The sequence below is a fragment of the Agromyces sp. NPDC058126 genome, assembly GCF_042884595.1.
In the GTDB taxonomy this organism is placed as follows: Bacteria; Actinomycetota; Actinomycetes; order Actinomycetales; family Microbacteriaceae; genus Agromyces.
In genome coordinates this window covers 337,634-565,352 of record NZ_JBHVTS010000003.1, presented here as the reverse complement: position 1 = coordinate 565,352, position 227,719 = coordinate 337,634, and the positions used below count along the sequence as shown (strand labels likewise).

215 protein-coding genes, 6 tRNA genes and 1 pseudogene (2 of these 222 cut by a window edge) are annotated in these 227,719 nt (G+C 70.4%); 153 read left to right on the top strand and 69 right to left on the bottom strand.

The window, feature by feature from the left end:
• The 7 genes from tig to ACFVTR_RS11685 all read left to right on the top strand — a co-directional run.
• Positions 1-220, top strand: the 3' end of a protein-coding gene (tig, locus tag ACFVTR_RS11715; RefSeq protein ID WP_376945569.1) for a trigger factor. It extends 1,241 nt beyond the left edge of the window; only the last 220 of its 1,461 coding nucleotides appear in the window; its start codon lies beyond the left edge, outside the window; the stop codon is at positions 218-220.
• A 94-nt stretch (positions 221-314) separates the two neighbouring features.
• Positions 315-806, top strand: a complete 492-nt coding sequence (locus ACFVTR_RS11710) for a tetratricopeptide repeat protein (protein WP_387037451.1) — start codon at positions 315-317, stop codon at positions 804-806.
• A gap of 73 nt (positions 807-879) precedes the next feature.
• Positions 880-1,464 (top strand): ATP-dependent Clp protease proteolytic subunit, encoded by a 585-nt coding sequence (locus ACFVTR_RS11705; protein WP_387037449.1) that lies wholly within the window; start codon positions 880-882, stop codon positions 1,462-1,464.
• Between the two features lie 26 nt (positions 1,465-1,490).
• On the top strand, positions 1,491-2,159 hold the full coding sequence (locus tag ACFVTR_RS11700) for an ATP-dependent Clp protease proteolytic subunit (RefSeq protein ID WP_376945563.1): 669 nt from the start codon (positions 1,491-1,493) through the stop codon (positions 2,157-2,159).
• A gap of 9 nt (positions 2,160-2,168) precedes the next feature.
• Positions 2,169-2,927, top strand: coding sequence for an AAA family ATPase (locus tag ACFVTR_RS11695; RefSeq protein WP_387037447.1), 759 nt, complete (start codon positions 2,169-2,171; stop codon positions 2,925-2,927).
• A gap of 114 nt (positions 2,928-3,041) precedes the next feature.
• Complete coding sequence (clpX, locus tag ACFVTR_RS11690; protein ID WP_387037445.1) at positions 3,042-4,319, top strand: ATP-dependent Clp protease ATP-binding subunit ClpX; 1,278 nt, start codon at positions 3,042-3,044, stop codon at positions 4,317-4,319.
• Positions 4,320-4,334: 15 nt separating this feature from the next.
• A complete protein-coding gene (locus ACFVTR_RS11685) occupies positions 4,335-5,528 on the top strand; it encodes a benzoate/H(+) symporter BenE family transporter (protein ID WP_387037759.1) in 1,194 nt (397 codons plus the stop codon).
• Here ACFVTR_RS11685 and ACFVTR_RS11680 read toward each other — a convergent pair.
• Both ACFVTR_RS11680 and sepH read right to left on the bottom strand, forming a co-directional pair.
• Positions 5,525-5,842, bottom strand: coding sequence for a hypothetical protein (locus ACFVTR_RS11680; RefSeq protein WP_387037443.1), 318 nt, complete (start codon positions 5,840-5,842; stop codon positions 5,525-5,527). The genes ACFVTR_RS11685 and ACFVTR_RS11680 overlap by 4 nt on opposite strands.
• A 164-nt stretch (positions 5,843-6,006) precedes the next feature.
• Positions 6,007-7,098 (bottom strand): septation protein SepH, encoded by a 1,092-nt coding sequence (gene sepH / locus ACFVTR_RS11675; protein WP_387037441.1) that lies wholly within the window; start codon positions 7,096-7,098, stop codon positions 6,007-6,009.
• Positions 7,099-7,293: 195 nt separating this feature from the next.
• Between sepH and ACFVTR_RS11670 the strand changes: the two genes are divergently transcribed.
• Positions 7,294-7,587, top strand: coding sequence for a DUF4193 domain-containing protein (locus ACFVTR_RS11670; RefSeq protein WP_026378289.1), 294 nt, complete (start codon positions 7,294-7,296; stop codon positions 7,585-7,587).
• Here the strand turns inward: ACFVTR_RS11670 and ACFVTR_RS11665 are convergent.
• Positions 7,584-8,048, bottom strand: coding sequence for a DUF3093 domain-containing protein (locus tag ACFVTR_RS11665; protein WP_387037440.1), 465 nt, complete (start codon positions 8,046-8,048; stop codon positions 7,584-7,586). The genes ACFVTR_RS11670 and ACFVTR_RS11665 overlap by 4 nt on opposite strands.
• Before the next feature lie 114 nt (positions 8,049-8,162).
• Here ACFVTR_RS11665 and dut point away from each other — a divergent pair, with 114 nt between their 5' ends.
• From dut to dxs, 5 genes are all read left to right on the top strand, one after another.
• Positions 8,163-8,621 (top strand): dUTP diphosphatase, encoded by a 459-nt coding sequence (gene dut / locus ACFVTR_RS11660; protein ID WP_387037438.1) that lies wholly within the window; start codon positions 8,163-8,165, stop codon positions 8,619-8,621.
• Positions 8,618-9,238, top strand: a complete 621-nt coding sequence (locus ACFVTR_RS11655; RefSeq protein WP_387037437.1) for a DUF3710 domain-containing protein — start codon at positions 8,618-8,620, stop codon at positions 9,236-9,238. Before dut ends, ACFVTR_RS11655 begins: the two co-directional genes overlap by 4 nt.
• A 2-nt stretch (positions 9,239-9,240) precedes the next feature.
• On the top strand, positions 9,241-10,023 hold the full coding sequence (locus tag ACFVTR_RS11650) for a DUF3159 domain-containing protein (protein WP_387037435.1): 783 nt from the start codon (positions 9,241-9,243) through the stop codon (positions 10,021-10,023).
• 153 nt (positions 10,024-10,176) lie between these two features.
• On the top strand, positions 10,177-13,023 hold the full coding sequence (locus ACFVTR_RS11645) for an aconitate hydratase (RefSeq protein WP_387037757.1): 2,847 nt from the start codon (positions 10,177-10,179) through the stop codon (positions 13,021-13,023).
• 133 nt (positions 13,024-13,156) lie between these two features.
• A complete protein-coding gene (dxs, locus tag ACFVTR_RS11640; protein WP_387037433.1) occupies positions 13,157-15,106 on the top strand; it encodes a 1-deoxy-D-xylulose-5-phosphate synthase in 1,950 nt (649 codons plus the stop codon).
• A gap of 163 nt (positions 15,107-15,269) precedes the next feature.
• Here the strand turns inward: dxs and ACFVTR_RS11635 are convergent, their stop codons facing one another.
• The 4 genes from ACFVTR_RS11635 to ACFVTR_RS11620 form a co-directional block, all read right to left on the bottom strand.
• Positions 15,270-17,411 (bottom strand): 3-hydroxyacyl-CoA dehydrogenase NAD-binding domain-containing protein, encoded by a 2,142-nt coding sequence (locus ACFVTR_RS11635; RefSeq protein ID WP_387037431.1) that lies wholly within the window; start codon positions 17,409-17,411, stop codon positions 15,270-15,272.
• Positions 17,408-18,616: a thiolase family protein gene (locus tag ACFVTR_RS11630; protein WP_376945541.1), complete on the bottom strand. Its 1,209-nt coding sequence runs from the start codon at positions 18,614-18,616 to the stop codon at positions 17,408-17,410. Before ACFVTR_RS11630 ends, ACFVTR_RS11635 begins: the two co-directional genes overlap by 4 nt.
• 77 nt (positions 18,617-18,693) lie before the next feature.
• Complete coding sequence (locus tag ACFVTR_RS11625) at positions 18,694-19,890, bottom strand: HRDC domain-containing protein (protein WP_387037429.1); 1,197 nt, start codon at positions 19,888-19,890, stop codon at positions 18,694-18,696.
• The gene (locus ACFVTR_RS11620; protein WP_387037427.1) at positions 19,883-20,473 is read right to left on the bottom strand and encodes a DUF3000 domain-containing protein; all 591 of its coding nucleotides are present in this window, start codon (positions 20,471-20,473) and stop codon (positions 19,883-19,885) included. Before ACFVTR_RS11620 ends, ACFVTR_RS11625 begins: the two co-directional genes overlap by 8 nt.
• 87 nt (positions 20,474-20,560) lie before the next feature.
• Here ACFVTR_RS11620 and ACFVTR_RS11615 point away from each other — a divergent pair, with 87 nt between their 5' ends.
• Positions 20,561-21,784, top strand: a complete 1,224-nt coding sequence (locus tag ACFVTR_RS11615) for an alpha/beta hydrolase family protein (protein ID WP_387037425.1) — start codon at positions 20,561-20,563, stop codon at positions 21,782-21,784.
• Between the two features lie 30 nt (positions 21,785-21,814).
• On the opposite strand, the gene ACFVTR_RS11610 is transcribed toward ACFVTR_RS11615, so the two are convergent.
• The gene (locus ACFVTR_RS11610) at positions 21,815-22,255 is read right to left on the bottom strand and encodes a SufE family protein (protein WP_387037424.1); all 441 of its coding nucleotides are present in this window, start codon (positions 22,253-22,255) and stop codon (positions 21,815-21,817) included.
• Between the two features lie 89 nt (positions 22,256-22,344).
• A complete protein-coding gene (locus tag ACFVTR_RS11605; RefSeq protein WP_387037422.1) occupies positions 22,345-23,244 on the bottom strand; it encodes a sulfurtransferase in 900 nt (299 codons plus the stop codon).
• A 141-nt stretch (positions 23,245-23,385) separates the two neighbouring features.
• Here ACFVTR_RS11605 and zapE point away from each other — a divergent pair, with 141 nt between their 5' ends.
• From zapE to ACFVTR_RS11590, 3 genes are all read left to right on the top strand, one after another.
• Entirely contained in the window at positions 23,386-24,441 is a 1,056-nt protein-coding gene (zapE, locus tag ACFVTR_RS11600; protein ID WP_387037421.1) for a cell division protein ZapE, read from the top strand.
• A 172-nt stretch (positions 24,442-24,613) separates the two neighbouring features.
• Positions 24,614-25,876: an ammonium transporter gene (locus ACFVTR_RS11595; RefSeq protein ID WP_387037419.1), complete on the top strand. Its 1,263-nt coding sequence runs from the start codon at positions 24,614-24,616 to the stop codon at positions 25,874-25,876.
• A 44-nt stretch (positions 25,877-25,920) separates the two neighbouring features.
• A complete protein-coding gene (locus ACFVTR_RS11590) occupies positions 25,921-26,502 on the top strand; it encodes a type II toxin-antitoxin system PemK/MazF family toxin (protein WP_387037417.1) in 582 nt (193 codons plus the stop codon).
• Positions 26,503-26,584: 82 nt separating this feature from the next.
• Here the strand turns inward: ACFVTR_RS11590 and ACFVTR_RS11585 are convergent.
• Positions 26,585-26,657 (bottom strand) — tRNA-Val (locus ACFVTR_RS11585).
• 240 nt (positions 26,658-26,897) lie between these two features.
• On the opposite strand from ACFVTR_RS11585, the gene ACFVTR_RS11580 reads away from it, so the two are divergent.
• From ACFVTR_RS11580 to ACFVTR_RS11560, 5 genes are all read left to right on the top strand, one after another.
• Positions 26,898-26,969, top strand: a tRNA-Gly gene (locus ACFVTR_RS11580).
• A gap of 57 nt (positions 26,970-27,026) precedes the next feature.
• Positions 27,027-27,100: transfer RNA gene (locus ACFVTR_RS11575), tRNA-Cys, on the top strand.
• A gap of 25 nt (positions 27,101-27,125) precedes the next feature.
• A tRNA-Val gene (locus ACFVTR_RS11570) sits at positions 27,126-27,200 on the top strand.
• A gap of 385 nt (positions 27,201-27,585) precedes the next feature.
• Positions 27,586-29,520, top strand: coding sequence for a threonine--tRNA ligase (gene thrS, locus ACFVTR_RS11565; RefSeq protein WP_387037755.1), 1,935 nt, complete (start codon positions 27,586-27,588; stop codon positions 29,518-29,520).
• The gene (locus ACFVTR_RS11560) at positions 29,517-30,101 is read left to right on the top strand and encodes an HIT family protein (protein WP_387037415.1); all 585 of its coding nucleotides are present in this window, start codon (positions 29,517-29,519) and stop codon (positions 30,099-30,101) included. The genes thrS and ACFVTR_RS11560 overlap by 4 nt, the downstream gene beginning before the upstream one ends.
• Positions 30,102-30,167: 66 nt before the next feature.
• Here the strand turns inward: ACFVTR_RS11560 and pdxY are convergent, their stop codons facing one another.
• Both pdxY and ACFVTR_RS11550 read right to left on the bottom strand, forming a co-directional pair.
• Positions 30,168-31,019, bottom strand: a complete 852-nt coding sequence (pdxY, locus tag ACFVTR_RS11555; protein ID WP_387037414.1) for a pyridoxal kinase PdxY — start codon at positions 31,017-31,019, stop codon at positions 30,168-30,170.
• Entirely contained in the window at positions 31,016-32,386 is a 1,371-nt protein-coding gene (locus ACFVTR_RS11550) for an aminotransferase class I/II-fold pyridoxal phosphate-dependent enzyme (protein ID WP_387037412.1), read from the bottom strand. Before ACFVTR_RS11550 ends, pdxY begins: the two co-directional genes overlap by 4 nt.
• An 80-nt stretch (positions 32,387-32,466) precedes the next feature.
• Between ACFVTR_RS11550 and pdxS the strand changes: the two genes are divergently transcribed.
• The 12 genes from pdxS to ACFVTR_RS11490 all read left to right on the top strand — a co-directional run bounded on the left by pdxS (position 32,467) and on the right by ACFVTR_RS11490 (position 44,180).
• On the top strand, positions 32,467-33,357 hold the full coding sequence (gene pdxS, locus ACFVTR_RS11545) for a pyridoxal 5'-phosphate synthase lyase subunit PdxS (protein WP_212277305.1): 891 nt from the start codon (positions 32,467-32,469) through the stop codon (positions 33,355-33,357).
• On the top strand, positions 33,354-33,995 hold the full coding sequence (pdxT, locus tag ACFVTR_RS11540) for a pyridoxal 5'-phosphate synthase glutaminase subunit PdxT (protein ID WP_387037410.1): 642 nt from the start codon (positions 33,354-33,356) through the stop codon (positions 33,993-33,995). Before pdxS ends, pdxT begins: the two co-directional genes overlap by 4 nt.
• A gap of 95 nt (positions 33,996-34,090) precedes the next feature.
• Positions 34,091-34,804 (top strand): hemerythrin domain-containing protein, encoded by a 714-nt coding sequence (locus ACFVTR_RS11535; protein ID WP_387037408.1) that lies wholly within the window; start codon positions 34,091-34,093, stop codon positions 34,802-34,804.
• Positions 34,805-34,870: 66 nt separating this feature from the next.
• The gene (locus ACFVTR_RS11530) at positions 34,871-35,410 is read left to right on the top strand and encodes a DUF1697 domain-containing protein (RefSeq protein WP_387037406.1); all 540 of its coding nucleotides are present in this window, start codon (positions 34,871-34,873) and stop codon (positions 35,408-35,410) included.
• Between the two features lie 106 nt (positions 35,411-35,516).
• Positions 35,517-36,272, top strand: a complete 756-nt coding sequence (locus tag ACFVTR_RS11525; RefSeq protein WP_376945508.1) for a YebC/PmpR family DNA-binding transcriptional regulator — start codon at positions 35,517-35,519, stop codon at positions 36,270-36,272.
• A gap of 10 nt (positions 36,273-36,282) precedes the next feature.
• Positions 36,283-36,915: a crossover junction endodeoxyribonuclease RuvC gene (gene ruvC / locus ACFVTR_RS11520; RefSeq protein ID WP_387037404.1), complete on the top strand. Its 633-nt coding sequence runs from the start codon at positions 36,283-36,285 to the stop codon at positions 36,913-36,915.
• A complete protein-coding gene (gene ruvA / locus ACFVTR_RS11515; protein ID WP_387037402.1) occupies positions 36,912-37,532 on the top strand; it encodes a Holliday junction branch migration protein RuvA in 621 nt (206 codons plus the stop codon). The genes ruvC and ruvA overlap by 4 nt, the downstream gene beginning before the upstream one ends.
• Positions 37,529-38,569: a Holliday junction branch migration DNA helicase RuvB gene (ruvB, locus tag ACFVTR_RS11510; protein WP_387037400.1), complete on the top strand. Its 1,041-nt coding sequence runs from the start codon at positions 37,529-37,531 to the stop codon at positions 38,567-38,569. Before ruvA ends, ruvB begins: the two co-directional genes overlap by 4 nt.
• 71 nt (positions 38,570-38,640) lie before the next feature.
• A complete protein-coding gene (gene yajC / locus ACFVTR_RS11505; protein WP_387037398.1) occupies positions 38,641-39,033 on the top strand; it encodes a preprotein translocase subunit YajC in 393 nt (130 codons plus the stop codon).
• A 63-nt stretch (positions 39,034-39,096) separates the two neighbouring features.
• Positions 39,097-40,836, top strand: coding sequence for a protein translocase subunit SecD (gene secD, locus ACFVTR_RS11500; protein ID WP_387037396.1), 1,740 nt, complete (start codon positions 39,097-39,099; stop codon positions 40,834-40,836).
• A complete protein-coding gene (gene secF, locus ACFVTR_RS11495; protein WP_387037394.1) occupies positions 40,836-41,852 on the top strand; it encodes a protein translocase subunit SecF in 1,017 nt (338 codons plus the stop codon). Before secD ends, secF begins: the two co-directional genes overlap by 1 nt.
• A gap of 75 nt (positions 41,853-41,927) precedes the next feature.
• Entirely contained in the window at positions 41,928-44,180 is a 2,253-nt protein-coding gene (locus ACFVTR_RS11490) for a RelA/SpoT family protein (RefSeq protein WP_387037392.1), read from the top strand.
• Here the strand turns inward: ACFVTR_RS11490 and ACFVTR_RS11485 are convergent.
• From ACFVTR_RS11485 to ACFVTR_RS11475, 3 genes are all read right to left on the bottom strand, one after another.
• On the bottom strand, positions 44,159-44,767 hold the full coding sequence (locus ACFVTR_RS11485; protein WP_387037390.1) for a hypothetical protein: 609 nt from the start codon (positions 44,765-44,767) through the stop codon (positions 44,159-44,161). The genes ACFVTR_RS11490 and ACFVTR_RS11485 overlap by 22 nt on opposite strands.
• 97 nt (positions 44,768-44,864) lie before the next feature.
• On the bottom strand, positions 44,865-46,097 hold the full coding sequence (locus tag ACFVTR_RS11480) for a DUF349 domain-containing protein (RefSeq protein WP_387037388.1): 1,233 nt from the start codon (positions 46,095-46,097) through the stop codon (positions 44,865-44,867).
• 162 nt (positions 46,098-46,259) lie between these two features.
• Positions 46,260-47,039, bottom strand: coding sequence for a peptidylprolyl isomerase (locus tag ACFVTR_RS11475; RefSeq protein ID WP_387037387.1), 780 nt, complete (start codon positions 47,037-47,039; stop codon positions 46,260-46,262).
• Positions 47,040-47,162: 123 nt separating this feature from the next.
• Here ACFVTR_RS11475 and ACFVTR_RS11470 point away from each other — a divergent pair, with 123 nt between their 5' ends.
• The 11 genes from ACFVTR_RS11470 (at position 47,163) to aroQ (ending at position 58,847) form a co-directional block, all read left to right on the top strand.
• Positions 47,163-48,599 carry a replication-associated recombination protein A gene (locus ACFVTR_RS11470; protein ID WP_387037385.1) on the top strand — a complete coding sequence of 479 codons (1,437 nt, stop codon included), beginning with the start codon at positions 47,163-47,165 and terminating at the stop codon, positions 48,597-48,599.
• Between the two features lie 187 nt (positions 48,600-48,786).
• A complete protein-coding gene (gene rpsD, locus ACFVTR_RS11465) occupies positions 48,787-49,410 on the top strand; it encodes a 30S ribosomal protein S4 (protein ID WP_022887983.1) in 624 nt (207 codons plus the stop codon).
• 142 nt (positions 49,411-49,552) lie between these two features.
• Positions 49,553-49,753 (top strand): hypothetical protein, encoded by a 201-nt coding sequence (locus ACFVTR_RS11460; RefSeq protein WP_376945484.1) that lies wholly within the window; start codon positions 49,553-49,555, stop codon positions 49,751-49,753.
• A gap of 52 nt (positions 49,754-49,805) precedes the next feature.
• Positions 49,806-52,463, top strand: coding sequence for an alanine--tRNA ligase (gene alaS, locus ACFVTR_RS11455; RefSeq protein WP_387037383.1), 2,658 nt, complete (start codon positions 49,806-49,808; stop codon positions 52,461-52,463).
• A 7-nt stretch (positions 52,464-52,470) separates the two neighbouring features.
• Positions 52,471-52,953: a Holliday junction resolvase RuvX gene (ruvX, locus tag ACFVTR_RS11450; protein ID WP_387037381.1), complete on the top strand. Its 483-nt coding sequence runs from the start codon at positions 52,471-52,473 to the stop codon at positions 52,951-52,953.
• On the top strand, positions 52,950-54,689 hold the full coding sequence (mltG, locus tag ACFVTR_RS11445) for an endolytic transglycosylase MltG (protein ID WP_387037379.1): 1,740 nt from the start codon (positions 52,950-52,952) through the stop codon (positions 54,687-54,689). Before ruvX ends, mltG begins: the two co-directional genes overlap by 4 nt.
• Positions 54,682-55,563 (top strand): shikimate dehydrogenase, encoded by an 882-nt coding sequence (locus ACFVTR_RS11440; protein WP_387037377.1) that lies wholly within the window; start codon positions 54,682-54,684, stop codon positions 55,561-55,563. The genes mltG and ACFVTR_RS11440 overlap by 8 nt, the downstream gene beginning before the upstream one ends.
• A gap of 21 nt (positions 55,564-55,584) precedes the next feature.
• Complete coding sequence (gene aroC / locus ACFVTR_RS11435; RefSeq protein WP_387037375.1) at positions 55,585-56,802, top strand: chorismate synthase; 1,218 nt, start codon at positions 55,585-55,587, stop codon at positions 56,800-56,802.
• Positions 56,795-57,313, top strand: a complete 519-nt coding sequence (locus ACFVTR_RS11430) for a shikimate kinase (protein WP_387037373.1) — start codon at positions 56,795-56,797, stop codon at positions 57,311-57,313. The genes aroC and ACFVTR_RS11430 overlap by 8 nt, the downstream gene beginning before the upstream one ends.
• Complete coding sequence (gene aroB, locus ACFVTR_RS11425; RefSeq protein ID WP_387037371.1) at positions 57,310-58,395, top strand: 3-dehydroquinate synthase; 1,086 nt, start codon at positions 57,310-57,312, stop codon at positions 58,393-58,395. Before ACFVTR_RS11430 ends, aroB begins: the two co-directional genes overlap by 4 nt.
• The gene (gene aroQ / locus ACFVTR_RS11420) at positions 58,392-58,847 is read left to right on the top strand and encodes a type II 3-dehydroquinate dehydratase (protein WP_387037369.1); all 456 of its coding nucleotides are present in this window, start codon (positions 58,392-58,394) and stop codon (positions 58,845-58,847) included. Before aroB ends, aroQ begins: the two co-directional genes overlap by 4 nt.
• An 18-nt stretch (positions 58,848-58,865) precedes the next feature.
• Here aroQ and ACFVTR_RS11415 read toward each other — a convergent pair whose 3' ends face one another.
• Entirely contained in the window at positions 58,866-59,321 is a 456-nt protein-coding gene (locus tag ACFVTR_RS11415) for a luciferase family protein (protein ID WP_387037367.1), read from the bottom strand.
• 150 nt (positions 59,322-59,471) lie between these two features.
• On the opposite strand from ACFVTR_RS11415, the gene efp reads away from it, so the two are divergent.
• The gene (efp, locus tag ACFVTR_RS11410) at positions 59,472-60,035 is read left to right on the top strand and encodes an elongation factor P (RefSeq protein ID WP_376945464.1); all 564 of its coding nucleotides are present in this window, start codon (positions 59,472-59,474) and stop codon (positions 60,033-60,035) included.
• The gene (gene nusB / locus ACFVTR_RS11405; protein ID WP_022887995.1) at positions 60,035-60,448 is read left to right on the top strand and encodes a transcription antitermination factor NusB; all 414 of its coding nucleotides are present in this window, start codon (positions 60,035-60,037) and stop codon (positions 60,446-60,448) included. Before efp ends, nusB begins: the two co-directional genes overlap by 1 nt.
• A 37-nt stretch (positions 60,449-60,485) precedes the next feature.
• Here nusB and ACFVTR_RS11400 read toward each other — a convergent pair whose 3' ends face one another.
• Positions 60,486-61,790, bottom strand: a complete 1,305-nt coding sequence (locus tag ACFVTR_RS11400) for a glycosyltransferase (protein ID WP_387037365.1) — start codon at positions 61,788-61,790, stop codon at positions 60,486-60,488.
• 204 nt (positions 61,791-61,994) lie between these two features.
• Here ACFVTR_RS11400 and ACFVTR_RS11395 point away from each other — a divergent pair, with 204 nt between their 5' ends.
• Entirely contained in the window at positions 61,995-62,510 is a 516-nt protein-coding gene (locus ACFVTR_RS11395; RefSeq protein ID WP_387037363.1) for a DoxX family membrane protein, read from the top strand.
• 60 nt (positions 62,511-62,570) lie between these two features.
• Here ACFVTR_RS11395 and ACFVTR_RS11390 read toward each other — a convergent pair whose 3' ends face one another.
• On the bottom strand, positions 62,571-63,185 hold the full coding sequence (locus ACFVTR_RS11390) for a hypothetical protein (RefSeq protein WP_387037361.1): 615 nt from the start codon (positions 63,183-63,185) through the stop codon (positions 62,571-62,573).
• A 151-nt stretch (positions 63,186-63,336) separates the two neighbouring features.
• Between ACFVTR_RS11390 and pyrR the strand changes: the two genes are divergently transcribed.
• From pyrR to pyk, 29 genes are all read left to right on the top strand, one after another.
• Complete coding sequence (gene pyrR / locus ACFVTR_RS11385; RefSeq protein WP_387037360.1) at positions 63,337-63,897, top strand: bifunctional pyr operon transcriptional regulator/uracil phosphoribosyltransferase PyrR; 561 nt, start codon at positions 63,337-63,339, stop codon at positions 63,895-63,897.
• Positions 63,894-64,844 carry an aspartate carbamoyltransferase catalytic subunit gene (locus ACFVTR_RS11380; RefSeq protein ID WP_387037358.1) on the top strand — a complete coding sequence of 317 codons (951 nt, stop codon included), beginning with the start codon at positions 63,894-63,896 and terminating at the stop codon, positions 64,842-64,844. Before pyrR ends, ACFVTR_RS11380 begins: the two co-directional genes overlap by 4 nt.
• A complete protein-coding gene (locus ACFVTR_RS11375; RefSeq protein WP_387037356.1) occupies positions 64,844-66,187 on the top strand; it encodes a dihydroorotase in 1,344 nt (447 codons plus the stop codon). Before ACFVTR_RS11380 ends, ACFVTR_RS11375 begins: the two co-directional genes overlap by 1 nt.
• Positions 66,180-66,737: a hypothetical protein gene (locus tag ACFVTR_RS11370; protein ID WP_387037354.1), complete on the top strand. Its 558-nt coding sequence runs from the start codon at positions 66,180-66,182 to the stop codon at positions 66,735-66,737. The genes ACFVTR_RS11375 and ACFVTR_RS11370 overlap by 8 nt, the downstream gene beginning before the upstream one ends.
• Before the next feature lie 157 nt (positions 66,738-66,894).
• Entirely contained in the window at positions 66,895-68,016 is a 1,122-nt protein-coding gene (gene carA, locus ACFVTR_RS11365; RefSeq protein ID WP_387037754.1) for a glutamine-hydrolyzing carbamoyl-phosphate synthase small subunit, read from the top strand.
• A complete protein-coding gene (carB, locus tag ACFVTR_RS11360; RefSeq protein WP_387037352.1) occupies positions 68,016-71,306 on the top strand; it encodes a carbamoyl-phosphate synthase large subunit in 3,291 nt (1,096 codons plus the stop codon). Before carA ends, carB begins: the two co-directional genes overlap by 1 nt.
• On the top strand, positions 71,303-72,184 hold the full coding sequence (pyrF, locus tag ACFVTR_RS11355) for an orotidine-5'-phosphate decarboxylase (protein WP_387037350.1): 882 nt from the start codon (positions 71,303-71,305) through the stop codon (positions 72,182-72,184). The genes carB and pyrF overlap by 4 nt, the downstream gene beginning before the upstream one ends.
• Positions 72,177-73,097 (top strand): guanylate kinase, encoded by a 921-nt coding sequence (gene gmk, locus ACFVTR_RS11350; protein ID WP_387037348.1) that lies wholly within the window; start codon positions 72,177-72,179, stop codon positions 73,095-73,097. Before pyrF ends, gmk begins: the two co-directional genes overlap by 8 nt.
• Before the next feature lie 76 nt (positions 73,098-73,173).
• A complete protein-coding gene (gene rpoZ / locus ACFVTR_RS11345; RefSeq protein WP_376945441.1) occupies positions 73,174-73,431 on the top strand; it encodes a DNA-directed RNA polymerase subunit omega in 258 nt (85 codons plus the stop codon).
• 13 nt (positions 73,432-73,444) lie between these two features.
• On the top strand, positions 73,445-74,698 hold the full coding sequence (coaBC, locus tag ACFVTR_RS11340) for a bifunctional phosphopantothenoylcysteine decarboxylase/phosphopantothenate--cysteine ligase CoaBC (protein ID WP_387037347.1): 1,254 nt from the start codon (positions 73,445-73,447) through the stop codon (positions 74,696-74,698).
• Positions 74,695-75,888 (top strand): methionine adenosyltransferase, encoded by a 1,194-nt coding sequence (gene metK, locus ACFVTR_RS11335; protein WP_387037345.1) that lies wholly within the window; start codon positions 74,695-74,697, stop codon positions 75,886-75,888. The genes coaBC and metK overlap by 4 nt, the downstream gene beginning before the upstream one ends.
• Before the next feature lies 1 nt (position 75,889).
• A complete protein-coding gene (locus ACFVTR_RS11330) occupies positions 75,890-77,845 on the top strand; it encodes a primosomal protein N' (protein ID WP_387037343.1) in 1,956 nt (651 codons plus the stop codon).
• Positions 77,846-77,920: 75 nt separating this feature from the next.
• Positions 77,921-78,850 carry a methionyl-tRNA formyltransferase gene (fmt, locus tag ACFVTR_RS11325; protein WP_387037752.1) on the top strand — a complete coding sequence of 310 codons (930 nt, stop codon included), beginning with the start codon at positions 77,921-77,923 and terminating at the stop codon, positions 78,848-78,850.
• 104 nt (positions 78,851-78,954) lie between these two features.
• Positions 78,955-80,385: an RsmB/NOP family class I SAM-dependent RNA methyltransferase gene (locus tag ACFVTR_RS11320; protein ID WP_387037341.1), complete on the top strand. Its 1,431-nt coding sequence runs from the start codon at positions 78,955-78,957 to the stop codon at positions 80,383-80,385.
• A gap of 46 nt (positions 80,386-80,431) precedes the next feature.
• Entirely contained in the window at positions 80,432-81,100 is a 669-nt protein-coding gene (gene rpe / locus ACFVTR_RS11315; protein WP_387037340.1) for a ribulose-phosphate 3-epimerase, read from the top strand.
• A 10-nt stretch (positions 81,101-81,110) separates the two neighbouring features.
• A complete protein-coding gene (locus ACFVTR_RS11310) occupies positions 81,111-81,374 on the top strand; it encodes a phosphoribosyl-ATP diphosphatase (protein WP_157424159.1) in 264 nt (87 codons plus the stop codon).
• A 44-nt stretch (positions 81,375-81,418) separates the two neighbouring features.
• Positions 81,419-82,261 (top strand): ATP phosphoribosyltransferase, encoded by an 843-nt coding sequence (hisG, locus tag ACFVTR_RS11305; RefSeq protein WP_387037338.1) that lies wholly within the window; start codon positions 81,419-81,421, stop codon positions 82,259-82,261.
• A 10-nt stretch (positions 82,262-82,271) separates the two neighbouring features.
• Entirely contained in the window at positions 82,272-83,033 is a 762-nt protein-coding gene (gene hisF, locus ACFVTR_RS11300) for an imidazole glycerol phosphate synthase subunit HisF (protein WP_387037336.1), read from the top strand.
• Positions 83,030-83,401, top strand: coding sequence for a phosphoribosyl-AMP cyclohydrolase (gene hisI / locus ACFVTR_RS11295; protein WP_387037335.1), 372 nt, complete (start codon positions 83,030-83,032; stop codon positions 83,399-83,401). The genes hisF and hisI overlap by 4 nt, the downstream gene beginning before the upstream one ends.
• A gap of 68 nt (positions 83,402-83,469) precedes the next feature.
• Positions 83,470-84,996 (top strand): anthranilate synthase component I, encoded by a 1,527-nt coding sequence (locus ACFVTR_RS11290; RefSeq protein WP_387037333.1) that lies wholly within the window; start codon positions 83,470-83,472, stop codon positions 84,994-84,996.
• Positions 84,993-85,661, top strand: a complete 669-nt coding sequence (locus tag ACFVTR_RS11285; protein ID WP_387037331.1) for a Trp biosynthesis-associated membrane protein — start codon at positions 84,993-84,995, stop codon at positions 85,659-85,661. Before ACFVTR_RS11290 ends, ACFVTR_RS11285 begins: the two co-directional genes overlap by 4 nt.
• Positions 85,662-85,695: 34 nt before the next feature.
• A complete protein-coding gene (locus ACFVTR_RS11280; RefSeq protein ID WP_387037329.1) occupies positions 85,696-85,926 on the top strand; it encodes a DUF6704 family protein in 231 nt (76 codons plus the stop codon).
• Complete coding sequence (trpC, locus tag ACFVTR_RS11275; RefSeq protein ID WP_387037327.1) at positions 85,927-86,697, top strand: indole-3-glycerol phosphate synthase TrpC; 771 nt, start codon at positions 85,927-85,929, stop codon at positions 86,695-86,697.
• Between the two features lies 1 nt (position 86,698).
• Positions 86,699-87,907, top strand: coding sequence for a tryptophan synthase subunit beta (gene trpB, locus ACFVTR_RS11270; RefSeq protein WP_387037325.1), 1,209 nt, complete (start codon positions 86,699-86,701; stop codon positions 87,905-87,907).
• The gene (trpA, locus tag ACFVTR_RS11265; RefSeq protein WP_387037323.1) at positions 87,904-88,698 is read left to right on the top strand and encodes a tryptophan synthase subunit alpha; all 795 of its coding nucleotides are present in this window, start codon (positions 87,904-87,906) and stop codon (positions 88,696-88,698) included. Before trpB ends, trpA begins: the two co-directional genes overlap by 4 nt.
• A gap of 59 nt (positions 88,699-88,757) precedes the next feature.
• Positions 88,758-89,768 (top strand): prolipoprotein diacylglyceryl transferase, encoded by a 1,011-nt coding sequence (lgt, locus tag ACFVTR_RS11260; protein WP_387037321.1) that lies wholly within the window; start codon positions 88,758-88,760, stop codon positions 89,766-89,768.
• A 165-nt stretch (positions 89,769-89,933) separates the two neighbouring features.
• Entirely contained in the window at positions 89,934-94,457 is a 4,524-nt protein-coding gene (gene gltB, locus ACFVTR_RS11255) for a glutamate synthase large subunit (RefSeq protein WP_387037750.1), read from the top strand.
• A 113-nt stretch (positions 94,458-94,570) separates the two neighbouring features.
• The gene (locus ACFVTR_RS11250; RefSeq protein WP_387037320.1) at positions 94,571-96,028 is read left to right on the top strand and encodes a glutamate synthase subunit beta; all 1,458 of its coding nucleotides are present in this window, start codon (positions 94,571-94,573) and stop codon (positions 96,026-96,028) included.
• 71 nt (positions 96,029-96,099) lie between these two features.
• On the top strand, positions 96,100-97,515 hold the full coding sequence (pyk, locus tag ACFVTR_RS11245; RefSeq protein ID WP_387037319.1) for a pyruvate kinase: 1,416 nt from the start codon (positions 96,100-96,102) through the stop codon (positions 97,513-97,515).
• 238 nt (positions 97,516-97,753) lie between these two features.
• On the opposite strand, the gene ACFVTR_RS11240 is transcribed toward pyk, so the two are convergent.
• Positions 97,754-97,836, bottom strand: a tRNA-Leu gene (locus ACFVTR_RS11240).
• A 36-nt stretch (positions 97,837-97,872) separates the two neighbouring features.
• Between ACFVTR_RS11240 and ACFVTR_RS11235 the strand changes: the two genes are divergently transcribed.
• The 4 genes from ACFVTR_RS11235 to rpsA all read left to right on the top strand — a co-directional run bounded on the left by ACFVTR_RS11235 (position 97,873) and on the right by rpsA (position 104,636).
• The gene (locus tag ACFVTR_RS11235) at positions 97,873-98,481 is read left to right on the top strand and encodes an ANTAR domain-containing response regulator (protein ID WP_022888030.1); all 609 of its coding nucleotides are present in this window, start codon (positions 97,873-97,875) and stop codon (positions 98,479-98,481) included.
• A 119-nt stretch (positions 98,482-98,600) separates the two neighbouring features.
• Positions 98,601-101,294 (top strand): DNA polymerase I, encoded by a 2,694-nt coding sequence (gene polA, locus ACFVTR_RS11230; protein WP_387037317.1) that lies wholly within the window; start codon positions 98,601-98,603, stop codon positions 101,292-101,294.
• 53 nt (positions 101,295-101,347) lie between these two features.
• Positions 101,348-103,021 carry a DUF885 domain-containing protein gene (locus ACFVTR_RS11225; protein ID WP_387037315.1) on the top strand — a complete coding sequence of 558 codons (1,674 nt, stop codon included), beginning with the start codon at positions 101,348-101,350 and terminating at the stop codon, positions 103,019-103,021.
• A gap of 163 nt (positions 103,022-103,184) precedes the next feature.
• Positions 103,185-104,636 (top strand): 30S ribosomal protein S1, encoded by a 1,452-nt coding sequence (gene rpsA, locus ACFVTR_RS11220; protein ID WP_376945400.1) that lies wholly within the window; start codon positions 103,185-103,187, stop codon positions 104,634-104,636.
• 54 nt (positions 104,637-104,690) lie between these two features.
• Here rpsA and ACFVTR_RS11215 read toward each other — a convergent pair whose 3' ends face one another.
• On the bottom strand, positions 104,691-105,302 hold the full coding sequence (locus tag ACFVTR_RS11215; RefSeq protein ID WP_387037313.1) for a DUF4126 domain-containing protein: 612 nt from the start codon (positions 105,300-105,302) through the stop codon (positions 104,691-104,693).
• A gap of 49 nt (positions 105,303-105,351) precedes the next feature.
• On the opposite strand from ACFVTR_RS11215, the gene coaE reads away from it, so the two are divergent.
• The 12 genes from coaE to ACFVTR_RS11155 all read left to right on the top strand — a co-directional run bounded on the left by coaE (position 105,352) and on the right by ACFVTR_RS11155 (position 119,731).
• Positions 105,352-105,966 carry a dephospho-CoA kinase gene (gene coaE / locus ACFVTR_RS11210; protein WP_387037312.1) on the top strand — a complete coding sequence of 205 codons (615 nt, stop codon included), beginning with the start codon at positions 105,352-105,354 and terminating at the stop codon, positions 105,964-105,966.
• A gap of 93 nt (positions 105,967-106,059) precedes the next feature.
• Positions 106,060-108,126, top strand: a complete 2,067-nt coding sequence (gene uvrB, locus ACFVTR_RS11205) for an excinuclease ABC subunit UvrB (RefSeq protein ID WP_376945394.1) — start codon at positions 106,060-106,062, stop codon at positions 108,124-108,126.
• Between the two features lie 121 nt (positions 108,127-108,247).
• On the top strand, positions 108,248-111,139 hold the full coding sequence (gene uvrA, locus ACFVTR_RS11200) for an excinuclease ABC subunit UvrA (RefSeq protein ID WP_387037310.1): 2,892 nt from the start codon (positions 108,248-108,250) through the stop codon (positions 111,137-111,139).
• Between the two features lie 4 nt (positions 111,140-111,143).
• Positions 111,144-113,123, top strand: coding sequence for an excinuclease ABC subunit UvrC (gene uvrC / locus ACFVTR_RS11195; protein ID WP_387037308.1), 1,980 nt, complete (start codon positions 111,144-111,146; stop codon positions 113,121-113,123).
• A gap of 32 nt (positions 113,124-113,155) precedes the next feature.
• On the top strand, positions 113,156-114,034 hold the full coding sequence (gene rapZ / locus ACFVTR_RS11190; RefSeq protein WP_376945388.1) for an RNase adapter RapZ: 879 nt from the start codon (positions 113,156-113,158) through the stop codon (positions 114,032-114,034).
• 34 nt (positions 114,035-114,068) lie between these two features.
• Positions 114,069-115,049, top strand: coding sequence for a DNA-binding protein WhiA (gene whiA / locus ACFVTR_RS11185; RefSeq protein WP_376945386.1), 981 nt, complete (start codon positions 114,069-114,071; stop codon positions 115,047-115,049).
• 203 nt (positions 115,050-115,252) lie between these two features.
• The gene (locus ACFVTR_RS11180; RefSeq protein ID WP_376945384.1) at positions 115,253-115,879 is read left to right on the top strand and encodes a superoxide dismutase; all 627 of its coding nucleotides are present in this window, start codon (positions 115,253-115,255) and stop codon (positions 115,877-115,879) included.
• A gap of 96 nt (positions 115,880-115,975) precedes the next feature.
• Positions 115,976-116,980 carry a type I glyceraldehyde-3-phosphate dehydrogenase gene (gene gap / locus ACFVTR_RS11175; RefSeq protein ID WP_376945382.1) on the top strand — a complete coding sequence of 335 codons (1,005 nt, stop codon included), beginning with the start codon at positions 115,976-115,978 and terminating at the stop codon, positions 116,978-116,980.
• 11 nt (positions 116,981-116,991) lie between these two features.
• Entirely contained in the window at positions 116,992-118,206 is a 1,215-nt protein-coding gene (locus ACFVTR_RS11170; protein ID WP_387037305.1) for a phosphoglycerate kinase, read from the top strand.
• Positions 118,197-118,985, top strand: coding sequence for a triose-phosphate isomerase (gene tpiA / locus ACFVTR_RS11165; RefSeq protein ID WP_387037303.1), 789 nt, complete (start codon positions 118,197-118,199; stop codon positions 118,983-118,985). The genes ACFVTR_RS11170 and tpiA overlap by 10 nt, the downstream gene beginning before the upstream one ends.
• Before the next feature lie 116 nt (positions 118,986-119,101).
• The gene (gene secG, locus ACFVTR_RS11160; RefSeq protein WP_022888045.1) at positions 119,102-119,353 is read left to right on the top strand and encodes a preprotein translocase subunit SecG; all 252 of its coding nucleotides are present in this window, start codon (positions 119,102-119,104) and stop codon (positions 119,351-119,353) included.
• 12 nt (positions 119,354-119,365) lie between these two features.
• Positions 119,366-119,731, top strand: coding sequence for an RNA polymerase-binding protein RbpA (locus ACFVTR_RS11155; protein WP_376945375.1), 366 nt, complete (start codon positions 119,366-119,368; stop codon positions 119,729-119,731).
• 84 nt (positions 119,732-119,815) lie between these two features.
• Here the strand turns inward: ACFVTR_RS11155 and pgl are convergent, their stop codons facing one another.
• From pgl to tkt, 6 genes are read right to left on the bottom strand one after another with little or no spacing between them, the layout of a single operon-like run.
• Positions 119,816-120,586: a 6-phosphogluconolactonase gene (gene pgl, locus ACFVTR_RS11150; RefSeq protein ID WP_387037299.1), complete on the bottom strand. Its 771-nt coding sequence runs from the start codon at positions 120,584-120,586 to the stop codon at positions 119,816-119,818.
• A complete protein-coding gene (locus ACFVTR_RS11145) occupies positions 120,583-121,539 on the bottom strand; it encodes a glucose-6-phosphate dehydrogenase assembly protein OpcA (protein ID WP_387037296.1) in 957 nt (318 codons plus the stop codon). Before ACFVTR_RS11145 ends, pgl begins: the two co-directional genes overlap by 4 nt.
• Positions 121,536-123,077: a glucose-6-phosphate dehydrogenase gene (zwf, locus tag ACFVTR_RS11140; protein WP_376945368.1), complete on the bottom strand. Its 1,542-nt coding sequence runs from the start codon at positions 123,075-123,077 to the stop codon at positions 121,536-121,538. Before zwf ends, ACFVTR_RS11145 begins: the two co-directional genes overlap by 4 nt.
• Before the next feature lie 18 nt (positions 123,078-123,095).
• The gene (locus tag ACFVTR_RS11135; protein ID WP_387037294.1) at positions 123,096-124,700 is read right to left on the bottom strand and encodes a glucose-6-phosphate isomerase; all 1,605 of its coding nucleotides are present in this window, start codon (positions 124,698-124,700) and stop codon (positions 123,096-123,098) included.
• Positions 124,697-125,806 carry a transaldolase gene (gene tal, locus ACFVTR_RS11130; RefSeq protein WP_387037292.1) on the bottom strand — a complete coding sequence of 370 codons (1,110 nt, stop codon included), beginning with the start codon at positions 125,804-125,806 and terminating at the stop codon, positions 124,697-124,699. Before tal ends, ACFVTR_RS11135 begins: the two co-directional genes overlap by 4 nt.
• Before the next feature lie 24 nt (positions 125,807-125,830).
• Complete coding sequence (gene tkt, locus ACFVTR_RS11125) at positions 125,831-127,924, bottom strand: transketolase (RefSeq protein WP_387037290.1); 2,094 nt, start codon at positions 127,922-127,924, stop codon at positions 125,831-125,833.
• A 319-nt stretch (positions 127,925-128,243) separates the two neighbouring features.
• Here tkt and ACFVTR_RS11120 point away from each other — a divergent pair, with 319 nt between their 5' ends.
• Entirely contained in the window at positions 128,244-129,167 is a 924-nt protein-coding gene (locus ACFVTR_RS11120) for a heme o synthase (RefSeq protein ID WP_387037288.1), read from the top strand.
• 65 nt (positions 129,168-129,232) lie between these two features.
• Positions 129,233-132,133, top strand: a complete 2,901-nt coding sequence (locus tag ACFVTR_RS11115; RefSeq protein ID WP_387037285.1) for an ATP-binding protein — start codon at positions 129,233-129,235, stop codon at positions 132,131-132,133.
• A gap of 42 nt (positions 132,134-132,175) precedes the next feature.
• Here ACFVTR_RS11115 and ACFVTR_RS11110 read toward each other — a convergent pair whose 3' ends face one another.
• Both ACFVTR_RS11110 and ACFVTR_RS11105 read right to left on the bottom strand, forming a co-directional pair.
• Positions 132,176-132,430 (bottom strand): hypothetical protein, encoded by a 255-nt coding sequence (locus ACFVTR_RS11110; RefSeq protein WP_387037282.1) that lies wholly within the window; start codon positions 132,428-132,430, stop codon positions 132,176-132,178.
• Between the two features lie 126 nt (positions 132,431-132,556).
• Entirely contained in the window at positions 132,557-133,465 is a 909-nt protein-coding gene (locus ACFVTR_RS11105; RefSeq protein ID WP_387037280.1) for a heme A synthase, read from the bottom strand.
• A gap of 248 nt (positions 133,466-133,713) precedes the next feature.
• Between ACFVTR_RS11105 and sufB the strand changes: the two genes are divergently transcribed.
• The 5 genes from sufB to ACFVTR_RS11080 are packed head-to-tail and all read left to right on the top strand — an operon-like array spanning position 133,714 to position 137,833.
• Positions 133,714-135,132: a Fe-S cluster assembly protein SufB gene (sufB, locus tag ACFVTR_RS11100; protein WP_157424197.1), complete on the top strand. Its 1,419-nt coding sequence runs from the start codon at positions 133,714-133,716 to the stop codon at positions 135,130-135,132.
• Positions 135,133-135,146: 14 nt separating this feature from the next.
• Positions 135,147-136,316 (top strand): Fe-S cluster assembly protein SufD, encoded by a 1,170-nt coding sequence (sufD, locus tag ACFVTR_RS11095; protein ID WP_387037278.1) that lies wholly within the window; start codon positions 135,147-135,149, stop codon positions 136,314-136,316.
• Between the two features lies 1 nt (position 136,317).
• Entirely contained in the window at positions 136,318-136,644 is a 327-nt protein-coding gene (locus ACFVTR_RS11090; RefSeq protein WP_387037277.1) for a non-heme iron oxygenase ferredoxin subunit, read from the top strand.
• A 53-nt stretch (positions 136,645-136,697) separates the two neighbouring features.
• Positions 136,698-137,483 carry a Fe-S cluster assembly ATPase SufC gene (gene sufC / locus ACFVTR_RS11085; protein WP_376945346.1) on the top strand — a complete coding sequence of 262 codons (786 nt, stop codon included), beginning with the start codon at positions 136,698-136,700 and terminating at the stop codon, positions 137,481-137,483.
• 20 nt (positions 137,484-137,503) lie between these two features.
• On the top strand, positions 137,504-137,833 hold the full coding sequence (locus tag ACFVTR_RS11080) for a metal-sulfur cluster assembly factor (RefSeq protein ID WP_387037275.1): 330 nt from the start codon (positions 137,504-137,506) through the stop codon (positions 137,831-137,833).
• A gap of 81 nt (positions 137,834-137,914) precedes the next feature.
• On the opposite strand, the gene ACFVTR_RS11075 is transcribed toward ACFVTR_RS11080, so the two are convergent.
• Entirely contained in the window at positions 137,915-140,041 is a 2,127-nt protein-coding gene (locus ACFVTR_RS11075) for a M3 family metallopeptidase (RefSeq protein WP_387037273.1), read from the bottom strand.
• A 59-nt stretch (positions 140,042-140,100) separates the two neighbouring features.
• On the opposite strand from ACFVTR_RS11075, the gene ACFVTR_RS11070 reads away from it, so the two are divergent.
• On the top strand, positions 140,101-140,919 hold the full coding sequence (locus tag ACFVTR_RS11070; protein WP_387037272.1) for a methyltransferase domain-containing protein: 819 nt from the start codon (positions 140,101-140,103) through the stop codon (positions 140,917-140,919).
• 67 nt (positions 140,920-140,986) lie between these two features.
• Here ACFVTR_RS11070 and ACFVTR_RS11065 read toward each other — a convergent pair whose 3' ends face one another.
• The 8 genes from ACFVTR_RS11065 to ACFVTR_RS11030 form a co-directional block, all read right to left on the bottom strand.
• A complete protein-coding gene (locus tag ACFVTR_RS11065) occupies positions 140,987-141,445 on the bottom strand; it encodes an SRPBCC family protein (protein WP_387037270.1) in 459 nt (152 codons plus the stop codon).
• Positions 141,446-141,687: 242 nt separating this feature from the next.
• Positions 141,688-141,912 (bottom strand): hypothetical protein, encoded by a 225-nt coding sequence (locus ACFVTR_RS11060; protein ID WP_387037269.1) that lies wholly within the window; start codon positions 141,910-141,912, stop codon positions 141,688-141,690.
• Positions 141,912-142,358 carry a GNAT family N-acetyltransferase gene (locus tag ACFVTR_RS11055; RefSeq protein ID WP_387037268.1) on the bottom strand — a complete coding sequence of 149 codons (447 nt, stop codon included), beginning with the start codon at positions 142,356-142,358 and terminating at the stop codon, positions 141,912-141,914. The genes ACFVTR_RS11060 and ACFVTR_RS11055 overlap by 1 nt, the downstream gene beginning before the upstream one ends.
• 8 nt (positions 142,359-142,366) lie before the next feature.
• Positions 142,367-144,949, bottom strand: a complete 2,583-nt coding sequence (valS, locus tag ACFVTR_RS11050) for a valine--tRNA ligase (protein ID WP_387037265.1) — start codon at positions 144,947-144,949, stop codon at positions 142,367-142,369.
• Between the two features lie 159 nt (positions 144,950-145,108).
• A complete protein-coding gene (locus ACFVTR_RS11045) occupies positions 145,109-146,797 on the bottom strand; it encodes a dipeptide ABC transporter ATP-binding protein (RefSeq protein WP_387037263.1) in 1,689 nt (562 codons plus the stop codon).
• Complete coding sequence (locus tag ACFVTR_RS11040) at positions 146,794-147,669, bottom strand: ABC transporter permease (RefSeq protein ID WP_387037262.1); 876 nt, start codon at positions 147,667-147,669, stop codon at positions 146,794-146,796. Before ACFVTR_RS11040 ends, ACFVTR_RS11045 begins: the two co-directional genes overlap by 4 nt.
• Positions 147,666-148,598 carry an ABC transporter permease gene (locus ACFVTR_RS11035; protein WP_387037260.1) on the bottom strand — a complete coding sequence of 311 codons (933 nt, stop codon included), beginning with the start codon at positions 148,596-148,598 and terminating at the stop codon, positions 147,666-147,668. Before ACFVTR_RS11035 ends, ACFVTR_RS11040 begins: the two co-directional genes overlap by 4 nt.
• 73 nt (positions 148,599-148,671) lie before the next feature.
• Positions 148,672-150,330, bottom strand: a complete 1,659-nt coding sequence (locus tag ACFVTR_RS11030) for an ABC transporter substrate-binding protein (protein WP_387037258.1) — start codon at positions 150,328-150,330, stop codon at positions 148,672-148,674.
• A 124-nt stretch (positions 150,331-150,454) separates the two neighbouring features.
• On the opposite strand from ACFVTR_RS11030, the gene ACFVTR_RS11025 reads away from it, so the two are divergent.
• The 5 genes from ACFVTR_RS11025 (at position 150,455) to ndk (ending at position 156,637) form a co-directional block, all read left to right on the top strand.
• Complete coding sequence (locus ACFVTR_RS11025) at positions 150,455-150,856, top strand: GntR family transcriptional regulator (RefSeq protein WP_376945326.1); 402 nt, start codon at positions 150,455-150,457, stop codon at positions 150,854-150,856.
• Between the two features lie 219 nt (positions 150,857-151,075).
• Positions 151,076-154,387 (top strand): isoleucine--tRNA ligase, encoded by a 3,312-nt coding sequence (gene ileS / locus ACFVTR_RS11020; protein WP_387037256.1) that lies wholly within the window; start codon positions 151,076-151,078, stop codon positions 154,385-154,387.
• Complete coding sequence (locus ACFVTR_RS11015; protein WP_387037254.1) at positions 154,384-155,760, top strand: bifunctional folylpolyglutamate synthase/dihydrofolate synthase; 1,377 nt, start codon at positions 154,384-154,386, stop codon at positions 155,758-155,760. Before ileS ends, ACFVTR_RS11015 begins: the two co-directional genes overlap by 4 nt.
• A complete protein-coding gene (locus ACFVTR_RS11010; RefSeq protein WP_387037252.1) occupies positions 155,757-156,218 on the top strand; it encodes a DUF4233 domain-containing protein in 462 nt (153 codons plus the stop codon). Before ACFVTR_RS11015 ends, ACFVTR_RS11010 begins: the two co-directional genes overlap by 4 nt.
• Positions 156,215-156,637: a nucleoside-diphosphate kinase gene (ndk, locus tag ACFVTR_RS11005; RefSeq protein ID WP_387037250.1), complete on the top strand. Its 423-nt coding sequence runs from the start codon at positions 156,215-156,217 to the stop codon at positions 156,635-156,637. The genes ACFVTR_RS11010 and ndk overlap by 4 nt, the downstream gene beginning before the upstream one ends.
• Positions 156,638-156,698: 61 nt before the next feature.
• Here ndk and ACFVTR_RS11000 read toward each other — a convergent pair whose 3' ends face one another.
• Positions 156,699-157,325, bottom strand: coding sequence for a vitamin K epoxide reductase family protein (locus ACFVTR_RS11000; protein WP_387037248.1), 627 nt, complete (start codon positions 157,323-157,325; stop codon positions 156,699-156,701).
• A gap of 271 nt (positions 157,326-157,596) precedes the next feature.
• On the opposite strand from ACFVTR_RS11000, the gene ACFVTR_RS10995 reads away from it, so the two are divergent.
• Positions 157,597-160,161: an Rne/Rng family ribonuclease gene (locus tag ACFVTR_RS10995; protein ID WP_387037246.1), complete on the top strand. Its 2,565-nt coding sequence runs from the start codon at positions 157,597-157,599 to the stop codon at positions 160,159-160,161.
• Here the strand turns inward: ACFVTR_RS10995 and ACFVTR_RS10990 are convergent.
• Positions 160,153-160,440, bottom strand: a complete 288-nt coding sequence (locus tag ACFVTR_RS10990) for a DUF4031 domain-containing protein (protein ID WP_387037243.1) — start codon at positions 160,438-160,440, stop codon at positions 160,153-160,155. The two genes, ACFVTR_RS10995 and ACFVTR_RS10990, sit on opposite strands and share 9 nt — an antisense overlap.
• A gap of 302 nt (positions 160,441-160,742) precedes the next feature.
• On the opposite strand from ACFVTR_RS10990, the gene rplU reads away from it, so the two are divergent.
• The 10 genes from rplU to ACFVTR_RS10940 all read left to right on the top strand — a co-directional run bounded on the left by rplU (position 160,743) and on the right by ACFVTR_RS10940 (position 167,773).
• Complete coding sequence (gene rplU / locus ACFVTR_RS10985) at positions 160,743-161,051, top strand: 50S ribosomal protein L21 (protein ID WP_157424218.1); 309 nt, start codon at positions 160,743-160,745, stop codon at positions 161,049-161,051.
• A 28-nt stretch (positions 161,052-161,079) separates the two neighbouring features.
• A complete protein-coding gene (gene rpmA / locus ACFVTR_RS10980) occupies positions 161,080-161,337 on the top strand; it encodes a 50S ribosomal protein L27 (protein ID WP_022888079.1) in 258 nt (85 codons plus the stop codon).
• A gap of 72 nt (positions 161,338-161,409) precedes the next feature.
• Positions 161,410-162,957, top strand: coding sequence for a GTPase ObgE (obgE, locus tag ACFVTR_RS10975; RefSeq protein ID WP_387037242.1), 1,548 nt, complete (start codon positions 161,410-161,412; stop codon positions 162,955-162,957).
• Positions 162,954-163,736: a glutamate 5-kinase gene (gene proB, locus ACFVTR_RS10970; RefSeq protein ID WP_387037240.1), complete on the top strand. Its 783-nt coding sequence runs from the start codon at positions 162,954-162,956 to the stop codon at positions 163,734-163,736. The genes obgE and proB overlap by 4 nt, the downstream gene beginning before the upstream one ends.
• Before the next feature lie 45 nt (positions 163,737-163,781).
• On the top strand, positions 163,782-165,050 hold the full coding sequence (locus ACFVTR_RS10965; protein WP_387037238.1) for a glutamate-5-semialdehyde dehydrogenase: 1,269 nt from the start codon (positions 163,782-163,784) through the stop codon (positions 165,048-165,050).
• Between the two features lie 70 nt (positions 165,051-165,120).
• Positions 165,121-165,339, top strand: coding sequence for a hypothetical protein (locus ACFVTR_RS10960; protein ID WP_376945304.1), 219 nt, complete (start codon positions 165,121-165,123; stop codon positions 165,337-165,339).
• 16 nt (positions 165,340-165,355) lie between these two features.
• On the top strand, positions 165,356-165,955 hold the full coding sequence (nadD, locus tag ACFVTR_RS10955; RefSeq protein WP_387037236.1) for a nicotinate-nucleotide adenylyltransferase: 600 nt from the start codon (positions 165,356-165,358) through the stop codon (positions 165,953-165,955).
• Positions 165,952-167,193 carry a hypothetical protein gene (locus tag ACFVTR_RS10950; RefSeq protein ID WP_387037234.1) on the top strand — a complete coding sequence of 414 codons (1,242 nt, stop codon included), beginning with the start codon at positions 165,952-165,954 and terminating at the stop codon, positions 167,191-167,193. Before nadD ends, ACFVTR_RS10950 begins: the two co-directional genes overlap by 4 nt.
• Before the next feature lie 38 nt (positions 167,194-167,231).
• Positions 167,232-167,594 carry a ribosome silencing factor gene (gene rsfS / locus ACFVTR_RS10945; RefSeq protein ID WP_157424224.1) on the top strand — a complete coding sequence of 121 codons (363 nt, stop codon included), beginning with the start codon at positions 167,232-167,234 and terminating at the stop codon, positions 167,592-167,594.
• A gap of 103 nt (positions 167,595-167,697) precedes the next feature.
• Positions 167,698-167,773: transfer RNA gene (locus tag ACFVTR_RS10940), tRNA-Ala, on the top strand.
• A gap of 412 nt (positions 167,774-168,185) precedes the next feature.
• On the opposite strand, the gene ACFVTR_RS10935 is transcribed toward ACFVTR_RS10940, so the two are convergent.
• From ACFVTR_RS10935 to ACFVTR_RS10925, 3 genes are all read right to left on the bottom strand, one after another.
• Positions 168,186-169,328 carry an MFS transporter gene (locus ACFVTR_RS10935; RefSeq protein ID WP_387037232.1) on the bottom strand — a complete coding sequence of 381 codons (1,143 nt, stop codon included), beginning with the start codon at positions 169,326-169,328 and terminating at the stop codon, positions 168,186-168,188.
• 41 nt (positions 169,329-169,369) lie between these two features.
• Entirely contained in the window at positions 169,370-169,732 is a 363-nt protein-coding gene (locus ACFVTR_RS10930) for a metalloregulator ArsR/SmtB family transcription factor (protein WP_387037230.1), read from the bottom strand.
• 114 nt (positions 169,733-169,846) lie between these two features.
• Positions 169,847-170,104 (bottom strand): hypothetical protein, encoded by a 258-nt coding sequence (locus ACFVTR_RS10925; RefSeq protein ID WP_387037228.1) that lies wholly within the window; start codon positions 170,102-170,104, stop codon positions 169,847-169,849.
• A 268-nt stretch (positions 170,105-170,372) separates the two neighbouring features.
• Here ACFVTR_RS10925 and ACFVTR_RS10920 point away from each other — a divergent pair, with 268 nt between their 5' ends.
• The 3 genes from ACFVTR_RS10920 to ACFVTR_RS10910 all read left to right on the top strand — a co-directional run bounded on the left by ACFVTR_RS10920 (position 170,373) and on the right by ACFVTR_RS10910 (position 175,765).
• Positions 170,373-170,807, top strand: coding sequence for a hypothetical protein (locus ACFVTR_RS10920; RefSeq protein ID WP_387037226.1), 435 nt, complete (start codon positions 170,373-170,375; stop codon positions 170,805-170,807).
• Positions 170,808-172,247: 1,440 nt separating this feature from the next.
• Positions 172,248-175,061: a BTAD domain-containing putative transcriptional regulator gene (locus ACFVTR_RS10915; RefSeq protein WP_387037225.1), complete on the top strand. Its 2,814-nt coding sequence runs from the start codon at positions 172,248-172,250 to the stop codon at positions 175,059-175,061.
• A 77-nt stretch (positions 175,062-175,138) separates the two neighbouring features.
• Positions 175,139-175,765 carry a sigma-70 family RNA polymerase sigma factor gene (locus ACFVTR_RS10910; RefSeq protein WP_387037223.1) on the top strand — a complete coding sequence of 209 codons (627 nt, stop codon included), beginning with the start codon at positions 175,139-175,141 and terminating at the stop codon, positions 175,763-175,765.
• Between the two features lie 32 nt (positions 175,766-175,797).
• On the opposite strand, the gene ACFVTR_RS10905 is transcribed toward ACFVTR_RS10910, so the two are convergent.
• The 5 genes from ACFVTR_RS10905 to ACFVTR_RS10885 all read right to left on the bottom strand — a co-directional run bounded on the left by ACFVTR_RS10905 (position 175,798) and on the right by ACFVTR_RS10885 (position 180,838).
• Positions 175,798-176,535 (bottom strand): metallophosphoesterase family protein, encoded by a 738-nt coding sequence (locus tag ACFVTR_RS10905; protein WP_387037221.1) that lies wholly within the window; start codon positions 176,533-176,535, stop codon positions 175,798-175,800.
• A gap of 47 nt (positions 176,536-176,582) precedes the next feature.
• Positions 176,583-177,776, bottom strand: coding sequence for an RNA polymerase sigma factor (locus ACFVTR_RS10900; RefSeq protein ID WP_387037749.1), 1,194 nt, complete (start codon positions 177,774-177,776; stop codon positions 176,583-176,585).
• Positions 177,777-177,799: 23 nt separating this feature from the next.
• Complete coding sequence (locus tag ACFVTR_RS10895; RefSeq protein ID WP_376925805.1) at positions 177,800-178,168, bottom strand: YciI family protein; 369 nt, start codon at positions 178,166-178,168, stop codon at positions 177,800-177,802.
• Positions 178,165-179,793, bottom strand: coding sequence for an MFS transporter (locus tag ACFVTR_RS10890; RefSeq protein WP_387037218.1), 1,629 nt, complete (start codon positions 179,791-179,793; stop codon positions 178,165-178,167). The genes ACFVTR_RS10895 and ACFVTR_RS10890 overlap by 4 nt, the downstream gene beginning before the upstream one ends.
• A 112-nt stretch (positions 179,794-179,905) precedes the next feature.
• Positions 179,906-180,838, bottom strand: a complete 933-nt coding sequence (locus ACFVTR_RS10885) for an alpha/beta fold hydrolase (RefSeq protein ID WP_387037216.1) — start codon at positions 180,836-180,838, stop codon at positions 179,906-179,908.
• A gap of 248 nt (positions 180,839-181,086) precedes the next feature.
• Here ACFVTR_RS10885 and ACFVTR_RS10880 point away from each other — a divergent pair, with 248 nt between their 5' ends.
• Positions 181,087-182,037, top strand: a complete 951-nt coding sequence (locus tag ACFVTR_RS10880) for an alpha/beta hydrolase (protein ID WP_387037215.1) — start codon at positions 181,087-181,089, stop codon at positions 182,035-182,037.
• Positions 182,038-182,225: 188 nt separating this feature from the next.
• On the opposite strand, the gene ACFVTR_RS10875 is transcribed toward ACFVTR_RS10880, so the two are convergent.
• Entirely contained in the window at positions 182,226-182,591 is a 366-nt protein-coding gene (locus ACFVTR_RS10875) for a GNAT family N-acetyltransferase (RefSeq protein WP_387037214.1), read from the bottom strand.
• 362 nt (positions 182,592-182,953) lie between these two features.
• Here ACFVTR_RS10875 and ACFVTR_RS10870 point away from each other — a divergent pair, with 362 nt between their 5' ends.
• The 3 genes from ACFVTR_RS10870 to ACFVTR_RS10860 all read left to right on the top strand — a co-directional run bounded on the left by ACFVTR_RS10870 (position 182,954) and on the right by ACFVTR_RS10860 (position 185,111).
• On the top strand, positions 182,954-183,691 hold the full coding sequence (locus ACFVTR_RS10870; protein ID WP_387037212.1) for an alpha/beta fold hydrolase: 738 nt from the start codon (positions 182,954-182,956) through the stop codon (positions 183,689-183,691).
• Between the two features lie 186 nt (positions 183,692-183,877).
• Positions 183,878-184,759 carry an RNA polymerase sigma-70 factor gene (locus tag ACFVTR_RS10865; RefSeq protein ID WP_387037210.1) on the top strand — a complete coding sequence of 294 codons (882 nt, stop codon included), beginning with the start codon at positions 183,878-183,880 and terminating at the stop codon, positions 184,757-184,759.
• Positions 184,746-185,111, top strand: a complete 366-nt coding sequence (locus ACFVTR_RS10860; RefSeq protein ID WP_387037208.1) for a hypothetical protein — start codon at positions 184,746-184,748, stop codon at positions 185,109-185,111. Before ACFVTR_RS10865 ends, ACFVTR_RS10860 begins: the two co-directional genes overlap by 14 nt.
• A 21-nt stretch (positions 185,112-185,132) precedes the next feature.
• On the opposite strand, the gene ACFVTR_RS10855 is transcribed toward ACFVTR_RS10860, so the two are convergent.
• A complete protein-coding gene (locus tag ACFVTR_RS10855; protein ID WP_387037207.1) occupies positions 185,133-185,639 on the bottom strand; it encodes a MarR family winged helix-turn-helix transcriptional regulator in 507 nt (168 codons plus the stop codon).
• A 97-nt stretch (positions 185,640-185,736) separates the two neighbouring features.
• Between ACFVTR_RS10855 and ACFVTR_RS10850 the strand changes: the two genes are divergently transcribed.
• From ACFVTR_RS10850 to ACFVTR_RS10830, 5 genes are all read left to right on the top strand, one after another.
• Positions 185,737-186,819: an alkene reductase gene (locus tag ACFVTR_RS10850; protein WP_387037205.1), complete on the top strand. Its 1,083-nt coding sequence runs from the start codon at positions 185,737-185,739 to the stop codon at positions 186,817-186,819.
• 36 nt (positions 186,820-186,855) lie between these two features.
• A complete protein-coding gene (locus tag ACFVTR_RS10845; RefSeq protein WP_387037203.1) occupies positions 186,856-187,791 on the top strand; it encodes an NADP-dependent oxidoreductase in 936 nt (311 codons plus the stop codon).
• A 114-nt stretch (positions 187,792-187,905) separates the two neighbouring features.
• The gene (locus tag ACFVTR_RS10840) at positions 187,906-188,667 is read left to right on the top strand and encodes an SDR family oxidoreductase (protein ID WP_387037201.1); all 762 of its coding nucleotides are present in this window, start codon (positions 187,906-187,908) and stop codon (positions 188,665-188,667) included.
• A 6-nt stretch (positions 188,668-188,673) separates the two neighbouring features.
• Positions 188,674-189,459, top strand: coding sequence for an SDR family oxidoreductase (locus tag ACFVTR_RS10835; RefSeq protein ID WP_387037199.1), 786 nt, complete (start codon positions 188,674-188,676; stop codon positions 189,457-189,459).
• The gene (locus ACFVTR_RS10830; protein WP_387037197.1) at positions 189,456-190,322 is read left to right on the top strand and encodes an SDR family oxidoreductase; all 867 of its coding nucleotides are present in this window, start codon (positions 189,456-189,458) and stop codon (positions 190,320-190,322) included. The genes ACFVTR_RS10835 and ACFVTR_RS10830 overlap by 4 nt, the downstream gene beginning before the upstream one ends.
• Before the next feature lie 14 nt (positions 190,323-190,336).
• Here ACFVTR_RS10830 and ACFVTR_RS10825 read toward each other — a convergent pair whose 3' ends face one another.
• From ACFVTR_RS10825 to arsB, 4 genes and pseudogenes are all read right to left on the bottom strand, one after another.
• Entirely contained in the window at positions 190,337-190,681 is a 345-nt protein-coding gene (locus ACFVTR_RS10825) for a hypothetical protein (protein WP_387037747.1), read from the bottom strand.
• 132 nt (positions 190,682-190,813) lie between these two features.
• Positions 190,814-191,152: pseudogene (locus tag ACFVTR_RS10820) on the bottom strand (ArsR/SmtB family transcription factor); the annotation flags it as partial.
• A gap of 101 nt (positions 191,153-191,253) precedes the next feature.
• A complete protein-coding gene (locus ACFVTR_RS10815; protein ID WP_387037194.1) occupies positions 191,254-191,766 on the bottom strand; it encodes a hypothetical protein in 513 nt (170 codons plus the stop codon).
• A gap of 409 nt (positions 191,767-192,175) precedes the next feature.
• Positions 192,176-193,279 carry an ACR3 family arsenite efflux transporter gene (gene arsB, locus ACFVTR_RS10810; protein WP_387037193.1) on the bottom strand — a complete coding sequence of 368 codons (1,104 nt, stop codon included), beginning with the start codon at positions 193,277-193,279 and terminating at the stop codon, positions 192,176-192,178.
• A 98-nt stretch (positions 193,280-193,377) separates the two neighbouring features.
• Between arsB and ACFVTR_RS10805 the strand changes: the two genes are divergently transcribed.
• The 9 genes from ACFVTR_RS10805 (at position 193,378) to ACFVTR_RS10765 (ending at position 200,329) form a co-directional block, all read left to right on the top strand.
• Positions 193,378-193,728, top strand: coding sequence for a metalloregulator ArsR/SmtB family transcription factor (locus ACFVTR_RS10805; RefSeq protein ID WP_387037192.1), 351 nt, complete (start codon positions 193,378-193,380; stop codon positions 193,726-193,728).
• A gap of 26 nt (positions 193,729-193,754) precedes the next feature.
• Positions 193,755-195,161, top strand: coding sequence for an FAD-dependent oxidoreductase (locus ACFVTR_RS10800; protein WP_387037190.1), 1,407 nt, complete (start codon positions 193,755-193,757; stop codon positions 195,159-195,161).
• Positions 195,158-195,676, top strand: a complete 519-nt coding sequence (locus ACFVTR_RS10795; protein WP_387037189.1) for a GNAT family N-acetyltransferase — start codon at positions 195,158-195,160, stop codon at positions 195,674-195,676. The genes ACFVTR_RS10800 and ACFVTR_RS10795 overlap by 4 nt, the downstream gene beginning before the upstream one ends.
• An 84-nt stretch (positions 195,677-195,760) precedes the next feature.
• Entirely contained in the window at positions 195,761-196,177 is a 417-nt protein-coding gene (locus ACFVTR_RS10790; RefSeq protein ID WP_387037186.1) for an arsenate reductase ArsC, read from the top strand.
• Positions 196,178-196,180: 3 nt separating this feature from the next.
• Positions 196,181-196,843 (top strand): arsenate reductase ArsC, encoded by a 663-nt coding sequence (locus tag ACFVTR_RS10785; RefSeq protein WP_387037183.1) that lies wholly within the window; start codon positions 196,181-196,183, stop codon positions 196,841-196,843.
• On the top strand, positions 196,840-197,811 hold the full coding sequence (trxB, locus tag ACFVTR_RS10780) for a thioredoxin-disulfide reductase (protein WP_387037181.1): 972 nt from the start codon (positions 196,840-196,842) through the stop codon (positions 197,809-197,811). Before ACFVTR_RS10785 ends, trxB begins: the two co-directional genes overlap by 4 nt.
• Positions 197,812-197,881: 70 nt before the next feature.
• Positions 197,882-198,121: a hypothetical protein gene (locus ACFVTR_RS10775; RefSeq protein WP_387037179.1), complete on the top strand. Its 240-nt coding sequence runs from the start codon at positions 197,882-197,884 to the stop codon at positions 198,119-198,121.
• A gap of 492 nt (positions 198,122-198,613) precedes the next feature.
• Complete coding sequence (locus ACFVTR_RS10770; protein WP_387037178.1) at positions 198,614-198,994, top strand: hypothetical protein; 381 nt, start codon at positions 198,614-198,616, stop codon at positions 198,992-198,994.
• 900 nt (positions 198,995-199,894) lie between these two features.
• Entirely contained in the window at positions 199,895-200,329 is a 435-nt protein-coding gene (locus ACFVTR_RS10765; protein ID WP_387037176.1) for a DUF1801 domain-containing protein, read from the top strand.
• Between the two features lie 15 nt (positions 200,330-200,344).
• On the opposite strand, the gene ACFVTR_RS10760 is transcribed toward ACFVTR_RS10765, so the two are convergent.
• Positions 200,345-201,145, bottom strand: coding sequence for a metal-dependent hydrolase (locus ACFVTR_RS10760; protein WP_387037175.1), 801 nt, complete (start codon positions 201,143-201,145; stop codon positions 200,345-200,347).
• 68 nt (positions 201,146-201,213) lie between these two features.
• Between ACFVTR_RS10760 and ACFVTR_RS10755 the strand changes: the two genes are divergently transcribed.
• Both ACFVTR_RS10755 and ACFVTR_RS10750 read left to right on the top strand, forming a co-directional pair.
• A complete protein-coding gene (locus tag ACFVTR_RS10755; RefSeq protein ID WP_387037172.1) occupies positions 201,214-201,711 on the top strand; it encodes a glutathione peroxidase in 498 nt (165 codons plus the stop codon).
• Positions 201,712-201,805: 94 nt separating this feature from the next.
• Positions 201,806-202,309 (top strand): hypothetical protein, encoded by a 504-nt coding sequence (locus tag ACFVTR_RS10750; protein WP_387037171.1) that lies wholly within the window; start codon positions 201,806-201,808, stop codon positions 202,307-202,309.
• A 105-nt stretch (positions 202,310-202,414) separates the two neighbouring features.
• Here ACFVTR_RS10750 and ACFVTR_RS10745 read toward each other — a convergent pair whose 3' ends face one another.
• The 6 genes from ACFVTR_RS10745 to ACFVTR_RS10720 all read right to left on the bottom strand — a co-directional run bounded on the left by ACFVTR_RS10745 (position 202,415) and on the right by ACFVTR_RS10720 (position 208,633).
• Entirely contained in the window at positions 202,415-203,881 is a 1,467-nt protein-coding gene (locus ACFVTR_RS10745) for a dihydrolipoamide acetyltransferase family protein (RefSeq protein WP_387037169.1), read from the bottom strand.
• Positions 203,878-204,900: an alpha-ketoacid dehydrogenase subunit beta gene (locus tag ACFVTR_RS10740; protein WP_387037166.1), complete on the bottom strand. Its 1,023-nt coding sequence runs from the start codon at positions 204,898-204,900 to the stop codon at positions 203,878-203,880. Before ACFVTR_RS10740 ends, ACFVTR_RS10745 begins: the two co-directional genes overlap by 4 nt.
• A complete protein-coding gene (gene pdhA, locus ACFVTR_RS10735) occupies positions 204,897-206,021 on the bottom strand; it encodes a pyruvate dehydrogenase (acetyl-transferring) E1 component subunit alpha (protein ID WP_387037164.1) in 1,125 nt (374 codons plus the stop codon). Before pdhA ends, ACFVTR_RS10740 begins: the two co-directional genes overlap by 4 nt.
• Positions 206,022-206,130: 109 nt before the next feature.
• Entirely contained in the window at positions 206,131-206,625 is a 495-nt protein-coding gene (locus ACFVTR_RS10730; protein WP_157424566.1) for an Lrp/AsnC family transcriptional regulator, read from the bottom strand.
• Entirely contained in the window at positions 206,622-207,473 is an 852-nt protein-coding gene (locus tag ACFVTR_RS10725; protein WP_387037162.1) for an oxygenase MpaB family protein, read from the bottom strand. Before ACFVTR_RS10725 ends, ACFVTR_RS10730 begins: the two co-directional genes overlap by 4 nt.
• The gene (locus ACFVTR_RS10720) at positions 207,473-208,633 is read right to left on the bottom strand and encodes a hypothetical protein (RefSeq protein ID WP_387037160.1); all 1,161 of its coding nucleotides are present in this window, start codon (positions 208,631-208,633) and stop codon (positions 207,473-207,475) included. The genes ACFVTR_RS10725 and ACFVTR_RS10720 overlap by 1 nt, the downstream gene beginning before the upstream one ends.
• 79 nt (positions 208,634-208,712) lie before the next feature.
• Here ACFVTR_RS10720 and ACFVTR_RS10715 point away from each other — a divergent pair, with 79 nt between their 5' ends.
• A complete protein-coding gene (locus ACFVTR_RS10715) occupies positions 208,713-209,885 on the top strand; it encodes a glycoside hydrolase family 3 N-terminal domain-containing protein (RefSeq protein ID WP_387037158.1) in 1,173 nt (390 codons plus the stop codon).
• 111 nt (positions 209,886-209,996) lie between these two features.
• A complete protein-coding gene (locus ACFVTR_RS10710; protein WP_387037155.1) occupies positions 209,997-210,560 on the top strand; it encodes a YceI family protein in 564 nt (187 codons plus the stop codon).
• Positions 210,561-210,663: 103 nt separating this feature from the next.
• On the opposite strand, the gene ACFVTR_RS10705 is transcribed toward ACFVTR_RS10710, so the two are convergent.
• Positions 210,664-211,776, bottom strand: a complete 1,113-nt coding sequence (locus ACFVTR_RS10705) for a winged helix DNA-binding domain-containing protein (RefSeq protein ID WP_387037153.1) — start codon at positions 211,774-211,776, stop codon at positions 210,664-210,666.
• A 114-nt stretch (positions 211,777-211,890) separates the two neighbouring features.
• Here ACFVTR_RS10705 and ACFVTR_RS10700 point away from each other — a divergent pair, with 114 nt between their 5' ends.
• A complete protein-coding gene (locus ACFVTR_RS10700; protein ID WP_387037152.1) occupies positions 211,891-213,489 on the top strand; it encodes an ABC-F family ATP-binding cassette domain-containing protein in 1,599 nt (532 codons plus the stop codon).
• Between the two features lie 91 nt (positions 213,490-213,580).
• Positions 213,581-214,138: a hypothetical protein gene (locus ACFVTR_RS10695; RefSeq protein WP_387037149.1), complete on the top strand. Its 558-nt coding sequence runs from the start codon at positions 213,581-213,583 to the stop codon at positions 214,136-214,138.
• On the opposite strand, the gene ACFVTR_RS10690 is transcribed toward ACFVTR_RS10695, so the two are convergent.
• From ACFVTR_RS10690 to ACFVTR_RS10680, 3 genes are read right to left on the bottom strand one after another with little or no spacing between them, the layout of a single operon-like run.
• Complete coding sequence (locus tag ACFVTR_RS10690; protein WP_387037147.1) at positions 214,108-214,947, bottom strand: SURF1 family protein; 840 nt, start codon at positions 214,945-214,947, stop codon at positions 214,108-214,110. The two genes, ACFVTR_RS10695 and ACFVTR_RS10690, sit on opposite strands and share 31 nt — an antisense overlap.
• Entirely contained in the window at positions 214,944-215,192 is a 249-nt protein-coding gene (locus ACFVTR_RS10685; protein WP_387037145.1) for a hypothetical protein, read from the bottom strand. Before ACFVTR_RS10685 ends, ACFVTR_RS10690 begins: the two co-directional genes overlap by 4 nt.
• Positions 215,189-215,524: a DUF3099 domain-containing protein gene (locus ACFVTR_RS10680; RefSeq protein ID WP_387037143.1), complete on the bottom strand. Its 336-nt coding sequence runs from the start codon at positions 215,522-215,524 to the stop codon at positions 215,189-215,191. The genes ACFVTR_RS10685 and ACFVTR_RS10680 overlap by 4 nt, the downstream gene beginning before the upstream one ends.
• A 135-nt stretch (positions 215,525-215,659) precedes the next feature.
• On the opposite strand from ACFVTR_RS10680, the gene ACFVTR_RS10675 reads away from it, so the two are divergent.
• Positions 215,660-216,370, top strand: coding sequence for a beta-ketoacyl-ACP reductase (locus ACFVTR_RS10675; protein WP_387037141.1), 711 nt, complete (start codon positions 215,660-215,662; stop codon positions 216,368-216,370).
• An 86-nt stretch (positions 216,371-216,456) separates the two neighbouring features.
• On the opposite strand, the gene serB is transcribed toward ACFVTR_RS10675, so the two are convergent.
• Positions 216,457-217,119 (bottom strand): phosphoserine phosphatase SerB, encoded by a 663-nt coding sequence (gene serB / locus ACFVTR_RS10670; RefSeq protein ID WP_387037139.1) that lies wholly within the window; start codon positions 217,117-217,119, stop codon positions 216,457-216,459.
• Positions 217,116-218,363, bottom strand: a complete 1,248-nt coding sequence (gene glgC / locus ACFVTR_RS10665; protein WP_387037136.1) for a glucose-1-phosphate adenylyltransferase — start codon at positions 218,361-218,363, stop codon at positions 217,116-217,118. Before glgC ends, serB begins: the two co-directional genes overlap by 4 nt.
• A gap of 83 nt (positions 218,364-218,446) precedes the next feature.
• Between glgC and glgA the strand changes: the two genes are divergently transcribed.
• From glgA to ACFVTR_RS10645, 4 genes are all read left to right on the top strand, one after another.
• Positions 218,447-219,634: a glycogen synthase gene (glgA, locus tag ACFVTR_RS10660; protein WP_387037134.1), complete on the top strand. Its 1,188-nt coding sequence runs from the start codon at positions 218,447-218,449 to the stop codon at positions 219,632-219,634.
• Positions 219,635-219,693: 59 nt separating this feature from the next.
• Complete coding sequence (locus tag ACFVTR_RS10655) at positions 219,694-220,485, top strand: ABC transporter ATP-binding protein (protein ID WP_376945250.1); 792 nt, start codon at positions 219,694-219,696, stop codon at positions 220,483-220,485.
• A 154-nt stretch (positions 220,486-220,639) separates the two neighbouring features.
• The gene (locus tag ACFVTR_RS10650; protein ID WP_376945248.1) at positions 220,640-220,888 is read left to right on the top strand and encodes a type B 50S ribosomal protein L31; all 249 of its coding nucleotides are present in this window, start codon (positions 220,640-220,642) and stop codon (positions 220,886-220,888) included.
• A gap of 79 nt (positions 220,889-220,967) precedes the next feature.
• On the top strand, positions 220,968-221,597 hold the full coding sequence (locus tag ACFVTR_RS10645) for a GNAT family N-acetyltransferase (RefSeq protein WP_387037131.1): 630 nt from the start codon (positions 220,968-220,970) through the stop codon (positions 221,595-221,597).
• Here the strand turns inward: ACFVTR_RS10645 and ACFVTR_RS10640 are convergent.
• A complete protein-coding gene (locus ACFVTR_RS10640) occupies positions 221,566-222,267 on the bottom strand; it encodes a 3'-5' exonuclease (RefSeq protein WP_387037129.1) in 702 nt (233 codons plus the stop codon). The two genes, ACFVTR_RS10645 and ACFVTR_RS10640, sit on opposite strands and share 32 nt — an antisense overlap.
• 121 nt (positions 222,268-222,388) lie before the next feature.
• Between ACFVTR_RS10640 and ACFVTR_RS10635 the strand changes: the two genes are divergently transcribed.
• Both ACFVTR_RS10635 and ACFVTR_RS10630 read left to right on the top strand, forming a co-directional pair.
• A complete protein-coding gene (locus tag ACFVTR_RS10635; RefSeq protein ID WP_387037127.1) occupies positions 222,389-223,282 on the top strand; it encodes an alpha/beta fold hydrolase in 894 nt (297 codons plus the stop codon).
• Positions 223,279-224,385 carry a glycosyltransferase family 4 protein gene (locus ACFVTR_RS10630; RefSeq protein WP_387037125.1) on the top strand — a complete coding sequence of 369 codons (1,107 nt, stop codon included), beginning with the start codon at positions 223,279-223,281 and terminating at the stop codon, positions 224,383-224,385. The genes ACFVTR_RS10635 and ACFVTR_RS10630 overlap by 4 nt, the downstream gene beginning before the upstream one ends.
• A 28-nt stretch (positions 224,386-224,413) precedes the next feature.
• Here ACFVTR_RS10630 and ACFVTR_RS10625 read toward each other — a convergent pair whose 3' ends face one another.
• Both ACFVTR_RS10625 and ACFVTR_RS10620 read right to left on the bottom strand, forming a co-directional pair.
• Positions 224,414-225,019, bottom strand: coding sequence for a histidine phosphatase family protein (locus ACFVTR_RS10625; RefSeq protein ID WP_387037123.1), 606 nt, complete (start codon positions 225,017-225,019; stop codon positions 224,414-224,416).
• A 31-nt stretch (positions 225,020-225,050) separates the two neighbouring features.
• Positions 225,051-225,833 carry a Sir2 family NAD-dependent protein deacetylase gene (locus ACFVTR_RS10620; protein ID WP_387037745.1) on the bottom strand — a complete coding sequence of 261 codons (783 nt, stop codon included), beginning with the start codon at positions 225,831-225,833 and terminating at the stop codon, positions 225,051-225,053.
• A 155-nt stretch (positions 225,834-225,988) separates the two neighbouring features.
• On the opposite strand from ACFVTR_RS10620, the gene ACFVTR_RS10615 reads away from it, so the two are divergent.
• Together ACFVTR_RS10615 and ACFVTR_RS10610 are read left to right on the top strand one after the other, a co-directional pair.
• On the top strand, positions 225,989-226,807 hold the full coding sequence (locus tag ACFVTR_RS10615; protein ID WP_387037121.1) for a TrmH family RNA methyltransferase: 819 nt from the start codon (positions 225,989-225,991) through the stop codon (positions 226,805-226,807).
• On the top strand, positions 226,804-227,719 hold the 5' portion of the coding sequence (locus tag ACFVTR_RS10610; RefSeq protein ID WP_387037119.1) for a D-alanyl-D-alanine carboxypeptidase family protein. It continues 389 nt past the right edge of the window; 916 of the gene's 1,305 nt are visible here — the first part of the coding sequence; the start codon lies at positions 226,804-226,806; the stop codon falls past the right edge of the window. Before ACFVTR_RS10615 ends, ACFVTR_RS10610 begins: the two co-directional genes overlap by 4 nt.

Below are 227,719 nucleotides of genomic sequence, written 5' to 3'. Positions count from 1 at the left end.
CAACGCCGTCGACCTCTCCGAGTTCACGGCCGTGGGCGGCGACGACGAGGCTGCCGACGAGGCCGCTGAGGCTCCCGCCGAGGAGAAGAAGCCCGCCGCGAAGAAGCGCGCTCCGAAGAAGGCCGCCGCCGAGGCGCCGGCCGAGGAGGCCGCCGAGGCCCCCGCCGAAGAGAAGAAGCCGGCTCGCAAGCGCGCGCCGAAGAAGGCCGACGCGGAGTAATCCCGCATCGCAGTGCGAAAGGGTCGAGCGTTCTCGCTCGGCCCTTTCGTCGTCTCCCAGAGGCGCAATCACGACGAAAGAGGAATCAGACCGGATGACCGAGGCGAACGAGTGGCAGCGACGGGTCGACGAGGTGTGGGCCGCGGCCGACGAGCTGGGCGACCTCGAGGTGATCGAGCGCATCGACGTGCTGGCCGCGGAACGAGGTGAGCACGACCCGCTCGCGCTCTTCGAACGGGCGGGCGCACGCGACTCGGCCGGACTCGAGAGCGAGGCCGAACCGCTCTACCGGCGCGCGATCGACGGAGGACTCTCCGGCTCCGAGCGCGTGCAGGCCCACATCCAGCTCGCCTCGACCATCCGCAACCTCGGGCGGCCGCTCGAGTCGATCGCACTGCTCGACGAGATCGAGCCCGAGGCGGGCGAGCTCCACGACGCGGTCGTCGCGTTCCGCGCGCTCGCGCGGGTCGATGCAGGCGATGCCCGCCGCGCGGCATCCGACGTCCTCGCCGCCCTCGCACCCCACCTGCCGCGGTATCGCGTGTCGCTCGCCGCCTACGCGGCGGAACTCGCGGCATCCGCCTAGGGCGAACAGCCCGATTCGCGCGCGTTGCACCGGATAGATTCGATTCAACGCGACAACCGAAACGGAGCGACACATGGCCGAACCGACACCAGGCACCGGTGTTTTCGATCGACTGCTGAAGGACCGCATCATCTGGCTTGGCTCCGAGGTGCGCGACGACAACGCCAACGAGATCGCGGCGAAGCTGCTGCTGCTCGCCGCAGAGGATCCGAAGAAGGACATCTACCTCTACATCAACTCGCCCGGTGGCTCGATCACGGCCGGCATGGCGATCTACGACACGATGCAGTTCGTGCCGAACGACATCGTCACCGTCGGCATCGGCATGGCCGCCTCGATGGGGCAGCTCCTCCTCACCGCGGGCACCAAGGGCAAGCGGTATATCACGCCGAACGCGCGCGTGCTCCTGCACCAGCCGCACGGCGGCTTCGGCGGCACCGCGAGCGACATCCAGACGCAGGCGCAGCTCATCCTCGACATGAAGAAGCGGCTCGCCGAGATCACGGCGGCGCAGACCGGCAAGACCGTCGAGCAGATCAACGCCGACGGCGACCGCGACCGCTGGTTCAACGCGCAGGAGGCCCTCGAGTACGGCTTCGTCGACCACATCCGCGAGTCGGCGCTCGACGTCGCCGGCGGCGGCGGAACCCAGGCGTAGGCATCGAGAGAAGAGAGAACGAGCGAATGAACATCCCCGCCTTCGGTGGCACCGCCTTCAACGGCGTGCAGGCACCGGGCTCGCGCTACATCCTGCCGAGCTTCGAGGAGCGCACCGCCTACGGCTACAAGCGTCAGGACCCGTACGCGAAGCTCTTCGAGGACCGCATCATCTTCCTCGGCGTGCAGGTCGACGACGCCTCGGCCGATGACATCATGGCCCAGCTCCTGGTGCTCGAGTCGATGGACCCCGACCGCGACATCATCCTCTACATCAACTCGCCCGGTGGCTCGTTCACCGCGATGACGGCGATCTACGACACGATGCAGTACATCCGTCCGCAGATCCAGACCGTCGTGCTCGGCCAGGCGGCCTCCGCCGCCGCGGTCATCGCCGCCGCCGGCACGCCCGGCAAGCGCCTCGCACTGCCCAACGCCCGCGTGCTCATCCACCAGCCCGCCATGGGCGAGGCGGGACACGGCCAGGCGAGCGACATCGAGATCCAGGCGGCCGAGATCCTGCGCATGCGCGGGTGGCTCGAGGAGACGCTCTCGCGCCACTCGAACCGCACGCCCGAGCAGGTCAACACCGACATCGACCGCGACAAGATCCTCTCGGCGAACGAGGCGCTCGAGTACGGCCTCATCGACCAGGTGCTCACCTCGCGCAAGAGCCTGCCGGCGATCACCCGGTAGTCGCGCAGCGTGACGAACGCGGCGGAGGACCGGCTCGACGACAGCCGGGCCCTCCGCCGCGTTTCGCTGTATTCGGATGCCTCGATCGATCCCGCGGCGTGGCCGGCGACGATCCCGGCGATCGCGCAGATCCTCGACGACGAGGGTCTCGACTTCATGCCCGGACTCACCTTCCTCGTCGGTGAGAACGGCAGCGGCAAGTCCACGCTCCTCGAGGGCATCGCGACCGCGTACGGGCTCCCGCCCGAGGGTGGCAGCAGCAACGGCGGACGGGCGACCCGCCCGAGCGAGTCGCCGCTCGGCGAGTGGCTGCGGGTCGAGCGCAGCCCGCTGGCGCCGCGATGGGGATTCTTCCTCCGGGCCGAGACGATGCACGGCTACTACAGCTACCTCGAGGAGCTGCCCGACAGTCCCGACCGGCACCTGCACTCGCTGAGCCACGGCGAATCGTTCAACGACCTCCTCGACAACAAGCTCGACCACCCGCAGTTCACCGCCGGGCTCGTCTGCCTCGACGAACCCGAGGCGGCATTGTCGTTCGCTTCGACGCTCAGCTGGATCGCCGGCCTCGACCGGATGGTGGCGCGCGGCACGCAGGTCGTCTGCGCGACGCACTCGCCGATCCTCGCCTCGGTCCCCGGGGCGACCATCCTCGAGCTGGGGGAGTGGGGCATCCGCGAGACGGCGTGGGAGGACCTCGAACTCGTCGCCCACTGGCGCTCGTACCTCGACGACCCCCGGCGGTACCTGCGTCACCTCATCGACTGACGCCGACGGTTCGCGGCGGGCGAACCCGGTGGCGTGTCGAATCGCGCCGGCTACGCCGCAACCGCCGGATCTCGGGCTAGGCTCGGAACAGACTCGTCGACAGGGAGGGTTTCGATGGCACGCATCGGAGAGAGCGCCGATCTGCTGAAGTGCTCCTTCTGCGGAAAGAGCCAGAAGCAGGTCCAGCAGCTCATCGCCGGACCCGGCGTCTACATCTGCGACGAGTGCGTCGAGCTCTGCAACGAGATCATCGAGGAGCGCCTGGCCGAGGCCGGCGAGACCGAGACCGGCGAGTTCGAGCTGCCGAAGCCGAAGGAGATCTTCGCCTTCCTCGAGGAGTACGTCATCGGCCAGGAGGCCGCGAAGAAGGCCCTCGCCGTCGCGGTCTACAACCACTACAAGCGCGTTCGCGCGAAGGCGACGCTGACGTCCGCCGACCGCGCCCACGACGACGTCGAGATCGCGAAGTCGAACATCCTGCTGATCGGCCCGACGGGCTGCGGCAAGACCTACCTCGCCCAGACGCTCGCGAAGCAGCTCAACGTGCCCTTCGCCGTCGCCGATGCGACCGCGCTCACCGAGGCGGGCTACGTCGGCGAAGACGTCGAGAACATCCTGCTGAAGCTCATCCAGGCCGCCGACTACGACGTCAAGCGCGCCGAGACCGGCATCATCTACATCGACGAGGTCGACAAGATCGCCCGCAAGGCCGAGAACCCCTCGATCACGAGGGATGTCTCCGGTGAGGGCGTGCAGCAGGCGCTCCTGAAGATCCTCGAGGGCACGGTCGCCTCCGTCCCGCCTCAGGGCGGCCGCAAGCACCCCCATCAGGAGTTCATCCAGATCGACACGACGAACGTCCTGTTCATCGTGGCCGGCGCGTTCGCCGGCCTCGAAGACATCATCTCCTCGCGTGCCGGCAAGCGCGGCATCGGGTTCGGCGCCCCCCTCCACAACAAGGAGGACGAGGCCGACATCTTCAGCGAGGTCCTCCCCGAAGACCTGCACAAGTTCGGGCTCATCCCCGAGTTCATCGGCCGGCTCCCGGTCGTGGCGACGGTGACGCCGCTCGACCAGGAGGCCCTGATGGAGATCCTCACCGAGCCGAAGAACGCCCTCGTCAAGCAGTACCAGCGCATGTTCGAGCTCGACGGCGTCGAGCTCGACTTCGAACAGGCCGCGCTCGAGGCGATCGCCGACCTCGCCGTGCTCCGCCAGACGGGTGCCCGCGGTCTTCGCGCGATCATGGAGGAGGTGCTCGGACCGATCATGTTCGAGGTGCCGTCCTCGACCGGCGTCGCCCGGGTGGTCGTGACGAAGGCGGCCGTGCTCGACAACGCCGCGCCGACGATCGTGCCGCACAAGCAGCGTCGCGCCGAGAAGTCGGCGTAGGCGAGAGCGCCGCCCATCTTCCACACGGTCGTCGCGGGCGTCATCGCCGCCATCACGGGGTTCGCCAGCTCGTTCGCGCTCGTCATCGCCGGGCTCGTCGCCGTCGGCGCGAGCGACTCGCAGGCCGCCTCCGGGCTCTTCGCCCTGTGCCTGGCGACCGGCATCACCTGCATCGTGCTGCCGATCCTCATGCGGGTCCCGGTGTCGTTCGCCTGGTCGACGCCGGGCGCAGCGCTGCTCGTCGCGGCGGCGAGCACCACTCAGGACTTCGCCGCAGCGACCGGCGCTTTCCTCGTGTGCGGGGCGCTCATCGTGCTCTCGGGGCTGTGGCCGGCGCTCGGCCGGGCGATCACGAGCATCCCGAAGCCCATCGCCAGCGCGATGCTCGCCGGCATCCTGTTCCCGATCTGCATCGCCCCGGTGACGGCCGCGATCGAGCAGCCGGCGATCGCGATCCCGATGGTGCTCGTCTGGTTGCTGCTCGCCCGGCTCGCGCCGCGCTGGGCGGTGCCGGCCGCCATGCTCGTGGCGGTCGTCGGCATCGCCGTCATCGCGGGCCCAGCCGTGCTCGGCAGCGACGCCGTGGTGCCGCGACTCGAGTTCGTCGCCCCCGTGTTCGATCCATTCGTCATCGTGAGCCTCGGCCTGCCGCTGTTCATCGTGACGATGGCGGGGCAGAACGTCCCCGGCTTCGCCGTCATGTCGACGTTCGGCTATCAGCTGCGGCCTCGGCCCGTCCTCGTGACGTCCGGGGCCGCCTCGATGGCGGCGGCGCTGACCGGCGGCCACGCGATCAACCTCGCCGCGATCACCGCGGCGATCATGGCGAGCCCCGAGGCGGCGCCCGACCCGCGCCGCCGCTGGATCGCGACGGTCTCCTCGGGCGTGGTCTACCTGCTGCTCGGCGTCGGCGCCGGCCTCGCGGCCGCGATCGTGCAGGCCTCGCCGCCGATCATCATCACCGCCGTCGCCGGGCTCGCCCTGCTCGGCGCGCTCGTCACGTCGATCAGCACGGCGCTGGAGGCGCCCGCGCACCGGATCACGGCGATCGGCACCTTCCTCGTGACCGCCTCGGGCGTCGCGGTCGCCGGCATCGGCTCGGCGTTCTGGGGGCTCGTCGTCGGCGGCGTGCTCATGCTGTGGCTGCGACCGGCGGTTGCGCCGAGTCCTCCCGAGCCGATCGTCGGCCCGCACGACCACGACGACTAGTCGAAGACGCGCACGACCCGCCACCGGGCGTCGGCGCCCGGCTCGGGTTCGACGTCGAAGACGTGGGTCTCGCCGTCGGCGGTGCTCGCCTGGAACCGCCAGCCCGAGATCTCGAGCGGCGCCCGCCCGGGGGAGACGTCGTGCTCGGCGAACGGGCGCCACCACCCGCACCCGCCGACGAGCACGGTCGGGGTGTCGGTGACGCGGAACCTCCGTGATCGCCAGACGAGCCGCAGCGGGGTCCCGGCGTCGTCCGTCCACAACTCGACGGATTCCTCCACTTGGAGCACGGCACCTCCGACCCATTCATTCATTCGAACATTCGTTCGAATTCTAGCACCGCTGTCGCAAGGCGAGCCTGCGGATGCCGGGCGGCGGCGGGCGAAGGCGCACGTCGTCGACGCCGCCGGTGCGCGCCGATGAAACGAACGACGGCCCGGGCAGCGGATGCTGCTCGGGCCGTCGTGAGTGGCGCGGCTCAGGCCAGGTCGTCGTCGGTGCGTGCGCCGAACACGATCTCGTCCCAGCTGGGCATCGAGGCGCGGCCCTTCTTCTGGTTGCGGGCCGTGCTGTTGCTGCTCGACGGCGAGGAGACCTTGCCCCAGATGCTGCGCGCGCCGGCACCGGGCTGCTCATCGGCGGGTTCGGGCTGCGTCTCGACGGCCGCCGCGGGGGCGATCGGCGTGGGCGCATCGGACGGAGCGGGAGCCTGGCGGGGCGCCTCATGATCGACGGTCGCCGATTCGCGCTCACCGCGGCGGCGCCGCAGCGCCTCGAGCAGGTCGGCCGTCTCGCCGAGCGACTGCTTCGGCTCGTCGGCGCGCTTGATCGCGGCGCGCGCGACCGCAGGGCTCGACGTCTGCGAGGTGCGGGCGTACGGGAGCGGTTCGAGGTGGGGCGCCGTGTCGTTGTCGCCGTGGTCCATCTCGTCGAAGGTGAAGGCGCCGCTGTCGAACCTCGACTCGTCGGAGTCGGGGCCGACCGCGCGCAGGCGGGGGATGAGCCCGCCCTTGAGCTCGCCCTGCTGCGACAGCGTGATCGCCTCGGAGTTCAGCGGCTGCAGCGACTGCTTGCGCGGCTCGAAGGTCCAGCGTGCGTCGTGGTCGATGGTGTCGGCGGTGAACTCGAGCTTGACGATCCAACCGCGCTCCTCGTCCTTCCAGCTCGCCCACCGTTCGCCCTGCGCGCCGAGCTTCGCGAGCCGGTCGCGGATCACGCCGCCGAAGGTCGCGGGCTCGTCGGCAGGGTCGGCCTCGACGCCGAGATTGACGGGCACGGCGAGGGCCGAGGTGACGACGTGGTCGCGCTCGGCGAGCACGGGACCCTCGAATCGCCGGATGTAGTCGATCGACGCGCCGGTGACCTGGGCGACCTCCTCGGCGGACATGCCTGCACGAATGTGCGCCTGGACCTCGCGGGGCGAGGGTTTGGGGCCGGTGTGCTGTTCGGGTTGAGCCTGCCGGATCCGCGACTGGAGCACCTCGTCGATCTCGATCCGGAAGCGCGCGCCATCGTCGGAGGCAGCGAGCAACGCGCCGTTCTCGACTCCGATTACCTTGAGTTCCTGCATCGCGACAAGCCCTTCCGTGCTTTCGTCTCCGCCCAAGGATGCCACGTCGCCGGTGCTGCTCGCGGGAATAGCGCGGGCGCGGCGGAAGTTGAGCACGTTGCATCGGGGAACGGGTGTGCAGAGGGTTTGCTTACGTACTCGTTTTGATGCAGACTATGGCCGCCGAATCTTCGGCGCATGAGGAAATGGATGGGAATGGCAACGGATTACGACGCCCCGCGGAAGACCGAAGACGACTCGGAGTCGATCGAGGCCCTCAAGGAACGCGTCCCCGACAAGATGTCGGGAGTGGTGGATGTCGACGATGCCGACAACCCCGGAGGATTCGACCTCTCCGGTGCAGACCTCTCCGACGTCGAGCTCGATGTCGTCGTGCTTCCGCCCCAGGCCGACGAGTTCACCTGCGTGAACTGCTTCCTGGTGAAGCACCGTTCGCAGATCGACCACGAGACGAAGCTCGGGCCGATCTGCCTGGAGTGCGCGTCCTAGGCGCTGCGCTCCTCACTTTCAGGCCGTCGTGATCCGTTGATCGCGGCGGCCAGTTCTTTGGGTCGACGGCTCGAGACGAGCCAGTAGGGCGTCGGGTCGGCCGGGTCGAGGATCGGCACGCGCACGACCGGACGCACCCAGCCGCGGATGACGAGGAACGCTCGTGCATCGAGTCCGGTGCCGCGTTCGATGCGCGCAGCGGTCTCGTCGGCCGCGACCGCCTCACCGAGCTGCTCGACCGCGATCTCGGCGCGTCCGGCGCGGAAGCGGCCGGCGCGGACCTCGATGGTGGGGGCGGTGAGCGTGAGCGCGCCCACCGCTGCGAGATAGAGGATCACTCCCGTGGCGATACCCGCGGGCAGTGAGACGGGGGCGAGCACGAGGATGCTCGCGGGGATGAGGAGCAGGCTGGCGATGTAGATCCACGGCGTGGGCCAGAGTCTCTCGTGGTATTCGGGCATGGGTCTATCAGACCAGACTTCTGCACCGCCCGGTGATCGGGCGAGGTCGGCGACCGGGGCGTCCGGAGTGAATGGTCGCGTTCCGACTCCAGAGTTCTGCACTACCCTCGAACGGTGACCGATTCCGTCGACGTGCTGATCACTGCCGAACGCATCCCGAGCTACGCCCACGCGGGCGACGCCGGGGCCGACCTCCATGCCGCGGAGTCCGTCGTCCTCGAGCCGGGGGAGCGTGCGACCGTCGGCACCGGCGTGTCCATCGCGCTGCCCGAGGGCTACGTGGCGTTCGTGGTCCCGCGTTCCGGGCTGGCGTTCAAGCACGGCATCACGATCGTGAACGCCCCGGGAACGGTGGACGCCGGTTATCGAGGCGAGATCAAGGTCGCCATGCTCAACACCGACGCGCGCGAGGCGTACACGATCGAGGCCGGCGACCGGATCGCCCAGGTCGTCGTCATGCCCGTCAGCCGCGCACGCTTCGTCGAGGTCGAGCAACTCCCGAGCAGTCTGCGCGGCGAGGGTGGATTCGGCTCCACGGGATTCGGGGAGCACAAGTCAGGAGTGAACGCGTGAGCGACATCGAGAACACCGACGGCTCGGTCGTCGACCAGCCCAAGTCCGCACCCGACGATCGGGCGAGCGCGGGCCCCTTCGACGAGTCGGAGGCCAATCCGGTCCGTCCGTACGTCGACCTCGGCGGCGTGAAGGTGCTGCCGCGCGAGGGCTTGCACCTCCGCCTCGAGGTCGAGGAGGGCACGAAGCGCGTCGTGGCGATCGGCCTCGACTTCGCGAACTCGACCCTGCAGGTGCAGCCGTTCGCCGCACCGCGTTCGAGCGGTCTCTGGCACGAGATCCGCGCGCAGATCGCCGAGCAGATCGCCCGCCAGGGCGGCACGACCACGGTGCGCGAAGGCACCTTCGGTCCCGAGCTCCTCGCGCAGATCCCGGTTGCGGCCGGCGAGGGCCAGCAGGGCCAGATGCGGCTCGCGCGCTTCATCGGCGTCGACGGCCCCCGCTGGTTCCTCCGCGGCGTCATCGCCGGCCAGGCCGCGGTCGACCCCGCGGCTGCGGCGCAGGTCGAGGACCTCTTCCGTTCGATCGTGGTGGTGCGCGGCGCGACGCCGATGCCGCCCCGCGACCTCATTCCGCTGCGGATGCCCGCGTCCTCCGCGGGCGCCCCGACGGCGTAGCCGTGTCGGAGGTGCCGGGCGCAGCGCGCCCCGACGACGACGGGCGGGATGCTCCGGAGGACTCGGGCGCGGACGCGGCCGACTTCGGTCGCCAGCTCGCGGCCGCCGCCGAGAAGAGCGGCCTCGGTGCGCTCGCACGCGACGAGCAGCTGAGCGGGCGCGACCTGCTCGGCGCGGTCGGCGGCGTGAGGGGCATCCTCGAGGCGCTGCTGCCCGGCCTCGTCTTCCTCGTGGTCTACAGCTCGCTGACGAGCTTCGCGGGCTACGACGCGCAGGCGGCGCTCGTGCCGGCGCTCGGGGCGTCGGTCGGCCTCGCGGTCGTGTTCACGATCGCCCGGCTCGTGGCGAAGGGCCAGCCGACCCAGGCGATCGCGGGGCTCGTCGGCGTGCTCGCGTCGGCGGCGCTGGCTCTCTGGTCGGGCGACGCGCGCGACAACTACGTCCTCGGCTTCTTCACGAACGCGGCGTACGCGCTCGCACTCCTCATCTCCCTGTTCGTGCGGTGGCCGGCGATCGGGCTCATCGTTGGATTCCTCATGGGCGACGGCCTCGCCTGGAAGCAGGATCGTCGCAAGTACCGCGCGGCGCAGTTCCTCACGCTCGTCTGGATCGGGCTCTTCGTGGCGCGTCTGGCGGTGCAGGTCCCCTTCTATCTCGTGAACAACGTCGAGGCGCTCGGCGCCATGCGCCTGCTCATGGGGGTGCCGCTCTACGCGCTCGTGCTCGTCTTCTCCTGGCTCGTCGTGCGTGCCGTCTACCCGTCCTCGTCGCGCTCCGGCGAGTGATAGAGTTATCTCGACGTCAAGATAAATTCGCACGAGGTGCGAGGCCTGTCGGCTGGCGATCGGCTTAGGTTACCCTTGCTGGTACCGCCCCATGTCTGACGGAGAAGATGGAATGTCGTGCGCGTCGTCGCCGGCATCCGCGAAGGAGAGGACATCGTGTCTGCAGTGAACAGTTTCGGGGCGAAGGACACGCTCCGCGTCGGTGATGAGTCCTATGAGATCTTCCGACTCGACACCGTGCCGGGTCACGAGAAGCTTCCGTTCAGCCTGAAGGTGCTGCTCGAGAACCTGCTCCGCACCGAGGACGGCGCGAACGTCACCAAGGAGCAGATCGAGGCGCTCGGCTCGTGGGACCCGCACGCGGAGCCCGACACCGAGATCCAGTTCTCGCCGGCGCGCGTCGTCATGCAGGACTTCACCGGCGTGCCCTGCATCGTCGACCTCGCGACCATGCGCGAGGCGGTCACCGCGCTCGGCGGCGACCCGAACAAGATCAACCCGCTCTCGCCGGCCGAGATGGTCATCGACCACTCCGTCATCGCCGACCTCTTCGGCACCGAGAACGCGCTCGAGCGCAACGTCGAGATCGAGTACGAGCGCAACGGCGAGCGGTACCAGTTCCTCCGCTGGGGCCAGACCGCGTTCAACGACTTCAAGGTGGTGCCCCCGGGCACCGGCATCGTGCACCAGGTCAACATCGAGCACCTGGCCAAGGTCGTCTACGACCGCACGGTGTCCACCCCCGACGGCGGCAGCGTCCTCCGCGCCTACCCCGACACCTGCGTCGGCACCGACTCGCACACGACCATGGTCAACGGCCTCGGCGTGCTCGGCTGGGGCGTCGGCGGCATCGAGGCCGAGGCGGCCATGCTCGGCCAGCCCGTGTCGATGCTCATCCCGCGCGTCGTCGGCTTCAAGCTCACCGGCGAGATCCCCGCCGGCGTGACCGCGACCGACGTCGTGCTCACGATCACCGACATGCTCCGCAAGCACGGCGTGGTCGGCAAGTTCGTCGAGTTCTACGGCGCCGGCGTCGCGTCGGTGCCGCTCGCGAACCGCGCCACCATCGGCAACATGAGCCCCGAGTTCGGTTCGACCGCGGCGATGTTCCCGATCGACGACGTCACCCTCGACTACCTGCGCCTCACGGGTCGCGACGAGGCCGCGGTCGCGCTCGTCGAGCAGTACGCCAAGGTGCAGAAGCTCTGGCACGACGCCGACAACGAGCCCGAGTTCAGCGAGTACATGGAGCTCGACCTCTCGACCGTCGTCCCGTCGATCGCAGGCCCGAAGCGTCCGCAGGACCGCATCCTGCTCTCGCGCTCGAAGGAGCAGTTCGAGCTCGACCTCACGAACTACGCCGACGTCGACCACGACCTCGTCGACCTGACGATCTCCGAGTCGTTCCCGGCCTCCGACCCGCCCGGGTTCACCCCCGAGGACGAGTCGAACCACCACGAGCACCACCACCACTCGCACGCGCCGAAGACGGTCTCGAAGCCGACGCCGGTGACGGTCGCCGGCGGCCCGTCGTTCACGCTGAACCACGGCTCGGTGGCGCTCGCGGCGATCACCTCGTGCACCAACACCTCGAACCCGTCGGTCATGATCGCGGCGGGCGTGCTCGCTCGCAAGGCGCTCGAGAAGGGCCTCAAGACCAAGCCGTGGGTGAAGACCACCCTCGGCCCGGGCTCGAAGGTCGTCACCGACTACTACGAGAAGTCCGGACTCGACAAGTCGCTCGAGGGCCTCGGCTTCTACACCGTCGGCTACGGCTGCACGATCTGCATCGGCAACTCCGGTCCGCTGATCGAAGAGGTCTCCGCGGCGATCAACGACAACGACCTCGCGGTCACGGCGGTGCTCTCGGGCAACCGCAACTTCGAGGGCCGCATCAGCCCCGACGTCAAGATGAACTACCTCGCGTCGCCGCCGCTCGTCGTGGCCTACGCGCTGGCCGGCTCGATGAACTTCGACTTCGAGGTCGACCCGCTCGGCAAGGACGGCGACGGCAACGACGTCTTCCTGAAGGACATCTGGCCCGCGCCCGAAGAGGTCCAGGAGATCATCGACTCGTCGATCTCGCGCGAGCAGTTCATCAAGCAGTACGCGACCGTGTTCGAGGGCGACGAGCGTTGGAAGACGCTGCCGACTCCGACCGGCCCGGTGTTCGAGTGGGACGCCGACTCGACCTACGTGCGCAAGGCGCCGTACTTCGACGGCATGTCGATGGAGCTCACGCCGGTCACCGACATCTCGGGCGCCCGCGTGCTCGCGACGCTCGGCGACTCGGTGACGACCGACCACATCAGCCCGGCCGGCAACATCAAGGTCGGCACCCCTGCGGCGCAGTACCTCACCGAGCACGGCGTCGACCGCAAGGACTTCAACTCCTACGGTTCGCGTCGCGGCAACCACGAGATCATGATCCGCGGCACCTTCGCCAACATCCGCCTGAAGAACCTCCTCGTCTCGGCCGTCAACGACGGCCAGGTCGTCGAGGGCGGGTTCACCCGCGACTTCACGCAGGAGGGCGGCCCGCAGTCGTACATCTACGACGCGAGCCAGAACTACCAGGCGCAGGGCACTCCGCTCGTCATCTTCGGCGGCAAGGAGTACGGTTCGGGTTCGTCGCGCGACTGGGCGGCGAAGGGCACGAGCCTCCTCGGCGTCAAGGCGGTCATCACCGAGAGCTTCGAGCGCATCCACCGCTCGAACCTCATCGGCATGGGCGTCGTGCCGCTGCAGTTCCCGGCCGGCCAGAGCTGGGAGTCGCTCGGCCTCGACGGCACCGAGATCGTCTCGATCGCGGGCCTCGAGCAGCTGAACGAGGGTGTCACCCCGAAGACGGTGCGCGTGACCGCGGTGCCGAGCGAGTTCTCGGCCGAGGGCAAGCAGCCCGTCGAGTTCGACGCGGTGGTCCGCATCGACACGCCGGGTGAGGCCGACTACTACCGCAATGGCGGCATCCTGCAGTACGTGCTGCGCAGCCTGGTCTGACGCGACACGCTTTCGACGAGGGGGCGATCGGCGATTCCGCCGATCGCCCCCTCGTCTGCCCGGGCTCACAGCCTGCCCGGCGTAGACTCGTTCCGTTCGGCGGCACCGCCGCGTCACCCCGGAGGCACCACGCATGACCCTGCTCTCGACGATCTCTGGCCCGCGCGACCTCGATGCGCTGAGCCAGGAACAGCTCGAGCAGCTCGCCCGTGAGATCCGCGAGTACCTCGTCGAGTCCGTCTCCAAGACGGGCGGCCACCTGGGCCCGAATCTCGGCGTCGTCGAGATGACGATCGCCATCCACCGGGTGTTCGAGTCGCCGCGCGACGCGATCGTGTTCGACACCGGTCACCAGTCGTACGTGCACAAGCTGCTCACCGGTCGCACCGACCTGTCGTCGCTGCGACGCACCGGCGGGCTCGCCGGCTACCCGCAGCGCTCAGAGTCCGAGCACGACATCGTCGAGAGCTCGCACGCTTCGAGCTCCCTCTCGTGGGCCGACGGCATCTCGAAGGCGTTCGAGATGACGGGACAGGACGACCGCCACGTCGTCGCCGTCGTCGGCGACGGCGCGCTCACGGGCGGCATGACGTGGGAGGCGCTCAACAACATCTCCGACGACAACACCCGGAAGCTCATCGTGGTCGTCAACGACAACGGTCGCTCGTACGCGCCGACGATCGGCGGCATGGCACGCTTCCTCAACACGGTGCGCACGAAGCAGGGGTACCGCAACCTCCACCTCTCGAGCCGACGCGCCTTCGATCGCCTCGGCGGGCCGGCGCAGGCCTTCTACCGCGGCGTGCGGGGCGGCCTCCACGGCTTCCTCAGCCGGTTCACCGACAACGAGGCGCTCTACTCGAACCTCGACATCAAGTACATCGGCCCGGTCGACGGGCACGACGAGCACGCGATGGAGGAGGCGCTGCGGCAGGCGAAGGCCTACGGCGCGCCCGTCATCGTGCACACGATCACCGAGAAGGGCCGCGGGTACGAGCCCGCGCGCCGCGACGTGGCCGACCAGTTCCACGCCGTCGGTCAGATCGACCCCGAGACGGGGGAGTCGCTCGAGTCATCCGCCGGCCCGTCGTGGACGAGCGCCTTCGCCGAGGAGCTCGTGCACCTCGCCGAGCAGAACGAGCGCCTCGTCGGCATCACCGCGGCGATGCTCCGTCCGACGGGGCTGCACCGCATGGCCGAGCGCTTCCCGAACCGGGTGTTCGACGTCGGCATCGCCGAGCAGCACGCCGCGACGGCGGCCGCGGGCCTCGCGTTCGGCGGCCTGCATCCCGTCGTCGCCGTGTACGCCACGTTCATCAACCGCGCCTTCGACCAAGTGCTCATGGATGTCGCGCTCCACAGGGCGGGCGTGACCTTCGTGCTCGACCGGGCCGGCGTCACCGGACCCGACGGCCCGAGCCATCACGGCGTGTGGGACCTCTCGATCCTCCAGGTCGTGCCCGGCATCCGCATCGCCGCCCCGCGCGACGCGATCCGCCTGGCCGAGGAGCTCGGCGAGGCCGTGGCCGTCGACGACGGGCCCACGGTGCTGCGCTTCCCGAAGGGCACGGTCGGGGTCGACTACGACGCCGTCCGCCGCACCGACGACGGCGTCGACGTGCTCGCCGAGTCGGAGCGCAAGGACGTGCTGCTCGTCACCGTCGGCCCGATGGCCGGCGTCGGCCTGGCCGTCGCCGAGCGACTCGAGGCGCAGGGCATCGGCGCGACCGTCGTCGACCCGCGCTGGGTCGTGCCCGTGCCGCGCAGCGTGATCGACCTCTCGGCCGAGTACCGCATCGTCGTGAGCCTCGAAGACGGCATCCGCGTCGGCGGCATCGGCACGCGCATCCGCCAGGACCTCCGCGAGGCCGGCGTCGACACGGCCGTCACAGAGCTCGGGCTGCCCGACGAGTTCCTCGAGCACGGCTCTCGCGCCGACATCCTCGAGCGAGTCGGGCTCACGCCCCAGCACATCGCCCGTGACGTGACCGCGATGGTGCTCGGCTCGAAGCTGCCGCACGCCCGGGCGCTCGGCGCCGAGCCGGCCGTGCCCACCGACACGAGCCCGCAGCCGCGCATCTAGGCGACCGGCGCGGCGCCTCGCAGCGTCTCGGGTCGCCGTCGCGGGCGGCCGCGGGATGCCTCGGGGCGCACGTCGCGCGGCGCCCGCGCGAGGCATCCGCCCAACACGAACGCGGCCCCCGGCCGAAGCCGGGGGCCGCATTCGCGTACCGTCGCGTGTCGGACTAGGCGCCGACGCCCTTCACCTGCGGGTGGTGGAAGGTGTCGCCGAAGACGCGCTCGGAGGCGCCGACCCGATCGAGGTAGGGCGTGACGCCGCCCATCTGGAACGGGAAGCCCGCGCCGAGCACCAGGCAGAGGTCGATGTCCTCAGGTGCGGCGACGACCTCGCCGTCGAGCATGAGCTTGACCTCGCGGGCCAGCCCGTCCTGCAGCGACACGAGGATCTCCTCGGCCGTGCGCGGGTTCTTGCCGCCCGCGACGAGCTTCAGGGCGCCCTTGTCGAAGCCCTTGACCTTGCCCTTGTCGTCCTTCTCGAGGAGCTTGCCGTACTCGGCGAGCTTGTGCAGGTTCTCGCTGCGGTAGAACCGATCGGGGAACGCCGCGTGGTGCGTGTCGAGCACGTGCGCGCCGACCTTGAGGCCGACGAGGTCGAGCAGCGCCGACGGCGCCATCGGCAGGCCGAGCGGGGCGATCGCCTGGTCGACCGTCTCGAAGGAGGTGCCCTCGTCGACGGCGCGCATCGCCTCGCCGAGCAGCACCGCGAGGAGGCGGTTGACGACGAAGCCCGGGGTGTCGGCGGTGATGACGGCGTTCTTCTTGAGGTTCTTCGCCGTGACCATCGCGGTCGACAGCGTCGCCTCGTCGGTGAACGGCGTCTTCACGACCTCGATGAGCGGCATGACCGCGACCGGGGTGAAGAAGTGGAAGCCGACGAGACGCTCGGGGTGGGCGAGCTTCGCGCCGATCTGCTCGACCGAGAGCGACGAGGTGTTCGTCGCAAGCACGGCCTCGGGGGAGATGTGCTGCTCGATCTCGGCGAACACGTTCTGCTTGATCTCGAGCTCCTCGAAGACCGCCTCGATGACCCAGTCGCAGTCGGCGAAGTCGGCCTTGTCGGTGGTGCCCGTGACGAGCGCCTTGAGGCGGTTCGCCTCGTCGGGCGAGATGCGGCCCTTGCCGAGCAGCGTGTCGATCTCACCGGCGATGTACGCCACGCCCTTGTCGACGCGCTCCTGGTCGATGTCGGTGATCACGACGGGCACGCGGAGGCGGCGCACGAAGAGCAGCGCGAGCTGGCTCGCCATGTACCCGGCGCCGAGCACGCCGACCTTGGTGACCTTCTTCGCGACGGCCTTGTCGGGCGCACCGGCGGGGCGCTTGGTGCGCTTCTGCACGAGGTTGAAGGCGTAGATCGACGCCTGCAGCTGGTCGCCGGCGATGAGCTCGGCGAGCACCTCGTCCTCGCGCTGGAAGCCCTCGGCGCGGGTGCCGCTCTTCGCCGCCTTCATGAGGTCGAGCGCCGCGTACGGCGACTGCGGCACCGAGCCGATGCGGCTCTTCAGCATCTTCGTCGCGATGCCGATCGCGGCATCCCACTTGACGAGGCGCTCCATCTTGCCGGGCTCGTTGGGGCGCTTCACCTTGATGCGGCCCGAGATGACGTCGTCGGCCCAGCGGATCGAGTCCTCGAGGTAGTTCACCGAGGGGAAGATCGCGTCGGCGATGCCGAGGTCGAGGGCGTCCTGGCCCTTGAGCGTGCGGTTCTGCTTGAGCGGGTTCTCGATGACGACCTTGAGGGCGTTCTCGATGCCGATGAGGTTCGGCAGGATCGTCGCGCCGCCCCAACCGGGGATCAGGCCGAGGAAGACCTCGGGGAGCGCGAGCGCCGGCGCCGAGGCGTCCACCGTGCGGTAGTCGGCGTGCAGGCCGATCTCGAGGCCGCCGCCGAGCGCGAGCCCGTTGTAGAACGTGAACGACGGCACGCCGACCTCGCCGAGCTTCGCGAGCGCGTAGTGCCCGAGCTGCACGAACTTCTTCGCCGTCTCCTTGTCGGGGATCTCGGCGACCTTGGACAGGTCGGCGCCGGCGGCCAGGATGAACGGCTTGCCGGTGACCGCGACGGCGTGGATCTCGCCGGCCGCCGCGCGCGCCTTCAGCTCGTCGAGCTTCGCCGCGTACTCGAGCAGCGTCGCCGCGCCGAGCGTGTTCGGGCGGGTGTGGTCGCGGCCGTTGTCGAGCGTCAGGAGCGCGAGGGTCTTGCCGCCGGACAGCGGCACGTCGCGGACGTACGAGCGGGTCACGACCTCGTCGTCGCCGGCGAGGGCGACGAGCGAGTCGAAGTCGATGGTCGAGTAGTCGGTCATGCGCGCTTCTTCGCCTTCTTGTCGAAGTTCGGGTTCTCCCAGATCATCGTGCCGCCCTGGCCGAGGCCGACGCACATGCTGGTGATGCCGTACTGCAGTTCGGGGCGCTCCGCGAACTGGCTCGCGAGCTGGTTCATGAGGCGCACGCCCGAGGAGGCGAGGGGGTGGCCGACGGCGATCGCGCCGCCCCACGGGTTCACACGGGGGTCGTCGTCGTCGATGCCGTAGTGGTCCATGAACGAGAGCACCTGCACGGCGAACGCCTCGTTCATCTCGAAGAGGTCGATGTCGTCGATCGAGAGGCCGGCCTTGCGCAGCGCCTTCTCGGTCGCGGGGATCGGCCCGATGCCCATGATCTCGGGGTCGACGCCGGCGAAGGCGTAGCTCACGAGCTTCATCTTCGGGGTGAGGCCGAGCTCCTTCGCGGTCGCACCCGAGGCGAGCAGCGCCGCGGTCGCGCCGTCGTTCAGGCCCGACGCGTTGCCGGCGGTGATGCGGCCGTGGGGGCGGAACGGCGTCTTCAGGCCGGCGAGGCCCTCGAGCGTCGTCTCGGGACGCATGACCTCGTCGCGGGTCGCGAGACCCCAGCCCTCTTCGGTGCGGATCGCGACGGGCACGAGGTCCTGCTGGATCTTGCCGGCCGCGTACGCCGCGGCGGTCTTCTGCTGGCTCGCGAGGGCGAAGCGGTCGCTCCGCTCCTTCGTGAGCTGCGGGAAGCGGTCGTGGATGCGCTCCGCGGTCGCGCCCATGACGAGCGCGTCCTCACCGACGAGTCGCTCGCTGAGGAAGCGCGGGTTCGGGTCGACGCCCGAGCCCATCGGGTGGTGGCCCATGTGCTCGACGCCGCCCGCGATCGCGAGGTCGTACATGCCGTAACCGATGGATCCGGCGAGCATCGCGGTCGCGGTCATCGCGCCGGCGCACATGCGGTCGATCGAGAAACCGGGCACCGTCTTCGGCAGCCCCGCGAGGATCGCGGCCGTGCGACCGAGGGTGAGGCCCTGGTCGCCGGTCTGGGTGGTCGCGGCGATGGCGACCTCGTCGATGCGGTCCTTCGGAACGTTCGGGTTGCGTTCGAGGAGTCCGACGATCGCCTTCACGACCAGGTCGTCGGCTCGGGTGTTCCAGTACATGCCCTTGTCGCCGGCCTTGCCGAACGGGGTGCGGACCCCGTCGACGAACACGACTTCAGCTTGATCAGCCACGCTGCAGCTCACTTTCGATCAGGATTGCTTCGATCCTACGAAGGGCGTTGCGGGCGTGCTGAATCGCTTGACGGATCCTACGAATCGTCGGAGGTGGCGTCGAGCAGGGCTTGTGACGCCCCCACAAACGCGGCAGCGATAATCTGTGCAGTTGCGGCAACCTGCCAGGGCCGTGCGCCGAGCTCGGCGAGTGCCGAGCCGATCGACTCGGCGTCGGCGGGCGCCGGCGGCGACCACGCCACCCGCCGCAGGAAGTCGGGGGTGAGGAGGTTCTCGACCGGCATCTCGAGCGACTCCGCGAGCTCGGCCACGGCCGTCCTCGCGAGCTTCAGCCGGGCATCGGCCTCGGGGTTGCGCGCCGCCCACGCGCGCGGCGGCGGCGGGGCGTCGTTCGGCACCCGGACCGCGGGGAGCTCCGTCGTCGTGAGTCCGCGCTCGACCGCGGTCCACCAGCGGTCGAGTTCGCTGCGGCTCTGGCGCCCCGTGAACTCGCGCAGATCGGCGAGGGCGCGGCGGGTCGACGGCAGCGACTTCGCGACGGCGACGATCGAGGCGTCGGGGACGAGCCGGCCGGGGGCGACGTCGGTCGAGGACGCGAGTTCGTCGCGGGAGAGCCAGAGCTCCCGGGCGACGGCGAGGTTCCGCCCGTTGCGCATGGCGTGGATGCCGGAGAGGCGCCGCCACGGCTCGGCCGAGGCAGGCTTCGCCGCGCGATGCAGCACGGCATCGAACTCCTGCCCGCCGATGTCGGTCTTGCCGGCGTCGGCGAGGCGGTCGACCAGTCGGTCGCGCACGTCGACGAGCAGCTCGACGTCGAGGGCCGCGTACTTCAGCCAGGACTGCGGCAGCGGCCGCGACGACCAGTCGGCCGCGGAGTGCTCCTTGGCGAGTTTGATGTCGAGCAGCTCCTCGACGACCGACGCGAGGCCGACCCGCGGCATGCCGAGCAGCCGGGCCGCGAGCTCGGTGTCGAAGATGCGATCGGGGTCGAGCCCGACCTCGCGGAGGCACGCGAGGTCCTGGCTGGCGGCATGGAGCACCCACTCCTCGGCGTGGATGCCATCCTGCAGGGCGGAGAAGTCGGGGATCTGCGGCGGGTCGAAGAGGAAGACGCCCGAACCGCGGCGGTACATCTGGATGAGATAGGCCCGCTGCGAATAGCGGAAGCCGCTCGCCCGCTCGGCGTCGACCGCGATCGGCCCTTCGCCGCCGAGGAGGCTCGCGACGGCGCCGTCGAACTCCGCGGGCGTCTCGATCACCCGGTAGTCATCCACGATTCGACCTCCGACGGGGCAGTGCGGTCACCCCTTCCGATCGGGGCGGAAGCCCTGCGAGCATGCACAGCAACTCGCTCCAGCCTTCCACATGCGACTTGATCTCGGCGTCGAGGGGGGTCCACGACGCCCGCAGCTCGATCTGCGCGCCGTCGCCCTGGGCGGCCAGCTCGCCGAACCCGGTCGAGAGGATCTTGGTCGCTGTGCCCGACGCGGCGATGTAATGGGCTCCACGGGCGTCGAGCGCATCGATCAGCCACGACCACGCGACCTCGGCCAGGAACGGGTCGAGTCCGATGTCGGTCTCGAGCGGAGCCTGCGCGAAGCACACCACGCGGAAGCGGCCGCCCCAGGCCTCGGGCTCACTGGGGTCGTAGAGCAGGATGAACCGGCCGGTGCCGAGCTCGGAGTCGTCGCCGTGGCGCGTGGGCGACACATCGGCCGACAGGGCTGCCGCATGCGGTGCGAGGCCGCCGGGCGCCGGGATCTCCGACACCGCGAGCTCGGCGCGCGGAACGGCTGCTCGGATCGAGGCGAGTGCTGCCTCGAACTCGGCGGGAAGCGAGGACGGGTGGTCGGGCACGAGTGCAGACTAGAGTCTCGACCGGAACCGGTGACGGCGGCACGCCGCATCGCGACGCACACGGGACGGTTGACGGGGAGGATGCCGATGGCGCAGCGCGGAGAACGAGTCGGAGCGGTCCGGGCGATGGTCGGAGCGGCAGCGCTGCTCGCTGCGGTGATCGCGCTCGTGACGGGGGCGACGGCCGCCGTGCTCACCGTCGTCTTCGCCCGCAAGGTCGTGACGCCGCCCGCTCGACGGGAGCAGGACCTCCGGATCCTCGGCGTCGACTCGGCCGCCGGTGAGATCACGCTCGCCGCCGGCGATGAGGCGCGGATGCGCGGCCGATACGGACTCTGGTTCGAGCACGACTCGGGGCACGCCCGACTCGGCGACGTGATCGAGGAACGCGGCGGCCGGGTGCGCCGCGCGCTCACCTCGACCGACTTCGGGCGGCCGGAGAGGGCGACGAGGGGGCGGATCGACGGCTGGTACCACCTCGGACCCTGGGAGCTCGACGCCCCCTACGAGGACGTCGTCGTCGAGACCCCGCTCGGCCCGGCGCCGGCGTGGTGGATTCCCGCCGACGGCCCGAGCGATCGGTGGGTCGTGCAGGTGCACGGGCGCGGTGCGATGCGGCACGAGGCGCTCCGAGCGGTGGATGCCACGCGCGCCGCCGGCTGGAACAGCCTCCTCATCTCGTACCGCAACGACGGCGAGGCGCCCGAGAGCAGCGATCGCCGCTACGGGCTCGGCGGCACGGAGTGGGCCGATGTCGTCGCCGCAGTGCGGTACGCGAGCGAGCACGGCGCGAACGAGATCGTGCTGATGGGGTGGTCGATGGGCGGCATGATCTCGCTGCAGGCGGTGCTGCGCTCCGACGAGGTCCGCGAGCACCTCGTCGGCGTCATCCTCGACTCGCCGGCGATCGACTGGGTCGACATCCTCCGGTTCCAGGGCGGCGCACTCGGACTGCCCCGGCAGCTCGGCGACGTCGTGGCGCGGCTCCTCGGTGCCCCGTACGGCGGCGGCCTCACCGGGCTCGCCGCCCCGATCTCGCTCGAGGAGCTCGACCCCGTCGCACGGGCGAGCGAGTTGTCGGTGCCGATCCTGCTGATGCACAGCGACGACGACGGATTCGTGCCCATCGACGGATCGCGCCGGCTCGCGGCATCCCGCCCCGATCTCATCCAGTTCGAGGAGTTCACGGGGGCACGCCACACGAAGCTCTGGAACCACGATCCCGAGCGGTGGAACGGACTCATCACCGCCTGGCTCGCCGCGCGGACGTCCGCCGACCACGACGGCGCGGCGGTCGAGATCGTCGGCTGAGGCGCGGCGACCGGGCCTCCCTGGGCGTCGTCAGAGCGCGGCGACCCGCTCGCGCAGCTGGCGCTTGGTGCGGGCGAGCATGCCGGTCATGCCGCGAACCCGCAGGGGGGAGACGGCCTCGCCGAGGCCGAGCGACTGGGGGTAGTCGGCCGGGATGTCGAGCACCTGCTCCACCGTGAGGCCTGCGAGGCCCTGCACGAGGATGGACGCGAAGCCGCGCGTCGTCGGCGACTCGGCGGGCGCCGTCGCGTACAGGTGCACGATGCCGCCGTCGACCTCGACGAAGATGAACACCGGCGACTGGCACTCCTCGACGCGCTCGAGCAGATCGGGGTGCTCGGCATAGCGCTCGGGCAGCTCGGGGAGCTCGTTCGAGAACTCGAGCAGCAGTTGGAGCCGGTCGCGCACGCCGAGGGCGAGGAAGTCGTCGCGGGTCTCGGCGAGGCGTTCGGGCAGCGTGGTCTGATCCATCGCTTCAATTCTCCCACGGCCGAACGCGCGCGCGGCCGCGACTGGGCGGACGGCCGCAGGCTCGCGCGGTCGTCGGCGGCCGCTGCGGGTCAGCGCGCGGGCACCTCGCCGCGCTCGGTGCCCGTCACGATCGGCACGCGCACTGCGCTGCCCCACTCGGTCCACGAGCCGTCGTAGTTGCGGACCTTGTCGAATCCGAGCAGGTGCGTCAGCACGAACCACGTGTGGCTCGAACGCTCGCCGATGCGGCAGTACGCGACGATGTCGTCGCCGTCGGCGAGCCCGACCTCGTCGCGGTAGATCGCATCGAGCTCGGCGCGGCCCTTGAAGGTGCCGTCGCCCGCGGCGGCGCGGGCCCAAGGCACCGACGCGGCGGTCGGGATGTGGCCGGCGCGGAGTGCGCCCTCCTCGGGGTAGGCGGGAGCGGTCGTGCGCTCGCCGCTGTACTCCTCGGGGGAGCGGACGTCGATGAGGGGGTTGCCGAGGTGGGCGAGCACGTCCTCCTTGAAGGCGCGCACCGCGCGGTCGTCGCGTGCGACGACCGGGTAGTCGACCGGGGTCGGCTCCGTGGCATCCGTGGTGATCTCGCGGCCCTCCGCGATCCAGAGGTCGCGACCGCCGTCGAGGAGCCGGACGTCCTCGTGGCCGAAGAGCGTGAAGACCCACAGCGCGTACGCCGCCCACCAGTTGCTCTTGTCGCCGTAGACGACGATCGTCGTGTCGCGCGAGATGCCCTTCGAGCCGAGGAGGGCCGCGAACCGCTCGTCGCTGACGTAGTCGCGCACGACCGGGTCGTTGAGGTCGAGGTGCCAGTCGATCTTCACGGCGCCCGGGATGTGGCCGGTCTCGTAGAGCAGGACGTCCTCGTCGGACTCGACCACCACGAGGCCGGGGTCGCCGAGGTGCTCGGCGAGCCAGGACGTGGAGACGAGCCGCTCGGGGTGGGCGTACTCGGCGAACTTCGCAGCGGAGTCGAACTCGGCGGGCATGGGGACCTCCTGGGATCGCCTGGTCGGCGGGCTGTGCGGGGGAGCGGACTAGGCTGATCACCTGTCCACACTCGAATCTACGCGGCCTGCGGGGCGCAGTCACGGCACCCGTCATCCGGTGCAATACGGGAGCTCACCAGCATGACCTCGGCCTCCAGCCACGTCCCCATCCGGCTCGTCGACCGCAACCCGGCCATCTCGGGCGCCGAGATCGCCTCCGAGCTCGTGCCGCCGCCGCAGTTCGAGCACGCCTCCTTCGAGTCGTACCGGCCCGACCCCGACTTCCCGTCGCAGCAGGCCGCCCTCGAACGGTTGAACCAGTTCGCGGGCGCCTGGCGCGCGGCCCAGAGGCCGGGCGGCTTCTTCTCCCGTAAGCGCCCCGCCCGCATCGAACTGCCTGGCGTCTACCTCGACGGCGGCTTCGGCGTCGGCAAGACCCACCTGCTCGCCGCGCTCTGGCACGTGGCGCACGGCCCGAAGTACTTCGGCACCTTCATCGAGTACACCGCGCTCGTCGGCGCACTCGGCTACCAGCCGGCGATCGAGCTGCTGCGCGGTGCGAAGCTCATCTGCATCGACGAGTTCGAACTCGACGACCCGGGCGACACCATGCTCATGACGCGGTTCCTCGGCGAGCTCATGGCGAGCGGCACGCGCGTCGCGGCGACGTCGAACACGCCGCCCAACGCGCTCGGCGAGGGAAGATTCGCCGCCGCCGACTTCCTGCGCGAGATCCACGCGCTCTCCTCGAACTTCGAGACCCTGCGCATCGACGGCCTCGACTACCGCCGCCGCGACACCGAGGGCCACGCGATCGCGCTCTCGACCGACGAGGAGGTCGCGCGCACCGCGCACGCTCTCGCCGCACGCGACCACAGCGTCTCGCTCGACACCTTCGACGAGCTGATCGCCCACCTCGCGACCGTGCATCCCTCGAAGTACGTGAAGCTCGTGCAGGGGCTCGACGCGATCGCCCTGCAGGGCGTGCACGAGCTCACCGACCAGAACGCGGCGCTCCGGCTCGTCGCCTTCATCGACCGCGCCTACGACGCCGAGGTTCCGATCATCACGAGCGGCCTCGCCCTCGACCAGGTGTTCGGCGGCGACATGATGTCGGGCGGCTACCGCAAGAAGTACCTGCGGGCGATCTCGCGCATGATCGCGCTGACCTCGGGCGAGCTGCCGCCGCACGACTGAGCGGTCGCACGGCGAGTTCCTCGCCGATCGGCAGCTTCCCGAAACGCGCTGTTCACATGGCGCGGCGACCCGTAACGGGCCGGAAACATCGCACGATCCCTCTCGAAACGTCCCCTCGTGAAACTGGGGCGCACAGGGTCCCCCGCCCTGCATTCCGAGAGAGGTTCGAGAGATGGATCAAGGCAACACCGCGTTCCTGTTGATCGCCGCAGCCCTGGTGCTGCTGATGACCCCAGGGCTCGCGTTCTTCTACGGCGGGCTCGTCAAGGCCAAGAGCGTCATCAGCATGATGATGCTGAGCTTCGGTGCGCTGGGCCTCATCGGCGTCCTGTGGGTGCTCTACGGCTACGCCATCGCGTTCCCCGGCGCTGAGGGCCTCGTCGCCCCCTGGTCGATCGACTGGTCGGCGATCGGCCTCACGAGCCTCCTCGAGACCCCTGAGGACGCCGCATTCCCGCCGCTCGCCTTCGTGGCGTTCCAGGCGACCTTCGCGATCCTCACGGTCGCCCTCATCTCGGGCGCGATCGCCGACCGTGCGAAGTTCGGCGCGTGGATGATCTTCGCCGGCATCTGGGCGACGATCGTCTACTTCCCGGTCGCGAGCTGGGTCTTCAACTTCGGCCTCGCCGACGATGGCAGCTTCGCCTACGGCGGTTGGATCACGTACGGCATGCAGGAGTTCTTCGGCGTCGGCGCGATCGACTTCGCGGGCGGCACGGCCGTGCACATCAACGCGGGTGCCGCGGCCCTCGCCCTCGCACTGGTGCTCGGCAAGCGCGTCGGCTTCTCGAAGGGCGCCCACGTGCCCCACAACCCGCCGTTCGTGCTCCTCGGCGCGGGTCTCCTGTGGTTCGGCTGGTTCGGCTTCAACGCGGGCTCCGAGCTCGCCGCCGACGGCACCGCCGCCCTCGCCTTCGTGAACACGATCGCGGCCCCGGCTGCGGCCCTGCTGGCCTGGCTCCTCGTCGAGAAGCTCAGGGACGGCAAGCCGACCTCGGTGGGCGCCGCCTCGGGCGCGGTCGCGGGTCTCGTCGCCATCACCCCCGCCTGCGCCTCGCTGACGCCCGTCTGGGCGATCGTGCTCGGCCTCGTCGCCGGTGCGGTCTGCGCGCTCGCGATCGACCTGAAGTTCAAGTTCGGCTTCGACGACTCGCTCGACGTCGTGGGCATCCACCTCGTCGGCGGCCTCATCGGCACGCTCTACCTCGGCATCTTCGCCAACAACACCGGCCTCATCTACAGCGGCGACTTCACGCAGCTCGCGGTGCAGGCGATCGCCGCGGTCTCGGTGCTCGCGTACTCCTTCGTGCTGACCTTCGCGATCGGCACGATCATCCAGAAGACGATGGGCTTCCGGGTGAAGAACGAGGACGAGATCGCCGGCATCGACACCGTCGTGCACGGCGAGGACGCCTACAAGCTCGAGACCGTCTGATCGACGCTCCGGCCGCCAGAGGGCGGTGGGGTAGTGTGCCCGGTGTGTCAGACACCAGCCGCTTCCTCACCGCCCTCGGGCGCGTTCTGCGGGCGATCATCACGCCCGCATCCACCCGGTCGTCGGCGGGGTCCCCGACCACCGCCCCGGCTTCCCCGTCGAGGGCGGATGCCACGCGGCCGGCGCCGTTCGCCGGCGAGTCCTCGCCCGGGCAGTTCGGCGACGACGCGACGATCGAGATCGACCCCGACCGGCTGCGCGGCGTCGAGCTGAGCTATGCGCCGACCCCCGATGGCGATCCCGACCCCGGCGAGGTCGTGTGGACCTGGGTGCCCTACGAGGAGCGAGACGGGCGCGGCAAGGACCGCCCCGTCGTCATCGTCGCCGCATCGCAGGCGGGGGACTACCTGGCCGTGCAGCTCACGAGCAAGGCGCACGACGGCGACCGCGACTACGTCTCGCTCGGCGACGGGCCCTGGGATGCCTCGGGGCGGCCCAGCTGGGCCAAGACCGATCGGGTGTTCCGGGTGCGCGCCGGCGGCATGCGGCGCGAGGCGGCCTCGCTCGACGAGCGCCGCTTCGAGCTCGTCGCCGGGGCGCTCACGCAGCGCTACGGGTGGCGCTGACGCCCGATCAGGCGGCAGCCGACCCGCGTCGTGCGGAAATGCAGAACGCCCCCGACCGAGGTCGGGGGCGTTCTGTGCTCAGTGGGCGATGCCGGGCTCGAACCGACGACCTCTTCCGTGTGAAGGAAGCGCGCTACCAGCTGCGCCAATCGCCCTGAGGGATTCGCGGCGACCTCTCGGTGACCGCGGACTCGATACTAGCCGACGATCGGGGGCGAATGCACATCGAGCGACAGGTGAGGGGTGCTCGCCTCGTCGGCGAGGCTCGACACGCCCGGGAATCGGTCGTGGAATGGCGGCTTGACCGGCCGGAACGGCGCTCGGGGGACGCTCGGTTTGTGAATCGCCCGAAGTGTGTATAAAGTCTTCTCTGCACGCAGAAATGCGAAAGCAACGCGGATGTGGCGCAGTGGTAGCGCATCACCTTGCCAAGGTGAGGGTCGCGAGTTCGAATCTCGTCATCCGCTCTGATCAGGATCAAGCACATGCTTGACTCCTGTTCTTTTGGTGGAGAACCCATACACGGTGGATTGGCCGAGAGGCGAGGCAGCGGCCTGCAAAGCCGTATACACGGGTTCGAATCCCGTATCCACCTCCAGATCGAGAGCCTCGCACTCGATTCTGGGCGATTGGCGCAGCGGTAGCGCGCTTCCCTGACACGGAAGAGGTCACTGGTTCGATCCCAGTATCGCCCACCACGGAAAGCCCCGGCATCAGCCGGGGCTTTCGTCGTTTCCGGGTCGTCGCGGATGACCCGCCGCGGTCGTCACGGATGGCTCGCCGCGCTCGTCGCAGCTCGAAGGAGAGGGCCGGATCCCGGTGACCGGCTTTCGCTTTCACCGGAACCCGGTGGTCCGGCCAGCGACCGGTCCACAGGGATTGTCCCCCGAATCAGGACTCTTGGGGTACACCCCCGTTCGGGGTGGACGCTCGCGCTCGACGGGCGATCCGTGCCGACCTCGCTCGGCGCGGGAGGGTGCGCGCGCACGACTACAGTTGAAGGGTTCGTTTCGAGAGAATTCCAAGGAGTGGATCCAGGTGGCTGACGGCTTCGAGCTCTTCACCGACCGTTCCGTTGTCGCGATGCGCGTCAACGGCGAGCTCAAGGACCTCGCGACGACGGTGACCGACGCCGACGTCGTCGAGGCGGTCACGATCGACTCGCCCGACGGACTGAACATCCTCCGCCACTCGGCGGCGCACGTGCTGGCGCAGGCGGTGCAGTCGATCAACCCCGAGGCGAAGCTCGGCATCGGCCCGCCCGTGACCGACGGCTTCTACTACGACTTCGACGTCGCAGCGCCGTTCACCCCCGACGACCTCAAGGCGCTCGACAAGGAGATGGCGCGGATCATCCGTGCCGGCCAGCGATTCATGCGCCGCGTCGTCACCGACGACGAGGCCCGCGAGGAGCTCGCGAGCGAGCCGTACAAGCTGGAACTCATCGGGCTCAAGGGCTCGGCCTCGTCGGGCGACGACAACGAGAGCGTCGAGGTCGGCGCCGGCGAGCTCACGATCTACGACAACGTCGACCCGAAGACCGGCGAGACGGTCTGGAAGGACCTCTGCCGGGGGCCTCACCTGCCGAACACCCGCATGATCGGCAACGGCTGGTCGCTCACCCGCATCGCCGCCGCCTACTGGCGCGGTTCCGAGAAGAACCCGCAGCTGCAGCGCATCTACGGCACCGCGTGGCCCACCAAGGACGAGCTGCGCGCGTACCAGCACCGCCTCGAGGAGGCCGCGAAGCGCGACCACCGCAAGCTCGGCCGCGACCTCGACCTGTTCAGCTTCCCCGAGGAGATCGGCTCGGGCCTCTCGGTCTGGCACCCCCGCGGCGGCGTCGTCCGCATGGAGATGGAGCAGCACGCCCGTCGCCGGCACATCGAGGGCGGCTACACCTACGTGTACACGCCGCACATCTCGAAGGAGGACCTCTTCCTCACCTCGAACCACCTCGTCACCTACAAGGACGGCATGTTCCCGCCCATCGTGATGGACGAGGAGCGCGACGCCGAGGGCAACATCACCAAGCAGGGCCAGGACTACTACCTGAAGCCCATGAACTGCCCGATGCACATCCTCATCTACAAGGAGCGCGGGCGCAGCTACCGCGACCTGCCGATGCGGCTCGCCGAGAACGGCACCGTGTACCGCAACGAGCTCTCGGGCGCGCTGCACGGCCTCACCCGCGTCCGCGGCTTCACCCAGGACGACTCGCACCTCTTCGTCACCCCCGAGCAGCTCGAGGAGGAGGCGACCAAGGTCATCGACTTCGTCATCTCGATGCTGCGCGACTTCGGCCTCGACGACTTCGAGCTCGAGCTCTCGATGCGCGACGACGAGAAGGACAAGTGGATCGGCTCGGACGAGTTCTGGGAGTACTCGACGAACGCGCTGCGCAACGTCGCCCGTGCGAGCGGGCTGAAGCTCACCGAGATGCCCGGCGAGGCGGCGTTCTACGGCCCGAAGATCGACCTGAAGACGCGCGACGCGATCGGGCGCACCTGGCAGCTGTCGACCGTGCAGGTCGACCCCAACCTGCCCGAGCGCTTCGACCTCGAGTTCACCGACCGCGACGGCCAGAAGAAGCGCCCGATCATGATCCACCGAGCGCTCTTCGGGTCGATCGAGCGCTTCTTCGCGATCCTCCTCGAGCACTACGCGGGCGCCTTCCCGGTGTGGCTCGCGCCGGTGCAGGTGGTGGGCATCCCGGTCGCCGACGAGTACGCACCGTACCTCGGGGCGATCATCGAGCAGCTGAAGGGCTTCGGCGTGCGCGCCGACCTCGACGTGAGCGACGACCGCATGCAGAAGAAGATCCGCACCCACACCACGCAGAAGGTGCCGTTCCAGCTCATCGCGGGCGAGAACGACCGTTCGGCCGAGACGGTGAGCTTCCGCTTCCGCGACGGCACCCAGGAGAACGGCGTGCCGATCAACGCTGCGATCGAGAAGGTGCGCGGTGCGATCGCCGAGCGCCTGCTGGTGAACACGCGGGACGACCTGTTCGCATGACCGGCGACGGGGTGAGCTACGGCGCCGGCGAGTTCGACGGGGTTCCGACGGACGCCTCGACCGACCTCGCGGGGGTGCCCGATGCGTTCCAGCGGCTCTGGACCCCGCACCGGCTCGTCTACATCCAGCACGGGCAGCAGCCCGACGAGCACTCGTGCCCGTTCTGCCGCGCACCCGAGATGAGCGATGAGCAGTCGCTCATCGTGGCCCGCGGCGAGCACGCCTATGTGCTGCTCAACCTGTACCCGTACAACAGCGGGCACCTGCTGGTCTGCCCCTACCGCCACATCGCGACGTACGACGAGGCGAGCGCCGACGAGGTGGCCGAGATCGGGCTGCTCACGCAGATCGCGATGCGGGTGGTGAAAGAGGTCTCGCACTGCGACGGCTTCAACATCGGCATGAACCAGGGTCGCATCGCGGGTGCCGGCATCGCCGAGCACCTGCACCAGCACATCGTGCCGCGGTGGGCGCTCGACTCGAACTTCTTCCCGATCATCGCCGGCACGAAGGCGCTGCCGCGCCTGCTCGGCGAGGTGCGCCAGGAGATCGCCGACGCCTGGCCGGCGGCGGGGGAGTAGCGACACGAAGGGGCGCCGCGAGACCGGATCTCGCGGCGCCCCTCGTCGTTCGCATCGGGCCGGCGCTCAGCGCACCCGGCGCACCTCGAACTGCATGCGCGGGTGGGCGTAGAACTCCTGCGACTCGACGAGCTGCAGCTCGCGCTCGCCCGACTCGTGGGTGCGGGTGAGCAGGTCGTACACGCTCGAGATCGTGCGCGCGAGCGCGTCGGCCGCGTCGCCCGTGCGGCGGTAGTGTGCCGTGAAGAGCGCGGCCGTGACATCCCCCGAGCCGTTGGCCTTCATGGGCAGGCGCGGGGTCTGCGCGATCCAGGCGCCGTGCTCGTCGACGGCGAGCATCTCGATGGTGTCGTCGTCGCGGTCGGGGCGCTCGACGCTCGTGACGAGCACCGTGCTCGGGCCGCCCGCACGGGCGAGGTCGACCGAGGCGAGCGTCGACTCGAGCGTGTCGGGCTCGGTGCCGGTCAGGTAGCCGAGCTCGAACTGGTTCGGCGTGATGAGGTCGGCGGCGGGAACCACGCGCTCGCGCAGCAGCACGGGGATGGCGGGGGCCACGAAGCATCCGGACTTCGCGTTGCCCATGACCGGGTCGCACGCGTAGATCGCGGTGGGGTTGGCGGCCTTCACCTTCGCGACGGTCTCGAGGATGACGTCGGCGATGCCCTCGCCGCCCTGGTAGCCCGAAAGCACGACGTCGATCTGTCCGAGCACCCCGCGGTCCTCGATGCCGGTGATGACCTCGCGGACGTCGTCGGGCGAGATGAGCGGACCGCGCCACGCGCCGTAGCCGGTGTGGTTCGAGAAGTTGACCGTGTAGACGGGCAGCACCTCGACGCCGATGCGCTGCAGGGGGAAGACGGCGGCGGAGTTGCCGACGTGGCCGTACGCGACCGCCGACTGGATGGAGAGAATCTTCACCGATCGATCATCGCACTTCGCTCGCGCACGGCGCGCACCGAGGCGCCGAGGTCCGCGGCGAGGCGCTGCTGCTCGGCGTCGTCGAGTTCGTGCACGGTGAGGCGCAGGCGCTCGGATGCCCCATGGTCGCCGAGTGCGAACTCGTCGCCGGGCCGCACGAGCCATCCGCGTCGCATGAGCTGCTCGGAGACCGCGCGTGCGGGCGCGCCGAGCGGGACCCAGACGTTGAGCCCGTCGCCCGGGGCGGTCGGGAGTCCTTCCGCAGTGAGCAGCTCGGCGAACGCGGCGTTGCGGGCAGCGTAGTGCTCGCCCGCGGCGCGGATGCCGGCGGCGACCTCGGGGTCGGTCGCGAGGGCGTGCACGAGCCGTTGCAGGAGGTGGCTCACCCAGGTCGTGCCCGGCGTGAGGCGCATCGCGAGACGGTCGGCGGTCTCGGGATCGGAGGCCGTCACCGCGAGGCACATGTCGGGCCCGAGGAACTTCGAGACCGAGCGCACGAGGGCCCAGCGGCGGTGCTCGGCGCTGATGAGCGTGTGGTGCGGCTGCTGCGAGAGGAGGGAGTAGTGGTCGTCCTCGATCACGAGGACGTAGGGATGCTCCGCGAGCACCTCCCGCAGGGCGGCCGCCCGGCCGGCGGTGAGGCTCGCCCCCGTGGGATTCTGCGCCCGCGGCGTGCAGATGACGGCGCGCACGCCCTGGTCGAGTGCGGCCCGGAGCCCCCCGACCGTCATGCCCTCGTCGTCGACGGGCACGGGCACCGGGCGATAGCCGGCGACACGGACGGTGTGGATGCTCGTGAGGAAGCAGGGGTCTTCGAGGGCGACGGCGTCGTCGCGGGTGAGCGCCTGGGCGAGCAGGCGTTCGACGGCGTCGGCGGCGCCGCTCGTGACCGTGAGGCGAAGGGGAGTGCCCTCGGGCAGGTCGGCGCCCATCCACGCGAGTGCGGAGCGCTCGAGCCCGGGGTCGATGACGGGTTCGCCGTAGAGCACGGGGCGCCGGGCGATGCTCGGCAGGACGTTCGTCGGGTCGGGGATGAACGAGGCGTCGGGGTTGCCGGTGCCGAGGTCCCTGAGCGCCGTGTCGGCGGCGAAGCCCTCCTGCGCGACGGGCGCGGCGCCGGCGACGCGGGTGCCCCCGCGGCCGAGGGTGACGACCACGCCGGCGTTGGTGAGCTGCCGATACGCCGAGACGGCGGTGTTGCGGTTGACGCCGAGCTGCTCGGCGAGCGCGCGGACGGGAGGGAGCGCGTCACCCGGTCGCAGCGCACCGCGTTCGATGAGCGTGCGCAGGCTGTCGGCGATCTCGGCCGCGGAACGGCCCTCGATGTCGATGATCTCGGCACCGTCCTTCCTCGTGTCATCGACCATGCTATCTTTTGGCCTAGGACAAACAATCGTTTTGTCTGAATCGTTGCGCGACGTCCAGCGCACCCCCGAGAGGATTCCTTGTGACCGTACCCGAGACGGGCTCGAGCCGCGTGAAGCGCGGCCTTGCCGAGATGCTGAAGGGCGGCGTCATCATGGACGTCGTCACGCCCGAGCAGGCCCGCATCGCCGAGGACGCCGGCGCCGTCGCCGTCATGGCCCTCGAGCGCGTCCCCGCCGACATCCGTTCGCAGGGCGGCGTCGCCCGCATGAGCGATCCCGACCTCATCGACGCGATCATCGCCGAGGTGTCGATCCCCGTCATGGCGAAGGCCCGCATCGGCCACTTCGTCGAGGCGCAGGTGCTGCAGGCCCTCGACGTCGACTACATCGACGAGTCCGAGGTGCTCTCGCCGGCCGACTACGTCAACCACATCGACAAGTGGTCGTTCAACACCCCCTTCGTCTGCGGTGCGACGAACCTCGGCGAGGCGCTCCGCCGCATCAACGAGGGTGCGGCGATGATCCGCTCGAAGGGCGAGGCCGGCACCGGCGACGTCTCCGAGGCGACCAAGCACATCCGCAAGATCTCGTCCGAGATCAACCAGCTGAAGTCGATGACGCGCGACGAGCTCTACGTCGCCGCGAAGGAGCTGCAGGCCCCCTACGAGCTCGTGCTCGAGGTCGCCGAGACCGGCAAGCTCCCCGTCGTGCTCTTCGTCGCGGGCGGCGTGGCCACCCCGGCGGATGCCGCGATGATGATGCAGCTCGGCGCCGACGGCGTCTTCGTGGGCTCGGGCATCTTCAAGTCGGGCAACCCCGAGGCGCGCGCGGCGGCCGTCGTCAAGGCGACGACGTTCTACGACGACCCCTCGGTCATCGCCGACGTGTCGCGCGGCCTCGGCGAGGCCATGGTCGGCATCAACGTCGCCGACCTCGCGGCGCCGCACCGCCTCGCCGAGCGCGGCTGGTGACGACGACCCTCCGCGAGGAGTCCGTCGGCGCGGGGGAGCAGGCTCCGGCCGGCCCCCGCGTCGGCGTCCTCGCCCTGCAGGGCGACTTCCGCGAGCACGCCCTGGTGCTGGCCTCCCTCGGCGCGGAGGTCTCGCTCGTGCGCCGGCCCGAGGAGCTCGCCGCCGTCGACGGCCTCGTCATCCCCGGCGGCGAGTCGAGCGTGATCGACAAGCTCTCGCGCACCTTCGGTCTCGCCGAGCCGCTGCGCGCGGCGATCGCAGACGGCCTCCCCGTCTACGGCACCTGCGCCGGGCTCATCATGCTCGCCGATACGGTGCTCGACGCGATCACGGGGCAGCAGTCGCTCGGCGGCCTCGACGTCGTCGTGCGGCGCAACGCCTTCGGCTCGCAGAACCAGTCGTTCGAGACCGAGCTCGAGGTGCCCGCACTCGGCGTGATCCCGGTGCGCGCGGTGTTCATCCGCGGCCCGGTCGTCGAGTCGGTCGGGCCCGCGGCGACGCCGCTCGCGCAGCTCGAGGACGGCCGCGTCGTCGCGGTCGAGCAGGGCAACCTCCTCGGCACGAGCTTCCACCCCGAGATCACGGGCGAGCACCGCTTCCACGAGTACTTCCTGTCGAAGGTGCGCGCCCGCGTCTGAGGCCGAGACGCGCGCGGCCTCGCCCCGCGAAATGGGGGCGCCCGTTCAGTGGGAGCACCGATTCCGCCGGATCCCGACGGTCCTACGGTCGCGGAATGACCAGGAAACTGCCGAGCACCGGCGGCGACGGCCGCGTCGTCGATGAGACCGGATGCGACACCAGCGACATCCTCCTCGTGCACCGCATCTTCCGCTGGGGCTATCGCGAGATGCCCGTACTCGTCCGGGCCGTCCCCGCCGGCGATCTCGAGCGGGCCGAGACCGTCGGCGCCGCCGTGGAGCTCGTCGACAAGGCCCTGCACGTGCACCACGAGGGCGAGGACCGGTTCATCTGGGACCGGCTCGAGCGGCGCGAGCCGGGCTGCTCGCTTCACGTCGACGTCATGAAGGCGCAGCACGCCAGGGTCGCCGAACTGCTCGACGTCGCCGACGCGCTGCTCGCAGAATGGCGCACGGCGCCCGACCCTGCGACGGGGGAGCGGCTCGCCGCGGCGCTCGACTCGGTCGGCGAGACACTCGGCGTGCACCTCGGGCGAGAGGAAGCCGACATCGTGCCGATCGTCGCCCGCGTGTTCACACAGGCCGAGTGGGACGAGATCGGCGAGCACGCCCGCAACGAGTTCCCGAAGGAGACGATGCCGGTGCAGATGGGGCTCATGATCGATGCGGTGCCCGCGGGCGAGCGCGACGAATGGCTGCATGAGAACCTGCCGCTGCCGGTGCGAGCGCTCTGGTCGCTGGTCATGCGCCGCAAGTACACGGCCTGGCAGCGCTCGCTCTTCCCGGATGGAATGCCGGCGCTCGCCTGAGCGGCGGACGCCGAGGCATTCTGCTCGCCGCTGCGCGTGTCGTGGGCGGGCGCTACGCTCGCGCACGTGACCGAATGGATCGCCCTGCTGCGCGGGGTCAACGTGGGCGGCATCACCGTGCGCTCCGCCGAACTCGCCGAGCTCTTCCGCGAGCTCGGCTTCGACGGCGTGCGCACCGTGCTTGCCTCGGGCAACGTCGTGTTCTCGAGCGCCGACCGGGCCGCCGGGGCCCCGGCGCTGAAGTCGCGGATCGAGCACGCGCTCTCCGAGCGCTTCGGGTACGAGGCGTGGGTCGTGCTCGTCACCCGCGGTGAGCTCGAACGCGCCGTCGAGGCGTTCCCGTTCGACGCCGACGACGAATCCCGCCAGCCCTGGGTGATCTTCGGCTCGTCCGGTGCGGTGCTCGACGAGCTCCTCGCCGCGGCCGACGGGCTCGGGCTCGTCGAGGCCGTCGATCCGATCGCCCGGGGCGAGGGCGTCGTCTACTGGAACCCCGTCAAGGGCACGACGGTCGACACGCCGTTCGCCAAGCTGCTCGCGAAGGCGCGGTACAAGCCGACCACCACGAACCGCAACCTCCGCACGCTGATCAAGGTGCTCGGCTAGCGCCTCGGGCACGAGGCATCCGACCGGCACCCGAGCGCGCGCGCCTCGCTCGTCTAGAATGGGCTTTCGGCGGGCGGACCCGCCGAGAAGCGGATACAGGAGAGTCATGTCCGGGCATTCCAAGTGGGCGACGACCAAGCACAAGAAGGCCGTCATCGACGCGCGTCGCGCGAAGTCGTTCGCGAAGCTCATCAAGAACATCGAGGTCGCGGCCAAGCTCGGCGGCGCCGACCTGAACGGCAACCCGACGCTGTACGACGCGGTGCAGAAGGCCAAGAAGACCTCGGTGCCGAACGACAACATCGACCGCGCGATCAAGCGGGGCGCCGGCATCGGCGGCGAAGCCGTCGAATACCTGAGCATCACCTACGAGGCGTACGGCCCGTCGGGCGTCGCCCTCATGGTCGAGGTGCTGACCGACAACAAGAACCGCGCCGCAGCCGAGGTCCGCACCGGGCTGAATCGCAACGGCGGCACGCTCGCCGACCCCGGTTCGGTCGCCTACAACTTCACCCGCAAGGGCGTCATCGTGGTGTCGGGCGAGGGCACGACCGAAGACGACGTCATGATGGCCGCCCTCGAGGCCGGCGCCGAGGAGATCGAACCGCACGCCCAGGGCTTCGAGGTCATCACCGACCCGTCCGACATGGTCGAGGTCCGCAAGGCGCTCCAGGAGGCCGGGCTCGACTACGAGTCGGCCGACATCGAGTTCGTGCCGAACCTGAAGGTCGAGATCGACGCCGAGACCGCTCGCAAGGTGTTCCGTCTCATCGACGCCCTCGAGGACTCCGACGACGTGCAGAACGTCTACAGCAACTTCGACCTCACCCCCGAGGTGCAGGCCGAGCTCGAAGCGGAGTAGGCCGATCGCCGTGCGGGTGCTCGGCATCGACCCCGGGCTCACCCGCTGCGGCGTGGGCGTGGTCGACGTCTCGCCGAACCGCACCGCGAAGCTCGTCGACGTCGTCGTGCTGCGTTCGCCGGCCGACGCGCCGATCGAGCGGCGACTCGCGAGGATCGCCGACGGACTCGAGGCGATCTTCGAGGAGCACCGCCCGCAGGCCGTCGCGCTCGAGCGGGTCTTCGCCCGGTCCGACGTGTCGACGATCATGGGCACGGCGCAGATCTCGGGCGTCGCGATGCTCATCGCGGCGCGCCGCGAACTGCCGGTCGCGCTGCACACGCCCTCCGAGGTGAAGGCCGCGATCACCGGGTACGGGCGCGCCGACAAGAAGCAGGTCGGGGCGATGGTCGCGCGCATCCTCGGGCTCGAGTCGGTGCCGAAGCCCGCCGACGCGGCCGACGCGCTGGCGCTCGCGATCTGCCACGCCTGGCGCACCGGCGGAGTCGCCGGGGCGGCGATCCGTGACGCCTCGAGCGGCGGCCGCGCGCCGGGCGCGGCAGCGGCGACGGATGCCTCGGGGCTCACGCCGGCGCAGCGGGCATGGCTCGCCGCGGAGCGCTCCGCAGCGGTGTCGGGGGCGGCCCGTAGGCTGAAGGAGTGATCTCCTCCCTCCGCGGGCGCGTCCTCGCCGCAGCCGGCAGTTCGCTCGTCATCGACGTCGGCGGCGTCGGCTTCCAGGTCAACACGACCCCTGCGCTCGTGCTCGCGAGCCGCGAGGGTCACGAGCTCGCGGTGCACACCTCGCTCATCGTGCGCGAGGACTCGCTCACGATCTTCGGCTTCGCCACGCGCGACGAGCTCGAGGTCTTCGAGCTGCTGATCGGCGTCACCGGCGTCGGGCCCAAGTCCGCGCTCGGCGTGCTCTCCTCGCTCTCTCCCGAGCAAGTCGCCGAGGCCGTGCACCGCGAGGACGACGCGGTCTTCCGCAAGGTCAGCGGCATCGGCCCGAAGACCGCGAAGCTCATCACCCTGTCGCTCGCCGGCAAGCTCGCGCCGCCGACGGTGCGCAGTGCCGCCGCGCCCATCGCCTCGGGCGGTGTCGCCGACAGCGTGCTCGCGGCCCTCACCGGCCTCGGGTGGACGGAGCGGGTCGCCGCCGAGGCGCTCGACGAGACGCTCGCCGACGCGAGCGAGGTCGAGTCGGCGTCGGTGCCGACGATGCTGCGCCTGACGCTCGCCCGGCTCGGGCCCGCACAGCAGGGCGGGAGGGGCCGGTGAGCGACGCCGACGACCTGACCGACCCCGAGCTCGCCTCAGAGGCCGAGCTCGCGTTCGAAGGGGCGCTGCGCCCTCGCAGCCTCCAGGAGTTCGTGGGGCAGACGCGCGTGCGGGGCCAGCTGCAGCTCCTCCTGACCGCCGCGACCATCCAGCAGCGCACGCCCGACCACATCCTGCTCGCCGGCCCGCCCGGACTCGGCAAGACGACGCTCGCGATGATCGTCGCCCACGAGGGCGGGCGCCCCCTGCGTATGTCGAGCGGCCCGGCGATCCAGCACGCGGGCGATCTCGCGGCCATCCTGTCGTCGCTCGTGCCCGGCGAAGTGCTGTTCATCGATGAGATCCACCGCATGGCGCGCTCGGCCGAGGAGATGCTCTACCTCGCGATGGAGGACTTCCGCATCGACATCATGGTCGGCAAGGGTGCCGGGGCCACCTCGGTGCCGCTCGACCTCGCCCCGTTCACGCTCGTGGGCGCGACGACGCGCGCCGGCCTCCTGCCCAACCCGCTCCGCGATCGATTCGGCTTCACCGCGCACCTCGAGTTCTACGCCGAGTCCGAGCTCGAGCAGGTGCTCGCGCGGGCGGCCGTCATGCTCGGGCTCGACACCGACAAGGCCGCCCTTGCCGAGATCGCCGGTCGTTGTCGCGGTACCCCGCGCATCGCCAACCGGTTGCTGCGGCGCGTGCGCGACTACGCGCTCGTGCACTCTGGCCGCGCCGACCTCGGGGCCGTGCGGGCCGCGCTCGAGCTCTACGACGTCGATCCGCTCGGCCTCGACCGGCTCGACCGCGCCGTGATGGAGACGATCCTGACGCGGTTCGGCGGCGGTCCGGTCGGACTGAACACCCTCGCCGTCTCCGTCGGCGAGGAGGCCGAGACGATCGAGGCGGTCGTCGAGCCGTTCCTCGTGCGTATCGGGCTCATCACGCGCACCCCGCGAGGCCGCGTCGCGACCCCCGCCGCATGGCGGCACTTCGGGCTCGCCGAGGCCGCTCCCGACGCGGCAGCGGTGCTTCCGATCGATGACCTATAATCCATTGAGGCTCGTCCCTCAACGCCACTGACTTCGTGCGCCCCGCGCACACCGGAAGGTATCTCACCCTCATGACGTTCGACCCGTTCACACTCATCATGCTCGCCGTGCTCGCGGTGCTGATCTTCTTCATGTTCCGCAACTCGCGCAAGCGCCAGGCCGAGGCGAAGGAGCTGCAGTCGAAGGTCCAGGTGGGTGCGAAGGTGATGACCAACTTCGGTGTCTTCGGCACGATCCTCTCGATGGACGAAGAGGAGAACCAGGTGCTCCTGGAGACCTCGCCCGGCACGATCCTGACCGTGCACCGCCAGACCGTCGCGCGCGTCGTGGAGCCCGTCGAGGGCACCGACGAGGCGCCGGCAGCGGTCGAGGGCGAGCCCGAGTTCGGTGAGCGCGTCTCCGACGCCGCCGACGAGGCTCCGACCACCGACGAGACGCCCGACACCAAGAAGTCGGACGACTAAGACTCACCCCCGAGGCTCGGCCCGCGCACTGCTGCGCGGGCTCCTGCAGAGAAAGCAGAACACGTGGCTGCACCATCGAAGCGGTCATCCCGGCCGACGCCCGTCCGCAAGGCCTGGCGGTCCCTCACCTGGCTGGGCGTCATCATCGCCCTCCTCTTCGGCATCAATGCGGCCGGCGTGATCTGGGGCGAAGGCTCCTGGACACCGAAGCTCGCGCTCGACCTCGAGGGCGGCACGCAGATCATCCTCGCCCCGCAGGTCGAATCGGGCGCCGATGTCTCGCAGGAGCAGCTCGACCAGGCGGTGTCGATCATCCGCCAGCGCGTCGACGCCTCGGGCGTCGCCGAAGCCGAGATCAACACCGAGGGCGACAACGTCGTCGTCCGCATCCCGGGCGAGCTCGACGACCAGACCCGCGCCCGCATCGAGCAGTCCGCGAAGCTCGAGCTCCGCGCCGTTCTGCTCGCCGATGCCGCCACGAACGAGGCGATCGAGCCGAGTGCGAGCCCGTCGCCGAGCGACGCGCCTGAAGAGGAGCCCGAGTCGACGCCGACGGCCGTGCCGACCGACGGCAGCGACCCGGCGTGGATCACGCCGGCGCTGCAGGACGAGTTCGACTCCTACAACTGCGCGCAGGCCGATGAGTCGACCGAGATCGCCCCCGCCGACGAGCCGCTCGTGACCTGTGACCGCAACCGTCAGGTGAAGTACCTCCTCGGCCCCGTCGAGGCGAGCGGCGAGAACATCGTCGACGCGACGAACGGCATGGTGACCACGCAGACCGGCGCCTCGACCGGTCAGTGGGCCGTCAACATCGTCTTCGACGACAAGGGCACCGATGAGTTCGCGAAGGTCTCGACCCGCCTCTTCGGGCTGTCGGGCCAGACTCCGCGCGACCAGTTCGCATTCGTGCTCGACGGCGAGGTGCTCACGGCCCCCTCGATGAACGGCGCGATCACCGACGGCCGCCCGCAGATCACCGGCAACTTCACCCAGGAGAGCTCGAAGGCGCTCGCCGACCAGCTCAAGTTCGGTGCGCTGCCGCTGAGCTTCACCGTGCAGTCCTCTGAGACGATCTCGCCGACCCTCGGTACCTCGCAGCTCCAGTCGGGTCTGCTCGCCGGCCTCATCGGCCTCATCCTCGTCGTGATCTACACGCTGTTCCAGTACCGTGCACTCGGCTCGGTGACGATCGCCTCGCTCGTGATCGCCGCGATCCTCACGTACCTCACGATCACGATCCTGTCGTGGCGCGAAGGCTACCGACTCTCGCTCGCGGGCATCGCCGGCCTCATCGTCGCGATCGGCTTCACGGCCGACTCGTTCATCGTGTACTTCGAGCGCGTACGTGACGAACTCCGCGACGGCCGTCCGCTCGTCGGCGCTGTCGAGGCCGGTTGGAAGCGCGCCTTCCGCACCGTCATGGCCTCGAAGGGCGTGAACCTGCTGGCCGCGGTCGTGCTGTTCATCCTCGCGGTCGGCAGCGTCAAGGGCTTCGCCTACACGCTCGGTATCACGACGATCATCGACGTCATCGTCGTGATCCTCTTCACCCACCCGATGCTGCAGCTGCTCGCGCAGACGAGATTCTTCTCGAGCGGCAACCCGTGGTCGGGCCTCGACCCGAACGCGCTCGGCGCGGTCTACCGGGGCCGGGCCGAGTTCCGCAAGCCCACTGCTGCGGTCGCGGGCAAGAAGGCGGCGTCGAGCGCCAAGGAGGCGCAGCGGCGACAGACCATCGCGGAGCGCAAGTCGGCCTCGGTCGGCGCGGGCGATACCTCGAACGAAGGGAAGGAGTCCTGATGGCGAACCGTCTGACCACCTTCGGAAATGACCTCTACACCGGCAAGCGCTCGTTCAACTTCGTCGGCGGCCGCAAGAAGTGGTACGCGATCATCGGAGTCTTCGTGCTCCTGTCGGTCGTCGTGCCGCTCCTCACCGGCGTGAACTTCAGCATCGAGTTCCGCGGCGGATCGCAGTTCCAGATCTCGAGCGTCGAGAACGCCACGGCCGAGCCCGCGATCGAAGCGGTCGAGTCGGTGGTGCCCGAGGCGACCACCAAGGTCACCGTCGTCGGCGGCACCGGAGTCCGCGTCCAGACCGACCAGCTCTCGCAGGACGAGTCGCACGAAGTGACCGCGGCCCTGGCCGAGGCGTACGACGTGCCCGAGTCGGAGGTGACGAGCTCCTTCATCGGCCCGACCTGGGGTGCCGACGTCACCCGTCAGGCCGTGCTCGGCCTGATCGCCTTCGTGCTGCTCGCCGCCGTCATCATGGCGCTCTACTTCCGCACATGGAAGATGTCGGCGGCGGCGATCATCGCGCTCATGGTCGACCTCGTCGTCACCACCGGCATCTACGCCGCGGTCGGCTTCGAGATCAGCCCTGCGGCGATGATCGGTATCCTCACGATCCTCAGCTACTCGCTCTACGACACGGTCGTCGTGTTCGACAAGATCCGCGAGAACACCGCCGAAGACGGGCAGGAGTCGCGTCGCACCTTCGCCGAGTCGGTGAACCTCGCCGTCAACCAGACGCTCGTCCGCTCGATCAACACGAGCGTCGTGGCAGCGCTGCCGGTCGCGGCGATCCTCTTCATCGGTGCCGGTGTGCTCGGCGCCGATACGCTGCGCGACATCTCGCTGGCGCTGCTCATCGGCATCCTCGTCGGCACCTGGTCGACCGTGTTCCTCGCCGCGCCGCTCTACTCGCAGCTGCGCGAAGGCGAGCCGGCGATCCGCCGGCACGACCAGAAGGTGCTCAAGGAGCGCGAGCGCGCCGGAGCTTCGACCTCGGCTGAGGCCCTGCCGACCGCATGACGTTCGCCCCCGGCGTTCCTCCCCGTGCACGCCTCACCCTCCGGAGCGGTGATAATTGAGTTCTGGAGGTGAGGCGTGACGGAGACCGGGGTCAACTCAACCGCATCGCTGCGCCGCCTGGTGCCGCGGATCTTCTCGAAGGCGCAGCCGTCGGGTGCCGTCGACACGCTGCTGCGCACGGTTCGGATGCATCATCCGAAAGCCGACCTCGCGCTGATCGAGCGGGCCTACACCGTCGCGGATCGTGCGCACGAGGGTCAGAAGCGCAAGAGCGGCGAGCCGTACATCACCCACCCGATCGCGGTGGCGCAGATCCTCGCGGATCTCGGCATCGGGTCGAAGACCGTGGCGGCGGCGCTGCTGCACGACACGGTCGAGGACACCGCCTACACCCTCGATGAGGTGCGAGCCGACTTCGGTGACGAGATCGCCATGCTCGTCGATGGCGTCACGAAGCTCGACAAGGTCAAGTACGGCGACTCCACGCAGGCCGAGACCGTCCGCAAGATGATCGTCGCGATGTCGAAGGACATCCGGGTGCTGATCATCAAGCTCGCCGACCGCCTCCACAATGCGCGCACGTGGGGCTTCGTGCCCGCCGCCTCCGCGAGCCGGAAGGCGACCGAGACGCTCGAGATCTACGCACCGCTCGCGCACCGCCTCGGTATCCAGGCGATCAAGTGGGAGCTCGAGGACCTCTCGTTCGCCGTGCTCTACCCGAAGCTCTACGCCGAGATCGAGAGCCTCGTCAAGCAGCGAACGCCGCAGCGCGAGGAGTTCGTCCAGAACGTCATCGACCTCGTCAACGACGACCTCAAGGCCGCGAAGATCCGCGGCAAGGTCGTCGGCCGGCCGAAGCAGTACTACTCGATCTACCAGAAGATGATCGTGCGGGGCCGCGACTTCGACGAGATCTACGACCTCGTCGGCATCCGGGTGCTCGTGAACTCGGTCCGCGACTGCTATGCCGTGCTCGGCGCGATCCACGCCCGTTGGACACCGCTGCCCGGCCGCTTCAAGGACTACATCGCCACGCCGAAGTTCAACCTCTACCAGTCGCTGCACACGACCGTCCTTGGACCGAAGGGCCGCGCGGTCGAACTCCAGATCCGTACGCACGACATGCATCAGCGCGCCGAATACGGTGTCGCCGCCCACTGGAAGTACAAGGAGCAGACGACCGGCAAGTCCTCGGGCGGCCCCGCGATGCAGAGCGAGACCGACATGGCCTGGCTCGCCCACATCTCCGACTGGCAGGCCGAGACGGCCGACCCGGGGGAGTTCCTCGATTCGCTCCGCTTCGAGATCGGTGCGAAGGAGGTCTACGTCTTCACCCCGAAGGGGCGGGTCATCGGCCTGCCTGCGGGCGCGACCCCCGTCGACTTCGCCTATGCCGTGCACACCGAGGTCGGGCACCGCACGATGGGCGCCAAGGTGAACGGCCGGCTCGTGCCGCTCGAGAGCGAGCTGTCGAGCGGCGACGTGGTCGAGGTCTTCACCTCGAAGAACCCCGACTCGGGCCCGAGCAAGGACTGGCTCAACTTCGTCAAGAGCCCCCGTGCGCGCAACAAGATCCGCCAGTGGTTCACGAAGGAACGCCGCGACGAGGCGATCGAGCAGGGGCGCGATTCGATCGCTCGGGCGATGCGCAAGCAGAACCTGCCCCTGCAGAAGCTGATGAGCCAGGAGTCGTTCGCCGAGGTCGCCGCCCAGCTGCGCTACGACGACGTCTCCTCGCTGTACGCCGCGGTCGGCGAGGGGCACGTCTCGACGCAGTCGGTGCTCGAGAAGGTCGTCGCGCTGGTGCGCGACGTCGACGACGTCGACGAGCCCGACCTGCCGCTGCCGGTCCGTACGCGGCCGCTGCCGCGTCACGCCGAATCGGGTGTGCTCGTTCGCGGTGCGCCCGACATCCTCGTGAAGCTCGCCCGTTGCTGCACGCCCGTGCCCGGTGACCAGATCGTCGGATTCGTCACCCGCGGCGCCGGCGTCTCGGTGCACCAGGCGAACTGCCACAACGTGCAGTCGCTTCTGCGCGAGCCCGAGCGGATGATCGACGTCGAGTGGGCCCCGAGCTCCAAGAGCGTCTTCCTCGTGCAGATCCAGATCGAGGCGCTCGACCGGGCCGGGCTGCTCTCCGACGTGACGCGGGTGCTCTCCGAGCATCACGTGAACATCCTCTCGGCCAACGTCTCGACGTCGACTGACCGCCTCGCGCTCAGCCGTTTCGTGTTCGAAATGGGCGACACGACGCATCTCGACCGCGTGCTCAACGCAGTGCGCCGGATCGACGCCGTCTACGACGTCTACCGGGTCAGCGACGGCTGATCCGAGGCCGGAGCCGGGGGAGCGGTCGAACTCGCCGCCTCCCGAGCTTGCGTCCGTGCGAATCGCGCGCGAGCCAGCGCGAGGTGCGGCAGCCGGTGCGCCGTCGCGAAGCGCGCCCGCACCGCGTCGCCCGAGCCCGCGTGCGCGTCGAGGAGGCGCGCCACCACGAGCTCGGCGAACGAGTCGTCGAGCGTCGCGTCCCGGAGGAGGTCGAACACGGTGCGCGACGGTGTCGTGCACCGGGCGCCGCCGAGTTCGACGACGTCGCCGGGGTCGATGACGACCTCGCGCACGCTGGTTCGCGGACCCGCGACGACCGCGACGCGTTCGTGCAGCGGCACGCAGAACTGCGCGATGCGCGGCGGCATGTCGAGGGCACCGTGGACCCAGGCGGCCGAGAGCCGCTCGATGATCAGCCGTCTCGGCACGCGCAACGCGGCCGCCGCCGCTCGGGTGCCCGGCAGGTCGGGTTCATCGATCGGAACCCAGCCTTCGTCGATCACGAAGAGTTCGCCGTCGATGCGCGCCGCGCAGAGTTCGGCGAGCGGGAGGTCGTCAGTGCTGAGCACCGGTGGAAGGCGTGCCATCAGCCCATGCTCGGGCATCCCCGCGGTACCGAGCGAAGGAGGCGGGATCCTGTGGAGAATCCCGCCTCCCTCAAAGCGGTGCGGAGGAGTCGGCTGATCAGCCGCCGACGGCCTTGAGCCAGGCGCGACGGGCCTCGAGGGCCTCCCGCGCGGCGGCGGCGGCCTTCGTGTCGCCGGCGGCCTCGGCTGCGGCGACCTCGGACTCGAGCTTCTCGATCGCGTCGTTGAGCTGGCCGAGCATGCCCTCCGAACGCGCCTTCTTCTCCGGGTCCTCGCGCTGCCAGCGCTCGTCCTCGAGCGAGCGGACGTGGTTCTCGACCTTGCGGAGTCGATCCTCCACCGAGCGCACCTGGTCGCGGGGGACCTTGCCGATCTCGTCCCACTTGCGCTGGATGCGGTTCAGCTCGGCGCGGGCCTTCTTCGCGTCGCGCTCGGTGAGCAGCGCCTCGGCCTCGGTGAGGAGCACGAGCTTCTCATCGAGGTTGGCACGGTACTCCTCGTCGTCCTTCGCGTCGATCTCGGCCTTCGCGGAGAAGAGCACGTCGCCGGCGGCCTTGAACTTCGCCCAGAGCTGGTCGTCGAGCTTCTTGCCGGCGCGACCCGCCTGCTTCCACTCGTCGAGGAGGCTCCGGTAGTCGCCGACCGCGTCGGCGCCGCGCGGCGCGAGCGCCTCGGCGCGCTCGATGAGGCGCTGCTTGCGGGTGCGCACGTCGCGGTGCGCGGCGTCGAGCTCGGCGAAGAACGCCTTGCGGTGCTGTTCGATCGTGGAGCGCGCGGCGCGGAACCGCTTCCACAGCTCGTTGGCGTCGTTCTTCGGCAGGCGGGGGCCGTCCTGCTGGTGGCGCTGCCAGCTCGCGAAGAGGGCGTCGAGCTCGGCGGTCGCCTGCTTCCACTGCGTCTTCGCGGGATCCTGCGCCGCAAGCGCCTCGGCCTGCTCGACGATCGCGGTGCGCTCGGTGATGGCGCCGGCGAGTGCCGCCTTGGCCTCGGCCTGCTGCTGCTCGGTGAGCTCCTTCGTGGTGCCCGACAGCGCCTCGAGGCGGCGCGAGAGCGACTCGAGGTCGCCGACCGCGTGCGCTCCGGCGACGGAGTCGGTGAGGGTCGCGACGGCCTTGGCGACGTCAGCGGCGGGGGCGCCGCGGCGCACGCGCTGCTCGAGGAGGCCCACCTGGCCGGCCAGGTCGGCGTACTTGCGCTCGAAGTAGGCGAGAGCCTCTTCCGGCGTCGCGTCGGGGTACTGACCGACCTCCCGCTCGCCGTCGCTCGTGCGAACGAAGACGGTGCCCGTCTCGTCGACGCGGCCCCACGGTTGCTGATCTGATTCGGTCACGGCCTCACCCTGTCGTAGGTCGGACGCCGCGAACGGGCGGCGATGTTGCGGTCAAGCCTATTGGCAGCGGTCGCGGGCAGCGCCGCCGCGTCGTAGGTCGGACGCCGCCATCGGCGGCGTGTGCTGTCAAGCCTATTGCACCGCTCGACGGCGGTGCCGTGCTCACTCGATCGTGAAGGAGGTGATCGTCGTGGGCACCACCGGCGCACCGTCGGTCGCGCCCTCGGCGACGCCCTGGTCGATGACGCCCGCACGCAGCGCGTCGAGGCCGCTCGTGACCTGTCCGACGACGGTGTAGCCGCCCGCGGAGTCGGCGGGCAGGGTCGTGTCCTCGTAGACGATGAAGAACTGGCTGCCGTGGCTGTACCCGTTGTTCGACTGCCGGGCCATCGCGATCGTGCCGGCGGGGTAGACCCCGTCCTCGGGGGCGTTCTCGACGGGGCCGTAGCTGTAGCCGGGGCCGCCGGCGCCGGTGCCCTCGGGGTCGCCGCACTGCAGCACGTAGAGCCCCTCGGTGGTGAGCCGGTGGCACGAGACGCCGTCGTAGAAGCCCGACTGGATCAGGCTGATCTCGCTCGAGACGGCCTGCGGCGCCGCGGCGCCGTCGAGCTCGACGCCGAGGGGGATGTCGTTGAGCGTCAGGGTCCCCGTCCACGTGCGCCCCTCGGCGAGGTCGGGGCTCGGCACGTCGCCCTGGTTCTCGCCTGCGGCCTCCGTGGGGGCCGGCGTCTCGCTCGCGACCGGCTCGGGAGTGCCGGGGCCGCCGTTGAAGAAGAAGAGCTGCGCGCCCACCGCGAGGGCGAGCACGACGACCAGCGCGAGGACCGCGATCAGGTTGTCGCGGCTGCGCCGCCGCTGCTTGCCGGCGTGGACTTCCTGCCGTGCCTGGTAGGTGCGCAGGCGCGCGCGTTCCTCGCGCGCCTGTCGGTCGTTCGATGCCACGCCTGCTCCTTCTCCGGAATCCTGCGAGCCGACTCTACTTAAGCCCGCGTGACCGCACCAATCGCCGCACCGCGGGCGGGCGTCCGAGATTCGGTGTCGGATGCCACGACTACGCTTGAATCCATGGTCGAATCCGGTCCGGGGCTGCGCTCAGGCGCGACGCCGCTCGCGGTGCGCATGCGCCCGACGAGCCTCGACGAGGTCGCCGGGCAGCGCCATCTGCTGACACCGGGCTCGCCGCTCGTCGCGCTCGCGGGCGACCGATCGGGCGAGTCGGGGTCCGTCTCGGTGATCCTCTGGGGGCCGCCCGGCACGGGCAAGACGACGCTGGCGCAGGCGATCGCCCGTTCCTCGGGCCGCAAGTTCGTCGAGCTCTCCGCAGTGACCGCCGGCGTCCGCGATGTGCGTCAGGTGATGGAGGAGGCCCGGGCCAGCCGCGACCTGTACGGGCTGTCGACGGTGCTGTTCCTCGACGAGATCCACCGGTTCACGAAGGCCCAGCAGGACGCGCTGCTGCCCGGGGTCGAGAACGGCTGGGTCATCCTCGTCGCCGCGACCACCGAGAACCCGTCGTTCTCGGTGATCTCGCCGCTGCTGTCGCGCTCCCTGCTGCTCACGCTCGAGCTGCTGAGCGACGACGACCTCGGCCTCCTCGTCGACCGTGCCGTGACCGACGCCCGCGGGCTCGCCGGTAAGGTGGCGCTCGAACCCGAGGCGCGCGCGGCGATCGTGCGCCTCGCCTCCGGCGACGCGCGGCGCGCGCTGACCGCGCTCGAGGCCGCAGCGGTCTCGGCCGCGGCGATGCCCGCCGCAGGCGCCGATCCGACGGAGTCGGCAGCGGCGACCGACGGCGACGGCGAATCCGACGACGCCGAGCCGGGGGAGCCGGCGGCCGGCGACGGCGGCGAGGCATCCGAGCCGCCCCGCATCACCGCCGACATCGTGGCGCGCGCCGTCGACCGCGCACTGCTGCGGTACGACCGCAACGGCGACGAGCACTACGACGTCATCAGCGCGTTCATCAAGTCGGTGCGCGGCAGCGACGTCGACGCCGCCCTGCACTACCTCGCCCGCATGATCGAGGCCGGCGAGGACGCGCGGTTCATCGCCCGTCGCATCATCGTGCTCGCCTCGGAGGACATCGGCCTCGCCGACCCGCAGGCGCTCGGCGTCGCGGTCGCCGCCGCCGACGCGGTGCAGTTCATCGGCATGCCCGAGGGGCGCATCCCGCTCGCGCAGGCGGTCGTGCACCTGGCCACCGCGCCGAAGTCGAACGCGGCGTACGTCGGCATCGACAAGGCCATCGCCGACGTGCGCGCCGGCAAGGCGGGGCGCGTGCCGAAGCACCTCCGGGACGCGCACTACCCCGGTGCGAAGCGGCTCGGCCACGGCAAGGGCTACCGCTACCCGCACGACGACGCGATCGGCGTCGTCGCCCAGGAGTACCTGCCCGACACCCTGCGCGGCGCCGTCTACTACGAGCCGACCGAGCACGGCAACGAGCGCGAGGTCTCTGCGCGGCTCGCGAAGCTGCGCCGGATCGTGCGGGGCGGGCGCTGAGCGCGCACGCGCCTCGTGATACCATGGTCGCTGGCCTGAAGCCAGATCCTCGAGCGCGGCTGCGAGAGGGTCACCGGCGAACGGGTGCGATCTGTAGCCGATCCACCCTTGGCGAATCCCTCTGACACAGATTTCCGGCGCACGAACGCGCCGGCGATTCACTTGAGATTCTTCCGAAAGGACATTCGTGTCGAACCAGTCACGCAGCAAGACCCGCCTCTCCCGTGCGCTCGGCGTCGCCCTCACCCCGAAGGCTGCCCGCTACATGGAGAAGCGCCCCTACGCTCCCGGTGAGCACGGCCGCACCAAGCGCAAGCAGGACAGCGACTACGCCGTGCGTCTGCGCGAGAAGCAGCGTCTCCGCGCCCAGTACGGCATCCGCGAGAAGCAGCTGAAGATCGCCTACGTCGAGGCCAAGCGCACCGCCGGCCAGACCGGTGAGAACCTCGTCGAGCTGCTCGAGATGCGTCTCGACGCCCTCGTGCTCCGTGCCGGCTTCGCCCGCACCATCACGCAGGCCCGCCAGTTCGTCGTGCACCGTCACATCCTCGTCGACGGCCAGCTCGTCGACCGCCCCTCGTTCCGCGTGAAGCCGGGCCAGCTCGTGCACGTCAAGTCGCGCAGCGAGGGCACCGAGCCGTTCCAGGTCGCCGCCGCCGGTGGTCACGTCGACGTGCTCCCCAAGGTTCCGGGCTACCTCGAGGTCGAGCTCGACAAGCTCCAGGCGCGTCTCGTGCGTCGCCCGAAGCGCGCCGAGGTCCCCGTGACCTGCGACGTGCAGCTCGTCGTCGAGTACTACGCCGCTCGCTGACGCGAGTCGTCTCGAACAGGGGTCGCGGGGTTTCCCGCGGCCCCTGTTGCGTCTCCGGGCGACGGTCGCCCGCGCGCCACTAGACTGATTCGAGGCGTGCCGAGCGCCACTGCGCCGGCGAGAGATCGAAGAGGGAGCACCCGTGAAGAGCATTCTGTGGTTCACCGTCGGCGTCGCGGCCGGATTCGTGGTCGCGCACCAGGTCAACCAGACCAAGCAGGGTCGCGACTTCTTCTCGTCGATCGACGCGAAGGCCCGCGAGTTCGGCAACGCCATCGCCGAGGGCTACCACGCCCGCGACGCCGAGCTCCGCGCCGACGGCGACGCCGCGGCCCATCGCTGAGCCCCACCCTTCCCTCCGGCCCGACACGCGGGCTCGATCCCAGAACGGAACCATGCAGACTGCCGACATCCGCCAGCGTTGGCTCGACTTCTTCGCCGCGCGCGGTCACACCGTCGTCCCTTCGGCCTCGCTCGTCTCCGACGACCCGACGCTGCTCTTCACCGTGGCCGGCATGGTGCCGTTCGTGCCGTACCTCACGGGCATCGTCCCGGCGCCGTACCCCCGCGCGACCAGCGTGCAGAAGTGCATCCGCACCAACGACATCGAAGAGGTCGGCAAGACGCCGCGCCACGGCACGTTCTTCCAGATGAACGGCAACTTCTCCTTCGGCGACTACTTCAAGGAGGGCGCCATCTCGATGGCGTGGGAGCTGCTCACCTCGGCCGAGTCGGCCGGTGGCTACGGCTTCTCGCCCGACGACCTCTGGGTCACCGTCTACGAGGACGACGACGAGGCGATCGAGATCTGGAAGCGCGTCGCGGGCCTGCCCGACGAGCGCATCCAGCGGCTCGGCAAGGAGACGAACTACTGGCACACCGGGCAGCCCGGCCCGGCGGGCCCCTGCTCCGAGATCTTCTTCGACCGCGGCCCGGCGTACGGCATCGACGGCGGTCCCGCGACCGATGACGACCGCTACGTCGAGATCTGGAACCTCGTGTTCATGCAGTACCTCATCACGGACGTGACGTCGAAGACTGACTTCACCGTCGTGAAGGAGCTGCCGAAGAAGAACATCGACACCGGCATGGGGCTCGAGCGCGTCGCGTTCCTCAAGCAGGGCGTCGACAACATGTACGAGATCGACCAGGTCCGGCCGGTGCTCGACCGTGCGTCCGAGCTCTCGGGTCGTCGCTACGGCGCCGACCACGAGGACGACGTGCGCATGCGCGTCATCGCCGACCACATCCGCTCCGCGCTCATGCTCATGAGCGACGGGGTGAGCCCGTCGAACGAGGGCCGCGGGTACATCCTGCGTCGACTGCTCCGCCGCAGCATCCGCGCGATGCGCCTGCTCGGCGTCGAGGGCCCGACCTTCCGCGAGCTGTTCGCGGCGTCGCGCGACGCGATGAAGGCGGCCTACCCCGAGGTCGCGCGCGACTACGCCCACATCGAGCAGCTCGCGCTCGGCGAGGAGGAGACCTTCCTCCGCACGCTGTCGTCCGGCACTTCGATCCTCGACCTCGCGGTGGCGAAGACGAAGGACGCCGGGCACGCGGAGCTCGCCGGCGACACCGCGTTCCTGCTGCACGACACCTACGGCTTCCCCATCGAGCTCACGCTCGAGATGGCCGAGGAGGCCGGCCTGGCGGTCGACCGCGTCGCCTTCGACGAGCTCATGACGGCGCAGCGCACCCGCGCGAAGGCCGATGCGAAGTCGAAGAAGAAGGTGCTCGCCGACCTCTCGGTGTACGCGGACTTCCGCGCCAAGGGCGAGACCGTCTTCACGGGCTACTCCGAGCTCGCCACCGAGTCGAGCGTGCTTGGCCTCCTCGTCGACGGCCGACCCGCGCAGCGGGCCGTCGCCGGGCAGACCGCCGAGGTCATCCTCGCCGAGACCGCGCTCTACGCCGAGTCGGGCGGGCAGGCGCCCGATCAGGGACGCATCGTCGGCGACGGCTTCGAGCTCGAGGTGCTCGACGTGCAGAAGCCGGTCAAGGGTCTCATCAGCCACACCGTCAAGGTCGTCTCGGGCGAGGTCGGCGTCGGCGAACGCGCGACCAGCCTCGTCGACGAGGACTACCGTCGCGGCGCGACCCAGGCTCACTCGGGCACGCACATCGTGCACGCCGCGCTCCGCCAGGTGCTCGGCCCGAACGCACACCAGTCGGGCTCGTTCAACAAGGCCGGCTACCTGCGCCTCGACTACGGGTGGAACTCCGCGCTCTCGCCCGAGACCCGCAGCGAGCTCGAGGAGATCTCGAACGCCGCCGTCCGCGACAACCTCCAGGTCGTCACGCGCGAGATGCCGCTCGACGAGGCCAAGTCGCTCGGTGCGATGGCGCTGTTCGGCGAGAAGTACGGCGACGTCGTGCGCGTCGTCGACATCGGTGGCCCCTGGTCGCGCGAGCTCTGCGCCGGCACGCACGTGTCGACGAGCGCCGAGATCGGCATGATCAACATCGTCGGCGAGTCGTCGGTGGGTGCCTCGAACCGCCGTGTCGAGTCGCTCGTCGGCCTCGAGGCGTTCCGGCGCTTCGCGGCCGAGCGCGCGCTCGTGAACGAGCTCACCTCGTCGCTGAAGACCCGTCCCGAGCAGCTCGTCGACCGCGTCGGCGAACTCGTCGCGAACCTCAAGTCGGCCGAGAAGAAGATCCAGGCGTTCGAGGCGAAGGCCCTGAACGACCGGGTGCCGGCGCTCGCGGCGAAGGCCGGACGGGTCGGCGAGGTGCTGCTCGTGGCCGAGTCGGTCGGAAGCCTCGGCTCCGGCGACGAGCTGCGTTCGCTCGCCCTCGCGGTCCGCGGCCAGCTGGGCGACGCGGCGAACGTCGTTGCGCTCGCGGCCGAGGTCGGCGGCAAGCCCCTCGCGATCGTCGCGACCTCTCCGGCCGCGCGCGACCACGGCGCGAACGCGGGAGCGCTCGCGAAGGCCGCGGCCGGCGTGCTCGGCGGCGGTGGCGGCGGCAAGCCCGACCTCGCCCAGGGTGGCGGCACCGATGCGGCGGCGATCCCCGCCGCGCTCGAGGCCGTACGTCGCGGCCTCGGCGGGTAGTCGCGTCATGCGCTCCGGAGCGAGACTCGGCATCGATGTCGGCCGCGCGCGCATCGGGGTCTCGCGGTGCGACGCGGGCGCTCTGCTCGCCGTGCCGATCGAGACCGTCGCGCGTGCGAACGACGGCGACGCGGACCTGCGGCGCATCGTCGAGCTGGCCGCTGAGTACGAGGCGATCGAGTTCGTCGTCGGGCTGCCGCTCTCGCTCTCGGGCGGGTCGACCCCGTCGACCGACGATGCACTCGGGTTCGCGGAGCGGCTCGGGCGCGCCGGCGGGGGACTGCCGGTGCGCCTCGTCGACGAACGGCTCTCGACGGTGAGCGCCCAGCAGGCGCTGCGGGCGAGCGGGAAGTCGTCGAGGAAGCAGCGTCCCATCGTCGACCAAGTCGCAGCCGTTATCATTCTGCAACACGCGATCGACGCCGAGCGGGCCGCAGGCCACGCTCCCGGCCGCGTCCTCGACCTCGACGAAGGGCTCCCACCCCTGTGACCCAGCTCCCCCCAGAGCACCCCGACGCCGACGCCCTCGCCGCCGATTGGCGAGCGATGCTCGGCGGCGACGCGCCGACGACGGGCGCCGTGAGCACCCCGGCGACCGGCGCGGTGAGCACCCCGGCGACCGGCGCGGTGAGCACCCCGGCGACCGGGCCGACCCCAGCCCCGGCGCAGCCGATGACGCGGCGCGAGATCCGCGAGGCCGAGCAGCGCGCTGCCGCGTTGGCCGAGGCCGAGAGCGCGGCTGCTGCGGCCGCGGCCGGCACGGCACCGCAACCGCAACCGGCCGCCCCGGCCCATGGGACGACCGCGCCGACGACCGCGCCGCAGCTGCAGCTGCGCCGGCCGCAGACGGCGCCGCCGTCGCTCGCCGAGCCGTCCCGAGACGCACAGCCCGCTGCGCCCGCTCAACCGCGTTCAGCCTTCGACGCCCACCTCGCGGGCGAGGCGCCGCCCGTCGTGCCGCGTCCCGACGTCGCCCCGGCGGCACCGGCACCCGCGCCGGCCGTCTCGGCGTCGCCGTTCGCCGACCTCCTCGGCGATCCGCACCAGTCGGTCGACCCGATGGTCGACGACCCCGAACCCGTGCGGCGCAAGCCCTCTCGCGCCGAACGCCGGGCCGCGGCATCCGACCCCTACGATCACCACCCCGACGAGAAGCCGCGCCGTCGCGGCGCGTGGGGCTGCCTCATCGGACTGCTGGTCGTCGCGGCGCTCGGCGTCGGCGCGTTCTTCTTCCTCCAAGGGCCGATCAACGCGGTGATCGAGCGTTTCCAGCCGGCGGCCGACTACGAGGGCACGGGCACGGGCGAGCTCGTGTTCATGATCCACGAGGGCGACACGGGCGAGTCGATCGCGTCGAACCTCGTCGACGAGGATGTCGTCGCCTCCACCGACGCCTTCCTCGAGGCCGTCGCCGAAGCCGACCCCTCGCCCGTGTTCTTCCCGGGCGCCTACCAGTTGGCCGAGCAGATGAGCGCGCAGGCCGCGCTCGACGCGCTGCTCGACCCGGCGAAGAAACTCGAGAACACCTTCGTCATCCCCGAGGGCACCGCGACCGTCGATGCGCTGCCGCGCATCTCCGAGGGCACGGGAATCCCGCTCGAGGAGCTGCAGGCCGCGGCGGCCGAGCCGCCCGCGAACTACGGGCTCCCCGCCGAGGCGGCGAACCTCGAGGGCTTCCTGTTCCCGGCGACGTACACCCTCGACCCGAACCTCGACGCGCATGCGGTGCTGCAGACGCTCGTCGACCGCCAGTTCCAGGCGCTCGACGAGGCCGGCGTCGCACCGGCGGACCGATGGAAGACCATCGTGCTCGCCGCGCTCGTGCAGCGCGAGGCGGGCCTCAAGGACGACTTCTACAAGGTGTCCCGCGTGTTCCTCAACCGGCTCGACCCGGCGAAATGGGAGAGCGGGCTGCTGCAGTCCGACGCGACCGTCGCCTACGGCACCGGCAACACGCACCTCGTGACGACGACCGACGAGGAGCGCGCCGACCCGGCGAACAAGTACAACACCTACGTGCACCCGGGGCTGCCGGTCGGTCCGATCTCGAACCCGGGCGACCTCGCGATCGACGCGGCGGTGCACCCTGCCGACGGTCCGTGGCTGTTCTTCGTGACATGGAACCTCGACACGGGCGAGACGATCTTCTCGTCGACGGTCGAGGAGCACGACGCCGCGGTCGAGAAGTGGCTCGCCTGGATGGAGGAGCACCCCGAGTATGGCTGATCGGCCGGCGGCGACGACCGGGGAGGGCCTGAGCGCCCGCCTCGCCGTGCTCGGCTCGCCCATCGCGCACTCGAAGAGTCCGTCGCTGCATCGCGCAGCCTACGCGCGGCTCGGCCTCGACTGGGCGTATTCGGCGATCGAGATGACCGGCGAGCGCCTCCCGGCGTTCCTCGACGAGCTGGATGTCGCGTGGCGGGGTCTTTCGCTCACGATGCCGCTCAAGCAGGACGTGCTGCCCCTGCTCGACGAGGTCGACGAGCTCGCCGCGCTCACCGGCGCCGCGAACACGGTGCTCCTCGACGGCGGGCGCCGACTCGGCTTCAACACCGACGTCGGCGGCATCGTGCGCACGCTGCAGGAGTTCGGCGTCACCGCGATCCGCCGGGGGCTGCTCATCGGTGGGGGTGCGACGGCCGCATCGGCGCTCGTCGCGATGGCCGAACTCGGCGCCGAGGAGGTGCGGGTGCTCGTGCGCCGGCCGGGCGCCGCCGCCGAGCTCGAACAGCTCGGCCGCCGTGCCGGACTCGTGGTCGCGGAGCATCCGATCGCCTCGCTCGCCGACGCGACCGCAGGTCGGGGAGACTCGGCCGACACCGAGCTCGTCATCAGCACCGTGCCCGGCGGCACCGATCTCGGGGTGACGCCCTCGCCCTCGCTCGTCGCTGGAGCCGCCCTCCTCGACGTCGCGTACGACCCGTGGCCGAGCGCGCTCGCGCACTCCTGGCTCGAGGCCGATGGCACGGTCGTGCACGGCCTCGGCATGCTGCTGCACCAGGCGCTCCTGCAGATCCGCATCTTCGTGAACGGCGATCCGTTCGCAGAGTTGCCCGACGAGCATGACGTGCTCGCCGTCATGCGCGAGTCGGTCGCCTGACGCTGTGGAAGGATAGGAGTCATGCTCCGTTGGCTCACTGCCGGAGAGTCGCACGGCCCTGAGCTCGTCGCGATCCTCGAGGGTCTTCCCGCCGGTATTCCCGTCTCGCTCGATTCGATCCGCGCCGATCTGGCGCGCCGCAAGCTCGGCTACGGCCGTGGCGCGCGCATGAAGTTCGAACAGGACGAGCTGGCAATCTCGGGCGGCGTGCGCCACGGCCTCAGCCTCGGCAGCCCGGTCGCGCTGCGCGTCGGCAACACCGAGTGGCCGAAGTGGCAGGAGGTCATGAGCCCCGAGCCGATCGACGCCGAGCGCCTCGGGCGCGGGCGCGGTGCGCCGCTCACCCGGCCCCGCCCCGGCCACGCCGACCTCGTGGGCATGCAGAAGTACGGCTTCGACGAGGCGCGCCCCGTGCTCGAGCGGGCGAGCGCCCGCGAGACGGCCGCCCGGGTCGCGCTCGGCGCGATCGCGAAGTCGTTCCTCGCCGAGCTCGGCATCCAGACCATCGCGCACACTCTCTCGATCGGCCCGGTGCGGGTTCCCGAGGGCGCCGCGCTGCCGCTGCCCTCCGACGTCGACGCGGTCGACGCCGATCCGCTGCGCTGCTTCGACGCCGAGACCTCCGCCCGCATGGTGGCCGAGGTCGACGACGCCCACAAGTCGGGCGACACCCTCGGCGGCGTGGTCGAGGTGCTCGCCTACGGGCTGCCGCCCGGGCTCGGCTCGCACGTGCACTGGGATCGCCGCCTCGACGCGCAGCTGGCTGCCGCACTCATGGGCATCCAGGCGATCAAGGGCGTCGAGGTCGGCGACGGCTTCGAGACCACCCGCCGCCGAGGCTCGGAGGCGCACGACGAGCTGCACCCCGTCGACGGCCGCATCGCGCGCGGCAGCGACCGGGCCGGCGGCACCGAGGGCGGCATGTCGACCGGCACCGTGCTGCGCGTGCGGGCCGGCATGAAGCCCATCGCGACCGTGCCGCACGCCCTGCCGACGATCGACGTCGCGACCGGCGAGCCCGCGCCCGCCCACCACCAGCGTTCCGACGTGTGCGCGGTGCCCGCCGCCGGGGTCGTCGCCGAGGCGATGGTCGCGCTCACCCTCGCGAACGCCGTGCTCGAGAAGTTCGGCGGCGACTCGGTCGACGAGACGCGCCGCAACCTCGAGTCGTACCTCGCCGCGATCCCCGAGACGCTCCGCACCGCCGGGGCTCCGGGCGCGGCCGACGCCCGTGTCTGATCAGCCCCGCCTCGGGCTCCCCATCGTGCTCGTCGGCCCGATGGGGGCCGGAAAGTCGCGGGTCGGGCAGCGGCTCGCCGCCGCGGCCGGGGCGCCGTTCATCGACACCGATGCCCGGATCGCCGAGCGCTACGGCGCCATCGACGAGATCTTCGCCCGTGAGGGCGAGGAGTACTTCCGCGTGATCGAACGCGAGGTGGTCGCCGAGGCGCTCCGCGAGGAGGCCGTCGTCTCCCTCGGCGGCGGCGCCGTACTGCACGACGACACCCGCGACGATCTCGGCCGGCTCCCCGTCGTGTGGCTGCAGGTCTCCCGCGAGGCGGTCGCGCCGCGGCTCGCCGGCGGCAACCGGCCGCTCATCGCCGAGGGCGGGCTCGACCGCTGGTCGGCCATCCTCGAGGCCCGGCGTCCGCTGTACGCGGCGGTCGCCGACCTCACCATCGACACCTCCCGGCGCTCGGTCGGGCGGATCGTCGACGACATCACCGAGCGCTTCGGAGGAGAACGATGACGGCAGGCGACGAGCGCACGGCGATCCGGGTCGGCGGCGAGTCGGGCTACGACGTGGTCGTGGGGCGCGGCGTCCTCGCCGAGCTCGGCGACGCACTGGGCAGCGGCGTGAAGAAGGTGCTGGTCGTGCACCCGGCGACGCTCGGCGCCCGTGCGGCCGACCTCCGCGAGGCGCTCTCCGACCGCTTCGAGGTGCTGCTCGCCGAGGTGCCCGATGCCGAGGCCGGCAAGCGCATCGAGGTCGCCGCGTTCTGCTGGCAGGTGCTCGGCCAGGCCGATTTCACGCGGAGCGACGCCATCGTCGGCTTCGGCGGGGGAGCGATCACCGACCTCGCGGGCTTCGTGGCCGCGACGTGGCTGCGGGGCGTTCGGGTCGTGCAGGTGCCGACGACGGTGCTCGGCATGGTCGACGCCGCGGTCGGCGGCAAGACCGGCATCAACACGAACGAGGGCAAGAACCTCGTCGGCGCCTTCCACCCGCCGGCCGCGGTGCTCTGCGACCTCGACCTGCTCGACACGCTGCCGAAGAACGAGATCCTCGCCGGGTTCGCCGAGATCGTGAAGGCCGGGTTCATCCGCTACCCCGAGATCCTCGACATCATCGAGGCCGACCCCGAGGTCGCGACCGACCCGACGACGCCCGAGTTCCGCCGCGTCGTCGAGCTCGCGATCCAGATGAAGGCCGACGTGGTCTCCGAGGACCTCACCGAGCAGGGGCTCCGCGAGATCCTCAACTACGGGCACACCCTCGGCCACGCGGTCGAGCACGCCGAGCGCTACCAGTGGCGGCACGGCGCGGCCGTCGCGGTCGGCATGATGTTCGCGGCCGAGCTCGGCCGACTCTCCGGGAGGCTGTCCGACGAGGTCGCCGACCGGCACCGCCGCGTCCTCGACCTGCTGAGCCTGCCGACGAGCTACCCGGCGGGACGCTGGAACACCCTCCTCGCGACCATGCAGCGCGACAAGAAGTCGCGTGCGGGCCAGCTGCGGTTCATCGTGCTCGACGATCTCGCGAAGCCGACGGTCATGCAGGCGCCCGACCAGTCGCTGCTCTTCGCCGCCTACCAGGAGATCGGCTCGTGACCGAGCGCCGGCTGCTGCTCGTCAACGGCCCGAACCTCAACCTGCTCGGCACCCGCGAGCCCGAGATCTACGGCTCCCAGACGCTCGCCGACGTCGAGCGCCTCGTCGCGGATGCCGCGTCCGCGCGCGGCTTCGACGTGCGGGCCGTGCAGTCGAACCACGAGGGCGTGCTCCTCGACGCGATCCACGCGGCGCGGCTCGACTGCGTGGGCATCGTCATCAACCCGGGCGGGCTGACGCACACCTCGGTCGTGCTGCGCGACGCCCTGGCGGGCGTCGATCTCCCGGTCGCCGAGGTCCACATCTCGGATGTCTCGCAGCGGGAGTCGTTCCGCCACCACTCCTATGTCGCGGACGTCGCGGTGGTGCACGTGGTGGGCGAGGGCGTCGCGGGCTACGAGACCGCGGTCCGGCTGCTCCTCGACGTCATCACCGGGCACGCCGAGGGCTGAACCCGGGCGCGCCGCGTCTCAGTCACCGCGGGCGTACGCCAGGCTCTCCTCGACGATCGACACGACGACCTCGAGCTCGGCCCCGTCGCGAGGTCCGTAGACCATGAACTCGGTGCCGAAGTCCTCGTACTGATGCGGCTCGGCCCAGCCGAGCTCCGTCAGGCGCGCGCCGCGCTCGGCGGGCAGCACGAGGTGCACGCTCGTGTCGTCGACGCCGTGCAGGTGCACGGGTTCGAGACGGCCGTCGGGGAACAGCGAGGTCTCGGCCGCGCGCGCCACGTCGAGACCCTCGAGGAACACCGCGCGGGACGACTTCGGCGAGACCTGGCTGTGCCCCTCGACGACCCCGTCGAGGGCGAACACGCTCGCCACGAGGCGGCCCCAGAGTTCGGGAGTCGCCCGCTGGTCGAGCTGACGCTGCGGGCCCTCGGTCGAGACGGTCGGGCGGGGTCCGGGGCGAGGGGTGTCGATCACCACGACAGGCTAGGGCATCGCGTGCGGCGCGAGCGGGAGGCATCCGGGGCGCATTGGCGCGCCCGCAGCGCAGCGACTACACTCGATCGACTGAACTTTCTCGGGCCGATTCCGGCCGAGCCTCTTCGCAACTGAATGGATCGTATTCGCATGGCAAGCACCGCTGACATCAAGAATGGCGTCGTCCTCTCGATCGACGGCCAGCTCTGGAGCGTCATCGAGTTCCAGCACGTCAAGCCCGGCAAGGGCGGTGCGTTCGTGCGCACCAAGCTGAAGAACGTCGTCAGCGGCAAGACCGTCGACCGCACGTACAACGCGGGCGCGAAGATCGAGATCGAGAATGTCGATCGCCGCGACTTCACGTACCTGTACAACGACGGCGAGGGCTTCGTGTTCATGGACGCGACCGACTACGACCAGATCACCGTCTCGTCGACCGTCGTCGGCGACGCCGCGAACTTCATGCTCGAGAACCAGGCCGTCACCATCGCCCTGAACAACGGCAACCCGCTGTACATCGACCTCCCGGCATCGGTCGTGCTCGAGATCACCTACACCGAGCCGGGCCTCCAGGGCGACCGCTCGACCGGCGGCACCAAGCCCGCCACCGTCGAGACCGGCTACGAGATCCAGGTTCCGCTCTTCCTCGAGACGGGCACCAAGGTCAAGGTCGACACCCGCACGGGCGACTACCTCGGCCGCGTGAACGACTAGTGAGCGCCCGTACCAAGGCGCGCAAGCGCGCGCTCGACATGCTGTACTCGGCCGACATGCGCCAGGTGCCGGTCGAGCAGATGCTCGTCGTCGAGGCGCAGAAGGCCGCGAACGAGCCCGAGCGGGCCGCGTCGTGGCTGTACGCGCGAGAGATCGTCGACGGCATCGTCGACCACCGCGCCGAGATCGACGAGCTCATCGAGACGAACTCCCGCGGGTGGACGCTCGAGCGGATGCCCGCGGTCGACCGCGCGCTGCTGCGCATCGGCGTCTGGGAGATCGTCTACAACGACGAGGTGCCCGACCCGGTCGCGATCTCCGAGGCCGTCGAGGCGGCGACCGTGCTGTCGACCGATGACTCGGCCGGCTTCGTGAACGGCCTGCTCGCCGCGATCTCGCACGCGAAGGCCTGATCGGCGCCGAATCTCGACCGAACGCGGTCGATCCCGCTCACCCGGGATCGGCCGCGTTCGTCATGTGCGCCGTGGTGAGGTGGACGACCTCGCGAGGCCCGTCGTGGGCGCGCAGGCGTCGGGCGAGGCGTTCGGCGTTCGCCCGGTAGGCGGGGTCGCCCTCGACCCTGCGGTACGCGCGCAGCAGCGCACGAGGCGACGGACGGCCGGTGCGGAGGTCGATCCCGGCGCCCGAACGGGCGACGCGCGCCGCGGCTTCGGGCTTGTCGGCGTCACCGCCGGCGACGACGAGCGGCACGCCCGCGGAGAGCGCGGCGAGGACTCCGCCCCAACCGCCGTTCGTGATCATGAGGTCGACGTGCGGCAGCAGCTCGGCGTGCGGCACGAAGCCGGCGATCCGGGCGTTCGGCGGAGCCGGGAACGGGAACCGGTCCTGGTCGGTGCGGCCCGTCGTCGCGACCAGGAGCAGCGCCTGCCTGCCGAGCGCGGCGAAGCTCGGGGCGACGAGGTCGCGCGGCTCGAGGTGCTGGGTTCCCTGGGTGACGTGCACGACGGGGCGGTCGTGGGCGAGCAGCTCGGGCCACCACTCGGGGAGCTGCCGTGCGCGGCCCGCCGTCGAGGCCTCCGGCGACGCCGCGCTCAGCGCACCCACGTACCGCACCCGGCCGGTGTCGGGCCGCGGCACGTCGAGCTCTGCGACGCCGCTCGCGCAGACGAGCCCGGGGGAGTAGCACGCCTCGTCGAAGGTGCGCCCGTCGGGCGGGAGGCCGGCGAGCGCGCGCTCCTCCTCGTGCGCGCGCTGGAGCCGGCGCGTGATCGCGCGCAGCGCGCCGATCAGCACCCGGTCGCGGATTCTCCCGAGCGGCCCCTGCGCCGGGGGGATGCCGAATCCGGGCGGGGGCGTGCCGGGGTCGAGGAGCGTGAGCGGGGTGAGACAGACCGTCACCCACGGCGTCGCGGTGCGATCGGCCGCGAACGCGGCGCCGAGACTCGTCGACTCTGCGACGAGCACGTCCCAGGGACGGATGCCGTATGCCTCGACCAAGTCGCGGCACTGGGCGGCGCCGGTGCGGATGAACAGCTGCTCGATGTTGCGCATGAGCTGGCCGAGGCCGGTGCCTGAGCCGAGCTCGGGGAAGGTCGCTGCGAGGTCGTGCTCGTCGAAGTCGGGGGCCTCGCGCCAGCGCACGACCTCGGCGCCCTCGGCCTCGAACGCCGCGGCGTGCGCCGCCCCCGTGTAGACGCGCACCCGGTGCCCGGCGGCGACGAACGCCGCCGCCACGACCGCCATCGGCGCGACGTGCCCGTGGAACGGCGTCACCGCGATCATCACGTCGGCCATGCCGCCATTGCATCACGCGGTGCGGCGGCCGCGCACCCCGCACTCGGGGGGTTCGGCCTCCATTGCCCTGAGGGCGCGTTCGGGGGAGACCACGAGCGGGAATCAGCGGATGCCATGGCGACCGGGGTGCGTCGCGCCGATGAGATGGATGTGCTGCCGCATCCGGCTGCCACTCCCACATCACACCGTCAGAAAGGCATCACCATGTCCACCACCGCTCTCGGCACCGGACGCGTCTCGACCGCGACGGGTCTCGACTCCGTCCTCGATCGTGCGAACTCCGCGCAGGCCGTCGTCCAGCGCTTCCTCGCCCGCATCGGCGTCCCGGCGCTCCGCGTCTCGCTCGGCCTCGTCTTCCTCGTGTTCGGTGCGCTGAAGTTCCTCCCGGGCGCAAGCCCCGTCGAGGACCTCGTCGTGCGCACCTGGAACGCGCTCTCGTTCGGCTTCGTCGACGGCTACGCCGCGATGGCGATCACCGCCTCGCTCGAGGTGTTCGTCGGCCTCGCGTTCATCACCGGCTTCCTGCTGCGCATCGGCCTCCTCGCCCTCGCCGGCACGTTCGTCGGCATCTTCTCGCCCCTCGTGTTCTTCACCGGCGAGCTCTTCACGAGCGCGGGCCCGACCCTGACCGCGCAGTACATCCTCAAAGACGTCGTGCTGGTCGCCGCCGCCCTGGTCATCGCGGCCAAGGCGCTCACCCGCCCGATCGGCCGCCGTTGAGATCTGCGGATGCCCCGGGGCCGACGTCGCTCGCACGTCGGCCCCGGGGCATCCGTCGTGTCAGCCGCGCTCGTCGGTGCGACGACCCCACGCCGCGAAGGCGACGGCCATGAGACCGAGCCCGACGAGGCTTCCGTGCGGCCAGTACGTGAGCAGCACGGTCGATCCGACGATCACCGGCAGGGTGACCACGAGCAGCAGGCGCTCCCAGACCGGCACGCTCCCGTCGCGCGGTGCCAGGATGGCGACGACCAGCGCCCAGACTCCGATCGCGAGGAGGGTGACGCCCTCGGCGCCCCAGAGCCAGTGCAGCGGGGCGCCGACCGGATGGTTCGCGTACGAGAGCACGGTGATCGGTGCCCCGGCGAGGATGATCCAGCCGAGCACGCGTCCGCTCCACCCGAAGCGGGCGAATGCCGGGCCGGTGGCGAACCAGATGAGTAGGAACGACAGCGAGGCCGCCGCGCCGAACACGAGGTAGAAGTCGCTCGCGCCCGCGGCGACGAGCCAGGCGCGGAGGCCCTCGTACACGGGGGAGTCGTCGAGTGCGGCCAGCCAGAAGGGGCTGCCGGCACCCGACCAGACGGCCTGCTGCGGGGGCAGCAGGAAGAACGCCCACGCGGTCGCGGCGAACGCCGAGGCGACGGCCCACGGCCGGGACGGGATCGTGCGCATGCCCGAACCGTACCGGTGGTACCCCGCCGTGCGCCAGCGCCGCGGGGCGACGACGCATGACGCTCCACGACGGGGAGACCCGGGTGCGCTGATAGACTCGTCGGAGTTGGCAACCTTTAAGGCCGTCCTGTGAGGCGGAGAAGGGAGTCGGTTGATGGCACGTGCTGTGCTCAGTCAGGCTGACATCCAGCGGGCGTTGACCCGCATCTCGCACGAGATCCTCGAATCCAATCGCGGTTCGGACGATCTCGTCCTCCTCGGCATCCCGACGCGTGGCGTGATCCTCGCCCGTCGGATCGCCGAGACCATCGCCCGCATCGAACCCGATGCCCCCGTCGTGCTCGCGGGATCGCTCGACGTCACGATGTACCGCGACGACCTTGCGCACACCCGTCTGCGGACGCCCGCGCCGACCGAGGTGCCGCCGGGCGGCATCGACGGCAAGACCGTCGTGCTCGTCGACGACGTGCTGTACTCGGGACGCACCATCCGCGCCGCGTTCGACGCGCTCGCCGACCTCGGACGCGCCCGCGCCGTTCGCCTCGCGGTGCTCGTCGACCGCGGTCACCGCGAGTTCCCGATCCGTGCCGACTTCGTCGGCAAGAACCTCCCGAGCTCGACGCGCGAACGCATCAACGTGCGCCTCGAGGAGGTCGACGGCGACGACGCCGTCTCGATCGAAGACGTCCCGTCCGAGGGGGGAGTCCGATGAAGCACCTCCTCGGCACCCGCGAGCTCGGCCGCGACGAGGCCATCGCGTTGCTCGACATCGCGGAGGACATGGCCGCGGTGCAGGAGCGCGAGGTCAAGAAGCTCCCGACGCTCCGCGGCAAGACCGTCGTGAACCTCTTCTTCGAGGACTCGACGCGCACCCGCATCTCGTTCGAGGCGGCCGCGAAGCGGCTCTCGGCCGACGTCATCAACTTCAGCGCGAAGGGCTCGAGCGTCTCGAAGGGCGAGAGCCTGAAGGACACGGCCCAGACGCTGCAGGCGATGGGCGCCGACGGCGTCGTCATCCGCCACCACGCCTCCGGCGCTCCGCTGACGCTCGCGACGAGCGGCTGGATCGACGCCGGCGTGGTGAACGCGGGCGACGGCACGCACGAGCACCCCACGCAGGCGCTGCTCGACGCGTTCACCATCCGCCGGCGCCTGCACGGGGCATCCTCCCGCGGACGCGGGCTCGACGGGGTGCACGTCGTCATCGTCGGCGACATCCTGCATTCGAGGGTCGCCCGCTCGAACGTGTGGCTGCTCACGACCCTCGGCGCCGAGGTCGAGCTCGTCGCGCCGCCGACGCTCGTGCCGGTCGCGACGGGCGCCTGGCCCGCTGCGGTCGGCTACGACCTCGACGCGGCGCTCGCCGGCGCGCCCGACGTCGTCATGATGCTCCGCATCCAGGCGGAGCGCATGCACGCGGCCTTCTTCCCGAACAGCCGCGAGTACGCGCGCACCTGGGGCCTCGACGACGCCAGGTTCGATCGGCTGCCCCCGACTACGATGGTCATGCACCCCGGGCCCATGAACCGCGGGCTCGAGATCTCGGCCCGTGCGGCGGATTCGCCGCGGTCCACGGTGCGAGAACAGGTCGCGAACGGAGTATCAGTGAGAATGGCCGCCCTCTACATGCTGCTGTCGGGCGAACGGGGTGAGAGCTGATGCCGGGGCGTCACCTCATCACCGGTGCGACGCTCCCGAGCGGCGAGCGCGCAGACATCCTGATCGACGGGGGCGTCATCGCCGAGATCGGCAGCATCTCCGGGCCGGCCGGTGCGACCGTCCACGACGCCGACGGGCTCATCGCCCTGCCCGGCCTCGTCGATCTGCACACCCACCTCCGCGAGCCCGGCTACGAGCAGAGCGAGACGGTGCTCACGGGCACGCAGGCCGCCGCCGCCGGCGGGTTCACCGCGGTCTTCGCGATGGCGAACACCTTCCCCGTCGCCGACACCGCGGGCGTCGTCGAGCAGGAGGCGAGCCTCGGCCGCTCGGCCGGCTACGCCACCGTGCAGCCCATCGGCGCCGTCACGGTCGGCCTCAAGGGCTCCGAGCTCGCCGAACTCGGCGCGATGGCCCGTTCGCGGGCGAACGTGCGCGTGTTCAGCGACGACGGATTCTGCGTCTCCGACCCGCTGCTCATGCGCCGTGCACTCGAGTACGTGAAGGCCTTCGACGGCGTCATCGCCCAGCACGCGCAGGAGCCGCGCCTCACCGAGGGCGCCCAGATGAACGAGGGCGCGCTCTCGGGCGAACTGGGCCTCGCCGGATGGCCCGCGGTCGCCGAGGAGTCGATCATCGCGCGCGACGTGCTGCTCGCCGAGCACGTCGGCAGCCGCCTGCACGTCTGCCACGTCTCGACGGCCGGCTCGGTCGAGGTCATCCGCTGGGCGAAGGCCCGCGGCATCGACGTCACGGCCGAGGTCACCCCGCACCACCTGCTGCTCACCGAAGACCTCATCAAGGGCTACGACCCGCGGTTCAAGGTCAACCCGCCGCTGCGCCGCACCGAGGACACGCTGGCGCTGCGCGCCGCGCTCGCCGACGGCACGATCGACATCGTCGCGACCGACCACGCACCGCACCCGGTCGAGGCGAAGGAGAGCGAGTGGGATGCTGCGGCGAACGGCATGGTGGGGCTCGAGTCCGCCCTCTCCGTGGTGCACGCCGCCGTGGTCGAGAACGGACTGCTCGACTGGAGCGACGTCGCCCGCGTGCTCTCGCAGGCGCCCGCGAGGATCGGCCGCCTGCGCGGCCAGGGCGAGGCGATCGCCGCCGGCGCGGCCGCCGAGCTCACGCTCTACGACCCGAACGCCTCCGCGGTGTTCGACCTCGACCGGCTCGCCGGCCGCAGCACCAACTCGCCCTACCTCGGCCGCACCCTGCCGGGGCGGGTCGTCGCGACCTTCCACGCCGGCTACCCGACCGCCCTCGACGGGCGCGTGCGTCCCGCCGAGGAGATCGCCGAATTCGCGGCCGCCGCGAACGGGGGCGCGCATGGATAAGTGGATCGGCGCGCTCGTCGCCGTCGCCGTCCTCGCGGTGATCGCCTGGCTCATGGTGCGCTCGTGGCGCCGACGCGCGGTGCGCGACTCGGTGCTCTCGGCCTACCCCGTGCCCGCCGTTCGCGGGGAGGCGGTGCTCGAGGCCGAGGTGCTCTACGTCGCCACGACGCCCGTCGGCGAACCGCTCGAACGGCTCGCCGTCCAGGGCCTCGCCTTCCGAGGCGCCGGCCGTATCGAGGTGATGCCCGAGGGCGTCGCCCTCCGCATCGCGGGTGAACCGGTGAGCTTCATCCCCGCCGACCGCGTCGCCGGAGCCGAGACCGCGAGCTACGCGATCGACCGCGGCGTCGAGCCCGAGGGCCTCATCGCCCTCAGCTGGATCCCCGCCACGAGCGACGAGCCCGAGGGCGTGGCGCCCCGGGTCGACAGCTACCTCCGAGCCCGGTATCCGGGCGACCAGGCCCGCATCATCCGGGCCATTCACGACATCGCCGCGGCGCCAGCCGCACCGCGGCCGGAACAACACGAGAGCGAGGCCTCGGATGACTGAGACCCCCAACCCCGCGAGCGAGCCCCTGGGCACGCCCGAGACCGACGCGAGCGAGCCGGTCGGCGCGCCCGAGGCCGCCGTCGAGACCGCGAGCGAGCCGCTCGCAGCGCCCGAGACCGCCGCGCCGACCACCTTCGGCCGCGCGGGCGACCCCGCCGTGCTCGTCCTCGAGGACGGAACGCGATACGAGGGGCGCGCCTACGGCGCCCGCGGGCGCACCGTCGGCGAGGCCGTCTTCGCGACCGGCATGACCGGCTACCAGGAGACCCTCACCGACCCGTCGTACGCCGGCCAGATCGTCATGATGACGGCGCCGCACATCGGCAACACGGGCATGAACGACGCCGACGAGGAGTCGAACCGCATCTGGGTCGCCGGCTTCATCGTGCGCGACCCCTCGCGCGTCGTCTCGAACTTCCGCTCGCAGCGCAGCCTCGACGACGACCTCGTCGCCTCCGGCGTCGTCGGCATCTCGGGCATCGACACCCGGGCGCTCACCCGGCACCTCCGCTCGGCCGGCTCCATGCGCGCCGGCATCTTCTCGGGCGACGACGCCGCACTGAGCTCGGGCGAGCAGCTCGCGGTCGTGCAGTCGGGCGCGCAGATGGCCGGGCAGAACCTCTCGGGCGCCGTCTCGACGGCCGAGCCCTACTCGCTGCCCGCGACGGGCGAGCGCGTCGGCTCGGTGGCCGTGCTCGACCTCGGGGTCAAGACCTCGACGCTGAACTACCTCGCCGAGCGCGGCTTCGACGTCCACGTGCTCCCGCAGACCACGACGGCCGACCAGGTGCTCGCACTCCGCCCCGACGCGCTGTTCTTCTCGAACGGACCGGGCGACCCCGCGGCATCCGACCAGCACGTCGAGATCCTCCGCTCGGCGCTCCGCGCGGGCCTGCCCTACTTCGGCATCTGCTTCGGCAACCAGCTGCTCGGTCGCGCCCTCGGCTTCGGCACCTACAAGCTGACGTTCGGGCACCGCGGCATCAACCAGCCCGTGCTCGACCGCGCGACCGGCCGCGTCGAGATCACCGCGCACAATCACGGCTTCGCCGTCGACGCGCCGACCGACCGCATCAGCGAGTCGAGCGAGGGCTTCGGCCGGGTCGAGGTGAGCCACGTCGGCCTCAACGACAACGTCGTCGAGGGACTCAACTGCCTCGACATCCCCGCGTTCAGCGTGCAGTACCACCCCGAGTCGGCTGCCGGCCCGCACGACGCCAACTACCTCTTCGACCGGTTCCGCGACATGGTCATCGCGAGCAAGGAGAACGGCAACTAATGCCCAAGCGCGACGACATCAATTCCGTCCTGGTCATCGGCTCCGGGCCGATCGTCATCGGCCAGGCGGCCGAGTTCGACTACTCGGGCACGCAGGCCTGCCGCGTGCTGCGGGCCGAGGGCGTCCGGGTCATCCTCGTGAACCCGAACCCGGCCACGATCATGACCGACCCCGACTTCGCGGATGCGACGTACATCGAACCGATCACGCCCGAGATCATCGAGAAGATCATCATCAAGGAGCGCCCCGACGCGGTGCTCCCGACGCTCGGCGGGCAGACCGCCCTCAACGCCGCGATCGCGCTGCACGACGCGGGCATCCTCGAGAAGCACGGCGTCGAACTCATCGGCGCGAAGGTCGACGCGATCCGCAAGGGCGAGGACCGCCAGCTCTTCAAGGAGCTCGTCGTCGAGTGCGGTGCCGACGTCGCCCGCTCGCACATCGCGCACACGATGGACGAGGTGCTGGCCGCGGCCGACGACCTCGGCTACCCGCTCGTGGTGCGCCCCTCGTTCACGATGGGCGGCCTCGGCTCGGGCTTCGCGTACGACGAGACCGACCTGCGCCGCATCGCCGGTGCGGGCCTGCACGACTCGCCGACCACCGAGGTGCTCCTCGAGGAGTCCATCCTCGGCTGGAAGGAGTACGAGCTCGAGCTCATGCGCGACACCCACGACAACACCGTCGTCGTGTGCTCGATCGAGAACGTCGACCCCGTCGGCGTGCACACGGGCGACTCGATCACGGTCGCGCCCGCGCTCACGCTGACCGACCGCGAGTTCCAGAACCTCCGCGACATCGGCATCGACATCATCCGCGCCGTCGGCGTCGACACCGGCGGCTGCAACATCCAGTTCGCGATCGACCCGGTCGACGGCCGCGTCATCGTCATCGAGATGAACCCGCGCGTCTCCCGCTCGAGCGCCCTCGCCTCGAAGGCGACCGGCTTCCCGATCGCGAAGATCGCCGCGAAGCTCGCCATCGGCTACCGCCTCGACGAGATCCCGAACGACATCACCCGGGTGACGCCCGCGAGCTTCGAGCCGACGCTCGACTACGTCGTCGTCAAGGTGCCCCGCTTCGCGTTCGAGAAGTTCCCGGCCGCCGACCCGACCCTCACGACGACCATGAAGTCGGTCGGCGAGGCGATGGCCATCGGCCGCAACTACGCGACCGCGCTGCAGAAGGCGCTGCGCTCGCTCGAGAAGCGCGGCTCGTCGTTCCACTGGGGCGAAGAGGCGCGCACGGTCGAGGAGCTCCTCGAGCAGGCGAAGGTGCCGACCGACGGCCGCATCGTGCTCGTGCAGCAGGCGCTCCGCAAGGGCGCCACGATCGAGCAGGCCTTCGAGTCGACGAAGATCGACCCCTGGTTCCTCGACCAGATCGTGCTCATCAACGAGGTCGCCGCGCACGTCGCCGCGGCCGAGGCGCTCGACCACGACACGCTGCTGCTCGCGAAGGACCACGGGTTCTCCGACGCCCAGATCGCCGAGCTCCGGGGCTTCGGAAGCGAGGCCGACGCCCGCGAGGTGCGTCACATCCTCGGCATCCGTCCGGTGTACAAGACGGTCGACACCTGCGCGGGGGAGTTCCCGGCGCTCACGCCGTACCACTACTCGAGCTACGACCAGGAGACCGAGGTCGCCCCGAGCGACCGCCGCAAGGTCGTCATCCTCGGTTCGGGCCCGAACCGCATCGGCCAGGGCGTCGAGTTCGACTACTCGTGCGTGCACGCGTCGTTCGCGCTCTCGGCCGCGGGCTTCGAGACCATCATGATCAACTGCAACCCCGAGACGGTCTCGACCGACTACGACACGAGCGACCGGCTCTACTTCGAGCCGCTCACGCTCGAGGACGTGCTCGAGGTCATCCACGCCGAGTCGCAGTCGGGTGAGCTCGTCGGCGTCGTCGTGCAGCTCGGCGGCCAGACCGCGCTCGGCCTGGCCAAGGGCCTCGAGGCGGCAGGCATCCCGATCCTCGGCACGACGCCGGAGGCGATCGACCTCGCCGAGGAACGCGGCCTCTTCTCGGGCATCCTCGACGCCGCGGGGCTCCTCGCCCCGAAGAACGGCACCGCGATCGACCTCGCCGGCGCGGTGCACGTCGCCGAGGGCATCGGCTACCCGGTGCTCGTGCGCCCGAGCTACGTGCTCGGCGGCCGCGGCATGGAGATCATCTACGACACCGCCTCGCTCGCCGACTACTTCGCGCGCATCGAGGGCCAGGGCATCGTGGGACCGAGCCACCCGCTGCTCGTCGACCGCTTCCTCGACGACGCGATCGAGATCGACGTCGACGCCCTCTACGACGGCACCGACCTCTACATCGGCGGCGTCATGGAGCACATCGAGGAGGCGGGTGTGCACTCGGGCGACTCGAGCTGCACCCTCCCGCCCGTGACCCTCGGCCGCGCCGAGGTCGACCGGGTCCGCGAGGCGACGCGCGCGATCGCCGAGGGCATCGGCGTGCGCGGCCTGCTCAACGTGCAGTTCGCGATCGGCGCGGGCGTGCTCTACGTGCTCGAGGCGAACCCGCGCGCCAGCCGCACGGTGCCGTTCGTCTCCAAGGCGCTCGGCATCCCGCTCGCGAAGGCCGCGAGCCGCATCATGGTGGGCGCGACCGTCGCCGAGCTCGTCGCCGAGGGGATGCTGCCCGCCTCCGACGGCTCGCGCGTGCCGCTCGACGCCCCGGTCGCGGTCAAGGAGGCCGTGCTGCCCTTCCACCGCTTCCGCACCCGCGAGGGCATCATGGTCGACTCCGTGCTCGGCCCCGAGATGCGTTCGACCGGCGAGGTCATGGGCATCGACCGCGACTTCCCGCGCGCCTTCGCGAAGAGCCAGCTCGCCGCGTACGGCGGCATGCCCGAGACCGGCACGGTCTTCGTCTCCGTCTCCGACCGCGACAAGCGTGCGATCATCCTGCCGGTGCTGCGCCTGCAGCAGCTCGGCTACGAGATCACCGCGACCGAGGGCACCGCGGAGGTGCTGCGCCGCAACGGCATCGGCGCCCGCGAGGTGACGAAGTTCAGCGAGAAGGCGAGCGAGGACGCGGACTCGGTGGTCGAGCTCATCAACCGCGGCGAGGTCGACATCGTGGTGAACACGCCGAGCGGTCGCTCCGCGCGCGCCGACGGCTACGAGATCCGCGCTGCGGCCGTCGCCGCCGACATCCCGCTGTTCACGACCATCGCCGAGCTCTCGGCCGCCGTCGCGTCGCTCGACGTGAACGGCGACGGCTTCGAGGTCACGAGCCTGCAGGACTACCAGGCGAGGCGGGAGGTGTCGGCGTGAGCGTCGAACCACTGCCGTTCGGCGAGCGGCTCGCGGCCGTCTTCGCCGCGTACGGGCGACTGTGCGTCGGGATCGACCCCCATGCGTCGCTGCTCGCATCGTGGGGCTACGACGACTCCGCCGCCGGCGTGCGGGAGTTCGGTTTGCGCACGATCGACGCGGCGGCCGGCCGCGCGGGCATCGTGAAGCCGCAGGTCGCGTTCTTCGAGCGGCACGGTGCGGCCGGATACGCCGCGCTCGAGCGCGTGCTCGCCGAGGCCCGCGACGCGGGACTCCTCGTGATCGCCGACGCGAAGCGCGGCGACATCGGCTCGAGCGTCGACGCGTACGGCGAGGCGTGGCTGCGGCCCGGGTCCTCGCTCGAGGCGGACGCCATGACGATCAGCGCCTACCAGGGCCTCGGCTCGATCGAGCAGGTCATGGTCGCGGCCGAACGCGCCGGCAAGGGCCTCTTCGTGCTCGCGGCGACCTCGAACCCCGAGGCCGCCGCCGTGCAGCGCGCGGTGCTGCAGCAGTCGAGCCGTGCCGGCTCGACGGTCGCAGGTGCGATCACCGCGGGCGTCGTCGCCTGGAACCAGGGGCGCGCGGATGCCGCGGAGCGCTCGCTCGGCTCCATCGGCGTCGTCATCGGGGCGACCGTCGACCTGCGCGCGGCGGGCCTCGATCGCGACGGCGAGGCGCCCCGTCCGGGGCTGCCGGTGCTCGCACCGGGCTTCGGCCACCAGGGCGGTGAGCTCCGCGAGCTCCGCTCGATCTACGGCGCGTACAGCTCGGGCGTCATCGTGAGCGAGTCGCGTTCGCTGCTCGCCGCCGGCCCCGAGGGCCTCGCCGATGCCGTCGCCCGCCGGGTCGACGAGGTCGGGAGCGTCGATGTCTGACGCCCGCGCCACCGCAACCACCCCGCCCGAGGTCGACCGCGTCGCCGCTTCCCGCGCGGCCGTCGCCGCCCGGCGCGCGCGTGCGGCCGTGAAGGCCGAGGTGGCCTCCGGCCGTCGCAGCCCGCTCGACGTGCTGCGGGTCGCCTTCGAGGAGCCCGAGGGCGTGGAGGGCCGCCTGCGGGTCACCGAGTTCCTCACCTCGATCCCCGCGATCGGCGCCACGAAGTCGACGCGCATCATGCAGGAGCTCGAGATCTCGACCTCGAAGCGCCTCGGCGGCCTCGGCCGCCTGCAGCGCCGTCGCCTTCGCGAGTTCATCGCCGAGTGGGTCGCCGCGCACGGCGGCACGGGCGACCGGCTCGTCGTGCTCGCCGGTCCGACCGCGGTCGGCAAGGGCACGGTCGCCGGCTACATCCGCCAGCACCATCCCGAGGTCAAGCTCTCGGTGTCGGCGACCACGCGCGCTCCCCGCCCCGGCGAGGTCGAGGGCGAGAGCTACTTCTTCGTCGACGACGCCGAGTTCGACCGCATGGTCGAGGCCGGCGAGCTGCTCGAGTGGGCGACGGTGCACAACGCCTCGCGCTACGGCACGCCGCGCGGTCCCGTCGAGGAGGCGATCGCCGCCGGCCAGAGCGTGCTGCTCGAGATCGACATCCAGGGCGCCCGTTCGGTGCGCCGCGCGATGCCCGACGCGACGCTCGTGTTCCTCCTGCCGCCGACCTGGGACGAACTGGTCAGACGACTCGTCGGCCGCGGCACCGAGACGGCCGCCGAACAGCAGCGCCGGCTCGAGACCGCGAAGGTCGAACTGGCCGCCGTCGACGAGTTCGACCACCAGGTCGTGAACCACGAAGTCGGCGAGGCGGCCCAGAAGGTCGTAGACTTGATGAGACCTCGCAAGGGTCGTCGCTGAGCCGTCGCGGTTCGGGCACCCTCGCCACGAGCTTTCGCGCGCTCGGCGCGCACCCCACGAAACAAGGAGTCACTCCATGGCTGAGAAGCTTTCCGGCATCATCGACCCGCCCATCGACGACCTGCTCTCGAAGGTCGACTCGAAGTACCAGCTGGTCATCTTCGCCTCCAAGCGCGCCCGCCAGATCAACGACTACTACGCCGACCTGCACGAGGGAAGCCTGTTCGACAACGTCGGCCCGCTCGTCGACTCGTCGATCGACGACAAGCCCCTCTCGGTGGCCATGCACGAGATCAACGAGGACAAGCTCCGGCTCCGCCCCCTGGGCGAGTGACCCCGGGGGCCGCGTGACCCTCAACATCGTCGTCGGCATCACCGGCGGCATCGCGGCGTACAAGGCCGTCGGCGTCGTCCGTGCCCTCGTGCTCGCCGGGCACGACGTGCACGTCATCCCGACCGAGGGCGCGCTGCGCTTCGTCGGCCGGCCCACCCTCGAGGCGATCTCGCGCAACCCGGTGCACACCGAGCTGTACGAGGGCGTCGCCGAGGTGCGGCACGTCGCGATGGGTCAGGCCGCCGACCTCATCGTCATCGCACCGGCGACGGCGAACTCGATCGCGAAGCTCGCCGCCGGGCTCGCCGACGACCTGCTCGGCAACAGCGTCCTCGCGAGCGAGGCGCCCGTGGTGATCGCCCCGGCGATGCACACCGAGATGTGGCGGCATCCCGCGACCCAGGCGAACATCGCGACGCTCGAGGCGCGCGGCGTCACCGTCGTCGGTCCCGCGGTCGGCCAGCTCACGGGCGTCGACAGCGGCCCCGGCCGCATGGAGGAGCCCGACGTCATCGTGGCGGCGGCCCTCGCGGTCGTGGCATCCGGTGCACCCGCGAACCGCGACCTCGCGGGTCGCCGCATCGTCGTGACCGCCGGCGGCACGCGCGAACCGCTCGACCCCGTGCGCTTCCTCGGCAACCGTTCGAGCGGCAAGCAGGGCGTCGCGATCGCCGAGGCCGCCCGCGCGCGGGGCGCCGAGGTGACCCTCGTCGCCGCCAACCTCGAGGTCGCCGAACCCGCCGGGTGCGATCTCCGCCGCGTCTCGAGCGCGCTCGAACTCCAGGCGGCGGTCACCGAGGCCGCCCGCGGCGCCGACGCGGTGATCATGGCCGCGGCCGTCGCCGACTACCGCCCCGCGAGCATCAGCGAGCAGAAGATCAAGAAGGACGCCTCGGACGACGGGCTGACGATCGAACTCGTCCGCAACCCCGACATCCTCGCCGGCCTCGGGCACGCCCCGCACGACGGCACCCTCCTCGTCGGCTTCGCCGCCGAGACCGAGCCCGACGACGAGCGGCTGCTCGAGCTCGGGCGCGCCAAGCGCCGCGCCAAGGGCGCCGACGTCCTCGTCGTGAACCGCGTCGGCTGGACCGAGGGCTTCGCGAGCGACGACAACTCCGTCGTCATCCTCGGCGGCGACGACGAGATCGTCACACGACTTCACGGAACGAAACCGTCGGTGGCCGGTGCCATCCTCGACGTGGTTGTCTCGAAGTTCGCGAACACCGCCGAAGACCGCACCACGAAAGAAGCCGACCCCGTATGAGCGCCCTCCGCCTCTTCACCTCCGAGTCCGTGACCGAAGGCCACCCCGACAAGATCTGCGACCAGATCTCGGACTCGATCCTCGACGCGCTGCTCGCCGTCGACCCGTACAGCCGGGTCGCCGTCGAGACGCTCGTGACCACGGGGCTCGTGCACGTGGCCGGCGAGGTCACCACCTCGGGCTACGTCGAGATCCCGGCGATCGTGCGCGAGCGGGTCACCTCGATCGGCTACGACTCGTCCGACGTGTGGTTCGACGGTCGCTCGTGCGGCGTCTCGGTGTCGATCGGCGGCCAGTCGCCCGACATCGCCCAGGGCGTCGACCACGCCTTCGAGGCGCGCGAGCGCGCCAGCGAGGACGCGCTCGACCGCCAGGGTGCGGGCGACCAGGGCATCATGTTCGGCTACGCCACCCGCGAGACCCCCGAGCTCATGCCGGTGCCGATCTGGCTCGCGCACCGACTCGCCGAGCGCCTCGCGAACGTGCGCAAGGCGGGCGAGCTCGACTACCTGCGCCCCGACGGCAAGACCCAGGTGACCATCGGGTACGACGGGCCGACGCCGAAGACCATCGAGACCGTCGTGCTGTCGACCCAGCACTCGCCGGCCGTGTCGAACGAGCAGCTGCGCGCCGAGGTCGAGGAGCTCGTCATCCGTCCGGTGCTCGACCAGGTCGAGCTCGCGCGGCCCGAGCTCGCGGTGCTCATCAACCCGACCGGCCGGTTCGAGATCGGCGGCCCGCAGGGCGACGCCGGCCTCACGGGCCGCAAGATCATCATCGACACCTACGGCGGCGCGAGCCGTCACGGCGGCGGCGCGTTCAGCGGCAAGGACCCCTCGAAGGTCGACCGTTCGGCCGCGTACGCGATGCGCTGGGTCGCGAAGAACGCGGTGGCCGCCGGCCTCGCCGACCGGCTCGAGCTGCAGGTCGCGTACGCGATCGGCAAAGCGGCTCCCGTCGGCCTCTACGTCGAGACCTTCGGCACCGGCGTGCTGCCCGACGACGAGATCATCGGCGCGATCCGCGAGGTGTTCGACCTCCGGCCGGCCGCCATCATCCGCGACCTCGACCTGCTGCGCCCGATCTACGCGCAGACCGCGAGCTACGGCCACTTCGGGCGCGAGCTGCCCGACTTCACGTGGGAGCGCCTCGACCGCGTCGACGACCTCCGCTCCGCCGCCGGGCTCTGAGGTGACGGCCGGCCCGGTCGCCAGGGTGCTCGTCGATTCGCCGCTGCCGCAACTCGACCAGCTGTTCGACTATCGCGTGCCCGAGCGGCTCGTCGACGAGGCGAAGCCCGGCGTCCGGGTGCGGGTGCCGCTCCGATCGGGCGGTCGGATCGCCGACGGCTGGCTCGTCGAGCTGGCCGAGTCGAGCGAGTACGAGGGGCGTCTCGCCGAGCTCGACCTCATCGTCTCCGAGGTCCCGCTGCTCGCCCCCGAGGTATGGGCGCTCGCGCGGGCCGTCGCCGATCGGGCTGCCGGCAACGCGAGCGACGTCCTGCGCCTGGCGATCCCGAGCCGGTACGTGCGCGTCGAGCGCGCATGGCGGGCGGCCGAACCCGATCCGGGCGAGCTCCCGGCGGCCACGGCCGTCACCGGCTACGAGGCGGGCGTCGTCGAGGCGGGCATCGCGGGCGGTGAGCGGATGGCCCTCGCCGCCGACCCCCGGCCGATCAGGCTGCCGTCGGGGGAGTGGGTGGGCGCGTGGGCGGTCACGCTCGCTGAGGCGGCCGCGGCGACGCTGGCGGCCGACCGCTCGAGTCTCCTCGTCGTGCCCGACTATCGCGACCAGGAGCAGCTGCAGGCCGCCCTCGCCGAGGTCGTCGACCCTCGGCGGGTGCTCCGCACCGATGCCCGGCAGACGGGAGGCGCTCGCTTCCGGGCCTTCCTCGACGCGAGCGGCGATGCTGCGCGCATCATCGTCGGCAACCGTTCGACGGTCTACGCGCCGGCGGCGAGGCTCGGCCTCATCGCCCTCTGGGACGACGGCGACGCCCTCATGAACGAGCCGTTGAGTCCGGGAGCGCATCCGCGTGACGTGGCGCTGATCCGCCAGGAGCAGTCGGGCGCGGCCCTGCTCCTCCTCGGGCACACTCGCAGCGTCGAGGTCGAGCGGCTCGTCGAGATCGGGTGGGTGCGGGCGGTGGGTGCCCATCGCCATGTTCGTCCGCGGGTCATCCCGACCGAGCAGCAGGCGACGCCCGAGCCGGGCTCGGCGCGCATCCCGTCGGCCGCGTGGCGCCAGGCGCAGGAGGCCGTGCAGACGGGACCGGTGCTGGTGCAGGTCGCCCGCCCCGGCCACACGCCGCTGCTCTCCTGCGACCGCTGCCGCGAGCCGGCGCGCTGCGCGGCCTGCGGCGGCGTCCTGGCCGTGCCACGCGCGGGCGGTGCGCCCCGCTGCACCCTGTGCGGCACGAGCGCCGCGAACTGGCAGTGCCCGGTGTGCGAGTCGACGAAGCTGCGCGCCGTGACGGTCGGCGCGAGCCGCACGGCCGAGGAGCTCGGCCGTGCGTTCCCGAGGGCCCGGGTGATCCTCTCCGACGGCGAACGGCCGGTGCTGCGGGTCGGCGCCGAACCGGCGCTCGTCGTCGCGACACGCGGCGCGGAGCCCATCGCGGAGGGCGGCTATCGGGCGGTGCTGCTCCTCGACGGCGAGCGGATGCTCCTGCGCGAGTCCCTGCGGGTCGCAGAGGACTGCCTCCGCTGGTGGTCGAATGCGGCGGCGCTTGCCGCGCCGGGTGCCCCGGTCTTCCTCGTCGGGGTCGCGGGTGCGCTCGCGCAGGCGCTCGCGGGCTGGCGGCAGCTCGAGTGGGCCGGCACCGAGCTCGCCGCCCGGCGAGCGCTGCGCTTCCCGCCTGCGGTGCGGGTGGCGAGCGTCACGGCTCCGCACGCCGGGGTCGAACGGGCGATCGCCGCCGCGACCGCGGCGGCCCCCGGGGTCGACGTGCTCGGGCCCACCCCGGTCGACGACGAGCTCGAACGGGCGATCGTGCGGTTCGACTACCGTGCCGGTGTCGCGGTCGCGCGGGCGCTCCGTGCGGAGATGATCCGGGTCGCGACCGAGCGGCGGCGTCCCGTCGCGGGCCGTCGCCCGCAGCGCCCGCGCGTGCTGCGCGTGCGCGCCGACGACCCCGAGGTGCCGTAGCCCGGGCGACGGGCGACGGGCGAGGCGCGCACGACCGCCCAGCCCACGATCCGGAAGAATGATCCGGTGACCTCGCTGCGCCTCGTCTTCGCCGGTACCCCCGCCCCTGCCGTCCCGAGCCTCGAACGGCTCGTCGGCCACGGCGACCACGAGGTGGTCGGCGTCGTGACGCGTCCGGATGCGCCGCTCGGACGGAAGCGCGTGCTCACGCCTTCGCCCGTCGCCGCCGCTGCTGAGGCGCACGGCCTGCCGGTCGTGAAGGCGGCCCGGCTCGACGAGGAGGCGACGGCCCGGATCGAGGCGCTCCGCCCCGATCTCGGCGTGATCGTCGCCTACGGCGGGCTCGTGCGCGAGCCGCTGCTCTCGACGCCCCGACTCGGCTGGATCAACCTGCATTTCTCGGTGCTGCCGTCCTGGCGCGGCGCCGCACCCGTGCAGCATGCGATCATCGCGGACGACGCCGAGCTCGGGGCCTCCGTCTTCCAGCTCGTGCCCGAACTCGACGCGGGTGACGTCTTCGCGGCGCGCAGCTGGCCGAACGACGCCGGGCTGACGGCGGGGGCCGCCCTCGAGATGCTCGCGGATCGCGGCGCGGACCTGCTCGCGGAGGTCGTCGACGGCCTCGCCGCGGGCACGGCGCGCGCGGTGCCCCAGGTGGGCGAGCCGAGCCTCGCGCCGAAGCTCGCGATCGAGGACGGCCGGCTCGACTGGCGCCTCGGCGCCCGCGCGGTGCTCGCCCGTTTCCGCGGCACGACCCCCGAGCCGGGCGCGTGGACGACGCTCGGCGGCGAGCGGCTGAAGGTGCTCGAGGCGCGCCCGGTCGATTCCGTCGAGGCAATCGCGCCGCTCTCCGCGGGCGAACTGCGCCCCGAGCGCCGCCGGGTGCTCGTCGGCACCGCCGACGCGCCGATCGAGCTGGTCCGGGTGCAGCCCGCGGGCAAGGGTGCGATGGCCGCTGCCGACTGGGGCCGCGGGCTCGCCGAATCGCTGCGAACGCTCGAGTAGCCGTCGCGTCGCGAGCGGCCGCCGTACGGCCCGCCGGGCGCCCACCGGGCCGGCCGCCGGACGACGGCGGGCGTGCGCACGGCTCCGCCGCGTACAGTTGACGGGTGAACCAGCAACGCCCCGCCCGACGGCCAGCCCGTGACCGCGACGCCCAGCGCCCCCGCCAGGTGCGCGTGTCGCCGCCCCGGATCGTCGCCTACGAGGTGCTCGAGGCGGTGCGCGCCGACGAGGCGTACGCGAACCTCCTGCTGCCCAAGCGCATCGAGCGCTCGAAGCTCAGCGAGGCCGACGCGGCGCTCGCGACCGAGCTGACCTACGGCACCCTCCGCATGCAGGGCTTCTACGACGCGGTCATCGAACTGGCCGCGGGCCGCCCGGCGGACCGCATCGACCCGCCCGTGCTCGACATCCTCCGGCTGGGGGTGCACCAGCTGCTCTCGACCCGGGTGCCGACGCACGCCGCGGTCAACGAGCAGGTCGTGCTTGCGAAGCGCATCGCGCCGGCCGCGAGCGGCTTCGTCAACGGAGTGCTGCGCACGGTCTCGCGGTCGAGCCTCGAATCGTGGCGCGACGAGCTCGCCGCCGAGCTGCCGAACGACGACGCCCGCCTCGCGGTGCTCGCCTCCCACCCCGAGTGGATCGTCCGCGCGCTGCGCTCGGCGCTCGTGAAGGAGCGCCGCGGCGACGAGCTCGCGGCACTGCTCGAGGCCGACAACGCGGCGCCCCGCGTGAACCTCGCCGTGCTGCCGGGGCTCGGCGACGAGTCGCCCGAGGGGCTCGGCGAGCCCAACCGCTTCTCGCCCATCGGCGCCACCGCGCCGAACCCGATCGCGCTCGTCGCCGCGCACGAGGGTCGCGTCCGAGTGCAGGACGAGGGCTCGCAGCTCGCCGCCCTCGCCCTGTCACGCGCCGGCGACGTCGCCCCGGGCGAGCGCTGGCTCGACCTCTGCGCGGGCCCGGGCGGCAAGACGGCCGTGCTCGCGGCCGAGGCGCTCGCGAACGATGCGACCCTCGTGGCGAACGAGCTCGTGCCCGCGCGCGCCGAGCTCGTGCGCCGGGCGATCGAGGGCGTCCCCCTCGAGGTGCACGTCGCCGTCGGCGACGGTCGCGAGACGGATGCCTCGGCGCTCGGCTCGGCCGACGGATTCGACCGCATCCTGCTCGACGCGCCGTGCACCGGGCTCGGTGCGCTGCGGCGTCGCCCCGAGGCGCGCTGGCGCAAGCAGCCCGCGGACGTACCCGAGCTCACGCAGCTCCAGGGCGAGCTCTTCGACCACGCGGTGCGGCTGCTCGCGCCGGGCGGGGTGCTGGCCTATGTGACGTGCTCGCCGCACACGGCCGAGACCCACGGCACCCTCGCGGCGGCGCTCCGCCGCTGGGAGGGGCAGCTCGAGCAGCTCGACACGCGGGCCGTCGTGCAGTCGGTGGCGCGCGAGCCGCTCGACCTCGCGGGGGCGCCCGAGACGGTGCAGCTCTGGCCCCACCGGCACGGCACCGACGCGATGTTCATCGCCCTCGTGCGGCGCACCGGCTGACCGTGCGGCGGGCGCCGCGGCATCCCCGCTCGATAGGCTTCGAGCCATGACGACGCGCATCAACCCGAGCATCCTCGCCGCCGATTTCGCGAACATCGAGCACGAGCTCGCCCGCATCGCGACGGCCGACCTCGTGCACGTCGATGTCATGGACAACCACTTCGTGCCGAACCTCACCTTCGGACCGCAGATGGTCGAGCGCATCCGGGCGACGAGCCCGATCCCGCTCGACGTGCACCTCATGATCGACGACCCCGACCGCTGGGCGCCCGGCTACGCCGAGCTCGGCGCCGAGAGTGTGACGTTCCATGTCGAAGCCGCCGCCGACCCGGTGGCGCTCGCGCGACGCCTGCGCGGGGTCGGCGCCCGTGCCGGCATCGCGCTGAAGCCGGGCACCGACGCCGAGCCGTTCCTCGAGGTGCTCCACGAGTTCGACCAGGTGCTCGTGATGACCGTCGAGCCGGGCTTCGGCGGGCAGTCGTTCATGCCCGAGACCATGCCGAAGCTGCGGCGCGTCGCCGATGCGGTGCGCTCCGCCGGGCTCGACGTGTGGCTGCAGGTCGACGGCGGCGTCACCGTCGACACGATCGGCATCGCGGCCGAGGCCGGCGCCGACACCTTCGTCGCCGGATCGGCCGTGTTCCGTGGGGTTCCCGAGGTGCAGATCGCGGCCCTTCGGGCGGCCGCGTCGGCGCACCCCCACGCGCACGGGTAGCCTAGAGAGCGTGAAGACCTTCGACGAACTCTTCGTCGAGCTGAGCGACAAGGCCCGTACCCGTCCTGAGGGTTCCGGCACCGTGCGCGAGCTCGACGCCGGCGTGCACGCCATCGGCAAGAAGATCGTCGAGGAGGCCGCCGAGGTCTGGATGGCCGCCGAGTACCAGAGCGACGCTGAGACCGCTGAGGAGATCTCGCAGCTGCTCTACCACCTGCAGGTGCTCATGCTCGCGAAGGGGCTCTCGCCGGCCGACGTGTACCGACATCTCTGATCCCGCCCATGGCCGATCAGACCCGTCGACACGAAAGTACCGAAATGCTCCGAATCGCCGTGCCCAACAAGGGCTCGCTCGCTGAGACCGCCGCGCAGATGCTGTGGGAGGCCGGGTACACCGGTCGCCGCGACCCGCGCGACCTGCACACCGCCGACCCGCGCAACGGGGTCGAGTTCTTCTACCTCCGCCCCCGCGACATCGCCACCTACGTCGGCTCGGGCGCGCTCGACGTCGGCATCACGGGCCGTGATCTCCTGCTCGACTCCGGTTCGGAGGCGAAGGAGATCGCCCCGCTCGGATTCGGCGACTCGACCTTCCGCTTCGCCGGGCCGGCCGAGACGTTCTCCGAGCTCTCCGACCTCGAGGGCGTGCGCGTCGCGACGAGCTACCCGGGACTCGTGGGCGCCTTCCTCGAGCGGCAGGGCGTCACCCCGGCGAAGCTCGTGAAGCTCGACGGCGCCGTGGAGTCGGCGGTGCGGCTCGGCGTCGCCGACGCCGTCGCCGACGTCGTGTCGACCGGCGCCACGCTGCGTGCGGCGGGGCTCGAGATCTTCGGCCCGGTCATCCTCGATTCGACGGCCGTGCTGATCGGGTCGGGGGTCGACAAGCCCGGCGCCGCGACCCTCCTGCGTCGCCTCCAGGGCGTGCTCGTCGCCCGGCAGTACGTGCTGCTCGACTACGACGTGCCGGTCGAGCACCTCGAGCGCGCGACGGCCGCAGCCCCCGGGTTCGAGTCGCCGACCGTCTCGCCGCTGCACGACCCCGAGTGGGTGGCCGTGCGGGTCATGATCCCGCGCGCCGAGATGAACCACGTGATGGACGAGCTCTACGCCCTCGGCGCCAGGGCCATCCTCGTGTCCGCCATCCACGCCGCTCGTCTGTGAGGCCCCGCGCATGAGCCTCGCCGTCCGTGTCATCCCGTGCCTCGACGTGGCTGACGGCCGCGTCGTCAAGGGCGTCAACTTCCAGAATCTCCGCGACGCCGGCGACCCGGTCGAGCTCGCGGCCCGCTATGCGGCGCAGGGTGCAGACGAGCTCACCTTCCTCGACGTGACCGCGACCGTCGACGACCGTTCGACCACCTACGAGATGGTGCAGCGGGTCGCCGAGCAGGTGTTCATCCCGCTGACGGTCGGCGGGGGAGTGCGCTCCACCGACGACGTCGCGCGCCTGCTCGGCCACGGCGCCGACAAGATCGGCGTGAACAGCGCCGCGATCGCGCGCCCCGAGCTCATCGCCGAGATCGCCGACCGCTTCGGCGCGCAGGTCTGCGTGCTCTCGCTCGACGTGAAGCGCTCCGGGCGCACCCCCTCGGGCTTCGTCGTGACGACCCACGGTGGCCGCACCGAGACCGAGCTCGACGCCCTCGACTGGGCCCGTCGGGCGATCGAGCTCGGCGCGGGCGAGCTGCTCGTGAACTCCATCGACGCCGACGGCACGAAGGCCGGGTTCGACCTCGAGCTCACCGGGCTCATGCACGAGCTCTCGACCGTGCCGGTCATCGCCTCGGGCGGAGCGGGCCGGGTGGCCGACTTCGCGCCGGCGATCGCGGCCGGCGCCGACGCGGTGCTCGCGGCGAGCGTCTTCCACAACGGCGAGGTGACGATCGGCGAGGTCAAGCGCGCCCTCGCCGACGACGGGAGGATCGTCCGATGAGCGGAGTCTCGACGGCCGAGCAGGCGCTCGAACGCGCCGTCTTCAACGAGCAGGGGCTGCTGCCCGCCGTCATCCAGCAGTGGGACACGGGCGAGATGCTCATGCTCGGCTGGATGGATCGCGAGGCGCTGCGCCGCACCCTCACCGAGGGCCGCGTCACGTTCTGGTCGCGTTCGCGCCAGGAGTACTGGCGCAAGGGCGACACCTCGGGGCACGCCCAGTACGTGCGCGAGGCAGCCCTCGACTGCGACGCCGATACCCTGCTGGTGAAGGTCGAGCAGATCGGCGCCGCCTGCCACACGGGCACCCGCACCTGCTTCGACGGCGACCCGATCGCGGTCGTCGCGGGCAGCCCGCCGGTCGACTGACTCGGCGGCACGCCGACCAGCATGCACGAACCGCACGCCCGACACCGACGACGCGACGAGGAGACACGATGACCGCCGCCACGACGACGTTCGAGGAGTTCAGCGCGCTCTTGACCGGTCGACGGGTCGTTCCCGTCGTGCGCGAGCTCTTCGCCGACGGCGAGACGCCCGTCGGCATCTACCGCAAGCTCGCGCAGGGCCGCCCCGGCACCTTCCTGCTGGAGTCGGCCGAGCAGGGCGGCATCTGGTCGCGCTACTCGTTCGTGGGGGTCTCGTCGTACGGCGTGCTCACCGAGCACGACGATGCGGTCGTCTGGCAGGACTACGGGCTGTCGGCCGAGCGGGCGCTCGGCGAGGCATCCGCCCTGCCGCCGCTCGCGGCGCTCGAGGCGCTCTTCGAGCGCTGGCAGACCGAGGACGTCCCGGGCGCGCCGCCGCTCACCGGCGGCCTCGTGGGCTTCATCGGCTGGGAGGCCGTGCGCCAGATCGAGCACCTGCCGAACCGGCCGCCCGCCGAGTCGTCGATGCCGGGGCAGGCGTTCTCGTTCGTCGCCGAGCTCGTCGTGATCGATCACCGCACCGGCACCGTGCAGCTCATCGCCTCCGCGCTGAACGACGCCGGCGCCTCCGCCGACGAGCTCTGGCGCGAGGCCCAGGTGCGGCTCGACGGGATGCAGCGCGGGCTCGCGGAGCCCGCCGAGGCGTGGCTCGCCGAGATCGACCTCGGCCGTCGTGCCTCGCCGACGCACCGCACCGAGGAGGCCGACTTCCTCGCGGCGGTCGATCGTTCGAAGGACTTCATCCGCGACGGCGACGTGTTCCAGGTGGTCATCTCGCAGCGCTTCGAGCACGAGGCGACGGCGCCCGCGATCGACGTCTACCGGGTGCTGCGCAGCCTCAACCCGAGCCCGTACATGTACTTCGTGCACCTCGACGACGCCGAGGGCGAGCCGTACTGGATCGTCGGCTCGTCGCCGGAGGCGCTCGTCAAGGTGCAGGACGGCCGCGTGTTCACCCACCCCATCGCCGGGTCGAAGCCGCGCGGCGCGACCCCCGAGGAGGACGCGGACCTCGAGTCGGAGCTCATCGCCGACCCCAAGGAGCAGGCCGAGCACCTCATGCTCGTCGACCTCGCGCGCAACGACCTCGCGAAGGTGTGCGCCGCCGGCTCGGTCGAGGTGACCGAGTTCATGCGGGTCGAGCGCTTCAGCCACATCATGCACCTCGTCTCCTCGGTCGAGGGCGACCTCGTGCCGGGCACCAACGCCATCGAGGTGTTCCGGGCCACGTTCCCCGCCGGCACCCTGTCGGGTGCGCCGAAGCCGCGCGCGCTCGAGATCATCGACGAGCTCGAACCCGCCCAGCGCGGGCTCTACGGGGGAGTGGTCGGCTACTTCGGCTTCGGCGGCGACGCCGATCTCGCGATCGCGATCCGCACGGCGACGATCTCGGGCGGCGTCGCCCGGGTGCAGGCCGGCGCCGGGCTCGTGGCCGACTCGGATCCGGCCAGCGAGTTCGAGGAGTCGCGCAACAAGGCCGCGGCGCCGCTGCGCGCGGTCGCGGTCGCGAACGCGATGCGGAGGGCCCGCCCGTGAGCCGCGCACGCATGAAGCTGCCCGCGATCGTCCTGACGATCCTCGGGGCCGGGCTCGGCCTGCTCGCGTGGAGCCAGACCTGGTTCGACCTCGTGCTCGCGAGCGGCGCCGGCGCACACGTCAGCGCCGAGGTCATCGCCGTGCCCGGCAGCGTCGCCTCGCCCGCCATCGCCGCCCTCTCGCTCGCCGGACTCGCCCTCGCCGCGGCGCTCGCGCTGGCGGGGCCCGGAATCCGGATCGTGCTCGGCGTGCTCGAGGTGCTGCTCGGCGGATGCCTCGTGCTCGCCGCCTCGCTCTCGCTCGGCGACCCCGTCGGCGCCGTCTCCGCCTCCGTGACCGAGGCGACCGGCGTCGCGGGCTCCGCGCCGACCGCAGACCTCGTCGGCACCGCCGTCGCGACCGTCTGGCCGACCGTCGCGATCGTCGCCGGCGTCCTCGTCGTGCTCGCCGGACTCGTCGTGCTCGTGACGGGAACCCGCTGGCCGGCATCGACCCGCCGCTACCGCAGCGGCCTCGAGCCCGCCGACGGCGCCGGCGCCGCAGCAGGCGCCGCCTCCGACGCGCCGGAGCGCGCGGCATCCGACCGCGCGATCGACGACTGGGACGAGCTCAGCCGCGGCGACGACCCGACCGATGACACGAACGACCCCGAACCGAACCGCTAGACTGGCGGGCGAAACCCCCGCACGAAGGAGCAACATGAGCACTGAGACCGCAGACCCCGGCCACGGACACTCGCCCGCGGCATGGACCGCCGTCACCATCATGCTCGTCGCGTTCGTGGTCGGCACGGTCGCCTTCTTCTTCGAGGCGCAGTGGCTCGTCTGGGCGTCGGCCGGTCTCCTCGTCGTCGGTCTCCTCGTCGGCTGGGTGCTCGCCCGTGCCGGCTACGGCGTCGGCGGCTCGAAGGTCGCTGAAAAGGCGCACTAAGTGCTGGCCGAACTGACGGCGAACGCGGTCGCCGATGCGGTCGCACGCCGTGAGAGCCGGCCGCTCGCCGAGGTCGAGGCCGCGGCGCTCGCCCGTCCTTCTGCGCTCGACGCGCTCGAGGCGCTGCGCCCCACGTCGCACGTCAAGGTGATCGCCGAGATTAAGCGCTCGAGCCCCTCGCGGGGTGCGCTGGCGACGATCGCCGATCCGGCGGCGCTCGCCCGCAGCTACGAGCTCGGCGGCGCGAGCGCGATCAGCGTGCTCACCGAGGGGCGCAAGTTCGGAGGCTCGCTCGCCGACCTCGAGTCTGTGCGCGCCGCGGTCGCACTGCCGGTGCTCCGCAAGGACTTCATCGCGACGCCGTACCAGGTGTTCGAGGCCCGCGCCGCCGGCGCCGACCTCGTGCTCCTCATCGTCGCCGCCCTCGACGACGCGACCCTCCGCGAGCTCTTCGACCTCATCGTCTCGCTCGGCATGACGCCGCTCGTCGAGACGCACTCGGCCGACGAGCTCGACCGTGCGGCCGCGCTCGGCGCACGCCTGATCGGCGTGAACGCCCGCGACCTCTCGAGCTTCGAGCTCGATCGCGACCTCTTCGGCCGCCTCGCCGATCGCTTCCCCGAGGGCGCGATCCGCGTGGCCGAGTCGGCGGTGCTCTCGCCCGCCGACGTCGCGCACTACCGGGCGTCGGGTGCCGACGTCGTGCTCGTCGGCGAGGCGCTCGTCACGGGCGACCCGATTGCCAACCTCTCAGCTTTCCTGGCGGTGTGACATGGCGCTTCGCGCGCAGACCGGTCCGTACTTCGGCGACTTCGGCGGGCGCTTCGTGCCCGAATCCCTGGTCGCCGCCCTCGACGAGCTCGGCGAGGCCTACGACCTCGCCAGGCTCGACCCGGCGTTCGGCGCCGAGCTCGCCGAGCTCGGCCGCAGCTACACCGGGCGCCCCTCGATCATCACCGAGGTGCCCCGCTTCGCGAAGCACGCGGGCGGCGCGCGCATCATCCTGAAGCGCGAAGACCTGAACCACACCGGTTCGCACAAGATCAACAACGTGCTCGGGCAGGCGCTGCTCACGAAGCGCATCGGCAAGCAGCGTGTCATCGCCGAGACCGGCGCGGGCCAGCACGGCGTCGCGACCGCGACGGCGGCCGCGCTCTTCGGGCTCGACTGCACCATCTACATGGGCGAGGTCGACACCGAACGCCAGGCGCTGAACGTGGCGCGCATGCGCCTGCTCGGCGCCGAGGTCATCGCCGTGAAGGCCGGCTCGCGCACCCTGAAGGACGCGATCAACGAGGCCATGCGCGACTGGGTCACGAACGTCGCGACGACCAACTACATCTTCGGCACCGTCGCCGGCCCGCACCCGTTCCCCGAGATGGTGCGCGACTTCCAGAAGATCATCGGCGAGGAGGCGCGCCAGCAGGTGCTCGACCTCACCGGTGCGCTGCCGACCGCCGTGACGGCGTGCGTCGGCGGAGGGTCGAACGCGATCGGCATCTTCCACGCCTTCCTCGACGACGAGGGCGTCGGCCTGTACGGCTTCGAGGCCGGCGGCGAGGGCGTCGAAACCCCGCGGCACGCGGCGACGATCACGAAGGGCCGCCCGGGCGTGCTCCACGGCGCCCGCAGCTACATGCTCCAGGACGACGACGGCCAGACGATCGAGTCGCACTCGATTTCGGCAGGCCTCGACTACCCCGGCGTCGGCCCCGAGCACTCGTGGCTCGCCGCGATCGGGCGCGCGCAGTACCGGCCCGTCACCGACGACGCCGCGATGCAGGCGCTGCGCCTGCTCACCCGCACCGAGGGCATCATCCCGGCGATCGAGTCGTCGCACGCGCTCGCGGGCACGCTCGTGCTCGGCCGCGAGCTCGGCCCCGACGCCACGATCCTCGTGAACCTCTCGGGTCGCGGCGACAAGGACATGGACACCGCAGCCCGGTACTTCGAGCTGTACGACGAGGAGGCCGGCGCATGACCGCTCGCAACACGGTCGGCCCGGTCATCGCGCGGCGCAACGCCGAGGCATCCGGTGCCCTCATCGGCTACCTGCCGGTCGGCTTCCCGACGCTCGACGAGAGCGTCGACGCGGCGGTCGCGCTCGTCGAGAACGGCGTCGACGTGCTCGAGCTCGGGCTCCCGTACTCCGACCCCGTCATGGACGGCCCCGTCATCCAGGCGGCCACCCAGCAGGCGCTCGCGAACGGCTTCCGCCTCGCCGACGGCTTCGAGGCGGTGCGTCGCGTCACCGAGCGGGTGGATGCCCCGGTGCTGATCATGACCTACTGGAACCCCGTCGTGCAGTACGGCGTCGAGCGCTTCGCCGACGACCTGGCCGCAGCCGGGGGAGCGGGGCTCATCACCCCCGACCTCATCCCCGACGAGGGCGCCGACTGGATCGCCGCCTCCGAGCGCACGGGGCTCGACCGCGTGTTCCTCGCCGCACCGACCTCGAGCGACGTGCGCATCGCGCAGGCCGTGGAGGCGAGCCGAGGGTTCGTCTACGCTGTGTCGACCATGGGCATCACCGGCGCCCGCAGCGACGTCGACGACGCCGCGCGCACGCTCGTGGCCCGGCTGCAGGAGGCCGGCGCGCCGGCCAGCTGCGTCGGTCTCGGCATCTCGACGGCCGCGCAGGTGAGCGAGGTGCTCGAGTACGCCGAGGGCGCGATCGTGGGCTCCGCACTCGTGAAGGCCCTCGCCGACGGCGGGGTGCAGGCGGCGGGCGAGCTCGCCGCCGAGCTCGCGCGCGGCACGCGCGCCGAGTGAAGTACGCTGACTGAGGCCCACGCGGCCGACGTTTCTCCCGAGGAAAGGCAGCACCCCGAGTGATTGCACCGCTCAGCATTCCGAGTCCCGACTACGAGTGGCAGGCCTGGGAGATCAACCTGTTCGGGTTGCAGCTCAGCATCAACACGTATGCGCTGTGCATCCTCGTCGGCATCATCCTCGCCGTGGTGATCACCTCGCGCCGCCTCACGAAGCGCGGCGCCGAGCCCGGCATCGTGCTCGACATCGCCCTGTGGGCGGTGCCGCTCGGCATCATCGGCGCCCGGCTGTACCACGTGCTGACGCACCCCGACGACTACTTCTACGAGGGCGCCAACGTCTGGAACCCATTCGAGCCCGGAGCGATCTGGAACATCTGGGAGGGCGGCAACGCGATCTACGGCGCCCTCATCGGCGGCGCGGTCGGTGTCGTCATCGGCTGCCGCTTCACCGGCATCCGCTTCCTGACCTTCGCCGACGCGCTCGCCCCCGGCCTGCTCGTCGCGCAGGCGATCGGCCGCCTCGGCAACTGGTTCAACCACGAGCTCTACGGCGCCCCCACCGACCTGCCCTGGGGCCTCGAGATCGAGTCGACCAACCCGGCCTGGCCGCAGGGCCTCGCCGAGGGCACGCTCTTCCACCCGACCTTCCTCTACGAACTCGTCTGGAACCTCGCGGGTGCGGCGCTCATCGTGCTCCTCGAGCGCCGGGTCAACCTGCGCTGGGGCAAGGCCTTCGCCGTCTACCTGATCTGGTACGGCCTCGGCCGTTCCTTCTTCGAGTCCATCCGCGTCGACCCGAGCGAGATGTTCCTCGGCATCCGCGTGAACGTCTGGGCGTCGCTCGCAGCGGTCGTGCTCGGCATCGTCATCCTCTTCGTGCAGTCCCGCCGGCACACCGGAATCGAGCCGAGCCCGTACGTGCCCGGACGTGAATGGAAGGGCCCCGACGCTGAGGTAGACTCAGACGAAATCGAGTCCGACTCAGACTCTCTCGACGACGGCGTCGAGGGTGAGAACGAATCCCTGGGCGAGACGGCGGCCACAAGCCCGAGCCGTTCCACCTCGTAGGCAGGCCGCCCCACACCACGTTCTCCGAAGCGACGCCGCACCATGCGTCGTGACATCCCCGTGTAGGGCCGATGGCGTCCCCGCTTCCAGTTCAAGATGAGGACGGTCCCTGTGTCGCTCACCCCACCCTTCTCGCGGTTCGGAACGACTCCGCCTGCCCAGGGCATGTACGACCCCGCCGCCGAGAAAGACGCCTGCGGCCTCGCGATGGTCGCCACGCTCCGCGGCACCGCGGGGCACGACATCATCACCGCCGCGCTCGACGCCCTGCGCCACCTCGAGCACCGCGGTGCCGTCGGCTCCGACGCGGGCACGGGCGACGGCGCGGGCATCGTGACGCAGATCCCCGACGAGTTCCTGCGCGCCGTCGCGGCGTTCCCGCTGCCCGCGGCGGGCTCCTACGTCGTCGGCAACGCGTTCCTGCCGGTCGACCCGACCACCCGCAGCTCCGTCAAGCGCCAGCTCGCCGAGCTCGCGGCATCCGAGGGCCTCGAAGTGCTCGGCTGGCGCGAGGTGCCCGTGCGGCCCGAAGAGCTCGGCACGCTGGCACGCGCGGCGATGCCGGCGGTGCAGCAGCTGTTCCTGCAGTCGAGCGCAACGACGTCGACCGGCGCGCGGCTCGAGGGCATCGCGCTCGACCGGCTCGCGTTCCGGTTCCGCAAGCGCGCCGAGCGCGAGCTCGAGCTGTACTTCGCGTCGCTGTCGTGCCGCACGATGGTCTACAAGGGCATGGTCACGACGCTCCAGCTCGAGCCGTTCTACCCCGACCTCTCCGACGAGCGCTTCGCCTCGAAGCTCGCGCTCGTGCACTCTCGGTACTCGACGAACACCTTCCCGTCGTGGCCGCTCGCGCAGCCCTTCCGCATGATCGCGCACAACGGCGAGATCAACACGATCCAGGGCAACCGCAACTGGATGCGGGCCCGCCAGTCCCAGCTCGAGTCCGAGCTGCTCGGCGACCTCGGCCCGATCCTCCCGATCGTGACGCCGGGCGCGAGCGACTCGGCCTCCTTCGACGAGGTCGTCGAGCTGCTCACGCTCGCCGGCCGCAGCCTCCCGCACGCGATCATGATGATGGTGCCCGAGGCCTGGGAGAACCAGACCGAGCTGACCCCCGAGCGGCGGGCGTTCTACGAGTACCACTCGATGCTCATGGAGCCGTGGGACGGACCCGCGGCGATCGTCTTCACCGACGGCACGCTCGTCGGCGCGACGCTCGACCGCAACGGGCTCCGCCCCGGCCGCTACGTCGTCACCGACGACGGCCTCGTCGTGCTCGCGAGCGAGATCGGGGTGCTCGACCTCGAGCAGTCGCGCATCGTGCGCAAGGGGCGGCTCCAGCCGGGCCGCATGTTCCTCGTCGACACCGAGGCGGGCCGCCTCATCGAGGACGACGAGATCAAGTCGCAGCTCGAGTCGTCCGCGCCGTGGGCCGAATGGCTCGACGAAGGTCGCATCCGCCTCGCCGAGCTGCCCGAGCGCGAGCACATCGTGCACCCGCCGGCGTCGGTGAACCGTCGCCAGCGCACCTTCGGCTACACCGAGGAAGAGGTGAAGATCCTGCTCGCGCCGATGGCGCGCACGGGGCAGGAGCCGCTCGGGGCCATGGGCTCCGACACGCCGATCGCGGTGCTGTCGAAGCGCCCCCGCCTCCTGTTCGACTACTTCACGCAGCAGTTCGCACAGGTCACGAACCCGCCGCTCGACTCGATCCGCGAGGCGGTCGTCACCTCGCTCGGCACCTCGCTCGGGCCCGAGCGCAACCTGCTCGACGCGGGCCCCGAGCATGCACGCCAGGTCTCGCTCACCTTCCCGGTGATCGACAACGACGAGCTCGCGAAGATCGTGCACATCGACCCGATGCCGGGTCGCCGCACCACGGTGACCGTCCGGGGCCTCTACCGCTTCGACGAGGGTCCCGACGCCATGCGCGACCGCCTCGCCGCGATGTGCGACGAGGTCGACGAGGCGATCGAGCAGGGTGCGAAGTTCATCGTGCTCTCCGACCGCGACTCCAACAAGGACCTGGCGCCGATCCCGTCGCTCCTCATGCTCTCGGCCGTGCACCACCACCTCATCCGCGCCGAGAACCGCATGAAGGTCGGGCTCGTGGTCGAGGCCGGCGACGTCCGCGAGGTGCACCACATCGCGCTGCTGGTCGGCTACGGCGCCTCCGCGGTGAACCCGTACCTCGCCATGGAGAGCTGCGAGGACCTCGTCCGCGCCGGCGTCATCAGCGGCATCACCCCCGAAGACGCCGTGCACAACGTCATCAAGGCGCTCGGCAAGGGCGTGCTGAAGATCATGTCGAAGATGGGCGTCTCGACGATCTCGTCGTACGCGGGCGCCCAGGCCTTCGAGGCGGTCGGTCTCTCGAAGGAGTTCATCGAGGAGTACTTCACCGGCACGACCTCGAAGCTCGGCGGCGTCGGCCTGGACGTGATCGCGGCCGAGAACCTCGACCGCCACTCGAAGGCCTACCCCCAGGACGCCGCGGTGCGCGCGCACGAGCGTCTGGCGACGGGCGGCGAGTACCAGTGGCGCCGCGACGGCTCGCCGCACCTGTTCAACCCCGAGACGGTGTTCCGGCTCCAGCACTCGACGCGCAACCGTCGCTACGACGTCTTCCGCGAGTACACCTCCCTCGTCGACTCGCAGGCCGAGGAGCTCGCGACCCTCCGCGGCATGTTCGCGCTGCGCACGGGCATGCGCCCCGCGGTGCCGATCGACGACGTCGAGTCGGTGGCTTCCATCGTGAAGCGCTTCTCCACCGGCGCGATGAGCTACGGCTCGATCTCGAAGGAGGCGCACGAGACGCTCGCGATCGCGATGAACCGGCTCGGCGCGAAGTCGAACACCGGCGAGGGCGGCGAGGACCTCGACCGCCTGCTCGACCCCGAGCGCCGCAGCGCGATCAAGCAGGTCGCCTCGGGCCGCTTCGGCGTGACGAGCATGTACCTGACCCACGCCGACGACATCCAGATCAAGCTCGCACAGGGCGCGAAGCCCGGCGAGGGCGGTCAGCTGCCACCGACGAAGGTCTACCCCTGGGTCGCGCGGACGCGTCATGCGACCGCCGGCGTCGGCCTGATCTCGCCGCCGCCGCACCACGACATCTACTCGATCGAAGACCTCAAGCAGCTCATCTTCGACCTCAAGCGCGCGAACCCGAAGGCGCGCATCCACGTGAAGCTCGTCAGCCAGTCGGGTATCGGCGCGGTCGCCGCGGGCGTCGCGAAGGCGCTCTCCGACGTGATCCTCGTCTCCGGCCACGACGGCGGCACGGGTGCGAGCCCGTTGAACTCGCTGAAGCACGCGGGCACCCCGTGGGAGCTCGGCCTCGCCGAGACGCAGCAGACGCTCATGCTGAACGGCATGCGCGACCGCGTCGTCGTGCAGGTCGACGGCCAGCTGAAGACCGGGCGCGACGTCGTCATCGGTGCGCTGCTCGGCGCCGAGGAGTTCGGCTTCGCCACCGCCCCGCTCGTCGTCGAGGGCTGCGTCATGATGCGTGTCTGCCACCTCGACACGTGCCCCGTGGGCGTCGCGACGCAGAACCCCGAGCTGCGCAAGCGGTTCTCGGGCAAGCCCGAGTTCGTCGTGAACTTCTTCGAGTTCATCGCCCAGGAGGTGCGCGAGTACCTCGCGGAGCTCGGCTACCGCTCGCTCGACGAGATCATCGGCCGCCGCGAACTGCTCGACGTCGACCGCGCGCTCGACCACTGGAAGGCGTCCGGCCTCGATCTGACCCCGGTGCTCGTCGGCCCCGACTTCTCGGAGTCCGAGCCGCGCCGCAACGCCCGCGCCCAGGACCACGAGCTCGACGAGCACTTCGACAACGAGCTGATCCGCCGCAGCGGCATCGTGCTCGACGAGGGCGGGGCGATCGAGATCGCGCTACCGATCAAGAACACCGAGCGCGCCGTCGGCACCATGCTCGGCCACGAGGTCACCGCCCGCCACGGCGAGCAGGGGCTTCCGGCCGGATCGATCGACGTCACCCTCACCGGGTCGGCGGGGCAGTCGCTCGGGGCCTTCATGCCGAGCGGCATCACGCTGCGACTCGAGGGCGACTCGAACGACTACGTCGGCAAGGGGCTCTCCGGCGGACGCATCGTCGTCCGTCCGTCGCGCGACAGCGGCTTCGTCGCCGAGCGCAACGTCATCGCCGGCAACGTCATCGGCTACGGCGCGACGCGCGGCAGCATGTTCATCCGCGGCATCGTGGGCGAGCGCTTCCTCGTGCGCAACTCCGGAGCGACCGCGGTCGTCGAGGGCGTCGGCGACCACGCCCTCGAGTACATGACGGGCGGCCTGGCCGTCATCCTCGGCGAGACCGGGCGCAACCTCGGCGCCGGCATGTCGGGCGGCACCGCGTACGTCCTCGGCCTCCGCGAGGAGCGGGTCAACCGCGAGTCGCTCACCAGCGGCGAACTCGAGCTCCTCCCGCTCGGCAGCGCCGACCGCGAGATCGTCCGCGACCTGCTCGAGCAGCACGTCGCCGAGACCGACTCTGCGGTCGCCGCAGCCCTCCTCGCCGAGGGCGACGCCGGGTTCGACCGCTTCACCAAGGTGCTGCCGCGCGACTACGCGGCCGTGCTCCGTACCCGCCAGAGCGCCGTCGACGAGGGCCTCGACCCCGACGGCGACGTCGTCTGGTCCCGAATCCTGGAGGTCACCAATGGCTGACGGGACGAAGGTCTGGTCTCGCGCGGCATCGACGAAAGCCCGGAGGTCACCAATGGCTGACCTCGCAATCTTGCGGCTGCGTGCCGCCTCGACGACCACCCTGGAGGTGAAGAATGGCTGACCCCAAGGGCTTTCTGAAGGTCACCGAGCGCGAGCTGCCCAAGCGGCGGCCCGTCCCGGTCCGCATCATGGACTTCAAGGAGGTCTACGAGCAGGGCGACCCGGCGCAGCTCCGCCGGCAGGCCGGCCGCTGCATGGACTGCGGCATCCCGTTCTGCCACCAGGGATGCCCCCTCGGCAACCTCATCCCCGAGTGGAACGACCTCATGTACCGGGGCGAGGGCCGCGCCGCCATCGAGCGGCTGCACGCGACCAACAACTTCCCCGAGTTCACCGGGCGGCTCTGCCCGGCGCCGTGCGAGTCGGCGTGCGTGCTCGGCATCAACCAGCCGGCCGTCACGATCAAGCAGGTCGAGGTCTCGATCATCGACCAGGCGTTCGGCAGCGGCTGGGTGCAGCCGCAGCCCCCGGGCCGCCTGACCGGCAAGACGGTCGCCGTGGTCGGCTCGGGGCCCGCTGGGCTCGCCGCGGCGCAGCAGCTCACCCGCGCCGGCCACACGGTCGCGGTGTTCGAACGCGACGACCGCATCGGCGGTCTGCTGCGCTACGGCATCCCCGACTTCAAGATGGAGAAGAAGCACCTCGAGGCGCGCCTCGCGCAGATGACGGCCGAGGGCACGCGCTTCCGCGCCGGCATGAACATCGGCGTCGACATCACGTGGGACCAGCTGCGCGAGCGCTACGACGCCGTGGTGATCGCCACCGGCGCCATGGTGCCGCGCGACCTGCCGATCCCCGGGCGCGACCTGCCCGGCGTGCACTTCGCGATGGAGTACCTCGTGCAGTCGAACCGCCATGTCGCGGGCGACGAGGTCTTCGACCAGATCTCGGCCGAGGGCAAGCACGTCGTCGTCCTGGGCGGCGGCGACACGGGTGCCGACTGCATCGGCACCGCGCACCGTCAGGGCGCGCTGTCGGTGACGAACCTCGCGATCGGCAAGCAGCCCGGGGAGGCGCGCCCCGACCATCAGCCGTGGCCGATGCACCCGACCGTCTTCGAGGTGCAGAGCGCCCACGAGGAGGGCGGCCGCCGCGAGTACCTCGTCTCGACGGTCGAGTTCGTCGCGAACGACTCGGGCGAGCTCCGGGCCATCCGGGTCGCCGAGACCGAGTACCTCGACGGCCGTCGCGTGCCGAAGGCGGGCACCGAGCGCGAGATCCCTGCCGATCTCGTGCTGCTGGCGCTCGGCTTCACCGGCCCCGAGAGCCACGAACTCGACGAGCAGCTCGAACTGACCGTCACCGACCGCGGCAACCTCGACCGCGATGCGGCGTACGCGACGGCGCAGCCGGGCGTGTTCGTGGCCGGCGACGCCGGGCGCGGGCAGTCCCTCATCGTCTGGGCGATCGCCGAGGGCCGGGCTGCGGCCGCGGCCGTCGACCGGTACCTTGAAGGCGAGACCTCGCTGCCGAGCCCGATCCCGGCGAACGCGCGCGCGTTCGCCGTCTGACCCGGCGCGCCGTCGGCGCGTCTCCGTACCAACACCAGCGCTTCGGCGCGGAACACCGGGAGCACAAACACATGAGACGAGCGAAGATCGTCGCCACCCTCGGGCCGGCGACATCGAGCTACGAGCAGATCCGGGCGATCATCGATGCGGGCGTCGACGTCGCGCGGATGAACCTCAGCCACGGCACCTACGACGTCCACGAGGGCGTCTACCAGAACGTGCGGAAGGCGGCGAGCGACTCGGGTCGCGCGGTCGCCGTCCTCGTCGACCTGCAGGGGCCGAAGATCCGTCTCGGCAAGTTCGCCGACGGGCCCCACGAGCTCGCCGAGGGCGACATCTTCAAGATCACCACCGAAGACATCCTCGGCACGAAGGAGATCGTCGGCACGACCTTCAAGGGCCTCCCGCAGGACGTGAAGGCGGGCGACTTCCTCCTGATCGACGACGGCAAGGTCCGCGTCGAGGTCGTCGAGACCGACGGCACGGTCGTGACGACCAAGGTCGTCGTCGCCGGCCCCGTCTCGAACAACAAGGGCATCAACCTGCCCGGCGTCGCGGTCAACGTGCCCGCCCTCTCCGAGAAGGACGAGGCCGATCTCCGTTGGGGCCTCGAACTCGGCGCCGACCTCATCGCGCTGTCGTTCGTTCGCAACGCCGCCGACATCACGCGTGTGCACGAGATCATGGACGAGGTCGGCCGTCGCGTGCCGGTCGTCGCCAAGGTCGAGAAGCCGCAGGCCGTCGACGCGCTCGAGGAGATCACCGAGGCGTTCGACGCGGTCATGGTCGCACGCGGCGACCTCGGCGTCGAGCTCCCGCTCGAGGCGGTGCCGATCGTGCAGAAGCGGGCCGTCGAGATCGCGCGCCGGCTCGCGAAGCCCGTCATCGTCGCGACGCAGATGCTCGAGTCGATGATCCACAGCCCGGTCCCGACGCGCGCCGAGACCTCCGATGTCGCGAACGCCGTGCTCGACGGCGCCGACGCGGTCATGCTCTCGGGCGAGACGAGCGTGGGCGAGTATCCGGTCATCACGGTGCAGACCATGGCGCGCATCGTCGAGTCGACCGAGCAGCACGGCCTCGACCGCATCGCCCCGCTCGGCACGAAGCCGCGCACCCAGTCGGGCGCGATCACCGCGGCCGCCGTCGAGGTCGCCGACTTCGTCGAGGCGAAGTACCTCTGCGTCTTCACCGAGTCGGGCGAGACGGTGCGTCGCATGACGCGCCTCCGGTCGAAGATCCCCATCCTCGCCTTCACGCCCGACCCCGCGATCCGTCGTCGCATGGCGCTCAACTGGGGCGTCGAGTCGTTCGTCGTCTCGCGCGTCACCCACACCGACCAGATGGTCGGCCAGGTCGACGAGGCGCTCGCCAAGACCGGCAAGGCCGTCAAGGGTGAGAAGGTCGTCATCATCTCGGGATCCCCTCCCGGGATCCCCGGCACCACGAACGACGTGCGCGTGCACGTCGTCGGCGAGGTGCTCTAACCGACGCCCGAAGGAGCCGGTCCGCGAGGATCGGCTCCTTCTGCGTTCGCCCGTGCACGGGCCGGGATGCCACGTGGACGCCGACGGTCGACGAGACCGCCATCCGGGGCGTCGTCCGGACGATGGGGGCGCGTCGCCGAGGTCGTCCTCGGCCTGCGCCCGCGAGCGCTCGGGGAACGTCGCTTCGCGCGGCTCGCGGCGCTGCCTGAGAGGTGATCCCGGGCGAGGATCGGTACGGTGCCGGTGGTGGGGGTCGAACCCACACGCCCTTTCGGGCAAAGCATTTTGAGTGCTCCGCGTCTGCCATTCCGCCACACCGGCCAGAGGCCTCGCCCAGAATACCGTAGGCTTTCCTCCGTGACAGACACCGAATCAACTCAGCCGGCAGCTCCGCGCCGCGTGGTCGTGGCGGAGGATGAGTCGCTCATCCGCCTCGACATCGTCGAGATCCTGCGCGACAACGGCTTCGAGGTCGTCGGCGAGGCGGGTGACGGCGAGACCGCCGTGGCGCTCGCCACCGAGCTCCGACCCGATCTCGTCATCATGGACGTCAAGATGCCCCAGCTCGACGGCATCTCCGCCGCCGAGCGCCTCTCGAAGGGGCACATCGCGCCGGTCGTGCTCCTCACGGCCTTCAGCCAGAAGGAGCTCGTCGAGCGCGCCAGCGAAGCGGGGGCGCTCGCCTACGTCGTGAAGCCGTTCACGCCGAACGACCTCCTGCCCGCGATCGAGATCGCCCTGGCCCGCCACGCGCAGATCATCGCGCTCGAGGCCGAGGTCGGCGACCTCGTCGAGCGCTTCGAGACCCGCAAGCTCGTCGACCGGGCCAAGGGCCTCCTCAACGAGAAGATGGGCCTCTCCGAGCCCGAGGCGTTCCGCTGGATCCAGAAGGCGTCGATGGATCGACGCCTCACCATGAAGGACGTCTCCCAGGCGATCATCGAGCAGCTCGCCGCCAAGAAGTAGGGCGCACAGCCCCGAACGACGGATGCCTCGACGACCCGTGTCGTCGAGGCATCCGTCGTTCGCATTCGCGGGCGCCGACCGCGTCGGGGAGTGTCGGCGGCCGCTTGTAGTCTTGTCTGGTGTCGGACGCAGATAAGCCCACCCTCCTCGTCGTCGATGGCCACTCGCTGGCCTTCCGAGCCTTCTACGCCCTCCCGGTCGACAGCTTCACCACACGCGACGGGCAGCACACGAACGCCATCCACGGCTTCCTGTCGATGCTGCTCCTCCTGCTGCAGAACGAGAAGCCGACGCACCTCGCGGTGGCATTCGACATCTCGCGGCATTCGTTCCGCACCCGCGAGTACCCCGAGTACAAGGGCACCCGCGGCGAGACCCCGGTCGAGTTCAAGGGGCAGGTACCGCTGCTGCAGGACGCGCTGAAGGCGATGGGCGTGCGCACCCTCGAGAAGGAGGACTACGAGGCCGACGACATCCTCGCGACGCTCGCCGCTCGCGGCCGCGCCGAGGGCTACCGGGTCCTCCTCGTGTCGGGCGACCGCGACACCATCCAGCTCGTGAACGACGACGTCACGCTGCTCTACCCGAACACGCAGGGCGTCTCCCAGCTGAAGCGCTACGACACCGAGGCCGTGCTCGAACGCTACGGCGTGCGCCCCGAGCAGTATCCCGACATCGCCGCGCTCGTCGGCGAGACGAGCGACAACCTCATCGGCATCACGAAGGTCGGCGAGAAGACCGCGGTGAAGTGGCTCGGCCTCTACGGCGACCTCGACGGCATCCTCGAGCACGCCGACGAGATCAAGGGGGTCGTCGGGCAGAACCTGCGAGACCAGAAGGAGAACGCGATCCGCAACCGCCGGCTCAACCGGCTGGTCCCCGACGTCGAGCTCGACGTCGTGATCGACGAGCTCGAGGCGAAGCCGATCGACATCGAGGCGGTGCGCCCGGTCTTCGAACGACTCGAGTTCCGCACCCTGTTCGAGCGGCTCCGCAAGCTCGCCGCGGGCGAGACCAACGGCAACGGCAACGGCGGTGCGAGCGCTCCGGCGGCCGCGCCCGTTCCCGAGCAGGCGGCCCCGCCGATCCCGACGCCGAGGCTCCTGCTCGACGAAGAGCTCGAAGCCTGGCTCGCCAAGGCCGTCGCGGCCGAGCCGGCGGGCCTCGGCCTGAGCCTCGAGGTGGTCGACGGGCAGGTGATCGGCGCGGGCATCGCGACCGCCGCCGAGACCGTGCGCCTGCCGTGGCAGGCGGACCGCTCCGACTACGCGCCCTTCGAGGCCTGGCTCGCGAGCGATGCGCCGAAGATCATGACCGACGCGAAGCCCCAGCTCGAAGCGCTCCAGCGATCGGGCCTGGCCTTCGACGGGCTCGTGCTCGACACCCTGGTCGCTGGATGGCTCGCACGCCCGATCCTCGCCGAGAAGAACCTCGCCGACCTCGTCGAGCGCTACCTCGGCGAGACCGTGCCGCAGGCGGACCCCTCGCAGCTCGTGCCCGAAGAGGGCACCGACGCGGGTGCGCCCGAGTACGCGTGGTTCACCCTGCGGGTCGCCCCGGTGGTGCTCCGCGCGCTCCCCGAGCCCACGCGCGCGCTCCTCGCCGACGTCGAGATGCCCCTCGTGGCGGTTCTCGCCTCGATGCAGCTGCGCGGCGTCGCGGTCGATCACGGCGAACTCGCCGCCCTCTCGAGCGAGCTCGGCGATCGCGCGGCCGGCCTCGCCCAGCTCGCCTTCGCCGAGATCGGCCGTGAGGTGAACCTCGGCTCGCCCAAGCAGCTCCAGGAGGTGCTCTTCGACCAGCTCGCGATGCCGAAGACCCGGGCCACGAAGACCGGGTACACGACCGACGCGAACGCGCTGGCCGACCTGCAGGAGTCGAACCCGCATCCGTTCCTCGGCTACCTGCTCGAGCACCGCGATGCGACGAAGCTCCGTCAGATCGTCGAGTCGCTCGACAAGTCGATCGCCGCCGACGGCCGCATCCACACGACGTACGGCCAGATCGGCGCCGCCACCGGCCGCATGTCGTCGAACGACCCGAACCTGCAGAACATCCCGATCCGCACCGAAGACGGCCGTCGCATCCGCAAGGCGTTCCGCCATGGAGCCGAGTACGCCGAACTGCTGACCGCCGACTACTCGCAGATCGAGATGCGCATCATGGCGCACCTCTCGGGCGACCCCGGGCTCATCGAGGCCTTCAACGCCGGAGAAGACCTGCACCGGTTCGTCGGCGCGCGCGTGTTCTCGGTCGACCCGGCCGACGTCACCCCGCTCATGCGCACCAAGGTCAAGGCGATGTCGTACGGCCTCGCCTACGGCCTCAGCGCGTTCGGCCTCTCGAAGCAGCTGCGCATCGACCGCGCCGAGGCGAGCCAGCTCATGAAGGAGTACTTCGAGCGCTTCGGCGCGGTGCGGGACTACCTGCGCGGCGTCGTCGAGCAGGCGAAGATCGACGGCTACACCGAGACGATCTTCGGCCGCCGCCGTCCGTTCCCCGACCTCAACAGCCCGAACCGGGTGCACCGCGAGAACGCCGAACGCGCCGCGCTCAACTCGCCGATCCAGGGCTCCGCGGCCGACATCATGAAGATCGCGATGGTGAGCGTCGAAGGCGGGATCGCCGCGCAGGGGCTCGAGAGCCGCATGCTCATGACCGTGCACGACGAGCTCATCTTCGAGGTGGCGGCCGGCGAGAGCGAGCCGCTCGAGGCGCTCGTGCGCGAGAAGATGGCGAACGCCGCCGAGCTCCTCGTGCCGCTCGACGTGCAGGTCGGGCGCGGGGCGAACTGGGAGGACGCGGGTCACTGACCGAGGGATCCTCGACGTCGACAGATCGACGTCGGCTGTCCTAGGTTCGAGGGATGGCATCGAGTGAGCGCACCCCGACCGACGTCGACCGCATCGCCGAAGGTTGGGTCGACACCCTGGTCGACCTCGACCCGAGCATCGGCACCTACATCGGCCGCACGAGTCACGACGACCGGCTCGCCGACTACTCGCCGGCGGGGCACGAGCAGCGCGTGGCCGCCATCCGCGAGACCGTCGCGGCGCTGCGCGCCGCGACGCCGGTCGACGAGGTCGACCGGATCACCGTCGCCGACCTGGGGTCGGACCTCGAGCTCGACCTCGAACGGTACGACGCCGGTCTCCACCTGCGCGACCTCAACGTGATCGCGAGCCCGGCGCAGGAGATCCGCGACGTGTTCGACCTCATGCCCACCGCCGAGGTCGACGACTGGTCGCGCATCTCGGGCCGACTGGGCGCCGTCCCGGGCGCGCTCGACGGCTACATCGAGACCCTCCGCGCCGGCGTCGCCGCGGGCAGCGTCCCCGCCGTGCGGCAGGTGCGCGAGGTCGCCGCCCAGGCTCGGCGCATCGCGAAGCCCGACGGGTTCTTCGCGACGTTCGCGGCGAACGCGACGGCGGGGGAGTCGGGGCTGCCCGAGGCGCTCCGGCGCGACCTCGAGTCGGGCGCCGCGACGGCGAGCGAGGCCTACAGCCGGCTCGCCGAGTTCCTCGAGTCCGAGCTCGCGCCCGTCGCGGGCGACGCCGACGCCGTCGGCCGCGGGATCTATGCACTCGAGTCCCGCCGCTTCCTCGGCGCCGTCATCGACCTCGACGAGACCTACGAGTGGGGCATCGAAGAACTCGCCCGCATGGTCGCCGAGCAGGAGGCGATCGCGAACGAGATCAAGCCCGGGGCATCCGTGCACGAGGCGATCGCCTTCCTCGACGGCGACGCCTCGCGGAAGCTCCACGGCACCGAGGCGCTCCAGCGGTGGATGCAGGAGACGAGCGACCGCGCAGTCGCGGAGCTCGCCGGCACCCAGTTCGACATCCCGGAGGAGATCCGGACGCTCGAATGCATGATCGCGCCCACCCAGGAGGGCGGCATCTACTACACCGGCCCGAGCGACGACTTCTCGCGGCCCGGTCGCATGTGGTGGTCGGTGCCCGAGGGCGTGACCGAGTTCGACACCTGGCGCGAGCTCACGACCGTCTACCACGAGGGCGTTCCCGGACACCACCTGCAGATCGGCCAGGCCGTCGTGAACCGCGGGCAGCTGAACACGTGGCGCCGGCAGCTCGCCGGAACCTCCGGCCACGCCGAGGGCTGGGCGCTCTACGCCGAGCGGCTCATGGAGGGGCTCGGCTACCTCGACGACCCCGCCGACCGGCTCGGCATGCTCGACGGCCAGCGCATGCGCGCCGCCCGCGTCGTGCTCGACATCGGCGTGCACCTCGGCAAGCCGCGCCCCGACGGGCATGGCACGTGGACGGGGGAGTACGCCCACGAGTTCCTCTCGCAGAACGTGAACATGAACGAGGGCTTCGTGCGCTTCGAGGTGAACCGCTATCTCGGCTGGCCCGGGCAGGCCCCCTCGTACAAGGTCGGGCAGCGCATCTGGGAGCAGCTCCGCGATGAGGTCGCGCGTCGTGAGGGCGCGTCGTTCGACATCCGGGAGTTCCACCGGAACGCGCTCGCCCTCGGCGGCGTCGGGCTCGACACGCTGCGGTCCGCCCTCCTCGGATGAGCGCCGGCGAGCGGCGACCCGCCCCGGTTGCCGCGGACCGACTGAATCCGTTAGGATCGAACGTCACTCTTGTGACATCCCTGTCCGCATGCCCATCGCGGAATCAACATCACGCTCTCCCGCGCGATGGGCTCGATATTGTCCTTTACGGAGCATTCACTACATGACAACCGCAACGACCAAGGCACCCAAGCAGGTCGCCATCAACGACATCGGATCTGCTGAAGACTTCCTTGCCGCGGTCGAAAAGACTCTGAAGTTCTTCAACGACGGCGACCTCATCGAGGGCACCGTCGTGAAGATCGACCGCGACGAGGTCCTCCTCGACGTCGGCTACAAGACCGAGGGCGTCATCCCCTCGCGCGAGCTTTCGATCAAGCACGACGTCGACCCCAGCGAGGTCGTCGGCGTCGGCGACACCGTCGAGGCCCTCGTTCTCCAGAAGGAGGACAAGGAAGGCCGCCTCATCCTGTCCAAGAAGCGTGCGCAGTACGAGCGCGCGTGGGGCGACGTGGAGAAGATCAAGGAAGCCGATGGCGTCGTGACCGGTTCGGTCATCGAGGTCGTCAAGGGCGGCCTGATCGTCGACATCGGCCTCCGAGGCTTCCTCCCGGCGTCGCTCATCGAGCTCCGCCGCGTGCGCGACCTCACGCCGTACCTCGGCCAGGAGATCGAGGCGAAGATCCTCGAGCTCGACAAGAACCGCAACAACGTCGTGCTCTCGCGCCGTGCGCTCCTCGAGCAGACGCAGTCCGAGTCGCGTTCGACGTTCCTCGCGAACCTCCACCCGGGCCAGATCCGCAAGGGCGTCATCTCGTCGATCGTCAACTTCGGTGCGTTCGTCGACCTCGGCGGCGTCGACGGTCTCGTCCACGTCTCCGAGCTCTCGTGGAAGCACATCGAGCACGCCAGCGAGGTCGTCGAGGTCGGCCAGGAGGTCACCGTCGAGGTGCTCTCCGTCGAGCTCGACCGCGAGCGCGTCTCGCTGTCGCTCAAGGCGACGCAGGAGGACCCGTGGCAGGTCTTCGCCCGTACCCACGCGATCGGCCAGGTCGCCCCGGGTAAGGTCACGAAGCTCGTTCCGTTCGGTGCGTTCGTTCGCGTCGCCGACGGCATCGAGGGCCTCGTCCACATCTCCGAGCTGTCGGGCAAGCACGTCGAGCTCGCCGAGCAGGTCGTGTCGGTCGGCGAAGAGGTCTTCGTCAAGGTCATCGACATCGACCTCGAGCGTCGCCGCATCTCGCTCTCGCTGAAGCAGGCGAACGAGGGCGTCGACCCCGAGGGCACCGAGTTCGACCCGGCGCTCTACGGCATGCTCACGGAGTACGACGAGCAGGGCAACTACAAGTACCCTGAGGGCTTCGACCCCGAGACCAACGAGTGGCGCGAGGGCTTCGAGGCCCAGCGCGAGAAGTGGGAGCAGGACTACGCTGCCGCTCAGGCTCGCTGGGAGGCGCACAAGAAGCAGGTTGCTGCTTCGCTCGCCGCCCAGGCTGCCGACGACTCGTTCTCGGCCGGCGGTGCCTCGTACTCGAGCGAGTCGGCCGGTGCCGGCACTCTCGCCGACGACGCGTCGCTCGCGGCGCTGCGCGAGAAGCTCTCGAGCAACAACTGATCGCATTTCGCGAGACGGAAGGCCGGTCCCCTCGGGGGCCGGCCTTCCGGCGTTTCACGGTGCGGTCGACGGATGCTCCGCGCTGCGCTCGCGCTGCGTTCGGCGTCGGCGGATGACGAGGACGACGGCGATCGCGAGCAGCACCGCGCCGAGCAGCACGAGGACCGGCGCCAAGATCGCCGCGAAGGCGAGGGCGAAGCTCCCCGCATCCTCCACCGCGCTCGCGACGGGTGCGCCGACGCCGGCGGTGGCCGTGTTGATGACCGGGCGCGCCAGGGCCTTGCCGAGATGGACGAGGAGTGCGAGTCCCACGCCGACGGCGATGGGCACCCACTGCGAGGAGCTGAAGAAGGCCTCGGGGTCGGTGACCGCGACGGTCTCGGCGCCGATGCCCGAGGTGAATGCGAGCCCGCCCGCGGTCGGGCGCACCACGGTCTGGACGAGGTCGTTCACCGAGTCGAGGCCCGGGATCTTGTCGGCGACGAACTCGACGACGAGCAGCACCACGAGGATCAGCAGCACCCACTCGTTCGCGAGCCAGGCCCACGCCGCCGGCAGTTCGACGAGGCCGGTGAACCGGTCAAGCGCCCCGAGGATCACGAGGGGGATCCACGCGTTCAGGCCGGCGGCGAGCGCGAGTCCCGTGCCGGTGAGCAGTTCGAGCATGCGGCCTCCTCATCGAACGAGTCGAGTGTCGCACGATTAGAGTGGTCACGTGTATCTGATCGGCCTCACGGGCGGCATCGCCTCAGGAAAGTCCACCGTCGCGCGGCGCCTCTACGAGCACGGCGCCGTGCACCTCGACGCCGATGAGCTCGCGCGTCGTGTCGTCGAACCGGGCACCCCCGGGCTGGCCGCGATCGTCGCCGAGTTCGGCGAGGGCGTGCTGCGCGCCGACGGCTCGCTCGACCGGGCGAAACTCGGCGAACTCGTCTTCAACGACGACGAGGCCCGCGCCCGGCTGAACGCCATCGTGCACCCCGCGGTCCGCGAGCTCTCGGGCCGGCTCATCGCGAAGGCCGAGGCCGAGAACCCCGACGCGGTGGTCGTGTACGACGTGCCGCTCCTCGTCGAGGCGTCCGTCGACCACCCCTTCGACCTCGTCGTCGTGACCAACGCGCCGCGCAAGACGCAGGTGAAGCGCCTCGTCGAGGAGCGCGGGTTCGACCTCAACCAGGCGGTCGCGCGCGTCGACGCGCAGGTCGACAACACCCGTCGACTCGCGATCGCCGATGTGGTGATCGACACCGACGGCACCCTCGCGCACACGATGAGCCAGACCGACGCGCTCTGGGCCGACATCGCGACGCGGCGCGCCGCGCGCGCCTGACGGGGTCGTCCGCGTCGTCGGTCGCCGTCGCGACGGCGTGCGCCCGAGGCGAACGCCGGCGGCCGTGTCGGTGGTCGAACCTAGACTTGAGGGATGCAGGCCACGCGTTCAGTTCGTCCGTTCGAGGTCGTCAGCGAGTACCGTCCGAGCGGTGATCAGCCGCAGGCGATCGCCGAGCTCGCGGGTCGCATCAACGCCGGCGAGACCGACGTGGTGCTGCTCGGCGCGACCGGCACGGGCAAGTCGGCGACGACCGCCTGGCTCATCGAGCAGGTGCAGCGGCCCACGCTCGTGCTCGCGCACAACAAGACCCTCGCGGCCCAGCTCGCCACCGAGTTCCGGGAGCTGCTGCCGAACAACGCCGTCGAGTACTTCGTGTCGTACTACGACTACTACCAGCCCGAGGCCTACGTGCCGCAGACCGACACCTTCATCGAGAAGGACTCGTCGATCAACGCCGAGGTCGAGCGGCTGCGGCACTCGACGACGAACTCCCTGCTCAGCCGCCGCGACGTCGTCGTGGTCTCGACGGTGTCGTGCATCTACGGTCTCGGCACGCCAGAAGAGTACCTCGGCGCCATGATGCCGCTGCAGGTGGGCCAGCGGGTCGATCGCGACTGGCTCATCCGCAAGTTCGTCTCGATGCAGTACCAGCGCAACGACGTCGACTTCTCGCGCGGCAACTTCCGGGTGCGGGGCGACACGATCGAGATCATCCCGATCTACGAAGAGCTCGCGATCCGCATCGAGATGTTCGGCGACGAGATCGAGGCGCTCTACAGCCTGCACCCGCTCACGGGGCAGGTCGTCGCGAAGCTCGACGCGGTGCCCGTGTTCCCGGGGTCGCACTACGTGGCATCAACCGAGGTCATGCAGCGGGCGATCGGCACGATCCGCACCGAACTCGACGAGCGGCTGGCCGAGCTCGAGCGCGAAGGCAAGCTGCTCGAGGCCCAGCGCCTGCGCATGCGCACGACCTTCGACCTCGAGATGATGGAGCAGATCGGTTTCTGCTCGGGCATCGAGAACTACTCGCGGCACATCGACGGGCGCGAGCCCGGCGAGGCGCCGCACTGCCTGCTCGACTACTTCGCCGACGACTTCCTCGTCGTGATCGACGAGTCGCACGTGACGGTTCCGCAGATCGGCGCGATGTACGAGGGTGACTCCTCGCGCAAGCGCACGCTCGTCGAACACGGCTTCCGGCTGCCGAGCGCCCTCGACAACCGCCCGCTGAAGTGGAACGAGTTCAAGAACCGCGTCGGGCAGACCGTCTACCTCTCGGCGACACCCGGCCGGTACGAGATGGGCGTCGCCGACGGCGTCGTCGAGCAGATCATCCGCCCGACCGGCCTCGTCGACCCCCAGATCGTGGTGAAGCCGTCGAAGGGGCAGATCGACGACCTCCTCGAGGAGATCCGCAAGCGGGCCGAGCGCGACGAGCGCGTGCTCGTCACCACGCTGACGAAGAAGATGGCGGAGGAGCTCACCGACTTCCTCACCGAGGCGGGGGTGCGGGTGCGCTACCTGCACTCCGACGTCGACACCCTGCGCCGTGTCGAGCTCCTCACCGAGCTGCGCGCCGGCGTCTACGACGTGCTCGTCGGCATCAACCTGCTGCGAGAGGGCCTCGACCTGCCCGAGGTCTCGCTCGTGGCGATCCTCGACGCCGACAAAGAGGGGTTCCTCCGGTCGTCGACCTCGCTCATCCAGACCATCGGTCGCGCGGCGCGCAACGTCTCGGGCGAGGTGCACATGTACGCCGACGTGCTCACCGACTCGATGAACCAGGCCATCGACGAGACGACCCGCCGCCGCGAGATGCAGCTCGAGTACAACCGGGTGAACGGCATCGACCCGCAGCCGCTGCGCAAGCGCATCGCCGACATCACCGAGGTGCTCGCGCGCGAGGAGGCCGACACGGCGGCGCTGCTCGCCGGCCGCGACGGCCGCAAGAAGTCGCCGGTGCCGAACCTGAAGCGCGAGGGCATCGCGGCGGAGGGGGCGAACGATCTCGAAGACCTCATCCGCGACCTCAACGAGCAGATGCTCGAGGCTGCCGGCGAGCTGAAGTTCGAACTCGCCGCGAGGCTCCGCGACGAGGTGTCCGAACTCAAGCGCGAGCTGCGCCAGATGGAGAAGGCGGGCCATCTCGGCTGAGCATCCACGAGGGTCGGCGACGCACTCGGTCGTCGCCCCGCACGCGCCGATCGAACATATGTTCGCTCAGAGCGCGTGTACCCCGGCCGTGCGTGTCGGTGGTCCTCTTTAGACTCGAAGGGTGCCAGTTTCACGTCTCGATGCCCATTCGCGCCTGAGTGTCCGCGGAGCCCGCGTACACAACCTGCACAACGTCGACGTCGAGATTCCGCGCGACGCGATGGTGGTGTTCACCGGGCTCTCCGGGTCGGGCAAGTCGTCGCTCGCCTTCGACACGATCTTCGCCGAAGGTCAGCGGCGTTACGTCGAGTCGCTCTCGGCGTACGCGCGGCAGTTCCTCGGGCAGGTCGACCGTCCCGACGTCGACTTCATCGAGGGACTGAGCCCCGCCGTGTCGATCGACCAGAAGTCGACGAACCGCAACCCGCGCTCGACCGTCGGCACGATCACCGAGATCTACGACTACATGCGACTGCTCTGGGCCCGCATCGGCGTGCCGCACTGTCCGGTCTGCGGCGAGAAGATCCAGCGGCAGACGGTGCAGCAGATCGCCGACCAGCTGATGGAGCTCGAAGCGGGCACGCGGTTCCAGGTGCTGAGCCCCGTCGTCTCGAAGAAGAAGGGCGAGTTCGTCGACCTCTTCCGCGAGCTCGCGGCCCAAGGCTACTCACGCGCGGTCGTCGACGGCGAGGTCGTGCGACTCGACGAGCCGCCGAAGCTGAAGAAGCAGGTCAAGCACGACATCTCGGTCGTCGTCGACCGGCTCGTCGCGGGCCCCGAGGTGCTCGGGCGCCTGACCGACTCGCTCGAGACGGCGCTCCGGCTGACCGACGGCCTGGTCCAGGTCAACTTCGTCGACGAGGAGGGGCCGGCGGCGTGGGCCACCTTCTCCGAGAAGCTCTCGTGCCCGAATCAGCACCCCATCCAGCTCACCGAGATCGAACCGCGCACCTTCTCGTTCAACGCCCCGTTCGGCGCGTGCCCCGAGTGCTCCGGCCTCGGCACCCGCATGTCGGTCGACGAGGCGCTGCTGCTCGGCGATCCCGAGCTGAGCATCGCCGAGGGCGTCATCCTCCCGTGGACCTCGCAGGGCAAGAGCCTCTACAACTACTACGAGAAGCTGCTCGACGGCCTCGCGAGGGATCTCGGGTTCTCGCTCGACACCCCCTGGGAACAGCTCGGCGAGGACGCCCGCAACGCGGTGCTCCGCGGCGACAACTTCGAGGTCAAGGTGCGGTGGCGCAACCGCTACGGCCGCGAGATGAGCTACAGCTCCGGCTTCGAGGGCGTCGTGCCGTACATCGAGCGGCAGTACCTGCAGGCCGAGACCGACGTGCAGCGCGCACGGTGGTCCGAGTACCTGCGCGAGGTGCCGTGCCCCGTGTGCGACGGCAAGCGGCTGAAGCCCGAGGTGCTCTCGGTCCTCATCCACGACCACAGCATCGCCGACGTGGGCCTCCTGAGCCTCACCGACGCGCGCTCCTTCATGGACCGGCTCGAACTCACCGAGCGCGAGCAGACCATCGCGGCCCAGGTGCTCCGCGAGATCAAGCTGCGACTCGACTTCCTCATCAGGGTCGGCCTCAGCTACCTCGACCTCGCCCGCGCCGCGGGCACGCTGTCGGGCGGCGAGGCGCAGCGCATCCGACTCGCGACCCAGATCGGCTCGGGCCTCACCGGCGTGCTGTACGTGCTCGACGAACCGAGCATCGGCCTGCACCAGCGCGACAACCGCCGGCTCATCGACACGCTCGTCGCGCTCCGCGACCTCGGCAACACGCTCATCGTCGTCGAGCACGACGAAGACACCATCCGCACCGCCGACTGGATCGTCGACATCGGTCCCGGTGCCGGCGTGAACGGCGGCACCGTGGTGCATTCGGGCAGCTACGCCGACCTCGTGAAGAACACCCGTTCGCTCACCGGCGACTACCTCTCGGGCCGCCGCGAGATCGCGATCCCGGCGCATCGCCGGGCGATCGACCGCGAGCGGATGATCTCGGTGCAGGGTGCCGAGGCGAACAACCTCCGCGGCGTCGACGTCGAGTTCCCGCTGGGCGTGCTGACGGCCGTCACCGGGGTCAGCGGCTCCGGCAAGTCCTCGCTCGTCAACGACATCCTCTACCGGGTGCTCGCGAACCGCCTGAACGGCGCCCGCAAGGTGCCCGGCAAGCACCGGCGCGTGACGGGCCTCGAGCACCTCGACAAGGTCGTCCACGTCGACCAGGCCCCCATCGGGCGCACACCGCGATCGAACCCGGCGACCTACACGGGGGTGTTCGACCGCATCCGAACGCTCTTCTCCGAGACCAACGAGGCGAAGGCGCGCGGCTACCTGCCCGGCCGCTTCAGCTTCAACGTCAAGGGCGGCCGCTGCGAGGCGTGCTCGGGCGACGGCACCATCAAGATCGAGATGAACTTCCTCCCCGACGTCTACGTCGCCTGCGAGGTCTGCGGGGGCCAGCGGTACAACCGCGAGACCCTGCAGGTGCACTACAAGGGCAAGAACATCGCCGAGGTGCTCGAGATGCCGATCAGCGAGGCGGCCGAGTTCTTCGAGCCGATCTCCGCGATCCACCGCTATCTCAAGACCCTCGTCGACGTCGGGCTCGGGTACGTGCAGCTCGGCCAGAGCGCCACGACCCTCTCGGGCGGCGAGGCGCAGCGCGTGAAGCTCGCGACCGAGCTGCAGCGCCGATCCAACGGTCGCAGCGTCTACGTGCTCGACGAACCGACGACGGGCCTGCACTTCGAAGACGTGCAGAAGCTCCTGAAGGTGCTCGGCAAGCTCGTCGACAAGGGCAACTCGGTGATCGTGATCGAGCACTCGCTCGATGTCATCAAGTCGGCCGACTGGATCATCGACCTCGGGCCCGAGGGCGGTTCGGGAGGTGGCCAGGTCGTCGCGACCGGCACGCCCGAGCAGGTGGCGTCCGTGTCCGAGAGCCACACCGGGTACTTCCTCCGCGAGATCTTCGACGCCGCGGCCGAGCGCGCCGACGTCGCCAGCTGAGGCGATGAGCAGACCGTCCAACGACCAGAGCGTCCCGTACCGGCCGAAGGCGGGGGAGATCCCGACCGAGCCCGGCGTCTACCGCTTCCGCGACGCCGAGCGGCGCGTGCTCTACGTCGGCAAGGCGAAGAACCTGCGGGCGCGGCTCTCGAACTACTTCGCGCCCCTCCGCAGCCTGCACGAGCGAACCCGACGCATGGTGACGAGCGCCGCCTCGGTCGAGTGGACGGTCGTCGGCAGCGAGGTCGAGGCGCTGCAGCTCGAGATCACCTGGATCAACGAGTTCCATCCGCCGTTCAACGTGCGGTTCAAGGACGACAAGTCCTACCCGTACCTCGCGGTCACGATGGCCGACGAAGCCCCCCGCGCGTTCGTCACCCGCAACCGCAAGCTGCGCGGTGCGCGCTACTTCGGCCCGTACCCGAAGGTCTGGGCGATCAACGAGACGCTCGAGATCCTGCTCAAGCTGTTCCCCATCCGCACCTGCAAAGACAGCGACTACCGACGGGCGATGGCCAGTGGTAAGCCGTGCTTCGCCGGGCAGATCGGCCGCTGCTTCGGGCCGTGCTCGGGTCGGGTCACGATCGCCGAGCACCGCGAGAACGTCGAGCGCTTCGTCGCGTTCATGCAGAACCAGGACCGTCGCATCCTCGGTGAGCTCGAGCAGCGGATGCGGGCCGCCGCCGGAGCCCAGGAGTACGAGGCCGCCGCCCGGTACCGCGACCGCCTCGTTGCCGCGACCGCCTTCTTCGAGAAGAGCGCGATGGTGCTCGGCGACACCGTCGACCTCGACGTCTTCGGCATCGACCACGACGAGCTGTCGGCGGCCGTCCAGCTCTTCATCGTGCGCGGCGGCCGCGTGCGCGGCATCCATTCGTGGACCGTCGACAAGGAGCTCGACGTCCCGCTCGGCGAGCTCGTCGACTCGGTCGTGCAGAACGCGTACGGCGACGAGCTCCGTCCGCCCGGCGAGGTCGTCGTTCCCGAGCTCCCCGACGACGCGACGGCGCTCGAGGCCTGGCTCGGCGAGCAGGCCGGGCGCAAGGTGCGGCTCCGCGTCGCGCAGCGGGGCGACAAGGCCTCCCTCCTGCAGACCGCGACGCAGAACGCGAAGCAGACCCTCATGCTCTACAAGACCCGGCGCAGCGCCGACTTCACGACGCGGTCGCGAGCGCTCGAGGACATCCAGGAAGCGCTCGGCATGGCGGATGCCCCGCTCCGCATCGAGTGCTACGACGTCTCGCACCTCAGTGGCACGAACATCGTCGCATCGATGGTCGTCTTCGAAGACGGGTTGCCGCGGAAGGACGAGTACCGCAGGTTCACGATCCCGAGCTCGACCGACGACACCGACTCCATCCATCAGGTGCTGACGCGTCGACTCGCCTATCTCGCGGGCGCGGGCGCGGACGACACCGAGTCGGACCCGCCCGACGCGGCCGAGGCCCCGGAAGGGGTCGAAACCCCGGAAGCGGTCGAAGCCGCGGAGCCGGCCGACGCGCCCGAGGTGTCGGAGCGTCGGAAGAAGTTCGCCTACCGCCCGAACCTCCTCGTCGTCGACGGCGGGCAGCCGCAGGTGGCCGCAGCCGCGCGGGCGCTCCGGGAATCGGGTGTCGAGGGCATCTACCTGTGCGGCATCGCGAAACGCCTCGAGGAGATCTGGACTCCCGAGGCCGACTTCCCGGTGATCCTGCCGCGCAACAGCGACGCGCTCTTCCTCTTCCAGCGAGTGCGCGACGAGGCGCACCGGTTCGCGATCACGCATCAGCGGCAGCGACGCAAGCGCGACATCGGCTCGGTGCTCTCCGAGATCCCGGGCCTCGGCCCGTCCCGCGTGAAGGAGCTGCTGCGGCATTTCGGCTCCGTCGCCCGCCTGCGCGCCGCCGACGAGACTGCGATCGCCGAGGTCAAGGGCGTCGGGCCGACCCTCGCAGCGACGGTGCACGCCCGACTCCACGCCGATGAGGCCCCCGTGCCCCGATAGGCTTGGATGTCGGTACGCAGAAGGGGGTCGGGATGGCGGCGGAGGAGCCCGAAGAGCAGGAGATGCTCATCGTCACGGGGATGAGCGGGGCCGGTCGATCGACCGTCGGCAACGCGCTCGAGGACCTGGGCTGGTACGTCGTCGACAACCTGCCGCCGCAGATGCTGCGGCCGCTCGTCGAGCTGGTCGAGCGCGCCGGCACCTCGCTTCCGCGAATCGCCGCGGTCGTCGACATCCGCGGCCGAGACTTCTTCTCCGAGCTCCAGGACATCATCCAGGCGCTCCGCGCCGGAGTGAACGTCCGGGTGGTGTTCCTCGACGCGAACGACGCGGTGCTCGTGCGCCGATTCGAATCCGTCAGGCGCCCGCACCCGCTGCAGGGCAACGGCACGCTCCTCGACGGCATCGGTGCCGAGCGGGCGCGACTCGCCACGCTCCGTGAAGCGAGCGACTTCGTCGTCGACACCTCCGACCTCAACATCCACCAGCTCGCGAACCTCGTGACCGAGACCTTCGCCGGCGTCGATCACGCCGGCCTCCGGGTGACCATGCAGAGCTTCGGCTTCAAGTACGGTGCGCCGACCGACGCCGACCTCATCGCCGACGCCCGGTTCCTGCCGAACCCGTTCTGGAACCCCGAACTCCGACACCTCACCGGCGAAGACGCCGAGGTGAGCGAGTTCGTGCTGAGCCAGCCCGGGGCGATGGAGTTCCTCGACGCCTACGCGCGTGCACTCGAGCCCGTGCTGGCCGGCTACCAGCGAGAGAACAAGCGACACGCGACGATCGCGATCGGCTGCACGGGCGGCAAGCACCGCTCGGTGGCGATGGTCCGCGAGCTCGCGGAGCGTGTCGCGAAGATGCCCGGCGTCGTCGTGAGCGTCAAGCATCGCGACCTCGGTCGCGAATGACGCCGGGTCCCCGCAACACAGATTGGATGACGAGGTGGCATTGACCGCTGATGTGAAAGAAGAGCTCGCCAGGGTCGAGGTCTCGAAGACGAGCGTGCGCATCGCCGAGCTCGCCTCGGTGCTGCGGTTCGCGGGTGGGCTCCACATCATCTCGAATCGGATCGCGATCGAGGCAGAGCTCGACTCCAAGAACGTGGCACGTCGAGTGACGCGCGACCTCGGCGAGATCTACGGCGTTCGACCCGACGTCTCCGTGGTGTCGCCGACGGGGGTGCGCCGCACCAACAACTATCTCGTGCGCATCCTCGAGGGCGGCGAGACCCTCGCGCGGCAGACCGGGCTGCTCGATGCCCGGCGTCGCCCGGTGCGCGGCCTCCCGAACAAGCTGACGACGGGTTCGCGCGACGAGGTCGCGGCGATCTGGCGCGGCGCGTTCCTCGCGCAGGGGAGCCTCACCGACCCGGGCCGCTCGGCGGCCCTCGAGGTGACCTGCCCGGGCAACGAGACCGCGATGGCGCTCGTCGGCGCCGCGGGCCGGCTGGGCATCGCTGCGAAGGCCCGCGAGGTGCGCGGCATCCATCGCGTGGTCATCCGCGACGGCGAGGCGATCAGCGCGATGCTCGCGGCGATGGGTGCGAGCACGACCGTGCGCAACTGGGAGGAGCTGCGCCAGCGCCGCGAGGTGCGTGCGACCGCGAACCGGCTGGTCAACTTCGACGACGCGAACCTTCGCCGCTCGGCCCAGGCTGCCGTCGCCGCGTGCGCCCGCGTGGAGCGTGCGATGGAGCTCCTCGGCGACGACATCCCCGACCACCTGAAGTACGCGGGCGAACTGCGCCTCGCGCACCGTGAGGCGAGCCTCGACGAGCTCGGCCACCACGCGGACCCGCCGATGACGAAGGACGCCGTGGCCGGACGGATCCGGCGCCTGCTCGCGATGGCCGACAAGCGCGCCGCCGATCTCGGGGTGCCGGGCACCGAGGCGAGCCTCCCGGCCGATCTCGACGAGGTCTGACCCGGCGTTCGGCGGCTCGGTCGTGTCGACCCCGGGACTGGAGTCTCCTCCGGCCCCGGGGTGTTCGGTGCGCCCGTCACACGGCGACGCGATCCCGGCACCATCCCGGCAGCGCCCGCCTGCGCGGGCATAGACTCGGGAATGCCGCCGCGGAGATCCGGGGAGACGCCCGGGTGCCCCGGCGCACCTGACAAGGAGAAGCAATGGCTGACTACACCCTCCCCGATCTCGCCTATGATTACGCGGCGCTCGAGCCGGCGATCAGCGGCACGATCATGGAGCTGCACCACTCGAAGCACCACCAGGCCTATGTGACCGGCGCGAACACCGCGCTCGCTCAGCTCGCCGAGGCGCGCGACTCGGGCAACCTCGCGAACGTGAACAAGCTCGAGAAGGACCTCGCCTTCAACCTCGGCGGTCACGTCAACCACTCGATCTTCTGGACGAACCTCTCGCCCGAGGGCGGCGACAAGCCGACCGGCGAGCTCGCCGCGGCGATCGACGACCACTTCGGCTCGTTCGAGAAGTTCCAGGCGCACTTCACCGCGACGGCCCTCGGCGTGCAGGGCTCGGGCTGGGCGGTGCTGGCGTGGGATTCGCTCGGCGGACGTCCGATCATCGCGCAGTTCTTCGACCAGCAGGGCAACCTGCCTGCGGGCCTCATCCCGCTGCTCATGCTCGACGTCTGGGAGCACGCGTACTACCTCGACTACAAGAACGTCCGGGCCGATTACGTCAAGGCGTTCTGGTCGATCGTGAACTGGGAGAACGTCCAGCAGCGCTTCACCGCAGCTGGTGAGAAGACCTCAGGGCTGCTGCTACTGTCATAAACGGATGGTGTCCCCGGACTCCTCCGGGGACACCGCCGTCCGATCAGTCCACCCGTGCAACGGCGCTGTCGGCGCCACGTCATACAGGAGACATCTGTGTCTGTAAAGATCGGCATCAACGGCTTCGGCCGCATCGGCCGCAACTACTTCCGCGCGGCACTCGCTCAGGGCGCGGATCTCGAGATCGTCGCGGTGAACGACCTCACCGACAACAAGACCCTCGCGCACCTCCTGAAGTACGACTCGATCACGGGCCGACTGGACGCGACCGTCGACTACGACGACGACAACATCATCGTGAACGGCACCGCGATCAAGGCCTTCTCGGAGCGCGACCCCGCGAACCTGCCTTGGGGCGAGCTCGGCGTCGACATCGTGATCGAGTCGACCGGGTTCTTCACGAAGGCCGCCGATGCGCGCAAGCACCTCGAGGCCGGCGCGAAGAAGGTGCTGATCTCGGCGCCCGCCACCGACGAGGACGCGACCTTCGTGATCGGCGTCAACGAGCAGGACTACGACCCCGAGCGCCACCACATCATCTCGAACGCGTCGTGCACGACGAACTGCCTCGCGCCGCTCGCCAAGGTCTTCAACGACGCCTTCGGCATCGAGCGCGGCCTCATGACGACGGTGCACGCCTACACGGCCGACCAGAACCTCCAGGACGGCCCCCACCGCGACCTCCGTCGCGCCCGCGCCGCCGCCCTCAACATCGTGCCGACGTCGACCGGTGCGGCCAAGGCCATCGGCCTCGTGCTGCCCGAGCTCGTCGGCAAGCTCGACGGATTCGCCCTGCGCGTGCCCGTGCCCACCGGGTCGATCACCGACCTGACCGTGACTTCCTCGCGACCGGTGACGGTCGACGAGGTCAAGGCCGCCTACAAGGCGGCCGCCGAGGGCCCGCTGAAGGGCATCCTCAAGTACACCGAGGACGAGATCGTCTCCAGCGACATCGTCTCCGACCCGCACTCGTCGATCTTCGACGCCGGACTCGTCCGCGTCATCGGCGATCAGGTGAAGCTCTCGAGCTGGTACGACAACGAGTGGGGCTACTCCAACCGTCTCGTCGACCTGACCGAGTACGTCGCCGACCGTCTCTGAAAGAACACTGAATGACCCTGCGAACGATCGATTCCCTCGGTCCGCTCGCCGGCAAGCGCGTCGTCGTCCGTTGCGACCTCAATGTCCCCCTGCGGGACGGGGTCATCACGGACGACGGCCGCGTGCGGGCGTCGGTCCCCACCATCCAGGCCCTCCTCGGGCAGGGCGCCCGCGTGATCGTGGTCTCCCACCTCGGCCGCCCCGAGGGCGCCCCCGACGAGCGCTACAGCCTCGCCCCGGTCGCGGCGCGACTCGGCGAGCTGCTCGACGCCCCGGTCGCCTTCGCGACCGACACCGTCGGTGAGGATGCCACGGCCAAGGCCGCCGCCCTCGCCGACGGCGAGGTGCTCGTGCTCGAGAACCTGCGGTTCAACCCGGGCGAGACCTCGAAGAACGAGGCCGAGCGCACCGCGTTCGCGGGCGAGCTCGCGGCCTTCGCCGACGCGGTCGTCTCCGACGGCTTCGGCGTCGTGCACCGCAAGCAGGCGAGCGTCTACGAGCTCGCCGAGCTGCGACCGAGCGCCGCCGGCCTCCTCATCGCGGCCGAGCTCGACGTGCTCGACCGCCTCACCGAGAACCCCGAGCGTCCGTACACGGTCGTGCTGGGCGGATCGAAGGTCTCCGACAAGCTCGGCGTCATCGCCCACCTGCTGCCGCGCGTCGACCGCCTCCTCATCGGCGGCGGCATGCTGTTCACCTTCCTCGCGGCCCAGGGCCACAAGGTCGCCTCGAGCCTGCTCGAGGCCGACCAGATCGACACCGTGAAGGGCTACCTCGCGGAGGCAGCTGAGCGCGGCGTCGAACTGGTGCTGCCGAGCGACGTCGTCGTCGCGGCCGCCTTCTCGGCGGACGCCGAGCACGTGGTCGCCCCGGCGGACGCGATCGAGGACACGCCTTTCGGGGCATCCGGCCTCGGACTCGACATCGGGCCCGACACGGCGGCGGCCTTCGCCGCGCAGGTGCGCGACTCGAAGACGGTGTTCTGGAACGGCCCGATGGGCGTCTTCGAACTCGCCCCCTACGCCGCGGGCACTCGCGCGGTCGCTGAGGCCCTCACCGAGGTCGACGGACTCAGCGTCGTCGGCGGCGGCGACTCGGCTGCGGCCGTGCGCCAGCTCGGATTCGCCGACGAACGATTCGGACACATCTCGACGGGCGGGGGCGCGAGCCTCGAGTTCCTCGAGGGTAAGAAACTTCCCGGACTGGAGGTCCTCGGATGGCAGTGAAGCGCACCCCGTTCATCGCAGGCAACTGGAAGATGAACCTCGACCACCTGCAGTCGATCGCGTTCGTGCAGAAGCTCGCCTGGGCGCTGTCGGACGCGAAGCACGACTTCGCCGACGCCGAGGTCGCGGTGTTCCCGCCGTTCACCGACCTCCGCAGCGTGCAGACGCTCGTGGCTGCCGACTCGCTGCCCATCGGCTACGGGGCGCAGGACCTCTCGAAGCACGACTCGGGCGCCTACACCGGTGAGATCTCGGGCGCCTTCCTGAAGCAGCTCGACTGCGCCTACGTGATCATCGGCCACTCGGAGCGCCGCACGCTGCACGCCGAGACCGATGCCGACGTCAACGCGAAGGTCGTCGCCGCGCACCGCCACGGCCTCGTCCCGGTGCTCTGCGTCGGCGAGACGGCCGAAGACCTCGAGCAGCACGGTGCGAGCGCCGTGCCGGTCGCGCAGCTGCGTGCCGCACTCGAGGGCGTCGACGCCTCGAAGGGGCTCGTCGTCGCCTACGAGCCCGTCTGGGCGATCGGTTCCGGCCAGGCGGCGACGCCGGCCCAGGCCGAGCAGGTCGCGGCAGCGCTCCGTGCCGTCCTCGCGGAGATCGCGGGGGAGGAGCTCGCCTCGGCGACGCGCGTCCTCTACGGCGGTTCGGTGAAGGCGTCGAACATCGCCTCCTTCCTCCGCGAGCCGAATGTCGACGGGGCGCTCGTCGGCGGTGCGAGCCTCGACATCGACGAGTTCTCGAGCATCGTCCGTTTCAAGAAGCACGTCGCCGCGTGACCCGATCGGGTCGGGGCGATCCGCCCCGACCCGAGGTTTCGCCCGGCTAAACTCGGCTGTGCTGATAGTCTGATTGGCGGCATCGACCCCCTGCGTCGTGCCCGGAAAGGTTCACCGTGGAGATTCTCCAGGTCGTCCTGCAGGTGCTGCTCGGTCTCACGAGCCTCCTGCTGACGCTGCTCATCCTGCTGCACAAGGGCCGTGGTGGCGGTCTGTCCGACATGTTCGGCGGCGGCGTCACCTCGAGCCTCGGCGCCTCCGGCGTGGCCGAGCGCAACCTGAACCGCATCACGGTGATCCTCGGACTCATCTGGGTCACCTGCATCGTGGTGCTCGGGCTGATCACCAAGTTCGACGCCGGAATCTGACGAGGAGTCGAGATGGCATCAGGCAACAGCGCCATTCGGGGCTCCCGCGTCGGCGCCGGCCCCATGGGCGAGCAGGATCGCGGCTTCCACGCCGATCGTGTCGCCGTCAGCTACTGGGACGCCCAGGGCAATGAGACCGTGCGCTACTTCGCGGCGAGCCTCCCCGACGAGGAGATCCCCGAGGTCATCGACAGTCCGTCCACCGGGCTGCCGGCCGGCCGCGACCGCGAGAACCCGCCGTCGGTCTCGAAGCTCGAGCCCTACAAGACGCACCTCGCCTACGTGAAGGAGCGCCGCACCGAAGACGAGGCCGCTCAGCTGCTCGACGACGCGCTGACCCAGCTCCGTGCCCGCCGAGGGCAGGCGCCGAAAGACTGACCACCGGTCGCGAGACGAACGACGAGAGCGGGGCGGGCCGAATGGCCCGCCCCGCTCTCGTCATGTCGCCCGGCGGCGCGAGGTTCAGTAGTCGCGGGCGATGAGCGCCTCGGGCACCTCGGCTGCGGCGTCGCGATCGACGAAGAACACGGTGCGGCGACGCCCCTTGATCCCGGCGACGGGCACCTCGTCGCGGCTCGCACCCGCGAGGGCGAGGCCCAGCGCCGAGGCCTTGTCGGCGCCGGCGAGCACCATCCACACCCGCTGCGAGCTGTTGAGCACGGGGCGAGTGAGGCTGAGCCGCTCGGGCGGCGGCTTCGGCGACTCGCGCACCGCGATGACGGTCTGGTCGGTGACGGCGATGCCCGAGCGATGCGGGAACAGCGAGGCGATGTGCCCGTCGGGGCCGACCCCGAGGAAGGTGATGTCGAAGGCGGGGTGCGCGAGACCGTCGGCGGCGTGCTCGGCGAGCTCGGCCGCGTACTCCGTGGCCGCCTCGTCGAGGGTCAGCCCCGAGTCGGAAGCCGGGAACGGGTGCAGGTTCTCGGTGGGGAGATCGAGGTCGTCGAGCAGGGCGTCATGCGACTGCCGGTCGTTGCGGTCGGCGTCGCCGGCGGGCACCCAGCGCTCGTCGCCCCACCAGAAGTGCACGCGCGACCAGTCGATCGACATGCGCGCGGGGGAGGAGGCGACCGCCTCGAGCACCGCCGAGCCCATCGACCCGCCGGTCAGCACGATGTGCACGACCGGCTGCGCGTCGAGCAGGTCGAGCGTCTTCGTGATGAAGCGGGCCGCGACCGCGCCGGCCAGCGTGGCCTTGTCGGGGTGCACGAGCACCCGCCGTTCGTTCGTCACGCAGTGACCTCCTGGGCTCCGTCGAGGAGCGCCAGCCCCTTCGCGATCACTTCACCGTACAGCTCGTCGGGGTCGAGGCGGCGCAGCTCGTCGGCGAGGCAGTCGCGGAGGCTGCGCCGCGGCAGCGCGACGTCGTGCAGCGGCTGGTTGGGCTGGCGGAGCGTCGCGATGCCGGGGACGTCGCGGACGAGCTCGACCAGGCCGCTCGCGCGTTCGAGCTGCACGCCGTGGATGCCGTGCGAGCCGTCCTCGACGGCGGTGAGCTCGACGCCGGTCGCGCAGCGCAGCTGCAGTCGCAGCCACGCGCCGAGCAGCGTCGTCGAGGGCGAGTCGATCGCGCCGCTCACGTGCACCTTCGTGATCGGCTCGTACGGCGGCTGATCGAGCACGGCGGCCAGCTGGGCGCGCCACAGCGTCAGCCTCGTCCACGCGAAGTCGGCGTCGCCGGGGGTGTAGCTGCCGGCGAGGGCATGCAGTGCGGCCTGGGGGTCGGGCTGCGCCGAGGCATCCGTGATACGGCGCTGCGCGATACGACCGAGCGGTGAACGACCGGGCACCGCCGGCGCTGCGCCGGGCCACCAGGTCACGACCGGGGCATCCGGAAGCAGCAGCCCCATCACGAGGCTCTCCTCGTCGCGGGCGGCGTCGCCGCTCGCGCGGAGCACGATGACCTCGCTCGCGCCGGCGTCGCCGCCGACCCGGATCTCCGCATCGAGGCGCGGCGCCACCCCCGAGGAGGCGGTGCCCGGTTCGATCGAGACGACGATGACGCGCATCGGATGCTCGCGCGACGCGTCGTTCGCCGCCTCGATCGCCTCCTCCTCCTGGCCGGGGGAGGTGGCGATGACGAGGGTGAGCACCCGGCCGAGGGCGACGACGCCGCCGTCCTCGCGGATCTTCACGAGGGCCTTCGAGACCTGGCTCGTGGTGGTGTCGGGAAGTTCGACGATCATGGGCGCCTCCAGCTCCGTCCGTCGCGTGCGAGCAGCTCATCGGCCGAGCTCGGGCCCCAAGTGCCGGGGCGGTACTGCTCGGGCTGCCCCTGCGTCGCCCAGAACTCCTCGATCGGGTCGAGGATCTTCCAGCTGAGCTCGACCTCCTCCTGACGCGGGAAGAGCGGCGGGTCGCCGAGGAGCACGTCGAGGATGAGGCGTTCGTAGGCCTCTGGGCTCGCCTCGGTGAAGGCGTGCCCGTAGCCGAAGTCCATGGTCACGTCGCGCACCTGCATGCCGGCGCCCGGCACCTTCGACCCGAACCGGATGGTGACGCCCTCGTCGGGCTGCACCCGGATCACGAGCGCGTTCTGGCCGAGCTCGGAGGTCTGGCTGTCGGCGAACACCTGCTGCGGTGCACGCTTGAAGACGACCGCGATCTCGGTGACGCGACGACCGAGCCGCTTGCCGGCGCGGAGGTAGAACGGCACACCGGCCCACCGACGGGTGCCGATGAGGAGCTTCATGGCCGCGTAGGTCTCGGTCGTCGACTCGGGATTCATGCCGTCTTCGTCGAGGAAGCCGATGACCTTCTCGCCGCCCTGCCAGCCGCCCGCGTACTGTCCGCGGGCGGTGCCCGTCGCGAGGTCGTCGGGCAGTCGCACGGCCGCGAGGATCTTCTCCTTCTCGGCGCGCAGGTCGGCCGCGTCGAACGAGATCGGCTCCTCCATCGCGGTGAGCGCGAGCAGCTGCAGCAGGTGGTTCTGGATGACGTCGCGCGCTGCGCCGATGCCGTCGTAGTAACCCGCGCGACCGCCGACGCCGATGTCCTCGGCCATCGTGATCTGCACGTGGTCGACGTAGTTCGCGTTCCAGATGGGCTCGTAGAGCTGGTTGGCGAAGCGCAGCGCGAGGATGTTCTGGACCGTCTCCTTGCCGAGGTAGTGGTCGATGCGGAACACCGAGTCGGGCGGGAACACGCTCGCCACCACATCGTTGAGCTCACGGGCCGTCTGCAGGTCGGAGCCGAAGGGCTTCTCGATGACCACGCGGCGCCACTGGCCGTCGCGCTGCTCCGTGAGCCCCGAGCGCTTGAGCTGCTCGGTGACGAGCGGGAACGACTTCGGCGGGATCGAGAGGTAGAACGCGTGGTTGCCCATCGTCCCGCGCTTCGCGTCGAGCTCTTCGACGACGGAACGCAGGCGGTCGAAGGCGTCGTCGTCGTCGAAGGTGCCGGTGACGAAGCGGATGCCTCGCGCGAGCTGCTGCCAGACGTCCTCGCGGAACTCGGTGCGGGCGTACTTCTTCACCGAGTCGTGCACGACCTGTGCGAAGTCCTGGTCGACCCAATCACGTCGCGCGAAGCCCACGAGCGCGAAGCCCGGGGGCAGGAGCCCCCGGTTCGCGAGATCGTAGACCGCGGGCATCAGCTTCTTGCGCGACAGGTCGCCCGTGACGCCGAAGATGATGAGGCCCGAGGGCCCCGCGATGCGGTTGAGGCGATAGTCCTTCGGTGACCGGAGCGGGTTGTGCTGCGCCGAGATCTCTGCCGAAGCCAATTCGGGTCCTTTCGTCGGTCAGCCGACGGCGTCGACGAGCGCCGGGATGTTCGCGGCCGGGTCGGTGAGCGTCAGCGTGAGCACGGGGCGGCCGTGCTCGGCGAGGACGCTCGCGTCGCCGGATGCCTGTGCGGCGATGAGCTCGCCGAAGCTGAACGGCCGCTCGGGGATGGCGAGGTCGGCGACGGGCGTCTGCGTGATCTGGAGGAACACGCCGACCGCGGGGCCGCCCTTGTGGAACTGGCCGGTCGAGTGGAGGAACCGCGGGCCCCAGCCGAAGGTGACCGGTCGCCCTGCGCGCGCCGCGAGGAGGTCGCGCAGCTGCGCGAGCTCGGGGTGCGCGACCCGGTCGACGTACGCCTGGATCGAGAGGTATCCGTTCGCCGGCAGCTCCTCGAGGAGCACCTCGATCGCCGAGGCCAGGTCGCTCGAGGCGCCGATGACCTCGGGCGTGCCGCGCACCTCGATGCCGTCGGCGACGAAGGCCGCGGGCTCGGGCGCGGGGCGTGCATCGAGGAGGCCGCGTGCGGCGATCTTCGCCGACTCGACGTCGGGCTGGTCGAAGGGGTTGATGCCGAGCAGGCGGCCGGCGACCGCGGTCGCGTACTCCCAGACGAGCAGCTGCGCGCCGAGGGTGCCCGAGACGAGGATGTCGCTCGAGTCGTCGCGACGGAAGAGCTCTTCGCCAGCGTCGTCGACCAGGCGCACGATCTGCACGTCGGGCAGGGCGGCGCCGAGCTCGGGGGCGGTCGTCTCGAGCACGACGGGCAGGATGCCGGTGCCCTCCTTGCCCGTGGACTCGGCGATGAGCTGTTCGGCCCAGTCGGGGAGGCCGACGATGTGGGTGCCGTCCGCGACGATGCCGAGCTTGTCGCGGAGCGGTGACGTGGCGGCGATCGCCGCGCCGAGCACGAGACCGGGGTTCTCCTCGGTGTCGATGGCGAGCGAGAGCTCGATGGTCTCGGCCTCGTCGAGGATCTCGGAGATGTCGACGCCCGCGAGACCCGAGGGCACGAGACCGAACGCCGTGAGCGCGGAGTAGCGTCCGCCGACGTTCGGGTCGGCGTTGAACACCCGGTAGCCGGCGGCGCGGGCTGACTCGTCGAGCGGTGAACCGGGGTCGGTGACGATGACGATGCGCTCGACGGGGTCGATGCCCGCGTCGCGGAAGGCCTGCTCGTAGGCGCGGCGCTGGCTGTCGGTCTCGACCGTCGAGCCCGACTTCGACGAGATCACGAGCGCCGTCGTCGCGAGGCGGTCGGCGAGGGCGGCGAGCACCTGGCCCGGCTCGGTCGAGTCGAGCACGGTGAGCTCGACGCGTGCGGTCCGGGTGATGACCTCGGGGGCGAGCGAGGAGCCGCCCATGCCGCCGAGCACGATGTGGTCGACGCCGGCGGACTCGAGCTCGACGCGGAGGGCCTCGATCTCGGCGACGAGGGGGCGCGAGATCGCGACCGCCTCCGTCCACCCGAGACGCTTCGAGGCCTCGTCCTCGGCTGCGGCGCCCCAGAGCGCCGGGTCCTGCGCGGTGATGCCGCTCGCGACGAGGTCGGCGACCAGCGCGGGCACCGTGCGGCGCACGGCGTCGGCGGCGGCGCCGCCGACCGAGATGCGGAAGCTCATCGTGCGGCCTCCAGCGCGGTGCGGACGCTGTCGAGCAGTTCGCCCCACGACACGATGAACTTGTCGACGCCCTCGTTCTCGAGGAGGAGGGTGACGTCGTCGTAGTCGACGCCGACGGAGGCGAGCGCGTCGAGCACTTCGCCCGCCCCGGCGTAGGCGCCGGTCACCGTGTCACCGGTGATGACGCCGTGGTCGAACGTCGCCTCGAGCGTCTTCTCGGGCATCGTGTTCACGACGCCCTGTGCGACGAGCTCGGTCACGTAGAGCGTGTCGGGCAGGGCCGGGTCCTTCACGCCGGTCGAGGCCCACAGGGGGCGCTGCTTGTTCGCGCCGGCGGCGAGGAGGGCGGCTGCGCGCTCGCCCGCGAACTGCTGCTCGAAGAGCTCGTAGGCCAGACGGGCGTTCGCGACGCCGGCCTTGCTCTTCAGCGAGAGCGCCGCATCGGTGCCGATCGCGGTCAGGCGCTTGTCGATCTCGGTGTCGACGCGCGACACGAAGAAGGAGGCGACCGAGTGGATCGTCGAGAGGTCGTGGCCGGCGGTCTTCGCCTGCTCGAGACCCGAGAGGTAGGCGTCGATGACCTCGCGGTAGCGGTCGAGGCTGAAGATGAGGGTGACGTTCACGCTGATGCCGGCGCCGATCGCGGCGGTGATCGCCTCGAGGCCCTCGACGGTGGCGGGGATCTTGATCATCGCGTTCGGGCGGTCGACCTTGGCCCAGAGCGCCTTCGCCTCGGCGACGGTGCCTGCGGTGTCGCGGGCGAGGCCGGGTGCGACCTCGATCGAGACGCGTCCGTCGAAGCCGCTCGAGCGGTCGTAGACGGGGCGGAACACGTCGGCGGCGGCGCGCACGTCGTCGGTCGTGATCTCGAAGACCGCGGTGTCGACGTCGGCGCCGGCTGCGGCGAGTGCGTGCAGCTGCTCGGCGTAGCCGTCGCCCTTGGCGAGCGCGCCGGCGAAGATCGTCGGGTTCGTGGTGACGCCGACGACATCGCGTTCGGCGATGAGGCGGGCGAGGTCGCCCGAGGCGATGCGCTCGCGCGAGAGGTCGTCGAGCCAGATGCTGACGCCGGCCTCGGAGAGGGCGGCGGTGGGGGAGGTGGTCATGGGGATGTCTCCTTCGTGCTCGCGTCAGGCCGACGCGAGCGATTCCTTCGCGGCGGCGACGACGGCCTCGGCCGTGATCCCGAACTCGCGGAACAGGGTCTTGTAGTCGGCGGAGGCGCCGAAGTGCTCGATCGAGACCGCGCGACCGCGGGTGCCGAGGTAGCGCTGCCACGACAGCGCGAGGCCGGCCTCGACCGAGACGCGCGCGGTGACGCCCGCGGGCAGCACCTGCTCGCGGTACTCGGCCGGCTGCGCCTCGAACCACTCGAGGCTCGGCGCCGACACGACGCGCGCGCCGATGCCCTCGGCGGCGAGCGTCTCGCGGGCGGAGAGGGCGAGCTGCACCTCGGAGCCGGTTGCGATGAGGATCACGTCGGGCGTGCCCGAGGCGGCCTCGGCGAGCACGTAGGCGCCCTTCGAAACGTGCGACGCGCTCGCGAGCGTGTCGCCGGATGCCTCGCCGTCGCCGCGCTCGAACACCGGGATGTTCTGGCGGGTGAGCGCGATGCCCGCGGGGGCATCCTGCTGCTTCAGCACCTCGAGCCAGGCGTAGGCGACCTCGTTGGCGTCGGCTGGGCGCACGACCGTGAGGCCCGGGATCGCGCGAAGGGTCGCGAGCTGCTCGATCGGCTGGTGCGTCGGGCCGTCCTCGCCGAGCGCGACGGAGTCGTGCGTCCAGACGAAGATCGAAGGCACCTTCATGAGCGCCGCGAGGCGCACCGCGGGGCGCATGTAGTCGCTGAAGATGAGGAAGGTGCCGCCGAACGCGCGCGTCGGTCCGTGCAGCACGATGCCGTTGACGATCGCGCCCATCGCGTGCTCGCGGATGCCGAAGTGGAGCACCCGCCCGTAGGGGTCGCCCGAGAACTCGTGCGTCGACCACTCGGCGGGGATGAACGACGGCGCGCCGTTGATCGTCGTGAGGTTCGACTCGGCGAGGTCGGCCGAGCCGCCCCACAGCTCGGGGAGGACGCCGGCGAGGGCGTTGATGACCTTGCCGGACGCCGCGCGGGTCGACAGCTCGGTGCCGCCCTCGAAGACCGGCAGCGCCTGCTCGACGTCGGCCGGCAGCTCGCCGGCCTCGAGGCGGTCGAGGAGCGCCTTGCGCTCGGGGTTCGCCGCGGCCCAGGCGTCGAAGGCGAGCTGCCACTCGGCGTGCGCCGCCGCGCCGCGCTCACCGGCGGCGCGGGTGTGCGCGATGACGTCTTCGGCCACGACGAAGTTCTGCTCGGGGTCGAAGCCGAGCACCTCCTTCGTTGCGGCGAGCTCGGCCGCGCCGAGGGCGGAGCCGTGGATCTTGCCGGTGTTCTGCTTGCCGGGGCTCGGCCAGCCGATGATCGTCTTCAGGATGATGATCGACGGCTTGGACTGCTCGCCCTTCGCCGCCTCGACGGCGCGGTGGAGCTCGGCGACGTCCTCGACGTACTCGCCCGTCTTCTTCCAGTCGACGGTCTGCACGTGCCAGCCGTACGATTCGTAGCGCTTCGCCACGTCCTCGGTGAAGGCGATGTTCGTGTCGTCCTCGATGGAGATCTGGTTCGAGTCGTAGATCACGACGAGATTGCCGAGCTGCTGGTGCCCGGCGAGCGAGGACGCCTCGCTGGTGATGCCCTCCTGGAGGTCGCCGTCGCCCGCGATGACGTACACGAAGTGGTCGAAGGGGCTCTCGCCGGCCGGGGTCTCGGGGTCGAAGAGCCCGCGCTCGTAGCGGGCGGCGTAGGCGAAGCCGACGGCGGAGGCGAGCCCCTGGCCGAGCGGGCCCGTCGTGATCTCGACGCCGTCGGTGTGGCCGTACTCGGGGTGGCCCGGGGTCTTGGAGCCCCAGGTGCGCAGCGCCTCGAGGTCGGCCAGCTCGAGGCCGTCGCCGGCCAGATAGAGCTGCACGTACTGGGTGAGCGACGAGTGGCCGGCCGAGAGGATGAAGCGGTCGCGCCCGAGCCACGCATGGTCGGCGGGGTCGCGGCGCATCACCTTCTGGAAGAGGAGATAGGCGGCCGGGGCGAGGCTCATCGCCGTTCCGGGGTGGCCGTTGCCGACCTTCTCGACGGCGTCAGCCGCGAGCACCCGTGCGGTGTCCACCGCTCGATCGTCGATGGGATCCCAGTGCAGAGTTGCCACGAGGTGCAGTTCCTTCCGTTCGTGACGGCGACGGGAACCGATCGGCCCCCGACCCGCCGAGGACGTTGCGGCGCGGTACCGCCGGGCGTGCGACCTTGAGGATTGCCGTGTGGGGGAATCGTGGATCGCGCAGCCAAGCGCGCTTTCCTCAGTATATGGAGTTCGTGACCCGCGATGACGGGGTATGACTCACACTTGCGCATGCCCGTTGTGAGGCCTGGTATGCCCACGTCGGCGTACCGCGCCGGATGGCCTAGAATCGACGAGAGGCGGCGCGGGGCCCGGCGATGGTTCGCGCGCGCGCTTCGGAAGAGGAACGATGCAGCAGGCAGCCGTAGACACCCGTGACGCCCGACCGGCGATGACCGTTCGGCGCAAGCTCGCCGCCTACCTCGCGCTCACCAAGCCGCGGGTCATCGAGCTCCTGCTGGTCGTCACCGCCCCCACGATGATCCTCGCCCAGCAGGGCCTGCCCGACCTGTGGCTGCTCATCGCGACCCTCATCGGCGGCGCCATGAGCGCCGGCTCGGCCGGGGCGTTCAACTGCTACATCGACCGCGACATCGACCGGGTCATGAAGCGCACGCAGGGGCGCCCGCTGGTGACCGGCGAGCTCACCGACCACGAGGCGCTCGTCTTCGCCTACGGGCTCGGCGTGGCATCCATCGTCTGGCTCGCGGTGTTCACCAACTGGCTCGCCGCCGCGCTCTCGCTCGGCGCGATCCTGCTCTACGTCGTCTTCTACAGCCTGATCCTCAAGCGCCGCACTGCGCAGAACATCGTGTGGGGCGGCGTCGCCGGCTGCATGCCCGTGCTCATCGGCTGGGCCGCGGTCACCGGCGACCTCAGCTGGCCGCCGTTCATCCTGTTCCTGATCATCTTCCTCTGGACGCCGCCGCACTACTGGCCGCTCTCGATGAAGTACAAGGCCGACTATGCGGCCGCCGGCGTGCCGATGCTCGCCGTCGTTCGCGGCCGCGCGCAGGTCGGGCTGCAAGTCATCCTCTACGCGTGGGCGACCGTCGCATGCTCCCTGCTGCTCATCCCGATCGCCGACATGGGCCTCGTGTACTCGACGGTCGCGGTCGTCACGGGCGTGTGGTTCATCTACGAGACGCACCGCCTCTACAACCTCGCGATCCGGCACGAGCAGGTCTCGCCGATGCGAGTCTTCCACGGCTCGATCGCGTACCTGTCGCTGCTGTTCCTCGCCGTCGGCGTCGACCCGCTGCTGCCGTTCTAGCTTCATCGGCGGTCCGCCCTCACTCGCCCTGACATCAGGGCGGCCCTCGGTGCCAGACTGGGACGGTGGCCAGGCCATTCGAGCCGCCATCGCCGGTCTTCGTCGGGCGAGCGCGTGAACTCGAACTCATCAGGGACCTCCTCGATCGCTCCGCCGCCGAGGAGGCGCAGACGCTCATCGTCTCCGGCGACGCAGGCGTCGGCAAGACTGCGCTGATCGCGCGGGCCTGCGGGCTCGACGCGCGGCCGACCACGACCCTGATCGGCGCATGCCTGCCGCTCGCCTCGATGTCGATCCCCCTCCTGCCGATCCGCTCGGCCCTGCGCGATATCGGCGAGCCGATCGACTCCGCCGCCGACGGGCACCCCGACGTCGACGGGCGCGACGCGACCATTCGATTCGACGGATGGCTCGACCGTCGCTGCGCGGCGCAGCCCGTCGTGCTCGTGGTCGACGACGTGCAGTGGGCCGACCGGAGCACGCTCGACGCGCTGATGTACCTCGTCGCTGGACCCGCGCGGCGGAGGCTGAGCGTGATCGTCACGCTGAGATCGGGCGAGGTCGGGCTCGGACATCCGCTGCATCGCTGGCTCGCCGACATCCGACGGCTGCCGCGCACTTCGGAACTCGGGCTCGAACCGCTCGACCGGGCCGGGACCGCGGCGCAGATCGAAGGCCTGATGGGCGTGCCGCCGCATCAGACGCTCATCGACGACGTCCATCGGCACGGCCGCGGCAATCCCTACTTCACCCGGCTGCTGGTCAGCGGCCTGCCGCCGGACGCCCGGAACGCGCCGACCGAGTTCCCGGCGACCCTGAGCTCGGCCGTGCTGCAGTCGTGGTCCCTCCTGTCCGCGCCGACCCGTCGGCTCGCGACGATCCTCGCTGTCGGCGGTCGCCCGATGCGCGCCGACGAACTCGCCGAGGTGATGGGCGACGAAGCGCTCGCCCCGGTTCACGGACGACTCGACGAGGCCGTGGCGGGCGGGGCGATCGAAGTCGTCGAGGGCGGGGCCTACTGGTTCCACCACCCGCTGAATGCCGAGGTGCTGGAGGCGCAGCTTCCGGAGGACGAGCGTCGCGAGCTGCACCGGCGCTTCGCGGACGTCATCGAAGCGCGAATGAACGACGGGGCGCCCGCTGCGACGATCGTGGCGGTCGCCGACCATCGGGCGGAGTCGGGCGACGCGTCGTCCGCGCTCGACTGGGCGATGCGGGCCGCCGACGCGCTCGAGGCCACCGACGGGTGGGCCGAGCAGCTGCGGCTCGTGCGGCGCGCCCGAGCCCTGCTCCCCGACGGCCCCGGCGCGGAGGCGCGGCGTGGAGCGCTCCTGCGACGGCAGCGCTCCATCGCGGCGGCCGCGGGCGCCACGCTCGATGAGCTCGAGGCCGTGGAGGCCCTGCTCGCCCGGGCCGATTCCGACGGGGAGCCGCTCGTCGCGGCGGAGCTGATGGTGCGAAGGATGCACCTCCGCTTCATGGCCGGGCGGGGTTTCATCGAGGTCGGGGCGATGCGCGAGGCCGTGCGGCGCGCGTTCGCCGATCGGTCGAGCGCCGAGTACGCGCTGGCGCTTGCCGAGCTCGCCCACGCCGAACTCTGGGCTGAACTCCCGGACGCCGCGGCGCATGCTCGCGCGGCGATCGTCGTGGCGCGCGGTGCGAACGATCCGCGTGCGCTGTCGCACGCACTCGCCGCGGCCTCCATGGCGGCGACGTTCGCCGAGGACCTGCCGCTCGCGAGCTCGTATGGACGTGAGGCGGTCGCGGCCGCGCTCGCGGCGCACGACTGGATGGCGTTCGTCCATGCCCTGCTGTGGGAGGCCAACGCCGTCGAGACCTGGGCGTCGGAGTGGTTCGCGGAGCGGATGGCCGAGCGTCGGCTCGAGCTCGTCGCCCGCGGCGGCCCCCAGGCGTACGTCGCCTGGCTCTCCGCGAGCGAAGCGAGCTCCCTGCTCGTCATCGGGCGCGGAGCCGAATGCGAGGAGCGCCTTCGCGTCGCGCTCGGATCGAACGCCGGTCCGCTGGGCGATGTCGCAGCGCGCCTGACGGCGGCGCGATTCGCATCGCTGCAGGGTCGCCGGGCCGAGGCGCAGGGCCACCTGTTGCGAGCGGACGAGCTGTTCGCCGACGGATCGGCGTTCCTCGCGTTCGAGTTCGACGCCGTCCGGGCCGAGGTGCGCCTCGGCGGAGGCGATCAGCGTGGTGCCTTCGAAGCGGCGATGGCGGGGGCGACGGGGGAGGGAACTCGACCGACCATGTGCGAATGGCTGATCCCGCTCGCGGCCCGCGCGCTCGCCGACCTCGCCCGCGCCGCTCGGGACGACGGCGGCGATGCGGGCGAGGTCCTCGCGGAACTCGACGCGCTCGCGGAGCGATTCCCGGGCGCCCTGCGGGACATCGGCATGGTCACGCCGCTCGTGGCGCGGCAGATGACCGCCTTCGACGCGCTCTACGCGGCCGAGCAGGCGCGGGCGCGCATCACCGAGGACGAGCCGGCCGCCTGGACCGCGGCTGTGGATGCCTGCGCAGCCGCGGGCCTGCCCTGGGAGGAGGCCTACGCGCGATGGCGCGCCGCGGACGCGCTGCTCGGCCGTGGCCGGGACCGGCTCCGGGGTTCCGAGATGCTGCGCGATGGGCTCGGGCTCGCCCGCAGGCTGGGCGCGAGACCTGTGGAGGACGAGCTGCTCGGCCTCGCCGAACGGGCCCGCATCCCCGTCGGCGAGCCTGCGGACGTGGCATCCGATGCGCCGGCCGCGCTGCCCGGACTGACCGACCGCGAGCGCGAGGTGCTCGAGCTGATCGCCGTCGGCCGGACGTACGGGGAGATCGCCCGCACCCTGATGATCAGCGAGAAGACCGTGAGCACGCACGTCTCGCACCTGCTCGCGAAGACCGGCACGGCGAATCGCGTCGAACTCGCGGGGCTCGCGCACCGGGTGGCGCGCGAGCGCCCGGACGATCGCTGACGCGCTGCGCGCGACCGTGTCCGGGCCTCGGGCATCACAGCATCACTGGGTTCGGAGGTGCGCCCGGATGCCGCCGAGGGGCGAGAGGTCGTCGTGGACCGTCGCTCCGGCCGGGGTCTCGCAGAGACCCTCGGGCGCCTGCTCGCTGATGTAGTCGGGCATGCCGCACACCTCGGCCGGCAGGTCGAGGCGGATGGGAGCGGAGTCGTCAGCGGAGTCGGACTGCCCCCCGCCGCACCCGGTCAGCATCGCCACGGCGACGGCGGCCGGGATGATGACGAGAATTCGGACCTTCATGATCGTGCTCCTTCCTGTCCATCGGACGGAAGCCACGATCCGCTGCGGCGGTCGCCGCGACATCGGGCGGACCCCCTGAGGTTCGCGGACGAACCCCTGAGATGCCGAAGTGCGCGGCGCACGTGGTCAGCGCGCGGAGGTCGCCGCGGCGCTCGACTCCGCGGCCGCGACGCCGGCGTCCACCGGTCGCTTCAGGCGCAGGATGACGAGGGTCATCGCCGCCGCAGTGAGGGCGGCAAGCACCATGTGCACGCCGACCGCGAGCACCGGCAGGCCGTTGCGCGCCTGGTAGAGGCCGACCGCGACCTGCACGAGCTCGATGCCGAGGAGCGCGATCGCCCAGCCGCGGGTCGGCAGCGACTCGCGCCAGGCGGCGATCACGAGGACGAGCGTGAGCACGAGGAGGAGGTAGCCGGGCCAGGCGTGTACGTGCTCGAGGATCTCGGCGTCGAACCCGGTCCGTCCGGACTCGACATCGCCCGAGTGCGGCCCCGACCCCGTGGTGAGCACGCCGAAGACGATCGAGAGCGCGAGCACCGCGCTCGTCGCGTGCGCGAGCCCCGCGTACCAGCCGGGCACCGCGCGCTCGCGCGCACCCGCCGGTTCGTCCATGCGCGCGAGGAACGCCGCGGTCACGCAGACGAGCACGAGCGAGGAGATGTAGTGGAATCCGACGATGAACGGGTTGAGCCCTGTCCAGACGGTGATGCCGCCGACGATCGCCTGGGCGACGATGCCGAGGCCGACGATGAACGAGAGCGCGAACAGGTCGCGCCGCTCGCGGCGGATGCGCCAGACGAGCAGGAAGACGATGAGCGCGATGATGCCCACGACGCCGGTCATGAGGCGGTTGCCGAACTCGATGAGCGAGTGGTACGTGAGCTCTTCGGTCGGGATGAGCGACTCGGGCGTGCAGGTGGGCCAGGTGGGGCATCCGAGGCCCGAACCGGTGAGGCGCACCGCGCCGCCGGTCGCGATGATCGTCACCTGCGCGACGAAGGAGGCCCAGGCGAAGAAGCGGAGAGAGCGGGGCACGCGGGTCGTTCCTGATCCGGGTCGCTCTGAGACAGGGCTGGGAGTCCGGCCCGATGCCACTGCGACCCTATAGACTTGAGTGGTTGGCGCACCTGCTGCGACGCGCGTTCGCGCGGCAAGCGGGCACCAGCCATCTTAGGTTCGCACTGGAGCCACCCGCACATCACACCCCCTCACCGAGATCCTCGACAGGCGCGGGGAATGAGCCGGACTGATAGCCGGTTGCACGGGAGGAGAAGAGGAAGAGTATGACGGACGTACTGATCGACCGCCCAGAGCTCGAAGGGCTCGGAAACTACGAGTTCGGTTGGGCCGACTCCGATGCTGCGGGAGCCTCGGCTCGCCGCGGCCTGTCCGCCGAGGTCGTCGCCGACATCTCGGGGCTGAAGGACGAGCCCGAATGGATGCTCCAGCGCCGCCAGCGCGGCCTGCAGCTCTTCGAGCGCAAGCCCATGCCGACCTGGGGCGCCGATCTGTCGGAGATCGACTTCGACAACATCAAGTACTTCGTCCGCTCGACCGAGAAGCAGGCCCAGACCTGGGAGGACCTGCCCGACGACATCAAGAACACCTACGAGCGACTCGGCATCCCCGAGGCCGAGCGTCAGCGCCTCGTCGCCGGCGTCGCGGCCCAGTACGAGTCCGAGGTGGTCTACCACCAGATCAACGAAGAGCTCGAGCGCCAGGGCGTCATCTTCATGGACACCGACACCGCGCTGAAGGAGCACCCCGAGTTCTTCGAGGAGTACTTCGGCACCGTGATCCCCGCCGGCGACAACAAGTTCGCCGCGCTGAACACGGCGGTCTGGTCGGGCGGCTCGTTCGTCTACGTCCCGAAGGGCGTGCACGTCGAGATCCCGCTGCAGGCCTACTTCCGCATCAACACCGAGAACATGGGCCAGTTCGAGCGCACGCTCATCATCGCCGACGAGGGCTCGTACGTGCACTACATCGAGGGCTGCACGGCGCCGATCTACAAGAGCGACTCGCTGCACTCGGCCGTCGTCGAGATCATCGTGAAGAAGAACGCCCGCGTTCGGTACACGACGATCCAGAACTGGTCGAACAACGTCTACAACCTCGTCACGAAGCGCGCCACGGCCGCTGAGGGCGCCACCATGGAATGGGTCGACGGAAACATCGGCTCGAAGGTCACGATGAAGTACCCGTCGATCTTCCTCATGGGCGAGCACGCGAAGGGCGAGACCCTCTCGGTCGCCTTCGCCGGCCCCGGCCAGCACCAGGACGCGGGCGCCAAGATGATCCACATGGCGCCGTACACGCAGTCGTCGATCGTCTCGAAGTCGATCGCCCGCGGTGGCGGTCGAGCCGGCTACCGCGGCGAGGTCCGCATCGACGCGAACGCCCACCACTCGGCGAACAGCGTCGTCTGCGACGCACTGCTGGTCGACACGATCTCCCGCTCCGACACGTACCCCGCGATCGACATCCGGGTCGACGACGTCAAGCTCGGGCACGAGGCCACGGTCTCGAAGGTCAGCGAGGAGCAGCTCTTCTACCTGATGAGTCGCGGCATCGACGAGACCGAGGCCATGTCGATGATCGTGCGCGGCTTCATCGAGCCGATCGCGCGCGAACTCCCGATGGAATACGCGATGGAACTCAACAAGCTCATCGAAATGGGCATGGAAGGATCGGTGGGCTAGTAGTGACCGCCCAGATGACCAGCACAGCCATGCCCACGGCCGCGCAGCACGGCCTCGTCGCGCACTCCGACGGCGCCTTCGTGCCCGTCCAGACGCGCTCCGAGCGGTTCCGTTCGACGAACGTCGACGACTTCGAGCCCGTCAACGGGCGCGAGCACGAGTGGAAGCTCTCGCCCGTCGCCGCCTTCGCCGACCTCACGAGCGGCGAGCTCGACGGGTCGCGCCTCTCGATCGAGACGACGGATGCCCCGGGCGTCACCTACTCGTACCTCGCCCGCGACGACGCCCGCATCGGCTCGGCCGGGATCCCCGAGGAGCGCGCGAGCGCCAACGCGTGGTCGAGCTTCGGCGAGGCGCTCCTCGTCTCCGTCACCGGCGAAGACGAGAAGACCGCCGTCGTGACCCGCTCGGGCCTCGGCACCGCACCGCGCGCCGCGCACACCGTGATCGAGGCGGCGCCGAACAGCCGCGCGATGGTCGTGCTCGAGGGCACGGGCTCGGCCCGGCTCAGCGAGAACGTCGAGATCATCGTCGGCGACGGGGCATCCCTCACCGTCGTCTCGCTGCAGGAGTGGGACGACGAGGCGGTGCACCTCTCGAGCCAGTTCGCGCGCCTCGGCCGCGACTCCTACCTGAAGCACATCGTCGTCTCGCTCGGCGGCCAGGTCGTGCGGGTGAACCCCTCGACGCACCTCGCCGAGCAGGGCGCCGACATCGAGGCCCTCGGCCTCTACTTCGCCGACGCCGGCCAGCACCTCGAGCAGCAGGTCTACGTGCACCACGACGCGCCGCACACCAAGAGCCGCGTGACCTACAAGGGCGCGCTGCAGGGCGCCGGTGCGCGCACGGTCTGGGTGGGCGACGTGCTCATCGGCCAGAAGGCCACGGGCACCGACAGCTACGAGCAGAACCGCAACCTCGTGCTCACCGACGGCACCCGTGCTGACTCGGTGCCGAACCTCGAGATCGAGACGGGCGACATCGAAGGCGCCGGGCACGCGAGTGCGACCGGTCGCTTCGACGACGAGCAGCTCTTCTACCTGATGGCCCGCGGCATCCGCGAAGACGAGGCGCGCCGCCTCGTCGTGCGCGGCTTCCTCACCGAGATCGTGCAGAAGATCGGCTCGCCCGAGCTCGAGGCGCGTCTCACCGCGGCACTCGAAGCCGAACTGCAGGGGAGCTGACGTGGCATCCGTTCGTGTCTGCGCACTCGACGACCTCGTCGAGAACCAGGCGTCGCGCTTCGTCCTCGAGGGCGTGCCCATCGCCGTCGTGAAGGACTCGGCGGGCGACGTCTTCGCGATCGGCGACACGTGCACCCACGGCGACATCTCGCTCTCCGAGGGGTTCGTCGAGGACGACACGCTCGAGTGCTGGGCGCACGGCTCGCAGTTCTCGCTGAAGACCGGCAAGCCCCTCACCCTCCCGGCCTACGAGCCGGTCCCCGTCTACCGGGTCGACATCCAGGGCGGCGACGTCCACATCGACCCCGCGGTCACGCTGACCGTCTGACCCACACTTCTCCGGCCGCGAGCGGCCGGCAACCGAAAGAGATACCCCAGAACATGTCAGTGCTCGAGATCAAGAACCTGCACGTCAACGTCGAGACCGAACAGGGCACCCGCGAGATCCTCCGCGGCGTCGACCTCACGATCAACGAGGGCGAGATCCACGCGATCATGGGCCCGAACGGCTCGGGCAAGTCGACCCTCGCGTACACGATCGCCGGCCACCCGAAGTACACCGTCGTCGAGGGCGAGATCCTGCTCGACGGCGAGGACGTGCTGGAGATGTCGGTCGACGAGCGCGCACGCGCCGGCCTCTTCCTCGCGATGCAGTACCCGGTCGAGATCCCCGGCGTCACCGTCACCAACTTCCTCCGCACCGCGAAGACCGCGATCGACGGCGAGGCGCCGTCGGTGCGCACGTGGGTGAAGGACGTCCGCGAGTCGATGGCGAACCTCAAGATGGACAAGGCGTTCGCCGAGCGCAACGTCAACGAGGGCTTCTCGGGCGGCGAGAAGAAGCGCAACGAGATCCTCCAGCTCGAGCTGCTGAAGCCGAAGTTCGCCGTGCTCGACGAGACCGACTCGGGCCTCGACGTCGACGCGCTGAAGATCGTCTCCGAGGGCGTCAACCGCGCCAAGGCGAACACCGGCCTCGGTGTGCTGCTGATCACGCACTACACGCGCATCCTCCGCTACATCAAGCCCGACTTCGTGCACGTGTTCGTCGCGGGCCGGATCGCCGAGCAGGGCGGCCCCGAGCTGGCCGACCGTCTCGAGGAGGAGGGCTACGACCGCTACCAGGTCGCCGAGCCCGCCGTGGTCGAATCGGTCCCGGCCGAGTAGGGCGCGGGTAGACTCCCACCATGGTCTCCTCCCTCGCACCCGAGCGCTACGAGCAGGTCGAAGAAGCGCTGAAAGACGTGATGGACCCCGAGCTCGGGGTCAACATCGTCGACCTCGGCCTCATCTACGACCTCGGCTGGGACGACGAGAATGACGCGCTCGTCATCCACATGACGCTCACGAGCGCCGGCTGCCCGCTGACCGACGTCATCGAGGAGCAGACGGCCGAGGCGCTCGACGGCACCGTCGATGCGTTCCGCATCAACTGGGTGTGGATGCCGCCGTGGGGCCCCGAGCGCATCACCGACGACGGCCGCGACATGATGCGAGCGCTCGGCTTCGCGATCTGATCGCGCGTCGAACCACGACGAACGGATGCCCCGTGCAGCACGTCTGCACGGGGCATCCGCCGTCTGAGCCGAGCGCTTTGCTCAGGAGAGCCCGCGACGCGCGAGGAGCGCGTCGATCCCGGGCTCTCGTCCGAGCAGGCGGCGGATCGACTCCCGGGGGTCGCGTGAGCCGCCCGGCGCGAGGATCTCGGCGCGGAACCGCTCGCCGAGCTCGCGGCGCGCGCCGCCGTGCTGCTCGAACCAGGCCATGATGTCCGCCCCGGGCACCTCGCTCCAGACGTACGAGTAGTAGCCGGCGTCGTACCCGCCCGCGAAGACGTGTGCGAAGTAGCCGCTCGAGTAGCGCGGCGGGATCCGCGGGTCGGCGAGTCCGGCCGCCTCGAGCGCGCGACGTTCGAATCCGGCCACTGCGTCGACCCCGTCGAGCGCGGCTGTCGCGTCGACGTCGAGCCGGTGCCAGGCCTGGTCGAGCGCCGCCGCGGCGAGGTACTCGGTCGTCGCGAAGCCCTCGCCGAAGGTGCGGGAGGCGATCAGCCGCTCGACGAGCTCGTCGGGGATGGGCTCGCCGCTCTCGTGGTGCACGGCGTACCGGCCGAGGATCTCGGGACGGAGCGCCCACAGCTCGTTCACCTGGCTCGGCAGCTCGACGAAGTCGCGGAAGACGTTCGTGCCGGCGAAGCTCGGGAACTCGACGCGGGCGAGCAGCCCATGGAGCGCGTGCCCGAACTCGTGGAACAGGGTCTCGGTCTCGTCGAAGCTGAGCAGCGTCGGCTCACCGGGCGGCGGCTTCTGCACGTTGAGGTGGTTCACGACGACTGGGAGCGCACCGGTGAGCCCCGACTGCTCGACGAGCGAGCTCATCCAGGCCCCGCCGCGTTTCGAGTCGCGCGCGTAGAGGTCGAGCAGGTAGAGCCCGACCGGCGCGCCGTCGGTCTCGAAGACCTCGAAGACGCGGGCGTCGGGGTGGTGCGCGACGAGGTCGGGTCGTTCGTCGAAGCGCAGGCCGAAGAGCAGCGTCGCGGCGTGGAAGACGCCGTCGCGCAGCACCCGGCCGGCCTCGAGGTAGGGACGCATCGCGCCGAGGTCGACCGCGTGGCGCTCGGCGCGCTCGCGTTCGGCGAGGTGCAGCCAATCGGATGCCTCGAGCGGGCGTCGTCCGTCGCGCGCAGCGAGCGCGGCGAGATCCGCCGCTTCGCGGTGCGCGTTCGCCATCGCGCGCGGCGCGAGCTCGGCGATGAGTTCGGCGACGGCATCGGGGGAGCCGGCGGTCTCGTCGGCGGTGACCGCACTGGCGTGGTCGGCGAAGCCGAGGAGCGCGGCGCGCGCGGCACGCACCCGCACGAGCTCGAGCAGGGTCTCGCGGGTGTCGTGCGGGCCGCCCGAGGTGCCGCGTCCTCGAGAAGCGGCGAGCAGGCGGTCGCGCACCTCGGGGGTGTCGAGCTCGGCCAGCGCGGGCTGCTGCGTCGGCAGCACGAGGGGGATCACCCACCCGTCGACGTCGCGGGCCGCGGCCGCGGTGCGGGCCGTGGCGCGGCGCGCATCGTCGAGCCCCGCGAGGTCGCCCTCGTGCGCGAGGTGCAGCGCACGGGAGTTGCCGTCGGCGAGCAGGTGCCGCTGGAACTCGGTCGTGAGGCGGGCGATCCGCTCGTTCAGCTGCGAGAGCCGCGCGCGGCCGTCGGCCGAGAGGCGCGCACCGGCGAGCACCGCGATGCGGTGGCGTCGCCGCAGGAGGTACGCGCGGGCGGCGATGCGGTCGGGGTCGGCGTGGGGATCGGCGTCGGTGCCGGCGGGCCCGGCATCGGTGCCGGCGCCGAGGTCGAGGTCGCCGGCGTCGAGCGCGGCGACGAGCGTCTCGAGGCGCGCGAAGAGGCGTTGTTCGAGGAGCACCGCATCGCGGAGCGCCGCGAGCTTGGGCGCGAACTCGGCCTCGAGCGCGTCGATCGCCGCGTCCGCGTCGGCTGCGCTGCGGTTCTCGAACACGGGGAGCACGCGGCGCAGGAGCGCGCCCGAGCGTTCGAGCGCGATGACCGTGTTCGCGAAGCTCGGCGGCTCGGGATCCGCGGCGATCACGGCGAGCTCCGCCTCCTGCTCCGCGATGCCGAGCGAGAGCGCTTCGCGGAAGTGCTCGGCGGCGATGAGCTCGAACAGGGGGAGTCGGTAGGGCAGCGGGCTCGGTTCGAGCAGTGGATTGTGCGTCGAGGCGCTCATGCGATCACCCTATGACGAGCCGCGAGCGCCACGAGGCGCTGCGCGCGTAGGCTCAGGACATGGCCAGCCAATCCTCCGCCCGCGACGCGTACACCCACGGCCACCATGCGAGCGTTCTGCGCATCCACGCCTGGCGAACGGTCGAGAACTCCGCCGCGTACCTCGCACCCCATCTCCAGGCCGGGGCCGACGTCCTCGACGTCGGCAGCGGCCCAGGCACGATCACGCTCGACCTCGCCCGGCGGGTGCGGCCCGGGCGCGTGCGGGGCATCGACGCCTCGGCCGAGGTGGTCGCCCACGCGACGGGCCTCGCCGAGAGCGAGGGCGTGCGCAACGTCGAGTTCACGGTGGGCGACGCGTACGCGCTCGACGAGCCCGACGGCCGCTACGACGTCGTGCACGCGCACCAGGTGCTGCAGCATCTGGCGCGGCCGGTCGATGCGCTCCGCGAGTTCCGGCGCGTCCTGAAGCCCGGCGGCCTCCTCGCCGTGCGCGACGTCGACTACGGCGGCGTGATCTGGAGCCCCGACTCCGCCGGGCTCACCCGGTGGCTCGAGCTCTACCATGACGTGCACGAGTGGAACGGCGGCGACCCGCGCGCCGGACGTCACCTGAAGCGCTGGGTGCGCGAGGCCGGGTTCGGCGACATCACCGCGAGCGGCACGACGTGGGTGTTCGCCTCGGCGCTCGAGCGCGAGTGGTGGGGCGGATCATGGGCCGAGCGCGCGACCGAGTCGCAGTTCGCGGCGCACGCGATCGAATCGGGTCACTCGAACCCCGATGAGCTGCGCGGGATCGCGCAGGCGTGGCGCGACTGGGCCGCCGACGCCGACGGGTGGTTGCTGATGCCGCACGGCGAGATCATCGCCCGGGCGTGAACCCGGCGACCTCCCGGATGGAGCGTGAGGCCACGGAGACCGGTCGGTTGCGGTCCGCGGTCGTTCCCTACGACGCCGAGGCTTCCGCCGCCTTCTTCAGGTCGGCGGTGAACTGCTCGAAGCTCTCGTCGAACGGCGGGATCATCCGGGCGAAGAACGGGAAGAAGGGACTGGCGATGCGCTCGACGATCTCCACGCGCGTGCCGCCGGCGTCGCCGCTGAGTGAGTAGGTACGAGTAGCCATCGCATCGCCGAACGTCAGGCGCGCGTTCGGCTCGAACTCCTTGACCTTCAGCGTGAACGTGCGGCTCGGGTCGAGCGTCGAGACGAGATCGATCTTCGAGCCGAGTGCGATCCGGCCATCCAGCGAGACGACCGTCGAGTTCCACCTCGGGTACTCGGCTGCAGTGGTCAGCAGTCGCCACACCGTGGCGGCGTCGGCATCGATGTGCTGGGCGATACGGGTGGAGCGACCGAACGTGGTCCGTGTCGTCGAGGCGACGCCATCGGGCGCAGTAGAGGACATGCGATTCCCCGTTCTCTGGATGAGGCCGATTGTAGGGCGAACGGTTCCCGTTGGAGCGGATTCGTCGTGGTCTCCGACGGGTGCCGCCGAGAAGGAGGTCGACTCCTTCAGCGGCCGTCGGCCCGAGAGCACAACGACCGAAGCCCTGAACGACGAGCGTTCGCGTCACGGATCGAGCCGGTCGCCGAACTACCGGTTGCGACGACCGCCCGAATCAGCCGGGTGCCGACCTGGCGCGGGCGTCACCAGTCCTCGTCGTCGTCCCGGACGTCGACGATCACCGTGCTCACCACGGTGCCGTCGTCGAGCTCGGCGATCGGGCGCCCCTCGAGCCAGGTCAGGGTCCAGTGGCGGCCGCTGCCGTCGCCCTCGAACGACGATTCCGCCTCCGCGATGCGCGGGCGCAACTCGATCGGCACCGACACGGGCGGCTCGGTGCCGAACGCCCAACGGGTGCCGAGCCGCATCAGGCGTCCATCTCGTAGGTGACCCAGCTGGTGCGCTTGGCGATCCGGTCGTAGAGCTGCTGCGCGGTCGCGTTGTCGTCGGCGGTGATCCAGGCGACGCCGCCGTGTCCGACCTCGGCCGCGCGGGCGTGCACGAACTCGATGAGGGCCTTGCCCGTGCCCGTACCCCGCTGCGACTCGGCGACGTAGAGGTCGTCGAGGTACATGCCGAAGGTGGCGCTCAGCGTCTCGGGCACCTGTCGGAAGTGGGCGAGCCCCACGGGCGTGCCCTCCTCGTCGACGGCGAGTGCCGCCTGCAGCGGGTTCTGCTCGTCGCGGAGCCAGTTCCAGACGATGAGCGCCTTGGCGTCATCGAGCTCGGTCTCGTAGAACGTGCAGTACGACTCGAACAGCGGCAACCAGCCGAAGAAGTCGTCGTCACCGGCGAGCCGGATCTCGTTGGTCATGGTTCCCCCTATTCCGACGGCGCCTCGAAGACGACGTCGCTGACTGCGAACTCCTCCGCCTCGGCGAAGACGAGTTCAGTGATGCGCCCCACCGCGCGCAGGTCGGATGCCACGGACTCGAGCAGGGCGATCGTCGCCGCAGGGGCGTGGATCGTCGCCTGCGCGACCGGGGTCTTCTGCGAGGCCTTCGCATCGGTCTTGGCCCGGCGGATGCCGGTGAGTGCGAGGCTCGCGAGCTCGAGCAGTTCGCCGCCGGCGTCGCCGCGCGCGGCGAGCTCGTCGGTGGTCGGCCAGGCGGCGCGGTGGACCGAACCCTCGTGCGACCAGCGCCACGCCTCTTCGGTCGCGAACGGGATCACCGGTGCGAACAATCGCAGCATGACGCCGAGCGCCGTCTTCAGCGCGGCGACCGCCGAGGCCTGCTCGGGGCTCGGCTCGCCGTAGGCGCGCTCCTTCACGAGCTCGAGGTAGTCGTCGCAGAACGTCCAGAAGAAGGTCTCGGAGAGCTCGAGCGCCCGCGCGTGGTCATAGCCCTCGAGTGCGCGCGTCGCCCGCTCGACGACCGTCGCGAGCTCGGCGAGCATGCTGCGGTCGACCGGCATGGTGACGGGAGCGTCGGCGGAACCGTCGAAACCGAGGATGAACTTCGCGGCGTTGAGGACCTTGATCGCGAGACGACGGCCGATCTTCACCTGCGTCGGGTTCTGCGGGTCGAAGGCGGCGTCGGTGCCGAGGCGCGAGGAGGCCGCCCAGTAGCGCACGGCATCGGAGCCGTGCTGCTCGAGCAGGCCCGACGGCGTCACCACGTTGCCCTTCGACTTCGACATCTTCTTGCGGTCGGGGTCGACGATGAAGCCCGAGATCGCGGCGTTCGACCACGGCGCGACGCCGTGCTCGAGCTCGGCGCGCAGCGTCGTCGAGAAGAGCCAGGTGCGGATGATGTCCTGGCCCTGCGGGCGCAGCGAGTAGGGGAACACGAGATCCCAGAGCTCGGGGTCGCGCTCCCAGCCGCCGGCGAGCTGCGGGGTCAGCGAGGAGGTGGCCCAGGTGTCCATGACGTCGTGCTCGCCGATGAAGCCGCCGGCCTGGCCGCGCTGCGACTCGTCGAAGCCGGGTGCGGGTGCCGACGACGGGTCGACGGGCAGCAGGTCCTGCGTGGCGACGATCGGCTGGTCGAACACGGGGTCGCCCTGCGCGTCGAGCGGGTACCACACGGGGATCGGCACGCCGAAGAACCGCTGGCGCGAGACCAGCCAGTCGCCCGAGAGGCCGCCGACCCAGTTCTCGTAGCGCACCCGCATGAAGTCGGGGTGCCAGTCCATCTCGCGGCCGTGGGCGAGCAGACGCTCGCGCAGCGACTCGTCGCGGGCGCCGTTCGTGATGTACCACTGGCGGGTCGAGACGATCTCGAGGGGCTTGTCGCCCTTCTCGAAGAACTTCACCGGGTGCGTGATCGACTTCGGGTCGGCGAGCAGCTCGCCCGAGTCGCGCAGCAGCTGCACCACGGCCTGCTTGGCCGAGAAGGTCGTCTTGCCGGCGAGCTCGGCGTAGGCCGCGCGGCCCGCCTCCGAGGTGATGGCCTCGGGCGCCTCGGCGATGACGCGGCCGTCGAAGCCGATGATCGCGCGGTTCGGCAGGTCGAGTTCGCGCCACCAGACGACGTCGGTCACGTCGCCGAAGGTGCAGATCATCGCGATGCCGGTGCCCTTGTCCTTCTGGGCGAGGTGGTGCGCGACCACGGGGACCTCGACGCCGAAGACGGGCGTCGTCACCGTCGTGCCGAAGAGCGGCTGGTAGCGCTCGTCGTCGGGGTGGGCGACGAGGGCGACGCACGCGGGCAGGAGCTCGGGGCGGCTCGTCTCGATCTCGATCGTGCCGCCGTCGGCCTTGTGGAAGGCGACGCGGTGGTAGTGGCCCGGCTGGTCGCGGTCTTCGAGCTCGGCCTGCGCGACCGCGGTGCGGAAGGTGACGTCCCACAGCGTCGGCGCGAGCGCCTGGTAGGCCTCGCCGCGCTCGACGTTGCGGATGAAGGCGAGCTGCGAGGTGAAGAGCGCCTCGTCGGCGATGGTGCGGTAGCTCTGGGTCCAGTCGACCGAGAGGCCGAGCATGCGCCAGAGCGCCTCGAACTGCTGCTCGTCCTCGACGGTGAGGCGTTCGCAGAGCTCGATGAAGTTGCGGCGCGAGATCGGCACCTGATCGGCGGCCTTCGTCGACTTGCCGTCGCCGCCCTCGAACGGCGGCACGAAGCCCTCAATGTAGGGGAGCGTCGGGTCGCAGCGCACGCCGTAGTAGTTCTGCACGCGGCGCTCGGTGGGCAGGCCGTTGTCGTCCCAGCCCATCGGGTAGAAGACGTGCTTGCCGCGCATGCGCTGGAAGCGCGCGACGACGTCGGTGTGCGTGTACGAGAACACGTGGCCGATGTGGAGCGAGCCCGACGCCGTGGGCGGCGGGGTGTCGATCGAGTAGAGGCACTCGCGCGTGGCCGACTCGCGATCGAACCGGTAGGTGCCCTCACGCTCCCATGCGCCTCCCCAGACCGATTCGAGGCCTTCGAGAGCGGGCTTGTCGGGGATGCGCGCGGTGTCGGTCATGATGCTCCGGTTCGATATCTGCGGCACCGAGTCCATGATGAGGTGCCTGAATGTGACGCTCAAGCCTAGCGGAGCGCGACCGTGAATCGCCCGCGCGGCCGGGTGCGCGTCGCGGCGAGCGCGCGGGTCGGGGTCGCCCGGGCGGCGCGGCGCACCGGGTCAGCGCACGAGTCGCGGCGCATCCGCGACGAGTCTCGCGGTGTACGGATGCCCGGGCGCGGCGAACACCTGTTCGGCGCTCCCGGTCTCGACGAGTCGGCCCGCCTGCATGACGGCGACCCGGTCGGCCATGTGCCGGACGACGCCGAGGTCGTGCGAGATGAAGAGCATGGCGAGGCCGCGCTCGCGCTGCAGCTCGTCGAGGAGATCGAGGATCTGCGCCTGGATCGTGACGTCGAGCGCCGAGACGGGTTCGTCGCAGACGAGGATCTCGGGGGCGGCGGCGAGGGCGCGCGCGATCGCCACGCGCTGCCGCTGCCCGCCCGACAGGGTGAGCGGCTCGCGGCCAGCGACGGTGCCGGCGAGGCCGACCCGGTCGAGCAGCTCGGCGACGCGGCGCGAGACGGTTGCACGGCTCGGATGCTCCGACCCGGCATCAGCCGCCGGGCCGCCGCCGACCGCATCCGCCAGGATCCGTCCGACGGTCCAGCGGGGGTCGAAGGAGCTCAGGGCGTCCTGGTAGATCGCGCCGATGCGCGCGCGCCGCGGACGGCGGGCTCGCTCGTCGAGCACCGACCAGGGTTCGCCGTCGAGGGTGACGACCCCGCGGTCGGGCGGGGTCAGGGCGAGCGCGAGCCGGGCGAGCGTCGTCTTGCCCGACCCCGACTCGCCGACGAGGCCGACCGTCTCGCCGCGACGCACGTCGAGCGAGACGTCGTCGACGGCGGTGAAGCGACCGCCGCCGCGCACGGGGAAGGTCTTCGCGACGCCGTCGAGCGCGAGGAGCGGCGCGGATCCGGGCGAGTCTGCCCGGGCCTCGGTTCGCGCGGTGCCTGCGACCGCAGCAACGGCGCCCGGGGTCTCGGCCGCCCCCTCGGGCCGGCTCAGCGCGGTACCGCGCGGCACCTCGGCGGGCACCGCGGCGATGAGGGCGCGCGTGTACGGCTCGCGCGGCGCCCCGAGCACCTCGTCGACCGTGCCCTGCTCGACGACCCGCCCCTCGCGCATGACGAGCACGCGATCGGCGAGACGTGCGACGACGGCGAGGTCGTGGCTGATGAGCAGCAGGGCGGTGCCGCGACCGCGGACCTCGCCGAGGAGGTCGAGCACCCGGGCCTGCACCGTCGCGTCGAGTGCGGTGGTCGGTTCGTCGGCGATGAGGAGGGGTGGGTCGAGGGCGAGCGCCGAGGCGATGAGCGCGCGCTGCCGGAGCCCTCCCGAGAGCTCGCCGGATCTGCGGCGCACAGCTGCGGCCGGATCGGGCATGCCGACGTCGGCGAGGACCTCGAGGGTGCGCGTGCGGCGATCGGCACGCGGCATCCGTTCGTGGATGCGCAGCGCATCGCCGATCTCGCGACCGATGGGGCGCAGCGGATCGAGCGCGACGAGCGCGTCCTGCAGGACGAGCCCGGCCTGCCGGCCGCGCACGCCGCGCCACTCGCGTTCAGTGGCGCCGCGGAGGTCGCGCCCGGCGAGCCGCAGGGTCTGCGCCTCCACGCGCGCGCCCTCGCCCGCCATGCCGAGCAGGCTCCGTGCGGTGACCGACTTGCCCGAGCCGGACTCGCCGACGATCGCCACGCACTCGCCCGGCGCGATCGCGAGGGAGACCCCGCGCACGACCTCGTCGCGGCCGAAGGCGACCCGCAGCTCCTCGAGCTCGAGCACCGGTTCCGTGCCGATCGCCGTCATCGTGCGCCCCGTTCCCGTCGGGCGAGCGCACGACCGAGCACCGTCGTCGCGATGGTCGTGCCGACGATCGCGAGGCCGGGGAACACCGTCATCCACCACGCCGTCTGGAGGTAGGTGCGACCGGCGGAGAGCATCGCGCCCCACTCGGCGGCCGGCGGCTGGGCGCCGAGACCCAGGTAGCTGAGCGCCGCCGCCCAGACGATCGCCTGGCCGATGCCGAGCGTCGCGAGCACGACGAGCGGCAGCAGCGCGTTCGGCAGCAGGTGGGCGGTGAGGATGCGACGTGGCGGGCGCCCGAGCACGCGCGCTGCCTCGACGTACTGGGAGGAGCGGATCGAGACGAGCTGCCCGCGGATGATGCGCGCATAGCCCGGCGCGGTCGAGAGGCCGACGGCGATGGTCGCGGTGACCGGACCCGGACCGGCCACCACGATGACGAGGAGCGCGAGCAGGAGGCCGGGGAAGGCGAACAGCACCTCGACGAGCCGGCCGACGCCGAAGTCGACGACCCGTCCGCCGAAGCTCGCGAGCACGCCGAGCAGCAGGCCGAGCGCCAGGCCGATGGCGGTCGCCGTGACGCCGATGAGGAGCGAGGTCCCGGTGCCGGCGACGACGCGGCTGTAGATGTCGCGGCCCGATTCGTCGGTGCCGAACCAGTGCGCGGTCGACGGCGGCTGGAAGGCATCGGCCGCCGAGATCGCGTTCGGGTCCTGCGTGGCCACGAGGTCGGGGAACGCCGTGGCGGCGAGCAGCAGGACGACGAATGCGCCGGCGACGACCGTGCCGACTCGCGGGCGTGCCCGACGGGGGGCCTCGCGGTCGTGGAACGCCTCGGCGTCGACCGCGGTCTGGCGGAGTTCGAGCTCGCTCATCGGTCGCCCTCCTGCGCGAGGCGCGGGTCGGCGATGCGGGCGACGAGATCGGTGAGCACGGTCATGAGGACGTAGACGAACGCCACGAGCAGCACGACGCCGGTGACGACGGGGATGTCCCTGAGGGTGACGGCCTGCAGCAGCGTGCGCCCGAGCCCGGGCATCGCGAAGATCGTCTCGACGACGACCGCGCCCGAGAGGAGCCACCCCAGCGCCCATCCCGAGAGGCTGATGCCGGGCAGCGCCGCGTGGCGGATGGTGTGGCGGAACCGGATGCCGAGGGCGCTCTCGCCGCGGGCGCGCGCCGAGACGACGAAGGGCTGGCGCATCGCGTCGATGAGGCTCTCGCGCATGACCTGGGCCAGAAAGCCCGCCAGCGGGATCGCGAGCGTCGTCACGGGCAGCACGAGGCCCGCGGGCGTGCCGGTCGCGACGGGCGGGAACCAGCCGAGCCCGGTGCTGAACACGGCGATGAGCACCGCGGCGAGCCAGAAGTGGGGGAGGGCGGCGGCCACGAGCTCGATGCCCTGTCCGAGGGCTGAGGCGATCCGGCCGCGACCGGTCGACCAGAGCGACAGGCCGAGCGCGAGCACCCAGGCCGCCGCGAGCGAGCACACCGCCAGGAGCAGCGTGCCGGTGATCTGGGCGCCGAGGAGTTCGGCGACGGGCACCTTCAGGCTGTACGAGGTGCCGAGGTCGCCCGTGAGCAGTCGTCCGAGCATCGCGAAGTACTGCACGATGAGCGGCTGGTCGAGTCCGTAGTCGCTGCGCACCTGATCGAGGGCCTCCTGGGAGGCCTGGGAGCCCGGGCCGCCGAGGATCGCCTGCGCCGGGTCGCCCGGGATGAGGCGGATCGCGAAGAAGGTGAGCGTCGCCACTGCCCAGAGCACGAACACCGCGCCGCCGAGGAGCAGCGCGAGGTGCCGCACGGTTCGACCGCGTCGCGCCCCTCGGGGCGCCAGAACGCCCGTGCCGGCCGAGCGGCCGGTCACGGGCGCGGCCTCACTCGGCGAGCCAAGCGTCGGAGAAGCTCGGCGTCGAGACGGTCGGGAGCGCACGCGCACCCTGCACCTCCGGGCTCAGCAGGAAGCTGTTCTGCTGGTCATAGAGCGGCAGCAGGTAGTGCCCGCCGAGGATGAGGCGCTGGGCCTCCTCGTACTGCGCCGCGCGCTCCGCCGGGTCGCTCGTCGAAGCGGCACCGCTGAGCAGCGCGTCGATCTCGGGGTCGTCGACCTGGGCCAGGTTCGCGAAGTAGCCGCTCGGCGCCGGCGTGATGCTGTCGGAGTGGTAGAGGATCCGCAGCACGTCGGGTCCGACCTTCGTGTAGGGGGCGCTCACGATCTCGTACTCGTGGGCGAACAGCGCGCCGTACCAGCTCGAGAGGTCGAGCAGTGAGATCTGCACGTCGAAGCCCGCCTCCTTGGCGGTCGCCTGCACCTGCTCGAAGAGCGACTGCTCGGCCGGCACCGACTGGTTCGTGCTCACGGGGAACCGCAGCACGAGGCTCGCGCCGTCCTTCATGCGCGTGCCGTCATCGTCGCGCTCGGTCCAGCCGGCCTCGTCGAGGAGGGCGTTCGCGCGGTCGAGGTCGGTCGTGAAGAGCTCGGGCTCGGAGTAGGCGAGCGCCTCGACCGAGGAGAGCGCCGAGTACGAGCGGCCGGCGGTGCCGAAGTAGAGCGCGTCGATGCCGTCGTTGACGTCGACCGCGGCGATGAAGGCTTCGCGCACGCGCTCGTCGTCGAAGGGCGCCTGGGACGAGTTCAGCTCGATGCGGTTCGACGCGCCGGGGCGCGGTGCGTCGATCCAGGTGAACGCGCCGCTCTCGTCGGCGGCGGCGATCGTGTCGGGCTGCGGGTTGTCGATGACGTCGACCTGGCCGCCCTGCAGCGCGGCGTAGCGCGAGGCGGCGTCGGGCACGAAGCGCCAGTCGATCGCCTCGAGGTACGCGGGGCCCTCGTGCGCGGCGTCGGCGGGCGGCGAGACGTACTCGTCGTTGCGCACGAGCGAGACGCGCTCCTGCTTGACCCAGCCGTCGACGATGAACGCGCCGGTGCCGATCGGCGCCTCGCAGTTCTCCTCCATGCCGCGGGCGAGCCCCTCGGGCGACTCGATCGCGAGCCAGGGCTGCGAGAGCGACTCGAGCAGGGCGCTGTCGGGAGCCGTGAGCACGAAGCGCGCGACATCGGGTGCGACGACCTCGACGCGGTCGACCTTACCGAGGGCGAGGTAGCCGGTCGACGACTGCGTCGCCGGGTCCTTCAGGTGCTCCATGTTCACCTTGACCGCCTCGGCGTCGAACGGGGTGCCGTCGGTGAACTCGACGTCGTCGCGGAGGGTGAAGTCCCAGCTGAGCCCGTCGGCCGAGGGCTCCCACGATTCGGCGAGCCACGGGATGATCTCGCCCGACTCGTCGCGGGAGACGAGCGACTCGAGGAACTGACTCGCGAGCAGCGCCTGCGGGTAGTTGCCGCCGACGTGGGGGTCGAGGCAGGTCGGCTCGGCGTCGCCGCTCGCGTAGCGCAGCGTGCCGCCCGCGACGGGGTCCTCCGAGACGGGCGCCTCGCCGGCCTGGCAGCCGGAGAGCAGGACGCCGCCCGCGAGCGCGACGGCGAGGAGGCCGACGGGGCGTGATCGGCGGGCGGGGGTCGGGGCAGTGCGCATCGGAATCCTTGCAGGAGAGCTGGGGGAGCGGGCGGAATGACCTCGACCCGGATTCATCCTGACACCGGCGCGGGGCCGCGACAAGCAAGTTGTTCTATTACCACTAGAACAATAGAGTTTCAGTATGTTGATCAGGCTCGACCCGACCCTCCCGAGCCCGCTCGCCGAGCAGCTCGCGGGCGGACTCCGCGCCTCGATCATCGACGGGCGCCTCTCGGGCGGCGAGCGGCTGCCCGCGGCCCGAGAGCTCGCCGCCGATCTCGGGGTGAACGTCCACACGGTGCTCCGCGCCTACCATCGGCTGCGCGACGAGCAGCTCATCGAGCTGCACCGCGGTCGGGGCGCCGTCGTCGCCGTGCGGATCGGCGGCCATGCCGCGCTCGCCGGAGCGATCCACGACCTCGTCGACGAGGCGAAGGGGCACGGCCTGCCCGAAGCCGCCCTGCTCGAGCTGATCCGCGAGGCGTACCGCTCCGCGCCGAGCCCCGCCGGCGTCGTCCGTCCGGCGCCGACACGGTACTCTTGACGGCAACGACATCGATCCGGCCATCACCGGGGAGTCTTCGGCAGAACGCGTTCGGCGGCCACGTGGCATCCGATCGTCATTAGAACCGAACGGGGCGGCCCGTCACAGCCGGCAATGAGGGGCCCTCCCGCGCGGAGGGCAAGCGAGGTGGTACCGCGGCGGAGGCTCGATCGAGCGGCCGGCGTCCTCGTGAGAGCATCCGTCCCACAAGGAGCGAGCGTGTACCCCCGTACCCCAGACGACCACGGTGTCGCCCCCTCACCCGACTTCCCCGCCGTCGAGCGCGAGGTCCTCGAGTTCTGGCTGAACGACGAGACCTTCCAGGCCTCGATCGACCAGCGCGAGGGCGCCCCCGAGTGGGTCTTCTACGACGGCCCGCCGTTCGCCAACGGCCTGCCGCACTACGGGCACCTCCTCACCGGCTACGCGAAGGACCTGTTCCCGCGCTACCAGACCATGCGCGGCCACCAGGTGCACCGCCGGTTCGGCTGGGACACGCATGGCCTGCCCGCCGAGCTCGAGGCCGAGCGCCAGCTCGGCATCACCGACAAGAGCCAGATCGAGGAGATGGGCATCGCGGCCTTCAACCAGGCCGCACGCGACGCGGTGCTGCGCTACACGAAGGAGTGGGAGGAGTACGTCACCCGCCAGGCGCGCTGGGTCGACTTCGAGAACGACTACAAGACGCTCGACGTCACCTTCATGGAGAGCGTGATCTGGGCGTTCAAGACGCTCTACGACAAGGGCCTCGCGTACGAGGGCCACCGGGTGCTGCCCTACTGCTGGCGCGACCAGACGCCGCTCTCGAACCACGAGCTGCGCATGGACGACGACGTGTACAAGATGCGTCAGGACCAGACCGTCACGGTGACCTTCCCGCTCACGGGCGCGAAGGCCGAATCGCTCGGGCTCACCGCCGTGCGCGCGCTCGCGTGGACGACGACGCCGTGGACCCTGCCGACGAACTTCGCGCTCGCCGTGGGTCCCGAGATCGAGTACGCGGTCGTGCCCGGCGGGCCGAACGGCACCCCCGACGCGACGGTGCTCCGCGAGGGCGCCGAGGGCGTCGCGGTCGACACCGAGGTGCTCGGCGCCGAGTACCTGCTCGCGGTCGACCTCGTCGGCAACTACGCCAAGGAGCTCGGCTACGGCTCCGCCGACGAGGCGCGCGCCGCCGTGTCGCGCACCGTTCGCGGCGCCGAGCTCGACGGCGTCACCTACGACCGCCTCTTCGACTACTACGCCGACGTCGAGGCGTACGGGCTCGAGAACGCCTGGCGCATCCTCGTCGCCGACTACGTCACCACCGAGGACGGCACCGGCATCGTGCACCAGGCGCCCGCCTACGGCGAGGAGGACCAGAAGATCGGCGAGGCCGCCGGCATCCCGGTCGTCATCTCGCTCGACGAGGGCGGCCGGTTCCTCCCGGCGGTCACGGATGTCGCGGGGCTCCTCTGGAGCGACGCGAACAAGCCGCTCACCCAGCTGCTGAAGGCCGAGGGCCGGTTGCTGCGCCAGGCGAGCTACGAGCACTCGTACCCGCACTGCTGGCGCTGCCGCAACCCGCTGATCTACCGCGCCGTGTCGAGCTGGTTCATCAAGGTCCCCGAGTTCAAGGGCCGCATGGGCGAGCTCAACCAGGACATCAACTGGGTGCCCGACAACGTGAAGGACGGCCAGTTCGGCAAGTGGGTCGCGGGCGCCCGCGACTGGTCGATCAGCCGCAACCGGTACTGGGGCTCGCCGATCCCGGTGTGGAAGAGCGACGACCCCGAGCACCCCCGCATCGACGTGTACGGCTCGCTCGAGGAGCTCGAGCGCGACTTCGGCCGCCTGCCGGTGGGGCCGAACGGCGAGCCCGACCTGCACCGCCCGTACATCGACGACCTCACGCGGCAGAACCCCGACGACCCGACGGGTCGCTCGACGATGCGCCGCATCCCCGACATCTTCGACGTCTGGTTCGACTCCGGCTCGATGCCCTTCGCCCAGGTGCACTACCCGTTCGAGAACCGCGAGTGGTTCGACTCGCACAACCCTGCCGACTTCATCGTCGAGTACATCGGGCAGACGCGCGGCTGGTTCTACGTCATGCACGTGCTCTCGACGGCGCTCTTCGACCGCCGCGCCTTCTCGAACGTCGTGAGCCACGGCATCGTGCTCGGCAGCGACGGGCAGAAGATGTCGAAGTCGCTGCGCAACTACCCCGACGTGTCGGAGGTGTTCGACCGCGACGGCTCCGATGCGATGCGCTGGTTCCTCATGTCGAGCTCGGTGCTGCGCGGCGGCAACCTCGTCGTCACCGAGGAGGGCATCCGCGAGGGCGTGCGCCAGCTCATGCTGCCGCTCTGGAGCACCTGGTACTTCTTCTCGCTCTACGCCAACACGGCGAAGGAGGGCGGCTACGAGGCATCCCGTTCGACGTCGTCGACCGACGTGCTCGACCGCTACCTGCTCGCGAAGCTGCGCGACCTCGTCGAGGCCGTCACCGTCGACCTCGACGACTTCGACTCGCCGCTCGCGGCGCAGAAGCTGCGCGACTTCGGCGACGTGCTCACGAACTGGTACGTGCGCCGGTCGCGCGACCGCTTCTGGGGCGGCGTCGCCGACGACGGCTCCGGGCGTGAGGCGTTCGACACCCTCTACACCGTGCTCGAGACGCTCACCCGCCTCGCGGCGCCGCTGCTGCCGCTCGTCAGCGAGAAGGTCTGGCGCGGGCTCACCGGCGGGCGCAGCGTGCACCTGACCGACTGGCCCGACGCGGCCGAGTTCCCGGCCGACCCGGCGCTCGTCGCCGCGATGGACGCCGTCCGCGAGATCAGCTCCTCGGCGCTCTCGCTCCGCAAGCAGTCGGGCCGTCGGGTGCGCCTCCCGCTCGCGAAGCTCACGATCGTCAGCGCGGATGCCTCGGCGCTCGCCCCGTTCGAGGCGATCCTCCGCGACGAGCTCAACGTCAAGTCCGTCGACCTCGTCGAACTCGACGAGCACAGCGCCGAGCGCTACGGCGTGACCAAGCGACTCACCGTCAACGCGCGGGCCGCCGGCCCGCGCCTCGGCAAGCAGGTGCAGCAGGCGATCCAGGCGGCGCGCAGCGGCGACTGGTCGGTGACCGGCGACGCGGTCGTCGCGGGCGGCATCGCCCTCGAGGCGGGCGAGTACGAGCTCGTGCTCGAGGCCGGCGGATCGGGCGACGGTGAGAACGCCCTCGCCCTGCTCGCCGACGGCGGCTTCGTGCTGCTCGACACCGCGACGACCCCCGAGCTCGAGGCCGAGGGCCTCGCGCGCGACGTCGTGCGCGCCGTGCAGGAGGCGCGCAAGGCCGCCGGCCTCGAGGTCGGCGACCGCATCTCGCTCAGCCTCGCGCTCGACGCAGCCGGCGCGGCCGCGGCCGAGACGCACCGGGCGCTCATCGCCGGCGAGACGCTCGCGACCTCGCTCGAGGTCGTCGCCTCGGCGGCGGCCGCAGAGTCCGACGAGGCGAAGCCCGTCGGCGACGATTCACGACTCCTCATCGGATTGGAGCGCGCATGAGCGACGCCCACGACCACGACGCCACCGAGGCCGCCGACGCGGCCGACGCCGTCTACGCCGCGCTCGTCGCACGGGTCGGCGAGGGCGCCCCGCGCCCGCGTCTCGAGCCGACCCGGCGCGCCGTGGAACTCCTCGGGGACCCGCACCGCGCCGCCCCCGTGATCCACCTGACGGGCACGAACGGCAAGACCTCGACGAGCCGCATGATCGAGAGCCTGCTGCGTGCCTCCGGCCTGCGCACGGGACTGCTCACGAGCCCGCACCTCGTGCGGTTCACCGAGCGCATCCGGATCGACGGCGAGTCGGTCTCCGACGAGGCGGTCGCCCGCAACTGGGAGGAGATCCTCCCGTTCGTCCAGATCGTCGACGCCGAACTCGAACAGGCCGGCGAATCGCCGCTCACCTTCTTCGAGGTGCTCACGGTGCTCGCGTTCGCGTGCTTCGCCGACGCCCCCGTCGACGTCGTCGTGCTCGAGGTGGGCATGGGCGGCGAGTGGGACTCGACCAACGTCGCCGACGGACAGGTCGCCGTGTTCACGCCGATCGCGCTCGACCACCAGGCCCGGCTCGGTTCGACCGTCGAGGCGATCGCCCGCACCAAGTCGGGCATCATCAAGCCGGCCGCGGCGGTCGTCACCGCGCGCCAGCCCGACGCCGCACTCGCGGTGCTCGAGGAGGCCACGCTGCTCACCGAGTCGACCCTCGCGGTCGAGGACGACGCGTTCGCGGTCATCAGCCGCACCGTCGCCGTCGGCGGGCAGCTCGTGTCGATCCGCGGGCTCGCGGGGGAGTACCGCGAGCTGTTCCTCCCGTTGTTCGGGGCGCATCAGGCCGAGAACGCGGCCGTCGCGATCGCGGCCGTCGAGGCCTTCATCGGCGGCGGCTCGGTGCGACTGGCCGACGAGGTCGTCGAGCGGGGGCTCGCCGAGGCGACGTCGCCCGGCCGACTCCAGCTCATCGGCATCGAGCCGACGATCCTCGTCGACGCGGCGCACAACCCGCACGGCGCCCGTGCGCTCGTGACGGCGCTCGACGAGTTCTTCGACTTCGACGAGTTCGCGATCGTCGTCGGCGTCGTCGACGACAAGGACGCCGCGGGCATCGTCGACACGCTCGCCGAGCTCGACGGCCCGATGCTCGTCACCGCCCCCGACACGGAGCGCGCGCTGCCTGCCGCCGCACTCGAGGCGATCGTCACCGAACGCGTCGGCATGAAGCGCACCCTCGTCGTCGAGCGGCTCGACGACGCCCTCGAGGAGGCGCGCACCTGGGCCGCCGAGGCACCGAAGCGCGCCGTGCTCGTGACCGGGTCGATCGTCCTCGTCGGCGAGGCCATGGCGATCGCCGACGACCGCGAGTGGGGCATGGCATGAGCGACGCGACGCACGACGGAGACCCGGTGGACGGCTCGGGCGAGTCCTCCGTCGACGGGACCGCCGCGACCGCGCCGGCCGCGCCGCGCTCGATCAGGCGGAGTCTCGCCTCGATCGTGCTCGCCTTCGAGACGATCGTCGTCTTCCTCGCCGCGCTCGTGATCTGGGGGCTCGCGCAGGGCGGTGCCGATCAGGCGCTGCCGTCGTGGGTCGCTCTCGCCGCGGGCGGCGTCATCATCCTCGGCCTGATCGCGACGATGGGACTCCTGCGGTTCGAGTGGGCCTATGTGCTCGGGTGGACGCTGCAGGTGCTGATCGTCGCGTCCGGCTTCCTCAACCCGGCGATGTTCGTCGTCGGGGCCCTCTTCGGCGGCATGTGGTGGTACTGCATGGTCGTCGGCAGCCGAATCGACCGAGAGCGCGCGGCGGTCGTCGCGCCAGGAAAGGAACAGCAATGACCACTGCGATCGAAGAGACCCTCGTGATCGTGAAGCCCGACGGGGTCGCCCGCAACCTCACCGGCGAGATCCTCCGCCGCATCGAGGCGAAGGGGTACTCGCTCGTCGACATCCGCCTCCTGCAGGCCGACCGCGAGCTCCTCGCGAAGCACTACGCCGAGCACGAGGGCAAGCCGTTCTACGAGCCCCTCGTCGAGTTCATGCAGTCGGGCCCCGTCGTCGCCATGCGCGTCGCCGGCAACCGCGTGATCGAGGGGTTCCGCGTGCTCGCCGGCACGACCGACCCGACGACCGCCGCCCCAGGCACCATCCGCGGCGACTTCGGTCGCGACTGGGGCCTCAAGGTGCAGCAGAACCTGGTGCACGGCTCCGACTCGGTCGAGTCGGCCGAGCGCGAGCTCGCGCTCTGGTTCGCCTGAGCCGTTCGAAAGAACGACGCCCCGGTCCGAGATCTCGGACCGGGGCGTCGTCGTTCGGGCGTCAGCCGAAGAGGCCCTGCAGGTCGACCATGACGCGGGGGATGGCGTTCATCTGCAGCTGCGCCAGGAGGATGACGATCGCGTAGCAGACGATCGTGATGAGCGGGATCCACGTGAACCAGGCGGCCGCCAGGCGACGGACGCGTGCCGAGGCCGGAATATTGCCCGCACGGAGGTTGTGGAGCGTCACGACCCAGAACGTCGGGATCGTGACCGCCCAGGTGAGCATGCACCAGGGGCAGAGCACGTCGAGCACGTAGATGCTCTGGTAGATGAGCCAGCCGACGAACACGAGCGCGCCCGCGACGCCGACGTTGAAGGCCGCCCAGAACCATCGCGAGAACGTCGCGCCGGCGAGGATCGCCACGCCGATCGTGATCACGACGGGCCATGCCATGAGGCCGATGAACGGGTTCGGGAACCCGAACACGGCGCCCTGCCACGATGCCAGGTTCGTGCTGCAGCCGACGAGCACGCCCACGTTGCAGTTCGGCACATGGGTCGGGTCCATCAGCGTGAGGACCTTCTCGACCGAGAGTTCGAACGCGGCGAGGAGGCCGAGCGCCCCCGCGATGATGAGGAAGATCGCCGACGCGACAGGTCGGGATCCGCGAGGGGAGTCGGGCATGCTCGGATTATGGCATGCCGGTTCCCCACGGCGCTGTGAGACCATGCGATAATCGAGGGAGTCGTCCGGGCCGCGCCCGGCACGGCGCCAACGAAGGCTTTGAGGATGCGACGCATCCGAGTGGGCGGGAGACACCCGCAAGACGTGGCGATCCAGGCACCCGCCGATCGCAGTAGTGAAGGTTCGGCGGTTCCGCACACGGTGGAACCGCTCCAGATGAGTAACGGAACGACGGCGCGGCCGTCGGGACCGGCGTAGGAGTGCACCAGAGATGGTGGAAGGCAACGAGAAGAACACGAACGAACCCGATTCGAGGGGTGGCGCGAAGCGACGCGGTGGCCTGTTCGGCTCCCGGAGGGGCCGCGGCAAGGCCGCTCAGCCCGCGGCCGACGCGGTGACGCCGGTCGTCGAGCCCGAACTCGCCGAGCCCGCGGCCGACGCGGCCCCGGCCGATGACGCGGCTGCGCAGGTCCAGGCGGCGGCATCCGTCGAGGCCGCGGAGCCGGTTGTCGCTCCCGACACCCCCGAGGAGACCGCCGCTGAGGCCGAGGCGCCGAGCGAGCCCGCGGTGTCGCCGATCCCGGCGGCGCTGACCACGACCTCGCTCATCTTCCACGCGCCGCCGGTGTTCGTCGTGCCCGAGCGCGACGACCGCCCCGAGCGCGAAGAGCGACCGGCCGACGAGGCGTCGAGCGTGCGCCGCCGCACCCGCCGCCGTTCCGGCGAGGAGGGCCGCTCGTCGGGCGACGAGCCCGCCAACAACGTCGTGAAGGTGCGCAAGCCCCGCGAGGTCGAGCTCATCACCGAGCCGCAGAAGGTCAAGGGCTCGACCCGGCTCGAGGCGAAGAAGCAGCGCCGTCGCGACGGCCGCGACGCCGGCCGGCGCCGCGCGGTCATCACGGAGGCCGAGTTCCTCGCCCGTCGCGAGTCGGTCGACCGTTCGATGGTCGTCCGCGAGAAGGGCGGCCGGATCCAGATCGGCGTGCTCGAGGACGGCGTGCTCGTCGAACACTACGTGGCGCGCAATCAGGACGCCTCGCTCATCGGCAACGTCTACCTCGGTCGCGTGCAGAACGTGCTGCCTTCGATGGAGGCCGCGTTCGTCGACATCGGTCGCGGCCGCAACGCCGTGCTCTACTCGGGCGAGGTCGACTGGGACGCCGCCGCCGAGAACGGCGAGAAGAACCAGCCGCGTCGCATCGAGCTCGCGCTGAAGCCCGGCGACCGCGTGCTCGTGCAGGTCACGAAGGACCCGGTGGGCCACAAGGGCGCCCGCCTGACCAGCCAGATCTCGCTGCCCGGCCGCTACCTCGTGTACGTGCCGAACGGCTCGATGAACGGCATCAGCCGGAAGCTCCCCGACACCGAGCGCGCGCGCCTCAAGAAGATCCTCAAAGAGGTGCTGCCCGAGAACCAGGGCGTCATCGTGCGCACCGCCGCCGAGGGTGCGACCGAGGAGCAGCTGACCCTCGACGTCAACCGCCTCATCGCGCAGTGGGCCGACATCTCGAAGACGCTCGAGAAGGTCCAGGCCCCCGCGCTCCTGCACTCCGAGCCCGACCTGCTCATCAAGATCGTCCGCGACGTCTTCAACGAGGACTTCCAGAAGATGATCATCGAGGGCGACGAGGCGCGCCAGACCATCGAGCGCTACCTCCGCGCCGTCGCACCCGACCTGCTCGAGCGCGTCGAGGCGTACGCCGGTGAGCGCGACTCCTTCGACGAGTTCCGCATCTCGGAGCAGATCGAGAAGGCGCTCGACCGCAAGGTGTGGCTGCCCTCGGGCGGCTCGCTCGTCATCGACCGCACCGAGGCGATGACGGTCGTCGACGTCAACACGGGCAAGTTCGTCGGCTCGGGCGGCAACCTCGAAGAGACCGTCACCAAGAACAACCTCGAGGCGGCCGAAGAGATCGTGCGTCAGCTGCGGCTGCGCGACATCGGCGGCATCATCGTCGTCGACTTCATCGACATGGTGCTCGAGTCGAACCGCGACCTCGTGCTGCGCCGGCTCGTCGAGTGCCTGTCGCGAGACCGCACCAAGCACCAGGTCGCCGAGGTCACCTCCCTCGGCCTCGTGCAGATGACCCGCAAGAAGCTCGGCCTCGGGCTCCTCGAGTCGTTCAGCGAGCCCTGCGAGGTGTGCGCCGGTCGCGGCATCATCGTGCACCACGAACCGGTGATGAAGCACCGCGCCCCGCAGCAGCAGCCCGAGCGTCGTCGCAACCGCGGCGGCGGCAACGGCGGCGGCCAGCAGCAGCCCGCGCAGCAGCCTCAGGCCGCGAGCGCCCCGCACACCGGCACCCACGCGATCACCGAGGACGTGAAGCACGCCCTGGCGCAGATCGCCGCCTCGACGATCCCGCACACCGAGGCGAAGGCCGACGAGGGGCGCCCCGAAGCCGCTCCCGCCGAGGCCGCTCCCGTGGCCGAGGCGCCGACGAGCGGCCGCCGCCGCGGCCGGCACCGTCGCGTCTCGCAGGAGCAGGGCACGCCCGAGGCGAGCCCCACACCCGACGAGCGTGGGGCGGCACCCGTCGCGACGCCCGAGCCCGAGCCTGTCGTCGCGGCGAAGGCCGTGCCTGCGGCCGAGTCCACGCCGATCCTCGAGCTGCCGGCACCGGCCGTCGAGCGCAAGCGCCCCGTGCAGGCCGCCGAGGCCGAAGTGCTGCTCGACTCGGTGCTCGATGCGCTGCCGGCCCCCAAGAAGGCCGGTGAGGGCCGGGCCCGCAGCCGTCGGGTCTCGACCGCCTCGCTGAGCGCCGGCGGCGCCATGCCGATCATCACCCGTGCCGACGGCGCGGCGGGCGACGAGGCATCCGACCGCTCAGAGTGAGTCGTCGCGCCTGCGGGCGCGCCGCTCGCGCGGCGTGACCCGCAGGCCGCTCCTTGCGAGCCGCACGACCAGTTCGCGCGGCTCGACCGGATGCGCGCCGGCCGCGATCAGGTCGTCGTACCGCTCGACGGGCACGTCGTAGTGGTCGAGGTCGAACGATCGCGGCGGCAGCTCTGCTCGGCGCGCGAAGGCGTGCAGCTCGTCGATCGAGGCGTCGCTCACGAGGTGCGCCCACACCGTGCCGTGCTTCGGCCAGAGCGGCGTGTCGATGAGGATCACGGGTGCCTCCGCTCCGGGTTCAACGGCCGTACCGTCGCGGCGAGTCGATGAGTGCGGTCATACCGGGATCGTACGCGGGGGGAGCGCGGCGACGCGCCGGGCGCGCTCGTTTGACCGCCTTCCACTCATCCGGTAAACTCGTTCGTTGGTGCCGCCGCTTATCACGGTGAGCGCCAACTTGCAGTTCGTTCTGCACATCGTTTTCTGGCAGTCACCACCCTTCTTCCCGCTGGGGCGACCGCACAGTGACAATCCCATCAGACAGTCGGAACCCCAGGGTTCCCCAGAGATAGGTACGAGTAGTGGTTTACGCAGTAGTGCGCGCCGGCGGTCGGCAGGAGAAGGTCGAAGTCGGCACCATCGTGACGATGGACCGGATCCAGGCTGACAAGGACGGCAACGTCCAGCTCATCCCGGTGCTCCTCGTCGACGGTGAGAAGATCACCTCCGACGCCAAGTCGCTCGCAAAGGTCACGGTCACGGCCGAGGTTCTCAACGACCTCCGCGGCCCCAAGATCGTGATCCAGAAGTTCAAGAACAAGACCGGCTACAAGAAGCGCCAGGGCCACCGTCAGGAGCTCACGCGCGTCAAGATCACCGGCATCAAGTAGCCCGCGGCGCCTCGAAGGAGAATCAGACATGGCACACAAAAAGGGAGCGAGCTCCACTCGCAACGGTCGTGACTCGAACGCGCAGCGCCTCGGCGTGAAGCGCTTCGGCGGCCAGGTCGTCAGCGCCGGCGAGATCCTCGTCCGCCAGCGCGGCACCCACTTCCACCCGGGTGCGGGCGTCGGTCGCGGTGGCGACGACACCCTCTTCGCGCTCGAGGCCGGTGCAGTGCAGTTCGGCAACAAGGGCGGCCGCAAGGTCGTCAACATCGTGGCGGTCGGCGAATAATCGACCGACGGTCATCGTGAGGGCGGGCTTCGGCTCGCCCTCACGTGTTTCATCGCTTGGGAGGGGTACGGAATGGTCAGCTTCGTCGACGAGGTGACGCTGTTCCTGCGCGCCGGGCACGGCGGGAACGGTTGCGTCTCGGTGCGCCGTGAGAAGTTCAAGCCCCTCGCGGGCCCCGACGGCGGCAACGGCGGCCACGGTGGCGACATCGTGCTCGTCGCCGACCCGCAGGTCACCACCCTCCTCGCGTACCACGGCCGGCCGCACCGCTCCTCGGCGAACGGGCAGCCCGGCCAGGGCGACAACCGCTCGGGCGCCGTCGGCGAGTCGCTCGAACTCCCGGTGCCGGTCGGCACCGTCGTGAAGGACGAGGACGGCAACGAACTCGCCGACCTCGCCGAGCCGGGCCTCCGCTACGTCGCGGCCTCCGGCGGTCTCGGCGGTCTCGGCAACGCCTCCCTCGCGACCACGAAGCGCAAGGCACCCGGGTTCGCGCTGCTCGGCACCGACGGCGACGAGCGGGAGATCAGGCTCGAGCTGAAGAGCATCGCCGACGTCGCACTCGTCGGCTACCCGAGCGCGGGCAAGTCGAGCCTCATCGCCGCGCTCTCGGCGGCGCGCCCCAAGATCGCCGACTACCCGTTCACGACGCTCCACCCGAACCTCGGTGTCGTGCAGGCCGGCGACCACCGCTACACCGTCGCGGACGTGCCCGGTCTCATCGAGGGTGCGAGCGAGGGCAAGGGGCTCGGCCTCGAGTTCCTCCGCCACGTCGAGCGCTGCTCGGCGCTGCTGCACGTCCTCGATTGCGCGACCCTCGAGCCCGGCCGTGACCCGATCAGCGACCTCGACGTCATCCTCGCCGAGCTCGGCGCCTATCCGGTGCCCGAGGGCCAGACGCCGCTGCTCGAGCGCCCGCAGATCGTCGCCTTGAACAAGGTCGACGTGCCCGAGGCCCGCGAGCTCGCCGAGTTCGTGCGGCCCGACCTCGAAGCTCGCGGCTACCGCGTGTTCGAGATCTCGACGGTGAGCCACGAGGGCTTGCGTCAGCTCGGCTTCGCCCTCGGCGAGCTCGTCGACGACGCCCGCGTCGCGGCCGCGGCTGAGCCCGTGCCCGAGCGCATCGTCATCCGACCCAGGGCCGTCGACGAGGTGGAGTTCGTCGTTCGCGCCGAGGGCGGCAGCTACGGCACGCTCTACCGGGTGCTCGGCAAGAAGCCCGAGCGCTGGGTGCAGCAGACCGACTTCGCGAACGACGAGGCCGTCGGCTTCCTCGCCGACCGGCTCGCGAAGCTCGGCGTCGAGGACGAGCTCGTGCGTGCCGGCGCCGTCGCCGGTTCGACCGTGGTCATCGGCAAGGGCCAGGGCGTCGTCTTCGACTGGGAGCCGACGCTCACCTCGACGGCCGAGCTCATCACCGCGCCCCGTGGCGCCGACGCCCGCCTCGACGACAACCGTCGCGCGACCCGCGCGGAGCGCAAGAGCGGCTACCACGAGCGCATGGACGCGAAGGCCGAGGCCCGCGCCGAGCTCGAGCGCGAGCGCGAGGCAGGCCTCTGGGCCGACGGCGACGCCGTCGAGACCGACTCGGAGGCGGGCTCGGACGAGGGCGAGCGGTGACCGTCCGGTCGCGCGCCGACATCGCCACGGCGCGGCGCATCGTCGTGAAGGTCGGCTCGTCGTCGATCAGCGGTGAGAACGCCGGCCAGATCGCGCCCCTCGTCGAGGCGCTGGCCGCGGCGCACGCCCGCGGCACCGAGGTCGTGCTCGTGTCTTCCGGCGCGATCGCGACCGGCATGCCCTACCTGCGCCTCGACTCGCGCCCCACCGACCTCGCCACCCAGCAGGCGGCCGCCTCGGTCGGGCAGAACCTGCTCGTCGTGCGCTATCAGGACGCGCTCGACCGCTTCGACATCATCGCCGGCCAGGTGCTCCTCACGGCGAGCGATCTCGAGAACGAGACCCCGCGCCACAACGCGCAGCGCGCGATGGACCGCCTGCTCGCACTGCGTATCCTGCCGATCGTGAACGAGAACGACACCGTCGCGACCCACGAGATCCGCTTCGGCGACAACGACCGCCTCGCGGCGCTCGTCGCGGAGCTCATCGGGGCCGAGCTGCTCGTCCTCCTCTCCGACGTCGACGCGCTGTACACGAAGCCGCCGCACCTCGAGGGTGCCGAACGGATCGCCCACGTGCCGCACGGCGACGAGCTCGCGGGCGTCGAGATCGGCTCGGTCGGTCGCGCCGGGGTCGGCACCGGGGGAGCTGAGACCAAGGTCTCGGCCGCCCGGATCGCCGCGGATGCCGGAGCCGCCGTGCTCATCACGGCGACGCCGCTCGTCGCCGACGCCCTCGCCGGTGCCGAGATCGGCACCTGGTTCGACCCGGCGCCCTGACGTAATACGGCGAGGGGCGTGCGGTCGCTCGCCTAGGCTGGTGCCATGGAGCATCCCGACCTCGACCTCGCCGTGCTCGACGAGCGCTTCGCCGCCGCGAAGGCGGCCTCGCACCTGCTCGCGCGCGCCTCGACCGCCGAGAAGGATGCCGCGCTCGAGCAGGTCTCGACGCTCCTGCGGGCGCGCGCCGACCAGGTCGTCGCGGCGAACGCGCTCGACCTCGAGGCGGGTCGCACCAACGGCCTCTCGGACGGGCTGCTCGATCGGCTGACCCTCGACGTGCGCCGCGTCGAGTCGCTCGCCGACGCCGTGCTCGAGGTGATCGGCCTCACCGACCCGATCGGCGAGACCGTGAGCGGCCGCTCGCTGCCGAGCGGCGTGCGCATCGACCAGGTGCGGGTGCCCCTCGGCGTCGTCGGCGCGATCTACGAGGCGCGCCCGAATGTCACGATCGACATCGCGGTGCTCGCGCTGAAGAGCGGCAACGCCGTCGTGCTCCGCGGCGGCAGCGCCGCCGAGCAGACCAACCGGGTGCTGGTCGAGGTGCTGCGCGACGCCCTCGACCTCGCCGGCCTCCCCGGTGATGCGGTGCAGACCGTCGACGACTTCGGCCGCGCCGGCGCCCGCCACCTCATGCAGGCGCGCGAGTACGTCGACGTGCTGATCCCGCGGGGCAGCGCCGGCCTCATCCGCGCCGTCGTCGACGAGGCCCGCGTGCCCGTCATCGAGACGGGAGCCGGGGTCGTGCACATGTTCCTCGACGAGAGCGCCCCCGAGCAGTGGGCGGTCGAGCTCGTGCACAACGCGAAGGTGCAGCGGCCGAGCGTCTGCAACGCGCTCGAGACGCTGCTCGTGCACCGCGCCGCGGCCGAGCGGCTGCTGCCCGCGGTGCTCGACCGCCTCGAGGCATCCGGGGTGACCGTGCACGCCGACGAGCGGGTGCGCGCGCTTCGGCCCGACGCCGTGCCGGTGACCGAGGAGGACTGGGCGACCGAGCACATGAGCCTCGACCTCTCGGTCGGCGTCGTCGACTCGCTCGACGACGCGCTCGATCACATCCGCCGATACTCCACCAAGCACACCGAGGCGATCGTCACGAACGACCTCGCCAACGCCGAGCGATTCCTCAACGAGGTCGATGCCGCCGCCGTCATGGTGAACGCCTCGACGCGCTTCACCGACGGCTCGGAGTTCGGCTTCGGCGCCGAGGTCGGGATCTCGACGCAGAAGCTGCACGCGCGGGGGCCCATGGGCCTGCCGCAGCTCACGAGCACCAAGTGGATCGTGCGCGGCGCGGGCCACGTGCGCGCCTGAGCCCGGCCCGACCACCGTTCTCGCTAGACTGTCGGGAGCGTTACCAGCAGGATTCGAAAGGAACGGCCGAATGAGCCTCACCACCGCAGCGTTGACCGGCACGCTGTACACCGAGACGGTGCACGCACGGGAGCTGCCGATGGAAGCCTGGATGTACGGGCTCATCGCGTTGATCATCTTCGCCGTGCTCGGCATCGTCACCGCGTCGTACCGCGACGTCGCCAACCGTCACCGCGCGAAGGCCGAGGCCTACGCCGCCCGCCACTCCGGAGACGGGCACGGCCACTGAGGCGAGCGGTCGCCGCGTGACCGACTCGGGCCGTCGGCCCCGCATCGGGGTCATGGGCGGCACGTTCGATCCCATCCATCACGGCCACCTCGTGGCCGCGAGCGAGGTCGCGCAGTCGCTCGACCTCGATGAGGTCGTCTTCGTGCCGACCGGGCAGCCGAGCTACAAGACGGTCGTCACGACGGCAGAGCACCGCTACCTGATGACGGTCATCGCGACGGCATCGAACCCGCGGTTCACGGTGAGTCGCGTCGACATCGACCGGCCGAAGGCGACCTTCACGATCGACACGCTGCGCGACATCCGCCGCGATCGTCCCGATGCCGACCTGTTCTTCATCACCGGGGCCGACGCGATCGCGCAGATCCTCTCGTGGAAGGACGTCGACGAGCTCTGGGAGCTCGCGCACTTCGTTGCTGTGAGTCGTCCGGGACATGTGCTGAGCGTTACTGGTTTGCCCGAGCAGGACGTAAGCTTGCTTGAAGTTCCGGCACTTGCGATCTCGTCGACCGATTGTCGGAGCAGGGTGCGCCGGGGTTTCCCGGTTTGGTACTTGGTGCCCGATGGGGTCGTCCAGTACATCTCCAAGCACCATCTCTACCGGAGTGTCGAATGACGTCGTCCAACGAACCGCAGCTCACGCGCCGCGAGCTGCGTGAACTCGAACGCCTGCGAGAGCAGCAGGCCGGTGCGGCGACCCCGGAACAGGCCGCTCCTCCGGCTGCGCCCGTGTATTCGGCACCTCCGGCTCAGGCTCCCGCTGCGCCGCAGCAGTACGCGCCCCAGCCTCCGGCTCCGCAGCCCGTCGCCGCTCCGGCGATGCCGGCTCCCACGCCGGCGGTCGCACCTCAGCAGCAGACCGCGCCCGGGGCCTACCAGGCGCCCGGCCAGGGCTACGCCTCGCCCCGCCCCGCCGGCGGGTTCGAGCAGGCGGCGCCGGTGACGGCGGTTCCGCCGCAGGCACCCCAGAACCCCTTCGCTCCGCGACCCACCGCGCCGCCGACGTCAGCGGTCCCGCCGCAGCCCGCGGTCGCACCGTCGATGCCCGCGGCTGCGCAGGCGCCGTCGGCTCCCGCGGCCGCGCCGGCCATGCCCTCCGCGCCCGAGCGCACGCTGACGCGGCGTGAACTCCGGGCGATGCTCGACGGGGTCGCCCTCGACGACTTCGACGACGAGTTCGACGACGAGCCGGTCGCCCCGGCCGACGCCGCGCCGTCGCTCCCCGTCGCTCCCGCGATGCCCGGGGCGCAGGCTCCCGTGCAGCCGCAGCGACCGCCGCAGCCGATGCCCGCCTCGCTGGCGACGCCGCAGCCCGTGAGCCCGGGCTTCGATGCGAGCGTGCCCAACCTTCCCGGCGTCAGCGCGGGCTCGCCCGGCCACTGGACGTCGCAGCTCAACGTCCCCGAAGCCGAGGGCCGCGCCGAGCCGTTCGACCAGATGCTTTCGCGTGGTGCGCTGAGCCACGGCGTGCCGACGACGACGAACGCCCTGATCCTCCCGTCGCTGCCCGACCAGGGCGCGTTCGCCAACCAGCTCGCGCAGCCGGGCGAGGTGCTCGCGACCGGTTCGATCGACCTGCCCCGCAGCTACGGCGCGACCGGCGTGCACCCGAGCCAGGTCGACTCGTCCGACGTCGACCGACTGTTCGAGCACCAGGTCGAAGACGTCGGCACCGGCGTTGCGCCCGTCGCGGCGACCCGTGCGATCAGCACGCAGGGCGCCGCGCGCACCATGATCTCCCCGCCGAAGAAAGAGGGCATGAACGTGCCCCTCGTTCTCGCCGTGACCGCCGGCGTGCTCGCGCTCGGCGTCGTCGGCACCCTCGTCATCGGGGCGATGACCGGACTGTTCTGACCGGCTCGCACCACCACTCGCACACCGGAAATGAGCGTATGACCGCATCCACCCAGGCCCTCGACTCCCTCGCACGCGCGGTTCGCGCGGCCGACGCGAAGGGCGGCGAAGATCTGGTCGCGCTGGATGTCTCGCGGCCGCTCCCGTTCGCCGACGTGTTCCTGCTCGTCACGGGTACCTCCGAGCGCAACGTCGTCGCCATCGCCGATGGCATCGAAGAGGTGCTCGGCCGTGCCGGACGCCGTGAGGGTCACGCGGGCGGCCGTTGGGTGCTGCTCGACTTCGGCGACCTCGTCGTGCACGTCTTCCACCAAGAGGAGCGCATGTACTACGGGCTCGAGCGCCTCTGGAACGACTGCCCGGCGCTGCCGGTCGAGCCGATCCTGGCGGCAAATCCCTGATCAGGAGGGCCCTCATCGGCTGAGGCTCGCTCGATTTCGTTTCGGGCAAGAGGCTGGTGTAAGCTCGAATCGTTGGGCCGCGAGAGCGAGAAACCAACGAAATGGGTCTGTGGCGCAGCTGGTAGCGCACCTGCATGGCATGCAGGGGGTCAGGGGTTCGAGTCCCCTCAGATCCACCAAGAACCCCTGATGAATCGCAAGATTCATCGGGGGTTTCTTCGTTTTCTGGGCATGCATCCCGGTTCGCCGACGATCTTTCGATCATCGACGCTCGCTCTGCAATGCAGCGCTCGAGCGGTTCCGAAAGAGCCCGCCTGGATGCGGAAGCTGTCCTCGAGAACCGGGCGCGACGTCCGCGGGGGCTGGGCCAACTCGGTGCGGAAGCTTTTTCAGTTCGAATCGGGGCCGAAGAGGTCGCGGGTCGGCAGACGCTCAGTTTGCTCAACGAGCACGACTTGCGCCAGGTAGCAGCGCGCGCGCTCGAAGTGGTGGGCGTGGCCGATGGTGCGCTCCGAATGAGACGGAACACGGGGCGTGCTCGAGGTGTCACCCCATCGAGCTCGAGACGTGTCGAGGGCACAGGGGAGTGGGTCAGGAGAGTCGGGCTGTGAACACGGCGACACCCGCGAGTGCGGCGAGGACGATGGCCATCGTGGAGTATCCGCCTACGGCCATCGCGATCACAGGGCCCAAGGCTGGCCCCAGCGCCGTGATCGCGGTGATCGGCGCAGCGAAGACGCCGTTGATCGATCCGTAGTTGCGCGTGCCCCAGCGATCGGCGACGGCTGAACCTTGCACAAGTGTTTGCGCTCCACGAACGGCGCCGGCGATCACTCCGATGACGATGAGCAGCCAGGGCGGCCCGGGCACGAATCCCATGAGCGCGAGCACAAGGGCCGCGAGCGCCGAGGTGAGGGCGAGGGGTCGCCATGGCGCGGTGTCGTGCGGGATGACGAGATAGAGCAGGCGGCCGATGACTTGGCCAGCGCCGAGCAGGCCGAGCGACCAGGCCGCTAGCTCGTAGGTCAGCCCCTTCTCCATGTAGAGCGGGATGATCGCGAGGGTGACGCCGAACAGTGCAGCGGCGAGAGCGATCATCGAGGCCTCGAGCATCCAGAACTGGCGAGTACGAATGACCGTGCTCACGTTATGGACCGCCTCTCCCTCGTGGGCGGGTGGAAGCGGTGCCCATGTGCGTTCGAGAAAGACCCAGTGCACTGGCACGGTCAGGACGAGCAATGCGAATGCAAGAACGAGGAAGGTCGCCCGCCAGTCAAGGATGCTGAGAAGCCCTGCTACTGCTGGCGCGAAGAACGTTGAGGCCAGGCCGCCCGCGAGCGTGAGGATGGTCATCGCGCCACGGCGAGCGTCGCCGTGGCGGCGCGCGATAACGGTGAATGCCGCCTGGTAGAGCACTCCAGCCTGGGCGAGGCCGCAGACGACCCAGCCGAGCGTGAACACGAGGAGGTTGGGCGCGGCGCTGACGATCGCCAAGCCAAGGGTTCCGGCGATGGCGCCGAGGGTCATGATCAGTCGGGGCCCCCGACCGTCGAGCCACCGGCCGACCAGGATGCCGGCCATTGCCGAGACGATGAGCCCGCCCGAGAAGCAGATCATGATCGTCGCGACTCCCCAGCCGGTCGCATCGGCGATAGCGGGTGCAGCGACGATCAGGGCGTAGTAGAGGATGCCCCAGCTGATGACCTGGCCGATGGAGAGTGCGGCGAGGCGCACTCCGAGCGGATACCTCGACACGGCGGCGTCGGGCTACTGGGTCAGCGGGATGCGGTGACGTCGAGCAGCTGCGAGAGCTCCCCGAGGGCGCCGGGGATCAGCTTGTAGTACGCCCACGTGCCGCGCTTGCTCCGTGACAGGAAGCCGGCATCCATCAGGATCTTCAGGTGATGCGACACGGTGGGCTGGCTCAGGCTGACGGGCTCGATGAGGTCGCAGACGCACGCCTCGGCTCCTTCGGACGCGGCGACGATGGACACCAGTCGAAGCCGTGTCGGGTCCGCCAGGGCCTTCAGCTTGTTCGCGAGGCCTACCGCCCGCTCAGCGTCGATGGCTTCGCTGGTCAGCGGGGTGCAGCAGAAGGCGGCATCGGGCTGAACTACGGGCAGCAGCGTGGTGGACATGTGACTATCCTAGATGAATATTGACAAACGTCGATGGACTGGGCGCAGTCAATTCGAAGTTCATCGATGCTTAGGAGGGTGTATCACCACTCGCTCGCCGAAGCTGGGCCTGAATCACCGTTCCTCCGCGAGCGTGCGGATCTCCCAGGTCGGGCCGCGCTTCAGGCGCCGGCGATGGTCGGAAAGCTGCTGTGGCGTCTCGACAACCTCGAGCGGACCGAAGCTGTCAAAGGTCACGTAGTGCTGACGGACGACTCGTTGGAGGCTCCACAACGTGGCCGCGGCGAAGCCAGCTTTGCCGGCGGCGTGGCCTGTCGAGACCGCGACCCGAGCAGTCAGATGGGTGATGCGGTTGCGGCTCTCTTCATCCACACCAGCCGCAGGGAGCGGCATTCAACGGACATGACCGCTCGTCGCGATCAGGTCGTCATCCCTTAGAACTATTGGCATCCACAAGTCACACTTGTGTGTACTGACCACGGTGCCGCGCTATCAAGAGTCAAGGGTTCGAGTCCCTTCTAATCCACCCGGAACTCCTGATCAATCGCAAGATTCGTCGGGGCCAGGACGAGAAGGGATCGAGCATGTCCCGGCCAGATGACACCGCGCCACGCTCGCCTGGTTCGGTATGATCCACGAAATGATGACATTCCCGGTGATCACCGCAAGATCATGGGTTGCTCCCGAGTACTTTCACGCCCGCTGGTGCGACGTGGCGACGCATCCGGAGTGGGCACCCGGCATGGAGTACATCCGACTCGAAGAGCCTCTTCGCATCGGTGTCCACGGCGTAATGAAGACTCGCGACGGCGAGGAGACTCCGATGATGGTCAGCGATATCGTGCCCGGTCTCGCCTTTCAAGACACGGTCTTCCTCGATGGAGGCACCTTGACGGTCCGCCACGAGGCCCACGGTGAAGACACGGGCAGCCGATTGGAGCTGCATGCTCAGATCGACGGACCGCGGGCGGAAGAGCTTGCCTCGAGCATGGCAGGATTGGACAGGGTACTCGCCTCCGACCTTGCCAGCTTGATCGCCTTGGTGGAACGCGAACGCGAACGTGAACTGCACTAGGTAGATTCTGGCCTGTCCAGGGGTGTTCCTCCCGCGACGAGGGCAGAGAAGCCAGTCCGGGCTTACCTTCGCCGAGTAGAAGACCGACCGGTTGGTGGCAGGGGCGGGCCGTGCATCCGGAATCGGGTCGGTTGCGGCATCCGCCACTGCCGGCCGCGCCGCTCAGGTCTTGTCCAAGCGAAGACGGAGGTCCCAGCAGCGGGCCAGAGGTTACCTCGCCCGCGAGATGTTTCCAAGTCCCTGACGCGAGCAACGTCCCTTGACGACAATGGTCCTCCAGCGAACGGAGAGGCCATGAACAACCGTGAGCGCGCCGATGGTAGTAACGCTCCCGTCCCGGGTTACCGCATGAGCGAAAGTGACTCAAGTCGCGGCAGGGGAGGGACAGGCGCGGGCTGACCCGCCGTCGTTGATCGCCGCAAGATGTGGGGGTGGCCGGCGAACTGGGTCAGCCCGCGACCGGAGACACCTGTGCACCCCCGGCTGTGGACTAGTCCACTCCTGAACACAGTGAGCGTCAAGTAGCTCGAGGGCGAGCCGCCGGGCAGGTGAAGAGGTCTCACCGGCCCGGCCATCGATGTCCTACACGGGTAGGGTCGCGGATTCATCGATGGCGTACGCTCTAGCGCTCGCGTTACTTCAGGGACGAAAGGCGGTTGCCCCCTCTGATCTCTTCGCCCGACTCAACACATCCGGTCTTGAGGAGGCAAAGTACCCGAAACTGAGCCGCCGCCGCACATGTTGGTGAGGCCGAGGATATCAGGGCCACACATAACGCGGGCGCTCGTGGAATCGAACCATCCCGCGCGGGCCGGCGTGTTCCCTTTTCGTCTCCGAAACGGAGCCCAGCCCGGGTCTCAGCTCCGTTACGCGGATCGAATGCGGCAATTCGACGGTGGGACCAGCAGGCCCGGGCATCGGTCGATCCACGAAAACCCGGGCCCAGCCCCCTGAGCAGGCTGGCCGTCGACTCTCATCCTGGGGGAGGTTCCCCGCAGTCGGGTCGACTGCGGCCCGAGCCTTGGGCCAGCCTGCCGTCGGATTTCCCCTCGCCGCCCGACAGCAACATTGAACGCCGAGTGCTGTTCGTTCCGCGCCCCCTTGACACAACGGCATCGGCCAGACCGCCGATTCAGCCCGCTATCGCGCCACCACAGCTTCGGTGCCGACGTGCACGAAGTCGCAATGGGTCGCTACAGCGATGAACATCTTCGATCTTGTGGCCTACGCCATGTCCGAAATAGAGGTGGGCTCGGCGGCCGGCGAGGCAGACGCCCGAGCGGGAACGACACCTGCCCTGGAAGACCGCTCACGACTCCACTATTCATCACGACTGGCGTTCCGAGGATTGTGACACAAAAGCAGTGTGGGGCATCGGTGTCGCGGTTCTGACGGATATTCTGGTGACGCTCACGCACCGTGGGCCGATTGGCGGGTGCGTTGACCTTCTCTTCAGCTCCTTCGGGCGACATCGAGCACGCAGTCTCCGTTGCGGTCTTCGGCGGCTTGCGCCTGCTCCGCCCGGATGTGGATCTCATGAGTCGACCGCCTCGTGAGCGGCTCATCCTGGCGAGCCTCCTCGCCGCCCGCGGCAAGACAGTCTCGATCGGAGAGCTCGTCGACTTGCTGTGGGGCGATGAGCCGCCGTCGACGGCGGTCAATCAAGTGCAGCGACATGTTGGCGAGTTGCGTCGCCTGCTGGAACCGGAGCTGCCTGCACGAGCCACTGGGACGGCGGTGCTCGGTGCGGGGGAGGGATACCGGCTCGATCCTGCGGTCGTCGAGTCCGACCTCCTCCGCGTCTCGGAACTGTGGTCCGAGGCGCGACGGTCTTCGGTCGAGAACGCAGCCTCCACGTACGTTGAGGCGCTCGAACTCGCCGCCGGAACGCCGTTCAGCGGACTCGGCTGGGAGGCGCTGGCCCGCCCGTCGTTCGCCGCAGTCGAACGCGACCGGATCGCTCTCGCGCTCGACGCGGCCGAGTGCGCGCTCGACCTGCGTGATCCCTCGTCACTCGCCGTCGCGATCGAGAGCGTCGCGGCCGACGCCCCTCTCGACGAACGCCTGCAGGCAAAATTGGTGACGTTGCTGGCCCGTTGCGGTCGTCGCGCCGATGCGATCGCGGTGTACGACGCCGCCAGGCGGCGCCTGTGGGAGGAACTCTCGATCGCGCCGGGCGCCGAGCTGCAGGCCGCGGTCGACAAGGTCCTGAGCGATGACGAGCGGGGCGCGCCCACCGCGGAGGCTCCGCAGAAGCTCCCGCTCGCCCCCGCCGCGGTCGTGGACCGGGAAGGGATCCGCACCCTGCTCGAGGAGACGACCGCGAACGCCTTGCGCGGCGAGCCCGCCATTCTCGCGATCAGCGGCATGGCCGGAATCGGCAAGACGACGCTCGCGGTGCAGTGGGCGCACTCCGTCGCCGACCGTTTCCCCGATGGCCAGCTGTTCGTCAACCTGCGTGGATACGCGCCGGAAGGCGAGGCGCTGTCGGACACGGAGGCACTGGGACAGTTGCTGGCCGACCTCGGCGGATCCGTCGCCGGGATCCAGGGCGGCGCCGACCCATTGCGGGACGCGTACCGCCGGGCGATCGGCGGACGGCGCATGATCGTCGTGATCGACAATGCGGCTGACGCCGACCAGGCGCGATCACTACTGCCCGGCGTTCCGGGGTGCCTCGTGATCATCACGAGCCGATCGCACCTCCCGGGCCTGGTCGTTCACGACGGTGCCGTCCCCGTGCCGCTGCGCCGGCTGACCGATGAGGAGTCGAGGCGCCTCCTCGTCAGGAGGTTGGGCGAGTCTCGCGTGCGATCGGATCCGGCATCCATCGATTCGATCGTCGCATCCTGCGCCGGCCTTCCCCTCGCGCTGGCCCTCGCCGCGGCCTCCGCGGCCGGTTCTCGCGAGGCGATGCACGATGTCGCCGATGGGCTCTCGGCCACAGCATCGGCGCTCGACGTGCTCGCGATCGACGCGGACATCGACTTGAGATCGACGTTCGAATGGTCGTATCGCGCGCTCTCGGCCGATGCGGCCCGGTTGTTCAGACTGGCATCCGTGCACCCGGGTGTCACCCATCCCCGTGCCGCCCTCGCGAGCATTGCGGACTTCGACCTGGCCCGTACGTCGGCGATTCTCGGCGAACTCGTTGGCGCGAACATGTTCGTCACCGTTGCGAAAGGCGAGTTCGCGGTTCACGACCTGCTCCGTGCATACGCGCGGGAGTTGGCGGAGGGCACCGACGAACGCGTTGAGGGGCAACGACGACTCGTCGGCCACTATGTTCACATGACGCGTCGCGCGTACCTGGCGTTCGGCCGGCCAGCCGTCGTCGAGGTTGAGTCACCGCCGCCTGTGCCAGAGGCCGTTGCGAGTTTCGAATCATCCGATGACGCCGTCAGATGGTTCCTCGCAGAACGGAAGGCCGTTCTCGAGACGTTCAGCATCGCGCTCCTCCTGGGCCTCGACCGTGAGGCCGCACTGATCGCGCTCGACTGGCGGCCGATGCGCCAGGCCGTCGACGCGCCCTCGGTCATGATCGAGGTGATCGCCCAGGCAACTGAAGCAGCGAAACGGTGCGGAGACGAACGTCTCGAGGTCGAACTTCGACGAGACCTCGCCGTGAACCTCGGCATGAGCGGCCACGAGGCGGAATCGGAGCGTCATTTCGAGCGTGTGCTCGAGACCTATCGCGCCTGGGGCGACCACGTGGGCGAATCGAACACCCTGCGCAACCTCGGGCACATACATGCGTCGGGTTCGAAGCGCTTGGAGTTGACCGCTCAGTCGGTCGAGGCGGCCCGGAGATCGAGGCGATCCGACATCCTTGCGATCGCCCTCGTCACGCAGGCGCACGCCATGCTGATGTACGGCACCACCGACGAACTCGACGTCGTCACGGCCGAGGCGGATCAGCACATCGTCGCGTCCAAGTCCGCATACTTGACCCCATATGCGGCGATGTATCGGGCGATGGTTCACGTCAGACGCGGGGAATTCGGGGAGTGCCTCGAACTCGTCGAGGCCACCCGTGACTCGCTCGACGTCATGATCCAGGCGTACCGCGCGATGGCGACGACGATCGCCTCCGCGGGTGCAGGCCACAGGAACCAAGCGTATGAGGCGCGGGATCGGTTCGACCGTCTCGTGCGGGACCACGAGGACTTCATGACAAAGGAGAACGAAGGAGCGATCCTGCGGACGTGGATCGAGGACGCTCTCGCCGAGATGGAGCGTCGGCCGGCCGACTGAGTTCCATGCGGTCGCATGCACTGAGCTTGCACTGACACTGCACTCGTCCTGCACGCCCTCCCGGTTGTGTGTGATCCATGGGATCCACTGCACTCGCGCCGGATACGACCGTCGGCCTGACGGTCTTCATCGAGGGTCGACGCCGACTCTTCGGCATCGCCTACCGCATACTCGGAAGTGCCGTCGAGGCTGAAGACGTGGTGCAGGATGTCTGGGTGCGCTGGCAACTTTGCGACAGATCTAGCGTGCGCGAGCCGATGGCATACCTGGCCACGGCGACGACTCGTGCCGCGATCAACGTACTGCAGAGCGCGCGGGTGCGGCACGAGACATCCATCGAGCCGTTGCTCGGGGGCCCGGCGGCGACGACCGGCGACCCCGCCGCCGACGTCGAGCACGAGGAAGCACTCGAACGCGCGACGTACCTGATGATGGAACGGCTCACGCCTGCCGAGCGGGCCGCCTTCTTGTTGCGCGTCGGATTCGACTACCCCTATGCGCACATTGCCATCGTCATCGACACGACCGAGACGGCTGCACGGCAACTCGTCAGCCGTGCTCGCAAGCACCTCTCGGTCGCCCGGGAGCGAGTCGTCGACCGCTCAGCCCACCAACGGCTCTTCCGCGCGTTCCGGAACGCCGCCCGCGAGGGCGACGCACGTGGGCTGGAACTCGAGCTCGCGCACGCGTCCGGTTGTGCGTGACCCCACAGCCGCTGGCGCGATGGGTGCGAGGTTCACAGGGCGGAGGGGCTGAGGTAGTGGAACACCGTGCGCACGGTCGACCCCTCGATGTCGTGGATGGCGAGACCCGGCATCGCCAGAGGATCTGCGATCGGGTCGGTCCTGCTCCCCAGCCGCATGGTCGAGACGATGCCCGGCGCCCCGACGAGCGGCAGCCTGGCGAAGGTCGTCGCCAACGCCGTGTGCACGTGCCCGGTGAAGACCCCGATGACGTTCTCGTTACTGCGGATCAGCGACGCCAGGGCCTCGCCGTTGCCAAGACGAAAGCGGTCCATGACGTGATGACCGACCGGAACGGGAGGGTGGTGCAGCACGAGGACCGTCGGGCCCGGCGAATCGGCGAGCTGCTCGCGGGCGAACTCGATCGCCGCCGGCCCCAATTCGCCCTCGTCGCTGTGGTCGATGTGCGAATCCAGTCCGATCAGTCGGAGACCTCGGAGGTCGATCACTCCGTTCAGCGATGCCGGGCGGCCGTGCTCCTGAAGTGATGCGAGCAGTGGGGCGGAGAGATCGTGGTTGCCCGGCACGACGAGCGCCGGCAGTCCCTCGGGGAGCGCCGCGAAGAGGTCTGCGTACTCGGCCGGCTCGCCATGATCGGCGAGGTCACCGCTGAGGACCAGTGCATCGACGCTCGGCAGCTCATCCAGCTGGGCGAGCACGGCGTGAAAACGGCGACGTCGCAGTGGCGACCCGTCGAGGTGCATGTCGCTGAGATGTGCGATGACGGTCAAGGGGTCCTCCTCTGTTCGGCAGTCGGTGGCATCCGGATGCAACCGGCTCAAGGTTCGAGTCGCCGGGCGCGGCCGGCCAAGTAGTCGCGTTCCGGAATCGAGAGGGTCCGCTGGGCAGCATCACGGTACTCCTCGATCGCCTCCGCGGTCCTGCCCGCGCGCTCGAGCAGGTGCGCGCGAACGGAGGCGATCCGCCTGCGATCCGTGATCCGTCCGAGGTCGACGAGCGCGTCGATGGTGGCGAGCCCTGCCTCGGGACCATGCACCATCGCCTCTGCCACAGCACCATTCAGGGTGGCGATCGGGTTCTGGGTCGTGTAGTCGAGCAAGCGGTAGAGGGCGAGGATCTGCGGCCAGTCGGTGGTCTCGGTGCTCGGAGCCTCGTCATGTAGCGCCGCGATCGCGGCCTGGATCGCGTACGGGCCGGGCGTGCCTCTCGTCAACGCCTCGTCGAGGATGTCGGTCGCCTCGGAGATCGCATCACGATCCCAGCGCGAGCGCTCCTGTTCATCCAACGGGATGAGGGCGCCGCGAGCGTCGGTGCGTGCGGCACGGCGGGCGTCGGTGAGGATCATCAACGACAGCAGGCCGGCCGTCTCGACGTGGTCGGGCTGGACCTCGTGGACGAGCCGCCCCAGCCGGATCGCTTCGTCACTCAGCCGGATGTCGTTGGGATGGGCGCCGGAGCTGGAGGTGTGCCCCTCGGTGAACATCACGTAGATGACGTCGAGAACCTGGTCGAGGCGGTCGCCGGGGCCGAGTGGCGGCGGGAAGTTCGCTCCAGCCGAGCGGATGCCTGCCTTGGCTCGGCTGATGCGCTGGGCGATCGTCGATTCGGGGAGGAGGAACGCGTGCGCGATCTGCGCCGTGGTGAGGCCGGCGACCGCGCGAAGCGTCAATGTCACCTGGGCTGTGCGGCTGAGAGCCGGATGGCAGCACAACCGGAGGAGCCAGATGCTCTCATCGGCGTGAACGGTCGGTGGGTCGGCGAGCGGTTGCCACAGCTCGACGTAGGCATGCTCCCGGTCGCGCCGATGATGATCGCTCCGGATGCGGTCGATCATGCGTCGACGCGCGATCGTCAGCAACCAGGCGAACGCGTCGTCGGGCTTGCCGTCTCGTGGCCATTGCCGATGTGCCGCGAGCAGGGCCTCCTGCACGGCGTCCTCGCAGATGTCGAGTTGACCCGTGCCGTAGCGGCGAAGGAGCGCAGCGAGGACCTGCGGCGCATGAGCGCGCAGCAGGTCCCCCTCGGATGCGTGCGTCAGACGTCTGCTCCGGCCGAGAACATCACGGGCCGGATCTCGAGGGCGAGACCGTCGATGCTCGCATCGGGGAGCTCGCTGGCGAGTTCGATCGCGCGCTCCTCCGACTCGACATCGAGCAGGTAGTACCCGCCCATGAACTCCTTGGTCTCCGCGAACGGTCCGTCGACGGTCTCAGGTCTCCCGTTTCGAGCGCGCACGACCTTGGTCTGGCTCGGAGCGCCGAGCGCATGCGTGCTGAGCATCTCTCCCGTCTCGGTGGTCTTCGCCATGAACGCCTCATGGCCGGCGCCGATGTGCTGCTGCTGCTCGAGGCTCAGCGACGCGATGACTTCGGGGTCCACGTGCATCAGGATCAGATACTTCACGATTGGTTCTCCTTCATCGTGTTTCGGTGCGGCGCGGTGCCGCTTCCCGTGTTGGTCGGAGTCGTGTCGAGGTTCTCGACGCTACGCCCGAACGGTTCGATGTGACGCAACCGCGCGGCGGTGACGACGGCGAGCGTCGCCATGATCGCGGCAGCGATCAGCGCTGCGGTCTGAATGCCGGAGCTGAAGGCGGTCGCTGCCGCAGCATGCAGTGCATCATTGCCCGACGACATCGCGAGCTCGACCGCTCGTGCGATGCTGTCTGCGGCGACGGCACGGTCGGCCGGGCTCAGGCCCGGCACCGGCGGAAGGGCGAGCCGGTATGCCGCTGTCACGATGCTCCCGATCACGGCGATACCGAGGGCGTAGCCGAGCTGCCCGCTGGTCTCCGAGATGGACGCGGCCGATGACGCCTGTTCCACCGGCACGGACCCGATGATCAGGTTGGAACCGAGTGTCGGCAGCGGCGTGGCGCCGAAGCTCACGATGCTGAATCCGACTACGAGCGGCCAGGGGCCGACCGCCGGCGAGACCTGTGCCATCACGACCAACCCGACGACGATCAGCGCCAGACCGGCGCTGATGACGAGGCCCGGGCGAATGCGCCGTGCGATCAACGGCATCAGGACGAATCCGGTGACGCTCACGATCGCCGGCGGCACGGTGAGGATGCCTGCCGCGAGCACATCGACGGCGGCGACCAGCTGGAAGAACTGCGTGTTCAGCATCATCAGCGGCCCCGTGAGCATTGTCATCGCGAACAGGCTGAAGAGCACCAGGCTGAAGCCCCGGGTCCGGAACATCGTCAGGTCGAGCAACGGTGCACGTCGCGCGTCGCTGTCGAGCTGTCGCTGACGGCGAACGAACACCACCGTGACCACGACGCCGAACACGACGGCGAGCGCGGGCTCCCAGTCGGCGCCAGCTCGGGCGAACTCCTTGAGGCCGTGCACGATGGGAAGGATGGACAGGAGGGAGAGCGGCACGCTCAGCCAGTCGATGCGACGTCGGGACGGCTGCCGCGACTCGTCGCGGCCCTCCGGGAGCAGGTACGGGAACATCGCGAGTACGAGCGCCATGACGGGCACGGCGAGCAGGAAAACCGACCCCCACCAGGATGAACTCAACAGGATGCCGCCGATGAGCGGTCCGATGATCATGCCGCCCATGAGACAGGTCATGAATACGCCGAGAGCGGCCGATCGCTGCCGGTCATCCCGGAACAGCCCAGTCAGCAGTCCGTACAGCGATGGCGTGAGCGCCGCAGCACCGATGCCGGTGAGCCCGCGCGCGGCGATGAGCAACTCGGGCGTCGGCGCGAATGCTGCCGCGGCGGAGGCGAGGCCGATCGTCGCAGCCCCGATGACCGCCATCCGACGGCGTCCAAGGCGGTCGGCAATGCTCCCGAATGCCACGAGGAATCCCGCGAGCGCGAAACCGTACGCGTCGATGATCCACAGTTGCTCGCTTGCGTCGAGGTCCAGTTCTGCTGCGATGCTCGGCAACGCGAGCAGTACGACCGAGGTGTCGATGGCGACCACCAGCGCTGCGAGCGCGAGGATCGCCAGTCCCGACCACTCTCGTACTCCCGCTCGCTCGCGGACTCCCGTTCGTATGGTCGTCATGTGTTCCTCCTCTTCGCCGGCGTTTCCGACACGGACTGGTCGGAGACGCTGCGCCGTCCTCGACAACGTCAGCGGGGATGGGGTGCACGCGGGTCGAGCTGAGGGCACCGAGCTAAGCGGCAGGCCGCTGGGTCGCGAGCTCCGCCGCGTCGTGGATCGCTGCCACGAAATCGAGCGGTGCCTCCTGCGGGAGGTTGTGGCCGGCGTGCGGCACCTGTCGGTGCTCGTACGGTCCCACGAAGCGAGCACCGGCGGTGGCGGCATCCCGCGCAGGGAAGTTGCCGTCGGCGAGTCCGTCGAGCGTGATCGTCGGCACGGCGATCGAGGGAAGCTGCGCCAACTGCGCCTCGAGCCGGGAGTATTCCGGTGCGCCGGGCACATGGAAGAGCCGGTGCCGGTAGGAGTGGATCACGACGTCGACGAAGTCGGGGTTGTCGAACGCCGTGGCGGCGCGGTCGAGTTTGGCGTCGCTGAAGTCCCAGTCGGGGGAGTTGCGACGCCAGATCACCTCCGCGATGCCGCGGGGGTCCTCGGCCAGTCCGGCGCGGCCGCGCTCGGTGAGGAAGTAGAAGAAGTACCAGAATCCCGCTTCGAGGTCGGGGCGAATCGGCTGCATCGAAGCGCTGATGTCCTGGATGAGATAGCCGTTGACGGAGACGAGGGCGGTGACGCGCTCGGGCCTGAGTGCCGCGACGACGCAGGCGGCGCGACCGCCCCAGTCGTATCCCGCGAGGATCGCCTGCGGAATCCCGAGGGCGTCCATAAGTTCGATCACGTCCTGTCCCAGCGCGGCCTGCTGCCCGCTGCGGGGGATGGCGGTGTCGAGGAATCGGGTGTCGCCGTGCCCGCGCAGGGAGGGGACGATGACGCGGAAGCCGACGTCGGCCAGTCTCGGTGCCACGTCGATGTAGCTGTGGATGTCGTACGGGAATCCGTGCAGCAGCAGCACTGGGGGGCCGTCCTCCGGACCTGCTTCAAAGTAGGCGACGTCGAGGTGGGTCGTTTCGACGTGGCGCTGCGGCTCGAGTCGATGTGTCGCGCTCATGGTGTGCTCCTTCTCGTTGCACCTGGCTCCTGTGGCGTTGCGGCCTGGCGGGCTCCGACGGAACCCGTCAGAAGCTTCGACCGGCCAGGGGGCGCGAGTGTGACGGACGGCGACGGCGATGGCTGCGGCGCTGATCGCTGCTGCGAGTGCGGTCGTCACAGAACGGCGAGCCGCGCGGTCGTAGCGGGCAGGGCGCATCCGTCGGATTCGTCCGTCCAGACACCGACTCGATCCGGAAGGCACCGATCATGAACAAGCACGTCCTCGATAGCGAGGCGCAGGCGATCGCCGACGCGACCTCGACACCTCCGTTCCTCTACCAGCTCGGCGCGGACGGCGCCAGGAAGGTCCTCGACGACCTGCAGGCCGCCCCGATCGCGAAGCCCGACGTCGATGAGGAATGGATCACCGTTCCCGCCGCGGTCGGCGACGTCCAGGTGCGGATCGTCAAGCCGGTCGGCTCGACCGCTCCGCTGCCGACGATCCTGTACATCCACGGCGGCGGTTGGGTCATCGGCAACGCGGCCACCCACGACCGGCTCGTGCGCGAGCTCGCGGTCGGTGTCGATGCCGCCGTGGTCTTCGTCGAATACGACCGCTCGCCGGAGGCGAAGCACCCCGTCGCCATCGAACAGGCCTACGCCACAGCCCAGTGGATCACTCGCTCGGGCGCCGAGAAGGGCCTCGATGCAGCGCGCCTGGCCGTTGCCGGCGACTCCGTCGGCGGGAACATGACGGCGGTGGTCGCGCTCCTCGCGAAGGAACGAGGAGACGTCTCCTTCGTGCACCAGTCGCTCTACTATCCCGTGACCGATGCCGCGCAGGACACCGACAGCTATCGCGAGTTCGCCGACGGTCCGTACCTGACCGCGGCGGCGATGGCGTGGTTCTGGGACAGCTACCTGCCGGATGTCGCGAAGCGGAGCGAGATCACGGCCTCACCGCTTCGCGCGACGCTCGAGCAACTGACCGGGCTGCCCGAGGCCTTCCTGCTGACCGACGAGAACGATGTGCTCCGCGATGAAGGCGAAGCGTATGCGCGGCGTCTCTCGGAGGCCGGTGTGCGCACCACGAGCGTGCGCTACAACGACACCCTGCACGACTTCATGATGCTGAACCCGCTCCGGCCTTCGCCCGCTGTCACGGCAGCGGTCGAGCAGGCGGTGCACGTGCTCCGCAAGGCGCTCGGCCGCGCGTGAGCTCCGAACGCATCGCGTTCGGGCCGGCCTCCGGGGTGCCATTGCACCCCGGAGGCCGGCCCGGTGCCGGGCCGTCGGCGTCGACATCCAGATCGTCGGAACCCGACGAGGAGTGCGATCACGACGTGTCGACGTCGCCTCTCCATCCTGAGGCTCATCGAGCGCCGGAGCACATGGAGGAGTATCGCCTACGCGCCCGCCCGCTCCAGTGCGATCAGATCCGCGTACTGCCGATTCTCGGCGATGAAGGCTGCGACGAACGGGCAGCGCACCGTAATGCGCAGTCCACGTTCGCGGATGTCGTCGAGCGCATCGGCGACGAGGTCGGCGGCGATGCCCCTCCCGCGGAACTCGGGCACCACGGTCGTCGTGAGCACGATGACCCGGCCGTCCACGACGTCGTAGCGAAACGTCGCGATCTGCCTGCCGTCGATGGTGGCGGCATAGACCTGTTCGTCGGAGCGATGGAGCAACTGGATCTCGGACTCAGCGTCCGCCGAGGGTCGGTCGACCTCGCGGACCATGCTGGTCGCGACCTCGTCGAGGAGGGCCACGGTGCCCTCGTCGAGGAAGCCCGCGCCGTCGGGATACCCGGCCGCATCGGGATACTCGATCGACCTGATGCCGTCGCCTGCACTCATCGCGTTCTCCTTCTGTCCGAACCACTGGTTGCGACAGGATCCCGGCGGCGGGTGGGACCAGCCGTGGTCTGCTTGGCGCTACCTCCGGAAAGGCCGCCTGAAACCCAGTGCTCCCGCTCTTCTCTCACGACTCGGCCGGGCCTGTCATCAGCGAAGACCGAGCGGATGGCCGAGTTGTGACAGATCTGCCGAGGTCGTCACAACCTGATGCTCCGCTCGGTCTGAGCTGATACCGACCCGCACACTGCGGGAACGATTCGAGAAGGGGAACAGTCATGTCAGATCAGAAGCCGACCGTCGTGCTCGTGCACGGCGCATTCGCCGAGTCCGCGAGCTGGAACGGCGTCATCGCGGCCCTCTACGCCGAGGGGGTCACCTCGGTCGCAGTCGCCAACCCGCTCCGCAGCCTCGCCGGCGACGCCTCGTACCTGCGCGACGTCATCGCCTCGATCGACGGGCCGGTCGTGCTCGTCGGCCACTCGTACGGTGGACTCGTGATCAGCGAGGCATCCGCCGGCAACGACCAGGTCGTCGGCCTCGTGTACGCCTCCGCCTTCGTGCCCGAGCCCGGTGACAGCGCCTTCTCGCTGTCGGCGAGCGAGCCCGGCTCCACGCTGGGCGACGCCCTCGACGCACGTCCGATCTCGACGGGCGGCATCGAGTTCGTGATCCGCCGTCCCGTGTTCCGCGACCAGTTCGCCGCCGACGTGCCCGTCCAGGTCGCGGGACTGATGGGCGCGACCCAGCGCCCCGTGACCGAGGCGGCACTCAAGGACGCCGTGCAGGCGACGATTCCCGGCTGGAAGGACCGCCCGTCATGGCACGTGTTCGGCAGCGAGGACCGCAACATCCCGGCCGCCGTGCTCCGGGCCGGCGCCGAACGTGCAGGATCGCGCGGCACGACCGAACTCACGGGAGCGTCGCACGCGGTCAGCGTCTCGCAGCCCGAAGCGGTGGCAGCCACGATCCTCGAAGCCGTACGCGGAGTGCTCGACGACCGAGCTGCCGCGTAGACAGCCTCCGCATCCTCGCGCCGCAGGTGCGCGGGACCGGCCGCCGGTCTCGCGCACCCGCGGCACCACGGTGGCGCTCAGGGAATCTCGACTTTTCCTCCCGGACGTGTCACAACCGCGCGTACCATCCGGTCTCAGTTGGAAAAGGACGGCTGGCGTCCCTCCACCGACTGACAGGATCAGAGCATGGATGCGAACCTCGACGATGCGCTCGCCGCCTTCCAGGCCGTGCGCGGGAGGCTCTTCGGCATCGCCTACCGCATGCTGGGCAGCGCCGGCGAAGCGGAGGACATCGTCCAGGAGACGTGGTTGCGCTGGCAGGGCACCGACCGCACCGTCGTGCAGGACCCGCCGGCCTTCCTCGCGACCGCGACGACTCGCCTCGCGATCAACGCGCTGCAGTCGGCGCGGAGCCAGCGCGAGACCTACATCGGCCCCTGGTTGCCCGAACCGGTCGACACCAGCGCCGACCCGACCCTCGGCGCGGAGCGAGCCGAGGCGCTCGGGTTCGCCGTCCTCGTGATGCTCGAGCGTCTCACCCCGACCGAGCGGGCCGCCTACGTGCTGCGCGAAGCATTCGCATACCCGTACGACCAGATCTGCGAGATCGTGCAGGTCTCCGAGGCCGCGGCCCGGCAGCTCGTCTCCCGCGCCCGGAAGCACCTCACCGGTGAACGCCGACGGGATGTGCCGCAGTCGGAGCAGCGGCGACTCCTCACCGCGTTCCTCACGGCGGCGAAGACCGGCGACCTGATGCAATTGGAGCGCCTGCTCTCCGAAGACGTCGTGTCGTACTCCGATGGTGGTGGTGTCGTACGCGCCTCGAAGTTCCCGGTGGTCGGCCGCCAGCGCGTCGCGAAGTTCGTGCGCGCCTTCCACACGCACTTCTGGAACGGCGTGGACATCACCGAGGCCGACACGAACGGCCAGGCATCGGTGATCCTCTCGAAGGACGGCGTCACGTTCGCGGTGATCACGCTGGTCGTCGGCGCGGAGGGCATCGACCAGGTCCTCTGGATGATGAACCCCGACAAGCTCGGAGCTGTGGCATCCCGTGTCACAGCATGACCTCGCCGCTCGTCTCCTCGTCGCATGGGAGAACTGGGACGAGGTTGCATTGTCGAGCGTGCTGCACCGCGATGTCGCGCTGATCGTCGACACCGGCGACGAGACCGGCGGCGAGCTGTGCGGCCGCGTTCGGGTGATCCGCGCGCTCGATTCACAGCTGACTCGGTATGCGGATGTCTCGCTGCGGGCCGTGCATGTGAGCGGGCGCTCCGGCATCGCCCTCCGCCGCGAGGGTGGCGAAGTGGTGGGCGTACTGAGCCTCGACGGTGCGGAGTCGATCGATGCACTCTGGCTCTCGACGGCGCCGGCGAAGCTCGCTCATTGGAACCGTCGACGCCCCGACATCTGCTGACGAGCGGCGACTCCTCGCGTGTCAGCCGCGCGTGTTCCTCCCGGCTCGACCCGTCGACCGGGGCGGCTGGGCGCGCATGAACGTCGAGACGAGCCCGAGCAGTCGGGTCAGTTCCTCGCGGTCCGTCGGTTCGAGCGCATCGACGAGCACCGCACGGACGACCTCGATGTGCCCGGGAAGCACGCGTTCGAGCCGGGCGGCGCCCTCCATCGTGAGTATGACGTTGACGCTTCGCTCGTCGTCGGAGGATGACTCGCGCACCACGAGCCCGGCCTGTTCGAGTCGATCGACCTGATAGGTCAGACCGCTGCGGCTATGCACCAGCCGGTCGGCGAGGGCCGTCATCGTGCTCCGCCTCGACGTGTCTTCACCGAGGATCGCGAGGATCTGGAACTGCGTGAAGCTCAAGCCGCCGTCAGCGCGCAATTGTCGCGCAACGCCGTGCTGCACGAGGGAGCTCACCTCAAGGAGCGAGAAGTAGACGCCGAACTCGGGAGGGAGCGCAGGCGGCACAGCTGAGGCGGACATACCGCGATCCTACGAAGAAATTCGTTCGAATTGGAAATAATCGGTCGAGCGTTACTGTTTCGAATTCGTAGCAAGTAGTTCGAATTCGAAGGAGTATATGACGAACACGGAAATCGAGACCACCCAGGCGCTGTGGGCGCCGACACGGCTCGGTCGCATTCCGCTCGCCCACCGCCTTGCGATGGCACCGATGACCCGGAGCCGGGCCACCGCAGACGGGCTCGTGACGGGGCTCACGCAGACCTATTACGCGCAGCGGGGGTCGCTCGCGATGCTCATCACCGAGGGGACCCAGCCGTCGGAAGACGGGCAGGGCTACCTGGCGACACCCGGCATCCACAACGGGGCCCCGGCGGCGGCCTGGCGTGACGTCGCCGACGCGGTCCACGAGGCCGGATCGACGCTCGTCATCCAGCTCATGCACGTCGGCCGGGTCGCCCACCCCTCCAACACCCCGCACGGACGGGCTCCACTCGCCCCGTCGGCGATCGCCGCCAAGGGCGACATGTTCACCGCCGCCGGACCGCAGCCCATGGCGATGCCGCGTGAGATGAGCGGAGCCGACCTCGCACAGACGATCGCCGACTTCCGGCACGCCGCGCGTCTCGCGGTCGACGCCGGGGCCGACGGCGTCGAGATCCATGGCGCGAACGGCTACCTCCTGCAGCAGTTCGTGAGCACCAACGCCAACCGCCGCACCGACGGGTACGGCGGCGACATCCTCGGCCGCGTGCGCTTTCCGGTCGAGGTCGCGACTGCTGTCGCCGAAGAGATCGGCGCCGACCGGGTCGGCTATCGGATCAGCCCGGGCAGTCCGCTCGGCGACATCGTCGAGGACGACGTCGCCGAGGTCTACGGCGCGCTCGTCGACGCGCTCGCTCCGCTCGGGCTCGCCTACCTGCACGTCGTGCATCTCGGCGATGAGGGGCTGCTCCGCGACATCCGCGATCGCTGGGCAGGAGGGCTCGTGCTCAACCGGGCAGGCGCCGACATCGACCGCCGCGCGGAGGACGTACGCGACGGACTCGCCGACGTCGTGAGCGTCGGCGCCCTCGCGCTGGCGAACCCCGATCTGCCCGCCCGCATCAGGGCCGGAGCATCGATGAACGAGCCCGACCTGTCGGCGCTCTACGGCGGTGGTGAGCGCGGGTATACCGACTACCCGCGGCTCGCAGCCTGATCATCCACGAACCATCCACACGAAAGGAACTGCATCATGCGCGCCATCCGATACTCCGCCTACGGAGACCCGACCGTGCTCGAGACCGTCGAAGTACCTCGCCCCATCGCCGGCCCCGGCGAGGCCCTGGTGCGAGTCGCAGGCACCACGTTCAACCAGGTCGATGCGACGATCCGCACCGGCGCCCTCGCGAACGCCTTCCCGATCGACCTGCCGCACACGCCCGGCATCGATCTCAGCGGCACCGTCGTCGACATCGGTGAGGGCGTGGCCGACGACCTCGTCGGCCGGAACGTCATCGCCTTCTTGGCGATGACCGCCTCCGGTGCGGCGGCCGAGTACGTCACCGTGCCGGCCGAATCGCTCGCCCCTGCTCCGGAGTCCGTTCCGCTGCCGGAGGCGGCATCGCTCGCGTCGAGCGGACTCACCGCATGGCAGGCCGTCGAGTCGGCCGGTGTGCGCCCCGGCCGGTCGGTGCTCGTGAACGGTGCCGGCGGCGGGGTCGGCGCGTTCGTCGTGCAGCTCGCCGCACGGGCCGGTGCGACGGTGATCGCCACGGCCGGTGCGCGCAGCCGCGACGCCGTGCTCGCACACGGTGCGGGCGAGGTGATCGACTACACCGAACGCTCCGTGGCGGACACGCTGAATCGACCGGTCGACATCGTCGTGAATCTCGTGCGCACGACGCCCGAAGAGACCGCGGCGCTCGTCGCGCTCGTCGCGCCGGGCGGTGCGTTCGTCTCGACGACGACACCGGGCGTGGCGCCCGCGGGCACGGGGATCCGCACTGTGAGCGTCTTCGCACGCAGCGATGCCGCCCAGCTCGCTCGACTCTCGAACCTGGTCGATGCCGGGGAACTACACCTCGATGTGAGCGCCCGATACTCGCTGAAGGACCTCGCCCGGGTGCACGCGCTGGCCCAGTCCGGGGCGCTGCGCGGGAAGGTGATCCTCACGCCGACCGGGTGGTGACCGAGGGGCGGCGACGACGAATTCACTCCCACCCGTCACAGATCGGGTGGGAGTCCGGTCTGAGTTCGTGACGGCAGCGGCACCGGCCGCAGCCCTGACGGAAGGCACCCAGTCATGAAGATCGTCGTCATCGGAGGCACCGGCCTCATCGGATCCAAGGTCGTCGAGCACCTCATCGAGCACGGCCACGAAGCCATCCCGGCCTCGCCGAACTCAGGCGTGAACACCATCACCGGCGAGGGTCTCGCCGAGGTGCTCGTGGGAGCGGACGTCGTCGTCGACGTGTCGAACTCGCCGTCGTTCGCCGACGACGACGTGCTCGCGTTCTTCACCACCTCCACCTCGAACCTGCTCGCTGCCGAGCGCGAGGCCGGTGCGACCCACCACGTGGCCCTCTCGATCGTCGGCGCCGAGCTCCTGCCGAGCAGCGGATACCTGCGCGCCAAGGTCGCCCAGGAGAAGATCATCGAGGAGTCGGGGCAGCCGTACTCGATCGTGCGCGCGACGCAGTTCTTCGAATTCGTCGGGCGCATCGCCGACGAGGCGACGGTCGACGGCGTGGCTCGACTCAGCACGGGCCTCATGCAGCCGATCGCCGCAGCGGATGTCTCGGCCGCCGTCGCCCGTGTCGCCGCCGGCGACCCGATCAACGGCACCCTCGAGATCGGCGGGCCCGAGCGCTTCGGCCAAGACGAGTTCGTTCGCGTCGGCATGGCCGCGAAGGGCGACCCCCGCACCGTCATCGGCGACGCGGAGGCGCCGTACTTCGGCACGAAGTTGACCGGCACCGAGCTGGTGCCCCTCGGCGCCGATGCCCGGCTCTCGACGACGACGTTCTCCGACTGGCTCGCCGCGCAGTCGGCGCCGGTGAAGTAGCCCGCCATGCGGATCTCGGTCATCGGCGGCACCGGCCTCATCGGTACACGACTCGTGGCGCGGCTCGTCGCCGACGGCCACGACGTCGTCGTCGCGTCACGCGCGACCGGCGTCAACTCCTACACCGGCGAGGGGCTCGCGGAGGCCCTCGCCGGGGCGGAGGCGCTCATCGACGTCTCGAACTCCGACTACCTCGACGAGGCGGCCGCGAACGAGTTCTTCTACGGCTCGACGCTCAACCTGCTCACCTACGGCGCCGCGGCGGGCGTGCCCCACCACGTCGCGCTCTCGGTCGTCGGCACCGATCGACTCGCTCGCTCTGAGGGCGGCTACTTCGCCGCGAAGGCGGCGCAGGAGCGGCTCATACGTCAGTCGGGCCGACCGTACTCGATCGTGCACGCCACCCAGTTCTTCGAGTTCATCGCGAACATCGCCGATGCGGGCACGAGCGAGAACGTCGTGCGGCTCTCCCGGGCACTGTTCCAGCCGATGGCGGCCGACGACGTCGCGGCCGCGGTGGCGGCGACCGCGAACGGGGCACCGGTGAATCGCGTCGTCGAGTTCGCCGGGCCCGAGCAGTTCCGGCTCGAAGAGCTCGTGCGTCGCCAGTTGCGCGACCGCAACGACCTGCGCGACGTGAGGGTCGACCCTCTCGCCCGGTACTTCGGCACCGACCTCGAGGAGCGCGAGCTGCTGCCCGGGCCCGATGCGACGATCATGCGCACCCGTTACGAGGAGTGGATCGCGGCGGGCGGGCGGCCGAACGTCGAGCTCGAGGGGTCGGCGAGTTGAACGCCCCCGAACGTCCCGCCGCGCGCCGCGACCTCGACGGGAAGGTCGTCCTGGTCACCGGGGCGTCCTCTGGCATCGGCCGGGCGACGGCGCTCGCGTTGTCGAGCGCAGGCGCGCGCGTCGCCGTCGGCGCGCGCCGCGTCGATCGGCTCGACTCGCTCGTCGACTCCGCATTGGGCGAGGCCATCGCCCTGCAGCTCGATGTCACCGACCCGGCATCGGTGGCGCGCGCCGTCGAAGAGACCGTCGCGCGGTTCGGGCGACTCGACGCGCTCGTGAACTATGCCGGGCTCATGCAGAGCGGAATGATCCTCGACGCCGACGTCCGCGAATGGCAGCGCATGGTCGACACCAACCTGCTCGGCTCGATGTACGCCGTGCACGCCGCCCTGCCGCACCTCCTCGAGACGAAGGGCGCGGTCGTGCAGGTGTCGTCGACCGCTGCACGTTCAGCCTCACTCGGCAGCGGGGTCTATGCCGCCACGAAGTTCGGAATCAGCGCCTTCTCGGAGTCGCTGCGTCAGGAGATCACCGACCAAGGCGTCCGCGTGATCGTGATTCAGCCGGGCTTCGTGGACACGGAGCTCACGAGCCACATCACGGACCGAGGATGCAGGCCGCAGCCGCCGAGTTCTCATCGTCAATACGGACGCTGCGTGCCGATGACATCGCGGAGGCGATCGTCTATGCCCTCAGCCAGCCTGACCACGTCTCGATCCACGAGATCCTGGTGCGTCCAACTGACCAGGTGCGTTGATCTGACAGGTCACCACGTGCTGCGACGACCCGACCGGCCGGCTGATCTCCTCCGCCGTGAGGCTCAACGCGACGCCCGGATCGTGCAGACGGAGCGCCGGCCATAGGGGTTGGAGATCGATCAATCGATCAACGTGCGGAGGAGTTCGCGGACGCGGGTCTCGATTGAGTCTCGGACCGCGCGCACGCCGGAGAGCGGGAGGCCGGCCGGGTCGTCGAGGTCCCAGTCGAGGTATCGCTTCCCGGGGTAGATCGGGCACACGTCGCCGCATCCCATCGTGATGACGACGTCTGCGGCTCGGACGACCTCGTCGGTGAGTGGCTTCGGGTACTCGCCGGCGAGCGGTGCGCCGATCTCGTCGAGGGCCGTGACGACCGTTCCGCGAACGCCGGTGGCCGGCGCCGATCCGGCGGTGCGCACGATGACGCGGTCGCCGGCGAGCTGGCGGAGAATGGCCGATGCCATCTGCGAACGTCCCGAGTTGTGCACGCAGACGAAGAGGACCTCCGGCACACCATCACCCGTCTCGACGGAGGCAGCCAGTGCGTCGAGTCGGTCTGCGGCGAAGCGGGCGGTGAGCGACGTGAGATGTTGGCTGGTGCCTTCTCGGGCGACGAGCAGCTCTCGGCTCTCGCGAACGTACTGCTCGACGGTTTCGGGGTTGAAGGTGCCGGCGAAACGGTCGCTGAGATCGCGGATCACCCGGGCGAGGCCGTCGTCATCCACGGTGGAGGCTTCATCCACGAGGAGGCCGGTGATCCACTCGCGGTGTGCGGGAGACACCGAGTACCAGACTCTCCGGCCGTCGGGTTGCCGCTCCAGGATCCCTTCGTCGAAGAGGGCTCGAACGTGGTGACTGACGGTTGGCTGCCGCAGCCCCAGGCGGTCAGCGAGGTCTCCGACGAGCCCTCGCTGATCTTCGCTGTCGAGGATCATCGAGAGGATGCGCGCACGGGTCGGATCTCCGACGAGGCGGAGTTCGCTTGCACCCGCGGGCGTTGAATCCATAGACCACAGTCTATCGAGTCGGAATCGAGTCAGGGTCGGCGTTGCGACAGCCCTGGGTGAGCGCGTCGGCGGCTGATTGCGAAGAACATGAGCGGGGCGCCGACCACGGTGGGAAGAACCCAGAGCGCCCATTGGGGCAGAAGTTGCCAGACCGGTAGCTGGGGGCCGTTGTCGACAAGGAACGCGGTGAGCATCGCGATGTAGGACACGCTCATCGCGGCGATATGCCAAGCATCCGAAGCCCGCAATCGTCGGTTCACGACACCGTGCGACGCGGATGCCATCGCGATCATGCCCAGCACGAGGAGGTGCAAGTTGAGTGGCCAGCGGATGGTCACCATGATGACCATGGTGAGGAAGATCACCGCCTGTGCGGTGACGTAGGTCCACCCGAAACGACGATGGCGGCGTGTGCCCTTCTTCATCAGCATGACCGCTGCGCCGGTGACGACGGCGGTGATGCCGGCCGCGATGTGCAGTGCCACGGATACGAGGAACAATGGCCCGGCGTCAGGGATCTCGATGCCGAAGAAGTCGATCATGCTCGCCGGCCCCGGTGGTCAGCGAACTCGAGGACGCCGAGGGTTCCGTCGATCATGCCCTGTGGAGCGTCCGCGGGGCGCAACGTCGCATCGCTGGCCGCCGGACATGCGCGCCGCGCGGTTCGCGCGCTTCTGGACGATGTGCTCGTGGGATCCATTTGCACCCCTTAGGTCCATCATCTTCGTATTCGCCGTGATCGGCGAGTACTTGGCGCATGCAAGATCTACGAACCGGCAACGGGCGATGCGGCGGCCATCGAAGGGGAGCCGTGCACCCTTACTGAAGTCGCTCGATAGAGCCTTGGTGCCAGGCCCGAGAGGGGTCCCGCACTCGGGCGGGACCCCAGAGTCTGGTGCTCGTCGGGTTCCGGCAATCACCGACTGACTCCGAAGGGATTGGGAGCGAGGATCAGGCGTTCGTCCGCTCCGCCACCCGGCGCGGGGTCGCTAAGGTGTCCGTGGGCTCGGTGAACCGCGGGCGTAGCCAGAGCGCGACGTAGACGAGCGCCACGAGGGCGGGAACCTCGATGAGGGGGCCGACGATGCCGGCGAGGGCCTCGCCGCTGGTTGCTCCGAAGGTGCCGATGGCGACGGCTATAGCCAGTTCGAAGTTGTTGCCTGCGGCGGTGAATGCCAGCGTGGTCGTGCGTTCGTAGCTGAGTTTGATGAGCTTTCCGGTCGCGAAGCCGATGGCGAACATTGCGGCGAAGTAGACGAGCAGCGGAAGGGCGATGCGGGCGACATCGAGCGGCTGGTCGATGACCTGTTGTCCCTGCAGTGCGAACAGCATGACGATCGTGAAGAGCAGCCCGCCGAGCGCGAGCGGGCTCACCTTCGGCAGGAACTGGTTCTCGTACCAGTCGCGACCGCGACGGCGTTCGCCGATGAAGCGGGAGAGGAAGCCGGCGAGGAGCGGGATGCCGAGGAAGACCAGAACGCTGATCGTGATCGCGCCGATGGAGAATTCGGCGCTCGTGGTCGGCAGGCCGAGCCAACCTGGTAGTACCTGCAGGTAGAACCAGCCGAGCCCCGCGAATGCGATCACCTGGAACACCGAGTTCAACGCGACGAGGAAGGCGGCAGCTTCGCGGTCGCCGCAGGCGAGGTCATTCCAGATCAGGACCATGGCGATGCAGCGTGCGAGACCGACGATGATGAGGCCGGTGCGGTACTGCGGAAGGTCAGGAAGCAGGATCCCGGCGAGCGCGAACATCAGCGCCGGCCCGATGAGCCAGTTGAGGACGAGCGACGACACGAGGAGCTTCCGGTCGCCTGCGACCGCTCGAGCGTCGGAGTAGCGCACCTTCGCGAGGACGGGATACATCATCACGAGCAGTCCGATCGCGATGGGAATGCTCACTGACCCGATCGAAGCGGCGTGGAGGAACTCTCCGAGCGCCGGGGCGAAGACCGACAAGCCGATCCCGACCGCCATCGCCAGGAGAATCCAGACGGGCAAGAGTCGGTCGGTTGCGCTGAGCCGTGCGGGCAGAGCGGGGTTACTCACGTTCACTCCTCGTGATCCATAGACAAGAGTCGATGTGAACCTTAGGAAGGATATTGATTCTCGTCAATATTGACAGTTATCAATATTCGTTGCATCATGGCTGCATGAGCTCGACGATCACACTCCCGGTGACGGACGTCACCGCGTGCTGCGCGCCATTGGACCGCGAGGTTCTGGCGGCCGACAACGCCGAAGCGCTCGCTCGGTCGATGAAGGCCCTCGCCGACCCGGCCCGGCTCCGGCTTGTGTCGATGGTCGCCGCCCACGAGGGTGGCGAAGCGTGCGTCTGCGATCTCATCGAGCCGCTCGGGCTGTCCCAGCCGACCGTGTCCCACCACCTGAAGGTCCTCACCGAAGCCGGCTTCCTCACGCGGTCCAAGCGGGGCCAGTGGGCCTACTACCGACTCGTTCCCGGCGCGCTTGACTCCCTCAGTCGCCTGCTCGTCACCATCTGACCACCCACAACGGAAGAAGAACTGCGATGACCCTCGCTGAGCTGCCCACCCCGACCCTCACGAAGTTCGACCGTCTCACCGGCCTGCCCGTCGCCGTGATCGGCGCGGGACCTGTCGGTCTCGCCGCGGCCGCGCAGCTGCTCGAACGTGGCATCGACGTCGTCGTCCTCGAAGCCGGCGAGTCCGCCGGTGCGGCCGTGACGTCATGGGGTCACACGCGGCTCTTCTCGCCCTGGGAGTACCTGATCGACGAAGCGGCCGCCCGCCTTCTCGACAAGACCGACTGGGAATCGCCCGCGGCGAAGCGGCTGCCCTACGGTCGCGACCTCGTCGAGCAGTACCTCGAACCGCTCGCCGCGACCCCCGAGCTCGCACCGCGCATCCGCTACGGCGCCACGGTCACCGACGTGAGCCGCCAGGGCATGGACCGGACCCGTTCGAACGGTCGCGCAAGCGCACCGTTCGTGATCCGGGTGCGGGACGAGTCGGGCAACTCCGAGCAGGTCCTCGCGCGTGCGGTGATCGATGCGTCCGGCACCTACTCGAGCGCCAACGGCCTCCTCGCGAGCGGCCTGCAGCCCGCTGCCGCTGAAACTGTCGGTGAGCACATCACGCACGCACTCCCCGACGTGCTGGGCGAAGACCGCGACCGGTTCGCCGGCAAGGCCACGCTCGTCGTCGGCGCCGGTCACTCCGCCGCGAACACGCTCATAAGGCTCGCGCAGCTCGCTGACGAAGTCCCCGGAACCACGGTCACCTGGGCGATCCGGAACGTGAGCCCGGTCCGTGTCTACGGCTCCGAGAACGACGAGCTTGAAGCTCGCGGCAAGCTCGGCAGCACCGTCCACGACCTCGTGCGCGCCGGCAAGGTCGCGCTGGTCGACCGCTTCGAGATCGACGACGTCGAAGCCATCGGGGACGGGCGTGTGCGCGCCGTGGGGCGCCGCCGCCACGAGGCGGCCGCCGTCGAGGCCGACACCATCGTGAACGCGACCGGCTTCCGCCCGAACCTCGACATGCTCCGCGAGCTCCGACTGCAGCTCGATGACGTGGTCGAGGCGCCGGCAAAGCTCGCACCGCTGATCGACCCCAACCTGCACAGCTGCGGCACGGTCTACCCGCACGGCGTCGACGAGCTCGCGCACCCCGAGCCCAACTTCTTCGTCGCCGGCATGAAGAGCTACGGACGCGCCCCGACCTTCCTCCTCCTGACCGGGTACGAGCAGGTCCGCTCCATCGCCGACGAACTCGCCGGGAACACCACCGCAGCTCGACAGGTTCAGCTCGTCCTCCCCGAGACCGGGGTGTGCTCGACGACCGCCCCGAACCCCGACGGAACGGTCGCCGACGCCGGCAGCTGTGCAACCGACACATCCTGCGGAACACAGCCCTCGGTCGCAGCCAGCACCAGCACCAGCAGCTGCTGCGGATGAGCAACCCCCTGCGCTTCCGGCCGATGGAGCGCGACGACTGGGAGCCGGTCGAAGCGATCTACCGCGCCGGAATCGCGACCGGGCACGCCACGTTCGAGGTCGAACCACCGACCGACGACGCGTTCTTCGCTTCGAAACCTGCGGCGCTCAGATGGGTGGCCGTCGACGCCGATGACGTGATCTGCGCGTGGGCGGCCGCCGGCCCTGTGTCGTCGCGTCCCGTGTACTCCGGTGTCGCCGAGCATTCCATCTACGTCGACCCGGCTGTTGGCGGCCGCGGTGTCGGGCGAGCGCTGCTCGAGCACTTCATCGAGCGGTCCGAGGAAGCCGGCATCTGGATGCTGCAGTCGTCGATCTTTCCCGAGAATCTCCCCAGTCTTGCCCTACATGAGAGGCACGGCTTCCGGCGAGTCGGCGTTCGCGAACGCATTGCTCTCATGGGCTTCGGCCCGAATGCTGGAGTTTGGCGGGATACCGTCCTGCTCGAACGCCGAAGCGAGTTAGTCGGCCCATAGTGAGAGTGCACTTCGGGGAAGCTCTGTTGACTTCACAAACCATAGATCACCATCTATGATTATGGTGAAATGAAGGAGTTCACCATGACGACCAAGCCCACCGTTCTCTTCGTCTGCGTGCACAATGCCGGACGCTCGCAGATGGCCGCCGGCTACATGCAGGCCCTGTCCGGCGGCCGTGTGGAGGTGCTGTCCGCGGGCTCCGAGCCGAAAGACCAGATCAACCCCGTCGCGATCCAGGCGATGGCCGAAGAGGGCATCGACATCGCGAACAACGTGCCGAAGGTCCTGACCACCGAGGCGGTTCGCGACTCCGACGTCGTCATCACCATGGGCTGCGGCGACGCATGCCCCATCTTCCCTGGCAAGCGCTACGAGGACTGGAAGCTCGACGACCCCGCCGGCCAGGGCATCGACGCCGTACGCCCGATCCGCGACGAGATCCGCGGCCGCATCGAGCAGCTGCTGTCCGAGATCCTCCCCGAACCCGTCAACGCGTGAATCATGTCTGAGAACGAGCGGCGCGCGCTGCCAGGGCTGGCGTACCCGGAAGAATACCTTCACCGGCTCGCCGGCGACCTCGCGATCCGGTTCGCAGGCGTGTTCACCCCCGAAACCGTCGAGCGCTACGTGCTCGAGTCGTACACAGGCCTACTTCGCACAGCGAAGGTAAAGGCGCACCTGGCTCAAGCAACGATTCGGTTCACCACGGACCGGCTGACAGCGCTCGCGCAGGCGAAAGGCGCAGTCGCGTACGACCTCCCCGAGGTGCTGTTCGTCTGCGAACAGAACGCCGGTCGCTCGCAGATGGCGGCCGCGCTGACTGCAGCGATGAGCGGAGGCAGAGTGCATGTGCGCTCGGCCGGATCCATGCCCGCCGCGCAACTCAACCCTGCGGTGATCGCGGCGCTCGCTGAGCTCGACATCGACCTGACTCACGAGTTCCCGAAACCCCTCACCGACGACGTCGTCCAAGCAGCAGACGTCGTCATCACCATGGGCTGCGGTGACGCCTGCCCCGTCTACCCAGGCAAGCGATACGTCGACTGGGCGCTCGACGACCCCGCCGACCTGCCCATCGAGCGGGTTCGGCTCATTCGCGACGACATCACCAATCACGTCCACAAGCTCCTCGCCGAGCTCGGAATCGAAAGCAGAGTCCCTTGACCATCGAGAACGTCATCGTCATCGGCGCCGGCCCCGCCGGGTACACCGCAGCGACGTACCTCGCCCGCGCTGGGCTCGAACCCGTCGTTCTGGCGAGTTCGGTCGAGGCCGGCGGAGCGCTCATGAAGACGACGGAAGTCGAGAACTTCCCGGGCTTCACCGAGGGCATCATGGGGCCCGACCTGATGGAAGCGATGCGGGCACAGGCCGAGCGGTTCGGAGCCCGCATCGTGTATGACGATGCGGTGGACGTCGACCTCACCGGCTCGGTCAAGACGATCCGCACCATCAATGGGGTCGACTACGCAGCGAACGCGGTCGTGCTCGCGATGGGTTCCGCGTATCGGAAACTTGGTGTGCCCGGGGAGGAGGAGCTCAGCGGCCACGGCGTCTCCTGGTGTGCCACCTGCGACGGCTTCTTCTTCCGCAACCAGGACATCGCCGTCGTCGGGGGAGGGGACTCCGCAGTCGAGGAGGCGCTCTTCCTCACCCGCTTCGCCGACTCGGTCACCCTCGTCCACCGGCGAGATGAGCTGCGCGCGTCGAAGATCATGCAGGAGCGCGCCCTCGAGCACCCGAAGATCAACGTCGCCTGGAACTCCGAGGTGGTCTCGGCACACGGCGACGGCAAGCTGACGGGGCTCACCCTCCGCGACACGGTCACCGGCGACGAAAGTGCGCAGCCGGTCACCGGGCTCTTCGTCGCGATCGGGCACGATCCGCGCAGCGAACTGGTGCAGGGCCAGGTCGACATCGATGAAGACGGCTACGTTCTCGTCGCATCACCGACCACGCGGACGAACCTCCCAGGTGTCTTCGCGTGCGGTGACCTCGTCGACCGCCGGTACCGCCAGGCGATCACGGCCGCCGGCAGCGGCTGCGCCGCTGCCCTGGATGCGCAGGCCTACCTTGCCTCAGTGGAACCCGTCGGATTGACGCCGCTTTCCGTTTTGGCCGAGGTGCACTAGGAAGGCGGCGCAGTTGTTCGGGCCTGATCTCGTACCAATGCTCACAGCTCAGCGGAGAGAGATTCTGCAGATGCTTGCGACGCATGGCCCGCTCACCAAGGACGAACTCGTCGAGATCTGGCGGCACGAACATCCGGGACTTCCAGCGCGGGCTGTGCTCCTCGCACCGTCCATGGTCGGGAAACTGCTGTGGCGTCTCAATAACCTCGGGTGGGCCGCACTGGTCGACGGCCACGTACTGCTGACGGATGACGGCCGTCGGATGCTCGATCACGTGGGAGCCGCCACGTCGGCTTCGCCGCTGGCGTAGGCCGCCGGAACCGCAAGCCAAACGGTCAGCACGGTAATGCGGTTGCGGCTCTTTTGCGGCTCTTTTCATCTACAAACACCCGCAGAAGGCGGCATCCAACGGACATGACTGCCCGCCGCGATCAGGGCGTCACGCCTTACAATTACTGGCATCCACAAGTACACACGTGCGTACTGACCACAGTGCAGCACTGTCTGGGGGTCAGGGGTTCGAGTCCCCTCTGATCCACCAAGAACCCCCCGGATTTCCTCGGAAATCCGGGGGTTTCGTCGTCTCCGAGCACCTCGACCGTTATGAGGATTCTCAACCGTGATTCATCAAGAACTCTCGGGCAGCATCGGGAATTGCGGGAAGAGATTTCCGCCGCCCTATCCGGATCGTGACGGCTCAGAGTCAGATCACAAGCTCCGAACCGCGATCCTTGGATGACTCCGGCGACTGGCTCACCGTCGTTGAGCTCGCCAAGTACTTCAGGATTCCGGATAAGACGCTTTGCAACTGGAAGAGCGACAAGTGGTACGGGCCAGGTCGACGAAGGTGGGCGGCCGGCGCAGCCGCGAACAACCATGGTTGCCGATCTTCGGTGGCGCGTGCGCGGACGTGGCGGATGCAGTGCTGGCTTCGAAGTACTTTGGTGATGAAGGAGTCGTGTTGAACGTCGGGAAGATCATCGGTGGTTGCGCCACGATAGGGCTGGGAGTCACCCTCGTCGTATTCGCTCGGCCGATCTCGAGAATCATGAGTGATGCGCAGAGGGTCTTCCTTGGGAAGCTGGGCGATGAAGTTGCACGAAGTACCACCCATCGAACCGTGGGGTTCGTCGGGACGTTCATGATCCTGCTGGGCGTCTGGCTCGTGATCTCAAGTTTCTGAAGGGCCAACGTGATCAGAACTGAGCCCTACGTCTGTCTGCTCATCGGGCTCGGGGCCATAGAGGTCGTCCTCGGTGCCCTGATCATCCTTCGTCGCGGGGCGGTCGAATCTTGGGTTCGGCGGCGCTACGCACGACTCGAGGAGCGAGACCCTGACGGCGAGGAGATGCCGAATCGAGTTCATTGGGTTCCCGGCCGGAGGACGGTTGTCGGCTACGGTGTCGCCTTTGTGCTCCTCGGCACACTCACGACCGGGGTCGGGGTGGTCGTCGGCCAATAGGGCTCGTGCATCCGGCATGGCTTGTAGCCGTACGCTTCGGGCACCCCGGGCCGAGGTGGTTGTGTCAGGCGCACACGCCGTCATGGACGATACGGACCCGATCGAAGGTAACGTCGAGAGTTTGCACAATCCACACGCGTAGATCGACGGGCATGCAGGAGTACACGGATGAATGAGTCTCGGCTGTCCCGGCGACGAGCAGGGCTCGGTTGGGGACTCATCGCTGTCGGGGTTGCTCTCGCGATCGGAAGCATCCCAGTCGACGTGGCAGGCCTGGGTGATGCAGGTGGCTACATGATGGCCCTGATGCCGATTCTCCTTGCAGCAGGGATTGCAACCCTTACGTACCCGCAGTACCGCAGACCGAAAGACCCACATGATCGGCAAGCAGGTGCGGGTTTGCCGAAGACTTTCGTGACCGCCTCTGCAAGACCGTGAACCACTGAGTGTCTGTGGTTCAGGGTTCCTGAGGGGATTGCGGGGAAGTTGCTTGGGGATTCGTCGAACTTCGGGCGTGCATCGCCTCCGGGCCTACTGCCTCTGGGCGGCGCCGAGCACGGGTGCCGGACCCTCGTCCCATGTTCAGGTCGCCAGCGGCTGGAATGGGCCTAGGTTGAGATCATGAGCACCCAGAAGACCGTGCCGACCGATGCGAACGTGGATGAGTTCCTCGCTGCGGCGACGCCCAGTCGCCGAGTCGAGGAGGGTCGCCGGCTCGCCGAGATCTTCCGCGAGGTCACCGGCACCGACCCCGTGATGTGGGGGCCGTCGATGGTCGGCTACGGCAGCTACCGGTACATCTCGCCGGCCAACCCGCGCACGCGCGGGGACTGGCCCAAGGCCGGGTTCTCTCCCCGGAAGGCCCAGCTGACCTTGTACGGGCTCAAGGACCTTCCCGAGAGCGCCGAGCTCCTGCCGGAGCTCGGCACGTACACGGAGGGCGCAGGCTGCCTCTACGCCAAGAAGCTCGAGGACCTCGACCTCGACGTGCTTCGCCGACTCATCGAGATCGCCTGGAGCCGTCCCGACGATCCCGACCCGCTTCGCCGCGACTGAGACCGCGATCGCCGGTCACAGGTTGAGCCGCGACAGCAGCTGATCGGCCCCGACGAGGCGCAACAGCTCGTACCCGAGGCCCAGCGTGCAGTACAGGGTGAGCAGCCCTCCGAAGGCCTTCTCGCGCCACGAACCGGTGTCACCGAGCAGCGGAAGCGCGAGGTAGCCGTTCGGCAGCCACAGGCGGTTCAGCACGGGGATGTCGCCGACGATCTCGGGCGGGCGCGGCACCCACGGCCACAGGAGGCCGGGCAGGCCGCCCGTGGTGAGCGCGTCGCCGGCGAGGTGGGCGACGAAGCCGAGCGTCACCGCGAGCGGGAACCAGGCGACCTGCTCGGGCGCGACGACGACGATGAAGAGCCCGAGCGCGATGCCGGCGAGCCAGGCCGTGAGCCACGACTCGACGAGGTCGCGCGCCTTCACGGCGAAGGCGGTGAGCGCCGCGGTGCCGATGCCGGCGCCGATCGCGACCGTGCCGGGGTCGAAACGGCCGATCGCATCGACGGGCACGGTCAGCGCCGCGAGCGCCCAGGCGGCCGCGGCCACGAGCAGCACCGCGACGGGGGAGTGCGCGCCGTGGCGGTGCCCGCCCGAGATGGCGCCGATCGTGCGCGCCGTGAGCGGGCCGAGGATCGGCACCGAGCGCGAGATCGTCGCACTGTGGTGGTCGGCGTCGGGCAGCAGTGCTGCGCCCGCGCAGACGGTCGCGCCGGCGACCACGCCGACCGGGTCGAGCGGGTACACCCCGGTGGCGAGCAGGGGAACGGCGCCGGTGACCGCGACCCAGGCGGCGGCGCCGCTGATCGCGTGATTCATGCCCATCATCGATCGACGATCGTATCGGCGGCCGCCCACATCGTCGTTCGGCGTCGTAGGCTCTGAGGGTGGAACTCCGAGACATCCCCCTGACGACCATCGACGGCGACGCCGTCACCCTCGCCGACTACGCCGACGAGGTGGTGATGGTCGTGAACGTCGCGTCGAAGTGCGGGCTCACTCCGCAGTACACGAAACTCGAGGAGCTGCAGCGCGAGTACGGCGACCGCGGCTTCACGGTGCTCGGCTTCCCGTGCAACCAGTTCGCCGGGCAGGAGCCGGGCGAGGCCTCCGACATCAAGGAGTTCTGCTCGATGACGTACGGCGTGAGCTTCCCGCTGATGGAGAAGACCAAGGTCAACGGGCGCAATCGTCACCCGCTCTACGAGGTGCTCACGAAGGTGGAGGATGCCCGCGGCAAGGCCGGCCGGGTGAAGTGGAACTTCGAGAAGTTCGTGATCCAGCCCGACGGCGAGGTGGTCCGCTTCCGGCCGACGACCGAGCCCGACGACCCTGAGATCATCGCGACGATCGAGCGCGGCATCTCGGAGCGGCGCGCCGCCTGAGGCATCCGCTCCGACCCGGCGCGGTTCCTTGACCGCTCGTCCGGTGCGGCCCACAATTGGGGGGTCTATCCGATTGCAGGGGAGCGGAGACCCGATGTCCGACGCGTACGCCCGTCCGAGCCACGACGACCAGCCCACGGTGCCCGACTTCGCGCCGCCGCCGGTTTCGGCCGATGACGCGACCGCAGCACCTCCCGCGACCGCGGCCGAGGGGCGCCCGTGGAGCCGGGACCTGCGGTTCATGCTCGTCGTCCTCGCGGCGATCGTGGCGCTCTTCCTCGCCTTCGCACTGCTCATCGCGTTCAGCCCGACCGGCGCCGCGATCAGCGCACTCGCGATCATCGCCGCACCGATCGCCACGATGGTCGCCGCGTACTACGGCATCTCGCTCGCGTTGCGTCAGGTGCGCGACGCGCGTGACTCCGCCGAGTCGTCCGAGGCGCGGGCGCGCGCAGCCGAGACGAGCGCACGCGAGTCCGACGCCTGGGCGGCGCAGATGGAGTCGGGGCTCCGGGTCTCGGTGGCCAAGCTCCGCGCAGCGGGGGTGGACACCCGTGACGTCGAACGGGCTGCCGGCACGCCCGACGAGTTCTTCTGATCTCGCGCCCTGCGGCGCCCCGCACTGAACGGCGCCGCCGCGTGAGGTGAGCACGAACGACGAACGGCCTCGCCCCGATGGGGCGAGGCCGTTCGTCGTTCGGGTTCAGAGTTCGGCGAGCAGCGACAGCGGCTGTTCGATGCACCCCGCGACGAAGGTGAGGAACGCCGCCGCCTCGGCGCCGTCGCACACGCGGTGGTCGAACGACAGCGTGAGCTCGGTGACCGTGCGCACCGCGAGGGCGCCGTCGACGACCCAGGGGCGCTCGACGAGGCGTCCGATGCCGAGCATCGCCGCCTCGGGGTGGTTGATGATCGCGGCCGAGCCGTCGACGCCGAGCGTGCCGTAGTTGTTCAGCGTGAACGTGCCGCCCGAGAGCGCCGCGGGCGCGAACACCCCGGTCGCCGCGGCCTCGGTCTGGGCGCCGATCGCGTCGCGCAGCCCGCGCAGGCTCATCTGCTCGGCGCCGTGCACGACGGGCACCATGAGGCCGCGCGGCGTCTGCGCTGCCAGTCCGAGGTTGACCGCGCCGCGCAGCACGACCTCGTCGCGCTCGGCGTCGAAGCTCGAGTTGAGGCGCGGGTGCTTGCGCAGTCCCGCGACGACGAACCGGGCGACGAGGGCGGTCGTGCCGAAGCGTTCGCCGGTCGCCGCGTGCAGCTGCTTGCGGGCGGCGACGAGGGCGGTCGCGTCGACGTCCATCCAGACGGTCGCCTCGGGGATCTCGCGGCGCGAGCGCGAGAAGTGCGCCGCGGCGGCGCGACCGATGCGGTCGAGCGGGATCCGTTCGTCACCGGATGCGGGCGCGGTGACGGCCGCGGGCGCCGGCGTCGACGGCGCGGATGCCTCGACGACGGCCTGCGGCATCGCCTCCGACCCCGCCTGCTGCTCGCCGATGAACGCCTCGACGTCGCGACGCATGACGAGGTGGTCGGGGCCCGAGCCGTCGAGCTGCGAGGCGTCGAAGCCGTGCTGCCGCGCGAGCCGCCGCACGATCGGCGAGACGACGGGGGAGCGGCGTGCGCTGTCGAGGCGCGAGGGCGCGGCGACGCCGCCACCGCTCGTGCCGGCACCGGGGCCTGAGCCCGTCGCAGCACCCGTGCGGCGGCGACCGAATCGCGCCGGCGCCGTGGCCGCGCGCTTCGTCACCGTCGAGGCTCGGGTGCCGTAGCCGATCAGGACGGCGCCCGATTCCTCCGTCGCGACCTCTGTGGGTGCGGCGACGCCGGGCTCGGCGGCCACGGGTGCTCCTGAGACCGCTGCCTCGGCAGCGGCAGGCGCCGCGGCCGGCGCGGGCGCCGAGGCATCCGCGTTCGGGGCCCCCGCAGCGGAGACGTCTGAACCGAGCGTCATGAGCACCGTGCCCGCGTGCAACGTCTCGCCGACCTCGCCGCCGAGCGACTCGACGACACCCGCGAACGGGGTCGGGAGCTGCACGACCGACTTCGCCGACTCCAGCTCGACGACCGGCTGGTCGATCGACACCTCGTCGCCCGGGGCGACGAGCCACGCGACGATCTCGGCCTCTGTGAGGCCCTCGCCGAGGTCGGGCAGGATGAACTCGCGCGTCATGCGTCCCACTCCCAGGTGTCGAGCGCCGCGAGGATGCGGTCGGGCGTGGGCAGCTGGTGCTCCTCGAGCTTGGGCGAGGGGTATGGGATGTCGAACCCGGCGATGCGCAGCACCGGCGCCGCGAGGTGGTGGAAGTTCCGCTCGGTCACGCGGGCGGCGACCTCGGCGCCGTAGCCGCCGAATTGCGCGGCCTCGTGGATCACGGCGGCGCGCGAGGTCTTGCGCACCGAGGCGCCGACCGTCTCGTCGTCGAAGGGCGACAGCGTGCGCAGGTCGACGACCTCGATCGAGAGGCCCTCGTGCTCGGCCGCCTCGGCCGCCTCGAGCGCGGTGCGCACCGTCGGTCCGTAGGCGAGCAGCGTGACGTCGGTGCCGGTGCGCACGACCTCGGCGCGGTCCATCGGCGCGGTCGTCACGGGCAGCGCGATCGGCGCCTTCGACCAGTACCGGCTCTTCGGCTCCATGAAGACGACGGGGTCGTCGCTCTCGATCGCCTCGCGCAGCATCGAGTACGCGTCGGCCGGGTTCGAGGGCATCACGACCGTGAGGCCGGGGGTCGACGCCCAGTACGACTCGGACGAGTCGGAGTGGTGCTCGACGCCGCCGATCGCACCCGCGCAGGGGATCCGCACGACCATCGGGAGCGTGACGCGCCCCTTGGTGCGGTTGCGCATCTTCGCGACGTGCGACACCATCTGCTCGAACGCGGGGTAGCTGAACGCGTCGAACTGCATCTCGACGACGGGGCGCATGCCGTACATCGCCATGCCGATCGCCGTGCCGATGATGCCCGACTCGGCGAGCGGCGAGTCCCAGATGCGCTCGTCGCCGAACTCGGCCTGCAGGCCGTCAGTGATGCGGAACACGCCGCCGAGCGGCCCCACGTCCTCGCCGTAGACGATCACGCGGTCGTCGGCGGCCATCGCGTCGCGCAGCGCGGCGTTCAGCGCTCCGGCCATCGTGAGCTGCGTCGGTGCGGATGCCTCGGGGCGGGCGTCCTTCGTCACGGTGGCGGTCATCGAGGGTCCTCCTGGTGGGCGCCGGCGGCGAGCTCGGCGGCGAGCGCGGCGCGCTGCTCGGCGAGCGCGGCGCGCGGGCGGGCGTAGACGTGATCGAACAGCTCGAGCGGATCGAGCTCGGCCTCGGCGGTCATGACCTCGCGCGTCGCCGCGGCGAGCTCTTCGGCCTCGTCGGTGATCTCGGCGCGGAGGGTCTCGGTGAGCGCCCCCTCGGAGACGAGGTACTTCTCGAGTCGCTCGATCGGGTCGCGCCGCTTCCAGTGCTCGACGTCGCGCGCCGCCCGGTAGCGGCTCGGGTCGTCGGAGTTCGTGTGGGGCTCGATGCGATAGGTCACGCCCTCGATGAGCGTCGGCCCGCCGCCCGCGCGGGCGCGCTCGACGGCGGCGTGCGTGATCGCGTACATCGCCGCGACGTCGTTGCCGTCGACGTGGAAGCCCGGCATGCCGTAGCCGACGGCCTTGTCGGCGAGGGTCGCGGCACGGGTCTGCCGCTCGAGCGGCACGCTGATCGCGAACTGGTTGTTCTGCACGATGAAGACGGTGGGCGTCTGCCAGACGGCCGCGAAGTTGAACGCCTCGTGGGCGTCGCCCTCGCTCGTGGCGCCGTCGCCGAGGAAGGTCATGGCGACGATCGGGTCGCGGCGGAGCCGGGCGGCGTGCGCGAGGCCGACCGCGTGCAGCGCCTGCGTGGCGAGCGGGGTCGCCTGGGCGGCCGTGCGGAACTCGTGCTGGTCGTAGCCGTTGTGCCAGTCGCCGCGGAAGGACTGCAGGATGTCGGCGGGGGCGATGCCGCGCGTGAGCAGGGCGATGCTGTCGCGGTAGGTCGGGAAGAGCCAGTCTGCGCGATCGAGCGAGGCGACCGCGCCGATCTCGCACGCCTCCTGGCCGTAGGCCGAGGGGTAGGTCGCGAGGCGGCCCTGCTTGGTGAGCGCGGTGACCTGCACGTCGAAACGCCGGGCGACGACCATCTTGCGGTAGAGCCCGAGGAGCGTGTCGGTGTCGGGCAGCGAGAAGCCGCCGGTCGCGTGACCGGTGACGGCGTGACCCGCGTTGTCGAGGAGCCGGAGGGGCTTCTCCGATGGAAGGGTGCGGGTCGGGGCGTGCTCGACATTGAGGCTCATGCAGCCATGGTGCGACATACTCGACCCTCGTGGTCGGGCGTGTCATCCAAGCGTGAACGAACGGCTCACGAAGCGCGAAACCGTTGCCATTCGTCCATCTGCAGGGCGGTCAGGTGCGCCAGATGTCCAGCGTCTGCGCGGGCGGGTGACCCTCGATCTCCTCGAGGATGAGGTGCGACCTGGTCGACACGACGCCGGGCATGTCGTGGATGTCCCGGAGGATCGCCTGGCTCAGCTGCTCGTGATCGGGCGCGCTCACGGTGAGGATGATGTCGATGTCGCCCGAGACCGCCTGCACCTTCTCGACGAAGGGGAGCGTGGCGAGCTTCGCCGCGATCTCCTCCCAGGAGACCTCGCCGATGCGCACCACGACGAGCGCGGAGATGTGGAGCCCGATCGAGCGCCGGTCGATCTGGGCGCCGAACCCGGTGATGACGCCGCGCTGCTGCAGCTGCTGCAGCCGGTTGTGGGCCGCCGTGCGCGAGATGTGAACTCGGTCGGCGAGGGTTCGCACCGACAGCCGGCCGTCGCGGCTCAGCTCGGCCACGATTCGGCGGTCGATGCTGTCGAGTGGTTCGTTGCGTTGCGGTGCTTGCGGGGTCATCGTCGTCCTTGTGCTTCACGCTCAGCGTACCGGTTCGAACGTGCCATGCGGCGGAGCGATGCGCGCATCGGGGCGTGGCGCACGGCGGCCGGGAGCAGCGGCCAGACGAGGGCGATGCCCCGCAGCCACGCGGTGCTCACGCGCTGCGCCCGGGCGGTCCAGCGGAAGCCGTACGCCGCGCGGATCGGCGCGGGCAGGAGCGCCGCGGTGATCAGGCGGACGAGCGGAAGGACGAGTCGGCTGCCCGGCGGCAGCGCCGCCGACCCGCCCAGCAGCGTACGTGCGATCCGGCGGGCGTCCTCACCGACGGATGCCTCGGCGAGGCGCGCGTGCCACCACGCGTCGAACCCGGCGCGACTCTCGGGCCATCCCTCGCGGCCGGCCTGGAGACTCGTGCCGAGCGGGGCGTAGCCGCGCACGATCGCGTCGGCGTCGCGTTCGTCGAGCGGACCCCAGAGGCGCTCCTCGAGCGTGATCGCGGTCGCGAGGATGGTCGAGGCGACCCATCGCTGCGCGTCGGCGTCGAACGCCGAGTATCCGGGCGTGCGCGTCTCGCCGGACCCGCCGGGGTCGGCTGCCGAACCGCGGACGGGCGCGTGGCGGGCATTCACCCGCCGGATGGCGGAGCGCCGGACCGACTCGTCGCCGAAGCCGACTGCGTAGACGTAGTCGAGCGTGCCGAAGAGCCGGTCGAGCGGCCGGCCGGCGAAGTCGCTGTGGCGGGCGACGCCGCGCGCGACCCGCGGGTCGGCGAGCTGCAGCAGGATGGCGGCACCTCCGCCGAGGAGGAGGATGCCATCGGCCGCGTGGCGGCGGAAGCGTTCGGGGTCGGTGTCTGCGCCGGTCATCAGTACCAGTTGTACTGCTCGGAGTGCGCCCACGCACCGCACGGCGCCCCGTAGCGGTCGCTGATGTACGACAGCCCCCATTCGATCTGGGTGGCGGCGTTCGTGCGCCAATCGGCACCGGCCGAGGCCATCTTGCTGCCCGGCAGCGACTGCGGGATCCCGTAGGCGCCGCTCGAGGCGTTGTAGGCGTCGGCGCGCCAGCTCGACTCGCGCGTCCAGAGCAGCACGAGGCACTCGTACTGGCTCGAACCCCAGCCGTAGCGGCCCACCGCACGGGCGGCGTACGCCTTCGCCGAAGCGGGATCGACGACGACGCCCGGCGGGGGAGCGCTCGAGCCGCCGCCGGAACCGCCCGACCCGCCCGAATCGTTCTCCGCGGCTTCGGCAGCCGCCAGTTCGCGCGCCTCGGCTTCGAGCCTGGCCTGCTCGCCCACCCGGTAGCGCCGCTCGAGCTCCACCGTGCGATCGCGCAGGCTCGCGAGCTGGGCGTAGAGCGTGTCGAGCGCCGTGCGCTGTTCGGTGAGCCGCGCCTCCGCGGCGACGTGCGCGTCCTCCGCGGCGGCCCCGGCGCGGTCGGCCTCATCGGCGAGCCGGGACCGCTCCTGTTCGGCGACGTCGGCCTGGGCGCTGATCGACCGGTATTCGGAGCGGGCCGCCTCCGCACCCGCCGCGACCCCCGCGTAGACGTCGGCGAGTCGTGCGCTGCGCGAGAGCGCGTCGAGGAGGTCGGCCGCGTCCTGCTCTCCGCCCGTGAGGAGCAAGCGGAGCGTGGCATCCGCACCGCCCGTGCGCGCGAGCATGCCGGTGAGCCGACCGAACTCGGCCTGCGTTTTGCGTGCCGTCCGCGCGGCCGACTCGGCCGATCCGCGGAGGGTGCTCGCGCGATCGGCCGCTTCGCGGCGTGCGGCCTCGGCGGCGGCCGCGACCGCGGCGGCTTCGACCGCGGCATCGCCGAGGACGGCCGCCTCGCCCTCGAGTCGGTCGACCAGCGCCGTGATCCGCGACGACTCGGCCTCGCGCGCGGCGACGCTCTGCTTCGCGGCCTCGACCTCGCTCCAGCTCGGGTACTCCTCGGCTCCTGCCGGAGAGGCGATCGCGGTGACCGCCATGACGAGGGCGAGCATGATCGCGGCGCTCACGATCGGGCGTTCTCGGCGCATCGGCTCACCCCCTCGAGGCCGCGAGTCTACCCACGGCGCCTCTCGGCGGTCGCTCGGACACGCAGCGTACACTCGGCGCGTGCGTTCGTCCCGGCTGCTGGCCCCCCTCCTCGTCGCGGTCTCCGCGATGACGCTCGCGGGGTGCGCGGGTGCGGCGCCGACGGCTGCTCCGGCGGCCTCGGCGACGCCATCGGCGACACGGACTCCGACTCCGACACCGACGCCGATCGATCCGTTGGCTGCGTGGGTCGATGAGCGGATGGCGGGCCTCAGCACGCAGCAGAAGGCCGCGGCCATGCTGATGCTGCATGCCCCGGGTACCGATCCGGCGCCCTCGCGCGCGCTCATCGACGCGGGAGCCTCGGGGGTGATCCTCATGGGCGACAACATCGCGGGCGACGCGCCGTCGCTCGCGGCGCTGACCGCCGCGCTCGTCGCCGATCCCGAGCTGCCGCCGCTCATCGGCGTCGATCAGGAGGGCGGCGAGGTCTCGCGGCTCGACTGGGATGCCGCCGCGAGCGCGGCGACCCTGCGGGACGCACCGCCTGCAGCGACTCGGGAGGCGTTCGCCGCCCGCGCCGCGAGCGTGGCCGCCGGCGGCGCGAACGTGAACTTCGGCGTCATCGCGGATGTCACGGGCGACCCCGGCTCGTTCATCTCGGGCAGGGTGCTCGGGACCGATCCGGCGGGGGCCGCCGAGCGGGTCGCCGCCGCCGTCGCGGGGGAGCGGGGCACGGTGGCGAGCACGCTCAAGCACTTCCCCGGGCACGGCGGGGCGCCGGGCGACTCGCACACGAGCATTCCGACCGCGCCCTCGAGCCTCGCCGAGTGGCGGGCCGGTCCGGCGCTGCCGTTCGCGGCGGGCATCGACGCCGGCGCCGAGCTCGTCATGACCGGCCACCTCGCCTACCCCGCCGTCGATGCCGCGCCGGCCTCGCTCTCGCCCGAATGGCACCGGATCCTCCGCGACGAGCTCGGCTTCGAGGGGGTCGTCATCACCGACGACATGCTCATGCTCCAGCACAACGGGCTCGCCGAGTACGCCGATCCGGGCGAGAACGCCGTGCGCGCGGTCGCCGCGGGCGCCGATCTGCTGCTGTACGTCCTTCCCGCAGACCCCTCCGAGTTCGGCATCTCCGTCGACGGACTCGTGGCCTCGATCACGACCGCGGTCGACTCGGGACGCATCTCCGAGGAGCGGCTCGACGACGCGGTTCGGCACGTGCTCACCCTTCGCCGTTCGCTCGCGTGAGCGGATCTCACGAAGAAATTTCCATGCGTGGGAATATAACTTGCCGATGCGCGCGTTGACCCCCGTGTGAGCCGATCGGCTCAGTACCGAACACTTGGGAGCAACCGCAGCATGACGACCACCGCCTCGACGATCGAGATCCCCGGCTACCGTGCAGGCACCTGGACGATCGACCCCGCCCACAGCGAGGTCGCCTTCTCCGTGCGCCACCTCATGATCAGCAAGGTCAAGGGCAAGTTCGAGCGCTTCAGCGCCACCTTCGTCACCGCCGAGAACCCGCTCGACTCGACCGTCACCGCGTCGGCCGAGGTCGCCTCGGTGACCACGAACGAGCCCACCCGTGACGCGCACCTGCGCACCGGCGACTTCTTCGAGGCCGAGACCTACCCGACGATCGACTTCGTCTCGACCGGCGTCCGCGTCGAGAAGGGCGACTTCAAGGTCGACGGCGAGCTGACCATGCACGGCGTCACGAAGCCCGTGACCTTCGACTTCGACTTCGGCGGCTTCGGCGGCGACCCCTACGGCAACTACAAGGGCGGCGCGACGGCGAAGACCGTCATCAACCGCGAGGACTTCGGCCTGCACTACAACGCCGCCCTCGAGACCGGCGGCGTGCTGCTCGGCGAGCAGGTCACCATCACCCTCGAACTGCAGGCGCAGCTCGAGCAGTAATCGCTCGCGCGATCACCACGACGGGCCGGATGCCACGGGCACCCGGCCCGTTCGTCGTATCCGCCGCGGTCCGGCGCGATCCCCGGCGGCGCAGAGAGCGCGTTCAGCCCTGGCGCACGGTGACGTCGCCGAGGGTCGTCGACCAGAACCCCGCCCACCGTTCGAACGCGGGAGCGAACTCGTCGGCGTCGACCGACCCGCTGAACGGGGCGAGCTCGATCGCCGTCGCGCCGCGCCGCTCGGGCGCGCGGCGCCAGGTGCCGACGACCTCGCCGTCGGCGACGAGGATCGGCAGGAAGAGTCCGTTCTTGCCCGGCACGACGCGCGCGGCGTCGGCGGGGGAGCAGAAGGCCGTGCGATCGCCGTAGCCGAGGAAGTACTCGTCGAAGGGTGCGAGGACGTGCCGGCCGCGTGCCGCCCTGGCGGTCGCCCGGTCGGCGTCGGCCGCCACGAATCGCTCGTCGCCCACCGCGACGACCGCGTCACCCGCGGCCGAGACCGCGAGGCGGGCCTGGGTGAGGGTCAGCCCCGTCCACCAGGCGAAGTCGCGCGCCGAGACCGGCCCGTGGCCGCGCGCGTAGCCCGTGAAGAGTCGCGCGAGCGTCTCGTCGGCGTCGCCGGGCTCGCCCGAGCCTGCGGGCGACCATTCGTCGAGCAGCACGAAGCGCTGCCGGGCCCGCGTGTCGACCGGGCCGCAGCAGAGCAGGCCCTCGATCGCGAGCCGCCAGATCAGGTGGTACCCGCGCTGGCCTTCGATCGGGATGCCGGCCGCCGCCCACGCCGCCTGCAGCTCGTCGCGGGACGCCGAGCGCCCGCCCTCGAGCTCGCGGATCGCGACCGTGCGCGCGGCCGCGTGCACCGCGTCGTCGATGCCCTCGTCGAGATGGATCTTCGATGCGCGCTGCATGAGCCGCGCGGCCGTCAGACGGAGGATCGGCCGCAGCATCGACGGCTCGACGAAGTGCAGCGTGCCGCGCATCGGCCAGGAGCGCAGCAGCGAGCGGTCGTCGATCGCCGACTCGATGACGGCCTCGCTCGACCCGGGGACTCGCGCGCCGATCACCCACTTCGCGGCGGCCAGGTCTTGCGCCTGCACGCACACGAGCCGCTCGAGCGCCGCGGCGGGCGAGTCGAATCCGCCCGCGAGCCCCTGCGCGCGGAGCCGCGCGGCCCGCAGCGCGACGATCGAGGGGTCGCTCGAGGCATCCGTCGTCATGCTGCGATTCTGCCGGGCACCGGTGACATCGACTTGACGCCGCCCCGCGAACGATAGACTGGGCGGCTGTGCCGTTCGGCACCGATTCCCCATGTATGCCCAGGAGGCCCTGCCGTGCTCGCCGTCCACGATCTCGAGATCCGCGTCGGTGCGCGCCTCCTCATGGAGCACGTGAACTTCCGCGTCTCCGACGGCGACAAGATCGGCCTCGTCGGCCGCAACGGCGCGGGCAAGACCACGCTCACGAAGACCCTCGCCGGCGAGACGATCCCGACCGACGGGAAGATCGACCGTACTGGCGAGATCGGCTACCTTCCGCAGGACCCGCGCTCGGGCGACCCCGAGATGCTCGCGCGCACCCGCATCCTCGACGCCCGCGGGCTCGGATCGCTCGTGCTCGGCATGCACGAGGCCTCCATGAACATGGGCAGTGACGACCCGGTCGTCGCCGAGAAGGCCATGAAGAAGTACGGCAACCTCACCGACCGCTTCAACGCGCTCGGCGGGTACGCCGCCGAGGCCGAGGCCGCCTCGATCGCCTCGAACCTGAACCTGCCCGACCGCATCCTCGACCAGCCGCTGAAGACGCTCTCGGGTGGTCAGCGCCGGCGCATCGAGCTCGCGCGCATCCTCTTCTCCGACGCCGACACGATGATCCTCGACGAGCCGACGAACCACCTCGACGCCGACTCGGTCGTGTGGCTCCGCGAGTTCCTGAAGAACTACAAGGGCGGCGTCATCGTGATCTCCCACGACGTCGTGCTCGTCGAGGAGGTCGTGAACCGCGTCTTCTACCTCGATGCCAACCGCTCGGTCATCGACATCTACAACATGGGCTGGAAGCACTACCAGCGTCAGCGCGCCGCCGACGAGGAGCGCCGCAAGAAGGAGCGCGCCAACGCCGAGAAGAAGGCCGACGTGCTGAAGCTGCAGGCGGCGAAGTTCGGTGCGAAGGCATCGAAGGCGGCGGCCGCGCACCAGATGGTCGCGCGTGCCGAGAAGCTGCTCGCCGGCCTCGACGAGGTGCGCGCCGTCGACCGCGTCGCGAAGCTGCGCTTCCCGACCCCGGCGCCGTGCGGCCGCACGCCCATCACCGCGAGCGACCTGTCGAAGAGCTACGGCTCGCTCGAGATCTTCACCGCCGTCGACCTCGCGATCGACCGCGGCTCGAAGGTCGTCATCATCGGCTTCAACGGCGCGGGCAAGACGACGCTCCTCCGCATCCTCGCGGGCGTCGACCAGCCCGACACCGGCACGGTCGAGGCCGGCCACGGCCTGCGGGTGGGCTACTACGCCCAGGAGCACGAGACCATCGACGTCAAGCGCAGCGTGCTCGAGAACATGGTGAGCTCGTCGCCGAACCTCACCGAGACCGAGGCGCGCAAGGTGCTCGGCTCGTTCCTGTTCACCGGCGACGACGTGCACAAGCCCGCCGGCGTGCTCTCGGGCGGCGAGAAGACCCGTCTCGCGCTCGCGATGATCGTCGTGTCGGGGGCGAACGTGCTGCTCCTCGACGAGCCCACGAACAACCTCGACCCCGCGAGCCGCGCCGAGATCCTCGACGCGCTCGCGCACTACGAGGGCTCGGTCGTGCTCGTCTCGCACGATCCGGGCGCGGTTGAGGCGCTGAATCCCGAGCGCGTGCTCATCATGCCCGACGGCACCGAAGACCACTGGAGCCGCGAGTACCAGGAGCTCATCGAGCTGGCGTAGCGAGCCCGCGCCTCGAGCGGTGGCCGGAGCCTGGCCTGGCTCGACGCATCAATCCATTGACTTTCGATGGTGAACTATCGAAAATCGATAGATGGAGTCGAGATTCCCGCGCCTCTCGCTGGCCGGCGTCGTGGTCACGCAGTCGCTCATCGCGGTGGCGTTCCTCGGCGGTGCGGGGTCCGTCATCGTCGCACCCGGCCTCTCCACGGCTGTCGCGGCGAGTCTCCCCGAGTACGCCGGACTGCGTGAGCCCCTGCTCGCGACGACGATCGTGTTCACCGTCTTCGGGCTCATCGTGCTGACGATGGTCGCGATGCTCGTGCAACGCATGCATCGGCGAACGCTGATGAGGCGTACCTCGCTGCTCTGCATCGATGTGGTCGTCGCCGCGAACGTCGGCGCCATCGTCGTCGTGGTCGTCGGTTCCGTCGTGATCGGCAGCGCCCAGGCGGGCAGCCCGATCCTCGCGCTGCTGCAGGCAACGGCGGTACTCGCGCTCGTCGTTCTCGCGCGTCTCGCCCTCGTCTTCAGATCGCGCCTTCGCCGCGAGATGTCGACGCCGCTCGAGTCGGCCGAGACCGACCGACGGACATCAGCCGCCGAGAAGCACGAGGCGTCTCACCGCCGGTCGAGCACCTGGTCCTCGTAGTCGGCGTCCTCGCCGCCCTTGCTCTGCGGCTTCGGTCGCTTCGGTGCGCGCGGCGAGGCCTCCGTCTGACCGGATGCCTCGGCGAGGCCCTTGCGCTCCTGGTTCGCCGCCCAGGCGAGCCCGATGAAGGCGAGCAGTGCGAAGACGTACCACTGCAGCGCGTACGACAGGTGCGGGCCCTCGTCGCGCTCGGGGCGCGGGGCCGCGAGCGGCGGCTCGGCCGCATCGTCGCCCGACTGCACGAGGATGCCGTACGCGCCCGTGTAGGCCGGCTCGCCGACGCGCTCGGCGAGTTCGTCGAGGTCGATCGTCGCGAACTCGATGCCCGTCGAGGTGCGACCCTCGATGCGCCCCTCGCCGGCCTTGAGACGGGCGGTCACCTCGACCTCGCCGGCGGGCGGCGCCGGGATCTCGCTCGGACGTCCGTCGGAGTTCTGGGCGATCCAGCCGCGGTCGATCATGAACACGGTGCCGTCGTCGAGCTGGAACGGGGTGATCACCTGGAAGCCCGTGCTGCCGCCCATCGGCCGGTTCCGCACGACGACCTCTTCTGCAGGCAGGTACTCGCCCGAGATCGCGACGACCTGCCAGCGCTGGTCGACGTCGAACCCTGCGGGGTCGGGCAGCGCCTCGGCGAGCGGGATCGGTGCGGCGTCGTAGTTGGCGTCGATGCGGGCGACCTCGGCGAGCGCCTCGGCGCGACGGTTGAGCTGCCACGTGCCGAGCGCCGAGCAGGCGATCGCGAAGATCACGGTGAGGGCGAGGTAGCCCGCCCAGCGCGGCGTCAGGAGGAAGCGCCACTCGCTCATGCGCCGGCCTCCGCAGCCGAGCCCGCGGGCGAGGCGTCGTACGGCGCGACGGCGACCGGGAACGACCGGGCCTCGAGGAAGCCGCGGAGGTAGTCGACGTGCTCGTCGCAGGCGAGCCACGTCTTGCCGCGGTCGCCCGTGTGGATGCGGGGGTTGCGCCAGTCGATGCGCCACAGGGCGGCCTCGCGGCATCCGGATCGCGAACACGTGCCCTGCTCGGGCGCGCCGCCCAATCCGCCGATCATGCGGCTCCTCGCTCGTCGTCGCGACGGTCGGTGGTCTCGGGGCCGCCGGGGCCGCCGGGAGCGGCGGACGGCGGGGGAGTGCGGCGCATGATGCCACCGGGGCGGAGCACTCGGCTCGTGCGTCTCGGGCTTCCGACGTTCGCGAGGACGACCGCGAAATAGGGGAGGAAGATCGCACCGGCCGCGCACACCGCGAGCCACCAGCCGTCGACGAAGAGCATCGCGACGATGCAGAGCACGCGGATCGACATGGCGATCGTGTACTTGATCATGCGCGAGCGCCGCTCCGCCTCGGGCGAGGGCGGCAGCGTGGTGATCGACTGCTGCTTCATGCTGGTCGCCGCAGGCCTGGCGGCGCTCCTCTTCACCTCAAGCCTACGTCGATTCGGGGCCGTCGGATGCCCCGTGGAGCGAGCATCTATGCTGGGACGGGCCGCACGGCCGAACCTGCAGAAACGGAGTCCAGAATGACGACGAGCCGCACCGTCCTCGTGACCGGTGGCAACCGTGGCATCGGCTACGCGATCGCCCGCGAGTTCCTCGCGCAGGGGCACCGCGTCGCGGTGACCGCCCGCTCGGGCGAAGGCCCCGAAGGCTCGCTCACGGTGCGCGCCGACGTCACCGACTCCGAGTCGGTCGACCGCGCGTTCTCCGAGATCGAGGCCGAGCTCGGCCCGGTCGAGGTCGTCGTGGCGAACGCCGGCATCACGCGCGACATGCTGCTCATGCGCATGAGCGACGACGACTTCACGAGCGTCGTCGACACGAACCTCACGGGCGCCTTCCGCATCGTCAAGCGCGCCTCGAAGGGCATGCTCAAGGCGAAGTTCGGCCGCATCGTGCTGATCTCGAGCGTCGTGGGCCTCTACGGCTCGGCCGGCCAGGTCAACTACTCCTCGTCGAAGGCCGGCCTCGTCGGCATGGCCCGCTCGCTCACGCGCGAACTCGGCGCCCGCAACATCACCGCCAACGTCGTCGCGCCCGGGTTCATCGAGACCGACATGACCGACGAACTGCCCGAGGCGCAGCAGGCCGAGTACAAGAAGAACATCCCGCTCGGTCGCTTCGCTTCGCCCGACGAGGTCGCGCGCGTCGTCGCGTGGCTCGCCGGCGACGACGCGGGCTACATCTCGGGCGCCGTCATCCCGGTCGACGGCGGCCTCGGCATGGGGCACTGACCGTACCGAAGCTGTGACGACGGAGGGCCGGCCCGCGGGATCGCGTGCCGGCCCTCGTCGTCTGCCCGCGGCAGCGAGCGCGTGAGTCAGCCGCGCAGCCCGAGCACCGCGAGCACCGCACTGAGATCGGGGCGGTCGATCGCGAGATCGGCCTGCGCCCGCACCACGGGCTTCGCGCAGAACGCGACGCCGAGCGCGGCGCGATCGAGCATCTGCAGGTCGTTCGCGCCGTCGCCGACGGCGACGGTACGGGCGAGCGGGATGCCGCCGACCGCCGACCACTCCTCGAGCGCCGTCGCCTTCGCCCCGGCATCGATGATGGGGCCGTCGACGCGGCCGGTGAGCCGCCCGTCGACGGTCTCGAGGCGGTTGGCCCGGCAGAAGTCGAGGCCGAGACGGTCGGCGAGCGGGTCGAGCAGCTCGTGGAATCCGCCGGAGACGACCCCGACGAGCCCTCCGGCCGCGTGCACGCCGTCGATGAGCTCCTGGACACCGTCGGTGGGCGTCATCCGCTCGCGAGCCGCGGCGAGCACCGCCGCATCGAGTCCGGCAAGTGTGGCGACGCGTTCGCGCAGGCTCGCGGCGAAGTCGAGCTCGCCGCGCATGGCGCGTTCGGTGACGGCGGCGACGTGTTCGAGGCTTCCCGCTTCCTCGGCGAGCAGCTCGATCGCCTCCTCGCGGATGAGGGTCGAGTCTGCGTCGAGCACCACGAGCGGGCCGCGCGAGCGGCCTGGGGCGGCGGGGCTCACGCGGTCGCCCGAACGCGCGAACCCTTGCCGACGACCGTGATGCCGCTGTCGGTCACGATGAAGCCGCGGGCGAGGTCTTCACTCCGGTCGACGCCGATGCGCGCGCCCGCCTCGACGACGACCTCCTTGTCGAGGATGGCGCGCTGCACCGTCGCTCTCGCGTCGATGCGCGCACGATCGAAGAGGATCGAGTCCGAGACGTGCGCACCCGAGCCGACGACCGCCCACGGGCCGATCACGCTGCGCTCGACGTGCGCCCCCGAGATCACCGATCCGAGCGACACGATCGAGTCGATGACGGTGCCGAGCGTGCCGCGCGCGTCGCGGGTGAACTTCGCCGGCGGCGAGTTCAGCTGCTGGCTGAAGATCGGCCACTCGCGGTTGTAGAGGTTGAAGACCGGCATCACCGAGATCAGGTCCTGGTGCGCCTCGAAGAACGAGTCGATCGTTCCGACGTCGCGCCAGTAGTAGCGGTCGCGATCGGTCGAACCCGGGACGTCGTTCTGCTGGAGGTCGTAGACGCCGGCGTCGCCCTGCGCGACGAACGCGGGGATGATGTCGCCGCCCATGTCGTGGCTCGAGGAGGCCTGTTCGCCGTCGCGGAGCACCGCGTCGATGAGCGCGTCGGCGTCGAACACGTAGTTGCCCATCGAGGCGAGCACCTCGCCGGGGGAGTCGGGGAGCCCGACGGGGTCGGTCGGCTTCTCGAGGAAGCGGTGGATGCGCCCCGGCCGCGCGGGATCGACCTCGATCACGCCGAACTGGTCGGCGAGCGCGATCGGCTGCCGGATCGCCGCGACCGTCGCCGACGCGCCCGACTCGACGTGGGCGTCGATCATCTGGGAGAAGTCCATGCGGTAGACGTGGTCGGCGCCGACGACCACGATGATGTCGGGCCGCTCGTCGTAGATCAGGTTGAGGCTCTGCAGGATCGCGTCGGCCGAGCCCGAGAACCAGCGCTTGCCGAGCCGCTGCTGCGCGGGCACCGAGGCGACGTAGGAGTTCAGCAGGCCGTTCAGGCGCCAGGTCTGGGAGACGTGGCGGTCGAGCGAGTGCGATTTGTACTGGGTCAGCACGACCACTTGGCGCAGGCCCGAGTTCAAGAGGTTCGACAACGCGAAGTCGATCAACCGGTACTGTCCTCCGAACGGCACCGCCGGCTTCGCCCGGTCTTCCGTCAGGGGCATGAGTCGCTTGCCCTCACCACCTGCGAGGACGATACCGAAGACCTTGCGCGAAACCATGAGGCAACTGTAACCAGCCGACGCGACTTTCCCGCGTTCGGGTTTCGGTCCGTGTCCTCCACCCCTGCGCTACCGTTGCCTGCATGCGCGTCGACCTCCTCACCCGTGAGTATCCGCCCGAGGTGTACGGCGGTGCCGGCGTGCACGCCGCAGAACTCGTCCGCGCCCTGCGCACGAGCATCGACGTGCGCGTCCGGTGCTTCGGCGCACCCCGCGACGAGCCCGGCACGCAGGCCTATCCGACCCCGAACGCATTCGACGAGGCCAACCCCGCGCTCTCGACGATGGCCGTCGACCTGCTGATGGCCGGCGACGCCGCCGGGGCCGACCTCGTGCACTCGCACACCTGGTACGCGAACTTCGCGGGCCTCACCGCCAAACGCCTGCACGGCGTCCCGCACGTCGTGACCGCGCACAGCCTCGAGCCGCTGCGACCGTGGAAGGCCGAGCAGCTCGGCGGCGGGTACCGACTGAGCTCGTGGGTCGAACGCACCGCCTTCGAGGACGCCGACGCGGTGATCGCCGTGAGCGAGGGGATGCGACGTGACATCCTGCGCGCGTACCCCGCTCTCGACCCGTCGAAGGTCGACGTCGTCGTCAACGGCATCGACCTCACCGACTGGGCGCCGTCGCACGATGCCGACGCGGTGCGCGTGCTCGGCGTCGATCCCGATCGTCCTTCCATCGTGTTCGTCGGCCGCATCACCCGGCAGAAGGGCCTGCCGTACCTGCTGCGCGCCGCGAGGTTGCTGCCGCCCGAGGTGCAGCTCGTGCTCTGCGCAGGTGCGCCCGACACCGACGAGATCATGGCCGAAGTCACCGCGCTCGTCGACGGCCTCCGCACCGAGCGCGACGGCGTCGTCTGGATCGACCGCCACCTTCCCCGCCACGAGCTGACCGCCCTGCTCACCGCGGCCACCACCTTCGTCTGCCCGTCGATCTACGAGCCCCTCGGCATCGTGAACCTCGAGGCGATGGCCTGCGGGGCGCCGGTGGTCGGCACCGCGACCGGTGGCATCCCCGAGGTCGTCGACGACGGCGTCACCGGGGTCCTCGTGCCGATCGAGCAGGCCGACGACGGCACCGGCACGCCGCTCGACCCCGAGCGATTCGTGCGCGACCTCGCCGACGCGCTCACCCGCGTCGTCGCCGATCCGGCTCGCGCGGCCGAGATGGGCGCCGCCGGGCGTCGCCGCGCCGAGACGCACTTCGCGTGGGACACGATCGCCGCGCGCACGATCGAGGTGTACGAGCGAGTGCTCGCGCGCTGATCGGGTGTGCGCCCCTCGCGTGCGTCAGGCGGGCCTCCGGCTCCCGATAGCATTGACGCATGGCGAGTGCGAGTACAGTTCTGCAGTTCCGCGACGTGTCGGTGGTTCGTGACGGCAACACGATCCTCGACGCCGTGACGTGGAGCGTCGCCTCCGACGAACGCTGGGTGGTGCTCGGCCCGAACGGTGCGGGCAAGACCACGCTGCTGCAGATCGCCGCCGCGGCCATGCACCCGACCTCCGGCAAGGCCGAGGTCCTCCAGGAGGCGCTCGGCAAGGTCGACGTCTTCGAGCTCCGCCCGATGATCGGCTTCGCCTCGACGGCGATGGCGCGTCGCATCCCGCGCGACGAGACCGTGCTCGACGTCATCCTCACCGCCGCGTACTCGGTGACGGGCCGCTGGAACGAGGAGTACGAGAACATCGACCTCCGCCGCGCCGAGCGCGTGCTGAAGGAGTGGGGTCTTGACGGCTTCTCGGGCCGCCGCTTCGGCAGCCTCTCCGACGGCGAGCAGAAGCGCGTGCAGATCGCACGCTCCGTCATGACCGACCCCGAGCTGCTGCTCCTCGACGAGCCCGCGGCGAGCCTCGACCTCGGCGCACGCGAAGAGCTCGTCGGCCTCCTCGGCGGCTACGCCGCGTCGCCGGCGTCGCCCGCGATCGTCATGGTCACCCACCACGTCGAGGAGATCCCCGTCGGGTTCACCCACGCGCTCCTCGTCAAGCAGGGCGGCATCGTCGCGGCCGGACCGCTCGCCGAGGCGCTCACCGCCGAGAACCTGAGCTCGACGTTCGACATGACGATCGAGCTCAGCGAGCGCGACGGCCGATACGCCGCGCGCGCCGTCTGAGATGTTCTCCCTCCGATTCTGCTAAACTCGTTAGCTGGCCCTACCGCCAATATGCTTTCCCGCAGCTGTACGGCACCGCGAAGGTGCCTCGTTCGCGCGGCGGGAGCTCCACAACCATCGTCCGCTCTCTCAATCGAAATCCAAGGAAGTCTCCATGAAGACCGACATCCACCCCGAGTACAACGCCATCGTCTTCCGCGACCTGGCTTCGGGCGCCACGTTCCTCACGCGTTCGACCGCGACGAGCGACAAGACGATCGAACTCGACGGTGTCACCTACCCGGTCATCGACGTCGAGATCTCGAGCGAGTCGCACCCGTTCTACACGGGCAAGCAGCGCATCATGGACTCGGCCGGCCGCGTCGAGAAGTTCAACCAGCGCTTCAAGGGCTTCGGCAAGTAATCCAGCCGAACCGAAGGGGCGGGCGACGCGAGTCGCCCGCCCCTTCGTCGTGCCCGGACCCGGCTGGTACGGTCGCCGGGTGAGCACGCGCCGATCTGACGGACGCCGAGCGGGAATGCCGACGCTCGGCGCCAGCGCCAGCGCCGGCGCCGGCGTCGTGCGAGTGCGGGCCTTCCGGCCGCAGGATGTCCCGCTCATCCTCGAGGCGGCCGACGATCCGATGATCCCGCTCGTCACGACCGTGCCGCCGGTTGCCGACCCGAGAACGGCGAGGGCGTACCTCTCGCGCCAGGCGCGCCGGTACGCGCGCGGCGAGGGCTACTCGTTCGCGATCGCCGACCGCGACGACCACGCCCGCGGACAGATCGGCCTGTGGCCGCGTCGCGACGACCGTGGGCGGGCGGGCATCGGGTACTGGCTGGCGCCGTCGGCGCGGGGGAGAGGCTTCGCGTCGGCCGCGGTCCGGCTCGTCGTCGACTGGGCCTGGACGCTCGGCACGATCGAGCGGCTCGAGCTGTTCATCGAGCCGTCGAACACCGCCTCGATCGCGGTCGCCGAGTCCACCGGCTTCGCCCGCGAGGGGCTCCTGCGGTCATGGATGCCCGTCGGCGGAACCCGACGCGACATGCTCGTGTACGCCTGCGTCCGCGGTCGAGACGGGAACGAGCCGGCTCGGCTCAGCGGACCGGCCACGCCCCCGAGGTCGTGAACTCGGGCTCGCCGTTGCGGCGGCGCCACGACTGGTAACTCTCGGCCTGCTCGCGGCACCAGTCGACCTGGCGGGCGTGCAACTCGGCGACGGCGATCGTCGCGAGCTCGGGGTGGGCGCGTGCGATCGCCTGCGCGACACGCCCCGCGGCGATCGCGTCGGCGCCGGCGTTGTGGGCATCCTCGAGCACGACCCCGTAATGCTCGGCCGCGGCCGAGAGGGTGCGCTTGCCGCGACGGTACTTGTCGACCGCCTTGTCGATGACGAGCGGATCGATGACGGGCCCGGGGCCCGGCAGGGGAGCGAGGCCGTAGCGGGCGGCCTCGCGCTCGAGGATGGTGAGGTCGTAGGCCGCGTTGTACGCGACGATCGGGAGGCCGCGGGCGGCGGCATCGGCGAGGGCCGCGATGATCTCGGCGACGGCGGTAGCCGCCGCCTGCCCCTCGAGGCGGGCGCGCTCGGTCGTCACGCCGTGGATGAGCGAGGCGGCCGTCGGGATCTCGATACCCGGATCGACGAGCCACTCGCGCTGCTCGAGCACCTCGCCGTCGGCGCCGAGCACGCCGACGTGGGCCGTCACGATGCGGCTGACGTCGACGTCGATGCCGGTGGTCTCGAGGTCGAAGACGGCGAGGGTGTTCGCCCACAGGGCGGCATTCGTGGCATCCATGTGCGAAAGGCTATGCAGCGCCACCGTCATCGCCGCGGTGGCGCGGCGCGTGTCCCCGGCATCCGCGACGCGGCGACCGCCGCGGGGCTTCCGTGCAGGCGGGATCCGTAGAATGGCGGGGATGATCGATTCGCCCTACGCCGCCGCGCTCGCCCGCATCCCCGTCAGGGCCCACCGGGTCGACGTCGACGGCACCGAGACCGCATGGTGGGAGTACGGCGACGCGGACGCCCCCGTGCTCGTGCTCGTGCACGGCTTCCGCGGCGACCACCACGGCCTCGAGCCCGTCGTGGCGCAGTTGCCCGGGTACCGGATCATCTCGCCCGACCTGCCCGGCTTCGGCGAGTCGGCGACCTTCGCCGACCGCGAGCACGACATCGACGGCTACGCGCGCTGGCTCGGCGCCTTCATCGCCGCGGTCGGCATCGAGGGCGACTACGACCTGCTAGGGCACTCCTTCGGCTCGATCGTGTCGTCGGCGGCCGTCGCGGGCGGGCTCGCGCCGCGCCGTCTCGTGCTCGTGAACCCGATCGGCGCTCCGGCCCTGCAGGGGCCGCGCGGCGTGATGACCCGGCTCGCGGTGCTCTACTACCGCGCCGCCGCCGCACTGCCCGAGAAGGCCGGCTTCGCGCTGCTGCGCAACGGCGTGGTCGTGCGTGTGATGAGCGTGACCATGGCGAAGACCGGCGAGCGCGACCTCCGTCGCTGGATTCACGACCAGCACGACCGGTACTTCTCCGACTTCGGCGACCGCGACCAGCTGCTCGAGGCGTTCCGGGCCTCGGTGAGCCACGACGTGAGCGAGTACGCCGAGCGCATCGCCGTGCCGACCCTCCTCGTCGCCGCCGAGCGCGACGACGTGACCCCGATCGAGGCGCAGCGCCGCCTGGTCGACCGGTTCCCCGACGCGACGCTCGAGGTGATCCCCGAGGTGGGGCACCTCATCCACTACGAGACCCCCGGCGACGCCGCCGCGCGCATCGGTCGCTTCCTGCGCACGGAGTCGCACGCATGAGGGTCGTCGTCGACTGCCGCTACACCCGCATCGGGCACCACGACGGCATCAGCCGGTTCACCGCGGGCCTCGTGACCGAGCTCGCGAAGCTGCACCCCGTCACGATGCTCGTGAGCGATCACCGCCAGCTCGACATGCTGCCCGACCTGCCGTGGCAGCTCGTGAGCGCCCCGACAAGCGCCCGCGAGCCATTCGTCGCCCGCCAGGTGCGCCGCCTCCGCCCCGACATCGTGTTCTCGCCGATGCAGACGATGGGCTCGATGGGTCGCGACTACCGGCTCCTCCTGACCCTGCACGACCTGATCTACTACGAGAACCGCACGCCGCCGCGCGACCTGCCCGCACCCGTGCGCCTGCTCTGGCGGCTCTACCACCTCGCGTGGTGGCCCCAGCGGCTGCTGCTCAACCGGGCCGACGCCGTCGTCACCGTCTCCGAGACGACGGCGGGGCTCATTCGCGAGCACCACCTCACCGACCGTCCGATCACGGTCGTCTCGAACGCCTCCGACGACCTCGGCGTGCCCGAGCTCCCGCGCGTCCGCCCCGACGGTCATCGGCTCGTGTACATGGGCTCGTACATGCCGTACAAGAACGTCGACACGCTCGTGAAGGCCGTCGCGGCACTGCCCGACCACGAGCTGCACCTGCTCAGCCGGATCGGCCGCGACGAGCGCGAGCGGCTGACCCGGCTCGCCCCCGAGGCGCGCCTCGTCTTCCACGACGGCGTGACGGATGCCGCGTACGCCGAGCTGCTCGCGGGCGCCACCGCGCTCGTGCACGGCTCGAAGGCCGAAGGCTTCGGGATCCCGCTCATCGAGGCGATGCGCCTCGGCACGCCCGTCGTCGTGAGCGACATCCCGATCTTCCGGGAGATCGGCGGCGACGCCGCGCTGTACTTCGACCCGGGCGACGCCGACGACCTCGTGCGGGCGCTCGGCGACCTCGAGTCCGACGACATCTGGCAGGAGCACTCGGCTCGCTCGGTCGAGCGCGCCGCGCAGTACACCTGGTCAGGGTCTGCGGCGACCCTGCTCGAGCTCATGCGGCGCACGGTCGCCGAGCACGGCGGGCGCAGAGGGCGCGCGGGGCGCCGACGAGGCTGACGCGCCAGCGTCCACGCCCGCGCGGGCCTCAGTCTTCGGTGCCCGTGAGCCGATCGGGCTCGACGAGTTCGAGCGCGCCCGCGGCATGTCGGATCAGGTGCACCGAGCCGTTCGTGATCGCGTAGCCGGCTCCCGGCAGCGTCCAGTCGCTCAGCTCGAGGATGAGCGAGTGGATGACGCCGCCGTGCGAGACGACGACGACGCTGCCGCCGGGATGCGTCGCCGCGATCTCGTCGAGCGCGGCGCTCGCGCGCGCGATGACCGTGGAGCGGGGTTCGAGCCCCTCGATCGTCGCCGCCTGCGCCTCGACCGCCATCCGGCCGGCGTGGTCCAGTCCCTCGAGCACGCCGTGGCTGCGCTCGGCGAGCGAGGGCATGAGCTGCGGCGCGGGCAGCTCGAGCACCCCGGCGATGATCTCGGCGGTCTCGGCCGCACGGGAGAGCGTGCTCGCGTAGACGGCGTCCCACTGGTCGTCGGCGAGCCGACCGCCCGTCTCGGCGGCCTGCGCACGCCCGGTGTCGTTCAACGGGATGTCGGTCATGCCCTGGATGCGACGCTCGCGGTTCCACTCGGTCTCGCCGTGGCGGACGAGGGCGATCAGCGTCGGTTCGGGGTGGCGAGGGGCATCCGTCATGTCGAAGACTCTCGCATGTCGCGTGCCCGGTTCACGAACCGAGCGCCTCGGCGAAGGCCGTGAGCGTCTCGCTCGCACCGGCGTCGATCTTGACGGCCGCGCGGGAGTCGCCCTTCGTGACCCCGCGGTTCACGACGACGATCGGGAGCTTCCGCCGTCGCGCCTGTTCGATCAGCCGCACGCCCGAGTTCACGACGAGCGAGGACCCGGCCACGAGGAACACGTCGGCCCCGGCGACGAGCGAGGCGGCGGCCTGGAAGGTCGGCGCCGGCACGAACTCGCCGAAGAAGACCACGTCGGGCTTCAGGATGCCTCCGCAGACCGTGCACACGGGGATGACCATCGACTCGACGTCGTCGACGACGACATCGCCGTCGGGCGCCTGGCGGATCGACTGCTCGAGGTCCATGCCCGGGTTCAGCAGCGTGAGCTCCTCCGCCACGGCCTGCCTCGCGTAATGCTGGCCGCAGTCGAGGCAGACGACGCGATCCATGCCGCCGTGCAGTTCGACGACGTGACGGCTGCCCGCGCGCCGGTGCAGCCCGTCGACATTCTGCGTGACGACGCCCGTGACCGCGCCCGCCGCCTCGAGGGAGGCGAGCGCGAAGTGCCCGGCGTTCGGCTGGGCGCTGCCGAAGTGCCGCCAGCCGAGGTGGCTGCCGGCCCAGTAGCGCTTCCGCGCTTCCTCGGAGGCGAGGAACCGCTGCACGGTCATGGGCGTGCGCGCCGGTGCACCTTCGCCGCGGTAGTCGGGGATTCCGGAGTCGGTGCTGACCCCCGCCCCGGTGAGCACCGCGATGCGCGCCCCGCGCATGAGTTCGATCGCCTCCCGCACCAGTTGCCCGGTGCCGGGCGTCGCGTCGATTCCGATCTCCACGGGAGCTCCATTCAGACGAGGTTGTCCCGATTGTAAACACCGTCGTTTTCCGGTTTGTTTCCGAGGCTGGCACTCTTGAGGGGAGGAGAACCATGCACATCGAACGAGTCCGCGACGCGGCATCCGATTCCGTCGCCGACTACGCACGGCTCACCGACGTGACCCTGCGCAGCGCGCAGGAGCCCGAGCAGGGGCTGTACATCGCCGAATCGGCGAAGGTCATCGGCCGTGCGATCGCCGCCGGACACCGACCGCGCTCGGTGCTGATGGAGGAGAAATGGCTCGCCGGGCTCGAGCCCGTGCTCGCCCCCTTCGACATCCCCGTGCACCTCGCCGACCCCGCCCAGCTCGAGGAGATCACCGGCTACCGCGTGCACCGTGGTGCCCTCGCCGCGTTCGAGCGGCCCGAACTGCGCGATCCGGCCGAGCTGCTCGCGAACGCCCGCCGTGTGGTCGTCCTCGAGGACATCGTCGATCACACGAACGTCGGCGCGATCTTCCGCTCGGTCGCCGCCCTCGGCGCCGACGCCGTGCTCGTGACGCCGCGCTGCGCCGACCCGTTGTACCGCCGGAGCGTGCGCGTCAGCATGGGCACCGTCTTCCAGGTGCCGTGGACGAGGCTGCCCGAGTGGGGCGAGGCCTCGGCCCTCCTGCACGGCGCCGGATTCACGACCGCGGCCCTCGCACTCGCCGACGACGCGGTGCCGCTGCGACGGCTTGCCGCCGACCCGCCCGAGCGGCTCGCCCTCGTGTTCGGCGCCGAGGGCGACGGGCTCAGCCGCAGCGCACTCGAGGCCGCCGACGCGGTCGTCACGATCCCCATGCGCCACGGCGTCGACTCCCTGAACGTCGCGGCCGCGGCCGCGGTCGTGCTCTACGCCCTCGCCCTGCCGGAGGAACCGACCCCGTGACCGACACGATCGCGCCGACCGGCGCCCCGAGCCCGACCGATTCGAACGAGCGGCGGCGGGTCTACCGGCGCCGCCGCATCGTCGTGTTCGGCAGCCTCGCCGTCGTGATCGCGCTGCTCATCGGCGGCGGGGTCTACACGGCGAACGCACTCGGCGCCCCCGTGCCGGCCGCCGCACCTGAGATCGAGCAGCCCGCCCCCGTCGTCGCCGCGCCGCAGGCGCTCGCGCTGCCGGGATTCGGCGGCTACGCCGTCGGCGCAGTGGGCTTCGACGGGCTGCTCGCCGCAGGGAACGCCGATCAGCAGATGGCCTCGGCGAGCATCACGAAGGTCATCACCTCGCTCGTGATCCTCGAACAGCACCCGATCGCCGCGGGGGAGAACGGCCCCGACATCGAGTACACCGACGCCGACGTCGACATCTACTGGGACATGATCGCCCAGAACGGCTCGGTCGCGCCCGTCGAGGCCGGGGCGACGCTCAGCCTCCGGGAGAGCCTCGAGGCGCTGCTGCTGCCCTCGGGCAACAACTACGCCATCTCGCTCTCGAACTGGGCGTTCAGCTCGGAGCAGGGGCTCGTCGACGCCGCGCGCACCTGGCTCGACGCCCACGGACTCGTGAACACGCGCATCGCCGATGCGAGCGGGCTGTCGCTCGAGAACGTGTCGACGCCCGCCGACCTCGTGAAGCTGGGCGAGCTCGCCCTCGCCGAACCCGTGCTCGCCGAGATCGTCGCGACCCAGCAGGTCGACATCCCCGAGCTCGGCACCCTCGAGAACTCGAACAAGCTGCTCGGCACGCACGGCGTCGACGGCATCAAGACGGGCACCACCGACGACGCCGCGAACCTGCTGTTCTCGGCCGACTACGCGGTCGGCGACACGACCGTGACCGTCGTGGGCGTCGTTCTCG

Bases quoted from the DNA above. Each gene is read 5' to 3' on its own strand.
- hisI (WP_387037335.1), top strand. From the start codon at position 83,030: ATGAGCGGAGTCTCGACGGCCGAGCAGGCGCTCGAACGCGCCGTCTTC.
- ACFVTR_RS10760 (WP_387037175.1), bottom strand. From the start codon at position 201,145: ATGAATCACGCGATCAGCGGCGCCGCCGCCTGGGTCGCGGTCACCGGC.
- rpmA (WP_022888079.1), top strand. From the start codon at position 161,080: ATGGCACACAAAAAGGGAGCGAGCTCCACTCGCAACGGTCGTGACTCG.
- rsfS (WP_157424224.1), top strand. From the start codon at position 167,232: ATGACCGCATCCACCCAGGCCCTCGACTCCCTCGCACGCGCGGTTCGC.
- ACFVTR_RS10775 (WP_387037179.1), top strand. From the start codon at position 197,882: ATGCTTGCGACGCATGGCCCGCTCACCAAGGACGAACTCGTCGAGATC.
- ACFVTR_RS10725 (WP_387037162.1), bottom strand. From the start codon at position 207,473: ATGACCGGCGCAGACACCGACCCCGAACGCTTCCGCCGCCACGCGGCC.
- sufB (WP_157424197.1), top strand. From the start codon at position 133,714: ATGACGGACGTACTGATCGACCGCCCAGAGCTCGAAGGGCTCGGAAAC.
- ACFVTR_RS10890 (WP_387037218.1), bottom strand. From the start codon at position 179,793: ATGACGACCATACGAACGGGAGTCCGCGAGCGAGCGGGAGTACGAGAG.
- ACFVTR_RS11065 (WP_387037270.1), bottom strand. From the start codon at position 141,445: ATGTCCTCTACTGCGCCCGATGGCGTCGCCTCGACGACACGGACCACG.
- ACFVTR_RS10790 (WP_387037186.1), top strand. From the start codon at position 195,761: ATGACGACCAAGCCCACCGTTCTCTTCGTCTGCGTGCACAATGCCGGA.
- ACFVTR_RS11610 (WP_387037424.1), bottom strand. From the start codon at position 22,255: ATGGATCAGACCACGCTGCCCGAACGCCTCGCCGAGACCCGCGACGAC.
- ACFVTR_RS10865 (WP_387037210.1), top strand. From the start codon at position 183,878: ATGGATGCGAACCTCGACGATGCGCTCGCCGCCTTCCAGGCCGTGCGC.
- ACFVTR_RS11680 (WP_387037443.1), bottom strand. From the start codon at position 5,842: ATGAATGAATGGGTCGGAGGTGCCGTGCTCCAAGTGGAGGAATCCGTC.
- ACFVTR_RS10825 (WP_387037747.1), bottom strand. From the start codon at position 190,681: ATGGCATCGGCCATTCTCCGCCAGCTCGCCGGCGACCGCGTCATCGTG.
- ACFVTR_RS11215 (WP_387037313.1), bottom strand. From the start codon at position 105,302: ATGCTCGAACTGCTCACCGGCACGGGACTCGCGCTCGCCGCCGGCCTG.
- ACFVTR_RS11665 (WP_387037440.1), bottom strand. From the start codon at position 8,048: ATGCCCGAATACCACGAGAGACTCTGGCCCACGCCGTGGATCTACATC.
- ACFVTR_RS11525 (WP_376945508.1), top strand. From the start codon at position 35,517: ATGTCCGGGCATTCCAAGTGGGCGACGACCAAGCACAAGAAGGCCGTC.
- ACFVTR_RS10685 (WP_387037145.1), bottom strand. From the start codon at position 215,192: ATGATCGGCGGATTGGGCGGCGCGCCCGAGCAGGGCACGTGTTCGCGA.
- yajC (WP_387037398.1), top strand. From the start codon at position 38,641: ATGACGTTCGACCCGTTCACACTCATCATGCTCGCCGTGCTCGCGGTG.
- ACFVTR_RS11080 (WP_387037275.1), top strand. From the start codon at position 137,504: ATGGTCTCCTCCCTCGCACCCGAGCGCTACGAGCAGGTCGAAGAAGCG.
- ACFVTR_RS10710 (WP_387037155.1), top strand. From the start codon at position 209,997: ATGACGACCACCGCCTCGACGATCGAGATCCCCGGCTACCGTGCAGGC.
- secF (WP_387037394.1), top strand. From the start codon at position 40,836: ATGGCGAACCGTCTGACCACCTTCGGAAATGACCTCTACACCGGCAAG.
- ACFVTR_RS10885 (WP_387037216.1), bottom strand. From the start codon at position 180,838: ATGAGCGCGACACATCGACTCGAGCCGCAGCGCCACGTCGAAACGACC.
- ACFVTR_RS11075 (WP_387037273.1), bottom strand. From the start codon at position 140,041: ATGAGCGCCTCGACGCACAATCCACTGCTCGAACCGAGCCCGCTGCCC.
- ACFVTR_RS10630 (WP_387037125.1), top strand. From the start codon at position 223,279: ATGAGGGTCGTCGTCGACTGCCGCTACACCCGCATCGGGCACCACGAC.
- ACFVTR_RS10930 (WP_387037230.1), bottom strand. From the start codon at position 169,732: ATGTCCACCACGCTGCTGCCCGTAGTTCAGCCCGATGCCGCCTTCTGC.
- ACFVTR_RS11705 (WP_387037449.1), top strand. From the start codon at position 880: ATGGCCGAACCGACACCAGGCACCGGTGTTTTCGATCGACTGCTGAAG.
- ACFVTR_RS11170 (WP_387037305.1), top strand. From the start codon at position 116,992: ATGACCCTGCGAACGATCGATTCCCTCGGTCCGCTCGCCGGCAAGCGC.
- ACFVTR_RS11470 (WP_387037385.1), top strand. From the start codon at position 47,163: ATGGTCGAATCCGGTCCGGGGCTGCGCTCAGGCGCGACGCCGCTCGCG.
- ACFVTR_RS11060 (WP_387037269.1), bottom strand. From the start codon at position 141,912: ATGCGGCTCGGCACCCGTTGGGCGTTCGGCACCGAGCCGCCCGTGTCG.
- rpe (WP_387037340.1), top strand. From the start codon at position 80,432: ATGACGACGCGCATCAACCCGAGCATCCTCGCCGCCGATTTCGCGAAC.
- ACFVTR_RS10840 (WP_387037201.1), top strand. From the start codon at position 187,906: ATGAAGATCGTCGTCATCGGAGGCACCGGCCTCATCGGATCCAAGGTC.
- sufC (WP_376945346.1), top strand. From the start codon at position 136,698: ATGTCAGTGCTCGAGATCAAGAACCTGCACGTCAACGTCGAGACCGAA.
- hisG (WP_387037338.1), top strand. From the start codon at position 81,419: ATGCTCCGAATCGCCGTGCCCAACAAGGGCTCGCTCGCTGAGACCGCC.
- aroC (WP_387037375.1), top strand. From the start codon at position 55,585: ATGCTCCGTTGGCTCACTGCCGGAGAGTCGCACGGCCCTGAGCTCGTC.
- glgA (WP_387037134.1), top strand. From the start codon at position 218,447: ATGCGCGTCGACCTCCTCACCCGTGAGTATCCGCCCGAGGTGTACGGC.
- zapE (WP_387037421.1), top strand. From the start codon at position 23,386: ATGACCTCGGCCTCCAGCCACGTCCCCATCCGGCTCGTCGACCGCAAC.
- efp (WP_376945464.1), top strand. From the start codon at position 59,472: ATGGCAAGCACCGCTGACATCAAGAATGGCGTCGTCCTCTCGATCGAC.
- glgC (WP_387037136.1), bottom strand. From the start codon at position 218,363: ATGGTTTCGCGCAAGGTCTTCGGTATCGTCCTCGCAGGTGGTGAGGGC.
- aroB (WP_387037371.1), top strand. From the start codon at position 57,310: ATGACGGCAGGCGACGAGCGCACGGCGATCCGGGTCGGCGGCGAGTCG.
- ACFVTR_RS11290 (WP_387037333.1), top strand. From the start codon at position 83,470: ATGACCGCCGCCACGACGACGTTCGAGGAGTTCAGCGCGCTCTTGACC.
- ACFVTR_RS10815 (WP_387037194.1), bottom strand. From the start codon at position 191,766: ATGATCGACTTCTTCGGCATCGAGATCCCTGACGCCGGGCCATTGTTC.
- ACFVTR_RS11055 (WP_387037268.1), bottom strand. From the start codon at position 142,358: ATGACCAACGAGATCCGGCTCGCCGGTGACGACGACTTCTTCGGCTGG.
- alaS (WP_387037383.1), top strand. From the start codon at position 49,806: ATGCAGACTGCCGACATCCGCCAGCGTTGGCTCGACTTCTTCGCCGCG.
- ACFVTR_RS11155 (WP_376945375.1), top strand. From the start codon at position 119,366: ATGGCATCAGGCAACAGCGCCATTCGGGGCTCCCGCGTCGGCGCCGGC.
- ACFVTR_RS10920 (WP_387037226.1), top strand. From the start codon at position 170,373: ATGATGACATTCCCGGTGATCACCGCAAGATCATGGGTTGCTCCCGAG.
- ACFVTR_RS11400 (WP_387037365.1), bottom strand. From the start codon at position 61,790: ATGGCCGACGTGATGATCGCGGTGACGCCGTTCCACGGGCACGTCGCG.
- ACFVTR_RS11120 (WP_387037288.1), top strand. From the start codon at position 128,244: ATGCAGCAGGCAGCCGTAGACACCCGTGACGCCCGACCGGCGATGACC.
- ACFVTR_RS10655 (WP_376945250.1), top strand. From the start codon at position 219,694: ATGGCGAGTGCGAGTACAGTTCTGCAGTTCCGCGACGTGTCGGTGGTT.
- ACFVTR_RS10855 (WP_387037207.1), bottom strand. From the start codon at position 185,639: ATGTCCGCCTCAGCTGTGCCGCCTGCGCTCCCTCCCGAGTTCGGCGTC.
- ACFVTR_RS10650 (WP_376945248.1), top strand. From the start codon at position 220,640: ATGAAGACCGACATCCACCCCGAGTACAACGCCATCGTCTTCCGCGAC.
- ACFVTR_RS11000 (WP_387037248.1), bottom strand. From the start codon at position 157,325: ATGCCCGACTCCCCTCGCGGATCCCGACCTGTCGCGTCGGCGATCTTC.
- thrS (WP_387037755.1), top strand. From the start codon at position 27,586: ATGCGCGTCAACGGCGAGCTCAAGGACCTCGCGACGACGGTGACCGAC.
- hisF (WP_387037336.1), top strand. From the start codon at position 82,272: ATGAGCCTCGCCGTCCGTGTCATCCCGTGCCTCGACGTGGCTGACGGC.
- ACFVTR_RS10960 (WP_376945304.1), top strand. From the start codon at position 165,121: ATGAGCCTCACCACCGCAGCGTTGACCGGCACGCTGTACACCGAGACG.
- gmk (WP_387037348.1), top strand. From the start codon at position 72,177: ATGTCTGACGCCCGCGCCACCGCAACCACCCCGCCCGAGGTCGACCGC.
- dxs (WP_387037433.1), top strand. From the start codon at position 13,157: ATGACCCTGCTCTCGACGATCTCTGGCCCGCGCGACCTCGATGCGCTG.
- ACFVTR_RS11710 (WP_387037451.1), top strand. From the start codon at position 315: ATGACCGAGGCGAACGAGTGGCAGCGACGGGTCGACGAGGTGTGGGCC.
- ACFVTR_RS10850 (WP_387037205.1), top strand. From the start codon at position 185,737: ATGACGAACACGGAAATCGAGACCACCCAGGCGCTGTGGGCGCCGACA.
- obgE (WP_387037242.1), top strand. From the start codon at position 161,410: ATGGTCAGCTTCGTCGACGAGGTGACGCTGTTCCTGCGCGCCGGGCAC.
- ACFVTR_RS10625 (WP_387037123.1), bottom strand. From the start codon at position 225,019: ATGACGGATGCCCCTCGCCACCCCGAACCGACGCTGATCGCCCTCGTC.
- ACFVTR_RS10695 (WP_387037149.1), top strand. From the start codon at position 213,581: ATGGAGTCGAGATTCCCGCGCCTCTCGCTGGCCGGCGTCGTGGTCACG.
- ACFVTR_RS11110 (WP_387037282.1), bottom strand. From the start codon at position 132,430: ATGAAGGTCCGAATTCTCGTCATCATCCCGGCCGCCGTCGCCGTGGCG.
- trpA (WP_387037323.1), top strand. From the start codon at position 87,904: ATGACCGCTCGCAACACGGTCGGCCCGGTCATCGCGCGGCGCAACGCC.
- ACFVTR_RS10835 (WP_387037199.1), top strand. From the start codon at position 188,674: ATGCGGATCTCGGTCATCGGCGGCACCGGCCTCATCGGTACACGACTC.
- valS (WP_387037265.1), bottom strand. From the start codon at position 144,949: ATGACCGACACCGCGCGCATCCCCGACAAGCCCGCTCTCGAAGGCCTC.
- ACFVTR_RS11040 (WP_387037262.1), bottom strand. From the start codon at position 147,669: ATGAGCGAGCTCGAACTCCGCCAGACCGCGGTCGACGCCGAGGCGTTC.
- ACFVTR_RS11700 (WP_376945563.1), top strand. From the start codon at position 1,491: ATGAACATCCCCGCCTTCGGTGGCACCGCCTTCAACGGCGTGCAGGCA.
- ACFVTR_RS10635 (WP_387037127.1), top strand. From the start codon at position 222,389: ATGATCGATTCGCCCTACGCCGCCGCGCTCGCCCGCATCCCCGTCAGG.
- rapZ (WP_376945388.1), top strand. From the start codon at position 113,156: ATGGCGGCGGAGGAGCCCGAAGAGCAGGAGATGCTCATCGTCACGGGG.
- ACFVTR_RS11045 (WP_387037263.1), bottom strand. From the start codon at position 146,797: ATGACGGCGATCGGCACGGAACCGGTGCTCGAGCTCGAGGAGCTGCGG.
- ACFVTR_RS11615 (WP_387037425.1), top strand. From the start codon at position 20,561: ATGGCGCAGCGCGGAGAACGAGTCGGAGCGGTCCGGGCGATGGTCGGA.
- ruvX (WP_387037381.1), top strand. From the start codon at position 52,471: ATGCGCTCCGGAGCGAGACTCGGCATCGATGTCGGCCGCGCGCGCATC.
- ACFVTR_RS10765 (WP_387037176.1), top strand. From the start codon at position 199,895: ATGAGCACCCAGAAGACCGTGCCGACCGATGCGAACGTGGATGAGTTC.
- gltB (WP_387037750.1), top strand. From the start codon at position 89,934: ATGTACGACCCCGCCGCCGAGAAAGACGCCTGCGGCCTCGCGATGGTC.
- ACFVTR_RS11030 (WP_387037258.1), bottom strand. From the start codon at position 150,330: ATGCGCACTGCCCCGACCCCCGCCCGCCGATCACGCCCCGTCGGCCTC.
- ACFVTR_RS10785 (WP_387037183.1), top strand. From the start codon at position 196,181: ATGTCTGAGAACGAGCGGCGCGCGCTGCCAGGGCTGGCGTACCCGGAA.
- ACFVTR_RS10950 (WP_387037234.1), top strand. From the start codon at position 165,952: ATGACGTCGTCCAACGAACCGCAGCTCACGCGCCGCGAGCTGCGTGAA.
- ndk (WP_387037250.1), top strand. From the start codon at position 156,215: ATGACCACTGCGATCGAAGAGACCCTCGTGATCGTGAAGCCCGACGGG.
- rpsA (WP_376945400.1), top strand. From the start codon at position 103,185: ATGACAACCGCAACGACCAAGGCACCCAAGCAGGTCGCCATCAACGAC.
- ACFVTR_RS10870 (WP_387037212.1), top strand. From the start codon at position 182,954: ATGTCAGATCAGAAGCCGACCGTCGTGCTCGTGCACGGCGCATTCGCC.
- ACFVTR_RS10995 (WP_387037246.1), top strand. From the start codon at position 157,597: ATGGTGGAAGGCAACGAGAAGAACACGAACGAACCCGATTCGAGGGGT.
- uvrB (WP_376945394.1), top strand. From the start codon at position 106,060: ATGCAGGCCACGCGTTCAGTTCGTCCGTTCGAGGTCGTCAGCGAGTAC.
- carB (WP_387037352.1), top strand. From the start codon at position 68,016: ATGCCCAAGCGCGACGACATCAATTCCGTCCTGGTCATCGGCTCCGGG.
- ACFVTR_RS11370 (WP_387037354.1), top strand. From the start codon at position 66,180: ATGGATAAGTGGATCGGCGCGCTCGTCGCCGTCGCCGTCCTCGCGGTG.
- ACFVTR_RS11395 (WP_387037363.1), top strand. From the start codon at position 61,995: ATGTCCACCACCGCTCTCGGCACCGGACGCGTCTCGACCGCGACGGGT.
- ACFVTR_RS11560 (WP_387037415.1), top strand. From the start codon at position 29,517: ATGACCGGCGACGGGGTGAGCTACGGCGCCGGCGAGTTCGACGGGGTT.
- ACFVTR_RS10740 (WP_387037166.1), bottom strand. From the start codon at position 204,900: ATGACCGCCACCGTGACGAAGGACGCCCGCCCCGAGGCATCCGCACCG.
- uvrC (WP_387037308.1), top strand. From the start codon at position 111,144: ATGAGCAGACCGTCCAACGACCAGAGCGTCCCGTACCGGCCGAAGGCG.
- ACFVTR_RS11025 (WP_376945326.1), top strand. From the start codon at position 150,455: ATGTTGATCAGGCTCGACCCGACCCTCCCGAGCCCGCTCGCCGAGCAG.
- ACFVTR_RS11535 (WP_387037408.1), top strand. From the start codon at position 34,091: ATGACCAGGAAACTGCCGAGCACCGGCGGCGACGGCCGCGTCGTCGAT.
- ACFVTR_RS11015 (WP_387037254.1), top strand. From the start codon at position 154,384: ATGAGCGACGCCCACGACCACGACGCCACCGAGGCCGCCGACGCGGCC.
- ACFVTR_RS10910 (WP_387037223.1), top strand. From the start codon at position 175,139: ATGGGATCCACTGCACTCGCGCCGGATACGACCGTCGGCCTGACGGTC.
- ACFVTR_RS10750 (WP_387037171.1), top strand. From the start codon at position 201,806: ATGTCCGACGCGTACGCCCGTCCGAGCCACGACGACCAGCCCACGGTG.
- ACFVTR_RS10680 (WP_387037143.1), bottom strand. From the start codon at position 215,524: ATGAAGCAGCAGTCGATCACCACGCTGCCGCCCTCGCCCGAGGCGGAG.
- clpX (WP_387037445.1), top strand. From the start codon at position 3,042: ATGGCACGCATCGGAGAGAGCGCCGATCTGCTGAAGTGCTCCTTCTGC.
- ACFVTR_RS11380 (WP_387037358.1), top strand. From the start codon at position 63,894: ATGAAGCACCTCCTCGGCACCCGCGAGCTCGGCCGCGACGAGGCCATC.
- ACFVTR_RS10800 (WP_387037190.1), top strand. From the start codon at position 193,755: ATGACCCTCGCTGAGCTGCCCACCCCGACCCTCACGAAGTTCGACCGT.
- trpB (WP_387037325.1), top strand. From the start codon at position 86,699: ATGGCGCTTCGCGCGCAGACCGGTCCGTACTTCGGCGACTTCGGCGGG.
- ACFVTR_RS11635 (WP_387037431.1), bottom strand. From the start codon at position 17,411: ATGACCGACTACTCGACCATCGACTTCGACTCGCTCGTCGCCCTCGCC.
- ACFVTR_RS11010 (WP_387037252.1), top strand. From the start codon at position 155,757: ATGAGCGACGCGACGCACGACGGAGACCCGGTGGACGGCTCGGGCGAG.
- ACFVTR_RS11485 (WP_387037390.1), bottom strand. From the start codon at position 44,767: ATGGCACGCCTTCCACCGGTGCTCAGCACTGACGACCTCCCGCTCGCC.
- sufD (WP_387037278.1), top strand. From the start codon at position 135,147: ATGACCAGCACAGCCATGCCCACGGCCGCGCAGCACGGCCTCGTCGCG.
- ACFVTR_RS10675 (WP_387037141.1), top strand. From the start codon at position 215,660: ATGACGACGAGCCGCACCGTCCTCGTGACCGGTGGCAACCGTGGCATC.
- ACFVTR_RS10640 (WP_387037129.1), bottom strand. From the start codon at position 222,267: ATGGATGCCACGAATGCCGCCCTGTGGGCGAACACCCTCGCCGTCTTC.
- ACFVTR_RS11070 (WP_387037272.1), top strand. From the start codon at position 140,101: ATGGCCAGCCAATCCTCCGCCCGCGACGCGTACACCCACGGCCACCAT.
- rpoZ (WP_376945441.1), top strand. From the start codon at position 73,174: ATGGCTGAGAAGCTTTCCGGCATCATCGACCCGCCCATCGACGACCTG.
- ACFVTR_RS11145 (WP_387037296.1), bottom strand. From the start codon at position 121,539: ATGATCGTCGAACTTCCCGACACCACCACGAGCCAGGTCTCGAAGGCC.
- ACFVTR_RS11550 (WP_387037412.1), bottom strand. From the start codon at position 32,386: ATGGTCGATGACACGAGGAAGGACGGTGCCGAGATCATCGACATCGAG.
- ACFVTR_RS10705 (WP_387037153.1), bottom strand. From the start codon at position 211,776: ATGACGACGGATGCCTCGAGCGACCCCTCGATCGTCGCGCTGCGGGCC.
- metK (WP_387037345.1), top strand. From the start codon at position 74,695: ATGAGCGCCCTCCGCCTCTTCACCTCCGAGTCCGTGACCGAAGGCCAC.
- ACFVTR_RS11180 (WP_376945384.1), top strand. From the start codon at position 115,253: ATGGCTGACTACACCCTCCCCGATCTCGCCTATGATTACGCGGCGCTC.
- ACFVTR_RS10965 (WP_387037238.1), top strand. From the start codon at position 163,782: ATGGAGCATCCCGACCTCGACCTCGCCGTGCTCGACGAGCGCTTCGCC.
- ACFVTR_RS11605 (WP_387037422.1), bottom strand. From the start codon at position 23,244: ATGCCCGCCGAGTTCGACTCCGCTGCGAAGTTCGCCGAGTACGCCCAC.
- ACFVTR_RS10845 (WP_387037203.1), top strand. From the start codon at position 186,856: ATGCGCGCCATCCGATACTCCGCCTACGGAGACCCGACCGTGCTCGAG.
- ACFVTR_RS11135 (WP_387037294.1), bottom strand. From the start codon at position 124,700: ATGAGCTTCCGCATCTCGGTCGGCGGCGCCGCCGCCGACGCCGTGCGC.
- ACFVTR_RS10720 (WP_387037160.1), bottom strand. From the start codon at position 208,633: ATGCGCCGAGAACGCCCGATCGTGAGCGCCGCGATCATGCTCGCCCTC.
- tpiA (WP_387037303.1), top strand. From the start codon at position 118,197: ATGGCAGTGAAGCGCACCCCGTTCATCGCAGGCAACTGGAAGATGAAC.
- ACFVTR_RS11390 (WP_387037361.1), bottom strand. From the start codon at position 63,185: ATGCGCACGATCCCGTCCCGGCCGTGGGCCGTCGCCTCGGCGTTCGCC.
- ACFVTR_RS11250 (WP_387037320.1), top strand. From the start codon at position 94,571: ATGGCTGACCCCAAGGGCTTTCTGAAGGTCACCGAGCGCGAGCTGCCC.
- ACFVTR_RS10745 (WP_387037169.1), bottom strand. From the start codon at position 203,881: ATGACGCGCGAGTTCATCCTGCCCGACCTCGGCGAGGGCCTCACAGAG.
- pdhA (WP_387037164.1), bottom strand. From the start codon at position 206,021: ATGAGCCTCAATGTCGAGCACGCCCCGACCCGCACCCTTCCATCGGAG.
- tal (WP_387037292.1), bottom strand. From the start codon at position 125,806: ATGACCACCTCCCCCACCGCCGCCCTCTCCGAGGCCGGCGTCAGCATC.
- ACFVTR_RS10795 (WP_387037189.1), top strand. From the start codon at position 195,158: ATGAGCAACCCCCTGCGCTTCCGGCCGATGGAGCGCGACGACTGGGAG.
- sepH (WP_387037441.1), bottom strand. From the start codon at position 7,098: ATGCAGGAACTCAAGGTAATCGGAGTCGAGAACGGCGCGTTGCTCGCT.
- ACFVTR_RS10805 (WP_387037192.1), top strand. From the start codon at position 193,378: ATGAGCTCGACGATCACACTCCCGGTGACGGACGTCACCGCGTGCTGC.
- ACFVTR_RS10730 (WP_157424566.1), bottom strand. From the start codon at position 206,625: ATGACCCCGCAAGCACCGCAACGCAACGAACCACTCGACAGCATCGAC.
- ACFVTR_RS10615 (WP_387037121.1), top strand. From the start codon at position 225,989: ATGCACATCGAACGAGTCCGCGACGCGGCATCCGATTCCGTCGCCGAC.
- ACFVTR_RS11375 (WP_387037356.1), top strand. From the start codon at position 64,844: ATGCCGGGGCGTCACCTCATCACCGGTGCGACGCTCCCGAGCGGCGAG.
- ACFVTR_RS10620 (WP_387037745.1), bottom strand. From the start codon at position 225,833: ATGCGCGGGGCGCGCATCGCGGTGCTCACCGGGGCGGGGGTCAGCACC.
- ACFVTR_RS11670 (WP_026378289.1), top strand. From the start codon at position 7,294: ATGGCAACGGATTACGACGCCCCGCGGAAGACCGAAGACGACTCGGAG.
- ACFVTR_RS11280 (WP_387037329.1), top strand. From the start codon at position 85,696: ATGAGCACTGAGACCGCAGACCCCGGCCACGGACACTCGCCCGCGGCA.
- ACFVTR_RS11225 (WP_387037315.1), top strand. From the start codon at position 101,348: ATGGCATCGAGTGAGCGCACCCCGACCGACGTCGACCGCATCGCCGAA.
- pyk (WP_387037319.1), top strand. From the start codon at position 96,100: ATGAGACGAGCGAAGATCGTCGCCACCCTCGGGCCGGCGACATCGAGC.
- ACFVTR_RS11595 (WP_387037419.1), top strand. From the start codon at position 24,614: ATGGATCAAGGCAACACCGCGTTCCTGTTGATCGCCGCAGCCCTGGTG.
- ACFVTR_RS10880 (WP_387037215.1), top strand. From the start codon at position 181,087: ATGAACAAGCACGTCCTCGATAGCGAGGCGCAGGCGATCGCCGACGCG.
- ACFVTR_RS10690 (WP_387037147.1), bottom strand. From the start codon at position 214,947: ATGAGCGAGTGGCGCTTCCTCCTGACGCCGCGCTGGGCGGGCTACCTC.
- ACFVTR_RS11440 (WP_387037377.1), top strand. From the start codon at position 54,682: ATGGCTGATCGGCCGGCGGCGACGACCGGGGAGGGCCTGAGCGCCCGC.